At 43.4% G+C, this 230686-nt stretch carries 211 protein-coding genes, 11 tRNA genes, 4 rRNA genes, 2 pseudogenes, 1 riboswitch and 1 other annotated feature (2 of these 230 running past the window's edge); of the genes and pseudogenes, 74 read left to right on the top strand and 154 right to left on the bottom strand.

The window, feature by feature from the left end; all coding sequences use genetic code 11:
* Positions 1-1144, top strand: the 3' portion of a protein-coding gene (gene dxs, locus EL341_RS11635) for a 1-deoxy-D-xylulose-5-phosphate synthase (protein WP_074822612.1). It extends 722 nt beyond the left edge of the window; the window shows 1144 of its 1866 coding nt (coding positions 723-1866); the start codon falls outside the window, past its left edge; its stop codon occupies positions 1142-1144.
* Positions 1145-1282: 138 nt separating this feature from the next.
* Here the strand turns inward: dxs and thiL are convergent, their stop codons facing one another.
* The 6 genes from thiL to bioA all read right to left on the bottom strand — a co-directional run bounded on the left by thiL (position 1283) and on the right by bioA (position 6577).
* Positions 1283-2251 (bottom strand): thiamine-phosphate kinase, encoded by a 969-nt coding sequence (thiL, locus tag EL341_RS11640; protein ID WP_074822609.1) that lies wholly within the window; start codon positions 2249-2251, stop codon positions 1283-1285.
* Positions 2252-2337: 86 nt separating this feature from the next.
* A complete protein-coding gene (gene nusB, locus EL341_RS11645) occupies positions 2338-2760 on the bottom strand; it encodes a transcription antitermination factor NusB (RefSeq protein ID WP_047781509.1) in 423 nt (140 codons plus the stop codon).
* Positions 2761-2816: 56 nt separating this feature from the next.
* Entirely contained in the window at positions 2817-3287 is a 471-nt protein-coding gene (gene ribH, locus EL341_RS11650) for a 6,7-dimethyl-8-ribityllumazine synthase (RefSeq protein ID WP_047781510.1), read from the bottom strand.
* A gap of 111 nt (positions 3288-3398) precedes the next feature.
* Positions 3399-4508, bottom strand: coding sequence for a bifunctional diaminohydroxyphosphoribosylaminopyrimidine deaminase/5-amino-6-(5-phosphoribosylamino)uracil reductase RibD (gene ribD, locus EL341_RS11655; protein WP_074822607.1), 1110 nt, complete (start codon positions 4506-4508; stop codon positions 3399-3401).
* A 5-nt stretch (positions 4509-4513) separates the two neighbouring features.
* On the bottom strand, positions 4514-4963 hold the full coding sequence (nrdR, locus tag EL341_RS11660) for a transcriptional regulator NrdR (protein WP_047781512.1): 450 nt from the start codon (positions 4961-4963) through the stop codon (positions 4514-4516).
* A 324-nt stretch (positions 4964-5287) separates the two neighbouring features.
* On the bottom strand, positions 5288-6577 hold the full coding sequence (bioA, locus tag EL341_RS11665; RefSeq protein ID WP_074822605.1) for an adenosylmethionine--8-amino-7-oxononanoate transaminase: 1290 nt from the start codon (positions 6575-6577) through the stop codon (positions 5288-5290).
* Positions 6578-6664: 87 nt separating this feature from the next.
* On the opposite strand from bioA, the gene bioB reads away from it, so the two are divergent.
* From bioB to bioD, 4 genes are read left to right on the top strand one after another with little or no spacing between them, the layout of a single operon-like run.
* The gene (gene bioB, locus EL341_RS11670; protein ID WP_074822603.1) at positions 6665-7702 is read left to right on the top strand and encodes a biotin synthase BioB; all 1038 of its coding nucleotides are present in this window, start codon (positions 6665-6667) and stop codon (positions 7700-7702) included.
* A 4-nt stretch (positions 7703-7706) separates the two neighbouring features.
* Positions 7707-8870 carry an 8-amino-7-oxononanoate synthase gene (gene bioF, locus EL341_RS11675; protein WP_074822600.1) on the top strand — a complete coding sequence of 388 codons (1164 nt, stop codon included), beginning with the start codon at positions 7707-7709 and terminating at the stop codon, positions 8868-8870.
* On the top strand, positions 8842-9609 hold the full coding sequence (gene bioC, locus EL341_RS11680) for a malonyl-ACP O-methyltransferase BioC (protein WP_074822597.1): 768 nt from the start codon (positions 8842-8844) through the stop codon (positions 9607-9609). Before bioF ends, bioC begins: the two co-directional genes overlap by 29 nt.
* Entirely contained in the window at positions 9602-10312 is a 711-nt protein-coding gene (gene bioD / locus EL341_RS11685) for a dethiobiotin synthase (protein ID WP_074822595.1), read from the top strand. The genes bioC and bioD overlap by 8 nt, the downstream gene beginning before the upstream one ends.
* A gap of 344 nt (positions 10313-10656) precedes the next feature.
* Here bioD and EL341_RS11690 read toward each other — a convergent pair whose 3' ends face one another.
* The 11 genes from EL341_RS11690 to queA form a co-directional block, all read right to left on the bottom strand.
* Positions 10657-11391, bottom strand: a complete 735-nt coding sequence (locus tag EL341_RS11690; protein WP_074822590.1) for a hypothetical protein — start codon at positions 11389-11391, stop codon at positions 10657-10659.
* A 15-nt stretch (positions 11392-11406) separates the two neighbouring features.
* Positions 11407-12111 (bottom strand): DUF5058 family protein, encoded by a 705-nt coding sequence (locus tag EL341_RS11695; protein WP_047781517.1) that lies wholly within the window; start codon positions 12109-12111, stop codon positions 11407-11409.
* On the bottom strand, positions 12111-12617 hold the full coding sequence (locus EL341_RS11700) for an L-2-amino-thiazoline-4-carboxylic acid hydrolase (RefSeq protein WP_047781518.1): 507 nt from the start codon (positions 12615-12617) through the stop codon (positions 12111-12113). Before EL341_RS11700 ends, EL341_RS11695 begins: the two co-directional genes overlap by 1 nt.
* 40 nt (positions 12618-12657) lie before the next feature.
* A complete protein-coding gene (locus EL341_RS11705; protein WP_074822588.1) occupies positions 12658-13893 on the bottom strand; it encodes a M20 family metallo-hydrolase in 1236 nt (411 codons plus the stop codon).
* 2 nt (positions 13894-13895) lie between these two features.
* Entirely contained in the window at positions 13896-15170 is a 1275-nt protein-coding gene (locus EL341_RS11710; protein ID WP_053007627.1) for an L-cysteine desulfidase family protein, read from the bottom strand.
* Positions 15171-15555: 385 nt separating this feature from the next.
* The gene (locus EL341_RS11715; protein WP_074822585.1) at positions 15556-16998 is read right to left on the bottom strand and encodes a sigma-54 interaction domain-containing protein; all 1443 of its coding nucleotides are present in this window, start codon (positions 16996-16998) and stop codon (positions 15556-15558) included.
* Between the two features lie 103 nt (positions 16999-17101).
* Entirely contained in the window at positions 17102-18070 is a 969-nt protein-coding gene (gene secF, locus EL341_RS11720) for a protein translocase subunit SecF (RefSeq protein WP_047781521.1), read from the bottom strand.
* Between the two features lie 10 nt (positions 18071-18080).
* Positions 18081-19931: a protein translocase subunit SecD gene (gene secD / locus EL341_RS11725; RefSeq protein ID WP_074822582.1), complete on the bottom strand. Its 1851-nt coding sequence runs from the start codon at positions 19929-19931 to the stop codon at positions 18081-18083.
* 41 nt (positions 19932-19972) lie between these two features.
* Positions 19973-20305 carry a preprotein translocase subunit YajC gene (gene yajC, locus EL341_RS11730; RefSeq protein WP_047781523.1) on the bottom strand — a complete coding sequence of 111 codons (333 nt, stop codon included), beginning with the start codon at positions 20303-20305 and terminating at the stop codon, positions 19973-19975.
* A gap of 32 nt (positions 20306-20337) precedes the next feature.
* Positions 20338-21462 carry a tRNA guanosine(34) transglycosylase Tgt gene (gene tgt / locus EL341_RS11735; RefSeq protein ID WP_047781524.1) on the bottom strand — a complete coding sequence of 375 codons (1125 nt, stop codon included), beginning with the start codon at positions 21460-21462 and terminating at the stop codon, positions 20338-20340.
* Between the two features lie 51 nt (positions 21463-21513).
* A complete protein-coding gene (gene queA, locus EL341_RS11740; RefSeq protein ID WP_074822578.1) occupies positions 21514-22587 on the bottom strand; it encodes a tRNA preQ1(34) S-adenosylmethionine ribosyltransferase-isomerase QueA in 1074 nt (357 codons plus the stop codon).
* A 286-nt stretch (positions 22588-22873) separates the two neighbouring features.
* Between queA and EL341_RS11745 the strand changes: the two genes are divergently transcribed.
* The 3 genes from EL341_RS11745 (at position 22874) to EL341_RS11755 (ending at position 25073) form a co-directional block, all read left to right on the top strand.
* Positions 22874-23515, top strand: a complete 642-nt coding sequence (locus tag EL341_RS11745) for an NYN domain-containing protein (protein WP_074822576.1) — start codon at positions 22874-22876, stop codon at positions 23513-23515.
* A 142-nt stretch (positions 23516-23657) separates the two neighbouring features.
* On the top strand, positions 23658-24239 hold the full coding sequence (locus EL341_RS11750) for an acyl carrier protein phosphodiesterase (protein ID WP_047782703.1): 582 nt from the start codon (positions 23658-23660) through the stop codon (positions 24237-24239).
* Between the two features lie 231 nt (positions 24240-24470).
* Positions 24471-25073 (top strand): peroxiredoxin C, encoded by a 603-nt coding sequence (locus EL341_RS11755; RefSeq protein ID WP_047781526.1) that lies wholly within the window; start codon positions 24471-24473, stop codon positions 25071-25073.
* Between the two features lie 430 nt (positions 25074-25503).
* Here EL341_RS11755 and proY read toward each other — a convergent pair whose 3' ends face one another.
* Together proY and brnQ are read right to left on the bottom strand one after the other, a co-directional pair.
* Positions 25504-26877, bottom strand: a complete 1374-nt coding sequence (gene proY, locus EL341_RS11760) for a proline-specific permease ProY (RefSeq protein ID WP_074822832.1) — start codon at positions 26875-26877, stop codon at positions 25504-25506.
* A gap of 82 nt (positions 26878-26959) precedes the next feature.
* Complete coding sequence (brnQ, locus tag EL341_RS11765; RefSeq protein WP_074822573.1) at positions 26960-28285, bottom strand: branched-chain amino acid transport system II carrier protein; 1326 nt, start codon at positions 28283-28285, stop codon at positions 26960-26962.
* A gap of 517 nt (positions 28286-28802) precedes the next feature.
* Between brnQ and EL341_RS11770 the strand changes: the two genes are divergently transcribed.
* From EL341_RS11770 to EL341_RS11780, 3 genes are read left to right on the top strand one after another with little or no spacing between them, the layout of a single operon-like run.
* Positions 28803-30296 (top strand): DNA-3-methyladenine glycosylase 2 family protein, encoded by a 1494-nt coding sequence (locus EL341_RS11770; RefSeq protein WP_074822569.1) that lies wholly within the window; start codon positions 28803-28805, stop codon positions 30294-30296.
* Positions 30293-30805: a methylated-DNA--[protein]-cysteine S-methyltransferase gene (locus EL341_RS11775; protein ID WP_074822566.1), complete on the top strand. Its 513-nt coding sequence runs from the start codon at positions 30293-30295 to the stop codon at positions 30803-30805. Before EL341_RS11770 ends, EL341_RS11775 begins: the two co-directional genes overlap by 4 nt.
* A gap of 57 nt (positions 30806-30862) precedes the next feature.
* Positions 30863-31186 carry a YnfA family protein gene (locus tag EL341_RS11780; RefSeq protein WP_047781529.1) on the top strand — a complete coding sequence of 108 codons (324 nt, stop codon included), beginning with the start codon at positions 30863-30865 and terminating at the stop codon, positions 31184-31186.
* 43 nt (positions 31187-31229) lie between these two features.
* On the opposite strand, the gene EL341_RS11785 is transcribed toward EL341_RS11780, so the two are convergent.
* Positions 31230-32138, bottom strand: coding sequence for a bifunctional helix-turn-helix transcriptional regulator/GNAT family N-acetyltransferase (locus EL341_RS11785; protein WP_074822564.1), 909 nt, complete (start codon positions 32136-32138; stop codon positions 31230-31232).
* 238 nt (positions 32139-32376) lie between these two features.
* Between EL341_RS11785 and EL341_RS11790 the strand changes: the two genes are divergently transcribed.
* Positions 32377-32667, top strand: coding sequence for a hypothetical protein (locus tag EL341_RS11790; protein ID WP_126467848.1), 291 nt, complete (start codon positions 32377-32379; stop codon positions 32665-32667).
* A gap of 59 nt (positions 32668-32726) precedes the next feature.
* Here EL341_RS11790 and EL341_RS11795 read toward each other — a convergent pair whose 3' ends face one another.
* The 5 genes from EL341_RS11795 to frsA all read right to left on the bottom strand — a co-directional run bounded on the left by EL341_RS11795 (position 32727) and on the right by frsA (position 38114).
* Complete coding sequence (locus EL341_RS11795) at positions 32727-33842, bottom strand: DUF1266 domain-containing protein (RefSeq protein WP_126467850.1); 1116 nt, start codon at positions 33840-33842, stop codon at positions 32727-32729.
* 80 nt (positions 33843-33922) lie between these two features.
* Positions 33923-35176, bottom strand: coding sequence for a glutamate-5-semialdehyde dehydrogenase (gene proA / locus EL341_RS11800; protein ID WP_074822556.1), 1254 nt, complete (start codon positions 35174-35176; stop codon positions 33923-33925).
* Between the two features lie 11 nt (positions 35177-35187).
* Positions 35188-36291, bottom strand: coding sequence for a glutamate 5-kinase (gene proB / locus EL341_RS11805; protein WP_126467852.1), 1104 nt, complete (start codon positions 36289-36291; stop codon positions 35188-35190).
* A gap of 116 nt (positions 36292-36407) precedes the next feature.
* Complete coding sequence (crl, locus tag EL341_RS11810; RefSeq protein WP_126467854.1) at positions 36408-36806, bottom strand: sigma factor-binding protein Crl; 399 nt, start codon at positions 36804-36806, stop codon at positions 36408-36410.
* A gap of 60 nt (positions 36807-36866) precedes the next feature.
* A complete protein-coding gene (gene frsA / locus EL341_RS11815; RefSeq protein ID WP_074822544.1) occupies positions 36867-38114 on the bottom strand; it encodes an esterase FrsA in 1248 nt (415 codons plus the stop codon).
* Positions 38115-38726: 612 nt separating this feature from the next.
* On the opposite strand from frsA, the gene EL341_RS11820 reads away from it, so the two are divergent.
* From EL341_RS11820 to EL341_RS11845, 6 genes are read left to right on the top strand one after another with little or no spacing between them, the layout of a single operon-like run.
* Positions 38727-39251 carry a Csu type fimbrial protein gene (locus EL341_RS11820; protein ID WP_074822541.1) on the top strand — a complete coding sequence of 175 codons (525 nt, stop codon included), beginning with the start codon at positions 38727-38729 and terminating at the stop codon, positions 39249-39251.
* Positions 39252-39289: 38 nt separating this feature from the next.
* Complete coding sequence (locus EL341_RS11825) at positions 39290-39817, top strand: Csu type fimbrial protein (RefSeq protein WP_164720462.1); 528 nt, start codon at positions 39290-39292, stop codon at positions 39815-39817.
* A 10-nt stretch (positions 39818-39827) separates the two neighbouring features.
* Positions 39828-40394, top strand: coding sequence for a Csu type fimbrial protein (locus EL341_RS11830; RefSeq protein ID WP_074822537.1), 567 nt, complete (start codon positions 39828-39830; stop codon positions 40392-40394).
* A 26-nt stretch (positions 40395-40420) separates the two neighbouring features.
* Positions 40421-41200, top strand: a complete 780-nt coding sequence (locus EL341_RS11835) for a fimbrial biogenesis chaperone (protein WP_074822532.1) — start codon at positions 40421-40423, stop codon at positions 41198-41200.
* 17 nt (positions 41201-41217) lie between these two features.
* Positions 41218-43758, top strand: a complete 2541-nt coding sequence (locus tag EL341_RS11840; protein ID WP_232036559.1) for a fimbria/pilus outer membrane usher protein — start codon at positions 41218-41220, stop codon at positions 43756-43758.
* A gap of 6 nt (positions 43759-43764) precedes the next feature.
* Entirely contained in the window at positions 43765-44754 is a 990-nt protein-coding gene (locus EL341_RS11845) for a Csu type fimbrial protein (protein ID WP_074822529.1), read from the top strand.
* Between the two features lie 72 nt (positions 44755-44826).
* Here EL341_RS11845 and gpt read toward each other — a convergent pair whose 3' ends face one another.
* Entirely contained in the window at positions 44827-45285 is a 459-nt protein-coding gene (gene gpt, locus EL341_RS11850; protein ID WP_047781539.1) for a xanthine phosphoribosyltransferase, read from the bottom strand.
* A 151-nt stretch (positions 45286-45436) separates the two neighbouring features.
* Positions 45437-45937 (bottom strand): glutathione peroxidase, encoded by a 501-nt coding sequence (locus EL341_RS11855; protein WP_074822526.1) that lies wholly within the window; start codon positions 45935-45937, stop codon positions 45437-45439.
* 297 nt (positions 45938-46234) lie between these two features.
* Here EL341_RS11855 and EL341_RS11860 point away from each other — a divergent pair, with 297 nt between their 5' ends.
* The gene (locus tag EL341_RS11860) at positions 46235-47695 is read left to right on the top strand and encodes an aminoacyl-histidine dipeptidase (protein ID WP_047781541.1); all 1461 of its coding nucleotides are present in this window, start codon (positions 46235-46237) and stop codon (positions 47693-47695) included.
* Between the two features lie 162 nt (positions 47696-47857).
* Here EL341_RS11860 and dinB read toward each other — a convergent pair whose 3' ends face one another.
* Both dinB and EL341_RS11870 read right to left on the bottom strand, forming a co-directional pair.
* On the bottom strand, positions 47858-48913 hold the full coding sequence (gene dinB, locus EL341_RS11865) for a DNA polymerase IV (protein ID WP_047781542.1): 1056 nt from the start codon (positions 48911-48913) through the stop codon (positions 47858-47860).
* A 78-nt stretch (positions 48914-48991) separates the two neighbouring features.
* A complete protein-coding gene (locus EL341_RS11870; protein ID WP_047781543.1) occupies positions 48992-49993 on the bottom strand; it encodes an FAD:protein FMN transferase in 1002 nt (333 codons plus the stop codon).
* Between the two features lie 638 nt (positions 49994-50631).
* Here EL341_RS11870 and EL341_RS11875 point away from each other — a divergent pair.
* Positions 50632-51369, top strand: a complete 738-nt coding sequence (locus EL341_RS11875) for a L,D-transpeptidase family protein (RefSeq protein ID WP_074822523.1) — start codon at positions 50632-50634, stop codon at positions 51367-51369.
* A 9-nt stretch (positions 51370-51378) separates the two neighbouring features.
* Here EL341_RS11875 and EL341_RS11880 read toward each other — a convergent pair whose 3' ends face one another.
* The 24 genes from EL341_RS11880 to EL341_RS11995 form a co-directional block, all read right to left on the bottom strand.
* The gene (locus EL341_RS11880) at positions 51379-52146 is read right to left on the bottom strand and encodes a class II glutamine amidotransferase (RefSeq protein ID WP_074822522.1); all 768 of its coding nucleotides are present in this window, start codon (positions 52144-52146) and stop codon (positions 51379-51381) included.
* A gap of 54 nt (positions 52147-52200) precedes the next feature.
* Positions 52201-52779, bottom strand: a complete 579-nt coding sequence (lpcA, locus tag EL341_RS11885) for a D-sedoheptulose 7-phosphate isomerase (protein WP_047781546.1) — start codon at positions 52777-52779, stop codon at positions 52201-52203.
* 108 nt (positions 52780-52887) lie between these two features.
* The gene (locus tag EL341_RS11890) at positions 52888-53496 is read right to left on the bottom strand and encodes a hypothetical protein (RefSeq protein ID WP_047781547.1); all 609 of its coding nucleotides are present in this window, start codon (positions 53494-53496) and stop codon (positions 52888-52890) included.
* A gap of 155 nt (positions 53497-53651) precedes the next feature.
* Positions 53652-54188: a tail fiber assembly protein gene (locus EL341_RS11895; protein WP_047781548.1), complete on the bottom strand. Its 537-nt coding sequence runs from the start codon at positions 54186-54188 to the stop codon at positions 53652-53654.
* A 2-nt stretch (positions 54189-54190) separates the two neighbouring features.
* The gene (locus EL341_RS17665; RefSeq protein WP_197723506.1) at positions 54191-55657 is read right to left on the bottom strand and encodes a phage tail fiber protein; all 1467 of its coding nucleotides are present in this window, start codon (positions 55655-55657) and stop codon (positions 54191-54193) included.
* A gap of 137 nt (positions 55658-55794) precedes the next feature.
* Complete coding sequence (locus EL341_RS11905) at positions 55795-57267, bottom strand: hypothetical protein (protein WP_074822517.1); 1473 nt, start codon at positions 57265-57267, stop codon at positions 55795-55797.
* A 90-nt stretch (positions 57268-57357) separates the two neighbouring features.
* Positions 57358-57711 (bottom strand): hypothetical protein, encoded by a 354-nt coding sequence (locus EL341_RS11910; protein ID WP_126467856.1) that lies wholly within the window; start codon positions 57709-57711, stop codon positions 57358-57360.
* Positions 57711-59477 carry a hypothetical protein gene (locus tag EL341_RS11915; protein WP_126467858.1) on the bottom strand — a complete coding sequence of 589 codons (1767 nt, stop codon included), beginning with the start codon at positions 59475-59477 and terminating at the stop codon, positions 57711-57713. The genes EL341_RS11910 and EL341_RS11915 overlap by 1 nt, the downstream gene beginning before the upstream one ends.
* A 215-nt stretch (positions 59478-59692) precedes the next feature.
* Positions 59693-61327 carry a hypothetical protein gene (locus tag EL341_RS11920; RefSeq protein WP_126467860.1) on the bottom strand — a complete coding sequence of 545 codons (1635 nt, stop codon included), beginning with the start codon at positions 61325-61327 and terminating at the stop codon, positions 59693-59695.
* Positions 61328-61412: 85 nt separating this feature from the next.
* Positions 61413-62003: a tail fiber assembly protein gene (locus tag EL341_RS11925; RefSeq protein ID WP_126467862.1), complete on the bottom strand. Its 591-nt coding sequence runs from the start codon at positions 62001-62003 to the stop codon at positions 61413-61415.
* Complete coding sequence (locus tag EL341_RS17725; RefSeq protein WP_074822502.1) at positions 62003-63259, bottom strand: phage tail protein; 1257 nt, start codon at positions 63257-63259, stop codon at positions 62003-62005. Before EL341_RS17725 ends, EL341_RS11925 begins: the two co-directional genes overlap by 1 nt.
* Positions 63256-63909 carry a DUF2612 domain-containing protein gene (locus EL341_RS11935; protein WP_074822500.1) on the bottom strand — a complete coding sequence of 218 codons (654 nt, stop codon included), beginning with the start codon at positions 63907-63909 and terminating at the stop codon, positions 63256-63258. Before EL341_RS11935 ends, EL341_RS17725 begins: the two co-directional genes overlap by 4 nt.
* Positions 63906-65051 (bottom strand): baseplate J/gp47 family protein, encoded by a 1146-nt coding sequence (locus EL341_RS11940; protein ID WP_074822497.1) that lies wholly within the window; start codon positions 65049-65051, stop codon positions 63906-63908. Before EL341_RS11940 ends, EL341_RS11935 begins: the two co-directional genes overlap by 4 nt.
* A gap of 33 nt (positions 65052-65084) precedes the next feature.
* On the bottom strand, positions 65085-65432 hold the full coding sequence (locus tag EL341_RS11945; RefSeq protein WP_074822495.1) for a hypothetical protein: 348 nt from the start codon (positions 65430-65432) through the stop codon (positions 65085-65087).
* Complete coding sequence (locus EL341_RS11950; RefSeq protein ID WP_074822491.1) at positions 65422-66132, bottom strand: Gp138 family membrane-puncturing spike protein; 711 nt, start codon at positions 66130-66132, stop codon at positions 65422-65424. The genes EL341_RS11945 and EL341_RS11950 overlap by 11 nt, the downstream gene beginning before the upstream one ends.
* The gene (locus EL341_RS11955; RefSeq protein WP_074822488.1) at positions 66125-66946 is read right to left on the bottom strand and encodes a phage protein; all 822 of its coding nucleotides are present in this window, start codon (positions 66944-66946) and stop codon (positions 66125-66127) included. The genes EL341_RS11950 and EL341_RS11955 overlap by 8 nt, the downstream gene beginning before the upstream one ends.
* The gene (locus EL341_RS11960; RefSeq protein WP_047781560.1) at positions 66933-67259 is read right to left on the bottom strand and encodes a phage baseplate plug family protein; all 327 of its coding nucleotides are present in this window, start codon (positions 67257-67259) and stop codon (positions 66933-66935) included. Before EL341_RS11960 ends, EL341_RS11955 begins: the two co-directional genes overlap by 14 nt.
* Before the next feature lie 19 nt (positions 67260-67278).
* On the bottom strand, positions 67279-68052 hold the full coding sequence (locus EL341_RS11965) for a phage baseplate protein (RefSeq protein ID WP_074822484.1): 774 nt from the start codon (positions 68050-68052) through the stop codon (positions 67279-67281).
* 3 nt (positions 68053-68055) lie between these two features.
* Complete coding sequence (locus EL341_RS11970; RefSeq protein ID WP_074822481.1) at positions 68056-69909, bottom strand: phage tail protein; 1854 nt, start codon at positions 69907-69909, stop codon at positions 68056-68058.
* Positions 69910-70069: 160 nt separating this feature from the next.
* The gene (locus EL341_RS11975) at positions 70070-70459 is read right to left on the bottom strand and encodes a phage tail assembly chaperone (RefSeq protein ID WP_047781563.1); all 390 of its coding nucleotides are present in this window, start codon (positions 70457-70459) and stop codon (positions 70070-70072) included.
* Complete coding sequence (locus EL341_RS11980; protein ID WP_047781564.1) at positions 70459-70890, bottom strand: phage structural protein; 432 nt, start codon at positions 70888-70890, stop codon at positions 70459-70461. The genes EL341_RS11975 and EL341_RS11980 overlap by 1 nt, the downstream gene beginning before the upstream one ends.
* Before the next feature lie 67 nt (positions 70891-70957).
* Positions 70958-72463, bottom strand: coding sequence for a DUF3383 domain-containing protein (locus EL341_RS11985; RefSeq protein ID WP_074822478.1), 1506 nt, complete (start codon positions 72461-72463; stop codon positions 70958-70960).
* 13 nt (positions 72464-72476) lie between these two features.
* Entirely contained in the window at positions 72477-73034 is a 558-nt protein-coding gene (locus tag EL341_RS11990; protein ID WP_126467864.1) for a phage neck terminator protein, read from the bottom strand.
* 321 nt (positions 73035-73355) lie between these two features.
* Positions 73356-73709, bottom strand: coding sequence for an antiterminator Q family protein (locus EL341_RS11995; RefSeq protein ID WP_047781567.1), 354 nt, complete (start codon positions 73707-73709; stop codon positions 73356-73358).
* A 148-nt stretch (positions 73710-73857) separates the two neighbouring features.
* Between EL341_RS11995 and EL341_RS12000 the strand changes: the two genes are divergently transcribed.
* Positions 73858-74556 (top strand): LexA family transcriptional regulator, encoded by a 699-nt coding sequence (locus tag EL341_RS12000; protein ID WP_053007634.1) that lies wholly within the window; start codon positions 73858-73860, stop codon positions 74554-74556.
* A 138-nt stretch (positions 74557-74694) separates the two neighbouring features.
* Here the strand turns inward: EL341_RS12000 and EL341_RS12005 are convergent.
* Positions 74695-74771: transfer RNA gene (locus tag EL341_RS12005), tRNA-Asp, on the bottom strand.
* Positions 74772-74886: 115 nt separating this feature from the next.
* Positions 74887-75651 (bottom strand): DNA polymerase III subunit epsilon, encoded by a 765-nt coding sequence (gene dnaQ, locus EL341_RS12010; RefSeq protein ID WP_074822475.1) that lies wholly within the window; start codon positions 75649-75651, stop codon positions 74887-74889.
* Between dnaQ and rnhA the strand changes: the two are divergent.
* Positions 75596-76166 (top strand): annotated as a pseudogene (rnhA, locus tag EL341_RS12015) (ribonuclease HI). The gene dnaQ and the pseudogene rnhA sit on opposite strands and share 56 nt — an antisense overlap.
* 13 nt (positions 76167-76179) lie before the next feature.
* Here rnhA and EL341_RS12020 read toward each other — a convergent pair.
* On the bottom strand, positions 76180-76899 hold the full coding sequence (locus EL341_RS12020) for a class I SAM-dependent methyltransferase (protein ID WP_047781569.1): 720 nt from the start codon (positions 76897-76899) through the stop codon (positions 76180-76182).
* A 44-nt stretch (positions 76900-76943) separates the two neighbouring features.
* Here EL341_RS12020 and gloB point away from each other — a divergent pair, with 44 nt between their 5' ends.
* Both gloB and mltD read left to right on the top strand, forming a co-directional pair.
* A complete protein-coding gene (gloB, locus tag EL341_RS12025; RefSeq protein ID WP_074822472.1) occupies positions 76944-77699 on the top strand; it encodes a hydroxyacylglutathione hydrolase in 756 nt (251 codons plus the stop codon).
* Positions 77700-77775: 76 nt separating this feature from the next.
* The gene (gene mltD / locus EL341_RS12030) at positions 77776-79290 is read left to right on the top strand and encodes a murein transglycosylase D (protein WP_047781571.1); all 1515 of its coding nucleotides are present in this window, start codon (positions 77776-77778) and stop codon (positions 79288-79290) included.
* 23 nt (positions 79291-79313) lie between these two features.
* Here the strand turns inward: mltD and EL341_RS12035 are convergent, their stop codons facing one another.
* The 13 genes from EL341_RS12035 to EL341_RS12090 form a co-directional block, all read right to left on the bottom strand.
* Positions 79314-80108, bottom strand: a complete 795-nt coding sequence (locus EL341_RS12035) for an endonuclease/exonuclease/phosphatase family protein (protein WP_373876069.1) — start codon at positions 80106-80108, stop codon at positions 79314-79316.
* A gap of 207 nt (positions 80109-80315) precedes the next feature.
* Positions 80316-81545 carry an HlyD family secretion protein gene (locus EL341_RS12040; RefSeq protein ID WP_047781572.1) on the bottom strand — a complete coding sequence of 410 codons (1230 nt, stop codon included), beginning with the start codon at positions 81543-81545 and terminating at the stop codon, positions 80316-80318.
* 29 nt (positions 81546-81574) lie between these two features.
* Positions 81575-83707 (bottom strand): peptidase domain-containing ABC transporter, encoded by a 2133-nt coding sequence (locus EL341_RS12045; RefSeq protein ID WP_074822469.1) that lies wholly within the window; start codon positions 83705-83707, stop codon positions 81575-81577.
* Between the two features lie 109 nt (positions 83708-83816).
* Entirely contained in the window at positions 83817-83960 is a 144-nt protein-coding gene (locus EL341_RS17620; protein WP_158487442.1) for a hypothetical protein, read from the bottom strand.
* 781 nt (positions 83961-84741) lie between these two features.
* Positions 84742-84818, bottom strand: a tRNA-Asp gene (locus EL341_RS12050).
* A gap of 89 nt (positions 84819-84907) precedes the next feature.
* Positions 84908-85023, bottom strand: a 5S ribosomal RNA gene (rrf, locus tag EL341_RS12055).
* Between the two features lie 31 nt (positions 85024-85054).
* Positions 85055-85130 (bottom strand) — tRNA-Thr (locus EL341_RS12060).
* 50 nt (positions 85131-85180) lie between these two features.
* Positions 85181-85296: ribosomal RNA gene (rrf, locus tag EL341_RS12065) — 5S ribosomal RNA — on the bottom strand.
* 108 nt (positions 85297-85404) lie between these two features.
* Positions 85405-88315 (bottom strand): 23S ribosomal RNA (locus EL341_RS12070).
* 207 nt (positions 88316-88522) lie between these two features.
* A tRNA-Ala gene (locus EL341_RS12075) sits at positions 88523-88598 on the bottom strand.
* A 135-nt stretch (positions 88599-88733) separates the two neighbouring features.
* A tRNA-Ile gene (locus tag EL341_RS12080) sits at positions 88734-88810 on the bottom strand.
* 103 nt (positions 88811-88913) lie between these two features.
* Positions 88914-90456 (bottom strand): 16S ribosomal RNA (locus tag EL341_RS12085).
* The 16S, 23S and 5S rRNA genes sit together here with 4 tRNA genes alongside, the layout of an rRNA operon.
* Positions 90457-91056: 600 nt before the next feature.
* Positions 91057-91905: a nucleotidyltransferase domain-containing protein gene (locus tag EL341_RS12090; RefSeq protein WP_074823163.1), complete on the bottom strand. Its 849-nt coding sequence runs from the start codon at positions 91903-91905 to the stop codon at positions 91057-91059.
* Between the two features lie 215 nt (positions 91906-92120).
* Between EL341_RS12090 and rtcR the strand changes: the two genes are divergently transcribed.
* A complete protein-coding gene (rtcR, locus tag EL341_RS12095) occupies positions 92121-93719 on the top strand; it encodes an RNA repair transcriptional activator RtcR (RefSeq protein WP_074823166.1) in 1599 nt (532 codons plus the stop codon).
* 78 nt (positions 93720-93797) lie between these two features.
* Here the strand turns inward: rtcR and clpB are convergent, their stop codons facing one another.
* The 3 genes from clpB to rluD form a co-directional block, all read right to left on the bottom strand.
* The gene (gene clpB, locus EL341_RS12100; RefSeq protein WP_074823169.1) at positions 93798-96371 is read right to left on the bottom strand and encodes an ATP-dependent chaperone ClpB; all 2574 of its coding nucleotides are present in this window, start codon (positions 96369-96371) and stop codon (positions 93798-93800) included.
* A gap of 134 nt (positions 96372-96505) precedes the next feature.
* Entirely contained in the window at positions 96506-97237 is a 732-nt protein-coding gene (gene yfiH, locus EL341_RS12105; protein WP_074823173.1) for a purine nucleoside phosphorylase YfiH, read from the bottom strand.
* The gene (gene rluD, locus EL341_RS12110) at positions 97237-98214 is read right to left on the bottom strand and encodes a 23S rRNA pseudouridine(1911/1915/1917) synthase RluD (RefSeq protein ID WP_047781578.1); all 978 of its coding nucleotides are present in this window, start codon (positions 98212-98214) and stop codon (positions 97237-97239) included. The genes yfiH and rluD overlap by 1 nt, the downstream gene beginning before the upstream one ends.
* 133 nt (positions 98215-98347) lie before the next feature.
* On the opposite strand from rluD, the gene bamD reads away from it, so the two are divergent.
* A complete protein-coding gene (gene bamD / locus EL341_RS12115; RefSeq protein WP_047781579.1) occupies positions 98348-99079 on the top strand; it encodes an outer membrane protein assembly factor BamD in 732 nt (243 codons plus the stop codon).
* 201 nt (positions 99080-99280) lie between these two features.
* Positions 99281-100462: a pyridoxal phosphate-dependent aminotransferase gene (locus EL341_RS12120; protein WP_126467866.1), complete on the top strand. Its 1182-nt coding sequence runs from the start codon at positions 99281-99283 to the stop codon at positions 100460-100462.
* An 86-nt stretch (positions 100463-100548) separates the two neighbouring features.
* Here EL341_RS12120 and rplS read toward each other — a convergent pair whose 3' ends face one another.
* Genes rplS through rpsP form a run of 4 tightly spaced genes read right to left on the bottom strand, consistent with a single transcriptional unit; the run spans position 100549 to position 102560 of the window.
* Complete coding sequence (gene rplS, locus EL341_RS12125; RefSeq protein ID WP_047781582.1) at positions 100549-100905, bottom strand: 50S ribosomal protein L19; 357 nt, start codon at positions 100903-100905, stop codon at positions 100549-100551.
* A gap of 56 nt (positions 100906-100961) precedes the next feature.
* The gene (trmD, locus tag EL341_RS12130; protein ID WP_047781583.1) at positions 100962-101708 is read right to left on the bottom strand and encodes a tRNA (guanosine(37)-N1)-methyltransferase TrmD; all 747 of its coding nucleotides are present in this window, start codon (positions 101706-101708) and stop codon (positions 100962-100964) included.
* 54 nt (positions 101709-101762) lie between these two features.
* Complete coding sequence (gene rimM / locus EL341_RS12135; protein WP_047781584.1) at positions 101763-102293, bottom strand: ribosome maturation factor RimM; 531 nt, start codon at positions 102291-102293, stop codon at positions 101763-101765.
* Between the two features lie 18 nt (positions 102294-102311).
* Positions 102312-102560 (bottom strand): 30S ribosomal protein S16, encoded by a 249-nt coding sequence (gene rpsP / locus EL341_RS12140; RefSeq protein ID WP_047781585.1) that lies wholly within the window; start codon positions 102558-102560, stop codon positions 102312-102314.
* 473 nt (positions 102561-103033) lie between these two features.
* Between rpsP and EL341_RS12145 the strand changes: the two genes are divergently transcribed.
* Positions 103034-104158 carry a M20 family metallopeptidase gene (locus EL341_RS12145; protein ID WP_074823179.1) on the top strand — a complete coding sequence of 375 codons (1125 nt, stop codon included), beginning with the start codon at positions 103034-103036 and terminating at the stop codon, positions 104156-104158.
* 182 nt (positions 104159-104340) lie between these two features.
* Here EL341_RS12145 and EL341_RS12150 read toward each other — a convergent pair whose 3' ends face one another.
* Entirely contained in the window at positions 104341-106143 is a 1803-nt protein-coding gene (locus tag EL341_RS12150) for an MFS transporter (RefSeq protein WP_126467868.1), read from the bottom strand.
* Between the two features lie 164 nt (positions 106144-106307).
* On the opposite strand from EL341_RS12150, the gene EL341_RS12155 reads away from it, so the two are divergent.
* Both EL341_RS12155 and EL341_RS12160 read left to right on the top strand, forming a co-directional pair.
* A complete protein-coding gene (locus EL341_RS12155) occupies positions 106308-106631 on the top strand; it encodes a MerR family transcriptional regulator (protein WP_074823182.1) in 324 nt (107 codons plus the stop codon).
* 120 nt (positions 106632-106751) lie between these two features.
* A complete protein-coding gene (locus EL341_RS12160; protein WP_074823185.1) occupies positions 106752-107204 on the top strand; it encodes an acyltransferase in 453 nt (150 codons plus the stop codon).
* 31 nt (positions 107205-107235) lie between these two features.
* Here EL341_RS12160 and murQ read toward each other — a convergent pair whose 3' ends face one another.
* Both murQ and ffh read right to left on the bottom strand, forming a co-directional pair.
* Positions 107236-108141: an N-acetylmuramic acid 6-phosphate etherase gene (gene murQ, locus EL341_RS12165; protein ID WP_074823188.1), complete on the bottom strand. Its 906-nt coding sequence runs from the start codon at positions 108139-108141 to the stop codon at positions 107236-107238.
* A gap of 190 nt (positions 108142-108331) precedes the next feature.
* A complete protein-coding gene (gene ffh / locus EL341_RS12170; RefSeq protein WP_047781590.1) occupies positions 108332-109690 on the bottom strand; it encodes a signal recognition particle protein in 1359 nt (452 codons plus the stop codon).
* 172 nt (positions 109691-109862) lie between these two features.
* Here ffh and EL341_RS12175 point away from each other — a divergent pair, with 172 nt between their 5' ends.
* Together EL341_RS12175 and EL341_RS12180 are read left to right on the top strand one after the other, a co-directional pair.
* Positions 109863-110654 carry a cytochrome C assembly family protein gene (locus EL341_RS12175; RefSeq protein ID WP_074823477.1) on the top strand — a complete coding sequence of 264 codons (792 nt, stop codon included), beginning with the start codon at positions 109863-109865 and terminating at the stop codon, positions 110652-110654.
* A 72-nt stretch (positions 110655-110726) separates the two neighbouring features.
* A complete protein-coding gene (locus EL341_RS12180; protein WP_147280776.1) occupies positions 110727-112022 on the top strand; it encodes a CNNM domain-containing protein in 1296 nt (431 codons plus the stop codon).
* A 73-nt stretch (positions 112023-112095) separates the two neighbouring features.
* On the opposite strand, the gene luxS is transcribed toward EL341_RS12180, so the two are convergent.
* From luxS to yqaB, 4 genes are all read right to left on the bottom strand, one after another.
* On the bottom strand, positions 112096-112611 hold the full coding sequence (gene luxS / locus EL341_RS12185; RefSeq protein WP_047781592.1) for an S-ribosylhomocysteine lyase: 516 nt from the start codon (positions 112609-112611) through the stop codon (positions 112096-112098).
* 154 nt (positions 112612-112765) lie between these two features.
* Positions 112766-114328, bottom strand: coding sequence for a glutamate--cysteine ligase (gshA, locus tag EL341_RS12190; protein WP_047781593.1), 1563 nt, complete (start codon positions 114326-114328; stop codon positions 112766-112768).
* A gap of 73 nt (positions 114329-114401) precedes the next feature.
* Positions 114402-114830, bottom strand: a complete 429-nt coding sequence (locus EL341_RS12195; protein WP_074823195.1) for a YqaA family protein — start codon at positions 114828-114830, stop codon at positions 114402-114404.
* Positions 114827-115393, bottom strand: coding sequence for a fructose-1-phosphate/6-phosphogluconate phosphatase (gene yqaB / locus EL341_RS12200; RefSeq protein WP_074823197.1), 567 nt, complete (start codon positions 115391-115393; stop codon positions 114827-114829). The genes EL341_RS12195 and yqaB overlap by 4 nt, the downstream gene beginning before the upstream one ends.
* 383 nt (positions 115394-115776) lie before the next feature.
* Here yqaB and pagP point away from each other — a divergent pair, with 383 nt between their 5' ends.
* Positions 115777-116331, top strand: a complete 555-nt coding sequence (pagP, locus tag EL341_RS12205; RefSeq protein WP_047781596.1) for a lipid IV(A) palmitoyltransferase PagP — start codon at positions 115777-115779, stop codon at positions 116329-116331.
* A 173-nt stretch (positions 116332-116504) separates the two neighbouring features.
* Positions 116505-117614, top strand: coding sequence for a sodium-potassium/proton antiporter ChaA (gene chaA / locus EL341_RS12210; RefSeq protein ID WP_047781597.1), 1110 nt, complete (start codon positions 116505-116507; stop codon positions 117612-117614).
* Between the two features lie 149 nt (positions 117615-117763).
* Here chaA and EL341_RS12215 read toward each other — a convergent pair whose 3' ends face one another.
* Both EL341_RS12215 and EL341_RS12220 read right to left on the bottom strand, forming a co-directional pair.
* Positions 117764-118993, bottom strand: a complete 1230-nt coding sequence (locus EL341_RS12215) for an Nramp family divalent metal transporter (protein ID WP_047781598.1) — start codon at positions 118991-118993, stop codon at positions 117764-117766.
* A 264-nt stretch (positions 118994-119257) separates the two neighbouring features.
* Positions 119258-119761 carry a ClbS/DfsB family four-helix bundle protein gene (locus tag EL341_RS12220; RefSeq protein ID WP_047781599.1) on the bottom strand — a complete coding sequence of 168 codons (504 nt, stop codon included), beginning with the start codon at positions 119759-119761 and terminating at the stop codon, positions 119258-119260.
* Between the two features lie 745 nt (positions 119762-120506).
* Between EL341_RS12220 and EL341_RS12225 the strand changes: the two genes are divergently transcribed.
* The 3 genes from EL341_RS12225 (at position 120507) to EL341_RS12235 (ending at position 124485) form a co-directional block, all read left to right on the top strand.
* Complete coding sequence (locus EL341_RS12225; RefSeq protein ID WP_074823202.1) at positions 120507-121205, top strand: MgtC family protein; 699 nt, start codon at positions 120507-120509, stop codon at positions 121203-121205.
* 236 nt (positions 121206-121441) lie between these two features.
* Entirely contained in the window at positions 121442-124162 is a 2721-nt protein-coding gene (gene mgtA, locus EL341_RS12230) for a magnesium-translocating P-type ATPase (protein WP_126467870.1), read from the top strand.
* Positions 124163-124254: 92 nt separating this feature from the next.
* Positions 124255-124485, top strand: a complete 231-nt coding sequence (locus EL341_RS12235; protein WP_126467873.1) for a hypothetical protein — start codon at positions 124255-124257, stop codon at positions 124483-124485.
* Positions 124486-124535: 50 nt separating this feature from the next.
* On the opposite strand, the gene EL341_RS12240 is transcribed toward EL341_RS12235, so the two are convergent.
* Both EL341_RS12240 and gltX read right to left on the bottom strand, forming a co-directional pair.
* Positions 124536-124611: transfer RNA gene (locus EL341_RS12240), tRNA-Ala, on the bottom strand.
* A 208-nt stretch (positions 124612-124819) separates the two neighbouring features.
* Positions 124820-126235, bottom strand: a complete 1416-nt coding sequence (gene gltX / locus EL341_RS12245; RefSeq protein WP_047782719.1) for a glutamate--tRNA ligase — start codon at positions 126233-126235, stop codon at positions 124820-124822.
* A 247-nt stretch (positions 126236-126482) separates the two neighbouring features.
* Here gltX and EL341_RS12250 point away from each other — a divergent pair.
* The 5 genes from EL341_RS12250 to EL341_RS12270 all read left to right on the top strand — a co-directional run bounded on the left by EL341_RS12250 (position 126483) and on the right by EL341_RS12270 (position 127060).
* Positions 126483-126558, top strand: a tRNA-Val gene (locus EL341_RS12250).
* Positions 126559-126596: 38 nt separating this feature from the next.
* Positions 126597-126672 (top strand) — tRNA-Val (locus tag EL341_RS12255).
* Positions 126673-126709: 37 nt separating this feature from the next.
* Positions 126710-126785 (top strand) — tRNA-Val (locus tag EL341_RS12260).
* Positions 126786-126791: 6 nt separating this feature from the next.
* Positions 126792-126867: transfer RNA gene (locus tag EL341_RS12265), tRNA-Lys, on the top strand.
* A 106-nt stretch (positions 126868-126973) separates the two neighbouring features.
* A tRNA-Leu gene (locus EL341_RS12270) sits at positions 126974-127060 on the top strand.
* A 231-nt stretch (positions 127061-127291) separates the two neighbouring features.
* On the opposite strand, the gene EL341_RS12275 is transcribed toward EL341_RS12270, so the two are convergent.
* The 3 genes from EL341_RS12275 to zipA form a co-directional block, all read right to left on the bottom strand.
* The gene (locus tag EL341_RS12275) at positions 127292-127510 is read right to left on the bottom strand and encodes a DUF3820 family protein (protein WP_047781601.1); all 219 of its coding nucleotides are present in this window, start codon (positions 127508-127510) and stop codon (positions 127292-127294) included.
* A 3-nt stretch (positions 127511-127513) separates the two neighbouring features.
* Positions 127514-129535, bottom strand: coding sequence for an NAD-dependent DNA ligase LigA (gene ligA, locus EL341_RS12280; RefSeq protein ID WP_074823207.1), 2022 nt, complete (start codon positions 129533-129535; stop codon positions 127514-127516).
* A gap of 86 nt (positions 129536-129621) precedes the next feature.
* Positions 129622-130506, bottom strand: coding sequence for a cell division protein ZipA (zipA, locus tag EL341_RS12285; protein ID WP_074823478.1), 885 nt, complete (start codon positions 130504-130506; stop codon positions 129622-129624).
* 218 nt (positions 130507-130724) lie between these two features.
* On the opposite strand from zipA, the gene cysZ reads away from it, so the two are divergent.
* Entirely contained in the window at positions 130725-131492 is a 768-nt protein-coding gene (gene cysZ / locus EL341_RS12290; protein ID WP_074823210.1) for a sulfate transporter CysZ, read from the top strand.
* Between the two features lie 44 nt (positions 131493-131536).
* Here cysZ and rfbD read toward each other — a convergent pair whose 3' ends face one another.
* The 14 genes from rfbD to EL341_RS12360 form a co-directional block, all read right to left on the bottom strand.
* The gene (rfbD, locus tag EL341_RS12295) at positions 131537-132397 is read right to left on the bottom strand and encodes a dTDP-4-dehydrorhamnose reductase (RefSeq protein WP_074823215.1); all 861 of its coding nucleotides are present in this window, start codon (positions 132395-132397) and stop codon (positions 131537-131539) included.
* A complete protein-coding gene (gene rfbC / locus EL341_RS12300; RefSeq protein ID WP_074823218.1) occupies positions 132397-132930 on the bottom strand; it encodes a dTDP-4-dehydrorhamnose 3,5-epimerase in 534 nt (177 codons plus the stop codon). The genes rfbD and rfbC overlap by 1 nt, the downstream gene beginning before the upstream one ends.
* Before the next feature lie 28 nt (positions 132931-132958).
* Positions 132959-134038, bottom strand: a complete 1080-nt coding sequence (locus EL341_RS12305; RefSeq protein ID WP_074823221.1) for a DUF1972 domain-containing protein — start codon at positions 134036-134038, stop codon at positions 132959-132961.
* Between the two features lie 17 nt (positions 134039-134055).
* Entirely contained in the window at positions 134056-135198 is a 1143-nt protein-coding gene (locus tag EL341_RS12310; protein ID WP_126467875.1) for a glycosyltransferase family 4 protein, read from the bottom strand.
* A 2-nt stretch (positions 135199-135200) separates the two neighbouring features.
* Positions 135201-136133, bottom strand: coding sequence for an EpsG family protein (locus tag EL341_RS12315; protein ID WP_164720463.1), 933 nt, complete (start codon positions 136131-136133; stop codon positions 135201-135203).
* Positions 136134-136237: 104 nt separating this feature from the next.
* Complete coding sequence (locus EL341_RS12320; protein WP_074823234.1) at positions 136238-136900, bottom strand: acyltransferase; 663 nt, start codon at positions 136898-136900, stop codon at positions 136238-136240.
* Between the two features lie 5 nt (positions 136901-136905).
* Positions 136906-137772 carry a glycosyltransferase family 2 protein gene (locus EL341_RS12325; RefSeq protein ID WP_074823236.1) on the bottom strand — a complete coding sequence of 289 codons (867 nt, stop codon included), beginning with the start codon at positions 137770-137772 and terminating at the stop codon, positions 136906-136908.
* Positions 137769-139061, bottom strand: coding sequence for an MATE family efflux transporter (locus EL341_RS12330; RefSeq protein WP_074823239.1), 1293 nt, complete (start codon positions 139059-139061; stop codon positions 137769-137771). The genes EL341_RS12325 and EL341_RS12330 overlap by 4 nt, the downstream gene beginning before the upstream one ends.
* Positions 139054-139929, bottom strand: a complete 876-nt coding sequence (locus EL341_RS12335; protein WP_074823242.1) for an NAD-dependent epimerase/dehydratase family protein — start codon at positions 139927-139929, stop codon at positions 139054-139056. The genes EL341_RS12330 and EL341_RS12335 overlap by 8 nt, the downstream gene beginning before the upstream one ends.
* Positions 139930-139971: 42 nt before the next feature.
* Entirely contained in the window at positions 139972-141285 is a 1314-nt protein-coding gene (gene rfbH, locus EL341_RS12340) for a lipopolysaccharide biosynthesis protein RfbH (RefSeq protein ID WP_074823247.1), read from the bottom strand.
* 13 nt (positions 141286-141298) lie between these two features.
* Complete coding sequence (rfbG, locus tag EL341_RS12345; RefSeq protein ID WP_074823251.1) at positions 141299-142378, bottom strand: CDP-glucose 4,6-dehydratase; 1080 nt, start codon at positions 142376-142378, stop codon at positions 141299-141301.
* 6 nt (positions 142379-142384) lie between these two features.
* A complete protein-coding gene (gene rfbF, locus EL341_RS12350) occupies positions 142385-143158 on the bottom strand; it encodes a glucose-1-phosphate cytidylyltransferase (protein WP_074823253.1) in 774 nt (257 codons plus the stop codon).
* 20 nt (positions 143159-143178) lie between these two features.
* The gene (locus tag EL341_RS12355; protein ID WP_074823256.1) at positions 143179-144162 is read right to left on the bottom strand and encodes a CDP-6-deoxy-delta-3,4-glucoseen reductase; all 984 of its coding nucleotides are present in this window, start codon (positions 144160-144162) and stop codon (positions 143179-143181) included.
* Between the two features lie 26 nt (positions 144163-144188).
* Positions 144189-145280, bottom strand: a complete 1092-nt coding sequence (locus tag EL341_RS12360) for an LPS O-antigen chain length determinant protein WzzB (RefSeq protein ID WP_074823259.1) — start codon at positions 145278-145280, stop codon at positions 144189-144191.
* 583 nt (positions 145281-145863) lie between these two features.
* Here EL341_RS12360 and cysK point away from each other — a divergent pair.
* From cysK to crr, 4 genes are all read left to right on the top strand, one after another.
* Positions 145864-146832, top strand: coding sequence for a cysteine synthase A (gene cysK / locus EL341_RS12365; protein WP_074823264.1), 969 nt, complete (start codon positions 145864-145866; stop codon positions 146830-146832).
* A 515-nt stretch (positions 146833-147347) separates the two neighbouring features.
* Positions 147348-147605 carry a phosphocarrier protein Hpr gene (gene ptsH / locus EL341_RS12370; RefSeq protein ID WP_047781613.1) on the top strand — a complete coding sequence of 86 codons (258 nt, stop codon included), beginning with the start codon at positions 147348-147350 and terminating at the stop codon, positions 147603-147605.
* 45 nt (positions 147606-147650) lie between these two features.
* Positions 147651-149378 (top strand): phosphoenolpyruvate-protein phosphotransferase PtsI, encoded by a 1728-nt coding sequence (ptsI, locus tag EL341_RS12375; protein ID WP_074823267.1) that lies wholly within the window; start codon positions 147651-147653, stop codon positions 149376-149378.
* Positions 149379-149582: 204 nt separating this feature from the next.
* A complete protein-coding gene (gene crr / locus EL341_RS12380) occupies positions 149583-150092 on the top strand; it encodes a PTS glucose transporter subunit IIA (RefSeq protein ID WP_047782723.1) in 510 nt (169 codons plus the stop codon).
* Positions 150093-150156: 64 nt separating this feature from the next.
* Here crr and EL341_RS12385 read toward each other — a convergent pair whose 3' ends face one another.
* Together EL341_RS12385 and EL341_RS12390 are read right to left on the bottom strand one after the other, a co-directional pair.
* Entirely contained in the window at positions 150157-151503 is a 1347-nt protein-coding gene (locus EL341_RS12385) for an ATP-binding protein (RefSeq protein ID WP_047781615.1), read from the bottom strand.
* A 7-nt stretch (positions 151504-151510) separates the two neighbouring features.
* Positions 151511-152188 carry a response regulator transcription factor gene (locus EL341_RS12390; protein ID WP_047781616.1) on the bottom strand — a complete coding sequence of 226 codons (678 nt, stop codon included), beginning with the start codon at positions 152186-152188 and terminating at the stop codon, positions 151511-151513.
* A 211-nt stretch (positions 152189-152399) separates the two neighbouring features.
* On the opposite strand from EL341_RS12390, the gene EL341_RS12395 reads away from it, so the two are divergent.
* Both EL341_RS12395 and EL341_RS12400 read left to right on the top strand, forming a co-directional pair.
* Positions 152400-153590 (top strand): efflux RND transporter periplasmic adaptor subunit, encoded by a 1191-nt coding sequence (locus tag EL341_RS12395; protein ID WP_126467877.1) that lies wholly within the window; start codon positions 152400-152402, stop codon positions 153588-153590.
* Positions 153591-153594: 4 nt separating this feature from the next.
* The gene (locus EL341_RS12400; protein ID WP_047781618.1) at positions 153595-155556 is read left to right on the top strand and encodes a MacB family efflux pump subunit; all 1962 of its coding nucleotides are present in this window, start codon (positions 153595-153597) and stop codon (positions 155554-155556) included.
* A 102-nt stretch (positions 155557-155658) separates the two neighbouring features.
* On the opposite strand, the gene cysM is transcribed toward EL341_RS12400, so the two are convergent.
* The 8 genes from cysM to EL341_RS12440 all read right to left on the bottom strand — a co-directional run bounded on the left by cysM (position 155659) and on the right by EL341_RS12440 (position 162717).
* The gene (gene cysM, locus EL341_RS12405) at positions 155659-156543 is read right to left on the bottom strand and encodes a cysteine synthase CysM (protein ID WP_126467879.1); all 885 of its coding nucleotides are present in this window, start codon (positions 156541-156543) and stop codon (positions 155659-155661) included.
* A 43-nt stretch (positions 156544-156586) separates the two neighbouring features.
* A complete protein-coding gene (cysA, locus tag EL341_RS12410) occupies positions 156587-157681 on the bottom strand; it encodes a sulfate/thiosulfate ABC transporter ATP-binding protein CysA (RefSeq protein WP_047781620.1) in 1095 nt (364 codons plus the stop codon).
* Positions 157671-158546, bottom strand: coding sequence for a sulfate/thiosulfate ABC transporter permease CysW (cysW, locus tag EL341_RS12415; protein WP_126467881.1), 876 nt, complete (start codon positions 158544-158546; stop codon positions 157671-157673). Before cysW ends, cysA begins: the two co-directional genes overlap by 11 nt.
* Positions 158546-159379 (bottom strand): sulfate/thiosulfate ABC transporter permease CysT, encoded by an 834-nt coding sequence (cysT, locus tag EL341_RS12420; protein WP_126468273.1) that lies wholly within the window; start codon positions 159377-159379, stop codon positions 158546-158548. The genes cysW and cysT overlap by 1 nt, the downstream gene beginning before the upstream one ends.
* A gap of 2 nt (positions 159380-159381) precedes the next feature.
* Positions 159382-160389 carry a thiosulfate ABC transporter substrate-binding protein CysP gene (cysP, locus tag EL341_RS12425; protein WP_114986914.1) on the bottom strand — a complete coding sequence of 336 codons (1008 nt, stop codon included), beginning with the start codon at positions 160387-160389 and terminating at the stop codon, positions 159382-159384.
* A gap of 237 nt (positions 160390-160626) precedes the next feature.
* Entirely contained in the window at positions 160627-161538 is a 912-nt protein-coding gene (locus EL341_RS12430; protein WP_074823286.1) for a Dyp-type peroxidase, read from the bottom strand.
* Between the two features lie 132 nt (positions 161539-161670).
* The gene (locus EL341_RS12435) at positions 161671-162249 is read right to left on the bottom strand and encodes an RpoE-regulated lipoprotein (protein ID WP_114986916.1); all 579 of its coding nucleotides are present in this window, start codon (positions 162247-162249) and stop codon (positions 161671-161673) included.
* 42 nt (positions 162250-162291) lie between these two features.
* The gene (locus tag EL341_RS12440; protein WP_047781625.1) at positions 162292-162717 is read right to left on the bottom strand and encodes a GNAT family acetyltransferase; all 426 of its coding nucleotides are present in this window, start codon (positions 162715-162717) and stop codon (positions 162292-162294) included.
* A gap of 161 nt (positions 162718-162878) precedes the next feature.
* Here EL341_RS12440 and EL341_RS12445 point away from each other — a divergent pair, with 161 nt between their 5' ends.
* Positions 162879-163334 (top strand): YaiI/YqxD family protein, encoded by a 456-nt coding sequence (locus EL341_RS12445; protein ID WP_047781626.1) that lies wholly within the window; start codon positions 162879-162881, stop codon positions 163332-163334.
* A gap of 191 nt (positions 163335-163525) precedes the next feature.
* Here the strand turns inward: EL341_RS12445 and napC are convergent, their stop codons facing one another.
* Genes napC through napF form a run of 7 tightly spaced genes read right to left on the bottom strand, consistent with a single transcriptional unit; the run spans position 163526 to position 169550 of the window.
* Complete coding sequence (gene napC, locus EL341_RS12450) at positions 163526-164125, bottom strand: cytochrome c-type protein NapC (protein ID WP_047781627.1); 600 nt, start codon at positions 164123-164125, stop codon at positions 163526-163528.
* A 13-nt stretch (positions 164126-164138) separates the two neighbouring features.
* On the bottom strand, positions 164139-164591 hold the full coding sequence (gene napB, locus EL341_RS12455) for a nitrate reductase cytochrome c-type subunit (protein ID WP_074823290.1): 453 nt from the start codon (positions 164589-164591) through the stop codon (positions 164139-164141).
* Positions 164588-165538 carry a quinol dehydrogenase ferredoxin subunit NapH gene (locus EL341_RS12460; protein ID WP_074823292.1) on the bottom strand — a complete coding sequence of 317 codons (951 nt, stop codon included), beginning with the start codon at positions 165536-165538 and terminating at the stop codon, positions 164588-164590. The genes napB and EL341_RS12460 overlap by 4 nt, the downstream gene beginning before the upstream one ends.
* Entirely contained in the window at positions 165538-166290 is a 753-nt protein-coding gene (gene napG, locus EL341_RS12465; RefSeq protein WP_126467883.1) for a ferredoxin-type protein NapG, read from the bottom strand. Before napG ends, EL341_RS12460 begins: the two co-directional genes overlap by 1 nt.
* Before the next feature lie 20 nt (positions 166291-166310).
* A complete protein-coding gene (napA, locus tag EL341_RS12470; RefSeq protein WP_074823294.1) occupies positions 166311-168794 on the bottom strand; it encodes a nitrate reductase catalytic subunit NapA in 2484 nt (827 codons plus the stop codon).
* Entirely contained in the window at positions 168791-169060 is a 270-nt protein-coding gene (gene napD, locus EL341_RS12475; protein WP_074823299.1) for a chaperone NapD, read from the bottom strand. Before napD ends, napA begins: the two co-directional genes overlap by 4 nt.
* Positions 169044-169550 (bottom strand): ferredoxin-type protein NapF, encoded by a 507-nt coding sequence (gene napF / locus EL341_RS12480; RefSeq protein WP_047781633.1) that lies wholly within the window; start codon positions 169548-169550, stop codon positions 169044-169046. The genes napD and napF overlap by 17 nt, the downstream gene beginning before the upstream one ends.
* A gap of 325 nt (positions 169551-169875) precedes the next feature.
* Here napF and narQ point away from each other — a divergent pair, with 325 nt between their 5' ends.
* A complete protein-coding gene (narQ, locus tag EL341_RS12485) occupies positions 169876-171570 on the top strand; it encodes a nitrate/nitrite two-component system sensor histidine kinase NarQ (protein WP_126467885.1) in 1695 nt (564 codons plus the stop codon).
* A gap of 122 nt (positions 171571-171692) precedes the next feature.
* Positions 171693-172277 (top strand): LuxR C-terminal-related transcriptional regulator, encoded by a 585-nt coding sequence (locus EL341_RS12490; protein ID WP_047782725.1) that lies wholly within the window; start codon positions 171693-171695, stop codon positions 172275-172277.
* A 141-nt stretch (positions 172278-172418) separates the two neighbouring features.
* Here EL341_RS12490 and EL341_RS12495 read toward each other — a convergent pair whose 3' ends face one another.
* The 15 genes from EL341_RS12495 to EL341_RS12565 all read right to left on the bottom strand — a co-directional run bounded on the left by EL341_RS12495 (position 172419) and on the right by EL341_RS12565 (position 189149).
* Positions 172419-173300 (bottom strand): tetratricopeptide repeat protein, encoded by an 882-nt coding sequence (locus EL341_RS12495; protein ID WP_074823305.1) that lies wholly within the window; start codon positions 173298-173300, stop codon positions 172419-172421.
* Between the two features lie 166 nt (positions 173301-173466).
* Entirely contained in the window at positions 173467-173799 is a 333-nt protein-coding gene (locus tag EL341_RS12500; RefSeq protein WP_126467887.1) for a hypothetical protein, read from the bottom strand.
* 150 nt (positions 173800-173949) lie between these two features.
* Positions 173950-174570: a hypothetical protein gene (locus EL341_RS12505; protein WP_047781638.1), complete on the bottom strand. Its 621-nt coding sequence runs from the start codon at positions 174568-174570 to the stop codon at positions 173950-173952.
* A 260-nt stretch (positions 174571-174830) separates the two neighbouring features.
* Positions 174831-175697 carry an XAC2610-related protein gene (locus EL341_RS12510; protein ID WP_126467889.1) on the bottom strand — a complete coding sequence of 289 codons (867 nt, stop codon included), beginning with the start codon at positions 175695-175697 and terminating at the stop codon, positions 174831-174833.
* 94 nt (positions 175698-175791) lie between these two features.
* Positions 175792-176649, bottom strand: a complete 858-nt coding sequence (locus EL341_RS12515) for a tetratricopeptide repeat protein (RefSeq protein WP_126467891.1) — start codon at positions 176647-176649, stop codon at positions 175792-175794.
* Between the two features lie 70 nt (positions 176650-176719).
* Positions 176720-177442 (bottom strand): hypothetical protein, encoded by a 723-nt coding sequence (locus EL341_RS12520; protein ID WP_126467893.1) that lies wholly within the window; start codon positions 177440-177442, stop codon positions 176720-176722.
* A gap of 16 nt (positions 177443-177458) precedes the next feature.
* Positions 177459-178016, bottom strand: a complete 558-nt coding sequence (locus EL341_RS12525) for a hypothetical protein (RefSeq protein ID WP_126467895.1) — start codon at positions 178014-178016, stop codon at positions 177459-177461.
* Between the two features lie 20 nt (positions 178017-178036).
* Positions 178037-178627, bottom strand: coding sequence for a hypothetical protein (locus tag EL341_RS12530; RefSeq protein ID WP_126467897.1), 591 nt, complete (start codon positions 178625-178627; stop codon positions 178037-178039).
* A gap of 107 nt (positions 178628-178734) precedes the next feature.
* Positions 178735-179526, bottom strand: coding sequence for a hypothetical protein (locus EL341_RS12535; RefSeq protein ID WP_126467899.1), 792 nt, complete (start codon positions 179524-179526; stop codon positions 178735-178737).
* 74 nt (positions 179527-179600) lie between these two features.
* Positions 179601-180431: a hypothetical protein gene (locus EL341_RS12540; protein WP_126467901.1), complete on the bottom strand. Its 831-nt coding sequence runs from the start codon at positions 180429-180431 to the stop codon at positions 179601-179603.
* Positions 180432-180546: 115 nt separating this feature from the next.
* Positions 180547-181200 carry a hypothetical protein gene (locus EL341_RS12545; protein ID WP_126467903.1) on the bottom strand — a complete coding sequence of 218 codons (654 nt, stop codon included), beginning with the start codon at positions 181198-181200 and terminating at the stop codon, positions 180547-180549.
* Positions 181173-181769 carry a hypothetical protein gene (locus EL341_RS12550; RefSeq protein WP_126467905.1) on the bottom strand — a complete coding sequence of 199 codons (597 nt, stop codon included), beginning with the start codon at positions 181767-181769 and terminating at the stop codon, positions 181173-181175. The genes EL341_RS12545 and EL341_RS12550 overlap by 28 nt, the downstream gene beginning before the upstream one ends.
* 130 nt (positions 181770-181899) lie before the next feature.
* Positions 181900-182847, bottom strand: a complete 948-nt coding sequence (locus EL341_RS12555; protein WP_126467907.1) for a hypothetical protein — start codon at positions 182845-182847, stop codon at positions 181900-181902.
* 1 nt (position 182848) lies between these two features.
* Positions 182849-186166, bottom strand: coding sequence for a hypothetical protein (locus EL341_RS12560; protein ID WP_126467909.1), 3318 nt, complete (start codon positions 186164-186166; stop codon positions 182849-182851).
* Positions 186167-186197: 31 nt separating this feature from the next.
* Entirely contained in the window at positions 186198-189149 is a 2952-nt protein-coding gene (locus EL341_RS12565; protein WP_126467911.1) for a type VI secretion system Vgr family protein, read from the bottom strand.
* A gap of 406 nt (positions 189150-189555) precedes the next feature.
* Between EL341_RS12565 and EL341_RS12570 the strand changes: the two genes are divergently transcribed.
* The 4 genes from EL341_RS12570 to EL341_RS12585 are packed head-to-tail and all read left to right on the top strand — an operon-like array spanning position 189556 to position 191928.
* The gene (locus EL341_RS12570; protein ID WP_047781644.1) at positions 189556-189921 is read left to right on the top strand and encodes an ArsC family reductase; all 366 of its coding nucleotides are present in this window, start codon (positions 189556-189558) and stop codon (positions 189919-189921) included.
* Complete coding sequence (gene dapE, locus EL341_RS12575; protein WP_114986928.1) at positions 189921-191057, top strand: succinyl-diaminopimelate desuccinylase; 1137 nt, start codon at positions 189921-189923, stop codon at positions 191055-191057. The genes EL341_RS12570 and dapE overlap by 1 nt, the downstream gene beginning before the upstream one ends.
* Positions 191054-191731 carry a M15 family metallopeptidase gene (locus tag EL341_RS12580; protein ID WP_074823333.1) on the top strand — a complete coding sequence of 226 codons (678 nt, stop codon included), beginning with the start codon at positions 191054-191056 and terminating at the stop codon, positions 191729-191731. Before dapE ends, EL341_RS12580 begins: the two co-directional genes overlap by 4 nt.
* Positions 191731-191928 (top strand): YpfN family protein, encoded by a 198-nt coding sequence (locus EL341_RS12585; protein ID WP_047781647.1) that lies wholly within the window; start codon positions 191731-191733, stop codon positions 191926-191928. Before EL341_RS12580 ends, EL341_RS12585 begins: the two co-directional genes overlap by 1 nt.
* Here EL341_RS12585 and EL341_RS12590 read toward each other — a convergent pair whose 3' ends face one another.
* The 6 genes from EL341_RS12590 to dapA all read right to left on the bottom strand — a co-directional run bounded on the left by EL341_RS12590 (position 191929) and on the right by dapA (position 198489).
* Entirely contained in the window at positions 191929-193983 is a 2055-nt protein-coding gene (locus tag EL341_RS12590; RefSeq protein WP_232036560.1) for a tRNA(Met) cytidine acetyltransferase TmcA, read from the bottom strand.
* A 128-nt stretch (positions 193984-194111) separates the two neighbouring features.
* Positions 194112-194564, bottom strand: a complete 453-nt coding sequence (locus EL341_RS12595) for a DUF441 domain-containing protein (protein WP_047781648.1) — start codon at positions 194562-194564, stop codon at positions 194112-194114.
* A 95-nt stretch (positions 194565-194659) separates the two neighbouring features.
* Positions 194660-195535, bottom strand: a complete 876-nt coding sequence (gene ypfJ / locus EL341_RS12600; protein WP_126468275.1) for a KPN_02809 family neutral zinc metallopeptidase — start codon at positions 195533-195535, stop codon at positions 194660-194662.
* 219 nt (positions 195536-195754) lie between these two features.
* Complete coding sequence (purC, locus tag EL341_RS12605; protein WP_074823335.1) at positions 195755-196468, bottom strand: phosphoribosylaminoimidazolesuccinocarboxamide synthase; 714 nt, start codon at positions 196466-196468, stop codon at positions 195755-195757.
* An 85-nt stretch (positions 196469-196553) separates the two neighbouring features.
* The gene (bamC, locus tag EL341_RS12610) at positions 196554-197594 is read right to left on the bottom strand and encodes an outer membrane protein assembly factor BamC (protein WP_047781651.1); all 1041 of its coding nucleotides are present in this window, start codon (positions 197592-197594) and stop codon (positions 196554-196556) included.
* A gap of 16 nt (positions 197595-197610) precedes the next feature.
* Positions 197611-198489 (bottom strand): 4-hydroxy-tetrahydrodipicolinate synthase, encoded by an 879-nt coding sequence (gene dapA / locus EL341_RS12615; RefSeq protein ID WP_047781652.1) that lies wholly within the window; start codon positions 198487-198489, stop codon positions 197611-197613.
* Positions 198490-198633: 144 nt separating this feature from the next.
* On the opposite strand from dapA, the gene EL341_RS12620 reads away from it, so the two are divergent.
* Entirely contained in the window at positions 198634-199203 is a 570-nt protein-coding gene (locus EL341_RS12620; RefSeq protein ID WP_126467913.1) for a glycine cleavage system transcriptional repressor, read from the top strand.
* A 2-nt stretch (positions 199204-199205) separates the two neighbouring features.
* Positions 199206-199676, top strand: a complete 471-nt coding sequence (bcp, locus tag EL341_RS12625; protein ID WP_047782730.1) for a thioredoxin-dependent thiol peroxidase — start codon at positions 199206-199208, stop codon at positions 199674-199676.
* Between the two features lie 62 nt (positions 199677-199738).
* Here bcp and EL341_RS12630 read toward each other — a convergent pair whose 3' ends face one another.
* A complete protein-coding gene (locus EL341_RS12630) occupies positions 199739-200806 on the bottom strand; it encodes an AI-2E family transporter (protein WP_047781654.1) in 1068 nt (355 codons plus the stop codon).
* A gap of 408 nt (positions 200807-201214) precedes the next feature.
* On the opposite strand from EL341_RS12630, the gene bepA reads away from it, so the two are divergent.
* Both bepA and arsC read left to right on the top strand, forming a co-directional pair.
* Positions 201215-202678 (top strand): beta-barrel assembly-enhancing protease, encoded by a 1464-nt coding sequence (gene bepA, locus EL341_RS12635; protein WP_126467915.1) that lies wholly within the window; start codon positions 201215-201217, stop codon positions 202676-202678.
* A gap of 28 nt (positions 202679-202706) precedes the next feature.
* Positions 202707-203057: an arsenate reductase (glutaredoxin) gene (gene arsC / locus EL341_RS12640; protein ID WP_047781656.1), complete on the top strand. Its 351-nt coding sequence runs from the start codon at positions 202707-202709 to the stop codon at positions 203055-203057.
* A gap of 279 nt (positions 203058-203336) precedes the next feature.
* Here arsC and hda read toward each other — a convergent pair whose 3' ends face one another.
* From hda to upp, 4 genes are all read right to left on the bottom strand, one after another.
* Entirely contained in the window at positions 203337-204044 is a 708-nt protein-coding gene (gene hda, locus EL341_RS12645) for a DnaA inactivator Hda (protein ID WP_047781657.1), read from the bottom strand.
* A gap of 90 nt (positions 204045-204134) precedes the next feature.
* The gene (locus tag EL341_RS12650) at positions 204135-205409 is read right to left on the bottom strand and encodes a uracil-xanthine permease family protein (protein WP_083399683.1); all 1275 of its coding nucleotides are present in this window, start codon (positions 205407-205409) and stop codon (positions 204135-204137) included.
* Between the two features lie 207 nt (positions 205410-205616).
* Positions 205617-206516 (bottom strand): endonuclease/exonuclease/phosphatase family protein, encoded by a 900-nt coding sequence (locus EL341_RS12655; protein ID WP_126467917.1) that lies wholly within the window; start codon positions 206514-206516, stop codon positions 205617-205619.
* Positions 206517-206665: 149 nt separating this feature from the next.
* Positions 206666-207292 (bottom strand): uracil phosphoribosyltransferase, encoded by a 627-nt coding sequence (gene upp, locus EL341_RS12660; protein WP_047781660.1) that lies wholly within the window; start codon positions 207290-207292, stop codon positions 206666-206668.
* Positions 207293-207722: 430 nt separating this feature from the next.
* Between upp and purM the strand changes: the two genes are divergently transcribed.
* The 6 genes from purM (at position 207723) to epd (ending at position 213155) form a co-directional block, all read left to right on the top strand.
* The gene (purM, locus tag EL341_RS12665; protein ID WP_047781661.1) at positions 207723-208760 is read left to right on the top strand and encodes a phosphoribosylformylglycinamidine cyclo-ligase; all 1038 of its coding nucleotides are present in this window, start codon (positions 207723-207725) and stop codon (positions 208758-208760) included.
* Complete coding sequence (gene purN, locus EL341_RS12670) at positions 208760-209398, top strand: phosphoribosylglycinamide formyltransferase (protein WP_126467919.1); 639 nt, start codon at positions 208760-208762, stop codon at positions 209396-209398. The genes purM and purN overlap by 1 nt, the downstream gene beginning before the upstream one ends.
* Before the next feature lie 159 nt (positions 209399-209557).
* Complete coding sequence (gene speG / locus EL341_RS12675) at positions 209558-210091, top strand: spermidine N1-acetyltransferase (protein WP_047781663.1); 534 nt, start codon at positions 209558-209560, stop codon at positions 210089-210091.
* Positions 210092-210309: 218 nt separating this feature from the next.
* The gene (locus EL341_RS12680; protein WP_047781664.1) at positions 210310-210909 is read left to right on the top strand and encodes a TetR/AcrR family transcriptional regulator; all 600 of its coding nucleotides are present in this window, start codon (positions 210310-210312) and stop codon (positions 210907-210909) included.
* Positions 210910-210938: 29 nt separating this feature from the next.
* Positions 210939-211838, top strand: coding sequence for a hypothetical protein (locus tag EL341_RS12685; protein WP_126467921.1), 900 nt, complete (start codon positions 210939-210941; stop codon positions 211836-211838).
* A gap of 255 nt (positions 211839-212093) precedes the next feature.
* Complete coding sequence (gene epd, locus EL341_RS12690; RefSeq protein ID WP_074823351.1) at positions 212094-213155, top strand: erythrose-4-phosphate dehydrogenase; 1062 nt, start codon at positions 212094-212096, stop codon at positions 213153-213155.
* A 59-nt stretch (positions 213156-213214) separates the two neighbouring features.
* On the opposite strand, the gene thiD is transcribed toward epd, so the two are convergent.
* Both thiD and thiM read right to left on the bottom strand, forming a co-directional pair.
* Positions 213215-214012 (bottom strand): bifunctional hydroxymethylpyrimidine kinase/phosphomethylpyrimidine kinase, encoded by a 798-nt coding sequence (thiD, locus tag EL341_RS12695; protein WP_074823354.1) that lies wholly within the window; start codon positions 214010-214012, stop codon positions 213215-213217.
* Complete coding sequence (gene thiM, locus EL341_RS12700; protein ID WP_126467923.1) at positions 214009-214824, bottom strand: hydroxyethylthiazole kinase; 816 nt, start codon at positions 214822-214824, stop codon at positions 214009-214011. Before thiM ends, thiD begins: the two co-directional genes overlap by 4 nt.
* Before the next feature lie 34 nt (positions 214825-214858).
* Positions 214859-214967, bottom strand: a riboswitch (TPP riboswitch).
* A gap of 401 nt (positions 214968-215368) precedes the next feature.
* Here thiM and raiA point away from each other — a divergent pair.
* Positions 215369-215707 (top strand): ribosome-associated translation inhibitor RaiA, encoded by a 339-nt coding sequence (raiA, locus tag EL341_RS12705; protein WP_047781669.1) that lies wholly within the window; start codon positions 215369-215371, stop codon positions 215705-215707.
* A 157-nt stretch (positions 215708-215864) separates the two neighbouring features.
* Positions 215865-216001, top strand: a sequence feature (Phe leader region).
* Between the two features lie 31 nt (positions 216002-216032).
* Positions 216033-217190, top strand: a complete 1158-nt coding sequence (gene pheA / locus EL341_RS12710; protein ID WP_047781670.1) for a bifunctional chorismate mutase/prephenate dehydratase — start codon at positions 216033-216035, stop codon at positions 217188-217190.
* Positions 217191-217517: 327 nt separating this feature from the next.
* On the opposite strand, the pseudogene mrcB reads toward pheA, so the two are convergent.
* Together mrcB and hrpB are read right to left on the bottom strand one after the other, a co-directional pair.
* A pseudogene (gene mrcB, locus EL341_RS12715) lies at positions 217518-219845 on the bottom strand (bifunctional glycosyl transferase/transpeptidase); the annotation flags it as partial.
* 152 nt (positions 219846-219997) lie between these two features.
* On the bottom strand, positions 219998-222433 hold the full coding sequence (hrpB, locus tag EL341_RS12720) for an ATP-dependent helicase HrpB (RefSeq protein WP_126468276.1): 2436 nt from the start codon (positions 222431-222433) through the stop codon (positions 219998-220000).
* A gap of 210 nt (positions 222434-222643) precedes the next feature.
* Between hrpB and sfsA the strand changes: the two genes are divergently transcribed.
* From sfsA to EL341_RS12750, 6 genes are all read left to right on the top strand, one after another.
* Positions 222644-223348 carry a DNA/RNA nuclease SfsA gene (sfsA, locus tag EL341_RS12725; RefSeq protein WP_074823363.1) on the top strand — a complete coding sequence of 235 codons (705 nt, stop codon included), beginning with the start codon at positions 222644-222646 and terminating at the stop codon, positions 223346-223348.
* A 200-nt stretch (positions 223349-223548) separates the two neighbouring features.
* A complete protein-coding gene (gene dksA / locus EL341_RS12730; RefSeq protein WP_047781673.1) occupies positions 223549-224004 on the top strand; it encodes an RNA polymerase-binding protein DksA in 456 nt (151 codons plus the stop codon).
* Positions 224005-224133: 129 nt separating this feature from the next.
* A complete protein-coding gene (gene gluQRS, locus EL341_RS12735; RefSeq protein ID WP_047781674.1) occupies positions 224134-225033 on the top strand; it encodes a tRNA glutamyl-Q(34) synthetase GluQRS in 900 nt (299 codons plus the stop codon).
* A 119-nt stretch (positions 225034-225152) separates the two neighbouring features.
* Entirely contained in the window at positions 225153-226544 is a 1392-nt protein-coding gene (gene pcnB, locus EL341_RS12740) for a polynucleotide adenylyltransferase PcnB (RefSeq protein ID WP_126467925.1), read from the top strand.
* A 90-nt stretch (positions 226545-226634) separates the two neighbouring features.
* Positions 226635-227123, top strand: coding sequence for a 2-amino-4-hydroxy-6-hydroxymethyldihydropteridine diphosphokinase (gene folK / locus EL341_RS12745; RefSeq protein ID WP_047781676.1), 489 nt, complete (start codon positions 226635-226637; stop codon positions 227121-227123).
* Between the two features lie 196 nt (positions 227124-227319).
* Positions 227320-228420: a GGDEF domain-containing protein gene (locus EL341_RS12750; RefSeq protein ID WP_126467927.1), complete on the top strand. Its 1101-nt coding sequence runs from the start codon at positions 227320-227322 to the stop codon at positions 228418-228420.
* Positions 228421-228428: 8 nt separating this feature from the next.
* Here the strand turns inward: EL341_RS12750 and EL341_RS12755 are convergent, their stop codons facing one another.
* From EL341_RS12755 to EL341_RS12765, 3 genes are all read right to left on the bottom strand, one after another.
* On the bottom strand, positions 228429-229730 hold the full coding sequence (locus EL341_RS12755) for a polysaccharide deacetylase family protein (protein WP_408634860.1): 1302 nt from the start codon (positions 229728-229730) through the stop codon (positions 228429-228431).
* Between the two features lie 117 nt (positions 229731-229847).
* On the bottom strand, positions 229848-230426 hold the full coding sequence (locus EL341_RS12760; RefSeq protein ID WP_197723525.1) for a DUF1287 domain-containing protein: 579 nt from the start codon (positions 230424-230426) through the stop codon (positions 229848-229850).
* A 77-nt stretch (positions 230427-230503) separates the two neighbouring features.
* A protein-coding gene (locus EL341_RS12765) for an ABC transporter permease (RefSeq protein WP_047781679.1) crosses the window boundary here: on the bottom strand, positions 230504-230686 show its 3' end. Its footprint extends 588 nt past the window's final position; only the last 183 of its 771 coding nucleotides appear in the window; the start codon falls outside the window, past its right edge — the gene reads right to left on this strand; the stop codon is at positions 230504-230506.

Consider the following 230686-nt stretch of genomic DNA (forward strand, 5'->3'; position numbering starts at 1 on the left):
GCTATTTGAAGAGTTTGGCTTTAACTATATCGGTCCGGTTGACGGCCATGATGTACAAGCCCTGGTACAAACGCTGAAAAACATGCGTAGCCTGAAAGGTCCTCAGTTCCTGCACATCATGACCAAGAAAGGCAAAGGTTATGCGCCAGCAGAGAAAGATCCTATCGGCTGGCATGGCGTGCCTAAGTTTGATCCTGAAACTGGCACCCAACAAAAAGGCGGTAGTTCATACCCAAGCTATTCCAATATCTTCGGTGACTGGCTCTGTGAAACCGCCGCCACCGATGACAAACTGATGGCGGTAACGCCAGCCATGCGTGAAGGTTCAGGCATGGTGCGTTTCTCTCGTGAATATCCTGAACAATATTTTGACGTCGCCATTGCAGAACAGCATGCGGTAACCTTTGCTGCCGGTCTGGCTATTGGTGGTTATAAGCCTATTGTGGCTATTTATTCTACTTTCCTACAGCGCGCCTACGATCAGGTTATCCATGATGTAGCCATTCAAAAACTACCGGTCATGTTTGCTATCGATCGCGGCGGGATTGTCGGCGCTGACGGCCCAACCCATCAAGGCGCCTTTGACCTCAGCTATCTGCGTTGTATACCGGATATGGTGGTGATGACGCCAAGCGATGAAAACGAATGTCGCCAAATGCTGTTTACCGGCCACCATTATCAGCAAGGTCCGGTGGCCGTACGCTATCCACGCGGCAACGGAACCGGTGCAGAATTAACGCCGCTGGCCATGTTACCCATCGGGAAAGCCAAAGTACGTCGTGAAGGGGAGAAAATCGCTATTCTTAACTTCGGTACGTTATTGCCTGAAGCCCTGCTGGCCGCAGAACAGCTCAACGCCACCGTCGTGGATATGCGCTTTGTTAAACCGTTGGATCAGTCGCTCATCCTTTCATTAGCAGAAAGTCATGACGCGCTAATTACGCTGGAAGAAAATACCATTGTGGGTGGTGCCGGCAGTGGCGTAAACGAAGTGCTAATGGCTCATCGCAAGATGATTCCGGTGCTGAATATTGGTTTACCTGATGTCTTTGTTCCGCAAGGGAGTCAGGACGAAATACGGGCTGATATAGGCTTAGATGCCAACGGTATTATTCGGCAGATAGCCGACTGGCAGAATCAATAATACTCACAAGCGATGGCAATGATGTTTATCTTTGCCATCGCTTAGTGAAACTCAATAGCGACCAGACATCCATTCATCCCTAGTACCCCAGAGGCCTGATACCAATTCACTACTCACCTAATCCGCAGTCTTGCCCCATCAACTAAAGTGGTCAAAACCATGGCCTGCAAACTTTACCGGTTGATTACCATCGAACAGCTGTAATCCATTATTTGCCGTAATCTGACCGATACAGGTATAGGGAATCCCCAATCCAGAAAGCGCCGTATCCAATGCACCACGATTATCTTCCGGTACGGTAAAGCACAGTTCATAATCTTCACCACCGCTCAACGCCCAACGAATGGCTTGCTCTCGATGGCAATTGTCTGATAAAGCCTTAGAAAAAACCAAACGGTCGAGATAAACCTTGGCACCGCATCCACTGGCTTTCAGGATATGTCCTAAATCAGAGATCAGGCCATCGGATAAATCGATAGCTGACGTTGCCAACTGGCGCATCCCCTGCCCCATCAAAATTCGCGGCGTCGGACGTAGATGGCGCTTAACCAGATAGTCACGGGCCTCCTTATCTTCAACCTGCAACTGGTCTTGAAGAATCGCCAGACCAGCGGCGCTGTCGCCCAGCCAGCCCGTCACATAGATCCAGTTACCCACTTTGGCACCACCACGGGTCAATTCTTTATTCATCGGCACCCAACCGTTAATGGTTAAGGTCAGGCTAAGAGGACCTTTGGTGGTATCACCGCCAATCAACTGCATACCGTAATAATTCAACTGCCGGAAAAAGCTGTCACTGAAAGCGTCTAACCAAGGCTCATTAATTTCAGGTAACGTCAGCGCCAGAGAAACCCATGCAGGGTCGGCTCCCATCGCAGCAAGATCGCTTAAGTTCACCGCCAATGCTTTATAGCCTAAATCGGCAGGATCAATATCGGGGAGAAAGTGAATACCAGAAACCAAAGTATCAGTACTGATGGCCAAATATTGCTTCTGGGAAGGGACTAACAGCGCACAATCGTCACCAATACCTAGTCGGACGTCTTTGCGAGTATTACCCTGACGATTGAAATAGCGGGCAATAATATCAAACTCACCACTGGACATAACGGCGATACTCCAGAATTACTTAGCAGTAAGGCCGGCAATGCCGGCCTTACTTGGCTTCTAAATTGTAGTTTAAACTGCACAAACTATTTTGCATTGCGTACGCGCAAACGGGGAACGACTTTATCCAGAACACCGTTAACAAACTTATGGCTGTCATCTGCACCAAAAGTTTTAGCCAACTCAATAGCTTCGTTGATAACCACTTTATAAGGGATATCTTCGCGTTTACTCAGTTCATAGACTGCAACACGCAAAATTGCCCTTTCTATTTGCCCGAGCTCATCTAACGTACGGGACAAATAAGGTGCCATCAGCTTATCCAGTTCACCAGCATGGGTTGCCGCACCAGAAAACAGCTCACGGAAATAGGTTAAATCAACGTCTTTGACGTCCTGTTCCGTCAGAAATTCTAACTCAACATCGGCAATATCATTTTTAGATAGCTGCCAAGAGTAAAGCGCCTGAACGGCACATTCACGGGCGCGGCGGCGAGCTGCAGGTTTCACGGAATTCCCCTTAAATCTTAGTCAGACAATCAATCCTTCAGAGTGAACATTCACTCTTAGGCTTTAATCGCCTTAATTACATTAATCATTTCCAGCGCGGTCAACGCCGCTTCAGCACCTTTGTTACCGGCTTTAGTTCCGGCACGCTCGATAGCTTGCTCAATATTTTCAGTGGTTAATACACCAAAAGAGACTGGAATTTGGCTGTTCATCGCAACGCTGGACAAGCCTGAGCTGCTTTCACCGGCAACAAATTCAAAGTGCGCTGTACCGCCACGAATTACGGTACCTAAAGCAACAACCGCATCATAACGACCGGTATCAGCCAATGTACGGGCAGTTAATGGCAACTCATAAGCGCCAGGAACCCATACTACGGTAATATTCGAATCAGAAACCTGACCAATACGTTTTAGTGCATCGATAGCACCTTGCAACAGGCTATCATTAATAAAGCTGTTAAAGCGTGCAATAGTAATAGCAACACGGGCTTCTGGTGCTGCCACAATACCTTCAATAACGTTCATAAAAGTATACCCTTGGTTTCTTGATTCATTAACCCGATTAAGGGGGCGGATTCTATCATACTCTTTCGTGCGCCGCGCTGCGGATTTACGCTCTACGGGTAATTATTGGTGTCAACTGTGGGTAAACAGGCGTAAACGCAGGTCATCACCGGTTTGCTGAACATCATGTAGTTTAAATTGCAGCGCCTGAGACAACCGCTCAAGACCGGGTAATTTACACAACCCCATCGCCCCATCGCCCAACAGTTTCGGCGCCAGATACAAAACCAATTCGTCCACTAAGCCAGCCTGTAGCAATGCGCCAGCAATAGTAGGCCCAGCTTCCGTCCAAATAGTATTAATCTGCCTACGACCCAATTGCATCATTAATACCACCAGATCGAGACCACCATTATGTTCAGGCACAATCAGTTGTTCAACATGCGGCGGCCAATTTTCATGGCCTTTTTGGCTACGCACCAGCCAAATATCACCCGGCAGGGAAAATAGCTTTAGATCTGGCGTTAAGCGATTATGCCTATCCAGAATAACTCGCACCGGCTGACGAAGCGCATCCTGAGGGTAATATTGCTGAATCTCATCGTTCAATTCAGACCAGCGCACGTTTAAGGATGGATTGTCTGCCAGCACTGTCGCACTGGTGCTTAAAATGGCTGAACTTTGCGCTCTGAATTGCTGAACATCACGACGAGAATCCACCGAAGTGATCCACTGGCTTTCACCTGATGCCATGGCCGTTTTACCATCCAGAGAAGCCGCCAGCTTTAGTTGAAGATAAGGGAAACCGGTGCGCATCCGTTTAAAAAAGCCACGATTAACCGCTTCGGCTTCCGCCATCATCAGTCCGTGTTCAACCGCAATGCCGGCCTGCTGTAAACGGTACAACCCCCGGCCTGCAACTTCAGGATTGGGATCCTGCATTGCAGCGATAACCCTTACCACCCCCGCATTAACCAATGCGTCAGCACAGGGAGGCGTTCGCCCATGGTGGCTACAGGGCTCTAAAGTCACATAAGCCGTGGCGCCTTTCGCCTGTTCACCCGCCATGCGTAGAGCATGTACTTCGGCATGGGGTTCCCCGGCCTTATGGTGATACCCTTCTCCGACAATGACGCCATCGCGCACCAGTACACAGCCGACGTTTGGATTAGGCGTTGTGGTAAAACGCCCCATCCGCGCCAGTTCCAGCGCTCGCGCCATAAATTGGGCATCATTTTGCATGTGTATTAATCCTGCAGTTTAGCGATCTCTTCACCAAATTCACGAATATCCTCAAAACTGCGATAGACGGAAGCAAAACGGATATAGGCAACCTTATCCAGTTTTCTTAAGGCTTCCATCACCAAATTGCCAACCATAGATGCCTGAACCTCTCGCTCTCCGGTAGCACGCAGTTGGGATTTAATATGGCTAATGGCCATTTCGATATCGTCCGAATTCACCGGACGCTTTTCCAATGCCTTCAACATACCCCGACGCAGCTTTTCCTCATCGAACGGTTCGCGAATTTCATTGCTCTTAATAATTCTCGGCATAACCAGTTCGGCAACTTCAAAAGTTGTAAAGCGCTCATTACAAACCAGACATTGGCGACGACGGCGAACCTGTGAACCATCGCCGACCAAACGTGAATCAATCACTTTGGTATCAACAGCGGCACAAAATGGGCAATGCATAACGTCTCCTGAAAATAGTCCCAAGGAACAAGCGAATAGTTACTTCTTGATATTATTCTAAACGGCTGCGATCAATAGTGATATAGCCATAATACTCAGAAATTGGATATTTATTAAGTAATCAATAAGGTTACGTCTCTAATCGTCTATTATCTCAGCAATATATATAGCTTATTTTATTAAACGACCAACGCCTTACTCCATCGACAGATATTTTGCTATCAGGTGAAAACCAACACTTATATCGCTATTCGCATTATAAAAACATACTCTCTATTGCCATCAACATCATTCTCATTTGAGCTAATGGCAAAAATAAATAGTCTATTCGCCGAAAACCACATCGGGCCTTGATACCGCCTCGCTAATGGCCGTGGTTAATCGAATAAGTTGCTCAGAACTGATAATGAAAGGCGGCATCAAATAGATCAATTTACCAAACGGTCGAATCCATACTCCCTGTTTAACAAAAAATTGTTGCAGGCTGGCGACATTCACCGGTCGGGTCATTTCAACAACACCTATCGCCCCTAACACCCTAACATCTTGCACTTGCGGGTGCTCCAACAAAGGCATTAACCCTTTGTTCAGTCCTTCTGCAATCGCGGCCACCTGCCCCTGCCAATGATTTTGCGCCAATAAATCGAGACTGGCGCAGGCTACAGAACAGGCCAAAGGATTTGCCATAAAAGTTGGGCCATGCATAAAACAGCCAGCCTCACCCTGACTAATCGTTTGAGCGATATTTCTCGTGGTTATCACAGCGGAGAGCGTCATATAACCACCGGTTAACGCTTTCCCCATACACTGAATATCCGGCACAATTTGCCCATGCTGACAGGCAAACAGCTTACCGGTTCGGCCAAAGCCGGTGGCAATTTCATCGCTGATTAACAAAATCTGGTATTCATCACACAGTTGGCGAATCCGTGTCAGATAGTTAGGATGGTAAAAACGCATACCGCCGGCCCCTTGAACAATGGGTTCCAGAATAACGGCGGCAATCTGTGAATGATGCTGATTCAGCAACGATGAGAAATGTTCAAGACCGTTATCGTTCCATTGACCATCGAAAGGAATATCAACCCCATCGGCAAACAGATTGTCAGGTAAGAATCCCTGATAAAGCTGATGCATCGAGTTTTGCGGATCGCACACCGACATGGCACCAAAAGTGTCACCGTGATAGCCATTGCTCAACGTAAGAAATTTTTGCCGGGGTTGCCCCTTTGCCTGCCAGTATTGCAAAGCCATTTTCATGGCCACTTCCACCGCCACCGAGCCTGAATCAGCCAGAAATACACAGTCCAATCCATCACCGGTGATATCCACCAAGCGACGACACAGCTCAACCGCTGGCTGATGAGTAATGCCGCCAAACATCACATGAGACATCTTATCTAACTGCTCACTCACCGCTTGATTGAGGAACGGATGATTATAGCCATGAATCGATGCCCACCAGGAAGACATGCCATCAATTAAGCGCCTGCCGTCTTCCAGTTGAAGTTCAACGCCTTGCGCTGAATGCACCGGATAGCAAGGCAACGGCTCCGTCATGGAGGTGTAAGGATGCCAGATATGGCGACGATCGAATTCTAAATCAGTAAGCATAAAAACCAGTAGTAAACCAAATTGACATAAATTTAGTTTACATATAAAGTTTTTTGAAACCAATAAAAGATTGAATAGAGCAATATAATGAGCCAAATGCCACGTTGGACGCCAGAACAAACTCAGGCGTTATTCGATACGCCACTGTTAGAACTCATCTTCACCGCCCAAACGATACATCGGCAGAATTTTGATCCTCTTAAGATTCAGGTCAGTACTCTGCTATCCATCAAAACCGGTAATTGCCCGGAAGACTGTAAGTATTGCCCGCAAAGTGCCCGTTATAGAACCGGTCTGGACACCGAACAGCTCATGGCAGTGGAACAGGTTCTGACGTCGGCTCGGCAAGCTAAGGCCGCAGGCTCCAGTCGTTTTTGTATGGGCGCTGCCTGGAAAAATCCTCACGATCGCGATATGCCTTATCTGGAACAGATGGTCAAAGGGGTCAAAGAGATGGGAATGGAAACCTGCATGACGCTGGGCACGTTATCCGATCAACAGGCTAGTCGTTTAGCACAGGCGGGGCTGGATTATTACAACCATAATCTCGATACCTCCCCCGAGTTTTACGGCAATATCATCACTACCCGAAGCTATCAGGAGCGTCTGGATACGCTGGAAAAAGTGCGTGAAGCCGGCATTAAAGTGTGCTCCGGCGGTATTGTCGGGCTAGGAGAAACGGTACGCGACCGTATCGGTTTACTGGTGCAATTAGCTAACCTACCCAAAGTCCCGGAAAGCGTTCCCATCAATATGCTGGTGAAAGTTAAAGGCACACCTTTGGCAGATAATGACGATATCGACGCATTTGATTTTATCCGTACCATTGCAGTAGCGCGCATCATGATGCCAACCTCTTATGTTCGCCTTTCTGCTGGCCGTGAACAGATGAATGAACAGACGCAGGCAATGTGTTTTATGGCCGGTGCCAATTCAATTTTCTACGGCTGTAAGCTCCTGACCACGCCAAATCCGGGTGAAGACAAAGACGTGCAGCTGTTCCGTAAACTTGGCCTAAATTCACAGTTAACCGAAACCGTACACGGTGATAATCAACAGCAGCAACTCCTGACCGAGCAGCTATTGCACGCCGATACCGAACAGTATTACAACGCAGCCCTATAATCTGATGAGCTTTCAACACCGAATTGAGCAAGGTTTAGCTGAGCGCCGTGCTGCTGACGCTTATCGCCGGCGCGCTGTGAGTCAAAGCGGTAGCGGCAGAGAAATTAGCCTCAATGGGCAGCGTTATCTTAACTTTTCGTCTAACGATTATTTAGGATTAAGCCGGGATCCCACCGTGATCCGCGCATGGCAATCAGGCGCCGAACGCTATGGCGTAGGAAGCGCCGGTTCAGGCCATGTCACGGGATTTACCACCGCTCATGCCGAGCTGGAACAGCAATTGGCTGACTGGCTGGGCTATCCGCGCGCATTACTGTTTATTTCTGGCTATGCGGCAAATCAAGCGGTGATTGCGGCGTTAATGCAGAATAACGATCGCATTTTGGCCGATAAATTCAGCCATGCCTCGCTTATTGAAGCATCGATGCACTCTCCCGCTACACTGCGCCGCTTCCAGCATAATCAACCGACATCTCTTGATAAGCTATTGCAGGCTGAACACTCCGGACAAACGCTGGCAATCACTGAAGGCGTGTTCAGTATGGATGGCGATAGTGCACCGTTGGCTGCGCTGCATCATGCCTGTCAACAGGCAGGTGCTTGGTTGATGGTCGACGATGCCCATGGAATTGGCGTAAACGGTAGCCAAGGGCGTGGAACCTGCGCGGCACAAAAGGTAAAGCCGGAGCTGTTGGTGATCACCTTTGGTAAAGCCTTTGGCCTCAGCGGTGCGGCGGTGCTCTGCTCCGAATCGGTGGCCGAGTACTTTATTCAGTTTGCCCGCCATTTAATTTATAGCACCAGTATGCCGCCAGCACAGGCCTGTGCACTCAGCGCCGCACTGCAACGGGTTATCGCCGGTGACGATTTACGTCAGCAATTGCAGCAAAACATTACTCAGTTTCGCAACGGGCTAGCCGGTTCTGGTCTGCAATTAATGAATTCACAATCGGCGATTCAACCGGTGCTGGTTGGTGAAAACCAAGCTGCCATAGATTTAGCCCGACATCTGAGTGAACAGGGAATTTGGACCAGTGCCATTCGCCCGCCAACGGTTCCTCCTGATACCGCACGTTTACGCATCACCCTCAGTGCTGTGCACCATGAACAAGACATCAACCATTTGTTGGAGGTACTCAATGCTGTTACAGCCACTCAAGGTGAATAAGCCGGCAATCGCGACAGCCTTTAGCCGGGCGGCCAACAGCTATGATCAAGCCGCAAACTTTCAGCGCTTATGTGGTGAAAAACTCTTGGCGAAAATCGGTGATTATACGGGCTTAACCATGCTGGATGCAGGCTGTGGCACCGGCTATTTTAGCCGTCGTTTTCGTGACGCAGGTTGTCATGTGCTTGCACTGGACTTGGCCGCAGGCATGCTGGAACAATCTCGCGCAACAGACAGCGCCGATCAATATCTATTAGCCGATATCGAACATATTCCTCTACCTGACGGTAGCGTAGACCTGTGCTTCAGTAATCTGGCCATTCAATGGTGTAGCAGCTTAACCGGCGCATTAAGGGAAATGCACCGCGTCGTCCGCCCCGGAGGACGGGTAGTATTCTCATCATTAGCTCAGGGCTCGCTAACAGAATTAGCGCAAGCGTGGCAGCACGTGGATGGACAATCACATATCAATCAGTTTCTTTCCTTTGAGGCAATAGCACACGCATGCCAGCCGTTTCCTCATCAGTTGAGCCTGCAACAGGAAACTGAATTTTATCCTGATGTTATCGCACTAATGAAAACCTTAAAGGGCATTGGGGCAACCCATTTACATCAGGGCCGCGAGGCAGGACTCACTGGTCGCCGTCGTCTGACACAATTGGCAGAAGCCTACCCACACCAAGAACAGGGACTTCCCCTTAGCTATCAGTTAGTAACCGGAGTTTTATATCGTGAATGATACACCCGCCAATCAGCCCGCATTAGCCAAGGTATGGTTTGTGACCGGTACCGATACCGACGTGGGGAAAACTGTTGCCAGTTGCGCCCTGCTACAGGCGTTTTCATCAGCATCATATCGCGTGGCCGGTTATAAACCGATTGCCTCCGGTAGTCAGATGACCTCCTCTGGCTTACGCAATAGTGATGCGCTGGCATTACAACGCTATTCCTCGGTGAGTCTGACTTATCCGGAGGTTAATCCGCTTACCTTACTGGAACCGACCTCTCCCCATATCGCCAGCCGTCTGGAACAACGCCCTATTGTTGTTGAACAACTATCTGCCGGATTAACCCATTTGAAACAGAAAGCGGATATCGTGGTAGTCGAAGGTGCCGGTGGCTGGTTTACCCCATTAAGCGATCGACAAAACCTCTCTGACTGGGTGACCCAGCAACAAATTAGCGTGATTTTGGTGGTGGGAATGAAACTGGGTTGCATTAACCACGCCCTGCTCACTCAACAAGCTTTACTGAGTGCAGGCGTTTACTTTAGCGGCTGGATAGCCAACAACATTCAAGCCCCAAATAAACATTATTCTGCCTATCTGGAAACATTAAAACAGCGGCTTACTGCGCCGATGATTGGTGAAATACCCTATTTAACGGAACCAGAAGAACATTCTGCGCTACAGCAGTATGTAGATATATCGACGTTAGCATAATTGGCGGGTTTTAAAGCCGGAGGCTATATAGCTTCCGAATATTCCCTCTAAAGCTTGAATAGGATAGTTAACCAAGCATAAACGGAAGGAGAGGATTCTGTTGGGGTCGTAGCAGCTTTAGCTGCCGGAGCGCCCCTAAGAATCGTAGGCCTGACGCCCACTTAACTCAAAAACATTCCCTTTCGTCCGTAAGGAAAAGTGAATATTTCGACGTTCTTTTTACGGACGAAACATTCGCTGAAATCAAATTAAATGACTTTATCTCCCCTCTCAAGAAGCCCCCTGATACAATCCGGGGGGCTCTATTTATTAACCTTATTGCCCTACTTTCTATGATGTAACCACTAACTACTGACTTCACCGTTTACGACCGGCTTTTCCTCTTCAGAATTATTGGCACATAACACTTTGGCTAAAATCATACAGCTAACTACGCAAATAATAATCGATGCATAACCGCCACCGAAAGGTAATATCGCGAAAACGCCGATCACGCTTAATACCTTAGCGATGAAGATAACCGGAATAGCACTGAGTGATAGCTTCATCGGACTATTGAGTAAACGATCCATAAATAACGCACCAAACAACGCTGGTAGCAAAAACTGTAAAGCATCCAACATAGTTTGCGGCAACATTTGAATAATCATGTTACCGGCGATTGCTAAGAAGGTCATTAAACTCAAGCTAATGAAAATGGAGACCGAGATACCGATGGCCGAAATAACGGTACCTTCTCGGGTTCCCAACTGATAACCCGCCGCATTCAGCGCCTGAGTTGAAGCGGGTACGCGCACCTCTTTCGAGTTTCCTGCCATATAGGTTAAATACATCCCAGGAACACCCAGCACCGACTGTAAAGAGATTGGATCCACAATATACCAGGGTAATAAAATCGATAGCATCGACACCATTCCGGTGAAAATACTATCCGCCGTTGGGTTGGCGTCAAAATAGAACAGTAAAACCAGAACCGGTATATAAGCAACTAACAGTACGATCCGAGTACAAAATTTACCTCGGCTAACTATATATGGCATATAGTCATTTTCAAATATTTCTTGATTGGTTTTAGACATGACATACGCTCCAGCTTATTTTGCGATGACCGCAGCAGACATTCCTATGATCATACAGATGGTCAATCCCCATTCTTTTAGCCACTGCAAGTTTGCTTTTCGGTTATAAATCACGATAGTCGCCATCGTGGCTGCCGAGACAATAATTGCCACAGTATTTGCACCGAGGGGATAAGCAAAATTCATGGTCAGCGCACCAAAACTGCCGATCATGGCGCCACCACCAATAATCGGAATCAGTTTGACGTTACCACCGGACATTACCTTGTTAACTTTGTCCATTTTGTTAGCGAAAAAAGAGACAAATAACAAAAACGGTAAACCACAGGTGGTCATCACAATGGTGGCCGCACAGAGAAAATTAACGTCCAATTCACTCTGCCCAAGGGTGATGCCCATTCCTTGAGCGGTAAATGCCGCTTCCATCAAGGCATCCGCTACCGAACCGATAAAATCGACCCGCAGCCAGGCAATAGGAGAACCAACGTATAACATCAACGTCAATATGCCGGACAGCATCATAAAACAAGGGCCGATTGAAGATATCGATGCGCCACGAATCGCACTTTTCACCTGTGAATCGGAAATACCGAGCGCCTTCGCAGTCTTCACACTTTTACGAAAAAATAAGCAAGCCTGTAAGAAAACGAAGAAGAGGGATGGCGCTGCCGCCACCCATAAAACCCAACTGTTCGCTATTTCATTATATTCGGGCGTCATTACTCTGTTCCTTTTTCCATTTTGAAACAGAACGTACATTCACCGTGGGTAAAGAAATGCTTTTCATGAATACACTTCAGATTAGGGTTGTATCCATAAGCAATAGAAGGATCGATCATTTCACAATACAGAATGCCATACTCTTCCATGCCGTCTTTTTGGAACTGCTTGGCAAAAGCGCATTTAGAAAAGATCTGCTCGACCTGATCGTCACCATAGGTATCCACGGAATCGAACTCATCGCTGCGATCCATATCATAACTAACCAGATAGTTAGCCGCGTCGTTTGGCTTACCTCGAGCTTTAGCACGGCGGGCGATATCTTTACCGCGCTCAACGCCAAAATTCCATACGCCGCGCTTAACCGCTTCACGCCCGGCATCACCAAATTCATCCGACACTTCTTTCGCCACCAAAGCAAACATTTTGGCAAACATTTGATACATAGAAACCGGCTCTAAGTCATCAGCGATTTTATTACTTTCTACTTTTTTTTCAGTGCTCATGATGTTTTCCTTAAATTAACTTTATTTTTGACGTTATTGTTTAAAATTGAGAATCCAGACGCAAAATGGTTTCCAGAAGCAGTTCTGTTCCTTTACGCATATCTTCCCATTCCACTTTTTCCAATGGGTGGTGAGTAATCCCCCTGTCGCAAGGGATAAAGATCATTGCCGTTTTACACAGATTCGCCATGATCATGGCATCGTGCCCTGCACCGCTATTAATATTGCGGTAGCTTAAGCCCAATTTGTCACAACTTTCGGCAATCAGTTGCTGCAATCCTTGGTCCATAACGACTTCGTCTTTATAAGAATCAATGTTGACGTCAATCGTTACGTTATATTCCTGTTCTACCAGCTTCTTCATGTCCTGCAAATAGTCGAGCACATTATCGACGATGGCCTGAGTCCCGGAACGCAAATCAATCGTGAAACTACAGTTATTGGGAATGCAGTTGGATGAATTTGGCAGCAGGGAAAATTTACCCACGGTAAACGTTGCTTCGTTAGTGTATTTCCGCAGAACATAGCTGGTCATGCGGCTTACCAGCGAACAGCCAGCGAGGCCTGCATCCTGACGCAGATTCATCGGTACGGTGCCGGCATGACCAGCAAAGCCGGTAATCGAGATACTCAGCTGTGAAAGCGCAACAATGCTTTGAACAATACCAATATCGGTATTGGTTTCCTGCAATACCGGCCCTTGTTCATCATGCACTTCCAGAAAAGCCAGAATATTGTCGTTCTTACGACAAGCTGGCACGGTTTCAATGCCCTGCATATAGTTGGATAACACTTCGCGTAGTGGCTGCTTATCTTTGCTGATAAAGCGGTCTTTATCCGCATCCGTTAAATCGCCGGAGATAAAGCGACTACCAAGCAGCACCTGACCAAAATTAGTGCCTTCTTCCTCAATGAAACCGAGCACTTCATAGGTATGCTTAAGCTTAATGCCCCGTTCTTTAATTACTCTTGCCGCTTCCAGCGCACAAACGACCCCGGCAATCCCATCAAACGCACCGGCATTTCTGACGGTATCAAGATGAGAACCACTGATAATTTTCGCGGCGCTGCTGTCCTGCCCTTCCATCACGCCATAAAGATTACCAATCTCGTCTTCATAGGTGGTTAAACCACATTCCTGCATTCTTTGCTTAACGTACTCCACACCCTGACGATAGCGCTCAGTGAAACCAATACGGGTCACGCCACCATTGCAGGGGTCGCTAATCGCGCGTAAGGCTTCAATATCAGCTTGTAGACGTTCTGTCTTAATCATTTTTACACTCCGCTGTTATCAAGCATGATGCTCAAAATTTCACTATCGGTTTTTCTCATACCTTGGCTGGCAAGGCGCCCAACCATTTTCACGGTTGAATCCAAATTACTCTTTATAATCCCTTCTCCATCATTCAGCACCCGATTACGCATCGCCATCTCATGACAACTAATGGCAGTATCGATACAGGTCGCAATTTTGGAGGCGCAAGAAGGTTTTGCTCCGTCACAAATCATCCCGGAAAGCGTACCCAATGTGTTAATTACCGCATATTGAATCTGTTCATCCGTTCCCTCTTTTAACATAGTAATACCCGCGGCACTACCGCTGGCGGCACACACTACGCCACAATAAGCCGAAAGCTTACCGATATAACTTTTCTCATAGATCGCTACCAGATTACTCAGTATTAACGCCCGGTGTAACTGCTCCTGACTGGCGTTCAACTCTTTGGCATATTCAATCACCGGTAACGAGACCGTTAACCCCTGATTACCACTACCGGAGTTAATCACTACTGGCATATCACAACCGCTCATCCGCGCATCTGAGCCGGAGGCCGCCAGCGCTCTGGCTCGATTTCTAACATTATTATCATTGGTCATCAGGATGGTTTGCCCAACGCTGATACCATAATCATTTTCCAACCCTTCCTGAGCAATACTGGAGTTACAACGAATCTCTAAATCCAGAATATCAATCAGCGGAGAATAGTCACCGTAGCGAGAAAAATGGATAATGTCCTCTATTGAAAACTTATCATCCTGCTCTTCATCAACCTCATCACCTATCGCGGCCGTATTCTGCGAAAAGATAACCTGGCCATTTTTGATAATATTCACCACATTGGTGTGACTGTCTTTAATCTCGACGCTCACCACATCAGACTGATAATGGCCGGTGAGAATAATATGTAATACCGTCGGGCTGTCTAACAAAGTCACTTCACAAATAGATTTGTCTAATAAGTCCTTACAAACGTCTACCTGTTCTGCGGTAACGTCCGATAATACTTCCAGACGTTTATCCGAATTACCGGCATAAGCGCCCACTATCGCTGCGGCATCAATGCCTTTCATTCCCCCTGAATTCGGCACAATCACACTTTTCACATTTTTAACAATGTTTGCGCTGCACTCCGCCTGCAAACGCTCAGGCATATGACCTAAAGTCTTAGAAACAATCGATGCTGCATACGCAATAGCAATCGGCTCGGTACACCCTAATGCAGGTACCATCTCGTCTCGAAGAATGTTTATCAACCTTAAATTCAGCATTACTCGTTATCTCACTTTTATTAGCACTATTCTTATATGCTATGCAACGGGCATGCCAAAATAACCAAAACAGGTTATAAATAAACATAACATATTGATTTAATTTAATTTCACTGTTTTAAAAGATCTGGTTATGAGATAGCAATCACATTTTATAGACTTAGCGAAAGGGAATAATCAGAAGTCAGATTTCTTATAAATGGGAATAAAAAAGAAAAGGATTGGAATTAAAAAGGAGAGCTTGATCAACAAAATCGATTTTCAACTTAGCGATGATGACCGATAAAAATAAAAATAGCTTTAAAAACAATAAGTAAAGAGTGTACTTTCTTTATGCAATTAATTTCCAAAATTTGAGAATGAATTTCCAAAATTTAAGAATAATTTATTGCAAATCATATTGCCCCATTTTCCGATAAAGGGAAGAGAGAGAAATGCCGAGTCTTTCAGCCAGATCTTTTTTATCCGGCAGCGTCGGGGCGGAAACCAACAAATTTTTCAAAATCTGCTTTTCCTGCGCTAACAGCAGTGATTTGAGCGAAGCGTTTTCACTCTCCTGAAGTAAGCGACTGGAAATAAAATGGGAGGGTAAGTCTTCCAGCTCAATATCGCCACCGTCTTTAATATTGACCAGATACTCAATAATGTTCTTTAATTCCCGAACGTTACCCGGCCATGAATAACCGGTAAAAATATCAATCACCTCCTGTTTAGCCAGCGTGATATTTTTCCGCAACTTATCATTAAAATCATTCAGGAATACCTGACTTAACACGGTGATATCCTGCAGCCTCTCGCGCAGTGGTGGGATTTCAAACGGCAGCACATTAATACGATAGTAGAGATCCATTCTGAACTTATTTTCTGCCACCAATGTTAATAAGTTCTGATTTGTGGCGCAGATAACCCTAACATTAACCGGAATGCCAATATCACTCCCGATGCGAAAAACCACTTTCTCCTGAAGAACCCTGAGTAGCTTGGTTTGAGCAGACAGCGACATTTCGCCAATTTCATCCAGAAACAGCGTGCTGTTATTCGCTAACTCAAATTTACCAATCTGGCCTTTCTTATTGGCACCGGTAAACGCACCGGCAACATAGCCAAATAGTTCGCTCTCAATCAGGCTTTCTGGAATCGCTCCGCAGTTAATGGATATCATCATTTTATCTGCTCGGGTACTCATACCGTGGATCACTTTGGCCAGCACATCTTTACCGGTACCGCTTTCACCAGTGATCAAAATGGTAGAGTCTGAATTGCACACCCGCCCAGCCAAATTGAGCATATTGATGATTTTGCTATCCTGCCCAACAAAATGGCTATTGTTGATCTCCTGCCGGGCAATTGACATCACGCCATCCAGCTTTTCTTCCAGCTCATGATTTTGTCGTAAAGTCAGTAACTTACTTTCCAGTAACATACTCATATGCATGAGAAAATTCTTATAGTTACTGTCATTTTCAATCAGTTTATGTTTGGCTTGTTCGGAAAAGGCAATAATCCCAATAACGCCCACCACCTCATCTTCATAACGAATAGGATAAGCAATATCGGCTAATTCTGGACATTCATCATAGAAATTACATTGGCTACACAGCTGATCGTCCAGCGATTTGCACATAATGCCGGGGTTGCCAGTAGAAATGATTTTCTTATAAAACGAGGCGTGGTTGATGGTTTGACCTATTTGGTCAGAATAAGGGGAAGTGCCACCAATACGAACCAGATCTTTATCGACAACCGTTACCCCAACATTAAGGATAACGGCAATCGCGTTAACATAAGACTGAATGAAATCTTGAATCTGAATTAAATGTACTGACATAGTTATCCCTAAAAATAGCCATTCACAATACTTCCATTACAAGATTTAACGCTCAGTATAGATAACAATAATGAGCGTTTTCTCATTCAGTCTTGATGTTTATTTACGGCAGAATTGAAGGCTGATCGGCACCCTCTTTTTCTATTTTCTGCGGAATCATATGCTCACGCTTCACGCCCATCTTCAGAGCCATATAAGCAGCAACCCAAATCGAAGAGACCGTTCCTAACAGGATACCGATCGCCAACGACTCCGAGAAGCCCTTCAGCATTTCGCCACCGAAGAATAACAAACACAGTACCGCTAACAAGGTGGTACCAGAAGTCATCAAAGTACGGCTTAAGGTCTGAGTCAATGAAACGTTCATAATATCGTAAGGCGTACCGCGGCGAATCTTACGGAAGTTCTCACGCATCCGGTCAAACACTACGATGGTATCGTTGAGCGAGTAACCGATGATCGACAGCATAGCGGCCACAATGGTCAGATCCACTTCACGTTGGAAAAATGAAATGATACCCAGCGTTATCACCACGTCATGCGCCAGCGCAAATACTGCACCGGCGGCCAGACGCCATTCAAAACGGAAGCCGACATAGATCAGAATACAGATCAAACAGACGATAATCGCCATCAGACCCGACTGAGCCAGTTCAGCCCCGACGCTTGGCCCCACGAACTCAATACGCTTAACTACCGCGCCGTCATCTGAGTTACTATGGAGAATATCCAGCACCTTGTTGCTCAGAACTTCACTGTTCATCCCTTCAATAGGCGCCATGCGAATCATCACATCACGGCTACTACCGAAGTTCTGCACAATAGGATCTTTAAATCCTTCCTGATTTAACTGGTTACGTACTTTCTCCAGATCGATCGGATGGCTTAGTTTTACTTCAATAACGGTACCGCCAGTGAAGTCCAAACCCCAGTTAAAGCCCTTCATTCCCATAATAACGAATGAGGCAACCACCAGGACCATGGAGATGATAAAAGCCGCATTACCCACGCGCAGAAAGTCATAGACTCTGCGTCCGTGGTTAAGCTGCTCTACTTTATATTCCTCTGCCACAACAGACTCCTTAAATAGACAGCTTAGTAACGCGCTTGCCACCGTACACCAGATTTACAATGGCGCGGGTACCTACAATCGCAGTGAACATGGAAGTCAAGACGCCGATAGACAGCGTGATGGCAAAGCCTTTAATCGAACCGGTACCAACAGCGTACAGAATCGCGGCGGTAATCAGTGTAGTCAGGTTAGCATCGAGAATACTGCTGAATGCGCCTTTATACCCTTCATGAATCGCCTGTTGAACGCTACGACCGTTCTTCAGCTCTTCTTTTATTCGCTCGTTTATCAGTACGTTGGCATCAACCGCCATCCCCACCGTCAGTACAATACCGGCAATACCCGGCATGCTCAGCGTTGCCCCCGGCAACAGCGACATGGTACCCACGATAAGAATAACGTTAACCACCAGTGCAGCACTGGCCATCAGACCGAAGAAGCGATAAACCAGCAGCATAAAGATCACGGACACCATCAGTCCCCAGAAGCAGGCTTCCAGACCCTGGGTGATGTTCTGCTGTCCCATTGATGGGCCAATAGTACGCTCTTCCACAATCTGAATTGGCGCAATCAAAGCACCAGCACGCAGTAACAAGGAGAGTTGACGGGCTTCTGCCGGGCTATCAATACCGGTAATGCGGAAACTGTTACCCAGACGAGACTGAATAGTTGCCACGTTAATCACTTCTTCTTGTTTTTCAAGAATCGATCTACCGTTAGCATCTTTCTTACCGCTGTCCTTATACTCCACAAACAGCGTCGCCATATTTTTACCGATGCTGTCTTTGGTGAAGTTGGACATAATATTACCGCCGGCGCTATCCAGAGAGATATTAACCTGCGGGCGGCCATATTCATCCGCGCTGGACGTGGAGTCGGTAATGTGATCGCCTGTCAGCACCACTTTCTTATACAGTGCGACTGGTGAACCATCACGACGATATTTCACTTCAGTTTTGCTGCGGTCACGACCGCGCAATACTGAAGCCGCATCGATGCTGGTATTCACTAAACGGAATTCCAACGTCGCGGTAGCGCCCAAAATCTCTTTCGCGCGAGCCGTGTCCTGAATACCCGGTAGCTCAACCACAATACGGTCAGCACCCTGACGCTGAACCACTGGTTCGGCAACACCCAACTGGTTCACCCGGTTACGCAGAATATTCACGTTCTGCTGAACCGCATATTCACGGGCTTCGCTTAAACGTTCTGCTGTCATCGAAGTGGTAAAGCTGTTGTTATCGCCCATGGTTAACACCAGGTCGCGATGACGAGGGGTAAGATAATCAACGGCTTTTGAGCGGGCATTTGAGTCAGGGAAACGCGCCTCAACACCAAAGTTGCTGCTTTTAACCACTTCAGTATAAGGAATGCCCTGAGCATGCAATTCACTTTCAATGGAATCTTGAGTCTGTTCTTGCAGCTTCGACATGGCGGTTTCCATATCCACTTCCATTAAGAAGTGCACACCACCACGCAAGTCCAGTCCCAGCTTCATTGGCTCAGCACCAATAGCCTGTAACCAGACCGGGGTCGCTGGGGCAAGGTTCAACGCAATAACAAACTTGTCTCCCAAAGACTCGGCCAGAACTTCTCTGGCGCGAAGCTGAACGTCAGTACTATCAAATCGAACCATCAAAGAGCCATTCTCTTCTAATGCGGCCGACTTAATTTCAATATTCTGTTGTTTTAGAGCATCTTCAACCTGACCCAGCGTAGCATTACTGGCGGCGCCACCGCGCACGCCAGTAATCTGAATTGCCGGATCCTCACCATATAGGTTGGGAAGTGCGTAAAGCAAACCAATGCCGATCACAAAGACCAGCATCAGGTACTTCCATAAAGGATAACGGTTTAACACAATAGTTTCCCTTCGGGAAAAGCAAAAAACATAGCGCTTAATTAAAGCGCTTTCATTGTGCCCTTAGGCAGAACTGCAGCAACAAAGTCACGCTTGATAGTTACTTCATTATTCTCGTTCAGAGCGATAACGATATAACCTGTTTCAGATACTTTAGTTACACGACCAACTAAGCCACCACTGGTTAATACTTCATCACCCTTAGCAATTGAGCTCATCAGATTTTTATGATCTTTTGCACGCTTTTGCTGTGGGCGCAGAATCATAAAATAGAAAATCAGACCAAATACTACCAGCATGATAACTAAAGAGTATGGGCTACCTTGAGCCGGTGCGCCTGCTGCTGCCACTGCGTCAGAAATAAAAAGACTCATTAACGAGATTCCTCATTGGTTGGTTATGTAAATTAATTAGCTAAAGGTGGAATAGTTTTACCTATCCGACCATAAAAATCAGAAACAAACTGCTCTAATGTACCCTGCTCAATGGCTTCTCGTAAACCGGCCATTAAACGCTGATAATATCTTAGGTTATGGATAGTATTTAATCGCGCACCTAATATTTCATTACAGCGATCCAGATGATGCAAGTAGGCTCGACTATAGTTGCGACAAGTATAACAGTCACAGTGTTCATCCAGCGCTGCTGTATCATCCTTATATTTAGCATTACGGATTTTAACCACTCCATCCGTAACAAACAAATGTCCATTACGCGCATTACGCGTTGGCATCACACAATCGAACATATCGATACCACGACGCACGCCTTCCACCAAATCTTCCGGTTTACCTACCCCCATTAAGTAACGAGGTTTATCTTCCGGAATCTGAGGGCATACATGCTCTAAAATGCGATGCATATCCTCTTTTGGTTCACCTACGGCCAAACCGCCCACAGCGTAACCGTCAAATCCAATCTCTACCAGCCCTTTTACTGAAATATCACGTAAATCTGGGTATACACTGCCTTGAATAATACCGAACAACGCATTGTTATTATTCAATTCATCAAAACGATCGCGGCTACGCTTCGCCCAACGTAATGACATTTCCATTGAACGCTTAGCATAGTCCCAATCTGCCGGATATGGCGTACATTCATCAAAGATCATCACGATATCAGAACCGAGATCGTATTGAATTTCCATTGATTTTTCAGGACTGAGGAAAATGGCATCACCATTAATTGGGTTACGGAAGTTCACCCCTTCTTCGGTGATTTTACGAATATCCCCCAGACTAAATACCTGGAAGCCACCGGAGTCCGTCAGAATCGGACCGTGCCAGTTCATAAAGTCATGCAGATCGCCATGCTGGCGCATGATTTCTTGCCCCGGACGCAGCCACAGGTGAAAAGTGTTGCCTAAAATGATTTGTGCACCAGTGTCTTTAACTTCTTCCGGCGTCATTCCTTTCACCGTACCGTAGGTTCCCACAGGCATAAATGCCGGTGTTTCTACCACGCCACGCTCAAAAATCAATCGACCGCGTCTTGCGCGTCCATCTTTGGTTTGTAATTCAAACTTCACGTAAACCTCCGCCACCAGATAAACAGTCTGGAGCTCGTTTTTAATTAATAATTAGTTCCCACCTGGGATTTCATTAACCGCTTGCGGGTTCCGCGTGATGTACATCGCGTCGCCATAGCTAAAGAAGCGGTATTGTTTCTCGACCGCCTGCTGATACGCTTTCATGGTATTGGTGTAGCCGGCAAACGCCGACACCAGCATGATCAGCGTAGATTCAGGCAGGTGAAAATTGGTAATCAATGTATCAATAATTTGGAACCGATAACCGGGATAAATAAAGATATTGGTATCGCCAAAAAATGGCGCTATCAGACCATTTTTAGTCGCCTGCGCTGCACTCTCCAACGATCTGACTGAGGTTGTTCCTACAGCAACCACTTTACCACCGCGGGATTTACAGGCCAGTACAGCATCAACCACATCCTGAGGCACTTCGGCATATTCAGAGTGCATTACGTGCTGCTGGATATCATCCACCCGCACCGGTTGGAATGTTCCCGCCCCAACGTGCAGAGTCACAAAGGCCATTTCTATGCCTTTCGCGCGCAGTGCTTCTAATAACGGTTGGTCAAAGTGTAGCCCCGCCGTTGGCGCCGCGACAGCCCCCGGACGCTCGCTATACACGGTCTGATAAAGTTCCCGATCGGACGCTTCATCAGGTCGATCAATATAAGGAGGCAGTGGCATATGGCCTGCGGTATTGAGAATCGACAACACATCACGCCCATCGTCAAAACGCAGTTCAAACAGTGCATCATGACGCGCCACCATGGTCACCGGTATAGATTCATCATCACCCAACAGCAGTTCTGCCCCCGGCTTCGGTGCCTTGGAAGCACGAACGTGTGCCAGAACCCGCTTATCATCCAACACCCGCTCCACCAGCACTTCAATCTTGCCACCGCTGGCTTTCTTACCAAATAAGCGAGCTGGGATAACCCGGGTATTGTTAAACACCAGTAAATCACCCGCTTCCAGCTTATTCAGCACATCAGTAAAGACATCGTCAGCTAATGAACCACTGGGGCCATCCAGTGAAAGCAAACGACAGGCACTACGCTCGGCCTGAGGATAGCGGGCAATCAACGATTCCGGGAGTTCAAATGAAAAATCAGTAACGCGCATGGGTTTTCAAATCTCAAAAAATAAGCGGTCTAGTCTAGAGCCACTCTGATTATGCTGCAACCAATAAGGTAATAAAAGTAGAAGAAAGAAGGTTATCGGCCCACCAAACAACCATAATGCTCCAACAACCTGAATATAATATGTCTTACGTTATGCTTTAAAAAAGAATTTTAACAACCAACCAGATACACAGTAGATAAGAAATAAGAATTATTAAGATATCTTTCAAGTACTTTTCATATTTTCATATACCATTAGTCCCCTGATTATCTTCTGGATAAGCCGCGTGGGAAACCAAAATAAAATAGCAGTACTTATTGATGTTGAAAATGTTAGCTGTGCTGTTATGCCAGACGTCATAAAGTCCCTCGAAAAAAATAAAAAACCTCATTTGATAAGGGCTTATGCCGATTGGGCAAAACATAATCTAAATAAATGGCAAGAAACCATTGTGCATTATGGAATTCATCCTGTTTACCAGCCCTCCTATGTTTCCGGCAAAAACTCTTCTGATATTGCGTTAGTGATAGACGCTATGGATTTGATGTATTCAGGGCAATTTAATACATTCGTACTCGTCACAAACGATAGTGATTTCGTAAGATTAGTCATTCGATTAAAAGAAATGGGCGCTTATGTTATTGGTATCAGTGAAAACAAAGTTACCCCAGCCTTTAAACATGCTTGCAATCAATTTGTTATGAGTAAAAAGCTTTCCACCGAAGAAATGCGTATTTTGGGCATATGGCCTAGCGAAATAAAAGATTGGATTTCTATAAGTCAATTAGCAAAGTACTGGATAGCTGCCGGATATCCATCCCAAAAAGGCAAGTATGTTAAATTATTTGAAAAATACCCTGATACCTTTTTAGTACAGCGCGATCCTAAAGGGGCAATGATGATTAAGCGTCGAGTTGATACTCTCTAACAGACAATAAAAAATCATCTCAGAAATCCCCCTCATTGATTAATTCAATACAAAATTAATTAACATTATCAGGAATATCAATCAGCGTTACCTCTATAATTAAAAACTGACTACATCTAACAAACTACACTATACTCATGCCATGAATTTTCTTGCTCACCTTCATTTAGCGTCTCTGGCCGAGAGTTCTCTGCTGGGAAACGTCATGGCAGATTTTGTCAGAGGCAACCCTGATGCTGATTACCCGGCGGACATTGCCAGCGGCATTAGGCTACATCGTCGAGTTGATAAGCTTACCGATAGTTTGGAAGCCGTCAGGCAAGCACGTCGCCTGTTTAGTCAGGCGCATTACCGAGTCGCTCCGATTGCCCTTGATGTACTTTGGGATCACTTTTTATCCCTGCATTGGGAACAGGTTGAATCTCAAATACCACTGACCGATTTTATTCATCAGGCTCGCGACAACATTTTACCGCAATTGCCTTCAACGCCACCCAGCTTTCAGCATATCAATCAATATATATGGAAAGATCGCTGGTTAGAACGCTACGCTGAACTGCCATTCATCGCTAATACCTTGCATAACATGGCGATCCGACGCCCCAAACTGGCCGCGTTATCCTATTGCATTCAGGATATTGAGCTGAATTATGCTCAATTGGAAGAGACATTTATGCAGTTTTACCCCTTGATGATGCAGCAAGCAAAATCGAAAAATTTATAATTAAATCAGCAAACTAAATAATCAACCTAAAGTAAATAATCGTATAACCGCTTTACAGGCGTATAGTAATATAGTTATGTTACTGGCTGTAACACGTAACAGATTCATTCATAGGCAGAAGCTATCTCAACAATTGGCCTTATATCCTTTAAGAACGGTACCTGACTGCCTATACTAACGTACAAATTCTACGTTCATTTCTTTATTAACCTAATTGACAGGAGAGTTATTATGGTTCTGGTTACTCGCCAAGCCCCTGATTTTACCGCTGCGGCTGTTCTTGGTAACGGCGAAATCGTTAACGATTTCAACCTGAAAAATCACCTGAACGGCAAACCAGCTGTTCTGTTCTTCTGGCCAATGGACTTCACTTTCGTATGTCCTTCTGAACTGATCGCTTTTGACCACCGTTATGAAGAATTCAAAAAACGCGGTGTTGAAGTTGTAGGCGTTTCTTTTGACTCAGAATTCGTACACAACGCATGGCGTAAGACTCCGATCGACAACGGTGGCATCGGTGAAGTGAAATACGCAATGGTTGCTGACGTTAAGCGTGAAATCCAACAAGCATACGGTATCGAACATCCGGAAGCTGGCGTAGCATTACGTGGTTCATTCCTGATCGACAAAAACGGCGTTGTTCGTCATCAAGTGGTTAACGACCTGCCATTAGGCCGTAACATCGACGAAATGCTGCGTATGGTTGACGCACTGCAATTCCACGAAGAGCACGGTGAAGTATGCCCAGCTCAGTGGGAAAAAGGTAAAGAAGGTATGAAAGATTCACCAGAAGGTGTTGCTAAGTACCTGTCTCAGAACGCAGCTAAACTGTAATTAGTTAACTGTTCTGATTAAGAGCCGCTATGCGGCTCTTTTTTTTGGCATTAGAAATACACTAATCGTTCTTGACCTTAAGTTGATTCTATTTAGGATGAGTGTACATTTCGTCCGTAATAGTCCAGCGACTACCTCAACTAAGGTGCAACGGCCGAGCAGAGGAGATTAGCGAATCCCCTCTGCACTCCCACGCTTCCGCACGGGAATTCCGGTCGCTTAGGCGACTTCCTTCCTCTTTCGCTCAGCCTTAACGCACCGGCACAGAGCCGCTCCCGGCGCCGCTGTGCCTCGCCCCACATCCATGTGGGGCGTGCTGGCTTCTCTCTGTCGTCAGCTGAATTCAAGTGCTCGTAGTTAACTAATACCAATAAAAAAGCAGCCTCGATATTACTCGAGGCTGCCTTAAATCAATTCCAACTATCGGCGATTAATTGGTGTTCTTCGTCGATCCCATGCCTTTCAAATAGTAGACACCAACTAACAGCGCTATCCAGGCAAAACCAACGTACAGCGATACTCGAGTAGTTGGGAAATAGCCGATCAGGCCAATAATTCCCACCAGGAAAATCAGCGCAATCACCGAAGTTATTGAACCACCGCGCAGCGGGAAATCCAGTTTACTGGCTTGTTCTGCGGTAATCTTACGGCGGAAACCAATCTGTGAAAGCAGAATCATGATCCACACCCACACCGTCGCAAAAGTCGCCAGTGAAGCAATAATCACAAAGACGTCTTCAGGAATAATGTAGTTCAGATAGGCGGCAAACAGCAGTCCCACCATCATAAACAACACCGTGACCCAAGGCACTCCACGCTTAGAAACCGTGGTAAACATTTTAGGCGCTTGCCCCTGCTCTGCCAGACCAAACAGCATGCGGCCCACGCCGAACACGTCGCTATTAATTGCAGACAGTGACGCCGTGATTACTACAAAGTTCAGAATGCCTGCTGCCGCCTTAATGCCAAGATTCTCAAACGTCAAAACAAACGGGCTACCGTGAGTACCAACCTGATTCCATGGATAAATGGACATAATGACAAACAGCGTTCCCACATAGAAAATCAAAATGCGGAAAGGTACTGAGTTGATGGCTTTTGGAATCGATTTCTTCGGATCCTCAGCTTCTCCTGCGGTGATACCAATAATTTCAATACCACCGTAGGCAAACATCACCATTTGCAGCGACAAGACCATACCGATAAAACCGTTAGCGAAGAAGCCACCATTGGCCCACAGATTGTGAATCCCGGTGGGTTCCCCTTGATTGCCGAATCCCCAGACGATAATACCGATACCTGCCAGAATCATAATGATAATGGTGGCGACTTTGATAAATGATAGCCAGAATTCGAACTCACCGAATACCTTCACATGAACCAGGTTAATGGCGCCGATAATTAATACCACGCTCAATGCCCAGACCCACAGTGGGACATTCGGGAACCAGAAACTCATATACAGCCCAAATGCAGTAACGTCCGCAATGGCCACTATCAGTATCTCAAAACAGTAAGTCCAGCCGGTAATATAGCCCGCCATTGGCCCTAAGTAATCCTGAGCGTAGCGAGAAAAAGAGCCCGCCTGTGGGTTATGAACCGACATTTCCCCCAACGCGCGCATGATAATAAAGGCGAAAATACCACCAATCAGGTAGGCCAGTAACACACTCGGACCCGCCATCTTGATTGCACTAGCAGAACCATAAAATAACCCAGTTCCGATCGCCGAGCCCAGCGCCATAAAACGAATATGCCGGGCGGTTAAACCTCGTTTAAGCTTATTGGTTTGTTGTTGTTCCATGCCAAAGTTACTCATATTTTATCGTTATAACGCCGCAGTTATCATCCGCGGCGCATTGGTCAAAATGAAATGAAAATCAGTTTTACGACATTTTAGTGGCTTCACGATGCAACGGCATAAACCGATCCACAATCGCGGCAAGCGCCAATACAACCAAGGCTGGAGGTAACCATGCCAATCCTTGGTTTGCACCGGGTAGATGCCCTACCCAAGCAGGTAGGAAATCCGATAACACAGAGGCTTTTATACCATCCAGAATGCCAACGAGTGATGTTACCAGCATTACTGGGATCATAATACGACTTTCAGAGCGCCACAGGCGACTAGTAAAACTGAGTACCACTAAGGCGATACACGGAGGATAAATTGCCGTTAACACCGGAACAGAAAACTGAATCAAATGGCTCAATCCAAGATTTGATATCACCATGGCAAAACCGGACAGAATGAATACCAGCGTTCGGTAGGATAACGGTATTAGCTTTGAAAAAAACTCGGCACAAGCGCAGGTCAGGCCGATAGCCGTCACCATGCAGGCAATAAAAATCATCACCGCCAGGAATAGACTGCCAAAATCACCGAAAGTCTGTTGAATATAAGCATGTAAAATCACCGCACCATTTGCTGCATCCGGTACCAAAGAGCCACTGCTGGAGCCCAGATTAAACAGGCTAAGGTAAACCAACGTCAGTCCAATACCAGCAATCAAACCAGCAATGATAGTATAACGAGTTAGTAACCTTGGGCTGGAAACGCCCCGTGAACGCGCAGCGTTAACAATAATGATGCCAAATACTAAAGCGCCCAAGGTATCCATGGTCAAATAGCCTTCAACGAAGCCTTTGGAAAATGGAATATTCTGGTAAATATTGAGCGCAGGTAAGTGATGACCAGCAGGCCATAGCAAGGCAGCAAGCCCCAGAATCGCCAGAGAAACAATTTTTAACGGGGCCAAAACCCGCCCAATGGAATCCAACAGTTTTCCCGGATAAAGCGAAACCAGCGTCACGAATGAAAAATAGACCACGCTATAAATAAATAGTGGCCAAGGGCTCTCTTTATCGGTGAGTAGCGGGGCAATCCCAAGTTCAAAAGAAACCGTGGTGGTACGCGGTGTCGCAAACAGTGGCCCGACCGATAAATAACAGATCATCGCCAAAATCAGCCCAGCCGTTTTGCCAATCGGTGAACTTAGCGCTTCAATGCCCCCCCCCACTCGCGCCAAGGCAATAACGGTAATCACCGGTAATCCCACGGCGGTTAGCAAAAAGCCCAGAGCAGCAATCCAGACGTTTTCGCCGGACTGTAAACCAACTATTGGGGGGAAAATAATATTACCGGCACCCACGAACAGCGCAAAGGTCATGAAGCCCAATGCGATAATGTCTTTAGAAGTCAATTGTTTCATATTGAATGGTTACTGTATCTGTAAAATAATTATTTTTGCCTGTTCGCCACATCCCGATTACATTGTATATAAGCTATACAACAGCACAGCTCACTGCCTGAACAATAATCAAGCAAAATAAAGAAGATGGATTTGTCCGTTATAAGGATACTTTTATGACGAAGCTATCAACAACACTGACAAGTAAACACAATAACAGTGATAAAAAACAAGCCCTATTGCCAATCATAGAGTAATCATCTAAATAAAAATCAAATACCAGTTAAAACAGCAGGGGAATTAGCATAAACATCTAATAAACCGCACCACATCAGATTATATTTTAACCAGCATATAAGTTTGGCATTTCTCGTACCATTACATAGATATTAAGCGGAGACTTATCCGCGCGATTTCACTAAAAAATATCTAACGGTGTCATTGAGAGGTGCAATATTTATCATGCCGTCACACTATATCAGCACGAAAAAACGGATATGATTCTAACGACTGACCACGGTGTTACAGGCAAATGATAATGGCCATGACAAAAGGCAATACCATGAAATTTAAGTCACTACCCTGGAGCGATGATTTCATGTATCAGGCTATCCTGAATCATGAGCAAAAATATAACGGTAAATTTCTAACCTGTGTGAAGTCCACCGGTATCTATTGCCTGCCCTCCTGTCCGGCCAGAAAGCCATTGTTAAAGAACATTCGTTTTTTAGCCACCGAACAAGAGGCGATTGCCGAGGGATTCCGCATTTGCAAGCGCTGCCGCCCTGACTTGTTCTATCGTGGTGAAAATCAGGATGAAAACCTGTTTAATGAAATGTTAGTACGAATTCGCGCCCATCCGGCCGCTTTCCAAAACATTGGCACTCTGGCTAAAAGCTGTGGTGTCAGCAGTACCAAACTTAATGAGTTAGTGCGTGTTCACGCGCATATTTCCCCGGCAGAGTTATTAAATCGGGAACGTATTGCAGCGGCCTGTCTCGCGCTGGTGACGACCTCCCAAAAAATATTAGATATCGGCCTTGCCGTTGGTTTCGAAAGCGAGGCCAGTTTTCATCGCCAGTTCTTATCCCAAACAGCGATGACGCCAAGTGCCTATCGTTCATTACGCGATACCAGCGAATTTACCTTAAAGCTACCGGCAGACTTCACGCCAGACTATGCCTGGCGTTACCATTTACGGGATAAAAGTAGCCTATCTGAATACCTTGATGAACATGGTTTTACCAAGGCGTTATGGATTAATCACGTTCCTGTGATTATTCGTCTTAAAATAGATAACGCCACTGCATACTGCTACTGGCAGCAACCTTCTACATCTGACGTTAATTCTCAGCCCGTAGGCATACTTATACACCAGCAGGTGATACGCCTACTGGGATTAAATACCAACGTCAGTGCTTTTCAATCCAGCGCTAAACAAAATAGCCAAATGGCACGACTGCTCGCTCAATCATCGCCCCTTTATATCCCGATGACTGCTACGCCTTTCGAATCACTGGTGTGGGCCATTATTGGGCAACAGATTAATTTAACCTTTGCCGCCGCGTTACGTCAGGCCCTTATCAAGCTAGCTGGCCCTGTCGTCAGCGATAGCTCGTTGCATATACATCCATCGGCAATCAATATCGCCGCCTTAGAGCCCCAACAGTTAACCGACATTCGTTTTTCACGAGCTAAAGCACAATATTTGATTACCGCCGCCAAAGCGATTGTTGATGGCGAGCTTGATCTTGACCAATTGGCAACCGGTTCAGCGATTACAGCGGAGAAAAAGCTCTGCGCTATTAAAGGTATCGGCCCCTGGACCGCCCGCTACACCATGATGCGTGGTTTGGGCTTTGCTGACTGTACTCCAGTAGGCGACAGCGGATTACACACGGCGCTACAACAGTTTTATCAGTTAGATAAACGCCCAACTGCCACCGAGGTTGAACAGTTAATGAAGCCTTTCAGTCCTTTTCGCACACAGGCCACCACGTATCTATGGGAAAGCCTAAGGAAAAAATCATGAAGCAAACCTATAAAACCTTACGCCAAGCGGTCATTATCGGCATATTTGACAGCCAATTTGGCGAGCTGGCCGCCTGGCTAGATAGTGATAATCGGTTAATTCGTCTCTCATTTCATATTGAAGACGATCTACAACATGCGGTGGAAAACGGGGTATTGCGAGACGATAATCGAGTCCAATTTATTGCCAGCCAGATTGAAGAATACCAACAGGGTAAGCGGACGGAATTTAATATTGCCATCGGCCTAAACGGTACACCTTTTCAAATGAAAGTCTGGGATGAGCTGAATAAGATTCCGTTTGGTGAAACCATCAGTTACCAAACGCTGGCAACGCGAGTCGGTAATCCCAAAGCCTCACGTGCGGTAGGCAGAGCAAATGGAACGAATCCAATTAGCGTCATTATCCCCTGCCATCGCGTGATCGGTGCTAATGGCTCGCTTACCGGCTATGAAGGTGGTGTATTGATTAAAGAAAAGCTGTTGGCTTTCGAGAAAGGGGCCAAATAATCCTTATGGCCTGTGATAACATCAGCAATAACTTACCGGTCATTACTGAGCAGATTGATGTTTAAGATCCTATTTCTATTTATTGCCACCGCGCTGGCTGAGATTATTGGTTGTTTTCTCCCCTATTTGTGGTTGAGAAAATCAGCATCCGTCTGGATATTACTCCCGGCGGCAGGCAGTTTGGCACTATTTGTGTGGTTGTTAAGCCTGCATCCCGTCGCTAGCGGTCGGGTCTATGCGGCCTATGGTGGGATTTACGTTGCTACTGCGCTGGTCTGGCTCAGGTTAGTTGATGGAGTCAAATTATCGATGTATGACTGGCTGGGTGCTTCGGTGGTGCTGGCTGGAGCATTGATTATTATTTTGGGCTGGCGAACCTGATAGCCATAGAATCAGGAGGAAGCCCGTGTCTTCCTCCGACTTATTAATGTAGTTCTTTTAACATCAATATTTCACAGGCATGATGCCCACTGTCGCCAATTCGCTCGGTAACGTACTTAAAACCTAGCGATTCATACAGTTTTAATGACTCCTTCAACACCTCAGTACTTTCTAAATAGCAGTAGTCATATCCGGCTTCCGCCGCAAACGCCAGCGCGGCCAAAACCATACGACGAGCAATGCCCATCCCTCTGACGGAAGGCAGGAAAAACAGTTTCTGTAACTCACAATAACCCTGCTGTATTGGTGCAATACCTACACCGCCAGACACTACGCCATCCAGTTCAACAATCCAATAGCGACACCCCTGCTGCTGATAAACCTCAGACAATTGATGTAGAGCTGGATCGGAAAAGCTAAACCCTTCACGCCCCAGCAAGCCATATTCACCAAAGACGCTTAAAATAATCTCAGCCATGGCGGCATTATCTCTGACTTCTATGGGCCGAATAGTAACTGTGCGCTCAGCCTGTCGAGCAACGCTACGTATCGCCGACACATAAGTTTTCATGGCGGACATTAATGCACCATATTCCTGTGAACTCATTTGCCCCAGGATTTTAGCGTTGTAACGATTAGCTTTATTATTGAGATCGGCTAACTGCTCCCTGCCTTTCGGCGTAAGCTGATTTAAGCTACTGCGACCATCTTGTGGATTAGGCTGTACTTCAATCAATGCCAACTGTTTTAAACCCTGAAGAGTGCGGCTAATGCCAGACTTATCGACTTTAAGCAATGAAGCCAATACCAAACCAGACAGCGGTTTTTCCTCTAACTCAATCAGAATATGCGCTTGTAGAGGAGAAAGAGTCGTTCCACTTACCCATTGGTCCATTACGCCCAATTCCCTGACCAAAGAACGAGATAACCGCCTTAGTGATTCTGGTTCCATTGCTATAACACCCCAATAATTAGTTGCGATAATTAACTAAATATAGTTTACATCAACAACCATATTATGGAAATACCCTTCACTTGGTTAACAGCACGTATGGCGTTTGACATCAGCGGATAATGAAATAGTCTGAATTAACCTATTTTGCGCGGTATACATTCCAACAACGAATCATTTACTCACAAAAACTCGTCTATATTTATTAAATACGGATTATTTAAAAATGGAGCAACCAATGGGAAAAATACTTGTTGTATCACTGCTATCGCTATTTGTTCTGGCGGGCTGTAACAGTACACCAACAGTAGGTAACTGGTTCAAGATCAACACTTCAGCGGAAGAGGCTGATAATGATAGAATTCAGTGCGAAACGGAAAGTAAATTATCCGCTAATCCCGCTTTTCATCGCGATCCGGTCGGTGAAGTGGATTCCGATCAAGTCATTGATAGCGGGTTAATTAGAGAGCAGCAGCAGATTAACTTAGTTGGGGAGTGTATGCGGGCTAAGGGATATAGCAATGATTGATTCTGAATGATAAAAGCCAAAACCCGCATAAATATGCGGGCTTTTTGAGATACGACAAATCACATAATAACAGTTTTATTTATTACGGATGAAGAAAGCGCTAAATCCGAGCTCTTCATAAAACCATGACGCATATCATCACTTAACGATATGCCAGGTGGCGTAGGCCATGGTAATAATGTTATTGGCCAGTCACAATGCGCCTTATAGTTATTATATTGCTCCAAACGATCTTTAATCATCGAATAGTCATTCGACCAAAAAGCGTGCCCCAATCGATAATTATTATAATAACTGTCAAAACTATCAAATAACTCATAAATCATATCAGCCGTTTTTAATATATTATCCCAGGCCAATCTTTCACTAATAATACCGGCACAGAAACAATTACGGCTTAACTTAATCACTCGCCACAGATCAAACGCCCATACCAGTGCTGGTGGTCGCCCATCTTTACCTGATATAGCACAGCTTTGAACATAATCTTTTGGTAATTCAATCAGCGCAGCTAACGTTGTTACCATTGAGCCGTTATTCTCCTGATGCATATTGACAAAAAAATGTCTGGAATGCATGCCAGCCCAAAGTTTTTCAACGATACTCTGATAACCATCAATATCAACAATTCCCCAATCATTATACAACCCTTCTCGATGAGCTTGAGGTGATGATGGTTCTAATAATGGGAATGTTTCAGCCGGTTGTTTTAATCGAGCAGTTAATGGGTAATGCTCCAGAGTTTCAATCCAAAAGCCATATCCATAGGTAGCGACAATATCAAGACGCAAAGCCAAACGCTTACGCTCATCTAACTGAGTTAAATTTCCCTGATGATAATAACGTTGTTGTTCACGCACCGGCGCTCTCAAAATCCATTGCGCCATCATGATGATAATTACAATGCCTACCGCAGTACTGGCCCAGAGAGAAAAAAAGATATTTAGCCTGCCTGAAACATTATCCAGACTGTCGATGCCAGCGAAAATTAGACATGAAATCCCAATACCAATCGCCGTCGCTATTACGACTATGATACCAATAATGGCCATTAACGGGTGTAAAAGTCTAATAACCCCCTGCAATTGATTATTTTGATATATCTGCCAAACAACCTTATACCCCTTAACCGGAAAATCCCGGAAAAGCGGATGATTCTGCATAAATTCCTTCATAAAGCCACGGTCTTCCTTCAATAAAATAAAAGCTGCTCAACAATCGATGGCAGCTTTCAATCATATATAGAAATAATAAATTAACGGCGGATCAAATCATCACCGTAGCCAATCCACTTATACGTGGTTAATGCTTCTAGTCCCATTGGACCACGAGCATGCAGCTTCTGGGTACTAACGGCAACTTCTGCCCCCAGTCCAAACTGACCACCGTCGGTGAAACGCGTGCTGGCATTAACATATACCGCAGCGGAATCTACTTCAGAAACAAACCGATTGGCATTAATCAATGATCGGGTCAGAATGGCATCAGAGTGGGCACTACCATAAGTACGAATATGCTCAATGGCCTCATCCATGCCCTCAACCACTTTGACGTTTAAATCCAACGATAACCATTCCTCACCATATTCTGGATCGTTAACCGCCACCAATTTCACCTCACCACCGCTGAGGTACATCATTGCTTCAGGTGAGGCATGTAACGTCACACCACAACTGTGCATTCTCTCGCCCAATTTAGGCAGAAACTCTGCGGCAATCGACCGATGAACCAACAACGTTTCCAGCGTATTGCAGGTGCTTGGGCGCTGAGTTTTTGCATTCTCAATAATGGTTAACGCTTTATCAAAATCCGCACACGCGTCCACAAATGTATGACACACCCCAATACCACCGATAATCACCGGAATCGTTGAGTTTTCTTTGCAGAGTTTATGCAGCGCTGCCCCGCCGCGAGGAATAATCATATCCACATAGCGGTCGAGCTTAAGTAGCTCATTAATTAAAGCGCGGTCGGGATTATCAATAGATTGCACCGCAGCGGCCGGTAGACCGCACTTCTCTAATGCTGACTGAACCACTGCCACCATCGCCTGATTGGTATTAACCGTTTCTTTACCACCGCGCAAAATCACCGCGTTACCGGTCTTCAGGCATAAGGAGGCCACATCAATCGTCACGTTAGGCCGTGATTCATAAATCACGCCAACCACCCCTAAAGGCACGCGACGGCGCTGTAAACTTAAGCCGTTATCCAGCTGTGAGCCATCAATAATATGTCCAACCGGGTCGGTTAAACGATAAACATGGCGCACATCGTTAGCAATCGCCGCTAAACGGGATGGCGTTAGCTGAAGACGATCGATCATCGCTTCACTTAGGCCCGCTTGTTTAGCTTGCTCGATATCTTTTTCATTAGCGGCCAGAATCACTTCACTATTGGCTTCCAGCGTATCGGCGATAACGGCCAAAGCCTGATTTTTCTTAGCGGAATTTAATACCGCCAGCTGATAAGAAGCCTGTTTAGCAGCTCGTCCCATTTGTTCTAACATTGGTTACACTCCTAATTGATGATCATATCGTCCCGATGAACGGCAACCGAACCATATTCATAACCTAATATGGTATCTATTTGTTGAGAATGGTGACCGGCGATCATCCGCATTGCATCACTGTTATAACGCGCTACACCATGGGCCAAATCTTTGCCCGCCAGATCCCGAATACGGATCACCTCTCCGCGAGAGAAGTCCCCTTTCACCTCTTTAATACCTTTTGGCAATAAAGAGCTACCTCGCTCCAGCATGGCTTTAACTGCACCATCATCAATACTAATTTCGCCCGCCGGCGGTGCGCCAAAAATCCAGCGTTTGCGGTTTTCCAGCGGTGAGGTTTGGGCATGAAAACGTGTGCCAACAGACACATCATTAATCACATCACCAATCACACCTGGCTTATTACCGGCAGCAATAACCACTTCGATCCCGGCTCTGCCAGCCACGTCTGCCGCCTGTAATTTAGTGGCCATTCCTCCGGTACCCAAACCGGAAATGCTATCACCCGCAACACCACGCAAAGCATCATCAATACTCTGAACCTCACGAATTAATTCGGCATCTGGATTATGGCGCGGATCGGCAGTAAACAAGCCAGGTTGGTCGGTTAGCAATAACAGCTTATCGGCCCCGCCCAGAATAGCAGCGAGGGCGGACAGATTATCGTTATCGCCCACCTTAATTTCAGCGGTAGCGACCGCATCATTTTCATTGATCACCGGAACAATCTGATTGTCCAATAACGCCTGCATCATATCGCGAGCGTTTAAAAAGCGTTCACGATCTTCCAGATCGGCGCGAGTGAGCAGCATTTGACCGATATTGATTCCATAAATAGAAAACAGCTGTTCCCAAAGTTGGATCAAACGGCTTTGCCCCACAGACGCCAGCAGCTGTTTGGAGGCGATCGTCGCCGGAAGTTCGGGGTAACCCAGATGTTCTCTACCGGCAGCGATCGCGCCGGAAGTCACAATAATAATACGATGCCCAAGCGCATGCTGTTGAGCACACTGGCGTACCAGTTCAACAATATGAGCACGGTTTAAGCGTAGTGAACCGCCCGTCAGTACACTGGTTCCTAACTTCACCACCAGCGTTTGGCTATTATTCATAATTATTCTGCCGTTAAATGCTAAAAAATGATGCAAGAGACTCTTTTTATCAGGTGTCACGCGTTATGCCAACAGGCATAACGCGAAATAAGCAGGAATTGGAGAAAAATATCTAATCAGGCGGGGGATTTATCCTTCGCTTCGGCACTAACCATCGGCCGAAACGTTAACTTAATAGAAGTTAAATAACGTTCGAGTTTCAACAGAAACTCTTTTAGGTTTTCATCGATTTCTTTCTGAACATCAGCATCTTTGATAGTTTTTACCTGCCAGTCCCCGGCTTTGTCATAAAGCCCGATTTGAGTACGGTAAGTAAATCCCTGCTCATCAGCTTCAATATCCATCCACCATCCCCAGAACTCCCTTTTTTCCGGAGAAGGCTTGCTGCTAACACACACCGTCAAACAATCAAAAAAATAGTGATTTCCTTTGCATTGAGACTCCCTAATGTAAGGCCCCAAACTCACAAACTCTTTCAGTAACCGACTTCTTGGGTGACCATTTGGTAACAGCATTATGTTTTACCCCTATGACTCTACTTTTTAACATTTATTTGGTTAAAAACCCGTCAGATACTAACATAGTTTCTGTTTAATCCATCCTGTCAATTGTTCCAGTCCGCTATTTAAGTTACTCAGCAATGGTGTCGAAGCGACGCTAATTAACTTTCCATCACAAGCCGACGAGACGATCAACTTTGATTCAGACAGCGGGCTAAACACATCTTTTTCAAAGGCCACTGAGCACATCGGCGCCGGACAACCTCGCCCCAACAACCCCTGATTTTTCAATGAATAACGACTGAGCTCAGCGTGTAATACATTATCGGTAGTTGAATCTAACTTTAAGCGGCTGGCAATGGTGTCTCTGTATACCATTGGGGTTAACCGTTGATTGTCTTTATTAACGAACAAATCATGCACAATGGGACCAACGCAGGCCACGCCGCGTAAACGTCGGGACTCAAGATAACCTAAACGAACCGCAACATTGGCGCCAAAGCGAATACCCAATGCCACAACGCGTTGGTGATCCACCCAAGGAACCTGATCCAATTGATTCAGCACCTGACGATGTAGCTGACTGGTATCTTCCGTGAGCGTCCATTTAGAAGAGAAACCGATAGAGGGTAAATCAACGCATAACATCGCAATGCCCTGCGGCGCTAGATATTGACGAAACAACTGATGATAATCACTTTGCAGATTATCTAAACCACCGCACATTAAAACCGTAGGATAAGGGCCGGTTCCGGTTTGTGGCAAATGAAGAAACCCGGTTAGCGTTCCACCTTCTACTTTGAACTCAAGAGATTTCAGTTCATAAGGCAGATAGCTGGCGGCCTCTCGATAAGCGCGATCGGCCAGTAACTCCGCCTGTTGAGCTAACACGTCACCGCGTAAGTGAGGATAGCTGGCGATGCTGTATAAATGGCAGGCTTTCAACCAATAACGCCCAGCCTTGGCCGGATCTTTACAGGCTAAATCCAACGCCTCTTTTTGCCAATGCATGCCTTGTTTAGCCCATTCATAAATCCAGTTGCCGCCCCGGTAACCGACTACCGTATCCAACATGAGATTATCAGTACGTTCATTGGTCGAAGCGGCAATTCGTGACAGAACCTCTTCAACCTCAATGGGATCAACACCGCGCCAGGCCCAAACAGTTTTATTAATCATGCGGTACCAGTTTGACTGAGTTTCCCCATCCAACGGTGAATTGATGCTGGCCGTTGTCTGCACGACACGTTTAACTAACGTGGAGGTTTCCGGATGTTTAAAAGAAGGTTTAAACAGCACTTCTGAAAGGTTGGCTTTTGGCATGATAGCGACGGCGGTCTCCTGTATGGCTTGGTAACAGCGATTTATAATAACAGGTTTAAAAGCATGACTTCTGTAGTGTACCCAATAAACGGTAGCAGATGAAGGTAACCTTCCCTGTCTTTACGCAATACCCGCCGTCATTTTGTTAGAACACCATTTTGAGCCAAGCCCAATTTATTTTCCTACTAAATTACAATGTTATTATCTAAACGTTCGATTAAAACGTTTAAAATATTCGATAGAAATAAATTTTTTATAATATATCTGGCAAAAGAGAATACTAACGATAAAAAAACATCATTATTAATATAAATAAAGATGAATATTTAACACCGCTTTAATTTTAAAACCATCGTCTCATGAATCGTTAGTTTTAATCAAACCAACGAACTGATATCAAAAACTTTTTCTGAAAAAGCAGTAGGAATCACAGTTTAAAAAAAATCAACGTTAAGCATTGGAACATTTTAAATTCCTGACTATATTCATTATTAACAACCTAAATTCATCATGCTTAATATTTATTTATAGTTGGCAAACGCTGTCTATTCTATTCACTCAGTAGATTGCAAAGCATTTAAGTTAAACAATGACAATGTCCGGAGTTGCTGTATGAAAAAAATATTCATTACACTGGCCTGCATTACATCTGTAATCAGTGCGACAAATGTTTTTGCTGCCGGTAGCGTCAGCGGAAGCTTGGGCGTTCAGTTAACCGTAACCAATGGGTGTGCGATTAATGGCGATGCGGCCTCAACGGGTTCCGCCAACATTGGTACCTTGAATTTTGGCAGTACTTCAAGTCTGGCAACGGCAATTACCGGTACCTCAGCAGGGGCGACCAGCGGTGCAATTAAAGTTCAGTGTACCAATACGCTGCCCTACTCTGTCGATCTGGATAATGGTGTCAACGCTGACGGGGCCTCACAACGTCGTCTAAAGCAGGGCACTGAATATGTGACCTACAACCTGTATAAAGACTCCAACCGTAGCACGCCTTGGGAAAGTGGAACGCCGCTAACCAAGACCTCAACCGGTGCCCCTGACGATCTGATCGTTTATGGTCAAGTGCCGCCGCAATCCACCCCATCAGCGGGCACCTATGCTGATACTGTGTTGGTCACTGTAAGCTGGTAAATCAAACCGATTAGAAGATAGCTATATCAGGGGCAGGAATGAGTGTATGCAACAAATGTAATCAATCCATTGTATTGATGCTGACATTTATGCCCCTGTCACCGGCTTTTAGCGTAACCACCAAGTCTGCCTCGGTCACCATTAGCGCTAACGTGGTTGCCGCCTGTAATGCGGGTTCTATATCAGGTGGCAACACCACCTTCGGCACGCTTAATTTTGGCACCTACAGCATCTTAAACCAGGAAATCAAACTAACGGGGCAAGCGAATGCCGGAGCGATTCTGGTGCAATGTGCACCCGGCGTGAATTATCAAATCGTCATGAATGGGGGTAACAGCGGTAATACAAATCAGCGCTATATGTCAGGTAATCAATTTGCTCAACATGTTAATTATAATTTATATAGCGATGCTAACTATTCCACCATCTGGGATGGCACTACCGGGATCACCAAAACGGCTACCGGGCAACAGGAGTGGGTAAATGTTTACGGACGTGTTCCAAGCCAGTCCTCTCCCGTAGCAGATACCTATACTGATACGGTTCAAGTCACTGTAAGCTGGTAGGAGACGCTATATGTTATCTTCTACTTCTATTCGATATCTTCGTGTCCCCAGCCAGTCTATTTTTCTAATTTCGCTGTTTGCTGCTTTTTCCATTTCAGCTGATATCCGCCAACAAAGTTTTTCCGTCAATGCCACAATTACCCCCGGCTGTATTTTAGGTACTGGTAGCACTGATACTAGCAATTTCGGCAATATCAATTTCGGCAACAGCATTGCCACCCTATTTAGTAATGTCGATATCACCTCAACCCAAAATGCAGGCTCCATCGTTTTAAAATGTACTCCAGGGCTCAACGCAACACTTAGCATCGATAGCGGCTTATATAGCGGCGGAAGCATCACGAATGGACGATTAATGAAGCTCACCAGCGGAACAAGTACGCTTAAGTATCAGCTTTATCAAAATGTTAATCACACGACTATTTGGGGGAATGGCAGCAATGGAGGGCCGACGCTGGGCGTCTCGGCTAATGGAACCGTTCAACAATTCGACATTTATGCCCGTTTATTTTCGACAACCGTGCTTCCTGCAGTAGGTCAGTACAGTGACACGGTACTTGTCACTGTTAGTTATTAATTTTTTTATTTACGGATGAGATAAACATGAAAATAACAAAACGACTCAATCTTTTTTTGATTCCCCTATTCATTGGGTTTTGCCTCTATAACCAACCTATTGCCAAAGCAGGCTCCATTTTAATCTGGCCTATCGATCCGGTGATTGAAGACGACCAAAATGCCACCGCTCTCTGGCTGGAAAATAAAGATAGCAAACCGGCTTATATGCAAATTCGAGTTCTGGAATGGCAGCAGCTCAACGGTGAAAACCAATATCAAAAACAAAACGATATTGCCGTTAGTCCTCCTTTCGTTTTAATTGAACCGGGCAAACGCCAGTTAGTCCGACTAATAAAAAATACTCAGGTACCGGCCAATCAGGAACGCGCTTATCGAATTCTGATTGATGAAGCCCCTCGGGCTAAAAAAGCAGATGAACCCGACGACAGCAAAAATGTCAGCATTGGCGTTAAATTCCAAATGCGTTATTCGGTTCCTTTATTCGTCAGTGGGTCAGGCGTCTGGACCAATCCGGATTACACCAAAAATCGAGATATCAAAACCGCGACCGCCCCAAAACTTAGCTATCGCCTGACCAATCAAAACGGCCAACCATCCATTGAAATACGCAATGAAGGAATCGTTCACGCTCGCCTGTCACAGCTGAGCACCCAATCAGGTACAACTTTAGTCAATGGATTACTGGGCTATGTTTTACCCGGAACAACCATAAATTTACCGTTACCTGGAAATATCAATTCAGGCAATAAACTACAGGCTTTGATTAATAATAATCCAGATCCCGTTCCGTTAATCAGACATTAATAGTTGCTGAGTTGAAAATGAATAGCGGCAATGGCCTGAGCTTTATCGGACTTTCACGTTTTATCCTCTCGTCTGGGATGGCTACTCGTCTGACTTTTTTACTCGTTCTCATCTCTTCTGCAACGCATGCATTGGATAATAAACACCTTCCACCTTCACCAGCAAAAACGACATCTGCAATGGCAGAAAAAGTAGATTTACCGCCGCAGCCTGTTGCAGAAAACGATGCTCTACCGGAAATGTCCTTAATGCTGGAAATGGTGATCAATGGTCGCCCAACAAATCAGGTTGTTCCTGTTACCTACCGAAACGATCATTATTACTTGTCTGCTGAGTCCTTTAATCGGCTTGAACTACCAATAAAAATCGCCGATGTACCGGAAGTAGAAGTTGATACGCTGAAAGGACTTAATGTCAGCTATGAAAGTGCCACACAGCAGCTTTTAATCTCTATTCCGTCTGACCTTTTGCCCAAACAGCATATTTCTGATTATAGAACCACAGAATTTACCCCAGCAGAAAGCGCCCTTGGGTTACTGTTTAACTATGACATTTACGCTAACCACTCTACGGGCAAAACACAGACGGATTATACTTCTGCCTACACTGAGCAGCGACTGCTAGGTGCTTTCGGTATTCTGTCCAACACTGGCGTTTACAACCATAACATTCGCTCTGACAACAACGGCCCTACCGATAACCGCTATCTACGTTATGACACCAAGTGGTACTACACTGATGAACAGCGTATGCTCAAATACAGTGTGGGAGACATTATTACTGGTTCGCTGCCATGGTCCACATCGGTCAGACTGGGTGGGCTACAGGTTTCACGAAATTTCTCAGCACGCCCTGACCTGATTACTTATCCATTACCACAGTTCGCTGGGCAAGCGGCAGTCCCCAGTGCAGTGGACGTTTATATTGATAGTTATAAATATTCCAGTACTAATGTGAACCCTGGTCCATTTGCCATTGAAACCATGCCCTATATCAATGGCGCTGGCGATGCCACCGTCGTTGTTACCGACCCATTGGGACGTCAGGTCAATACCTCTGTCCCCTTTTATGTTTCCAGCGATTTACTCAAGCAAGGGCTCTTCGACTTCAGCGCATCCGTTGGCAAAATCCGTAATAACTATGGCGTTAAAAACTTTGATTACGATAATAGTGCCGGTAATGGAACGCTGCGTTATGGCCTGACCAACTGGATGACGCTTGAAGGCCGCGTAGAAGGGGCCAGCGCGCTAAAGGTTGAAGGTGCTGGTGCTAATATCATGCTGGGTTCCTTCGGTGTATTAAGTGCTTCATACAGCACCAGTCAAGCCAAGGCCGGGGCATTCAAGCCGGTCAATGACCCGGTATTTTCTGACGGTTCCCATCCCCAACCGGTCAGTAACTCAAAAAAAGAGAACGGCAATCAAAAGTCCATAGGCTATTCCTATAACCAGCGTTATTTTAATATCCATGCGCAGCGGGTCATGCGTGATGAAGAATATGGCGATCTCTCAAGCTACAAAAGCAGCTATCGATTAAACAAACAAACCGATCAGATTACCGGTAGCACTTCACTGGGGCAGATCGGAACGCTAGGCGTTGGCTATTTCGATATTCATAATTTTGATAACAGCCGCCTTCGACTACTCAACCTTTCTTATAACACCACCCTGTTTGGCAATAATAGTCTGTATGCTTCTATTAACCGTGAAATTGGTACTTCCGGCTATAGCGCCCAACTGATTATCAATATTCCGTTAGGAGACATGAGAAGTGCCTCAGTCACCTCCAGCCGAGACGAACATAATAATTGGTCACATCAGGCATCCTATAGCCGTTCCGCCCCCACCGATGGAGGACTCGGATGGAATGTTTCCTATGCCCAAAAACCATCTGGGCAAAGTGATTACAAACAGGCTGGTCTGGACTTTTCTGGCCGAAAAATGCGTATTCAGGGAGGGGTATACGGCAGTGATGATTATACCTATTGGGGTGAACTCAGCGGCTCGCTGGTGGCTATCAAACAGAATGTCTATGCCTCCAGAGCGATTAATGACGCCTTTGCTCTGGTCTCAACCACTGGCTACGCCGATATTCCGGTTAAATACGAAAACCAGTCTCTGGGTAAAACCGACAGTAATGGATATCTGCTCATTCCAACCGTCACCTCCTATACCAATGGAAAATATGAAATTGATCCGCTCAATTTACCTGCCAATATTAAAGTTTCCGAGGTCGAAAAATATCGATCCATTCAGCAAGGTGGTGGAGCGGTTATTGAATTTCCGGTCAGCAAAATTATTCCGGCAACCCTAACGCTGGTGGATACCAACGGTGTGCCGATTCCCAGGGGCAGCATTATCTATTTAAACGGGAAAAATAACGTTAGCTATGTCGGTTGGGATGGGGATTCCTATTTAGAGAACCTGAGTCAGGAAAACCAGTTAGTGGTACAGCGAGCTGATAATAATAAACAGTGTCAGGCACATTTCAGTTTACCTAAGCCGTTACCAAAAGGTGTTCTGGCCCTTAATACGATCGTCTGTTCAGGAGAGCAATAGAGCATAATGATAAAAAATAAAACCGCTATCCATATTACCATCAGGCTGGTTAAAACCAGTATTATACTGTTCCTGTTATTTCGAACGCTGGCGGTCGAAGCAGCCTGTTCCGTGGCGGCAACACCGAACCCAATCAATTTTGGTACAGTCAGCTCTTTTACCGTTTACAACACCAACCAGAAAACCTTAGGCCCTGGGGGACTCAGCTGCAACAGATTAGCGATTCAAGTATTACCCAGTGACTATCTGATTGCCACGCTGACTTCAGATAATCAGCTGTATTTAGTTAATGAACAAAATTCAAGTGCCAAAATTCCCTATACGGTGTATGCCGATAAAGACTATAAATATCCTTACCCACTCGGTACTCCGTTTAACTTCAGCACCTCCATTCCCGGCGTTAACTTGCTTTCATTACTGGGCGTTAGCCTCGGGTTTTCTACAACTCTGTATGTGATGACCTCGGTGAATGCCAATGTCCCTGCTGGCGTTTATTCTGACTATATTCACGTTAACTGGAATTACGGTATCTGTACCTCCCTGATCTGTATACCGCCGCTAACGGGGATTGATAAAGGAAACGCCACATCCACTATCAAAGTCACACTCACGGTCACCAAGGATTGCATGATCAGCAGTACGCCAGATGTTAACTTCCAGGGTCAGGCATTAGTGGAACAGTTCACCTCGGTTAACAATAACATTATGCTGACCTGTACCTTACAAACCCCGTTTAAAGCCTATTTCAGTAATGGCAGTAACTATAGTGCGCCCTGGCGCCAGATGAAAAATACAACCACCACGGATATGCTGCAATATAATATTTACTATCCTAATACCACTACCGTTTGGGGAAATACCGCGCCAGCAACCAACAGCGGAACCGGCACTGGCGTGACGCAAAGTCTTTCTTATACTGCAACCATTAATCCAAACCAGCCGGAGAAACCGGCCGGAAGTTATACGGATACCATTATGTTTACGCTGGAATATTAACGTTTAAAAGAGACAGACAAGCCCAAAAAATAAGGCCCGATATTATCGGGCCTTATTCTATTAATCTAATAATCAGCAATCGCCAATAGGCTTAACGAAAGTAATGCCCATATCCCAAGGCTGCTCAATCCAAGTGTCCTGAGGAATATCGACCACGTAGTCATCCACCAGAGGTCTACCGGCCGGTTTGGCAAAAATCGTCACAAAGTGCGCTTTCGGGTACATATCACGAATAGCTTGTGCAGTGCTGCCAGTATCAACTAAATCGTCAATCACTATAAAGCCTTCACCATCACCTTCAGCACGCTTCAAAATTTTCATTTCACGTTGGTTGTCATGGTCATAGCTGGAAATACATACCGTATCAACGTAACGGATGCTCAACTCACGCGCTAATAAAGCGGCAGGAACTAAACCACCACGGCTTACCGCAATGATGCCTTTCCATTGTTCTCTTGGCAGTAAACGACGGGCAAGCTTGCGGGCTTCCATTTGCAACATATCCCAGGTGACGACGTATTTTTCGCTCATATCAATCGAATCCCAGCCAACTAAATGTGGCTTTCCTAATATTCAGGGGAAAAAAGTTGCAGGGGATTATAGAGATGCCGGCCAATAAAAACCAGCGGTTAAATCAGACAAAAATCCACCCGCTTATTACTAACCATGAAAAATCATAAGGTTAACCTAAGCGAGATAGGTTAAGCCCCTGAACAATTTTTTCCGTCAGTGCTTCTGGTTTGGTTACAGGCGCAAAACGTTCGATTTTCTGCCCCTGTTCAGTAATCAGAAATTTGGTGAAGTTCCACTTAATGGCCTGATTCCCCAATAACCCCGGTGCCCGTGATTTTAAATAGAGATACAGTGGATGCGTATTAGCGCCATTCACCTCAATCTTGGCAAAGAGCGGAAAGGTGACTCCGAAATTCAACTCACAAAATGCCGCAATCTCCTGATTATTGCCCTTTTCCTGATGACCGAACTGATTACAAGGAAAGCCTAAAACCATCAATCCGCTATCACGATAAGTCTGCCAAAGTTGCTCCAGCCCTTTATATTGTGGCGTAAAACCACACTCACTGGCGGTGTTGACCACTAAAATAGCCTTGGCTGGAAAATCGGCCAGCGTTTTAGCCTGCCCCGTGATGGTTGTTAATGGAATCGAAAACAGATCTTCTGACATGAAATACCCCGATAAATTTATGCTGCTATTAGTCATTATAGCGAATAAATCATCTGATATTAGCGATAAACTAAAAAGGGCTATCTATATATATAGCTCTACGGTTAATATTCAACTATACACAACGGTGGATAACAGTTAAAAAAGTCATCCATGATTAAACAACACAATTCATACATCCGTTGCTGCTATTTCAATGATATTCTGTGACGGAATATCACCCATGATTATCCCATATTATTCATAACGGCGCCCAAAACCGGCTGCTGACTAAAAGATTGTTACAGGAGACTTATCGTGTCTGACTTAGCTCACCTCTCGCCACAACATTTATGGCAACACTTCGCAAAAATCTGTTCTATTCCTCATCCATCTAAACATGAAGAAGCCCTGGCACAATATATTGTTAACTGGGCCAAAGAGAAAAAATTTCACGTTGAACGTGATGCCGTCGGTAATATCCTGATTCGCAAACCGGCTACGGCAGGCATGGAAAACCGTCAGTCTGTAGTTTTACAGGCGCATCTGGATATGGTTCCGCAAAAAAATAACGATACCGAACATGATTTCACCAAAGATCCGATCCAAACCTATGTTGACGGCCAGTGGTTAAAAGCCCGTGGCACTACCCTAGGCGCAGATAACGGCGTTGGCATGGCATCTGCGTTGGCGGTTTTATCCGATGACAGCCTGTCCCACGGCCCTATTGAAGTATTACTGACCATGACCGAAGAGACCGGCATGGATGGTGCATTTGGTTTACAGCCAAACTGGCTACAAAGCGAAATTCTGATCAATACCGATTCAGAAACCGAAGGCGAAATTTATATGGGTTGTGCCGGTGGTATCGATTGCATCACCGATCTGGCGCTAAACCGAGAAGCCGTACCCAACGGGTATCAAACCTTTAAGCTGTCTTTAAAAGGACTAAAAGGCGGACATTCCGGTTGCGACATCCATCTTGGTTTAGGTAATGCCAATAAGCTGATGGCCCGTTTCCTGTTTGCCCATGCCGCAGAGCTTCAGGCTCGCCTGCTTTCTTTCAACGGCGGTACCTTACGCAATGCCATTCCTCGTGAAGCCAGCGTAGTCCTGAGCCTGCCAGCAGCCCAAGCCGAACTGCTGAAAAAAACCTGCGCCGACTTCCTGAGCGAAATTAACCACGAACTGGAAGCCGTTGAGAAAAATATGGCATTGTTGGTTGAGCCATGTGAATGTGGATTTCAGGCTCTGACGGCTGATAGCCAATCTCGCCTAATCAGTTTAATCAATGCCAGCACTAACGGCGTGATCAGAATGAGCGACTCGGTTAAAGGTGTGGTCGAAACATCTCTTAACGTTGGTGTGGTGACAACTGAGCAAGACAGCGCTCAAATCCTCTATTTAATTCGTTCATTAACCGACAGCGGCAAGCAGTATGTGGTTGAAATGCTAACCTCGCTGGGCGAGTTGGCTGGAGCCAAAGTGAACGCGAAAGGCAGCTATCCTGGCTGGCAACCAAACCCTGAATCACCAGTGATGAATCTGGTCAGTGAAAGCTATAAAAAGCTGTTTGATACCACACCACATATCATGGTGATTCATGCTGGCCTGGAGTGCGGTTTGTTTAAACATCCATACCCTAAGATGGATATGGTTTCTATTGGGCCAACCATTACCGGCGCACATTCTCCGGATGAGCAGGTCCATATTGCCAGCGTTGGCCGTTACTGGCAGTTGCTGACACAGGTATTGAAATCGATTCCTGAACGTAACTAAACCATCAATATAAATTAGCGACAAACGGCGGATATTTATCCGCCGTTTTTATGTTCATTCTATCTGTCTCAATCCTGATGGGCCTTTATTCGACACCTAATTAGTTTTAATCCAGCAAGTTTGCTATTGAAAAAATTGATAATCCGAAAAGGGACAATTAGGTTATGAAAACAGCGGAAGCTGCCGTTCTATCTGGGGATCAACTAAGGTCACATGCAAACCAACTAACCTAACGCCCCTATTTTGACGTCGTTCTTGCCATATCTGCTCAGCAACCGCGAGTAAATCGTGACGATCGAGTCTCTGCCAAACGTGTTCCTGAGTGGTCAATTGAAAATCATTAAACTTCAATTTTACCCCCTGTCGTGCAATACGTAAGTCAGGGCGTATCTTGGTTAAACGCCGCTCCAGCTCAGGATAAAGCTGTTCAATCACTTTCAAACAACTTTGCCAATCGTGAATATCTTCGGACAGAGTGGTTTCCACCCCGATAGATTTGCGCTGCCTGTCGCGACATACCTCACGCTTATCAATCCCATTACAACGTTCATACAGAATACGACCAAACTTACCAAAGTGATTCAGTAACATAGCCAGATCATAATTCTGCACGTCTTTACAGGTATGTAAGCCCAGCTCCGCCAGCTTCTTACCCGTCACGGTTCCCACGCCAGAAATTTTGCCCAGCGGTAAATCAGACAAAAATTCCGCCACTTTATCTGGAGCAATAACAAATTGGCCGTTAGGTTTATTCAGATCGGAAGCAATTTTCGCCAAAAATTTAATCGATGCGATGCCTGCTGATGCCGTAAGATTGAGTTCTTGATAAATGGACGCGCGAATATCCTGAGCAATCAGCGTCGCCGAGCCATTGAATTTTGGGCAATCGGTGACGTCCAGATAGGCTTCATCTAAAGACAGCGGTTCAATGATTGCAGTATAGCGTTGGAAAATACCGTGGATTTGCCGGGAAATACTTTTATAAACGTCCATTCTACCCGGTAGCACTTTCAAACCAGGGCACAGTTTAAGCGCCTGAGCAACTGGCATCGCACTATGAACCCCATAACGACGGGCGATATAGTTAGCCGTACTGATAACACCGCGCTGTTCCCTGCGCCCGCCGACAGCCATAGGAATATTCGCCAGACTCGGGTCATCGCGCATTTCCACTGCCGCATAAAAACAGTCCATATCAATATGTATGATTTTGCGCACGCCATATCCCCACGCCTTTAGACTGTATAAATATACAGTCTAAAGGTTTTCTGCTCAAGGAAAATGACCTGTGTAAAATCAGTGTATTGCTACTTTAGCCTTAAATGCCGCAGAGTAGTGCTCAACAAAATCATTATCAGATTGAGTAATCACCATGACTGGAATACCCAGTTTATCAGCCAAGGCAATGCCTTCCTCCGGCCCCATAACCCCTAATGCCGTAGAAAATCCGTCGGCGGTCATACAGGATGGACTCATCACGGTGATAGAAACAATATTGTTGGTAACCGGCCTTCCAGTACGGGGATCAATTGTGTGGGAATACCGAACCCCATTCACTTCAAAAAAGTTACGGTAATTGCCGGAAGTCGCCATGGATATATTCCCCGGCTCAACCACTTCCTGTACGGTTTGTTCAATACCGGCAGATGGTTTTTCAATCGCTATACGCCACGGCTGTTTCCTGTCGTTAATACCTCTTGTTCGAACTTCACCGCCAATATCCACCAGATAGTTTTCAATACCCACAGACTCCAAATATTCCGCCACCGCATCCACACCATAACCTTTTGCGATGGAGGATAGATCAAGGTACAGCTCAGGAATCAGTTTCACCAAAGCGTTCCCTTCAACCTTCAACTTATCCATTCCAACCCAGGCTCTTCGCTTTTCCAACTCGGCTTCAGTCGGTACTTGGTCTGTATGAGCTTCAGGCCCAAATCCCCACAGGTTTACCAATGGCCCAACGCTAATATCCAAAGCACCTTGGCTCAGTTGATTAATGCGAATGGCTTCATTCACCACTTTTACCGTTGCCGCAGAAACAGGGAATGGTTGATTGATCTCCCTACTCTGATTAAAACGACTTAATTCCGAATCAGGGCGGTAGGTTGACATCTGGTTATTCACTTCTTCCAGTAACAAATCTATTTGGTTGTGTAATTGCGATTCGGAGGGTGAATCTGATGAAGCAATATATTTTATTGAGTAGTATGTTCCCATTGTCTGTCCATTAATGGCCGATTGTTGAGGATTACAACCGGAAATAAATAATGTACTGATAAAAAATAATAACGACATCAATGAATTAGATAAATTACTCAAAATGTTACCCTATACTATAATAGTTAAATACCAACAACCGAGAACCCGAATCAATATGGCTAACACAATATTATCCATTAAATCGACTTTATCCAAATAACCAAAGCGGTGGTATATACCGATGCTTATATTCTTAAATTAAATTGACTTGTTGGCCACCTCGCTCATAGCAGAGCTATTTTAACTGATTCACCGCTCATTATTTCGAACAAGAACAATATAAAAAAAGAGCGGAGAGAGAATAACCATTTACTGGAATACGATCTGATGGCCACAAAAAACCCGCTATCTTATCGGGCTTGCTACACTGTTATTATCGACTATTTCTAGCGGGCAGCCTGATGCGACTTTCTTCGCTAAAATAACGATAAATTCCTCATTCATTAATAAAAACCGATGGCTGCATCAATATAATAAGTTAGAAATTATTACATAAATAGAAATTATCATTAATTTACATGAGGTTAAATAAGAATATGGTATTTATAATTAATGAAATATCATTACTCTTTTTTTATTTTATGACATACACTACGCGGCAGGAAATTGACTATAAATACAACAACTCTAAATTGATTAGCTACCAAAACATGTATTTCACAACGAGAAAAGAAATGAGCAAATATCTCATCGTGCTCAGCGCATTATTACTATCACCGCTTTCGTTTTACGCCAGCGCACAGTCAGTCGATCCGTTTATGGTGGAACAACCAACGGTATCACCAGATAAACAACGCTTACTGGGTAAGCCTGTCTATATTCGCATTATCAAAGAAGAGAAAAAGCTGGAGCTATTTGTTCAAAATCAGGGGAACTACCAGTTAGTACAGGCTTACCCTATTTGTAACTACTCCGGTGGGCTGGGTCCTAAACGCTATCAGGGGGATTTTAAAAGCCCTGAAGGCTTTTATCAGGTTACCCGCCAAAGTCTGAATCCTAACAGCAAATTCTATCGCTCATTCAATATTGGTTATCCCAACCAGTTTGATCAACAACACGGTTTCACCGGTAAACACCTCATGGTGCACGGCGACTGTGTTTCTAGTGGTTGCTATGCCATGACTGATAAACAAATTGCTGAAATTTATCAGTTTATTGATTATGCCTTGATTAACGGTCAGCCTCAGGTCGATATTAATATCTTCCCTTTCCGTATGACCAACGAGAATTTACAACGCTATAGCCATTCGGTGCACTACGATTTTTGGCAGCAGTTAAAATCAGGCTATGACTTCTTTGAGAAAACCCATCAGCCACCGAATATGATTGTGGTTAACGGGCGTTATGACCTTGCTCCTCAGGGATTACTGGCGAATAACCAACAGAAAACTAATAATCCGTTTTCACAATAACCAGTAAAACTAGAGTACGCGTTCACCAAAATGAAACAGGGCAAAATCTCCCGCTTGGATTTTTTGCCACTGTTCATTTCCCGTTAAGGGCTGAGTAGCAATCAGCGTAACCACATCATTCGCTGTGGTCTCCTGCTGAAAATCAATCTCCACATCCTCATCCAATAAGGTTGCCTTACCAAAAGGTGCCCGACGCGTTAACCAGTGCAAATTAGTTGAACAGTAAGCCATGACATAATGGCCGTCAGAAAGCAGCATATTAAATACGCCCTTCTTCCTGAGTTGTTCGGCACAGCTAGCGATAAATTTGAATACTGCTGGCCAATTAGCCGGCTTGCGCGGGTAACGCTGCTTCAACTGTTCAAGTATCCAACAAAACGCATACTCGCTATCGGTTTCACCAATCGGCTGAAAAAACGGCGTTTTCAAACTACGGTAGCCCGTCAATTGTCCATTATGGGCAAACGTCCAGTTACGCCCCCAGAGTTCACGGGTAAAAGGATGGGTATTTTCCAGCGCCACCGCACCACGATTAGCCTGACGAATATGGGAGATAACCGCACAGGATTTTATGGGGTAGTCCTGCACCAGCTTGGCAATCGGTGAATTATAGCTGGGTTGAGGGTCACGAAATGTCCGGCACCCTTTCCCTTCATAAAAGGTAATTCCCCAGCCATCTTTATGCGGGCCGGTACGCCCACCACGCTGCATTAATCCAGTAAAGCTGAAGCAGATATCCGTCGGCACATTCGCGCTCATTCCAAGTAACTCACACATCCCGCTCTCCCTCTCCGCAACAACTTACGACAGCATAATCAAACACTGAGATGCTTATTTAACCATCTCTTTTTCAACTAACAACATCAGGATATGAATCACTTTAATGTGTATTTCCTGAATACGATCGGCATAGCCAAAATGAGGAACACGAATCTCTACATCGGCTAAGCCATCCATTTTGCCACCATCTTTACCGGTCAAAACAATCACTTTCATGCCTTTTGCTCGGGCAGCATCAATTGCTTTTAAAATATTAGCGGAATTTCCAGAAGTGGATAGGCCAAACAGGACATCCCCTTCACGGCCAACGGCTTCCAGATAACGGGAAAAAACATAGTCATAGCCAAAATCATTACTGACGCAGGAGATATGGCTAGGATCGGAAATAGCAATAGCCGGATAGCCAGGACGGTTTTCACGATAACGACCAGTTAACTCTTCCGCAAAATGCATGGCATCACAGTGAGAACCACCATTACCGCAGGACAATACCTTACCACCAGCTTTAAATGAATCAGCCAGCAATAACGCCGCGCGCTGTATCAATTCAATATTGGCGTCATCACTGAGGAATTTTTGTAATACTTGCGCAGCTTCATCTAATTCACTACGGATTAAATCCTGATACATGAAAAACCTCTTTTTTATTCATCAATATTGGTAAGTCATTAACCGTCTAGTTTAGCGGATAGCAGCCCTAGCGAGAAGCCCCATAATCCTATGCCGCCTTAACTGATGTTATTCTGTATTGCTGTTTTGGCTATCCTGAGGATATAGGCGATTCAACTGTTGCCGATTAGCGGCCCACACCAATGGCAACAGTAACACCGAAGAAAGTGCAGCAACAATAATCGCCAACACCCACAACGTGGCACAAACGCTACGAATATTATGAGACCAGTTTGCCCGATAACTGAAAACCATCAATCCGGTCGTCGCCAACGCAGCAATAACGCTAATGTTATAGATCATACTGATGGTGGCATCACGCTCTGACATTCCCAGTGTGCCAAAAACAATCACCAGATAGATCACCATACATGCTATGCCTAACATATAGCTGGGTTTCTCCCGACCAAGCTGAAACTGTTGAGTCACATCTATCAACGCTTGGCGATCGTCTCCTGCTATAAACGGATCAACCCATCCACTGCGCGGCCCCTGAGAAAATAGCACTTTTTTACCCTTCTTAATTACCGCAGAAGAGGCACTTTCTTGCGCCACCACACTACCGCCTTTTTTCCAGACCAGTTCTAAACCGGCAATACGCTCAGATAGAACCTGAAAAAAACCGGTAACAAATTCAGCATCAAATTTTTTCTTGAACAGTAATTTTAAGAACCACATAGCGACCTTTGGAAATCGGAACAATGACAGGATTAACTTACCGCAAGATTAAGACTAATTCGCGCGTTGGTGTAAAGAGAAATGTGTGGAATTCAAGAAATAGGTTTGTTGTTGCTATTTGAAACAGGACAACCGAAGAATCTTATCTATCAGCTTTATGGTTTTTCTGGCCAAACAATATCTGAAGGATTAGCGATGACCAACCGATTTAATAACACTCGATACTTCTTCCATTGTAATAATTTTTCTTGATCGTTGCTTTCTGCAAGATCCAGATTTATTGCATCCTTTAACAACTCAATTTGATAATTAGCCTCTTGTAATAACGTGTTCTTTCGCTCTGTTTGTTGTTCTATTACATAGCTAGACTTCTGTTCAATATCCTCAATCCAGCGTTCGCCATCCCAAAAGTCAAAAGGTTGTGGTTTCTGTAATGTATATCCCACGGGAACATCACCAACTTGATGAATAACAATACTTTCTTTCGTCTCCGTTGAGTAGGCTATTTTACCTCGTAAATCGATGATTAATTGCCACTGACCATTTGCCTCGCACGGCCAGTAGCCCGCTTTAAATTCAGGCACAATACGTAATGCATTATCCGGAGTAAGTGAGTCGCTATTTGCCTCTAATGAAAATGTATAGGGTCGATAACAGTGCCTATCATCAAAATAATAGTTAGTTGTTGTCATAGCTAAATGCCTAAATAAATTGCAGGCGTCATTCCCATATTTAAAGGGCGATTTTCTTCAGCTGTTGGAACAGTAAATGATGCATCAAATGTTAATTCAGAAACTTGCGTATAACCAGACGTACCATTCTGATGACCTTTTATCGCTTTTGTCGTTTTAAATGCACCAGAACTGATAACATTACTCCCTCCTCGGCCATCACTGACATTATTAATAACACCATTAATATTCCGAATAGCATCATCCTGAATATGACCAACCTGTCTTGAAATGCCATCAACCGATCTCAAAAATACACCTCGCCCATCTGAATGAAAGAGATTAGGTAAATTAATGGTATTATTTATTACTTTAATACCCCAGTCAGTCTTAAATGATATAGATAAAGAGTTAAGCGCCTTCCCTTGAACAGATGTTAACGAATACTTATCACCATTAGTAAAATACCAACCAACAGGTAATTCATTCTTTCTAAAAGGCAATAATTGAATAGAACCAACTGTTGTTTTCTCTATATGGCGGCTAATATTATCCGTTGTAATAATTTCCTTCCAAACTAGACGACTATCGGTATTCATTTTATAACCATACCAAAGTCTAGAACTCTGATAAGAATAGAACATACAACCAAATCCCTGCCCAATATCTCTATTACATATCTTTTCAATATAGCCATAAGATATCGGCAATTGATACCCACCCGATTGAACACACATAAACTTTGCCCCAATAGGCAAAGATAGAATATCATCATCTGATGAAATAGATTTCATTGGTGAGCCATTGGTTCTACCAATATTAGTTGAATTATCAAGCATTGAATTAGTATTAATACCATGATTAAACGTTACCTGACCACTTTGCCAATTTAGTCTAATCGGCCTTAAGGAATTCCAGGTGCCATGGGGATCGTTATTATTAGTAAACAATATATAATAATCATAACCATCAAACCTTGAAATTGCCGCTCGATTCTTAACCATAATTCGGTGAGCATCTAAGTTAGTTGTTTTAAGCTCGCCAGACATGGTATCACCAGATTTACTTACTGCTCCAACATCACTAGCGTTTAATACCAAACTCCCCGTTTTACCATTAACACTATTTACCGGAATAAGTTTTTTAATCTGTTCAATGGTTAACGCAGTTTCTTTCCACACGGTATTAGCTTTTGGTTCTATTCCTTTACTATTTCGTTCTGCTAGCCAAACATCTTTGTTATAAGAAACTAGCGCCCCAGCGGGATAGTCTTCCGTTTTTGACCATTCGGCAATACCTCGTTGTAACAGGTAACGAATGGCTTCATCGGTACGTTGGCCTAAGGCATTAAACCACTCCATCGGTGGAATACCGCCGGTTTTATCAAAAGCCACGCCCCAGCCGCGAGAAATATCGGGGAATGGTTTTACTTCATCTTGCTTTGATGATTCAGCAAGAATTTTTTCATCTGGCCGCTGATAGATAGTCATAATTTTTATCCATATATTTTTATTTAATAAGTACGCAAAAAATCCGACGAATAATCGGTATTAATATATCTGTAAGTTAATCTTATTAACTTCATTTATAGAAAGAAGGAGGTTAAGGAAAAACTGAAGCTATGTTTTTACTGAGTTTTAGGTGCCGCTACAACTGACGCACCGTCAAATGGGAATTTGTTCGCACTGAATTGGGATTGTACTTCAGCGTAAAATTGAAAATACATGCCTCCCGGCATAATCTGTTCTAAATAAACAGCATCTTCATTTTTTACTTTCTGAATAAGTTCATTGCTTTCGGTTTTAAAGTCATATGATTTCCAGGTTTCTGGATTTCGGTTATATTTATTTTCTTCAAGAGAAACGATATCACAAGTAAATCCGATTTTTGCATTGCCATTACTCTTCTCGTCTAAATCATAGGTTTTTCTTGCCTGTTCACCGCATCGTAATCTGACCAAATAATCAGGAAATTCCGTGCGAAAAAGTTTAACACCACTCCAATGAAGATAAGGTAGTGTATATTCAGAAGTGATATCACTAGAAGAACAGTAGCTATAATAACCAGAAGAACCATCTTTTCTTGCAATTAAATTCCCTCTTCCATCCGAAACTTTAATCGTCATTTTACAATTATTATAACCAACAATCCTGGATCCATAGTTTTCCTGAGCCCTCCTGATTGCCTGAATATCGCAATCCATTTGAGTATCAACCCCCTTATTAGGAATATCATCAGTTCCTGAACCACTGCAATATTGGGACCATAATGATATATTCTGTTTTCTTTCACTGAGATCAATATCCGTCCCATTGCCACATCCTGAAATCTCAAAATAAATAGGATATACCTCAGCGGAAGATAGATAAGGTATCATCTTACCCTCAACACATATTGATGGTTCTTCTTCATCCCAATATTCTGGTGAATCAAAGTAAGAGTTCTTATCCACCTGTAATATAAAAGGATAGTCATTACGCATTTTTGTACATGTCCATTCGGACTCATCAGTACCACTAACTTCACTCTGCCAGTAGAGATAAAGACAAAAACCCTTTTTAGCCTGCCAAATATGGCGGCCAGACGTTAATGTTTTTAACAATGGAATATCAAAGACAACGTGTAAGTCCTCGTCTTTATCTGATCGATGCTCAACAATATTCTCTGAATTACTTTGAGTTGCTTCCTCTTTTACCCATTGTCCGGCACATCTTACGTAACGTTCGCCATCTTTTGGCGCTTCGATAATAAAATTGGCTGAATCAATCGTTAAAGCGCTTTCCCTCCATACGGTATTCATTTTTGGTTCTATGCCTTTATTGTTTTTTTCCGCCAGCCATATCCTTTTATCATAAGAAACAACGGCGCCCACTGGGTAGTCTTCCGTTTTTGACCATTCAGCAATTCCACGCTGTAATAGGTAACGAATAGCCTCATCGGTACGTTTACCTAAAGCATTAAACCACTCCATCGGAGGAATACCGCCGGTTTTATCAAAAACGATTCCCCAACCGCGAGAAATATCGGGGAAGTCTTTTACTTCCCCCTGTTTTGATGACTCAGCGAGGATTTTTTCATCTGGACGTTGATAGATTGTCATTGAGTGTTACTCATAAAAAATAGCCAGCGAATAAATCAATAGCCGCTAACTACTGTAATTAATGAAATATAAAATTTATTTGGGAATAATTTATTGAGGCTGAATAGGTCTAAATGAAGGATCGGGATAATTTATATTTTGCTCAAAACGCCATTTCCTTAATGCCTTTCGATATTCTATCCAAGCTGCTCTTGTAGCTATTGCGGAATCATCGTCATCATCATGTTTTAATAATTCATCAGCAATTACGCGCATTTGCTCAGAAATAAAAGCGTCCTCAATGGCCGGATCGCCCTTATGCCATAAACCATCTAATTTGGCATGCCAATCTCCGTCTGCTGGGCGCTGAGATAACATCTTAATGTAACCGTCAAATGGCAGGGAGTCGCCTGTACTGCCATCAATCAGTTGCTCTGAAGTATTTAATTTTGCATATACTTTCATTATGTTACCTTCCAAACTTTAACACGCAGCGGAGCTGAAGTTATAGATGCTGAAGCATGGGGAGTCCCCGTATTATGTGCCGCATTTAGAACTTCTTTATTCCCTGTCTGTACAATGATTTTGTCATCATCATATTGATGCGCTACCGTGCCATAGCCTCCAGGGCCACCTGGAGAATAAATAAATCCAGTTGGTCCCCATTTATCCTGAAATTTAACTTCTGCAATACACATAACACAATGACCGGGAAATGGATTATCAACAACTAATCGGGTATTTACACCAATTGTCATCGGATTCTGTGCCGTGCCATTAGGATAAAGAATAGTAAAATTATTAGTAACGGTAGTCTCTTTCCAGGTTAATTTGCCTTTATAATATATACCAACCCAAGATCTGACATTATCAGCCTGAGCGGCATGCTGATGAACAATAAAGAAAGGGACTTGATTACCCGCCTTTTGCACAATGACATAAAGCACGCTATTTTTTGTATTCGGCGGTAAATTTTTAGTAGGTGTTGCAGTACCTGCGCCAAGTGCCCGATAAAAACCTGATGGCAAATTGTCGGTAAAATCTGAAATTAATGGAGCTAACTCACTACCAAGACCATAATCACCTTTCATGATTACCGGATCATTTGATGATATTGTTTTGGATGGCTCAACATAAACAATCTTTTCAGGTTCAATATCTTGCCAAATAAGTTTATCGCAAACGCTGATATAAGATGGATGATATCCACTTAATCTAGTTAAGCCTAAAAAACCACCGTAAGATGTGCTTTTCAACCAAAGTTCTACCGTATTATCCACGGCATTGAATACCCAGCCATAACGGTTTTGATGATCTGGATGAAATGATGGGGTAATAATTTGGTGAATAATAGTCGCTTTATTACTCTCTGTACGGCAGCTAAACGATACATACTCTAAATTATTATTTGGGCTACCAAAGTTATTAGCGCCAGAAACTAAAAATGAAACATTTCCTATATCAATCCTATTTATTCTACCTGTTGCTATTTTTGCATATCTAACTTGCTTACTAGTGGAATCAGCAACTAATTGATTAGCAACTTGATTAACCGTCGGGATATTAACGCCATTTTTTGTTACGTTACAATTTTCGAAATTCCAAACACCTGAAATTTTACTTGCATCAGGAGTAAACCGAAATCTAGTTGTTGTCCCGCCGGCTCCATTATCTGTTGCTATACCAAATGTATGATTACAAAATAAATCGGCCTTAAATTTATTTTGATGATTCGTGACTAAACGTACCATTGCAAGAGCACTTTTTTGAACGTGTAGATCACCATCCAAAACTCCACCTAACTTATCTAACGCCCCAATATCCCCCGCATTTAACACCACATTCCCCATTTTTCCATTCACACTATTAACAGGAATTAACTTACGGATCTGTTCAATGGTTAATGCAGTTTCCTTCCATAACGAATTGGTTTTCGGTTCTACACCTTTGCTGCTTTGCTCCGCCAGCCATATCCCTTGATTATGAGAAACGAGCGCTCCTACCGGGTAATCTTCTGTTTTTGACCATTCCGCAATACCTCGTTGTAATAGGTAACGAACAGCCTCATCGGTACGTTTACCTAAGGCATTAAACCACTCCATTGGTGGAATACCACCAGTTTTATCAAAAGCTACACCCCAACCGCGAGAAATATCGGGAAAGTCTTTTACTTCCCCCTGCTTTGATGACTCAGCAAGGATTTTTTCATCTGGACGTTGATAGATTGTCATATTAATGTATGCCTACAAAAAGTCTGTTTATACATTCGCATAAACAAACGGTTACCTGAGTAATAAAAAATGAATTGGAAATAATTTATTGGCTGAGAATAATTATAAATTTCTAATTGAAATAATATATTAAGAAAATTTAAAATCTAAATACTATCCTTTGATTAAGGAGGATTTATAAGAACACTATCATTTTCCTACCTATCTAAAATAGCTTAGGATAGCTTAGTGACACGAACTCGATAAGGCGCTGATAAGACATTTAGTGCCCTGTTCCAAATATTTTTAATAGCTACGCCCCCAATAACAACTGCATGCCCACCGGTTATAACAACAATTTTATTATCACTTCTTGGATAAGCATCGACCCCACCACTATAATCTCGGCCAGAATACCAATAACATGTTGAGCCAGATGGTCCCCAATAATAGTTACCGTCATCTGCCTGTATGTACAATTCAACAATACAATGTATATTCATGCTCTTATAAGGATTATCTATAATTATCCTCTGATTAGTTAAAAGCGTTGAGGGATTAGCTTCCGTTCCTTCTGGATATAGAACCGTAGTTTTCGGAAGATAATTAGCAATATTAGCCGTAGTTATTGCCTCTACCGGTTTCCCCCAACCGTTTAAAGCATATTCTTGAAAAAATACCGCCGGTGTTTTACTTGCTACACCATAGGGATCTGCAGAAAATAATATTCTATAAGAATATGGTAGGCTGCTTGTCCTATAAGGAATAGTTAATCCTGCGCATCCCAACATACCTGATCCTTTCATTGATTCAGGTAATTCGTTTGGTGGCGAAGCTTGAAATGCACCATTTTGCTTTGTTATATCATCAGTAAACTTGCAATCAGCAACAAGATTTTTGGAGCCAAGGCCGTATTCACCATCAACTAATAAGTTTTTGCCATGTTTAGTGACGTTACAGCTTTCAAAATTCCATGTATTCTTATCAGAAATCCATCTTAATCGGGTTTTATCACCATCCTGACCAGTAATATAGTGAATAAATGTATCATCACCACTAAAAGCATTTCTATATACACGATTTTTCTTTTTAAATGTAAACGTTGGTGCAATATCTTTATCTATAATTACCTCACCGGAAAAGGTCCCTCCCGATGATAAAATAATACTTTCCCAATTACTCCATATCCAAGAACCAGTACTTTTATTACCATGCTTTATATAGTGAGTCCCCTCATGAAATAAAATTAAAGTACACGCACAATTAGCATCATACAGTCGACGTTTGACGGTTAAAGTAGCCCCCCACACTTTATTATCATCCGGAGTTCCAATATATTTTCCTGATAAAGTGAATTCATTATTTGACGATGTCACCAAATCGCTAGAAAAATTAGTACCGGCAGGCAATAAAGGTGATCTTGTACCTAAACCAAAGTCTCCTCGTTTTAACGCCCCAACATCCCCCGCATTTAACACCACATTCCCCATTTTTCCATTCACACTATTAACAGGAATTAACTTACGGATCTGTTCAATGGTTAATGCAGTTTCCTTCCATAACGAATTGGTTTTCGGTTCTACACCTTTGCTGCTTTGCTCCGCCAGCCATATCCCTTGATTATGAGAAACGAGCGCTCCTACCGGGTAATCTTCTGTTTTTGACCATTCCGCAATACCTCGTTGTAATAGGTAACGAACAGCCTCATCGGTACGTTTACCTAAGGCATTAAACCACTCCATTGGTGGAATACCGCCGGTTTTATCGAAAGCCACGCCCCAGCCGCGAGAAATATCGGGAAAGTCTTTTACTTCCCCCTGCTTTGATGACTCAGCGAGGATTTTTTCATCTGGACGTTGGTAGATTGTCATGAGTTATATCCATATTCACTTGATTTTTTTAAATAAAAAAGCCGCGATAATTTTTCTATGATTATCGCGGCTTTGATTAAGCAGACTATTCTGGTTGTTCTGGCCATTGAATATTTGGTGCCATCTCAATATCAACGCGGTTGAGTAAAATACGATATTTACGCCAGGTCGTTAATCTGTCCCGATCGTCATCAAGTTCAATACCAAACTCAATGGCATCAGATAAACGCACGATTTCATCTTTGGCTTGCTCATCCCGCTGCTGTTTTTCTATTTTTGCAGTATCAACTTCAGCCTGATGCTCAGCGTTCTTATCTGTTACCCACCGATCATCATGCCATTTATCATAAATCGTCATCGGTTTTAATAGTGTCAGCTCTGCCGGAATAGGCCCTAACTCAGACATAATCTGCTCAGCACCGTTATGTTTTACATAAGCTGTTTCCCCCCGATGGTCTTCAATATATTGCCATTCACCATCTCTGCGACAAACAGCAAACCCAGCTCGACTCACAAAAGGCTCATCAAGATAACTGTATTGAGGCAATCCTATACCGGCAACTAAAAGCTCATCGGTTGAATTTAAATATTCGCCAGTTATTGAATCAACGTTATAAACGCGAATGATCCCTTCATTATTGGCTAATCCATACTTATCAAATTTAATATTATTCATTATGCCGCCCTGACTATATATAAAAATGCAATATTACGGGGACGGGTTTCTTCTGCTGTTCTCACCTCTCGGGATGAATCAAACATGACATTTGTCCCCCAACCATCACCAGAACCACTTTTAATGCTGGTACTCCAGCGGCTATGTAAATAAGCACTTCCGCCAATCCAGTCATAATTCCTGTCGATAGAACGAAAGTACCCTGTGATTTTTTGCATCGCATCATTCTGATCCGTCAATATCCCTCGCGCCTCATCAACACCACGCCCATCATCCCAGCCTCGAATAAACTCACCGCGTAAATCAGGCAAAGCACCAGCGGGGTAAGCTTTCGCTAAAAGAGGAAAACGATTTTTATCAAAGGATGCGCCATTACACTTTAACCAGCCGGAAGGTGGATTTATATTCGGCCAAGGCATGGGGACGCCCACCGGGGTTGTAATCGCAAAGCTATTCACATCGGTGATAACCAATTGCCAGTTAGACCAGCTATTGCCTCGCTTAATCCGAGAAAATTTTTCACCGCTATTGGCTACCGTTAGGTCCTGATAAACCGTATTTACCCCGACATGAACCAGAATATAGCTATCGTTTAGTTTGGGGATATCTTTCACCGTACTGGCGACAAAATAGAACCCTGTAGTAAGCAAGTTATTTGCCGTTGTGACATTGGTATACTGGGTCTGCTGATTGCCTAAACCAAATGCCCCAACTTGCATCAGTTGATTATTGGCGACACCAACATCACGCAGTGCTGCGGCTCCTAGTCTCAGGTTCTTACGCACAATCACCGGGTCAGCATCAGCCAGATTTTTGCTTCGTTCAAAACTGCCCACATCCTGAGCATTAAGAACCACATGATTTAGCTTACCATTCACACTTTTGACTGGCACATCCGGAATTAACCGTTTAATTTCTTCAATGGTTAATGCGGTTTGTATCCAGGCGCTGCTCATTAAGGGCTGTTCATTGATATTCGCTCTAACAGCAACCCACATTTTATTTTTGTGCTGAACATAAGCATTAAGGGGATAGTCTTCCGTTGCTGACCAGTCTGATATCCCTTTTTGTAGCAGGTAACGAATTGACTCATCCGTCCTTTTACCTAACCCATTAAACCATTCCATTGGTGGGATGCCATCTGATTGTTCAAAAGCAACTCCCCATCCTCGTTCAACATCAGGAAATGACTCAACCTCGCCTACTTTGGCTGATTGAGCAAAAACCTTCTCATCCGGTCTTGTATATTGACTCATAGTATTCTCGCAAATTGTCCTTCATTAAAAGCATACGCACCAACGCCTCCCAATAGGCCAAAGGGCTTATTCGAGATAGCTGTATAGAAATAGATATTGACGCCAGCGGGTCTGGGTAAAATATCCAGCTGGGTGATGGCATAACGCTTAAATGTTGAAATATCATCGGATTTAATCACAACAGAAAGCGACATATCATATTGGTCGTAGGCGATCGATTCAGAATTAAAAATAAAACTTAATAGTTCAGTAATATTTTCAATAGTGCCGGTCATATAATTTTTAGCGATCCGACAACGAATTAAAAAACGATAGTCTTCATCATCCAGTATTGCTGACTCGGCTAAAATACTGCCTTTTTTATACCACCTGCCGCCTGACTGCCTTTTTTGACTAAAGCCCTTACTATTTAAAGAAGCCCAAAAGCCAAATAGCTCTTTTGACATCGCATGATTTAATATGCGTGACTGTCCAACGTGTTTCCCAATCAAATCAAGATTTTTACCCTCTGCGCGATCAATATTGAGTGCTTCAACCAAGCTAATTAAACCCTGAGCCGTTTTTTGATATTGTTCGCTAACCAGCTCAATGGTTGCTTTAGCCTTTGGCTTATCTTTATATTGCCAAATCAGTAACTCACTATATTTCATCGCACAATCACCTCAATATCATCAATATGAATGTTGGCAATTTCACGAATATTAATATCAATATTCTGCGCTTTTAGAGGTTCGCCCTTACGGGCAATAAATAACTTATCAACCCAAAAACCCTGAGTCTGATTAATCGGCGTATATAAGCGTGAAATATTCACTGACTGACCAATAGAGAATGTCATTTGACTAATCGCCACTTTAATTGCATCAATATCAATGCTGGTAAAATCTTGATTACGGCACAGTTCTAAATAAACTTGGCAGTTTGCCCACTTAGGCCGATCAAAGCAGATATCTCTGGCAATATTTTGTGTATCACGTACTACAACGGATGTTTGACCGAATAATCCGGTTCCTGCAGTTTTTCTATTAAATACGGTTTCTGCAATCAAATAATCATCGCCACCGTCAATAATGACATTGATAGAATGCGCCGGAACCTGATTTTTATCCGGTTCACTGGTCGAGTTTTCCAGAATCATCACTTCTTTAACGTCAGGTAATTGATTTAAGCTGGCCACTAAACCATCAACGTTATTTTTCGCCTGTTTAGCCCGTGAACGAAAAAAGCGTTTTCTAAACACCGGATCGCTTTCTTCTTCCTGACCAATCTCCGCAGCATAACTGCTCAATGCATATCGCCAGCCTAGAACAACGATTTCAATTTTTAGTTCTGTTTTTTCGCTAACCGGGTAGCTGCCTAAATATTCACTGCGAAAATCGGCCACTGCCGACCCCTGAGCATTTAGCGTGACATCATTGACCAGCAACCAGCGATTTTTATTTGGATCGCTAACAACAGCGCCTGAATAAATTTTGGTAAACGGATCGCCAGTAAGTACCACATTACGTAAGTAGCTATAGCTTGCTTTTCGTCTAATTAACCCTGCGTAGGCAGCCCTTTGTTCTAGCCACACGCCTGTTGCATGATCCGGATCCAGAGCTTGATAAATCACTTCTGCCAGTTCTTCTAAATCAGCTTTAATCTGTCCAATTAAGCCAATCATTTGACCATCTGGAGAATCAGGATCCAGATTAATATCATTACCATAAATACGTTTGAAACCGGACTGCAGCTCTTCAATTATTGTGTTTAGCCTTTCAGGAACATAGCCTGTATGTGTAAGTTGTCCCATATTTCACCTATAAAAAAACCTGCTTCCGCAGGTTTAAGTTTTTACTATTAATTGTTGGTCATATTGGTCGGTTAAATAAACGGACACCGTCATTTGCCGACTATCGGGATCTAAGCGCATGGTGAACTCGTCTAATGATTTAACCCCTTCCGTTTCCAATATCTGTAATTTAATTTCTCGTTCGAGTCGGGATAAATCAAAGCTTCGTTCAAAGTGCGGCAACCAGGGAATACCATGTTCCAGATCGTGTACCCAATCACCTTTAAAGGACAGTAATCGGGTCTTGACTCGCTGTGCAATAGATTCGCTATCCTGCGCATAATTAAAACGTCCCAAACCAAATGACCAATCATGGTTTTTATCTAATCGTCTAACTCGCATTCGGTGCTCCTGTTGTTCCTCCTGAATCGCCAGGGTGACTGTGATTGGTTAAACTCACTCCATTGGCAATCACATCACCTGCAACTTTAACCGTGCCAGAAATACTGGCCGATGCGCCGCCACTCCCTCCTGAACCAGCCATTCCGCCCTGATATGTCAAAAGTTGCTCAACAAACAGAGGACATTTGATAATCATCTGCTGGCCATCGACCTCAATGCTGCCCGAGTCATCAATTTTGACATAAGCTGAATTATCCACTTTACGTATCGCAATACAGTCCATATCAAACGCCGGTATCGCTTTTGGTACTGAACTAATCCCGGGAATAAATGACGCATCAGATAAATCAAATAAACGATAATCTAAAGGTTTACTGTGATCCCCTGATTGAAACCAACCATCAATACAGCGTTCATTAATAATCACCTGCCCTTCATCACCAGGTTTAACTGGAAACGTTAAAGCAAATTCACCTGCTCGAGGAAACTGAACGGGAACATCTAGCAGTACCGGTAAAGAAATAACCGTATCATCAATGAGAACTTGATCGATCATCGGTTGAATTTGGGCTGTTTGTAACGCTGGGTTAAATGCAACAACTTTGCCAGGAAAAGCGGTGTGTATTTGTAATAACGTTGCCTTGATTGTGCTGGCAATCGCATTATCCTGTGAGGGCATACTGGTTGATAGCTCACTCATTCTTTTCTTCCCTTTTATTGATTAACCGTAATGTGGTTTTCCAGTCACCGCCAATGGCATCCCCCTGATGCAATACACTAATCACTTTATAATCACCGTTATGAATACTTTCGATGGATTCAATACGGACCTTGCTCCCCACCTGTATTTGCGGATTAAGTAAACAACAGACTTCAAGATCTTTATCTGACGTTGCCGGTGAGCCAATCATGCCGGTATCTTGTGATAACACCGTAATTTCTTTATTCAGAAAACGATCGTTAGGTAAGAAAACCAACTCTCCATCCTGAATCGACCAATCGGCATTATGCTTTATCGCAATATCACTCAGTAAATCACGTGAGGCTCCATGCAAAACCTTACCGCGCGGCAAGCTTAACTCGGATTGAATATCAATCGAGCCGGGTTGGGTATTTTTCATTGAGTCTGACAGCGCCTGAATAATATGCTGATCGGTACACCCTGATGCTAACGATCTTGAAATAAATGAATTTCTATAGTCAACATCGCCGTCAGCACATTCCAATTCAATAAGAATATCAAGCCCATCACGTACAACTTTCGTAGTCTTAATGTTGCCTGCATAAATCATGTTCAGCCGATCGTAGCCGACAAATAATTTGAGATATTTAAATTGTAATGAAATTAATTGCTCACGATGGCTTTGATTAAGATTCCAAATTTTAATCTGGGCCGGATTAGGTTTTTTATCAATGGTTTTACTGATAGAAAATTCTACGCGTAAGTTATTAATGGAGATCCCATCATTTTCATCACCAATATCAAGCCGAAACTGGCGATTAAATTGCCTCATCCAATACCTCTGATTTTAAACCAACGTGCAATACACAGCGAGAATCCAGATCGTCCATAAAAATAGGATCTAAACCCAATTGCTCCTCATCAGTTAAATAAAAATAGTATTCAGTCGGTGAGCGCCAAAGAATTGGGGTACCCACCACCAATGCAGCCCCTTGTACAATAACCTTTTGCTTTTTCACATCATAAACATCCATAAACCATTGGGTACCAATACTGTTATAGCGTAAAGTCACCCGTAATTTACAGTCTCTAATCGTGAAGTGAAATTCTTGATAAGGCATTGATTTTAATTTTATTTTATACATATCAGCCTCTAATTGAAAACTACTTAGGAGCAACAGAACCCACTGACGTCTTTGCACAGCCTTGACTGGCAGCCCGTCCTGATAATTGCTTTTCATTTTTTAGAATAATACCAACGCCATTTATTACTTTTGATTGCACAATAAATACCTCTCTGGCAGTAATTGAAAAATCAGCGAATCCTTCAGAACTCTGACTAACGGATAAAGATTCAATTAACATATTTTTATAGTGCTTAATGCCGGTTGTAATCTCTATTGTCTGACCTAGCTTTTGTAACGCCAGAAAGTCATCATAAATACGTTCAATACGATTACTTTTCACTGAGCGATCTTTCAGCCAAGCTTGAGAGTTATCCGGCGACCATGGCGTAATGGCATGTTTTGCTTCTTTGGCGCTATCGTTATTTAAACTGGCATTTTTCTTGATCCTTTTTTGACACAGTTTTTCTGCATAATCAGTTCTATTTTTTAATCCCGGAATAGAAACGTCATTCACAAAATCCTTATTACCGCGAATGGTTGGCGAAGCAGTATTAGAAAAAGCCTCCTGCTCACTGTCATAATCAACAACAAGGCCAGAGATACTAATTGATATTGGTGTCACCATAGAATGGTCAGTAACCGATGCACCAAATTCAACCGGATTTTCGGTAATTTTCAGCTGTGAACCATGTTGTTCTGACTTGGTCACATCTAACGTTAAATGCCCCACTCTACGGTTATACAAGCTCACCCGTTGCTCTTGATTAGAAATAGAAGCGCGGGATTTTCCTCGTTTATTTGATATTGGCATGGTTTATACCTTTAGTTGTGCCCGGTTATCTTCATAGGTTGACACATCCCTTTGTTTTAATTTTTTATCAATAATTTCAGCAACTAAGTGGGGATTATCCGATGTGATATTCATATGAACCGTCTGCTCACTATGATTATTAACCGCAATATCTCTATCTTTAGCACTTCTTATTTGATGGGAAGCCCTTGTTCGAGCGGAATCAACGGCTTTGGGAACTTCACTAACCGTCTTCAGCGTTTTATCGACAGTGGCACTAATATCATCATCGGAACCAAAGCCAAAGAAGCTACCGATAGCAGAAAAAATACTGGTTACTGCCGAAAACTTATCTTTTATCCAGCCGATGACCGCATCAATACCACTTAAGACCCAATCCCATGCGGTCTCAAAAGCATCGCTAATAATGTCAGGAATATCCGCACATGCGTCTTGAATAAATGCGATAAAATCTTTAAATGCCTGTAATGGATTGGAAACAATGCGCCAAATTAAACTGAAATAACCAACAATAAGGTTTTTAAAAAAATCAAACAGCCCCATTACAAACTGTTTAACCGCATTAAACCCCTTGACTAAGGGCTCCCAAAATCCTGCCAGACTTGACTCACCGCCATCAAGGTAATTGCAGAAGTCTTGAAATAAAGCGTATAAGCCAATTAACGCAGCAATAATCAATCCAATTGGGTTTGAAATAAACGCAAGCCTTAGATACTTAGCAAATAAAATCACTGTTGCAATGGCGGTAATCAGGATCTCATTGAATCCAGCGGTCCCATTAATAACGGAAGAAATCGCTTTCACAACCATTGTTAGTATATTTGCTAAGAAAGAAAATACTGAACCTAATGCAGCAATAAATTGATCAACAGATTCTTTATTCTCTTTCAAAAATTTAAGTAGTTGCTCACAAATATCAAGTAATATCGGCAAAAAAGCCGCTAATAATTCTTGAAATACTTTATCTGTGACTTCAGATATTTTCTTCTGCACTTTTTCATACTTTTCCGCTAATCCCTCCATGCCCGGAATTTTGGACATATCGCCCAATATATTAAAAGCATGAGAAAAAACCCCTTTGAGTTTGGAGAACGTAGAAAAAATGGTTAGCCCTCCTTTTTTTATCCCGGAAAAAGCTTTATCCATACCAGAACTTAACTTACTCATTCCCTGAGAAAGTCCGGCCGGAATTTTTGACAATAGAGGAAAAGATTGCTGACATTTTTCAGCCAACTGACTAAAAAATTGTTTACTTGATACTATTGCCTGACTAAACGCCCCATCGACCTTATCCGCCATATTCTGGCTAAAAACCGCCAGTAGACTAATAAAGCTGGTTCGAACCCCTTTAAAGCTGGTCATTAACTCATTTTTCTTCTCCGACACAAAGTCAATGAATTGGCCAAAATGGTTACGTAGCTCATCGAATTGCTGCTTTATCGCTGCAAATTTACTAATATACTGAACAAGCAGGTTCAACTTTTCTGACAGTAATACCGCTTGTTTTTCGATCCCTTCCAGACCTGATAACTTAGCGATTTCAGTAAGACGAGAAGAAAAACCGATCACCCCATTTTCTAATCGAGTAAAAATCGACGTGGTATGGCTTGATTGTGCGGTAATATTTTTAAAAACATTCGATTGAGACTTATCTACCCCACTGAATAATTGGTTAATTTTAGAAGCACTACTCTCAATATTATTAACAATATCTTTTGTCATTCTGGAGTGTGATTGATTAAATTTCTTAAGCACAGCTTGTTGCTGAACTTCCAATACTCCTGAAAGTTTGAGTAGCGCAGCATTGAGTTTATCCATTCCAGATGATAAATCTGATAATTGCCCTACTGCACTCATGTTATTGGCTTCTCATTATGCTGGCGTTGTATCTCATCCCATTCCGTTATGGCTTCATGAAATGAGCATAAATCACCAATTGAATAAATTGTTTTTAGCTCATTCAAAGTACAAAGGCCCCGCATAACGGGGCCAAAAATGAACCAATCAGTAGAGCCTGTTACTCTGTCTTCGGTAGAAGACCCGATAACAGACTCTCGCCGCCAGAGAAAAAATCAGAAAATTGATATTTCACCCCCTCAACAAGCACATTAATCATATGAGAACGGTATTTATTAAAGTGTTCATTAACTTTATTGCTTAGCTTAAAAGCATTTCCTTCAATGGAAACCGAAGTATGCTCAAACACCAATTTTTCAATGTCATTAACCACTGGATCGCCTAAATTAGACAACAGCGTACCGATTGAAACTGGTTGCTGACCATGACCAAACTCTAAACCACGCAATAACGAAGCGGCTTTTTTTAATGCACTCCAGGCTGCAACGGCATTGGCTGGCGTCATAACATAAGTCACATCATCAACTGAAAATTCTTGTTTCATTTCCATTAGTTTGCATATCCTTTTTCAAAGCGGAAATCCATTTTTTCAAATACGATGGTCCACGTTTGGGCATTATGACCAGCACCGCGAACGTAACCAGGTAATGTGGTTAAATAACCTTTCGTGGCCGTCACTTGGTCTTCATTAAGTAAATCGCGAATTTCTAATGTGAAAGGAACAAATGTTTTTAGATTTTCTTGCTGACGAGCCCATTCACTAAACTGTTTGTTATCTGCTGAATGCTGTTTAATTTTTAATGCTAACGTACCCGATTTATTTGGCTCCCGGATAAAAATACCTTTACCATCTGCACCAATTGTCATCGCCCCCATATCTGTTGCCCGAGTAGCGCTAATCACATCTGAGCCATCGGCCCAATCACTCATCACGACACCATTTAAAATTACTACTGTTTGTTGTGGATCAAAAACTGCCATCTTATTTTCCTTATAAAAAAAGCCCTAAATGGGCCTAAAATTAATTAATAATAAATAGATTGAAATATTAACGATTGAAATTCACCATCACATCGACAGAATGAATGGCTCCTGCTAACTTAACTGCAACTTGGATTGGTGGTGATTTACGTTGTTCACGGTCGGATATTGATAAATTATCAACGGTATCAGCCCATACATAGAAACCATCGTCTAAGCGATCGCCTGAATTTAATGTACCAAAGCTATCTCCATTCCATACCCCAGGTGCAAAAGCACCGTTTTTAATACCTTCTAAACAGACTTTCTTCACCGCAGCAATTAATCGAGCGGTTCCAGCGTCAGTTAAAGGAACTTTGGTTGGTGACTGATAAAGCACAGCAAAGGTTTCTTTTTCAACTGCATCAATAAACCAGTCAAGAATATGTACTTCATCAAAGAAACGTTTGCCAAGCACAGTGCCTTCCGCCACCATGGCCGCCTGATCAAAATAGGTGTAATAGTTCAGACCTAATGCTTTACATTTATTTGCTTCGGTCAGTGTTAAATCATCCGCAGAAACGCCCGGTAATGACTTAAATTTCATGGTAATGGTTGAATTATTGGCAGAAAAATTAACGGCTAATGCTCGAGCTAACCAAGAGTTAATCGCATATTGATCGTTCTTATCATATAAAACCACTGTGCGATCGTTCTGTTTATCCACCAGCTTTTTGAAAATATTGCCATTACTATTTTCAATATGAGAGGATTTTAACGTTGTTAAACCTAACACCTTTTTATCAGAGGCTTGAATCCAGTCGGACGCGGCTTGAATTTCACTATCGGTTAATGCCGCAACAATACTTGCTGCATACCAATTTGGATTTTTATTTTGCAATGCGGTAAACGCTTCCGGCAATGATTGCACGGAGATTGTTGCCGCATCGCCACCTTTCAGTTTTTCAGCCTGCCCATTTTCCAACTGTAGCAGTTTGCCAATATAGGTGCCGGATAATGCTGAATCAACGACATAATCAACAGAATGTTGCTGCCCGGCATTTTTAGCTTTAATAATAAACCGCTGCCCAACTTCATCAAAGATGACGTTAATTGGGCTGGTTTTTGGCAACAATGAATTAATCATGGTAGCAATACTGGTGAAGCTTGATACGCCGCTTGATAAATCCAAGCCTGAAATATCAAACTTCTGACCATCAGCAACCAATGATAAATAGCCATCGGTAATATAGGCCATATCGGCTAATGTTGTGCTAACAGGATATCCTTCAACCGCCGCTTCAACCGCCGAAATCGTCTGAGTCGTGTTATTCCAACGCGCAATAATAAGCTGTTTTGGTTTTGGCGTTTGGGAAAAAAACAGACGTGATGCCGCCGCAGTTTCAGAACGTGAGCCAAATGCTTTTTCCACATCATTTTGTGTGGCACATTCAATAAATACGGTATTGGGATCGGTAAAAACATGACCATATTCTGGTGTGAATAGCGCTAACGTGCCAAAGTCGCGTCGAAATGGCGCTACTGGTGATGAGTTAAGCTGTACATTAACAATTTGGGATAAAGGTAGTGACATATTTCTCTCTTTCTTATTTTAAGTTATTGGTTTCTGTATGAACAACCAGACCGCAAGCGTCCATGCGTCGCTGTTCTACATCCACATTGATTTTATGAGTTAAGATCAATTCCATTGATACAGATTGTTCTGGTATTGACCCTTCATTTTGTTGCCTTATCGGCGACGTTTTAAGAAGGCTTAAATGTTTTCTTTTGAATTCACTTTTACCTTGGCTGGAATGAATTACACAATAAGCGCGCATCATTAATTCATAGGCTTGTTCCCCATAGGTTGTTAAACGAATAGTTGATGAACAATCAACAGTGACACGTTCAATTTCATCATGATGAAGAAATTCCAATTTTGCTCCTCCTAAAGGAGCTACCTCTAATAATGCCAATGCAGCAAGAGGACTGGTCAAATTGGGTTGAAATGAAGCTGTAATTTGTTCATCTGTTAAACGTAAAAGAGACTTGAGAATATCTTTTACACTGTAGATGGATAATGTTTCTGTTGGCATATTAATTACTCTTATCACCAATGAAATAGGCAATATCTGTCCTCTCACTATAAAAATAGCAAGAGGCATGTTTAAATCCCCTAAATGAATGATTAATATAATCCGCTGTCAGTTAAAAATAATAAAAAACAAATTACATATGCAATATTTCGTTCTAATAACCTTTAACTTACCCAACGTTATTATAATGAATAAAACTATAACACCAGCTTAATTATAATTAGCTGATATAATTTTTAAATGTATAAAATGACCTATCACGCATTTCTACATTCAGCCATATTTAGATAATAAAAAACCAGCCGAAGCTGGTTATGATAATTACCATTAACTCAAATAAAGTTATTAGATAGACATAAAAAATAAAGTCTGATATTTCATTTAAATACTTTAAGCAGCGACGTCCATTGCATCATCAATCTTAGCTAAAACATATTTTTCAGCATAATTTAATGTTTCAGAAATAGAATGAGGCCGTTTGCCCATCACCTTAGCCTGACGGTTACATGAAATCCTATTTAAATAATAAGAAGTTAATACCGCATAAGCGAACGGATCCGAACTCCTTAATCTTAATACAGATTTATCAACCAACTCGGCTTCATCTTCAGTTAAAAAAGGACGATAATCAAACTGTTGATTGACCGATATAAACCCCGAAGAATGAGAAGGAAACTCAGTACCTACTCGTTTAGTGCCTCTAACATTTGCCCAGCCCTTTAAGACTGTTTTAATATCTCTCATCACTATTTTCCCTGTAGTCATCCTAAGCTATACACAAAATGTTAAAGCACATGCGCAAACATGTCAACAAAATAAACAAAATGTTTATTGCAATTTTAAACCGTTTGTTTAAAAATAGTTTATATAAATTAAAGAAAAGGGAGATATCATGGGCTCATTATCAGAAAGACTAAAACAAATAATGACAGAAAAAAATTTGAATCAAACAGAATTAGCCAAACTTGCTGGTGCTTCACCACAATCCGTCACTAACTGGTTAAAACGAAATTCAATGAGTAAAAATGTTGCACGCATTATTTGTGAGAAGACCGGTTACTCTATTGATTGGCTATTATTCGGTCTTGGTCAAGATGCACATACTGATACTAATTTAAAACCATCACGCCTACAGCCCATTACCTGGGAAGAGATATCGACAACAAATACTGAGTTTGTTGAAGTTCCAGTTTTAGACATTCATCTCTCAGCCGGCGATGGGTACTACAATACAGAAGAAAATGAAATCTACACGCTACCTTTTAGGGCTCACACACTCAGGCGTGAAGGTATTCATGTTGAAAACTTAAAGGTCGTCAGAGTAACGGGTGACAGTATGGAGCCGAAACTTTCTGATAACGATACTGTTTCTATTGATACCGCAGATAAAATTGTGCGCGATGGAAAGATGTATGCTATCCGTATTGGCGACGTGCAAAAAATTAAAACATTGATACAGAACTCAGATGGCAGCATCACCATGCGCTCTTATAATGCAAACTATAAAGACGAGATTGTTGCTAAAGAACAAATAGAATGTGGGGAATTTACCGTTATAGGACGAGTATGGTGGATCTCATCAATCGTTTAATGCCATCTTCCCGACAATATTGATTGAATTGATAGCGGGCTAAAATAATAAATCAAACATTTAATCGATCAAATAATGAACAAAAATATCATGCGCATAAAAAAATACCAGACACTAAGGTCTGGTATCTTAAAGTAGTGGCGGAACGGACGGGACTCGAACCCGCGACCCCCTGCGTGACAGGCAGGTATTCTAACCAACTGAACTACCGCTCCACTCGACTTTCCTTAGAAAGCGGGATGATAGTAAGGTTCCGTGCAGCGGGAGTCAATGAAAATTTACTCAAACAGAATCATTTGCACACAAATTCAGCGAACCGAATAAAAACAGCTAATTAACGGTTTCTCCGTCAACGGGTGTGCGCCAGAGACAACTGCCCCCTTTCTTGGCAATAAGATCGAGACGTGATTCGTGGGCTTCCACCTCTTCATCAGAGGCATAAACAATTTTGAGAGCACTTTCGGCACGAACAAGACGCTGAATTTCGGCACCTCGGGCTTGAGTCTGCGTCTCACCATCAACAGAAAATGATAATGAGGTTTGGCCACCGGTCATCGTTAGATAAACTTCGGCCAAAATTTCGGCATCGAGTAAAGCGCCGTGCAGCGTTCGGCGGCTGTTATCAATATCTAAACGGGTACATAGCGCATCCAAACTATTACGCTTGCCCGGGAACATCTTACGCGCCATTAGCAATGAGTCAGTTATCGTACAGAATGACTCAACTTTCGGATAATCGCTACGTAACATGCGAAACTCATGATCCATAAAGCCCACGTCAAACGACGCGTTGTGAATCACTAATTCCGCACCATCAATAAACTGATAAAAGTCATCGGCGATTTCCGCAAACGTTGGTTTATCCGCCAAAAATTCGTCGCTAATCCCATGTACCGCATAAGCATCCGGATCAACCAAGCGGTCGGGCTTAATATACACATGAAAATGCCTGCCCGTCAGGCGACGGTTCACCACTTCAACAGCACCGATTTCAATAATTCGGTGTCCCTCATAGTGAACCCCAACCATATTCATACCGGTGGTTTCAGTATCGAGAACAATCTGTCGTGTAATTTCAGTGCTTATTGGTTCCATTTTGTGTCAGACTTACCGTTTTCAACTTTATGATGAGTCTACCAGATATGCTTAAACAGGTAGAAATATTCACCGATGGCTCCTGTCTGGGTAATCCTGGGCCCGGTGGCTATGGTGCTATTTTACGCTATAAACAGCATGAGAAAACCCTTAGTGCAGGATATTTTCTCACGACCAATAATCGGATGGAACTTCTGGCGGCCATTACCGCTCTGGAGTCGTTAACCGCTCCCTGTAGTGTCTCCCTGAGTACCGATAGTCAGTATGTACGACAAGGTATCATGAAATGGATCCATAACTGGAAAAAGCGGGGTTGGAAAACTGCCGATAAAAAGCCGGTTAAAAATGTCGATCTTTGGTTACGGCTCGATCAGGCGATTACTCACCATAATGTCGAATGGCATTGGGTAAAAGGCCATGCCGGTCACGAAGAAAATGAACGTTGCGATATTTTAGCCAAAACAGCGGCTGAAAACCCAACGCTAACCGATACCGGTTACACCCCTGAAGCCTAGAATAAACTAAAGTTTAATCGCCATTCGGCATATTTTTCGTTGCGCCAACGGCACCAGACCTCACACGAAAACGTTTTTTAAATGATAAAAGCGGATTCAACGTTAAAGGAATGGTCCGTTTGCGGGCAATAATTAAACTCTGACAACCAAAAGCCGGTATGTGAGTGCTCAAAAAACCGTTTTGTGCTCCCCAAGGCACGCTCTGAAACTGTGAATGATACAGCACTTCATAATTCAGCAGGCTTAGCCAGTCAATCATACGCATTTTACTGAACATACGGCTGGCATAGGGGTGTTTTTTTCTTACCATCGGCACCATCTTTCCGATGCCAACAAAGCTGAACGGATTGAATCCACTGATGATTAACCAGCCATCATCAATTAAAATGCGATCAACTTCGCGTAAAATACCGTGGGGATCTTCCGAATAGGCTAAGGTATTAGCCAATAAACAGGCATCCAGGGTTTTATCGATAAAGGGCAATTGCAGGTTATCCGCATAAATATCTATCTGTTCGCCCGATGCAGAAACATTAATATGGTGAGCAATCTGACATTTTTCTGTATTGATCGCCGCACTTAGATTACCCAGTTTCAATAAGTGAAAACCAAATAATTTCGGCCACCATGGTTCTAATTGTTGCTCTAACGCTATACGATAAGCTCCCCCATGAGATAACTCATCCCAAGATGCTGGCGGTGCGATAATTTTATCTGTGCGGGCAGCTCTCATGAATTATTATCTCTATTAGTAGCATTTAAAATCAGGGGACCATCATGCATCTTATCAGTATTCCCGCATTTCAGGACAATTACATTTGGCTATTAACCAAAGATAGTCAAACAACCATCATTGTCGACCCCGGCACGGCTCACCCCGTAATTCAGGCGTTGCAACAACATCAATTAACACCTGATGCCATTTTGTTAACCCATCATCACAACGATCATACTGGTGGTGTAGCTGAGTTAGTTAGACATTATCCAGCGCTAAAGGTTTATGGGCCTGAAGAAACTCGCAGTAAAGGGGCGCAAATCATCGTTAAAGAAGGCGATCATGTTGTTGCTGGAGGAATGACGTTCTCAGTACTTGATGTGCCGGGTCATACCATCGGCCATATCGCCTTCTATTGCTCACCTTATCTGTTCTGCGGTGACACACTGTTTTCAGCAGGATGCGGACGTATATTCGAAGGCACTGCTAAACAGATGTACCATTCAATTCAAAAGCTAGCTGCATTACCCGATAACACAAAAGTATGCTGCGCTCACGAATATACGCTGTCTAATTTACGTTTCGCAAACTATGTTTTACCAGAAGATATCGACATTGAAACATATCAGCAACAAATTGAGCAATTAAGGGCAGAAAACCAAGCTTCAGTGCCAACTGAGCTACAGTTAGAACGAAAAATTAATCTTTTTCTAAGATGTCATCAAATTGATTTACAAAGAAAGTTAGGCATCAATGATCCAACTATCGAAATTTGGCAGGTTTTTAAACAGTTAAGAGCAATGAAGGACAATTACTGACGCTTTTTGTTGAGTTATAGCGCCACTCCAAGTATTATCGGTCGACTTTTAATCAACCAATAATATTTTAATGCATATGAAGGCCAAAGCGATTTTATTCGCTTCTGTATTACTTGTCGGATGTCAGAGTACTAATCATCAGGTTTCGACACCAACAACGAAGCAGAATCCGTCTTCAGCTAATGACTTTTTTGCACGTAATTCTCAAACAGATATCGACTGGCTTATGGATGAAGACGGCCAGACTGAGAAAAATTTATGGCAGGCTGTCAGTGAAGGGCTGGAAATGGAGATTCCGCAAAACGAGCGGATTCGTGAACAAAAAGAGTACTACCTCAAACACAAGAGCTATCTCCACGATGTAACGTTGCGGGCTGAACCGTATGTATACTGGATCGTCAGCCAGATCAAAGATCGTGATATGCCAATGGAACTGGTACTACTTCCCATAGTGGAGAGCGCTTTTAATCCCAATGCTACCTCCTCAGCCGCAGCTGCGGGAATATGGCAAATTGTACCGACAACTGGCCTCTACTACGGTCTTAAGCAAGATAAGTGGTATGACGGGCGCAGAGATGTCGCACAGTCAACAACCGCAGCGCTGGATATGTTGGAGCGCTTAAACGGTCTGTTCGATGGGGATTGGCTATTAACAATTGCTGCCTATAACTCTGGCGAAGGCCGAGTACTCAATGCGATCAAGGAAAATCAGGCGAAGGGTCGTCCTACAGACTACTGGTCTCTGAATTTACCGAAAGAAACAATGCGCTATATTCCCAAACTGCTGGCTCTCAGCGAAATGGTGAAGAACAGTGACCGTTACGGCCTCGATCTGCCAAATAGCAATCTGAATCGTGCTTTGACCCGTATTGAAGTGGGCCAACAAATCGAACTCACTCAAGCGGCGAAAATGGCTGACATGCCGCTGCAAAAGCTAAAAACCTATAATGCTGGCTACAAACATAATGTCACCGCCCCTAATGGCCCACACGCAATTATGCTGCCGGTTAAAAATGCCAAAAAGCTAGAGGCATCACTAACCCGTGGTGAAATGAATCTGGTTAACTGGGGTGAGCATCGTGTTGTTCAGGGTGAAACCATTGAAATTTTAGCTAAACGTTATGGCATCAGCATAGATTCAATCAAGCAAGCAAATAATTTAACTGCACAGGTTGCCCCTGGTCAGAAAATTACTTTGCCGCTATCTGGTGAATATATCGCTCAGCTAACGGTTCAACAAGCTCAGATAGCGCAAATCGCCAGTAGCCGAGCAACCTCAAAGGTTAAATACGCCGTTCGCGCAGGTGATACCCTTTCTTCCATTGCTAAACGTCATAAAGTTAAAACCAGCGATATCCAAAGTTGGAATAAACTGGCTAAAAACAGCAAACTGAAAGTGGGACAAACGCTCCAGATTACCCGCAACAGCAGTAATCGTGGTATCACTTATCGTGTACGTAAGGGCGATTCTCTCACTAGTATTGCCAGACGTCATAAAGTCGATATTAATGATGTGCTGAAGTGGAATTCAAGCCTGGAGGATGTACACAATCTTCAGCCGGGTGATACGTTAACGCTGTATAAACGCTAATCCTGTCTCTCCACGCTAATTCGTCATGGATTAGCGTGGAACCTCACCAGTAACGGATTGTGGTCTGATGCTTCCGTCACTAAAACCGATGCTTCTTCAACCTGTAATCCACGATAAAAAACAAAGTCCAAAGGACGGCCAAATGCTTTTTTTCGCCAATCGCGAGAAAAGCGGACTTCCTGTAATCCTGTCAGCGTTGAAAAACGATATAACGAATGTAATCGCTGCCTACTCCAGGCATTAAAGTCTCCGGCCAGTATTACCGGTCCTTTATGTTGAAGGATCTGCTCACCAATCGGCTTTAACTGCTGCTTATAAATATCGACACCAATGCTGAAATTAACCGCATGGATATTCACCACCATCAGCTGCCGCCCATCATCTAATGGATATACCGTTACCAAAGCCGATTTAGATAGACGTAACAGCGGTTCACGTTCCCTTAAAGGGCAACAATAAATAGGATTCGCGCAAGACAGCGTCATGACCCCAAGTGAATACTGAGGCATAACAATTGCTGGTACTTGATCTGTTGCCAGATAGTTAGAGGTCGCAAAATGGAGCAGCTCAGGTGTAGTCTGGGCTTCTTGTAGCAAAACCAGTTGGCTTTCTAAGCCGTACTTTTTAAGTACGTTTAACCAGTTTGTTCGCTGCTGTTTGAAGATATTCCACACCATGACGCTTAACGCGCCATTCGTCGGTAAAGACTGAAGCGGAGGCGTGATTAACTGCCCTGTATCAGCAAGAACACCAGGGAAAATACGTTCGGCAGGTAATCCCGCCGCATACCTCATGGAAAAATTTTTTTTCCGCACCATTAGAGCCTGTCATTAAGAAATTCTCTTCCTGAGATTATACACCCCATCCATGAGCAGAAGATAAAGATTACTTTATCCTGTTATAGGGGTTTCAAACCAGAAACTCAACGTTAAACCAATAATAAAAACGTCAAGAACGGTCATCACGATGCATTCATCAAGAATAGGTACCAGATAATAATGAGTAGGCCCTACGCTCTACTGCACTTAAAAGAATCGCTGACGAACTCTTTCCAGCGGACTTAACAACAACATGATTAGTGGTTTACGGTCAATGGTCAAATCGGCATTTAGCGTCATCCCACCCAATAATAAATGTTGGCTACCGTAAGCATCACGAAATGAAGGAGGGATCGTTAAACGTGCCAGATAGTAGTTTTGTTTTACATCCCCCTCAATCATCATTGACTTTAGATCAATGGCAACCGGGTGCATTTCTTCCAGTTTAGCGGTGACTGAACCATATTTATCTACCGGAAAAGCATCAAAACGTAGTCTGACTTCTTTATTCATTTCCAAATTACCCACACCGGTTGCCGGTATGTACAGATATGCCTGCATATACGCAGGCTCACTCAAGCGAAGCACCATTACGGTTTCTTCATTCGCTAAAAGCCCCCTGCCTTTCGGTAAGTTAATAGAGAGAATCGTACCATCTGAGGGAGCCAGTACCGCAATTCGGTTAGTGCCATCCGTCAGAATCTGGCGCTTAATATCGCTGATCTGAGTCCGTAGCGTAAACTGTTCATTCTCGATACTATTAATTTCAATTTGATGGGCGCTCACCGCGGCACTTTTACGATTTTCCAGATCCAAAATATTACCGTTTTCAATCTTCTCATTAAGCTCTTGCGTTAGCATATTGCTATTCACTTCATCCAGTTCGGTACGTGAAACCAGACTTTTTTCCGCTAGCTGCCTACTGGCTTGATATTTACGACGAGCGTTAGCACTGAGTGTTTTAAGCTGCACTTGCTTAGTGCGCATCGTCTGCAAACTGTCATCGTACAATTTTTGCTGCTGCTCAAATCGTTGAGTCTGCTGCTGCTTCAAATTATCCAGTAATGATAAGCGAGCCTTAGCGCGCTCTAACTCAAGGCTTAAGCGCTCATGGTTATATTTACTTAACGGCGTACTGCCAACGCCATGATCCTTGGATATCCAAAACAAAACACTATTGGCAGTCACTTTCTGCCCAGGAATAACGGCAAATTCAATCAACGTACCAGACTCTGGCGCTTTTACCTGTATATCCCCTTCGGGACTAATTAAAATACCGCGCGCAGCAACGCTGTCATTGAATTTGAAAAAAATAGAAAATAGAATAAAACACACCAGTGCGCTAATAAAAAGTAATATTACCGAACGCAAATTCACCAGACTGATTCGGTAAAATGAAGCGGTATTACGTGCTGATAAATCTGATTTATCTTCCATGGTGCTCTTTCCTTTTGCGATCATATTACTTAACTTTGCTGCTGCAGATAACGTTTAGGTTCATCAATTTCAATCAACTTACCTTGTTGTAAAATATACAGTGCTCCCTGCTGATAAACTTGTTCAGGCGTATGAGTAATAAAAATCAGCCCCAGATCCAACTCTCTCAGATTGTGTAAAATCTTATGCGCCGTTTTCTGATCCATATTGGCGGTTAATTCATCACACAACAAAAAATCAGGCTGATGGTACAACGCTCTGGCTAATACTAAACGCTGCTTTTCCCCAGCGGAGAGATAAGAGTCACCGGGCATAATTTCAGTTTCATAACCATGAGATAGCAACTCAACAACCTCTGCTATCTCAGCAATTCGACAAACCTCTTTCACCCGGGATAAGTCTGGCTGATAGCTAAAGCCAGAAATATTTTCCAGAATCGTCCCAGAAAACACATGTTCATCAGCATGGATAACTCGAACATGCTTACGTAATGATTCAGGAGTGATCTCTTTTTGATTGATGCCATCATAGAAAATATCGCCGCTGGTAGGGCTTAACATCGCATTCAGCATTCGTAGTAATGTTGTTTTACCCGAACCACTCGGGCCAACCAGCACGACTTCTTGCTTTCGATGCCAAACGGTAGAAATATCATCCAGAATCAAAGCGCGATTAGGGTAAGCAAAAAAGAGATTATTCAGCTCAATTTGTTGTAATGGATGAGGACAGCGTTTATTACCAAAGCTTTTAGCTTCTGATTCCGTCGCCATCATGTCAGAAATTCGTGACAATGGCGCTTCTAATGCGGCTTTATGCAGTAAACCTTCAGCAACATCAACAGTGCTATCGGCAAAATATTGCTTATAGGAAAGGTAGGCATAAAGCATACCAATTGAAATCTCACCTTGAATAACCATCCAGGCACCCAAGCACACGACTAGCAGTTGCTCGGCATTGACCACCATCATCGAACCAGCATTAAACTTGGCCGTAAGTTGATCTTTACGAATGCGGGCTTCAACAGACCGGCGCATGGCCTTATCCAGAACCGCTCCCCGGCCAGCTTCGATAGCACTGGATTTAATACAGGCAATTCCTTCATGAGTTTCAGCGAGTAACGATTCATATTGGGCTGATTCAGCAATCTCTTTATCCACCGCTCGTCTAAACGGCCGAATCAAAGCATAACGGATCAAGAAGAATATCGACATGAGCAGTAGTGTCCATGCCGCCATCTCAACGTTATACAAAAACATGCATATCAGGCTAATCAATGCCATGACGATGGAATAAATCAGCTTGGCATAACCATTACTGATAAATTCTGAACAGGCTTCCAATGACTTGTCTATCGCCAAAACGGTCCCTAAAGGACGACGCTGAAAATACGATAACCCCAAACTCAAATTATGCCGCCAGGCCGTTTGGCTCAATTGGTCATAACTCAGATTACGCGCCACAACCTCCAACAACGTTCTTAATAATTGGGTCATAGCCTGAAACAAAAAGACCATTGAAAAAATACAGGTCAATAGAATCGCCAGATCAAAATCACTTTTCTGTATCGCCTGATCGATAACCAACTGAACATAGGAAGGAACGGCCAACAGCAACAGCAATCCGAAGAACATCAGCATTAATAGAATAATTTGATTCTTACCGTGCTCATTGACCCAACTAATTAAAGTCCCCATCTTTAATGCATCAGAAGGCTGACGCTTTTTAAAGCTGGTTGTTGGTCTTAATTCTAATACGTATTGAGAAAACAGGGCGCGGGCTTCTTCTAATGTATATTGTTGCTCCCCCAAAATGGGGTCATGTACGCAAAGAGTGGAAGAAGTTGCTTCGGTAATAACGACAAAATGTGAATTGCGCCAAAATGCAATAACTGGAAAAGTTAGCTGTGGAACATCTTCAATTTCCCCTTGAAGAAGTCTTGGCGTCATTCCTTTCGTTATAGCAAATTCAGCTAAATCTGCGATAGAAGTTCCTCCCTCTAAAGAGATTGGATATTCTCGCCGTAATTCAGAAAGCGTTGTACGATGGCCATAAGCGCCCATCACCATAGCTAAACAAGCTAATCCACATTCTGTATATTCATGTTGAAGTATAAGTGGTACCTGATGAGGAGAAGTCAGGCTTCCTGGCCATGAAAAGTTCATTTTTTATTATTCAAATTATTAATATCGTATTCACCCTATTTAAGGAATTAAAAGGGTTTATATAGCGCTCTCAATATATGAGAGCGCTAATATTACTTACAGATAAGAATTAACGAGGGCCAGTACCGCCGCCGTTACCGCCACCACAAGGTGGTTTTGGTTTACAAGGTCTGCAAGGCTTCCAGCAGATCAGTTTCCAAATCAAACAACCGCCAACAGCTTTCTTACCATGATGAAGTTCAATCTCTTTCATAATAATTTCCTTATTTTGAAATAATGCGAATACGCCACTTAATTAATAATAACTCCATGACCATATAACACATTGGTTAATTAATAATTACTTAGCAAAAATAATAAAAAGTCTTAATCGCTAAGTCGAAATGATTATAGAAATAAGAAAATAGAATTCAATACCAGAAGAGTTGTTCAATAAATAGCAAGATTTAACCCATCACAGATGAATAAACTAAAAAAAAACCTCAATTGAGAGTAAGCAGAATTAAAATTTAAACAGATAGAATAATCAACTGATATTAGATGGGAAAATATAAGATACCAGTATCACAAAAGAGAGAGAATAAGATTTAATAAAAATCAATAATAATATATGAGATTAAAGTTCATGTGATATTCCTTGTATATCAATATATTCTCACTTTTATTATGATAACCAATAAAATTTCAGTTATAAAAACAGCTTCTCACATATGATACCAATAAAAACACACCATCATACTGACAGTAAAAACAAATCAAGATATCCTCGGCGAGGAATAATTTAAGAAATAACACCCAATACTTTGTAGCGATAAGTAAATTAGATAGATAAAAACCCATGTTTAAGCATAGCTTTAATATCTGCTCTTAGACTAATCATATCTATTCCATCTATATAGATAATCAAGCGCTAAATGCAGAGGACGATGGCTATAAAATAATATCCATATTGATATATGAGAGAAGAATAGATAGGTATGTTTAAAACTCACAATAAAAAAGGCCTGCTATCATAGCAGGCCTTCTAAAATAAGTGGCGGAACGGACGGGACTCGAACCCGCGACCCCCTGCGTGACAGGCAGGTATTCTAACCAACTGAACTACCGCTCCACCGATTCTGTATCGTTATTAAGTCAATTTACTTAATAACCAAGTCTTACTTCTTCCTTTGTTTACTCACAAAGGTTTACTAATTTAAAGTCTGGCAGTTCCCTACTCTCGCATGGGGAGACCCCACACTACCATCGGCGCTACGGCGTTTCACTGCTGAGTTCGGCATGGGGTCAGGTGGGACCACCGCGCTATCGCCGCCAGACAAATTCTTTCAATGTCTAACATTATTTAAGTGGTGCTGATACCCAGAGTCGAACTGGGGACCTCACCCTTACCAAGGGTGCGCTCTACCAACTGAGCCATATCAGCGCCAAACTCTGCACTATCAGATAATAGATCTAATAATGACTAAATTTGGAGCCTGGCAGTTCCCTACTCTCGCATGGGGAGACCCCACACTACCATCGGCGCTACGGCGTTTCACTGCTGAGTTCGGCATGGGGTCAGGTGGGACCACCGCGCTATCGCCGCCAGGCAAATTCTGTACTGTAAACCGTCATGTCCGTCTCTCAACACACACAACCATTCACTTCAATCCGTTCACAAGCTGAAAATCTCTCAATCAAAACACCTTCGGTGTTGTAAGGTTAAGTCTCACGGTTCATTAGTACCGGTTAGCTCAACGTATCGCTACGCTTACACACCCGGCCTATCAACGTCATGGTCTTTAACGTTCCTTTAGTGGACTCAAGGTCCAAGGGAAGACTCATCTCGAGGCAAGTTTCCCGCTTAGATGCTTTCAGCGGTTATCTTTTCCGCACGTAGCTACCGGGCAATGCCATTGGCATGACAACCCGAACACCAGTGGTGCGTTCACTCCGGTCCTCTCGTACTAGGAGCAACCCCTCTCAATCTTCCAACGCCCACGGCAGATAGGGACCGAACTGTCTCACGACGTTCTAAACCCAGCTCGCGTACCACTTTAAACGGCGAACAGCCGTACCCTTGGGACCTACTTCAGCCCCAGGATGTGATGAGCCGACATCGAGGTGCCAAACACCGCCGTCGATATGAACTCTTGGGCGGTATCAGCCTGTTATCCCCGGAGTACCTTTTATCCGTTGAGCGATGGCCCTTCCATTCAGAACCACCGGATCACTAAGACCTACTTTCGTACCTGCTCGAGCCGTCACTCTCGCAGTCAAGCTAGCTTATGCCTTTGCACTAACCTCACGATGTCCGACCGTGATTAGCTAACCTTCGTGCTCCTCCGTTACTCTTTGGGAGGAGACCGCCCCAGTCAAACTACCCACCAGACACTGTCCTCAACCCCGATTAGGGGCCAAAGTTAGAACATCAAACATTAAAGGGTGGTATTTCAAGGTTGGCTCCACGCAGACTGGCGTCCACGCTTCAAAGCCTCCCACCTATCCTACACATCAAGGCTCAATGTTCAGTGTCAAGCTATAGTAAAGGTTCACGGGGTCTTTCCGTCTTGCCGCGGGTACACAGCATCTTCACTGCGAGTTCAATTTCACTGAGTCTCGGGTGGAGACAGCCTGGCCATCATTACGCCATTCGTGCAGGTCGGAACTTACCCGACAAGGAATTTCGCTACCTTAGGACCGTTATAGTTACGGCCGCCGTTTACTGGGGCTTCGATCAAGAGCTTCGCGTTGCCGCTAACCCCATCAATTAACCTTCCAGCACCGGGCAGGCGTCACACCGTATACGTCCACTTTCGTGTTTGCACAGTGCTGTGTTTTTAATAAACAGTTGCAGCCAGCTGGTATCTTCGACTGGCTTCGGCTCCATCCGCGAGGGACTTCACCTAATGCCAGCGTGCCTTCTCCCGAAGTTACGGCACCATTTTGCCTAGTTCCTTCACCCGAGTTCTCTCAAGCGCCTGAGTATTCTCTACCTGACCACCTGTGTCGGTTTGGGGTACGATTTAATGTTACCTGGAGCTTAGAGGCTTTTCCTGGAAGCAGGGCATCAACTACTTCATCTCCGTAGAGACTCGTCATCACGCCTCAGTGTTTAATAGTCGTCCGGATTTACCTAAACAACCCACCTACACGCTTAAACCGGGACAACCGTCGCCCGGATAGCCTAGCCTTCTTCGTCCCCCCTTCGCAGTAACACCAAGTACAGGAATATTAACCTGTTTCCCATCGACTACGCCTTTCGGCCTCGCCTTAGGGGTCGACTCACCCTGCCCCGATTAACGTTGGACAGGAACCCTTGGTCTTCCGGCGAGCGGGCTTTTCACCCGCTTTATCGTTACTTATGTCAGCATTCGCACTTCTGATACCTCCAGCAGACCTCACAGTCCACCTTCGCAGGCTTACAGAACGCTCCCCTACCCAACAATATTTTCATATCGCTGCCGCAGCTTCGGTGCATGGTTTAGCCCCGTTACATCTTCCGCGCAGGCCGACTCGACCAGTGAGCTATTACGCTTTCTTTAAATGATGGCTGCTTCTAAGCCAACATCCTGGCTGTCTGTGCCTTCCCACATCGTTTCCCACTTAACCATGACTTTGGGACCTTAGCTGGCGGTCTGGGTTGTTTCCCTCTTCACGACGGACGTTAGCACCCGCCGTGTGTCTCCCGTGATAACATTCTTCGGTATTCGGAGTTTGCATCGAGTTGGTAAGTCGGGATGACCCCCTAGTCGAAACAGTGCTCTACCCCCGAAGATGAGTTCACGAGGCGCTACCTAAATAGCTTTCGGGGAGAACCAGCTATCTCCCGGTTTGATTGGCCTTTCACCCCCAGCCACAGGTCATCCGCTAATTTTTCAACATTAGTCGGTTCGGTCCTCCAGTTAGTGTTACCCAACCTTCAACCTGCCCATGGCTAGATCACCGGGTTTCGGGTCTATACCTTGCAACTATGACGCCCAGTTAAGACTCGGTTTCCCTACGGCTCCCCTATTCGGTTAACCTTGCTACAAAATATAAGTCGCTGACCCATTATACAAAAGGTACGCAGTCACACCCCTATAGAGTGCTCCCACTGCTTGTACGTACACGGTTTCAGGTTCTGTTTCACTCCCCTCGCCGGGGTTCTTTTCGCCTTTCCCTCACGGTACTGGTTCACTATCGGTCAGTCAGGAGTATTTAGCCTTGGAGGATGGTCCCCCCATCTTCAGACAGGATATCACGTGTCCCGCCCTACTCATCGAACTCACAATCTGTGCATTTTGGTGTACGGGACTATCACCCTGTATCGCGCGACTTTCCAGACGCTTCCACTAACACACAAACTGATTCAGGTTCTGGGCTGCTCCCCGTTCGCTCGCCGCTACTAGGGGAATCTCGGTTGATTTCTTTTCCTCGGGGTACTTAGATGTTTCAGTTCCCCCGGTTCGCCTCATAACACTATGTATTCATGTTATGATAATGTGTCGAAACACACTGGGTTTCCCCATTCGGGTATCGCCGGTTATAACGGTTCATATCACCTTACCGACGCTTATCGCAGATTAGCACGCCCTTCATCGCCTCTGACTGCCTAGGCATCCACCGTGTACGCTTAGTCACTTAACCTCACAACCCGAAGGTGTCTCTTACAAGACGCTTTCGTGCTGCAAATATTGAGAGACTCGCTCAGTTCAACAATAGAAGTCGTAAAACTCATTGTTGCTGAGGATTCAAATTTCAGCTTGTTCCGGATTGTTAAAGAGCAATATTTCACAGCACACTGACCGTAATCAGTACACTTTGAAATAATTTATTGGGGATAGTTGGTCTTTATGGTGGAGCTAAGCGGGATCGAACCGCTGACCTCCTGCGTGCAAGGCAGGCGCTCTCCCAGCTGAGCTATAGCCCCATAAAGAACAGCACACCTTATTTCGTTCACTTTATCGCCACTTCGCTTAACCGCCGGTGATTTCAACGCGAGTAACGCAATGTGCAACCGCACATGAGTAACGCAGCGCTTGAAAGCGACAAGGATAAGTAGAAGTGGTGGGTCTGAGTGGACTTGAACCACCGACCTCACCCTTATCAGGGGTGCGCTCTAACCACCTGAGCTACAGACCCAATAAGGTGCTTAAGATTCAAGGCTCGCTCAAATCTTTTTGCTCTCTTTTCATTTCATCAGACAATCTGTGTGGACACTGCACTTAACTGCGTATCTTTTAGGTAAGGAGGTGATCCAACCGCAGGTTCCCCTACGGTTACCTTGTTACGACTTCACCCCAGTCATGAATCACAAAGTGGTAAGCGCCCTCCCGAAGGTTAAGCTACCTACTTCTTTTGCAACCCACTCCCATGGTGTGACGGGCGGTGTGTACAAGGCCCGGGAACGTATTCACCGTGGCATTCTGATCCACGATTACTAGCGATTCCGACTTCACGGAGTCGAGTTGCAGACTCCGATCCGGACTACGACGTACTTTATGAGGTCCGCATGCTCTCGCGAGTTAGCTTCTCTTTGTATACGCCATTGTAGCACGTGTGTAGCCCTACTCGTAAGGGCCATGATGACTTGACGTCATCCCCACCTTCCTCCGGTTTATCACCGGCAGTCTCCTTTGAGTTCCCGACATTACTCGCTGGCAACAAAGGATAAGGGTTGCGCTCGTTGCGGGACTTAACCCAACATTTCACAACACGAGCTGACGACAGCCATGCAGCACCTGTCTCAGAGTTCCCGAAGGCACCAAAGCATCTCTGCTAAGTTCTCTGGATGTCAAGAGTAGGTAAGGTTCTTCGCGTTGCATCGAATTAAACCACATGCTCCACCGCTTGTGCGGGCCCCCGTCAATTCATTTGAGTTTTAACCTTGCGGCCGTACTCCCCAGGCGGTCGACTTAACGCGTTAGCTCCGGAAGCCACTCCTCAAGGGAACAACCTCCAAGTCGACATCGTTTACAGCGTGGACTACCAGGGTATCTAATCCTGTTTGCTCCCCACGCTTTCGCACCTGAGCGTCAGTCTTTGTCCAGGGGGCCGCCTTCGCCACCGGTATTCCTCCACATCTCTACGCATTTCACCGCTACACATGGAATTCTACCCCCCTCTACAAGACTCTAGCTTGCCAGTTTTAAATGCAGTTCCCAGGTTAAGCCCGGGGATTTCACATCTAACTTAACAAACCGCCTGCGTGCGCTTTACGCCCAGTAATTCCGATTAACGCTTGCACCCTCCGTATTACCGCGGCTGCTGGCACGGAGTTAGCCGGTGCTTCTTCTGCAGGTAACGTCAATGTAAGCACGTATTAAGTACCTACCCTTCCTCCCCGCTGAAAGTGCTTTACAACCCTAAGGCCTTCTTCACACACGCGGCATGGCTGCATCAGGGTTTCCCCCATTGTGCAATATTCCCCACTGCTGCCTCCCGTAGGAGTCTGGGCCGTGTCTCAGTCCCAGTGTGGCTGGTCATCCTCTCAGACCAGCTAGGGATCGTCGCCTAGGTGAGCCATTACCCCACCTACTAGCTAATCCCATCTGGGCACATCTGATGGCGAGAGGCCCGAAGGTCCCCCTCTTTGGTCTTGCGACGTTACGCGGTATTAGCCACCGTTTCCAGTAGTTATCCCCCTCCATCAGGCAGTTTCCCAGACATTACTCACCCGTCCGCCGCTCGCCGGCAAAGTAGCAAGCTACTTCCCGCTGCCGCTCGACTTGCATGTGTTAGGCCTGCCGCCAGCGTTCAATCTGAGCCATGATCAAACTCTTCAATTAAAAGCTTGATGCTCAAAGATTACTTTCGTAATAAAACGTCTGTAATAAATTACAAATGAATTACTGCTTGGTCACTCTTTAAGACTTGGTATTTTTTGTTGCTGAACACCGAAGTGTTACAGCGTGAGATACCGTCTTGTGAGTGCCCACACAGATTGTCTGATAAATTGTTAAAGAGCATGGCCAACAGTAGCTTCGCTTGCTGTGGCACGGGCTGCGTATACTACGCTTTCCCGCTACAGAGTCAAGTGTTAAATCACAGATTTATTCATCTTAAACTCTGTCTTCGCCGGCTGTTGCCGGGTCAGTGGAGGCGCATTATAGGGATTCAGATTTATCTGGCAAGTGCTAATTGCAAAAAAATTACTGACTGCTGATTGTTTAAACAAAAACATCTTAAATTGACTATTACGACAACAATTTCAATCAGTGAACGTTCTTTCTACAGAGATCTTTCCATTTTTATCAACTTCATTTTACCCTTATATCTCTGTCATAGACTTTTACTCTATCCTGATAACATGCTCTATCCAGCATTTTCCTATTGGATATATATTCTGCTCGCCATTGATAGCGAGCAGAATATTCACTAAACCTCATTTAAAAAGCTTTGTTATCATGCTCAAACATAACGACTCGATACAAAAGTGTATCCAGCGCACTCGTATCTTGCTTTGACTCCTCAGCACATTCATCAAATGCTTTTAACCCATACCGGTCCAACTCTTGTTCAATAAAATGATGAATACATGCCAGCCGGCTACCATACTGAGATTCTGTATGGCTCCTCTTTATCTCAAGCAGATAATCTATTTCGGACAGTAATGCTTTATCATGAACAATATCCAGCAATAGTGAGAATGGCATAGGCGGAACCGTTGATCGTTCTTCTATCCATTTAACCGCTAATAATGGACGCAATACATAAAGGTATTTTTTCAGCCTGACGCTTTCTCCCTGTAGATAGCCGCGAAAATTCTTTTTGGCCATCGACAGATAGTGATATTTCGCCCTTAATCCAGAAAAGAACTCAACGGCCAGCTCGCGTAAAACCGTCATAAACGCTTCATCCTGCCGATACACAATGGGAGAGTCCAACCATTCCAGTAGTGTTGGGTTAGCCCGTTTTAGTAACCCCAGCGTTTTACGCAATTCCCAACCACTGATATCTAACTCATCATCCAACGGTCTTTCAATCACATCACGACCAGGTTCCACCGTTAAATACCACCCAGGCTTATGAACATAGATAAACCGTACGTCATAATCGCTGTCTGTGGATGCAAATCCCCATCCACGACTTCCTGACTCACAGGCGTAAAGAATTTTAACGTCGAACTTCCGTTCAATTTCCGTCAGTTCTTCCAGTACGCGTTTTTTCATTTCCACAGAAACAGGATGTTCATCAGCCGACAACGATCTTTTTGTTATCAGTAAACCGTTTTCCATATTATCGACTCCTTATATTTTCAATAATTCTCATCTATTCACCGACAAGATATAGCTAATTGCGTGCCAACTTTCTGCAACCTTGAAAAAAACCACGTAATCCATTGTTTTAAAATACCTTAATAAAAATCCGTCAAATCATTTGCTTTATAGCCGCAGAAAGAAAAGTAAGATATCTTATTCTTGCAGATAATATTTATATTCAGGGATAAGGAATGAAGCGAGTAGCAATTGGCGTATTAGGGACGGTACTGGATAAACGTGGCAAACGTGAAAATCGCTGGAATAAGTGGCGCCCAACTATCGGTTTATGTCAGCAAGCAGATTTGCCTCTGGACAGATTAGAACTGCTCCACCAGCCTAGAGATCGTGGTATGGCTGAGCAAGTCGCCGAAGATATTCAACAAACCTCACCACAAACCGAAGTTAAGCTAACGCCAATCACGCTACACAATCCTTGGGATATTGAAGAGGTCTATACCACTCTGTTGGATTTTGCCGAGCACTATCCCTTCGATCCAGACAATGAAGAATATTTGGTGCATATCACCACCGGTACTCACGTTGTCCAGATATGCTGGTTCTTGCTAACGGAGGCGCGCTATCTTCCGGCTAAACTGGTGCAAACAATGCCGGATAGAGAGTCCGGCAGAGGAGAAAATCCGGTCAATCCTGCCGGAGGATATTCCATCATCGATCTGGATTTGAGCCGCTACGATCAGATTTCAACCCGGTTTCAACAAATAAAAGAACAGTCTCTGTCGTACCTGAAGGCGGGAATTGCGACTCGAAATGCCACTTTTAATAAATTAATTGAAGAGATAGAACGCGTAGCCGTTCGTTCTACTGCACCAATTCTGATGATTGGCCCAACGGGAGCAGGTAAATCTTTTCTGGCTCGTCGGATTTATGAACTAAAGCTGGAAAGACACCAAATCAATGGCCGATTTGTTGAAGTTAACTGCGCTACTTTGCGCGGCGATAGCGCTATGTCCACTCTGTTTGGTCATGTTAAGGGCTCATTTACCGGAGCACAAACCGATCGTTCTGGTCTGCTACGAACCGCCGATGGAGGAATGCTATTTCTGGATGAAATAGGCGAATTAGGATTGGATGAGCAAGCGATGCTATTGAAAGCCATTGAAGAGAAAAAATTCTTTCCATTCGGTAGTGACAAAGAAGTACAGAGCCACTTCCAACTTATCGCTGGTACTCATCGGGACTTGCGTAAACAGGTAAGTGAAGGTTTATTTCGTGAAGACCTGTATGCTCGAATCAATTTGTGGACTTATAAATTACCGGGGCTTGCCCAACGTAGTGAAGATATTGAACCCAATCTGGATTATGAATTAGCACGCTTTGCCCGAGAACATGGGGAACAAACCCGTTTTAATACCGAGTCGCGTCGTAAATATCTGACGTTTGCCACCTCAAGCGACGCTCTCTGGTCAGGCAACTTTCGCGAACTAGGTGCATCAATAACTCGCATGGCAACGCTGGCAGAATCAGGAAGAATTACTGACACCGTGGTGTGCGATGAAATAAAACGTCTACAAGATGGCTGGGGATATACCACAAAAGAAATAGCCTTACCTGAGATAGAACAGCCAATAGACTTATTTGATTACTACCAACTAAAAGCAGTCATTGAAGTATGTAAAACTAGCGTTAGCTTATCAGAAGCCGGCAGAAAACTGTTTGCGGTTTCCCGCCAACAGAAACAAAATCCCAACGATGCCGATAGATTAAGAAAATATCTGGCACGTTTTGATTTAAATTGGGAACAGCTAAAGCAAATGATGGCGGAAAAATAGCGCGTTTAGGCCAATTTCTTCGTATAAAAAAGGGCGACATCTGTCGCCCTTTTCGATTGATTATCACTACATTATGAATTACTGCTTAGCCACAATCTTATCATTTTCAACATCCAACTCTACCGGCACGCCAGGTAATAGCTGACCAGATAAAATTTGCTGTGCCAATGGATTTTCGATTTCCTGTTGGATCGCCCGTTTCAATGGACGTGCCCCATACACAGGATCGTAACCCTCTTTTGCCAGTAAATCTAACGCGGCTTCAGACATGGTAATCATATAACCACGATCTTCCAGACGCTGATACAAACGCTGTAGCTGGATGCGTGCAATGGATTTAATCATGCTCTCACCCAACGGATGGAAGACCACCGTTTCATCAATACGGTTGATGAATTCCGGACGGAAGTGATGGCTTACCACGCTCATCACTAACTCTTTCATTTCACCATAATCTAACTCACCAAAACGCTCCTGAATCATATCGGAACCTAAGTTAGAGGTCATAATGACAACCGTATTACGGAAATCAACGGTACGCCCTTGCCCATCAGTCAAGCGGCCATCATCCAACACTTGCAATAGAATGTTAAAGACATCCGGATGCGCCTTCTCTACTTCATCCAGCAAAATAACGGAATATGGCCGACGGCGCACGGCTTCGGTCAAGTATCCACCTTCTTCATAACCGACGTATCCCGGAGGTGCCCCGACTAAACGAGAAACGCTGTGTTTCTCCATAAATTCGGACATATCGATCCGCACCATCGCATCATCACTATCAAACATAAAATTAGCCAATGCCTTAGCTAACTCAGTTTTACCTACCCCTGTCGGCCCAAGGAACAGGAAAGAACCGATTGGTCTATTCGGATCTGATAAACCGGCACGGCTACGGCGAATCGCATTAGATACCGCTTCAACCGCTTCATTCTGGCCAATCACTCGGGCATGGAGTTGTTGCTCCATACGCAACAGTTTGTCACGCTCCCCTTCCAGCATCCGATCAACAGGAATACCTGTCGCCTTCGCCAGAACCTCAGCAATCTCTGCATCCGTCACTTTATTACGCAGCAGCTTCATAGTCTTGCCTTCAGACTGCATCGCTAATGCCAACTGTTTTTCCAGTTCAGGAATTTTACCGTACTGCAATTCAGACATACGCGCTAAATCGCCAACTCGACGAGCCTGTTCCAGAGAGGTTTTCGCCTGTTCCAGTTCAGTCTTAATGGTTTGCGTTCCTGACAATGCCGCTTTTTCAGATTTCCACTCTTCATCTAATTCAGAGTATTCGCGCTCTTTTTGCTCTAACTCTTCGTTCAGCATATCCAGACGTTTCTTACTGGCATCATCAGACTCTTTCATCAGCGCCTGCTGCTCCAGTTTTAACTGAATAATCCGGCGATCCAAACGATCTAATGACTCAGGTTTAGAGTCCATCTGCATACGAATGCTGGATGCAGCTTCATCGATCAAGTCAATGGCTTTATCCGGTAATTGACGATCGGAAACATAACGATGCGACAACGTTGCCGCCGCGACAATGGCCGGGTCAGTAATTTGCACATGGTGGTGCAGTTCATAACGTTCTTTCAGACCACGCAGAATCGCGATGGTATCTTCTACCGTTGGTTCAGCCACATAAACTTTCTGGAAACGACGTTCCAGCGCCGCATCTTTTTCAATGTACTGGCGATATTCATCCAATGTAGTTGCACCAACGCAGTGTAACTCACCGCGTGCCAACGCAGGCTTCAGCATATTCCCGGCATCCATCGCACCGTCGCCTTTACCCGCCCCCACCATGGTGTGCAATTCATCAATAAACAGAATGACGCTGCCTTCCTGTTTAGCTAAATCACTGAGTACACCTTTCAGACGCTCTTCAAACTCTCCGCGATATTTAGCTCCAGCGATCAAAGCCCCCATATCCAGAGAAAGTACCCGTTTATTTTTCAGACCTTCCGGAACTTCACCATTAACAATACGCTGGGCCAAACCTTCGACGATGGCGGTTTTACCTACGCCAGGCTCACCAATTAATACCGGATTATTTTTGGTTCGACGTTGTAATACCTGAATAGTACGACGAATTTCTTCATCACGACCGATAACCGGGTCTAGCTTGCCTTGTTCAGCCCGCTCAGTCAGGTCAATAGTATATTTTTTCAGCGCCTGACGTTGATCTTCCGCATTGGCATCATCCACGCTTTCACCACCTCTTAATTGGTCGACGGCTTTCGTCATCTGATCTTCAGTTGCACCGGCTTTCTTAAGCAGATCGGCTAACTGGCCTCGCTCCTGCAACGCAGCAAGAATAAACAGTTCAGAAGAAATAAACTTATCGCTACGTTTTTGAGCCAGTTTGTCACACAGGTTTAAAATACGGACTAATTCATTAGACGGCTGAACATCACCGCCAGCACCTTCCACCTGTGGAGCACGACTCAATGCATCATTCAGGTCACCGCGCAGGCGATTAACATTAACGCCAGCTGAAGTCAGCAGTGGAGCAATGCTTCCACCTTCCTGAGTTAACAAGGCACTCATTAAGTGAATAGGTTCTATAAATTGATTATCTCGACCCAGCGCCAATGATTGTGCATCAGCCAGAGCGAGCTGAAATTTGCTGGTAAGACGATCCAAACGCATAACACCTCCAGGAATAGGACTAGTATGTTGCTATGCAGTATAGATGAAGGTTGCCATTGCTTTTTTCAAGGCTAAAGTCAATATAAATTATTAAAGCTAGTTCACAGAATTAGGAACTCATTAGCTTTAATAGGCTAGTCAAGCCAAATTAAACTGGCCATTCTGCCGGTTTGTTGCTCTCGGCGATAAGAGAAAAATAACTCCGGTTGGCTTACCGTGCAGTAATCTCCACCATATATATGTTGCACACCTAATGCATTCAAGCGTTGGGTAGCCAACAAATAAATATCAGCTAAATATTTATCGCCCCTGGCTTTAAAGGCCAATTTGGCCTGAGGATCAACACTAATAAAAGCATCCCGAACTTCTGAGCCAACTTCAAACTGTTCTGGACCAATAGCCGGCCCCAGCCATGCCATTATGTTTTCTGGTTCAGCGCTAAAATGTCCGACAGTTTGTTCGAGAATACCGGCTTGAAGTCCACGCCATCCGGCATGAGCAGCAGCAACTTCGTTACCCGCAACGGAACAAAACAGTACCGGTAAACAGTCAGCGGTCATAACCGCGCACACCTTACCCGGCGTACTGGTGTAGCTGGCATCAGCCTGCTGAGAGGTAGGCAAAGTCGAATTCAGCGTTAATACATCAATACCATGAACCTGTTCAAGCCATATAATATCGCCGGATACCCCCACCTCTTGAACCAAACGATGGCGATTAGATGCGACCGCATCAGCATCGTCACCAACATGATCCCCTAAATTAAAGGTATTAAAAGGTGCGGCACTAACACCACCATGGCGTGTCGTACTCGCTGACTTGACCCCAACGGGCAAATCCCATTCCGGCGTTATTAATGATGTCATTACCAGTTCATCTCATCTTTAAAGATTTCAGTATCTGCTCGTAGTGCCGCAATTAGCTGTACCATATCATCAGGTAATGGCGCATGCCATTCCATGAGCTCTCCAGATATCGGATGATGTAAGCGCAACATGATGGCATGTAATGCCTGGCGGTCAAAACTGCGTAATGTTTTGATAAATTCTTCAGATGCGCCTTTTGGAGGACGAGGTCGACCACCGTATAACTGATCGCCAACTAATGGGTGGCTAATATGTGCCATATGCACACGAATTTGGTGAGTCCGCCCAGTTTCCAAACGTAAACGTAAACGGGTATGGGCGCGGAAGTGCTCCATAATACGATAATGGGTTACCGCTGGTTTGCCCATCGGATAAACCGACATATGCGTCCGCTTGGTTGGATGACGAGCAATCGCTGCGTCAACGGTTCCCCCACCGGCCATCGTACCAATGGCTACCGCTTCATATTCCCGAGTTATTTCCCTTGCCTGAAGCGCTTCCACTAAACGTGTTTGGGCTGGAACGGTCTTCGCAGCCACCATTAATCCAGTGGTATCTTTATCCAATCGGTGAACAATACCCGCACGTGGCACATCGGCAATCTGTGGATAATGATGTAGCAACGCATTCAATACCGTACCGTCTGGATTACCAGCACCGGGATGCACCACAAAGTCTCTGGGCTTATTAATAACGATAATGTCGTCATCTTCATAAACAATATTTAATGCAATATCTTGAGCTTCCCAGCGTAGTTCTTCTTCGATCAGTGCATCAATTGATATACACTCACCCCCTAGCACCTTTTCTTTAGGTTTGGAGATTATTTGACCGTTTACCGACACGCGCTCCTCTAATATCCATTCTTTTATACGAGAACGTGAATAATCAGGGAACATTTCGGCCAAAGCCTGATCTAATCGTTGACCGAGTTGCGACTCGGCAACCGTTGCTGTGAGTTGTACTTGCTGTGACATAAAATAACTTCTTAAGTTTTAAGTTGGGTTTTAGCGGCAATGCCGTTTAAAATACTATGCTATTGTAACTGGTACTCATCGGAAGCTGAATGGATAGCTTCCCGAACAACACTCTGAGGATAAGCAAAACGTCATGATGCGTATGAAATATTTAGTAGCCTCTGCCATATTAAGCCTGACGTTGGCAGGTTGCTCATCGGACACTATCCCCGATAATCCGCCATCGGAAATGTATGCAACCGCGCAAGAAAAACTTCAAAGCGGTAACTTCCGCGCAGCAATTACCCAACTGGAAGCGCTGGATAACCGATATCCGTTCGGCCCTTATTCGCAACAAGTGCAACTGGATCTCATCTACGCTTACTATAAAGCTGATGATCTACCATTGGCACAGGCAACTATCGATCGTTTCTCTCGTTTAAATCCAACGCATCCTAACATCGATTACGTGATGTATATGCGTGGCATAACCGATATGGCCTTTGATGGTAATACCATACAAAACTTTTTTGGTATTGACCGTTCTGACCGCGATCCACAGCATGCCCGCGTAGCATTCCGCGACTTTACTCAGTTAGTGCAAAACTTTCCACAAAGCGCATATGCCGCAGACGCCCAAAAACGTTTAGTGTTCTTACACAATCGTTTGGCTGACTATGAACTTTCCGTAGCGCAATATTACACTAAGCGCGGCGCTTTTGTTGCAGTAGTTAATCGCGTAGAGCAAATGCTGCGTGATTATCCTGACTCACGAGCAACTCGTAAAGCATTACCGTTAATGGAAAACGCTTATCGTCAGTTACAACTGCCAGCGCAGGCTGATAAGGTCAAAAAGATTATCGAAACCAACGATATTAAAGCATAGTTGCTTTTCCTGTATCACTCACAATCGCTATGCATAAGCATAGCGATTGTTCTCTTCACTTCTGCTCTCCCTTTTCATGTTATCTCTTCTTCACCTCTAATAAATTTAATCTGCCAATATTTACATTATTCATGAAACTCGCTAATTTATTCAATTGAGCCATTTCAATTGAATAAAAATTCATTATAAAGAGAGATACTTATGGATCGGCGGACACTTTTAAAATCATCAGGTTGGCTTTTGGGCGGTCTGACACTTGGTAATCTGGCTTCTGGTGTAGCCAGAGCTAGCCAAAATACTCAAACGGCTAACAGCATTGCCAGCGTTTTACCTATTCCAACCAAGCAACAGCCGTTATTGCTTAACTTCAATGAAAACTCCCTCGGCATGTCGTCTAAAGCACAGCAGGCCATCGTTCATGCATTGCCACAAGCTTTTCGCTATCCGGATGCAGCCAGAGAACAACTTATTGAGAAGATAGCCGAAAGTCATAAGCTAAAAGCGCAAAATATCTCATTAGGTAATGGTTCTTCAGAATCTATTCAGGCTGTAGTTCAGATGGCCATTTATCAGGCTCAGAAAGCCGGCCAGAAAATTCAGGTTATTGTACCGGATCCAACGTTTAACTATGCCGAACTCTACGCCAAAGCACTGGGCGTAGCCGTCATCAAAGTCCCGCTAAACGACAAGCTGGCTTTCGATATTGATGCGATGAAAAAGTGTGCTGACGAATTCCCTGGGGTATCCATCATTTATTTATGCAACCCAAATAACCCAACCGCGACAATTACGCCAGCTGAAAAAATTGAGCCATGGATCAAAGCCGCTTCTGAACGCACGCTTTTCTTGCTGGATGAAGCCTATGCCGAGTTTGTTACCGATTCTCACTTCCGCAGCGGCATTGAACTGATCAAGCAAGAATTTAAAAACGTTGTGGTCACCCGCACTTTCTCCAAAATTTATGCCTTGGCCGGACTGCGCATTGGCTATGCGGTTGCCCATCCCGATATTATTTCTCAAGTCGAAGCATTTGTTTCTTTGGATAATACCAATACCGCAGGTGCAGTAGCCGCATTGGCATCACTGGAAGATAAAACCTTCCTGACCATCAGTCGCACATCGGTTGAGACATCGCGCAAAATTGTGACCAACGCGCTGGATAAGCTGGGATTGGAGTACTTACCTTCACAGGCAAACTTTATATTCCATAAAGTGCCGGGCGAGGTAAAAGTCTATCAAGATAGAATGAAAGAATATCATGTGTTTGTCGGTCGGGAATTCCCACCAGCAGTAGGCTGGAATCGCCTGACGCTGGGTACGCCGGAAGAGATGACCACTTTCGTTAGCGTACTGAATGAATTCCGTGTCAAAGGCTGGGTGTAATACAACATAAACAATGAAATCCAGCTATAAAAAAAGGGCTTAGCATTGCTAAGCCCTTCGTATAACTAATCGCTTTCGGATGTTGCTTAAGCTTTGCTGCCAAGACGCTCTTTGATACGAGCAGACTTACCGGCACGCTCACGCAGATAGTACAGTTTAGCTTGACGAACGGCACCACGACGCTTAACAGAAATGCTGTCAATGACCGGTGAGTGAGTTTGGAATACACGCTCTACGCCTTCGCCGTTAGAAATCTTACGAACAGTGAATGCTGAGTGCAGACCGCGGTTACGAATCGCGATAACCACGCCCTCGAATGCCTGCAGACGCTTTTTAGTACCTTCAACAACCCATACTTTCACTTCCAGAGTATCACCTGGACGGAATGATGGGACGTCTTTCTTCATCTGTTCTTGTTCAATTTGCTTAATAATGTTGCTCATAATTTCTCTCTTACCCTAGGTAAACTGAAACTGCGGGAACGGTTACCCTTCCCTTATTAGTCTTGCTGCTTATGTTCCTGTTGGAACTGTTTAAGCAACATTGCTTGCTCATCAGTCAGAGCTAGGCTTTTTAGAAGCTCAGGTCTTCTAAGCCAGGTGCGACCCAACGACTGTTTCATGCGCCAAAGACGAATATGCTCATGGTTGCCCGAAAGTAATACTGCCGGTACATCCATGCCATCTAACACCTCAGGGCGAGTATAGTGCGGACAGTCCAACAGACCGTCAGCAAACGAGTCTTCCTCAGCCGACATTTGATGTCCCAATACCCCCGGAATAAAACGAGAGACGGAATCAATCAACGTCATTGCGGGAAGTTCGCCGCCGCTAAGCACATAATCACCGATAGACCATTCTTCATCGACTTCGGTTTGGATTACGCGCTCATCCACGCCTTCATACCGACCACAAATCAGAATCAACTTCTGACTGGTTGCCAGTTCGCAAACCCCTTGTTGGTCTAGTTTGCGTCCCTGTGGCGAGAGATAAATCACCTTCGCCCCTTCGCCTGCCGCTGCTTTTGCTGCGTGTATTGCATCCCGTAAGGGCTGAACCATCATCAACATACCAGGTCCACCGCCATATGGGCGATCGTCTACGGTACGGTGTCGATCGTATGTGAAGTCACGAGGACTCCAACAATTTACACTCAGCAGGCCATTTTTTACTGCTCGGCCGGTTACCCCATAATCAGTAATCGCGCGGAACATTTCGGGAAACAGGCTAATGACACCAATCCACATACTTCACGTTCCATTTGCTACTACCGCCCGACGTTTAATACGCCGAATACGGAGTTAGAAACCAGGATCCCAATCAACCTCAATCGATTGAGCAGCGAGATCTACTTTCTTGATAACTTGTCCATCCAGGAACGGGATTAAACGCTCCTTCGCACCAAAAGCATCTTTCAGGTTAGCCCTAACCACCAGAACATCGTTAGAACCGGTCTCCATCATATCGGTGACTTTACCCAGTTCATAACCTGAAGTGGTTACCACTTTACAACCCATAAGGTCTTTCCAGTAGTAATCCCCTTCTTCCAGGGTCGGCAGTTGTTGTGAATCAACGGCAATTTCGCAATTGGTTAATCCATTGGCAACGTCCCGATCGTCAACGCCTTTCAGCTTGATGATCAGATCCTGATTGTGGCGTTTCCAGCTTTCTAACTCGATAACGCGCCATTCACCAGCCCGCTGGATATACCACGGCTGATAATCGAAAATACTTTCAGACTGCTCGGTGGATGAGAACACTCTGAGCCAACCCCGAATGCCATATGTAGAACCCAGTTTCCCAAGAACTATCGGATTTAGTAGCTTGCTCATAGCAGACACCCAGACAAATTATGCAGCTTTGTTTGCGTCTTTGATCAGCGCAGCAACGCGATCAGAAACGGTTGCACCCAGACCAGTCCAATGATTGATACGGTCCAGATCTAAACGCAGACGCTCAGCCTGACCAGAAGCGATCGGGTTGAAGAAGCCTACGCGTTCGATGAAGCGACCGTCACGTGCATTACGACTGTCGGTCACAACAACTTGATAAAACGGACGCTTTTTTGCGCCGCCACGAGCTAAACGAATTGTTACCATAACATCCTCATTAGTTAATAAAACACGCAGACCCCATCGAGGAACGGGGTCTGGTGCAATATAAAAAGCCCGAAAAGTTTACTCATTTTGGCGCAAAAAGCAACCTAAAGCGCCTGATATTAATGATTCAATCCCAAAAGAGAACCAAAATAAACTTGGCATGGCTAATAACCCAGCTAACTTACCATATAAATTCAATTGATAGCGTCGCTATATTACTTTTTGGCACATTTAGTTTTTTTATTAAATAAAATCTAATAGCCGTTTACCCGACCTGACTCACCGTTTCGTTTAAAAAACAACCGGAATTTTGAAATTCACCCTTTCTATTGTCGACTGCTAACCCGTTCAAGAAACATAACCTGATGTAAAAACGCTATCGAACTCGGGCTCAAAGGGTGGTTAAAAGGATTTTATTTCGCTCTGAAACTAACGTTATACTCGGACTCCATGATAAAAATAAGGTTATCATTATGTCAGCTATCCTTTCTTACCTATCCCAACATCAGAACAGTATCTTGTCCGATCTGGAACAACTGGCCAACGCAGAATCGCCTTCCCATAACAAAAATGCAGTTGATGCCTGCGGTCAGGTGTTACAAAAGCTGTTTATAGCGCATTTAGGCGTTACCGCAGAAACCTTTCCACAAACCCAATATGGCAACCATTTGGCATTTCATATCGGTAACGGCTCGCAAAAGATTCTGATTTTAGGGCACTTCGATACGGTTTGGGATATCGGGCGCTTAACCTTACGTCAGGAAGACGGAAAACTGTTTGGCCCGGGCGTTCTGGATATGAAAGGTGGACTGATTCAAGCTATCTGGGCAGTGAAAGCATTAAAAAAACTAAACCAGCTTGGCGATCGCCAAATTGACTTCTTATGTAATGCCGATGAGGAGTTGGGTAGTCCAAGCTCACGCGCCATCATTGAACAACAGGCTCCAAATTATCAACAGGTTTTGGTGGTAGAGCCGGCAACCGCCGGAAACGGTGCCTTAAAAACTGGTCGCAAGGGTACCGGACGTTTTTATGTTCATATCAAAGGTAAAGCTGCCCACGCGGGCAATAATCCGGAAGACGGTATTAGCGCGATTCAAGAGATGTCTTATCAGATTCAATATCTACATTCTCTCAATGCGCCACATAATGGCACCACGGTTAACGTCGACGTTGCCAGCGGAGGCAGCGTAATTAACGTTGTGGCAGAAGAGGCTAACCTCTGTATCGACGTGCGGGTTACTCGTTTGGATGAAGCAGAAAGAATTCATCATGCTATCTATGGCTCTGTTGCCAAACTTGACGGTATCCAACTGACCGTCACCGGAGGAATGGTTCGTCCACCGATGGAACGTAATCAAGCTTCTGGAGAACTGTTCGCCAAAGCGCAAGAAGCAGCAAAAGCCCTTGGCTTTGATATTAGTGAAGCCTCTGTTGGAGGCGGTAGTGACGGGAACTTTACCGCAGCCTTGGGCATTCCAACGCTGGATGGCTTAGGCAGTACTGGCGCAGGTCCACACGCAGAATATGAACATATTATCATTGACGACTTAGCCAAACGTTCTGCGCTACTGGCAGAGTTAATCGTTAGGTTATGATCCTCGTCATATTTGAAGTCTCAAACTAAGTAAAAACTGCACATAAAAATAGCCTAAGGCTTCTAATATTTTATGTGCAGTTTTTCTATATAACATTTAAATCATAAGCAACGTTAACAGCACAATAAACCCATTAAAAACTTTACCGTTTAATTAAAGCTGCTCAATATTACCTTCCTGTTTTACCATTTTTGCTTTTTTAACCAGCTATCGTGTAACCACTTTTCCGTTTGACGTCCAGCTCTAATGAAATCCCAGTTAATGTCTCGTTCAAATACCATAACGCTACTATCTGGCGCTACAATTACCCAAAAATAGAGGCCGTTATCCCGATTTCTGGATTTCACTTTCATGCCCGTTAAGGTTATTTTCTTGCCATCCGTATCTAACACTACTTCATCGTGAGGCGCTACCCATTGAACATCCATGACAGGAAGCAAGTCTGCGGCATATTCAGCCAAAAAATCTCTGGCGATAGTTTCGGCATTCTCCTTGCTTACTTGCTGCCCCACCGCCAATTGTGGACTCATACGAGCAAAACCTTTAAGGCGCCCTTCTGTATCAAGAACAAAAGAAACCTGAGCATAACCATAGCGAATAGAGTCACTCGTTTGAGGCTGATATCTACTTAAAGTAATCGGTTGTTTATCCATTAACCCATCAATGGTGAACAATATTTGGTAATCCAGCTCAGATAGAGCCAAGCGCTGTTTATAACTGTCAACATTCATCATCATCACTTCAACCTTACTTAATCCATTTGCTTTAACCGGTGAAACTGAATACATAACCAACGAAAACAATGCCAGTAGTGAAACTGATATGCTCTTTTTAGCGGTCATGCCATATATCCATAGACCTAATCCAGTGAGTGTAAAACTTAAAACAGGCACCATAATCTCTCCTCCATATTGTAAAGAAAGCGAATTTCCCAGGCTTACGCCAAAAAATAAAATGAATGTATATAAAGAAACCGCAAGCCCGCGAACTTCAGGCAGAGAGCGTTGACTTATTAAGCCAATCACTCCGGGAATAGCGGTGCTAATCGCAGCCACAAATATCAAATGAAAAACCACTACGAACCAAATCGGAATCAGGGCAAAAAGATACTGGCCAAATAACGATATTCCCGCAGCTATTAATGCATAAGCTATGGTTCTTTCTGGCCCATACTTTGTGATAAACCTTGTCACCAACAAAGGCATCAACATACAGGGAATTGCCATCAACCTTAGACCCGCTGGATCCAAGTTAATGGTTGCTAAAGAAGTCGCAAAAGCGGGTTCTTGAGTTAAATAAATATAAAAACTAACTAGACTGGCCAATATGAAAAATGATGCCGCATAAGCTTTACGTAACGCATGAGAAAATAGAGTGGGAAGTACTGAAGAGATAATCGTTAAAACGCCCGTATGCTGACTAATCGTATGCCGATCTTTTAGCAATGAAATAGCCAAGAATGACAGCCCATAGCAAATACCAAGTATTAACATTGGCCAAAATAATCCATCAATAATCGTCGCTTCACCAAACCACTGACCGATAATGCCGGATAATAAAAAAGCACTGCTCATCAATGCAATACCACGCAGCTTATTTCTAATCTGAAGATTCTCACTCATCCAGGCTAATGCGACCGGAGGAAAAGCCGCTGCAAAGAAACCCTGAAATGCCCGCATTATGAGCACAGAAAGAAAATGGTCATTCAGAGCAATGGCGAAAGTTAGTGAGGTTAATACTGCCATGGTAATCAACATGATTCGTTTGCGCCCAAAACGATCTGAAATGGGGCCCCAAATCAACATGCCAACGGCATAGAACAAAATAAAAGCTGAAGTAAGCAGCCCAATCTGCTGCTCGTTAACCCCCATAATACGACTAAGCAGTAATGTTACGGGCAACAAGAGATATAGCTGAGTGACGATACATAAAGCAGCTATTGGAAAAAAACATAGTGAACATAAGTCACGAGACAACCTTATCATTCCCTTACACTCCCCCAAAATGAATTAACACAACAATAATTGTCGTTAAACTACAATTATTGAAGAAATAAAGCAACGATATTGTTTATCTATCTTTCTTTGATGGATAACGACTTTAGCGATAAGATGAAATGAGTCAGGATTCATACAGGTAATAAATAGCCATGAACAACAAAAAATCTGAAGACTTAGAACAGGCTTACTGTGATTTTTTAAGCAATGTGATTGTTGGTATTAGTGAAGTGTCCGAAATGACTGGGGTTCCAACCAGGAAATTAAGATATTGGCAAGAAAAGGGGATTATCCAGTCGGTTGATCCTGAAGCAAGTTCACGTCAATTTGATTTAGCTAATGTAAAAAAAATTCTGTTAATTCAGGAGTTAATTGAAGATGGCTACTCATTAGATGGAGCTGCGGCTAAAGTCGAGAAACGACTACAAAAGATTGGCAACTTACTCAATGTTATCAGCCTGTCTAAAATTATATAATTAAAAACATAGCGGTTTATAAATTATCAGTTATGTGGAAAGCCATTGATACTCTTTTGAATAACCAGAGTAATCCATCAAGTTTATCCTCTGTCTATACAACAGACCGGAGCATAATGAATGAAACTTAAAGAATCCGGCATCACTGATACACAGGTTGGCAAAAACGTCGTTATTTATTCACCCGTTAATATCTACGGATGTACTTTAGGGGACGACGTTTTTATCGGCCCCTTTGTTGAAATTCAAAAAAACTGCGTAGTCGGTCGCCAATCCCGCGTTCAATCACACACCTTCATCTGTGAGAATGTCAACATTGGTGAAAACTGCTTTATTGGCCATAACGTGACTTTCGCTAACGATCTTTTCACTCAGGGAGCGCCTAATCCCGACGCTTCAGACTGGCTACACATTATTATTGAAGATAATGTTTCCATTGGCAGCGGATCTACCATTCTTGCCGAAAAAATATGTAGTGGGACAGTGATTGGTGCCGGTAGTGTGGTAGTTAAATCCATTACTGAAAAAGGCATCTATGCCGGTAATCCAGCCCGATTATTAAGGAAGCTATGACGACTACCAGAAGATTCCCAATAACGTTAACTTAATTGTTGGACGCTATCGCTTCTCTAATAAATCCTTTACTGCTCTGTAAAGCCTGCTTTGCTTGTTCTGCACTCATGCCAGTTAATACCATTACAATGGCAGTTTTACAGTGGCGCTGGCATTGGGAAAGCGCATTTTCTGCCTCTTCTCGACTACATTCAGTAGCCTGCATCACTATATTCTTTTGTCTTTCCACCAGCTTGGCATTCGTCGCTTCTACATCAACCATCAAATTGCCATACACTTTGCCAATTTTAATCATTGAGCCAGTAGTCAGCATATTGAGCACCAGCTTTTGTGCCGTTCCCGCTTTCATCCGGGATGAGCCGGTAATCACTTCGCTACCGACGATAGGCGTAATGGCAATATCGGCCAACTGAGCGATCGGACTTTGTGGATTACAACTCACACTCATAACCTTGGCACCCAGCGATTTAGCATATTCCATCGCCGAAATAACGTAAGGTGTTCTACCACTGGCTGCGATACCCACTAAAACGTCTCGCTCGCTGAAACCAATCATCTTTAAATCCTGAATGCCCAACTCCAGACTATCCTCTGCATTTTCTACCGCTTTAAAAATAGCCTGATGACCACCAGCAATCAGGCCAATGACCTGCTCCGGCGGAGTACCATACGTTGGTGGGCATTCACTGGCGTCTAAAATGCCTAAACGCCCGGATGTTCCAGCACCACAGTAGATTAAACGCCCGCCGTGGATAAAAGCCTGACTGATAACATCAACCGCCTCTGCAATAGCGTTAATTTCTTTCTCTACCGCTAAGGCTACTTTTTTATCTTCATCATTAATAACCCTAAGCATGTCAACCGTAGAGAGCCGATCAATATCTTCACTGGCCTGATTACGGCTTTCAGTTACCATTTTGCTCAAATCAATTTTCATCGGTGTCACTCTGCGCTCAAGGTTATTAATATCTGCTTTTTAATTAAAGCAGATATCACAGCATGTCTAAATAGGGATTATGGAATGTTAGGAAGCAATGACCACGGTACAGTTAAACTAAAGGAAGATGTGACAGGCCAAGAACAGCTATCAACATCTTCCTTATTTAACAGACAACAATAATGGATAATTAACGCATCATACCCGGAGGCATCATACCTTTCATACCGCGCAACATTTTCGCCATGCCGCCCTTTTTCATTTTCTTCATCATACGCTGCATATCGTCAAACTGTTTTAGCAGGCGGTTAACATCTTGCACCTGCATACCAGAGCCCGCAGCAATACGGCGTTTACGTGAACCTTTGATGATTTCTGGGTTAGCACGTTCTTTGAAACTCATGGAGTTGATAATCGCCTCCATACGCACCAGCACCTTATCATCCATCTGTGCCTTGACGTTATCAGGGATCTGCCCAGCACCAGGTAACTTACTCATCATACTGGCCATTCCGCCCATATTACGCATCTGCTTTAACTGGTCGAGGAAGTCGGTCAGGTCAAAGCCATCACCCTTCTTCAGCTTGTTAGCCAGCTTTTCCGCTTGGGCGCGATCGACCTTGCTCTCAATATCTTCAATCAGGGAGAGCATATCTCCCATACCGAGAATACGCGAAGCAATACGATCCGGATGGAAAGGTTCTAACGCTTCAGTCTTTTCACCAATACCTAAGAATTTAATCGGCTTACCGGTAATATGACGAATGGATAATGCAGCACCACCACGAGCATCACCGTCAACTTTGGTTAGTACAACCCCCGTCAATGGTAACGCCTCGTTAAAGGCTTTAGCGGTATTTGCCGCATCCTGACCGGTCATGGCATCAACAACAAACAGGGTCTCCACCGGATTTAATGCGGCATGCACCTGCTTAATCTCGTCCATCATCGCTTCGTCAACGTGCAAACGACCAGCGGTATCGACAATCAGAACGTCATAAAACTTCAGTTTAGCCTGTTGCAATGCACGGTTAACGATATCAACCGGTTTTTCCTGTGCATCTGATGGACAGAAATCAACAGAAATGGCTTCCGCCAGCGTTTCTAATTGCCTAATCGCCGCCGGGCGATAGACGTCAGCAGAAACAACCAAGACTTTTTTCTTCTGTTTTTCTTTTAAGAATTTGGCCAGTTTCGCAACGCTGGTGGTTTTACCCGCCCCTTGTAAACCCGCCATCAAAATAATCGCTGGTGGCTGAGCGGCCAGGTTGAGACTGTTATTCTCTTCCCCCATTGCCGCTACCAACTCATCGCGAACAATTTTGACGAACTCTTGTCCCGGCGTCAGACTTTTATTAACTTCATGCCCTACCGCACTCTCTTTGACACGATTAATAAAGTCACGAACAACCGGTAAAGCAACGTCAGCTTCCAGCAATGCCATGCGCACTTCACGCAAGGTATCTTTAATATTATCTTCAGTCAGTCGCCCACGACCACTGATGTTGCGCAGCGTGCGCGATAGTCTATCGGTTAAGTTTTCAAACATCGTCTTATGCCCAACGTTATGATGATCCGCGATAGCGGTAAAAATTTTAGCGAGTATAACACGAACAATACTCAGGTTAGTTATCGATAGTTAGTGAGAATTGTTGGAGGGAAACGCCACTAACGCTATACTGAGGAAACTTTTTCCATGGTTTATGTCAACATTAATGATTATGCCTGTTTTTGCCATATTATCACTGATAGCGTACCTGACCAGTCTTGGCTTAATTATTCCCAGCCTGCTCAGAAAAAAAGGTCTTCATCGTCACTGGACGTTGATCTCGGCTTTATTCGCGCTTGTTTTTCATGGAATCTCGCTGCAACAGCGTATTTTTGACGTCGACAATGGTCAAAACCTGAGTTTATTGAATATCGCTTCCGGTACCAGTTTGCTGATTAGCGCGATCATGACGTTTGTTGCCTCAAAAGATCGCGGTTGGATTCTGTTACCTATCGTTTACAGTTTCTCAATCATTAATCTTGCGTTATCTAGCTTTAGCCCGTGGGAATTTATTACCCATCTGGAAGACAGCCCTACTCTGCTGATTCATATTGTGTTGGCATTATTCTCCTACGCCACGCTGATTATCGCTGCTCTTTATGCTATTCAGATTGCCTGGATTGATTATCAACTAAAAAATAAAAAATTACGCTTCAGTCCGGATATGCCACCACTGCTATCCATTGAGCGAAAAATGTTCCATATTACTCAGGTTGGTGTCATTCTTTTAACGCTAACGTTGACGACCGGCATATTTTATCTGGATAACCTACTGGACAAAGATAATCTGCATAAAACAACGCTGTCGGTCATGGCCTGGCTAATTTATTTAGTTTTGCTATGGGGCCATCATAGTAAAGGCTGGCGGGGACGCAAAGTCGTTTGGTTCAGCTTGAGTGGGGCATTTTTACTGACGATGGGCTATTTCGGCAGTCGATTAATACAAGCGCTGTTAGCACATTAAGCGACATTTTGTCCCACCTCTTCATATAATGAATATGGATATTAATACATAATTGTTGGAGGATAGACATCGGTGGACGACGTATCAACCGGTACGCTTATTATCATTTTAGTCATTATGGTTCTGATTTCAGCGTATTTCTCTGCATCAGAAACAGGAATGATGACGCTAAACCGTTATCGACTACGCCACCTTGCCAGTAAGGGCAATCGACAGGCGCGTCGGGTAGAAAAGCTGCTTCAGCGTCCCGATCGCTTAATCAGTCTGGTTCTTATTGGTAATAATCTGGTCAATATTCTCGCCTCCTCTCTGGCAACCATTATCGGTATTCGTCTGTATGGTAATGTGGGCGTTGCTATTGCCACCGGTATATTAACCTTCATTATTTTGGTGTTTGCAGAAGTCCTACCGAAAACCATTGCCGCCCTTTATCCTGAACGTGTCGCTTTTCCCAGCAGCGTATTACTCAAGCCACTACAAACCCTGATGGCGCCGTTAGTGTGGCTGCTTAATGGTATAACCCGCATTATTATGCATCTGTTTGGGCTACGTTCTGACATTAAAGGCAGTGATGCCGTCAGCAAAGATGAACTAAGAACTATCGTTAACGCTTCAAACCCGCTGATTTCACATCGTTACCAGAGTATGTTGTTATCCGTTCTGGATCTGGAAATTGTTAACGTTGATGACATTATGGTACCGCGTCAGGAAATTATCGGTATTAACGTCAATGATGAATGGAAAGACATTCTCAAGCAGCTGACGCATTCCCCTCATGGACGTATCGTTTTGTATCGCGACTCACTGGATGACGCTATTGGCATGCTGCGCGTACGAGAAGCGTACCGATTGATGATGGAAAAAAGTGAATTTACCAAAGAAATGATGTTGCGCTCGGCGGATAAAATTTACTTTATTCCAGAGGGTACTCCGCTAAATGTGCAATTAGTTAAATTTCAGCGTAATCGCGAAAAGGTCGGCATCATCGTTGATGAATATGGCGATATCCAGGGGTTACTCAGCGTAGAGGATATTCTGGAAGAGATCGTCGGTGACTTCACCACCTCAATGTCCCCTTCTTTGGCTGAAGAAGTCATTCCGCAAACTGATGGCTCTGTTTATATTGATGGCAGCGCCAGTATCCGCGAGCTCAACAAAGCCTTTGGTTGGCATTTGCCTACTTCAACAGCAAAAACCATCAATGGCTTGCTACTGGAGTACTTTGAAGATATTCCCGAAGTTGGCACGCACGTAGAATTTAAAAATTATTCGGTCGATATTATAGAAGTGAATAACAATATGATTAAGCAAGTATTGGTTCGGCCACTTAATGACGAACCTCCAGCCAAAAAGCTTAAGAGAAGATAACTTATTTACGTTAATCGCTAAAAAACCGCAAAAATGCGGTTTTTTAGCAAGTGCATCGGCCAATAGATAGCGCCTATATATGTAACTCTTTAAGCTTATCCGCTGGCAACGCTAACTCATCGTTCTTGTTAACCCGAATACCACTATCAATAATATGACGAGCGATCTCATGGGCTTCTTTCAAAGAATGCATTTCATAGGTACCACACTGGAATTCATTCAGTTCAGGGATCTTTTTCTGATCCTGCACTTTAAGAATATCCTCCATTGCCGCTTCCCATGCTTTCGCCACTCGACCTTCCTCAGGCGTACCGATCAAGCTCATATAAAACCCGGTACGACATCCCATAGGGGAAATATCAATAATCTCTACGCCGTTACCGTTCAAATGATCGCGCATAAATCCGGCAAACAAATGTTCAAGGGTATGGATGCCCTTCTCCGGCAGAATTTCCATATTCGGGCGACAAAAGCGTAAATCGAACACGGTAATTGTATCATCGTGTGGTGTTTTCATTGTTTTAGCAACCCGGACAGCCGGAGCTGACATACGGGTATGGTCAACGGTAAAACTATCTAACAATGGCATTTTCGTCACCTTTAAAAAAAAATAACTTTTTTTACTCTAACAGGAAACCTTTCAGAAAATAGCGAGTCTTACTAAATACAAGAACACTCGTTATCATCTTCCCTCAAAAGAGATGTTTATAGGCCACTAGATATGTGGCCTTTCTTTTATCCAATTAACGTTGGTTTTGCTCAGCTAAAAACGCATCAAAACTCAGCGTATCCTGTTGTTCCATCTCTTTCTGACGCTGAATAGAAGCAATACGTTCAGCTTCCAGCACCGTTTCAGTTAACACGCTCAGCGGTTCAGACTGCAGCATCTGACGATATTGCTCAGCTAATGCCAGACCAAAACTACCGACACCAACATCTTTAATCGCCTGTAGCATTCTACCGGAGAAGGTTAATTCAGGATTCTCAAAGGCTGAAACCAATTTATTGCAAACATCCTGATACTGAGAGTTTTTATTTGATCCATCTAAAACTTCCGCCACTCGCAATAAATCAACGAACAGTGATTTTCCAACGATTTCCAGCGGTTGACGTGCGGTATCACAGCCCATTCCGATAGTCTGGCCTGGTTTGCGTCCCTCAAGGATCACGCGATCCCAGTTATGGCGCGTACATTGAAGTTCTTCACTGCTCATTTCAGGCGCATCAGCCAAGGTACACCAAATTAAGAACAAATCGAGGAAGCGCGCCTGATCGGCATCGATACCAATAGGAGAGAATGGATTAATATCCAGCGCCCTAACTTCAATATATTCTACGCCACCGCGCAACAGAGCATCAGATGGCGATTCATCTTTACGGGTTACTCGTTTAGGACGAATCGGTGCATAAAACTCATTTTCAATCTGTAAAACGTGACTGTTGAGCTGCTGATAATGGCCATTTTTCTTCTCATCCAGATACTTAAACTGCTCTGCTGGAATAGAAATGGCTTTTTTCAGACCTTCTACATAAGTGGCTAAGTTATTGAAGGTAATACCCAGATTACTTTGAGCCGTATTGGTATACCCTAAATCACTCATTCGCAGTGATGTAGCATAAGGTAAATAGCAGGCACCGCTTTTCAGCTTCTCAAAAGGTAATTTGGTTGCTCGACCTTTGATAAAAGAAGAGCAAATCGCCGGAGAAGCACCAAACAGATAAGGTATCACCCAACCAAAGCGATAATAGTTACGAATCAGACGGAAGTAACCCTGCGAAATTTTATCTTTACCACTTTCAGCATCAGTAATGCCTTCTCGCGCCTGCCAGAATTCCAATGGTAATGAGAAATTGTAGTGAACGCCGGATATGGTTTGCATCAATGCGCCGTAGCGGTTTTTTAACCCCTCACGATATAGCGTTTTAAAACGACCTGCATTAGAAGTACCGTATTGAGCCAACTCGATTTTATCTTCAGAATTGATAAAGCACGGCATACTCAATGGCCACATTAATTCGCTACCCAGTTCACGGCTCACATGACGATGTATATCACGCAAGAAATCCAATGAATGATCCACACTGCGATCGACCGGGGTAATAAATTCTAATAATGCTTCGGCAAAATCGGTGGTTATCCATCGATGCGTTAACGCTGAACCTAAAGATTCAGGATGAGGCGTTGTTGCCAGATGACCATTCGGCGTAATACGCAGCGTTTCTCGCTCGATACCACGTTGAATACCATTTAAAGCTTGAGGATGCGCTTCCAGCCAGGATAGCGCTTTAGATACGTCCGGGATCAATTCGACCTCCCGTAATCAATATTCATACAACCTGCCAAAATAATTGGTTCATACACCGTTACCTTTCTCTTTATTAACTAAAAAAAGAGAGACCTTTCAGGGTTATCAACATCACGGCAATATAGCGTAGCGATTTCCCTATCAACATAAAAAAAGTGACTGACCACCAGGGTAAACGTAGCCACCCCGCTAACAAACATAATAAGTCACCCATAATAGGCAACCAACTTAATAACAGCGCAGGCGCACCAAAACGCTGTAGCCACTTCATGGCTAATGCTAAACGTGGATGATGTTTTGGTATCGGCGCTAAACGCCCAATAACAACATTCGTCAAACCACCCAACGTATTTCCAACTATTGCTACCGCCAGTAATAACAGCGGATCGGTTTCAACCGTCGTCAATAATGCCGCAAAAACGACTTCTGAATTACCCGGCAATAGCGTGGCGCTTAAAAAACTACTGCTGAACAATCCCAGTAGGGGTAAAGTATCACTCACAAATGACGCACATCCACGGCATCCATTCCCGCCGCTTTAGCTGCCTGAAGACCAAACGGCGCATCTTCAAATACCACGCAGGAAGCTGGAGCAACCTGCATAAGTTGAGCACAGCGTAAAAACGTATCCGGGGCCGGTTTATGGTTCTGAACATCATCAGCCCCCACAATCGCGGAAAAATAATCCCTCAATCCAACGTGCTGCAATAATCTTTCAGCAAAACCATGCATACTCCCCGTTCCCACCGCCATTGGCCGTTTATTACGGTAAGATTTTACCACTTCAACAATAGGTAAAGGTTTAACCATGTCCAACACTATCGACTCAACAATCTCAAACTTTTCCTGAGCCAATTTAAAAGGGTCCAAGTCTACCTGATAACTGTCGATCACAAACTCGGCAATCTTCCATGAAGGAGATCCGTTTAAGCCGATGACCGCTTGTAAATCCAATTCCATACCATACTTGGCCAGCACTTCACTCCAGGCTTGACGGTGCCCTTCTTCCGTATCCAATAATGTGCCATCCATGTCAAAAATCAGGCCCTGATAGCGGTCATACATGATAGCCCCCACAACGTTAAGTTAGATAGAGAACAAGCTATTTGGTTACTTTATCGTAAAACTAAATTAATGTCGCTTACTGAGTTAAATCTCGACCTCTCAGTATGAGCACTTAGCATTAACCCATATTTTCATAGGGTTAATGCTTAATCTACCTCATCAGGAAAATCATAATTAATTCAAAAAATATAGTTTTTATAACAATAAGTTGTAACAATGACGCGCTATAAATAGCGTGTTTGTGATGGATATGGCCTGAAGTTTCACTATAATGGCTACAGATTCGAAATATAAACTCACAATGTAAATAGTATTTATGCATCTTTATTTTCATTGGGATAGATGCGATATATGGACATGAAAACTGGAATACAAAAAATAAAATGAAAGGCGTTATTATCACAACTACAGCTCTTTTGCTGACCTTATCATTCAATACCGTCGCTGAAGAGGCGGCAGATGATGGTATTTGGGCAAGCATTAAGAATAACGTTAAAGAAACATGGAATTCCCCAACCAGAGATCTGTACGTTCCTTTAAATACGTGGCACAACCGTGCAACGTACGATAAAGAGAAAACGGACTCCTATAACGAGAGACCGTGGGGAATCGGCTATGGCGTTTCACGTTTTGACAGTGATGGTAACTGGCATTCTATTTACGCGATGGAATTTCAGGACTCCCACAATCAGATAGAACCCATTATTGGCTATGGCTACCAAAAGAACTGGTATCTGGGGAGCAATAATGACTGGCGACTGGGATTAGGCTTTACCGCAGCGGTTACCGCTCGACATGAATATAACTATATTCCAATACCTCTACCGCTGCCCTTATTTTCAATTGAATATAAGAAATTTGCGATACAAAACACGTATATCCCCGGTACCTATAATAACGGCAACGTATTGTTTACCTGGGCTCGCTGGCAGTTCTAGCTAAAATATCCTCAGGCAGGTCACGTTAACCCCCTTTCTTCAGGTAGATTAACGTGACCTGCCTGATTTTTTTCAATCCTGTTACTGAAATTCTATTATTATTAGTCATAGATGGAATATTAATAGCGCTTAACGCTATTGCCTGATGGCTTTATTAGCTATAGAGAGAATTTATGGATCAAGCTCAACCACATCCTTCCTTGAAAACGCGTCACAAAGAATATTCACTTATTCTGACGATGTTCACTATTCCAGTACTGTTATATTTACAGCACAGCACCAGCCTTCTGATTACTGTTTTAATCAATCTTCTGGCACTGGTCACTATTTTAGGCAGTGCATTCAGCGTTGTTCGCCATGCGGATGTTCTGGCTCACCGACTAGGAGAACCTTTCGGTTCATTAATTCTAAGTCTCGCGGTCGTTATTCTCGAAGTCAGCCTGATCTCAGCGCTGATGGTAACCGGTGATACCGGACCTACCCTAATGAGAGATACACTCTACTCCGTCATTATGATTGTGATGGGTGGATTAGTCGGCATATCATTGTTGCTGGGTGGCCGAAAATTTGCCACCCAGCATGTTAATCTGGCAGGCATTAAACAATACCTCACCGCACTATTACCCTTAGCAATTATCATTCTGGTGCTCCCTGCTACTCTGGCTAGCAGTACTTTCACATCAGGCCAGCTAATCGTCATTGCGCTCTTATCTGCTGCTATGTACCTGGTATTTTTGACGATTCAGACCAGAACTCACCAAAATCTCTTTATTTATGAGCATGAAGATGAAGGAGATGGCCCTGATGGCCACCACGGTAAACCATCAATCCATAGCAACGCATGGCATGCGGTCTGGTTAGTCATTCACCTCATTTCAGTCATTGCCATTACTAAGATTAATGCTGGTTCATTAGAGTATTTATTAACCGAGTTGCATGCTCCACCGCAATTTACCGGTTTTCTGATTGCATTATTGATTCTCTCCCCAGAAGGGCTTGGCGCACTGAGAGCGGTAATGGCGAACCAAGTCCAACGAGCAATGAATCTGTTTTTCGGCTCAGTATTAGCCACTATTTCCCTAACCGTTCCAGCTGTTGTAGTTATTTCTCTTATAACCGGTAAAAGTCTGGTATTTGGTCTATCAACACCGAATATCGTTTTGTTAGTGAGTATATTGCTGTTATGCCAAAGCTCATTTGCCACAGGCAGAACCAATGTATTAAACGGCGCTGCTCATTTAGCAATATTTGTTGCTTATCTGTTGGTTTTAATGATGGGATAACGCGTTAAATTGCAAACAAAACGCCACTCAAAAGTGGCGTTTTTACTTCACTCTGATTTTTCTCAGTCTCTAGACATGAATAGCAATGAACCTAAAATAACTCAATGCTCTTATGCTATTTCAGCACCGTTAAGCCCACAAAAATCAATTTATATCAAAAAACTCACAATCAGATATAGATTCAGACTTACTACCAGCACCACAATAATCCGACCAATATTCTGCATAATAAAACTGTTCACCATATCACCCATCAACTGGCGGTTGCCGGTGAAACTCAGCAGTGGAATTAGCGCCAACGCGATGCCAAAGCTTAAAAAAACCTGGCTGACAATCAGAATACGCGTTGCATCCATGCCACACAGAATGACAACAAACGAAGGGAGCATGGTTACACTACGACGTACCCACAACGGAATACGCACGTGGATAAAGCCTTGCATCACTACCTGACCCGCCATCGTCCCCACCACAGTAGAAGAAAGTCCGGCAGCAATTAAACTGAGACCAAAAGTGACAGTAGCAAACTTCCCTAGCAATGGTTCTAACGTAACGTATGCCTGATCTAACTCTGAAATACCAGTTTGGCCATTAAAATGGAACACCGCGGCGGCCATCGCCATCATGGATAAATTCACAAAACCAGCAATGGTCATGGCGATAGCGACATCCCATTTAGTCGCAGAATAGCGTTCCGCACGGCTCCCTTTGGAGTTTTGTGTCAAAGCGGAATGAAGATAAATAACGTGAGGCATAATGGTTGCCCCTAATACGCCCGCAGCCAGAAAAACGGCCTCTTTATTAGGTAAACCAGGCAATAACATCCCGGTGGAAAGTTCAGCAATATCAGGAGAAGAGAAAACCAGTTCAATAATATAAGCGCCAGCAACAAACAGCAAAAATGCGCCAATCACACGCTCCAGCGGCTTATCTCCACGGCTTTGCAGCATTAAAATAAGGAAAGTAATGATACCGGTGATAATGGCACCATTTAATAAACTTATGCCCAATAAGAGCTTAAAGCCAATGGCGGCACCAATAAACTCAGCCAAGTCGGTAGCAATAGCAATCAGTTCGGCCTGAACCCAATAAAACCAAACAACCGGGCGAGGAAAGCGATCGCGAATATGCTCTGCCAAGTTTTTGTTGGTAGCAATCCCCAGCTTGGCGGAAAATAACTGAACCACCATCGCCATAATATTGGCCCAAACCACAACCCAAAGCAGCTGATAACCAAACGCCGAGCCGGCTTGGATATTGGTAGCAAAGTTACCGGGATCAATATAACCAATCGCAGCAATAAAGGCTGGCCCCATCAATGAAAGCTTTATTTTTCTTGATAATTTGCTTGAGCGCACTGCGACACCTGAATCCGACATTATTATCCCTCCCGAATAATCACCACACCTTAATGATAATGATTCTTATTTAAATAACAAGATCATTAAACTGATTGCTAAGATAGGCGCAACTAAACAGCCGGGTAACATGTCACGTCAGGAAATAGAAGAAGACGTTACCTTATCAACGCAAGTTCTAGGGATATTATAATACAGCACGATAAAACCCACATCATCTATATAACAAAAAACCAATGAGCTGTAACAATAAATAATGAAAAAATTAACAATAGCCGGTTTTAATTAGAAACTTTTCTGAAAGCGTTTGAGCTTCTTTAGTGCCCAATCATAATGGCTGGACGTGGCCGAAATGAAGTAGGAACCTAAAGAAGCGCTTCCAGTCCATGGGTAATACTTTTTAGTAAATAACTGCTGATCATTATGGGACATAATCAGCGATTGTAATTCCCGATGAGAGGCATTCAGCTTCAGGCGCGCAGTTTCCAGACTCATCGCCTGATACTTCTGCCAGATGGCCTGATTTAATTCAGGGGTCGTACGCCAGGTATACCCTTCCGCTGGCATAATCGGCTTTTTACCTGCCATCCCTTCCCCATACCAGCGTAACATCATCAAATGCCATTCATACAAATGAACCATAACATCACGAATATTGCGATCCCTATCCTCAAATGGAAACACCATCTCCAGCACACTCTCGGGCAAGGAATCAATTAACACCACAATTTTAAAATAGTTTTCATCACTCAAGCTTAATAACTGTTGTTTATTCGTTGGCCGAGGCATAACGTCTTCTCTCTCAGATAACCGATATCCTCATCATATCTAAAGGTATTACCGTATCGTATTGATTTGGTGCAATGACGCAGCAAATTGACGAAAAAACAAACGAAAATGAGAGGTAGGCAGGGATCCACATCTCATACCACCAAAAGTCCCTTAACATGTTGATAAAACGCTAGTCGCCTCATATTTAGGCTAAATACTTTTTTACCCTCTCCTCCTCTAGAGAAATTCCATAATAGTTTTCACCACTATATAAAAACACCTATAAAAGTGTGTGTTAATTATTACCATACCACTAACTCTACAATTGATTTGAATAAGCTAATCCCGGTTTATCACTTAAATTAAATATTTTAACGCCAGAAGATAATTCAATACTTTACTTCCCAAATTTTCACTGTTATATTTCGGGAAATTTTTCGTGGAGATAAAAAATAATTGGACAGTATTAACTATAGCGACATAATTAAGGCAAGCTGACCAATCTCTTCGATGTTTAGTCGCTTGCCGAAACGGCGGGCGACATCACTTCTCATTTCTGACGTGCTGTATCCCCGAAATAAAAAATATTCCCTGACAGATATCAACTGTTATGGATTTTTTCGGATAATGAATATGTTAACTTACAGCTACGCACTCTTTCCTCCAGGCTCAACTGCACATTGATACTCAGTGTTAACTGAGGATATTTTTCTGTGTGCTAAATAGCACATGATTATTCTTCCTGTATTTATCGGAGGGAATCATGGCATTGACTCCTCTTGTTTTAAATTTACTGTTCGCTATGGGTTTCGGCGCACTTATCGGTGCCGAGCGCCAATGGCGTCAGCGTATGGCTGGTTTACGTACTAACGCATTAGTTGCAACCGGTGCAGCGGTATTTATTCTCAGCGCAGCAACAACATCACCGGATAGCCCTGGTCGGATTGCGGCACAGATTGTTTCCGGCATCGGCTTTCTCGGCGCTGGCGTGATTATGCGTGAAGGGCTGAACATCCGCGGCCTGAATACCGCCGCAACCCTATGGTGTTCCGCTGGCATTGGTGTGTTATGTGGTTTAAGCCAGTATTGGACGGCAGCCGTCGCTACGCTCGTCATTCTTTGCGCCAATATCCTACTGCGCGAAGCTGCTCAGCGTATCAATTTACAGCCGCAGCAACATGCAACCGAGTTGGATGTACGTTATAGAGTTCAAATTACCTGTAGCCCGGCAGATGAAATCATGGTCAGAACCCTGATTTTACAGGCGGTTAACTCTATGAGCATTCGTCTATGCTCGCTTTACAGCGCCGATGTCATTGAGTCCGGCTTATTAAATGTTTGTGCAGAAATATCGGGCACTCCGGCAGAACAAAAAGATATTGAGAATATCGTTTGCCGTGTCAGCTTAGAGAAAAGCGTTAGTGCGGTTCAATGGCAAATTGTTTCTGAACAACCTGCTTAACCATAATTAAAATCCGATCTTATCGTTAATAGTAAATATAAGATCGGATATAACTCGTTGAATAAGGAGTATCTATGTCAGAACCACCGGGGAAACCTCCACCTTAATTTATCTGGGCTATATCCACGTATTTCCCTGATAAAAAAATAACTCATCGCAACGAATTTTCACCTTATTTATTAAGGCGGGATTCCTACGCTTAAAATATAGAAAAGTTGTATATAGAGATACGTGCTATGAAATATATAAACAACAATAATAACCATAAAAAAATGCGCCTTAATGAAAAAAATAAGGCCCCTTTTATTATTGAAAGAGAAGCTAAAAATAATCTGGAAAGAACCCTGTCAAACCTGATGACTAACCGACAAGGGCTGGACGAAGATGAAGTCAAAGACCGTCAGGAACTTCATGGTAAAAATCAGGTCGTTCATGAAAAAGCGCCAGCCGCTATCATTCAACTGATTCAGGCATTTAATAACCCGTTTATTTTTATCCTGCTGATTCTGGCCGCCATCAGTTTCTATACTGACTATTGGATGCCCATGAAACAGGGTGAAGAAACAGAACTGACCGGTGTGACTATCATTGTTGTGATGGTATTACTCAGTGCTCTTCTGCGCTTTTGGCAGGAATTCCGTACTAACAAAGCGGCGGAATCCCTGAAATCGATGGTTCGCACCACCGCGACAGTTTTACGACGCAAACAAGATTTCTCTCAGCCAGAGAAACACGAAATTGATATTCAGCAGCTGGTGCCAGGCGATATCATTTTTCTCTCTGCGGGCGATATGGTGCCTGCTGACGTCAAAATTATTGAATCCAGAGATCTCTATATTAGCCAAGCGGTGTTAACCGGTGAATCATTACCGATTGAAAAGTATGACACCCTTGGTGACGTGATTCTGAAATCCAATGACACCGTTAAGCCTAATACGAATACCGATGATTTACTGGCAATGCAGAATATCTGTCTGATGGGGACTAACGTTACCAGCGGAACAGCGACTGCAGTGGTGGTGGCTACGGGTGCTCAAACCTATTTTGGTTCACTGGCTAAATCTATCGTGGGTAGCCGAACTCAAACCTCTTTTGACCGTGGAGTAAATAGCGTTAGCTGGCTATTAATTCGTTTTATGCTGGTTATGGTACCGATTGTATTGTTAATCAATGGGTTTACCAAAGGTGATTGGGGTGAAGCCGCACTATTTGCGCTAGCCGTTGCCGTTGGCCTAACGCCAGAAATGTTGCCGATGATTGTCAGCGCTAATCTGGCTAAAGGCGCTATCGCCATGTCTCGCCGTAAAGTTGTGGTTAAAAGACTAAACGCAATTCAGAACTTTGGCGCGATGAATATCCTGTGTACGGATAAAACCGGTACCTTGACGCAGGATCGCATTATTCTGGAACAGCATCTTGATGTTAACGGACAGAATAAGAGTGAAATCCTTAATCTGGCATGGTTAAACAGTTTTCATCAGGATGGTATGAAAAACCTGATGGATCGGGCGATTATTCATTTCGCTGAGGGAAAACCGGAAATTGACGCCATGCGGCGCTACAGAAAAGTGGACGAAATCCCTTTTGATTTCGTACGCCGTCGTTTATCTATTGTGGTGCAAGATGAAAAACAGCACCAACTGCTGATTTGCAAAGGCGCGGTTGAAGAAATGCTCTCCGTCTGTAGCCATATAGAAAAGAACGGCGCTATCCTCCCTTTAGATTCGGCTGGCCGTCAGGCCTTACTGGAACAGGCCAATGGTTATAATCTGCAGGGATTTCGCGTACTGATTCTCGCCGTGCGTGAACTTTCCACCGCAGAACATCGTACCCAGTTCAGCGCGAGTGATGAACACGATCTGATCCTCAAAGGATTTCTGACCTTCCTTGATCCACCGAAAGAGAGTGCCGCTAAAGCCATTGCCGCATTACGTGAAAACGGCGTAGTGGTTAAAGTTTTGACTGGTGATAACCCAATAATTACCAGTAAAATTTGCCGAGATGTTGGGCTTGAGCCAGGTATCCCGCTATTGGGTAACGAAGTTGAACTACTCAGCGATGAAGCCTTAGCAACCGAGGCCGAACAACGCACAATATTTGCCAAACTGTCCCCATTACAAAAGTCACGTATTCTGCGAGTCTTACAGTCCAAAGGACACACCGTTGGCTTCCTCGGTGATGGTATTAACGACGCGCCAGCGTTAAGAGATGCAGACGTAGGTATTTCTGTTGATACCGGAACCGACATTGCTAAAGAGTCATCAGATATTATTCTATTAGAAAAAGATCTGATGGTATTGGAGGCCGGCGTTATTAAAGGACGTGAAACTTTCGGTAATATCATTAAATACCTGAGCATGACCGCCAGTTCCAACTTCGGCAATGTATTCTCCGTGTTGGTTGCCAGCGCATTTATTCCATTTTTACCGATGTTAGCGATTCATTTGCTGATTCAAAACCTGATGTATGACATTTCTCAACTGTCATTACCATGGGACAAGATGGACAAAGAGTTCTTACGCCAACCGCGTAAATGGGATGCTAAAAACATCGGCCGCTTTATGATCTGGGTTGGGCCAACGTCATCCATCTTTGATATTACAACCTTTGCTTTGATGTGGTTCGTATTCTCAGCGAATAGCGTAGACCAGCAATCCTTATTCCAGTCAGGCTGGTTTATTGAAGGATTGCTATCACAAACGCTGGTGGTACATATGCTACGCACCCAGAAGATTCCATTTATTCAAAGCCGGGCAGCGCTCCCAGTTATGCTAATGACCGGTTTGGTTATGGCTATTGGTATCTATATCCCCTTCTCTCCACTTGGTCATGTCGTCGGACTGCAACCGCTACCGTGGTCATATTTCCCATGGTTGGTAGGGACATTGTTTAGCTACTGCGTTGTGGCACAAATGATGAAACGCTTCTATATCCGCCGCTTTGGTCGCTGGTTCTGATAGTAACCACTCATATCCCGCCACTGCGCGGGATATAACGCCAGATAAAAGAAAGAACACCGGCGCCATTCCAAATAGGCGGGAGGCAGAAAATGAGAAATATCGATTATTCTTTCATTGAGGCACTGCGCATGCGTTTAACAATATGGTCTGCGCATATTCTGATGCGCTGTACCCTCTATGGTTATCATCTACGATTACTTAGCTCGAAGCAGGCAATCAATAACGTCGCTTACTCGACCCATTTGGTTAGACAGGCGCTGATTCAACTAAAATTAAGAAGAGAAAAGAGAAAGTTAAAGGGCAAGCGAACTTCACAATAGCAAGTTCCCAGACGCAAAAAAGCCGACGATTAAGTCGGCTTTCTTTAATTTGGTGGAGCTAGACGGGATCGAACCGTCGACCTCTTGCATGCCATGCAAGCGCTCTCCCAGCTGAGCTATAACCCCAAAATCACACGATGTATATCTGGTAACAACATCGTTAAGACGGGCGCATAATATGAAATATAGGCGAGGTCTGTCAATCAGTAATTCACATAAATAAACTGAATGCTGAAAAAGAGAACAAACCGGTAGATTTATACGCCACAAAACATAAAAACCGGGCTTTTTACCACCCGGTTTTTATTAAGTACTTCTCAACGAGCTGTCATTATTATTGTTGGGCTTCACGCTCAGCAATAAAAGCTAATGCACGATCGATACGAGTCAAACTACGCGTTTGACCAATTGCGTGTACCGTTGCATCGACTCCTGGAGATTGACCACAGCCAGTCACGGCAACGCGAAGTGGCATACCCACTTTACCCATCCCGACTTCCAGCTCTGTCGCCGTATTCTCAATGGCCTGATGAACGTTTTCCAGCGTCCAATCACTGATAGCACTTAATTTAGTACGAACCAGCTCCAACGGCTCTTTAGCAACCGGACGTAAATGTTTTTTCGCCGCATCTGCATCGAACTCATCGAACTCTTCATAAAAATAACGGCAAGACTGCGCCATCTCTTTTAACGTCTTACAGCGCTCGCCCAGCAGTTTCACAATTTCAACCAGCTGAGGACCATTCTGAGTGTTAAAACCCTGCTCATGAATATGCCACGACAAATGAACAGCAACATACTCTGGCGGTAAATGATTAATATAATGATGGTTCAGCCACTGTAACTTTTCGGTATTAAAAGCACTGGCCGACTTGCTCACCGCATCCAGAGTGAAAAGTTGCTTCATGTCATCAATGCTGAAAATTTCCTGATCGCCATGAGACCAACCCAAGCGAACCAGATAGTTCAATAAAGCTTCAGGTAAATAACCGGCATCGCGATATTGCATAACGCTGGCTGCGCCATTGCGTTTGGATAATTTCTGTCCATCATCCCCGAGAATCATCGAAACGTGAGCATATTCAGGAACCGGCGCGCCCAAAGCTTTCAGGATATTAATCTGACGTGGGGTATTATTGATATGATCTTCACCGCGTATTACATGGGTAATTTCCATATCCCAATCATCAATCACTACGCAGAAGTTATAGGTCGGTGAACCATCAGTACGACGAATAATCAAATCATCCAGTTCCTGATTAGCAATTTCAATCGGGCCACGGATTTGATCGTTAAAAATAACTGAACCGTCTAATGGATTGCGGAAACGCACTACGTGTGGCTCATCAGCACTATGTGAACATTGACTATCGCGGCAATGGCCGTCATAACGCGCTTTTTCACCCCGCGCCATTTGCTCTTCACGTAACGTTTCCAAACGCTCTTTGGAACAATAACATTTATACGCCGTTCCAGCCGTTAGCATTTCATCAATCACAGAGTTATAACGATCAAAACGCTTAGTCTGAAAATATGGACCTTCATCCCAGTCAATATTCAACCAGTTCATACCATCCATAATGGCATCAATCGCTTTCTGGGTTGAACGTTCAAGATCGGTGTCTTCAATACGTAAAACAAACTCACCGCCAAAGTGACGGGCAAAAAGCCAGGAATAAAGCGCTGTACGAGCACCACCTACATGTAGATCGCCCGTTGGACTTGGAGCAAAACGTGTTTTTATTTTCATGGACATTGAGCGTTAGCCTTGTTGCAGGATTTAGTCAGCAAATATCAATTTCATATCTGTCTTTCGCAATTAGTGGCGCACATTCTATCATCCCGGACTGAATCCTCAATGTTCTGAGCGCTATCAAAAGCGATATAATATGAAAAAATCGATGCCGACTGTCTAAATTTACGACGAACAGTACGTTTCATTGAAAAAATCATTGACTCAATTAGTCTGTTCCCTATAATGCACCTCCACACGAGAAGGGTGATTAGCTCAGTTGGTAGAGCACCTCCTTTACACGGAGGGGGTCGGCGGTTCGAGCCCGTCATCACCCACCATTTCTTGTGATGTGCAGTAAAAGTAGAGTATGAAGTTTGGGTGATTAGCTCAGTTGGTAGAGCACCTCCTTTACACGGAGGGGGTCGGCGGTTCGAGCCCGTCATCACCCACCATGACTTATGTTGCGCAGTGAAGTAGAGTATAAAGTTTGGGTGATTAGCTCAGTTGGTAGAGCACCTCCTTTACACGGAGGGGGTCGGCGGTTCGAGCCCGTCATCACCCACCATATATTGGGTCGTTAGCTCAGTCGGTAGAGCAGTTGACTTTTAATCAATTGGTCGCAGGTTCGAATCCTGCACGACCCACCAATTTAAAGCGTAGTTTGAAAGATTAAATTATGCTGGATGAGAACCTAAAGGTTCAAGTCGAATATTAAGAGCGCATAAGGCGCTTTTTTTATAGCAGTATCGTCATGCCCGGGTGGTGGAATCGGTAGACACAAGGGATTTAAAATCCCTCGGCGGCAACGCCGTGCGAGTTCAAGTCTCGCCCCGGGCACCATTTCTAATTATTCTTATCTTCCTCAGTTCCCTTTAATACCAATTCCTGTACTTTCTCTCTATAGACAATTTTCTATTGTTTCTATGACGCCTTGCTCTGACTAAAGCAAAAACACGTTAATGACAAAAAAACACGACAACATCTGTAACGCATACGTCTGAAAGCAGCTAAATGAGCAGCAGCCTCTTCCTTGTACTCATTTTCTCGGGAGTACAGAAAAGAGGCTTCAACTTATCTGGTACCTTTTAGAGGCCTAATCACACTATCCAATCCCTCTATCTTAAGGGCTAAAGTCAACTCCATAAGTTGCCCCAAAGCACCCGCAGGAAATCCCTTTTTCGCAAACCAGAGCAAATACTCATCAGGTAAATCTACCAACATTCGCCCTTTGTATTTACCAAAGGGCATTGGCGTATTGGCAATTTGAATCAAATGTTCTTTTTCTAGCATCCGCTATTCATCCAGCAAACGTATCATTTCAGCTTCATCAATCACCGGAACGCCCAGTTCCTGAGCTTTCGCTAACTTGGAACCCGCCGCTTCGCCAGCAATCACTATATCGGTCTTTTTAGATACGCTGCCGCTCACTTTAGCCCCAAGCGCTATCAATCTGGCTTTAGCATCATCACGGGACATTAGGCTTAACGATCCGGTGAGCACAACAGTTTTACCGGCAAAATGACTATCAATCTCTTCCGCAACGATAACTACTGGTGCCGGCCAGCGAATGGCAATCTCCGGCCCCGTCAGTTCACTAATAATCTTCTGATTATGCTCTTCTCGAAAGAAATTAAACGTGTGTTTAGCCACAACTTCACCGACATCCTGCACCTCTTTCAATGCATCTATATCCGCCGCCTGAAGCGAATCTAAATCACCAAAATGGCTGGCCAGACTGGATGCCGTAGTTTCACCAACTTCACGAATACCTAAACCAAACAGGAAGCGAGCAAATGTGGTATTTTTTGATTTATCTAATGCCGCAATGAGATTCTGTGCCGATTTAGGCCCCATGCGTTCCAAACGCGTCAGAACACCAATAGATAAACGATATAGATCCGCTGGTGTATGGACATATTCTTTATCCACCAGTTGCTCAATAATTTTGTCCCCCATCCCTTCCACATCCATTGCTCGGCGGGAAACAAAATGCTTCAGCGCCTCTTTTCGCTGAGCACCACAAACCAAACCACCAGTGCAGCGAGCAACCGCTTCACCTTCAATTTTCTCAATGTTGGAGCCACAAACCGGACAGTGAGTCGGGAACACGATTTCTTTAGCGTCTATAGGCCGCTCTGAGGCGATAACCCCAACAACCTGAGGGATAACATCCCCTGCCCTGCGAATCACCACAGTATCGCCAATACATAGCCCTAACCGAGCGATTTCATCGGCATTGTGTAAAGTAGCATTACTGACGGTAACACCCGCGACAGTAACCGGCTCCAAACGAGCCACTGGAGTAATGGCACCGGTACGTCCCACTTGGAACTCTACGTCACGAACAACCGTCATTTGCTCCTGAGCCGGAAATTTAAACGCAGTTGCCCAACGGGGAGCCTTCGCTACAAACCCCAATCTTTCCTGAAGAGCCAAATCATCGACTTTAATCACTACGCCATCAATATCAAAACCCAGATTAGCGCGCTGCTCCTGTACCTGCTGATAAAACTCCAGTACCTGCTGACTACTCTTACACAAACGGATGCGATCGCTAACCGGCAATCCCCATTGCTTAAACTGCATCAACCGCTGCCAATGGCTGTTTGGCAGCTCCCCACCTTCAATCAAACCAACACCGTAACAGAAAAAGGTTAACGGTCTTTTAGCAGTAATTCGGGGATCCAACTGACGTAAAGAACCAGCGGCCGCATTACGTGGGTTGGCAAAGATTTTTTCATGATTACGACGAGCGTGTTCGTTCAGCTTTTCAAAACCGGCTTGAGGCATGAATACCTCTCCGCGCACTTCGAGACGCTGTGGAATATTATCGCCATTCAAACGAAGTGGAATTGCCCCGATAGTTCGCACATTGGAGGTAATATTTTCCCCCGTAGTGCCATCACCACGCGTCGCCGCCTGCACTAACTTGCCATTCTCATAAAGCAGGCTGACGGCTAAACCATCCAGCTTTAGCTCACAACAGAATGTAATCTCTTCATCACTCTTCAGGCGGTCGTGCAGACGCTTATCGAATGCCAAATAACTTTGCTCATCAAAGACGTTATCCAGGGACAGCATCGGTACTTCATGGGTGACCTGATCAAATGCAGAAAGAGGAGCAGCCCCTACCCGTTGGGTTGGAGAGTCATCAGTAATCCATTCAGGATGCTCAGCCTCAATATCCCGTAATTCACGCATTAAACGATCGTATTCTGCATCAGGAATCTCCGGCGCATCGAGTACGTGATACAAGTACTCGTGATGACGAAGTTCATTGCAAAGCTGAATTAAGCGTTGTTTAAGAGATTCCATAACTCACCGATAATGATAAAAAACCCCCGACAAGCGGAGGTTTTATTGAATAAATAGGTAATTAAATTACACCTTGGCTAATACAGCTACTTGGCCGTATTTTCGATAACTTCTCTGATTTGAGCCTTATAGGTCTCTAACTTCTGTGGCGTAATCATATGACGCGCTTCATCAAGTACCACACCACCGACATCATCAGCAATACGCTGGGCTGATTGCAGCATCAGTTTAAAGTTCTGATGTGCATCACCGTAGGACGGCACCATCATAAACATTGATACGCCTGGCGTAGAGAAATCAGCCATATGTTCCGGATCAAAGTAACCCGGCTTGACCATATTTGCCAGACTAAATAACACCGGACCGCTACCTGCTGGATCGACATGGCGGTGAAATATTCCCATCGCGCCAAATTTAAATCCTGCATGAAGAATACTTTGCAGTAGCGGCTCACCTGCAATACTGCCGCCGTTAAGCGCTGAAACGTGCAGAACAATCACCAACTCTTTTAACTTATCCGTTACCTGAGCTTTGGTTTCCTGCTGTACATTTTCAGGAACAGGAATAATTTCAGATTCAACTGGGGCAGACTTAACCGGTTCTTCAACTAAAACATCGTCGAAAGACATCTGGACGGGAGAAACCTCCTCCTGATGGTCATTAACTAACGGTTGCTTCTCCATTTCATCATGAACAATCAAAGGATCAACTGTCGGCTCGACTTCCGGCATAGATAAAGGATCGGATGCCTGAGTTTGTGCGGAGATATGACGTACTCGTACCTCACCAACACCTTCGTCAAGTGACTCAAATGATTGTTCAACTTTCTGCGTTATACTCCGTTTCTTCAACGGCTTATCACGAAAAATTGACGAGCGCTCTTTACGACTTGTCCATAAGCCGTGTATTAACAACGCTAAAATGGCTATTGCTCCAACTACTATCAATACTAGACGCAAATTCTGCATCATTGCTATCTCTGCTTTTCTAATACATGCCACCGCGGCAAACATTTACTCTACTAATCTATTTGTCCGCGTATCCAAGTGCAAGCCTAGGCTTGTTTTTATTAATAATAAATACAACTTCTTTACTTTTTTGCTTACTTTTTCATCTTCACAAAGTTCGTAATATATTTATCATAGATTATGATAACCTGATTTGCGCTTATAACTGGAACTTTTAATGCATGACCATACATTCTGACAAACTTAATCAAACATCCAAAAGTGGCTTTCACTATATCACACAAGGGTTTAAGCTGGTTACCCTTCCCGGCATTAAACGTTTTGTTTTGATACCGCTATTAATCAATATTACCTTAATTGGCGGTGCATTCTGGTGGTTATACAACCAATTAGGTGTATGGATCCCCGCTATTATGAGCTATGTACCCAATTGGTTGCAATGGTTAAGCTATCTATTATGGCCAGTGGCTGTTATCACTATTTTACTCATCTTTGGCTACTTCTTTAGTACGTTAGCCAACTGGATAGCCGCACCGTTTAACGGCTTATTGGCCGAAAAACTGGAAGCCAAGCTCTGCGGGAAACCTTCAGCAGATACCGGCATGGTCGATCTGATCAAAGATTTACCCCGAATCATGAAAAGAGAGTGGTTGAAATTAGTTTACTATCTGCCACGTGCTTTATTACTGCTCTTACTCTACTTTATCCCAGGAATAGGCCAGATCGTGTTCCCTGTTTTATGGTTTCTCTTTAGTGCCTGGATGCTTTCAATCCAATACAGTGACTATCCATTCGATAATCATAAGGTCAGCTTTGGAGAGATGAAACGAACATTAGGTCAGGACAAACTCCGCAACCTACAATTCGGTGCCGTCGTTAGCTTATTCACCATGGTGCCGTTTCTGAATTTATTCATCATGCCGGTGGCAGTATGTGGAGCTACGGCGATGTGGGTGGATAGGTATAGGGCTGGATTGATTGGGGAATAATTAGAATTAATATGGCCCATTATATATTGGGCCATATACTAAAATTAAATCAATTTACGACATATATTTGACAGAGCAGCTTGCCAGTCAGATTCAGATATATTGGGATACTGCCTAATTTTTTGGCAATCTAAAACGGAGTAAGTTGGTCGGGCAGCTGGCGTTGGATACTCATCAGTTGTAATTTCTTTAACTTCAGGATTTCCTGCATAGCCGGCATTTCTGGCCTGCTCAAATATAGCCTTAGCAAACTCAAACCAGCTAACCTCTTTATCACCACAATAATGGTAAACTCCACCTTTAACGTCGCCATATTCTATTAATTGAACAATAGTCCTAGCAATATCTCCAGCATACGTCGGACACCCTCGTTGATCCGCAACGATAGATAAGCTTTGGCGATCGGCTCCTAATCTCAGCATCGTTTTTACAAAGTTATTACCATATTCGCTAAACACCCAAGCTGTGCGAATAATAATAGCTGAATGATTTACCTCTAAGACTGATTGTTCACCATTGAGTTTTGTTAAGCCATATACTCCAAGAGGATTCGTTATATCCTCTTCCTTATAAGGTGTAACTGCTCGGCCATCAAAAACATAATCTGTCGAAACATGTATAAGCTTAGCATTTGATATAAGTGCTGCTTCTGCAAGATTTTGTGGACCAATAACGTTCACTAACGTTGCTATGTCGGAGTCTGATTCAGCTTTATCTACAGCAGTATAAGCAGCAGCATTGACAATAATATTGGGTTTAAAAGAATCGATTACATCAAATACAGCCACACGATCGGTTATATCTAAAGATTTTGCATCAGTCTGCAGAATAATCCAATCTTTCGGTACCCGATCTTGAAAACATCGTCCCAATTGCCCATCAGCACCTGTAAGCAATACTCGCATTAAAAAAGATCCTTAAATGTTTTACCTAATTTATCTTTTTCTGACAGTATCGGATTATCAATAGGCCAATCCACAGCAACATTTGGATCGTTCCAAATTAAACAACCTTCACTTGCCGGATTATAATAATCCGTACATTTATACTCAAAATCAGCAAGATCGGATAAGACCACAAAACCATGAGCTAAGCCAGGAGGAATCCAAAACTGAGTCTTATTTTCTTCTGAAAGAATAGCCCCTTCCCATTGACCAAATGTAGGAGAGTCAGGACGAATATCAACCGCGACATCGAACACCTCCCCTCGAACAACGCGAACTAACTTACCCTGAGGATTAGAATGTTGGAAATGGAGACCTCTCAACACCCCCTTCTGAGAACGAGAATAATTATCCTGAACAAATTCAAGATCAATATCTAGCATTTCCTGATAACGTTTTTTTTCGTAAGTCTCAAGAAAGAAACCTCGGGCATCACCGAAAATTTTAGGTTGGATAATTTTTACACCGAGGATTTTTGTGTTTAATACAATCATATTTATACTCTAATAATAGATAATATATTTAATTATTCATTAAAATCTTCACATATTCATTAGATATTACTGACCAAGTGTATTTTTTTTCTGCTATTTTTTTCATTCTATCTCCACAAAAATAACGTTCTGAATCAGAAATATCATTCAATATATTGATTAATTCATCACTCGTTGAAAAATAATAACAATTATTTTCTGTAGTATATCGATTGTAATTACAATCGAAGGCTAATATTAATTTTGAAAAGTGCATTATCTCAACCAGAGAAGGATTTGTACCTCCTGCTGAGTGTCCGTGGACATAGTATTTACACTTACTTCTATATAGAGAAAGAATAGAAACATCATATATTGGATCTAACATAGTTATATTTTTATTATTTCTATACTTTGATAGCAGATTAATACCGTATTCACTATTTTTCCAATTACCTATAAAAACAAGATTCTCTGAAGTTTTACTAAATGCATCAAGCACAATGTGAACATTATTTTCTGGCTCTATACGGCATAAAGATAAAGCAAACTGCTCGTTATAGGGTAAAACATGAGATACATCTATATCATTAATTATATTTGCATGATCACCACCATATGCAATAGTTACAGAATCTTTTTTATATTCCTTAGTAACATAATCTGATATACCTTGATTATCCGAAACTATAACATCAGAAAATTTAACAGCTATACGTTCTGACATTTTTAAAAAAAATTTCGCCCCTTTCCCCCATTTATCTCTACGCCACTCCAATCCATCTATATTTGTTATAATTTTTGCTTTAGAAAACAGTCTAAAAACAGGAAGGGCAATGGCACCAGATACCCCCAAAAGAAGAATAGAATCAGGTTTATATTTTATTGAAGTGAAAAGAGAGATAATGTCATAAAAAATACTAGAAATACCATTAGCATTAATATTAATATAGACAGTTGAAGCATCCTTATATGATGTAAGTTTTTCACTATAGGATTTTGAAGAGCAAAAAACTATATAATCAAGCTCTTTATTATCTATTAAATTATCAACAAGTGTTTCAAATCCGCCATAACATGCAGGAACACCAACAGTGCCTATAACTGCTACTTTACATTTTGATTTCATCGAAGTTATATTTTCCATTATTTTATACAAGTAGCAATAATCTTGACAATCGATTTTGAAAAATTATCTAGCGAAAAATTTCTTTCATAACTCAGTCTTGCAAAAACTGAAACTTTAAGTAGGTCCATATTATCATCTAAAATTTTCGTAATAATATCACCAAATTCATTTATATTACCGGGTTCAATAAGAAAGCCATTAACACCATTCTCTATAATCTCTGCCGCACCACCGTTATTAGTTGTAATAACAGGGATACCAGCTCTTAGTCCTTCTAAAACAGTAGTTGGAAACGGATCAGCCATGATGGATGGAACGAGTAAAACATCACAACAAGTTGATAAATTTTCTGAAATATCCTGAATAAAACCATGAAACACAAAACATTCATTTAAATTATTCTTATTTACTTCATTCTTAAATTCATCAAACAATCCCTTTCTATTTGGAGGACTATCACCAACAATATGAAACTTAACACCTTTAAGTAATGAAGAGGGCAATTTTTTTATTGTATCTAGCAAAAACCAATGCCCTTTTTCTGGCATAACCCTTCCTACCAAATAAAAATTATATACGTCATTTTTATCGAGCCTGGAGAATGTTTCTCTCTGTTTATAACATTCAACATCGGGAATACCATTATATATTAGTAAGACATTCTTACTGTTATCAATACCACTTACATAATTTTTTACTCTATTTGATACACATACAACAACATCTGAAAACTTCTTAGAACAATAAGAAATAAATTTTCCATGAGGTGAGTTATCTAACACTTCATGACAATGAGTTAGCACAGATAAAGAAGATAACTTAGATAAAAATGAAACAGAAAAACATGCAAAGGTATTAACATAAACAAGCTTTATAGACCCCTTATTCTTTCTCAAAAAACTATAAAACTTAAAATTATTAATTACCCACTTTAATACTCCCAATGGAGTAAACATTTTTCGGTGTATAATAGGTAAACAGGGCATTTCTACAAATTTAACTGATGGATTCTTAATTATTGACTGTAAATCCCCTGAAATACGAGGCACAATAATGTCACAATCATATTCCTCAGAATCTAAAGAGTTTATAACATAAGCAAGAATTCTACTTGCACCATAAAGATCATCAACTGGGTGTACAAATATTATTTTTTTCATTTTCAAAACATATAAAATAAATAATCTGGAAGAAAGTTTCTTGGCCCCCAAATAAGGACAGTAATCAGTACTTGAACTGAGGCCAGTGAAACATACAATACTTTATTTTTACTAGGAAAAATATTTTTTAATATAAAAAACAAAACGTAAGGAAATAAGATTTGTGAATATAGGAGAACTCTATCATAAATAATAACATTCCCTTTAAATATAGAAGCAAATATTACCCCCCAAACATAAACAATAAAAATATTTTCTTGTAATTTATTTATTTTTACTTTTGAAAAATAAATAAATAAAAGAGAAATTATGATTGGGATATTTTTTTGATCTAATGATGCTGCACCAATAACTCCTACCCTGACTACTCTAATATACTCGGTTAATGATTGTTTAAGTATTGGTATATATTCTCCCACGACCTCAGCAAGAAAAATATATATGTTATCAGGAATAGGAATCAATGAGATAAAAAGACCAATCAGACAATAATAACGTCTAAATTTTATAAAGGACAGTATAAAAAAAACTAACGTTAAAATTGCAGCCTTGTGGAAAAGAATAGCGACAAACAATAATAATAAAAATAACCGATTCTTTGAATAAAGTAATAAACCTAACAAGGATATAATAATAGCTAACCCTTGCCTATAAATATTAAAATTAAGTTGATAAAAAATGAAATAGCTAGTAAAAAAAATAAATAACAATATATAATTTTCTCTATCACATAACTTTAATAGATAAAGTAGTAAAAAATTAATGATTACAGCATAAACAATAGAAAAAAAGAAAAAATCATTACTAAAGAATGAAATGAAGTCATTTAGGTAATTTAACCCTAACTCATCTAATTTATAATAATTAGAGTCTAAAAAGATATGGTAATACATCACCATATCTTGCCCATAAAAAATATCTCTTGATGCTATCAATAAACACCATAATAATACTATTAAGAATCCCGACAAGACCGTTTTTTGAATACAGTTTAGCCCATAGAGAAATAAAGAAATAAAATATAAACTAATAAAATACATTATTCCCTTACTCGCTTAATTACGGCAGGTACTCCAGCAACAACTGCATATGGAGGAACACTCCTAATAACAACAGCTCCAGCAGCAATAATAGCCCCACGACTTACAGTTACCCCATCTAAAATAGTAACATTAGCCCCAATCCAAACATTATCCTCAATAATAATTCCCTGTTGACTAACTCCCTGATCTTTTATATCGATATTGGCACTGTCAAATAAATGATTTTCAGCTATTAATGTCAATCTTGGCCCTGCCAATACATTATTTCCAATAATAATATTTCCTGCGCAGCCAATATAAGAATAAACACCTATTGCCGAACCATTTCCCATAGAAAAACCTTCACCTTGAGTACCACGATATAGACTTGAAGGCCTTATCATTGTCCCTTGACCAATAGTACAGAAAGAGCCTAAAGTTATTCCATAGTTAGCTATAGTCTGTACTATGCAATCTTGTTCAATTTTAGTTCCATGCCCTACATTTAAATGTTTGGCTCTTCCAATAATACTGACTCTTCTACCAATTAAAACCACCCCAGAGAAATTTGCTCTTCTAACAAATCGAATAAAATACCCTCTGAAAACTTTGATTAAAATCATTATATATATACTAATAGTAACAAATATATCATTATTATCTTCATATCCTATTTTCATATATATTATCTCTTCTTTTTGTTTATAGTCCTACTTAACTTTTCAATTATTGACTCATGAAAAAATATTCGTAAAAAGCATCCAGCTAAAAATCGTCTATTCAACAAATAATAATTAAAAATAATATTAATAATTTTAGTTTTTTTAATTCCTAGAGAATGCAACCTGAAAATCTCATAAGGAACCTCCCATAATCGTACAGATATATATCTTTTCTTCCAGCTAATACCTGAAACTTGATCATCAATATAATTATCTTCTATTAATTTTACTCTATATTTGATATCAGTATAAAGTGCAGCATAAAGAGGAAAAGTAATTCTTTGATTATCAGGACAAGAAAAAGCCACCACTTCTTTAAGTATATTAGTCTTATATATCATAGAAGTAATGAACATCATCGTTGCATCACATTCTTTAAAAATATCAATTAAAGTTTTATCATTATAATTAATAGGGAACGCTCTGGTTTTAACAATATTCCCTTCAGAATCTATACACTTATAATTCAAAAAAAGCCCACCATAATCATTTATATCCATTAATTCCTTTTTAACTAAATCAAATACTTCAGGATGTAAAACATCATCATCACCAACAAACCAAACAAACTTGGTATTTACATCTTCTAACATTCTTAATATATTACCAACCAACCCTAAATTAGTTAAATTCTTCGAAAGTGTAATCTGTTTTCGCTCGCTTAAACTAATTATTTCAGATAAAGATTCATAAGTATTATCATCAGAAGCATTATCTCTTATCATTATTTCTACATCATTATTTGGCACATTCTCTAAAATAGACCTTAATTGATTGCATACTATCTTCTCTCGATTATAGGTAGGAATACAAATAGTTAAATTTTTCATATTTTCAAACGAGTTCTTATAATGAAATTGCGAATAATTACTATCGAAAGCAATAAAAAAATAACGTGAGCTAATGCAATATAAATGAGTAAACCATCTAACCCGATAAACTTAGTATATAAAAGTGTAATAACAGGAATAATAACATTCATTATAATGCTTAACTTGAACAATGCTTCTATACCAAAACAACGCGTAAATGTTGCATAGTTACATATTGCTGTTGTACAAAAAAACATGATACTTAAAAGAATCATGCTATTAGTTTCTAATATTCGATTAAATATAAAAAAGTGTGGAAGAATAAACTTTAACAAAAATAGAAATGTTATACATATCAGAAAAACAACTATAGATACATATTGTAAACATTTAAAACTTCTTAATGCATTATCTATTCCATTAGATGTTATTGCGTTACTAATTTTAGCTCTATTAACTAAAACAATATTTTGAGCAATAACACTAAATGCGTTAAATAACGCAAAAGTCATACCAAAGACCCCAGCGTATACTGGACTTACCAATTTAAAAAATATTAAATTATAACTATTCCAATAAAAATAGCCAGTAGCCCAAACAAGAGCCAATTTTAGCTGAAAACCAGAAGCTTTTTTAAACTCAATAAATCCTATATAAAGGATATCTCTTTTTTTAAAAATATTTATACATGAATTATAAATATATTTTCTTATTGAAATAAACTGTGATAACACAAGCACAGCTTGTGATATCACTAAAGCAATTAGACCATAATTAAAAAACAACAAAGTCCATAATATAGAGGAAGATAGAGCTATCGATATAAATCTTGATTTGTATACATTTCTTACAAGCAATCCACCTTCCATATGAGAATAAAACGGAATAACTAATAGACTTATAGCAATAAAAAACAAATACCATCGCCAACAAATCAAAGTCAAATGATCAAATTCAGGAACATCCTTAAAAATATAAATGCCATAATTATAAGCACATATATAAAAAACCAGAGCAATAAGAAAATACGTTACAATAGAAAATACATGCAATCCTTTAACATTTATATCATTAGAGAAGTCAGAGTATTTCCTTGAATTATTTTGACTTGCGTAAGTCTGAACCAATACAACACTAAAACCCAATTCAAATACTTGTTGTATTGCAGCAATGGAAATAAATGTGAAATATATACCTTGCTCTACGGGAGCTAATCCAGAGGCAATAAATAAGAGTGTTATAGGCCCTGATAATATTTTCCACATTGCACCAGCGTTAGCAAATAAGATGGCTTTAACATCAATCATTTAATTTTATACTTTTATTGATATAGTCAAATAATCCAATTTGTTGTCTCCATTCAGGAACAAGCCCATATGGATATTGTGGAAAAAATATTTCTCTATCCCTATAAGATTTTGCTCCAAAGTCAACATCAAACTCTCTTCCTAGTGACTTATTTACTTCTGATACAATATCTTTTAATGTACATGAACACTTGGAATAAACACCATAACGCTCCACATCATCCATATTAAATTCTAATAATCTTTTTATTGATAACATATACGCATTACATACATCATCAACATGTACAAGATTTAAAACTTGTTCACCTTTAGATAATTCACATTTAATATCACTCTTTGCACAATCTAAAATATAATCTAAAACTTTACCCCTACCATCACTGGTACCATAAGTACCATAAATAAATAATTCTACAATATCAACATTACTATAATATGAATATTGTTTCAAAAATGAATACAATGCATCCTTAGATGATGCATAGTTATCCAAAGGTATATTCGGTGTATTTTTATCGCCTAATTGCCAATAAGATGCTGTAGAAATAAACTTTCTTTTTTTTGCATCTTGTTTAGAGATTTCATCAAGTAATTTAATTGGTAATAATATATTGCTATCTATTAACTGATTAACATCATTTTTATATGAAGTAGCTAAATGAATAGTTATATCAGGTTTAAACTCTTCATATGTAGAAGAAAAAACATTACTCTCGTGATAACTTCTTATATAGTCGATAAATTTAGATTTATAATTCTTATCTCTAACAAAAGCCCCAACAATATATCCTGACTCTTTAAGTTTTTTCGTTAAATTATATCCAATAAAACCAGTTGCACCGGTCAAAATAACTTTTTTTTTCATAAAAAGTTTGGGCGAAAATAATTCGCCCCCTCATTATCAAAATTAAAAATTCAAACCAAAAAACTCTTCAAATTTAGAAATAACATAATCTAAATGGTCATGAGTTAATCCCGGATAAATACCAATCCAGAATGTTTGATTCATAATTCTGTCAGTATTGGTTAATTCGCCAACCACTCTATAATTTACCTTCTCAAAATACGGTTGACGCGTTAAGTTACCCGCAAAAAGGAGACGAGTACCTATTTTTGCCTCGTCTAGAAACTTAACTAACTCTACGCGACTCACTCCACTATCTTCTTTCAGAGTAATAGGAAAACCAAACCAAGACGGCTCCGAATTTTCTGTAGCTTCAGGCAGTTCAAGGAATTGTTCGCAAGATGCCAAACCGGCTTTTAAATATTTAAAGTTAGCTTTACGAGCCTCAACGAACTCCTCAACACGCTCCAATTGAGCTAAACCACATGCAGCCTGCATATCTGTAATCTTGAGATTATAGCCTAAATGAGAATAGGTATATTTATGGTCATAACCAGCAGGTAAAGATCCAAATTGTTGGCTAAAACGTTTACCACAGGTATTATCGCAGCCAGGAGCACAATAGCAGTCACGTCCCCAGTCACGGAACGACTCAATAATCTTTTTCAACTCATGAGACTTTGTGAAAACCGCCCCACCTTCACCCATGGTGATGTGGTGTGCTGGATAGAAGCTAACTGTTGCAATATCACCGAAAGTACCTGCCATTTGGCCATTATATTTAGAGCCTAAGGCATCGCAGCAGTCTTCAATCAACCATAAATTATATTTATCTGCTACACGGCGAACTTCAGATAGATCAAATAAATTGCCTAGAGTATGGGCAATCATAATAGCTTTAGTCTTATCAGTAACCGCTGATTCAATTAAAGCAGCATTAACATTATAGGTAGGAATATCAACGTCAATAAATACCGGTATTAAACCATTTTGAATTGTTGGGTTAACCGTTGTAGGGAAACCTGCTGCAACGGTAATCACTTCATCCCCAACTTTAAGCGCTCTTTCACCCAGTTTGGGTGAAGTTAATGCGGTTAATGCTAGCAAGTTAGCTGAAGAACCAGATGTGGTTGTTAATACATAAGGAACCCCTAAATACTCACCCAATTTTTTTTCAAAAGCATCATTAAAGCGGCCTGTGGTTAACCACCCATCCAATGACGCCTCAACCATCAGCTGTAATTCTTTAGTACCAATAACTTTACCAGATGGAGGGACAACGCTTTTGCCGGCTTCAAATTGCTTTGGTGCCATTGCTGTTTCAGCGTACTGTGCAACCAACTCAGCAATTTGTTGACGTAACATTTCTTGATTCATTTTCTCTCCAATCCTAATTTTTACTTGTATTCATATAATCATTAATTTCACGGATACAATAATCAAACATATCCGCGGTGTTTAGCCATGTTTTGTGCCAGGCCACAATACGAGTTAATGCTTCTTCTAAATCCCAACGTGGGGACCAATTCAAACGCATTTTAGCTTTAGAACAATCCAGCTTTAAATAGTGCGCCTCATGGGGATGATTTTGACCATCCAGTATCCATCGCGCATTTTCACCCCATAAATTAACCATCTGCTCAACAATTTCACCAACTGTAGTAGCATCCGAGTCATTCGGACCAAAATTCCAGCCCTCTGAGTATTCAGCACCATTAGAATAAAGATATTGAGCTAAAAGCAAATAGCCTGATAATGGCTCTAAAACATGCTGCCAAGGGCGTATTGCGTTTGGGTTGCGTACGGTTACTGCTTCTGATTTTTCAAAAGCTTTCAAGATATCAGGAACCAAACGGTCCGCAGCCCAATCACCACCACCAATAACGTTACCAGCCCTAACCGTTGCCAATCCGATACCATGCTGCTGATATTGGGCAGGATTAAAATATGAATCACGGTAAGCTGAGGTAACTAACTCTGCACAACCTTTGCTATTTGAATAAGGATCATACCCTCCCATGGGTTCATTCTCTCGATATCCCCATAGCCACTCTTTATTCTCATAACATTTATCGCTGGTAATATTGACAACAGCCTTGATCCCTTCGATATGTCTAACTACCTCAAGTAAATGTACCGTACCCATTACATTGGTCGAATAAGTATCTACGGGCTCATCATAAGACAAACGGACCAAAGGCTGCGCGGCCATATGAAAAATAATCTCTGGCTTAAATTCGTTTATCGCTTTATGTAGCGCTTTATAATCACGAATGTCTCCTTCAATAGAGATCATATGAGATGCTACACTAGCACACTCAAACAAACTTGGAGTAGTCGGAGCTGGGAGCGAATAACCACAGACAGTAGCTCCCATGTTTTGAAGCCAAAGACTCATCCAACTCCCTTTGAACCCTGTATGCCCGGTAACAAAAACACGTTTACCTTGCCAAAATGTCTGTTCAATCATTGATAATCACTCCCACACTTTCCACGGAGCCTTACCACTATCCCAGAGTTCCTGTAAATGTACTTTATCTCTTAAGGTATCCATTGGTTGCCAAAAACCGGTATGCTCATAAGCCATTAACTCCCCCTTTTCTGCAAGGGTCATTAACGGTTCCTGTTCCCAAATAGATTTATCATCCGAAATTAATTCAATAACCTTTGGTGATAAGACAAAAAAACCGCCATTAATCATGGCTCCATCACCTTTTGGTTTTTCTTGGAAAGAACATACTTGTTTATTTTGTATATCCAATGCGCCAAAACGACCAGGAGGATAAGTTGCAGTTAATGTCGCTAGCTTGCCATGATTACGATGAAATTCAATAGATTGGCTAATATCCATATCTCCAACTCCATCACCATAAGTAAAACAAAAAGCATCTTCATTTTTAAGATATTCAGAAACACGCTTTAAACGCCCACCAGTCATAGAATGTTCTCCAGTATCAACTAAAGTAACATTCCACGGTTCAACGCGTTTATGGTGCACTTTCATCTCATTTTCACGCATACAAAATGTGACATCAGACATATGTAAAAAATAATTTGCGAAATATTCTTTAATGACATAGCCCTTATAGCCACAGCAAATAATGAAGTCATTAATGCCATGGGATGAATACATCTTCATGATATGCCATAAAATAGGCATACCACCAATATCCACCATTGGTTTTGGTTTAACAACGGTTTCTTCACTTAGTCTGGTGCCTAAACCTCCGGCAAGAATTACTGCTTTCACATATTACTCCGTTATCATTATTAATTCGATTGCACAAAGGCATCAGAAAAGAATTGTTTCTCTGGCAAGCCACTCTTCACAAAGTCTTTGCGGGCAGCTTCAATCATAATGGGACTACCACAAGCGTAAACATTAAACGCCGACAAATTTGCAAAATCAGCTAAAACGGCTTGATGTACAAAACCTGTTCGACCATTCCATTCATCATCTATATCAGAAACAACCGGAATATATTCAATATGACTATATTGTTTACTCCAGTCTTCAGCTACATCCGAGTAAAAATATTGCTGGCTAGCCATGCCCCAGTAAATATATATACATCGGGAATCATTTTTACTTAGCAGCTCTTCAACCATCGCTTTTACCGGGGCAAATCCTGTACCACCAGCTAAAAATATAATTGGCCTATCATCATCACGAATAAAAAATGTTCCTAGTGGCCCTTCCGCTCGTAGAAGAGCATTCTCTTTTAATTCATTAAAAATAAAACCACTAAAAATACCATCTTCAACTTTACGAATATGAAGCTCAATAGTTTCACCTTTCATATTTGCAATTGAATAACTTCTTCTCACTCCATTCAAACTAAGATCGATATATTGCCCAGGTAAATAATCAAATTTAATAGTAGGTGGTATACGTAAATGAACAATGGCTATTTCATCACACCGAAACTGTAATGAATGAACTTTACATGGAAAACTTTTTTTTACAATATTACTCAATTGCGGGTAGTATTCAGCCTGAATAACCACATCACTTTTCGGCTTGGCACAACAAGTCAGAATATAGCCATCAGCGACTTCATCTGCGGATAATGTTGAACTATTTACGCTATTAACACTGCCTTGAAGCAAGCGTGCTTTACATGTACCACAGCTGCCATCTTTACAACTGTATTCTATGTTAATATTTTTTTCTAAGGCAGAATCAAGAATAGATAGATCTTCACTTGCATCAAAAATAATACCTGATGGCTGCAGTTCAATTTTAATTGACATATTTAACAATACTCATCTAAATACTATTAATTATTTTCGTTTCTTCGATAATTAATTAAGGTATTATTAGCCAGAACAATAGCAGCTCCAACAATTACACCTAATAAAGCACCTAATACTAATATTATCGCTATCTTTGGCTTATCCTTAATAATTGGCGCCATAGGATTTTTCAAATAACTAAACGCTTGGGCAGTATTCCCATCAACTTTAAATTTATCTAAATTAATATACTGAAACTGGAGATCATAATAATTTTTATCAAATACTAATGGCTGGGCTGAAATACCGTCAGACATCGCACTAAGTGCTTCTTTACCTAATAAAAATAAGTTAGTTCCATCTAATTTGGTTAAACCGCTGATCTGAGGTTTTTGAATACCCGATTTTTCAGCTATCACCAATGCCCTGACGATCTGACTAATCTCTTCCAAACGTTTTTCTTCAGCAATTTTCTTCAAAGCATCCATCTGATTTTTAATATTGTTTTTTCTACCTTCAATTTGAGATGCTAATTGTTCGTATTGCATCTGACTAACATTACTATTGACTTTCTGCATATAACTTTCCAGCAGTAGCTTTGCTTGCAGAGCAGTACTAGCAGGGAAACTGACGGTATAAATATTGCTATCTTTCTCTTTGATAAAGCTGACTTTATCAATAACATCACCAAGTAATTTAGCCGTTTCAGACTCATTCTTATTTTCAGCTAAGGCTTTAAAATAATCGCTCTGACTAATGAACTTACTTAATTCGTTATAGGAACCCGCCTGACTAATAAATTGCTTGAATAGCTTTTCAGAAACATCTTCCGGTGTGGAAGATTTTTCTGTATTGCCTTCAATCAACCGAACACCTTGATAATAATTACTTGTGGCATCAAAACCCGGCACATCCACCACCGCAGTCGCCGTCCACTGCTCTTTTGCAGTAAAGGCATAAATACCCCCTATCAAAGTACCCGCTACCATACAGCCCACGATCCACCACTTTTTCCGCCATAACTGAGCAATCAGCTCAAACAGATCAATCTCATCCTTTTTAGGCGTGGGATACATAGGATAATAACCCGCCAGCATAGGTTGTGGCTGAGATTGAGGTTGTTCTTTATCGCTCATCGACATTTCCAATTAATTGAAATTAAAGAGTATTATTTGAAAGAAAACCGAAGTTTCTATTTTTGAAGTAAGCTACCGCCCTTGGGTTACAGCTCCCAAAGGCACAAATGATATTTGCATAGTTTGCGTAGGTTCACTTTAGGCATAGATTTTAACGTTTTTTCTTATGCCGGCAGACAAAAAATCTGCTTATCCGTTAAGCAACGCGTGTTAAGTACGGTATGTGAACCGATTGATTATACTCACTTAGCCCTCAATCGCAAGTAAAGTGCAACACAAATCGAACCAAAAAATAAAAATAACCATTTGATTTTAATAAAGAATAATTATTATCACGTACGGTTTTGATTCGGATTTTTAGAATTTAATCAGTAAAATCAACAATCTCTCTAAATCAAAACGCAAGCGCATTTACAAGCACCTCTTAGTATAGTGAGTTATCGCTAATCTCAATTAAGATAATAAAAACATATTCCTTAATTACATATCGATATATCTATTCCTTCCTTCACTCCTGTGATTTTGGCGCTATGCTGTACACAGGTTCCCTAAATAATTCATAAATAATATTAAAGGATAGGCCATGACGAAGATTTATGAAGACAATTCTCAAACTATTGGTCATACACCATTAGTTCGCTTAAACCGTATTGGTAATGGCAAAATTTTAGCGAAGGTTGAGTCACGTAATCCCAGCTTTAGTGTAAAATGCCGAATTGGCGCCAATATGATTTGGGATGCTGAAAAACGTGGGGTATTAAAAAAAGGGGTTCAGATAGTTGAACCAACCAGCGGAAACACCGGCATTGCTCTGGCCTTCGTCGCTGCGGCTCGAGGATATAAGTTAACGCTCACTATGCCAGAATCAATGAGTCTGGAACGACGTAAACTGCTAAAAGCGCTGGGTGCTAATTTGGTATTGACCGAAGCGGCCAAAGGCATGAAAGGTGCGATTGCCAAAGCAGAAGAAATTGTGGCTGCTGACCCTCAGCGTAATTTACTGCTTCAGCAATTTAATAATCCAGCTAACCCAGAAATTCATGAAAAAACAACCGGTCCTGAAATTTGGCAAGATACTGACGGTGAAATCGATGTATTTATTGCCGGTGTCGGTACCGGAGGCACCCTAACGGGTGTAAGCCGCTATATCAAAAACACCAAAGGCAAAAAAATTATTTCTGTCGCGGTAGAGCCTACGGATTCTCCGGTTATCAGCCAGGCATTGGCTGGCGAAGAATTAAAACCAGGCCCACATAAAATTCAAGGCATCGGCGCTGGCTTTATTCCTGGTAATCTGGATTTAAGTCTGATTGATAGAGTTGAGAAAATCACCAATGAAGAGGCGATTTCAACCGCTCGCCGTTTAATGGAAGAAGAAGGCATTTTGGCTGGAATTTCTTCTGGCGCCGCCGTTGCCGCCGCGCTGAAACTTATTGAGTTACCTGAGTTTGCGGATAAGAATATCGTCGTGATTCTGCCTTCATCAGGAGAGCGTTATTTGAGTACCCCACTGTTTGCCGATCTATTTACTGAAAAAGAACTGCAACAGTAAGTTAGTCCTCACTTAACTAACTTTGATGAAAGAGATAAAAGCTGCGAAATTCTACGCAGCTTTTTACTTTGCTCTCACTTATCCACCTCTCCCCACTCAACAAAATTTCGATCCTCAGAGTCCATACAAAGATAGGCATCGCTACGAAGATTGAATAAGCACATTTTCACCCAAATTTTGTGTTCTACCTCTCGATTTTCATCAAAAAAATTTGCTTTATTTACCAACTGCTAGTATCAAGCTAATACTTTTTTTGATGCGCGAATTAAATCACTTCATTCCCTCTTTCGCTTCTTGCCAAAAGGGGTCATATATAATAGCGTAAGTGATGTAATCATAGTTCGGAGCGAAGAATGAACGCTGCTGAGCGCACATTCTTACCAATACCGGCTGTCCCGCGCATTCCACATTAACATGGCTCTTTTTGCTTCAACGCCAGCGCTATGTTAATAAAATTTAGGCTAAACTTAACGGTTAACGCCAAAAGCATTAATTCAACTAAGTTGAGGATCACTATGTTTCAGCAAGATGTCACAGTAACCGCACCAAATGGCCTTCACACTCGTCCTGCAGCGCAGTTTGTTAAAGAAGCAAAAGCATTTACTTCTGACATTACTGTCACTTCCAACGGTAAGAGCTCCAGTGCAAAAAGCCTGTTCAAACTGCAAACTTTAGGTTTGACTCAAGGAACTGTCGTGACCATTTCTGCCGAAGGTGAAGATGAGCAACAAGCCGTTGAGCATCTGGTCAAATTAATGGCAGAACTTGAATAAGCCTTGTATTGCATTTCAACACCCGTTTTAAATTAAGGTAGGCTTATGATTTCAGGTATCTTAGTATCTCCCGGCATCGCATTTGGTAAGGCTTTGATATTAAAAGACGACCCTATCGTCGTTAATAACAAAAAAATTTCCAGCGATAATATCGAGCAGGAAATTGCCCGTTTCAAAGCTGGTCGCGATAAGTCCAGTGAACAACTCAACGCCATTATGGCTAAAGCGAGTGAGACGTTCGGCGAAGAAAAGGCGGCCATATTTGAAGGCCATATCATGCTGTTGGAGGACGAAGACCTCGAGCAGGAAGTCGAAAGCCGGATTAAAACGAAATTAGAAAGCGCTGATGCTGCCGCTTATGGCGTATTTGAAGCTCAGGCCATTGAGCTCGAAAGCCTTGAAGACGAATATTTAAAAGAGCGCGCTACTGATATCCGTGATATTGGTAAGCGCCTGCTGAAGAATATTCTTGGTTTAAGCATTGTCGATCTCGGCGCTATTCAGGATGAAGTTATCCTGGTGGCAACCGATCTCACCCCTTCAGAAACCGCCCAATTAAATCTGGATAAAGTCCTTGGTTTTATTACCGATTTAGGCGGACGTACTTCCCATACCTCAATTATGGCACGTTCATTAGAAATCCCTGCCATTGTGGGTACCAATGACGTTACTAAGCAGGTTAATAATGGGGATTATCTGATTCTGGACTGTGTAAATAACAAAGTTTACGTTAATCCACCGACAGAAAAGATTGAACAGTTAAAAGTTGCCCAAGCGCAATATCTTAGCGATAAAAATGAATTAGCTAAGCTGAAAGATTTACCGGCGATTACCTTAGATGGCCATCAGGTTGAAGTGTGCGCTAACATCGGTACCGTACGCGATGTTCCCGGTGCAGAACGCAATGGCGCTGAAGGTGTCGGACTTTACCGTACTGAATTCCTGTTTATGGATCGCGACGCTTTCCCTACTGAGGAAGAGCAGTTTCAGGCCTATAAAGCCGTTGTTGATTCTATGGGTGATCAAGCCGTTATTTTACGCACCATGGATATCGGCGGTGACAAAGATCTGCCTTATATGAACCTGCCAAAAGAAGAAAACCCATTCCTCGGCTGGCGAGCAATTCGTATCTGTTTAGATCGCAAAGAAATTCTTCATGCTCAGCTACGTGCCGTATTGCGCGCTTCCGCTTTTGGTAAATTACGCATTATGTTCCCAATGATTATTTCAGTAGAAGAAGTTCGCCTACTGAAAGCTGAGTTGGAAATGTTGAAAGAACAGCTAAGAAAAGAAGATATTGCTTTTGATGAAGCGATTGAAGTGGGTGTGATGGTAGAAACACCTGCCGCAGCCACAATTGCTCATCATCTGGCAAAAGAAGTCGATTTCTTTAGTATTGGGACAAATGATTTAACCCAGTATACTCTAGCAGTAGATCGCGGCAATGAGCTGATTTCTCATCTCTATAATCCACTATCGCCGTCCGTATTAACCCTGATTAAGCAGGTTATTGATGCCTCGCATAAAGAAGGAAAATGGACTGGTATGTGTGGTGAATTAGCCGGTGATGAGAGAGCAACGCTGTTGCTACTTGGCATGGGTCTGGATGAATTTAGTATGAGTGCAATCTCAATCCCTCGCATCAAGAAAATTATTCGTAACGCGAATTTCTCTGATGTGAAAACGCTGGCAGAAAATGCGTTAGCACAGCCAACGGCGAAGGATGTTTTAGCGATTGTTGACAAATTCATCAAAGAAAAAACGCTCTGCTAAGTCATCTTTATAAGAAGAGCCGATCCCGATAACGCTTATTGTTACGGTTCATTTGGGTCTGGATAGTACACAATAATCTGAGGCTACCAATAGGTAGATAAGGTTTTGAGTACTACTCAGACCCCAAAAACATGTAGAATAGCGATAACGATGGATTGGTATAAGGCAATGCCGATTAAAAATATTATTGCTGAGGAGAAAACCATGGGTCTGTTCGATAAGCTGAAACAACTTGTTTCTGATGATAAGAAAGACGCTGGCAGCATAGAAATTGTTGCTCCGCTGTCCGGTGAAATAGTCAATATTGAAGACGTTCCAGACGTTGTATTTGCTGAAAAAATTGTAGGTGATGGTATTGCAATCAAACCTACTGGCAACAAAATGGTCGCTCCGGTAGATGGCACAATTGGTAAAATTTTTGAAACTAACCATGCCTTCTCTATCGAATCTGATAGTGGTATTGAACTGTTTGTTCACTTTGGTATTGATACTGTTGAACTGAAAGGCGAGGGCTTTAAGCGTATTGCTGAAGAAGGCCAACACGTAAAGAAAGGCGATTTAGTCATTGAATTTGATCTGGCCTTGCTGGAAGAAAAAGCTAAATCCACTCTGACGCCTGTAGTTATTTCTAATATGGATGAAATTAAAGAGCTGACTAAACTCAGCGGCACCGTTGTTGTGGGAGAAACACCGGTTATCCGTATTAAAAAATAAGATTACCCTCATTCAATAAAAATGGCGCCAAAAGGCGCCATTTTTATAATCTGATTAACCCACTTTATATCACGGCACTACTTTGCCAAGACGGCAAATGAATACTAATTTCCAAACCGTGCGGGCTAATATTTTTCGCTTCAATGCCACCACCGTGCGCTTTAACCACTTTACGTGCAATCGCCAGCCCCAGACCATAACCTTTTCCTGCTGAAGCCGATTTCACACGTACAAAAGGGTCAAAAATACTGGATAATTTATCCTCATCAACCCCAGGTCCTTGGTCCCTCACCTGAATAACCAAATCATTTTCTGCTTTGGTGAGTTCAACCCATATGGTTTGACCTTTACTGGAGAAGCGTAATGCATTGCGTACAATATTTTCAACCGCTCGGCGCATCAGTTCCGAATTACCTTTCACCGTAGCGTCTTCCTGAATATCGCTTTCCGCCTGTAGGATAATTTTAACCCCAGGAATTTGAGCCTCATAGTTCACATCGCTAACAACCGCTTCTAATAAACCGTACAGGTCAAAGTATTCCTCATCGGATATGCCAGTCGCATCAGTACGCGAAAGCGTTAACAGCTCACCAATCATCTTATCCAGCCGTACTGATTCATGTTCAATGCGCTGCAAAGAATTTTCCACATTCTGCGGATTTTGACGAGCTAAGCCAATCGCCAACTGTAGGCGAGCCAACGGTGTACGCAGCTCATGCGAGACATCATGTAACAAGGCTTCTCTGGCACCCACTAACAGTTTCAATCGTTCAACCATGGAGTCAAAATCACGGGCCATATCACTGAGTTCATCCCGACGTTGGCTCATAATCGGATAGAGACGAACTTCAAGATCCCCTTGGGCTACGCGATCAAAACCAGAACGCAACTGGCGCATGGGTTTGGTTAAGTGCCATGCCAATATTGCGCTAAACAGAAAGCCACCGATTCCTCCCAAGATTAACAAAGGGTTAGGTAAATTGAAAAAAGGTATTCTGCTGGATCGCTTTGGTCGATACTCTTTGCGCAGCGCTTCTACATCATATTTTAGCAGGTAGTTTTTCCCATCCCCTCCCCTGACGTGTTCCACCTTTACGTCATCCGTTAATGGGATTAATGAAGTACGTTCTGTACGCTCGGTAAGGGGGATTTTCAGATAGATTACTGCGATATGACGCTGATCGTTTACTGGCCATCCATCAGTCATTCGATTTAAACCATCGATCCCTTCCGCCTCTAAAACCGACACCGCCGCAGTAAACTGCAGCGAAACGATACGGTTAGCAATACGATTCTCGAAGGGTTCTTTTTGACTGGCATAATAATAGAACACCAGCCAAACGGCCTGAGTGATCACAATAAAGGTGATCCAGAAACCAATCAGAATTTTCCAAAAAAGACTTCGGCGCATAATCTTGTTACCTAATGCGATAGCCAATACTGCGCACGGTTTCAATAGACAAGGCATCACCGGCAATCAAACTCAGCTTCTGACGAATATTACTAATATGTACATCAACGCTGCGGTCATAAGCTTCTCGAGGACGCCCTAGCCCGGTTTCTGACAATTCATCCTTGGAAACCACCCGATCTTTTCCTTTCATCAATAGCATCAACAGATTGAATTCAGACGCCGTTAATTCAAAGAGTTCACCTTGCCATTCACTTGTACGCTGTAAAGAATCCAATCGTAAATGGCCTAAATGAATAATCGAGTCATCCTGAGGTTCAATATGCTCTTCAAAACGCCTTAACACAGCACGTAAGCGAGCGACCAGCTCTCGTGGATAACACGGTTTTGGTACATAATCATCCGCGCCCATTTCTAGCCCGATGACCCGATCGATATTATCCCCTTTCGCGGTCAACATAATAATCGGTATACGGCTCTTTTTACGCACTTTATTCAATACATCAATACCGCTCATATCCGGCAGCATAATATCCAAGATCATCGCGGCATATTCACCTGACATCGCGCCATCAATGCCGGCCTGGCCGGTTAAAACCACGCTTGCTGAGAATCCTTCAGCCTGTAGGTACTCTTGCAGCATATTGCCAAGTTCAACATCATCATCGACCAAAAGAATTCGCATATTGTCTCCCGATTATTATTCGCTTTATATTACCTATTTTTACGCCTTCAATTGCAATATGCAGCCAGTTTTACTGAAACCTTACATTTTCTTGATACGCAGTTTACGCCATTACGAGTAAACTCGTTGTACATGACAACATATTAAAGAATAGACTCATCAACTTACCGTCTCTTTTTCTGCTGTTCAATTTTTAAGGTTACTCAAATTTATGCAACTACCAACATTTAAACTACGATATATACTGTTGTTAGCGGGTATTCTTCTCGTCGGTTGGTTGATAAAAGCATACTTTTTCACTGAAACAGTGAAACCCAATTACATCACTGTTCCTGCCACCAAGGCCAACATAGAACGAACCGTTCTGGCTGACGGTTCAATAAAAGCCCTCAAACAAGTCAATGTCGGTGCCCAAGTCTCCGGCCAAATTAAAGCGTTGTTCGTTGAGCTGGGAGATAAGGTCAGCAAGGGCCAGGCTCTGGCAGAGATCGATGATCTACCGCAAAAAAATGAACTGCAAAATGCCGAGGCCGGTTTAAAAAGCGTACTGGCACGTCGTCAGGCTCAGTTGGCTACCCTAAAAAACAATCAGCAATCCTTCGAACGCCAGCGTCAAATTCTGGCTAAGGGCGTCGGCGCGCAGGCCGATTATGATAGCGCTAAAGCTCAACTGGATGCGACGAAAGCAGAAATAGAGTCACTCGACGCACAGATTGTTCAAGCGCAAATTGCCATGGATACCGCAAAACTGAATCTGGGCTATGCCAAAATCAGTTCTCCCATTGATGGTGTGGTTGTGGCCATCCCCGTAGAGGAAGGGCAGACTGTTAACGCCGTACAAAGCGCCCCCACCATCCTGAAAGTAGCCCAATTGGATACGATGACCATCAAGGCACAAATTTCTGAAGCAGATGTGCCAAAAGTTAAAGTGGGTATGCCGGTCTATTTCACGATCCTTGGTGAGTCTGGTAAGCGCTATAACGCCAAACTACGAGCAATAGAGCCAGCTCCCGACTCCATTAATACCAGCGATAGTTCAACATCCAGTTCATCTAATACCACCACCAACGCTATCTATTATAATGGGCTGTTTGACGTAGAGAATCCTGATGGCAAGCTACGTATTTCTATGACCGCGCAAGTGTATATTATTCTGGATCAAGCGAAGGATGCCATCGTCATCCCTGCCACTGCGCTAAATCAGGTAGACCATGATGGCAACGCGACGATACAAGTGGTCGATACGTCAGGAAAAATCTTACAGAAAAAAGTTAAAACTGGTATTAACAACAATGTCGATGTACAGATTATCTCCGGCCTGAATGAAGGTGAAAACGTCATTATTAGCGAAGGTAGCTGGGGAGATTCAGCTCAATCCAAACATATGCAGATTGGGATGTAATCTAATGCCTCAACCATTACTGCAGCTAGATAACATCACCCGACAGTTTCCTGCAGGTGAGCAAACCGTTACCGTTTTAAAAGATATTCATCTAACCATTCACTCCGGCGAAATGGTGGCTATCGTTGGCGCCTCCGGTTCGGGCAAATCAACGTTAATGAATATTCTTGGCTGTCTGGATAAACCCAGTAGCGGAACCTATCGCATCGCTGGCCGAGCAACTAACCAACTGGCACCGGACGATCTCGCCGAACTACGTCGGGAACATTTTGGCTTTATCTTTCAGCGCTATCATTTACTCGGTGATTTAACCGCGGCAGGTAATGTGGAAGTTCCCGCCATCTATGCTGGCACCGAACGTCAAAAACGCAAAGAACGCGCCATTGCCCTACTCACCAGACTTGGGTTGGAAGAGAGAACCAGCTATCGCCCAAGCCAACTATCCGGTGGCCAACAACAGCGGGTCAGTATCGCGCGGGCGTTAATGAACGGTGGTCAGATTATTTTGGCGGATGAACCAACCGGCGCGCTGGATAAGCACAGCGGTCAGGAAGTGCTTAAAATCCTCAAAGACTTGCATCAACAAGGCCATACCGTGGTTATTGTTACCCATGATATGCAAATCGCTGAACATGCTGAACGGATTATTGAAATCAGCGATGGCAGTATTATTGCTGACCGCGTTAATCACCAACAACAGAATGTCACTACAGCCAAACGTGATTCTTCCTCCCATTCGACTAAAACCAACAACGGCTGGCTGGCCCTACGCGATCGTTTTGTCGATGCCTTTAAAATGGCCTTATTGGCCATGTTTTCCCAGCGCCTACGCACGTTTCTCACCATGCTGGGCATTATTATCGGTATTGCCTCCGTGGTTTCGGTGGTCGCCCTTGGCGAAGGTTCACGGCAGAAAATTCTGGCTGATATCAGTTCAATGGGCACCAGCACACTCGAGGTATTTCCCGGCAGTGATTTTGGCGATCAAAAAGCCGGTAGCATTCATACGCTCAGAGCCAGTGATGCCGATGCCCTCAGTCAACAAAGCTATGTGCACAGCGTGACGCCCAGCATATCTACTTCTACCATCTTTCGGGTTAATAACCAGTCTGTTAGCGGTACGGTGAACGGTGTAGGTCAACAGTTTTTCGATGTGCGCGGCTATAAAATGGAATTAGGTATGTCCTTCAACCAGAGCAGTGTCGATTCGCTGGCTCAGGATGTAGTGATTGATGCCAATACCAGAGAGAAACTGTTTGGCAAAAACAGTAATCCACTCGGTCAGGTTATTTTACTGGGTAACCTTCCGGCGCGAATTATTGGCGTAGCCAAAGAGCAGCAAGGTGGTTTCGGTAGCAGCGAAAGCCTGAACGTTTGGCTACCTTACACCACCGTCATGAATCGTATGCTAGGACAATCTTATCTCAGAAGTATTACCGTGCGGATTAAAGATAATATTGATATGGATGTCGCCGAACAAGGCGTCACTAAGCTGTTAACCCAGCGCCATGGCACGCAAGACTTCTTTATTTTCAATACCGATAATATCCGTCAAACTATTGAGAAAACCACTGCCACCATGACTCTACTCGTTTCGATGATTGCGGTTATTTCTCTTATTGTTGGCGGTATCGGCGTGATGAATATCATGCTGGTATCAGTCACAGAACGGACGCGAGAAATTGGCGTTCGTATGGCGGTTGGAGCGCGATCCAGCGACATCATGCAGCAGTTCTTAATCGAAGCTATATTGGTCTGTCTGCTTGGCGGTACATTGGGTGTTGGACTAGCGCTGGGGATTGGCGCTATTTTTGATAGTTTGGTCAGTAGCTTTTCGATGATTTATTCCATCACCTCGATTGTGGCCGCATTTATCTGCTCGACCTTAATCGGTGTGATATTTGGTTTCTTCCCGGCGCGTCGCGCGGCACAAATGGATCCCATACATGCGTTAGAGCGGGAATAAATCGAGAATGGTCGACCCGACGCCAGTTAGCGCCAGGAACTATTTCAGCCTGATTGCGCTCGGTGATTATGTTTTTCAATCAATGAATCAATCACCATCTCATCAGCCATTAAAAACGCCGGTTGATAAATAGCGATCGCCTCGATCGCAAATCACCGTAACAATTAACGCATTTTTATGCTGTGCAGCAATACGTAATGCCCCGGCAACCGCGCCACCAGAACTCACACCACAGAAGATACCTTCACGGGTTGCCAGCTGTTTCATGGTCTGCTCTGCTTCTGCCTGAGTAATATCCAGTACCTGATCAACTAACTGGGGGCGAAAAATCCCCGGCAGATACCCCGGCGACCAGCGGCGAATACCTGGAATACTGCTTCCTTCCGCTGGCTGTAAGCCAATAACCTGAATGTGCTCATTTTGTGATTTTAGATAGCGACTAACGCCGGTAATCGTCCCGGTAGTGCCCATGCTGGAAACAAAGTGGCTGACCTTTCCGCTCGTCTGCTGCCAAATTTCCGGCCCCGTAGTGGTGAAATGAGCATAAGGATTATCATTGTTATTAAACTGATCCAGAATCGTTCCCTCTCCGGCATCGGCCATTTGCTGAGCCAAATCCCTAGCCCCTTCCATCCCTTGCTCTCGGCTAACCAGCACCAACTCTGCACCATAGGCGCGCATGGAGGCTTGTCGTTCAAGACTCATGTTTTCCGGCATAATCAGCCGTAAAGCATACCCCTTTAGCGCAGCAATCATTGCCAACGCAATGCCGGTGTTACCGCTAGTTGCCTCTATCAGTCTATCTCCGGGGCGAATCTCACCGCGCAGTTCTGCATTTTGAATCATTGCCAGCGCTGCACGATCTTTTACCGAACCCGCCGGATTATTTCCTTCCAGCTTAACCCAAATGTCACTCTGCAAACCTTGCGTTAAACGCTGTAATTTCACTAACGGGGTATTACCGATATAGTCTTCTAAAGTTGACACAATGATTCCCTGACAAATACCAATAGTTATTCAGTTTAGTACCTTAGGCACTTTTAGCATAAGGAAAAGTCTGCTGTAGCAAACGCTCCCCGGCATACAAACGAGCACGCTCACCACCGATAAAATAGTGTTCACCTTTCTTCGGCGGCATACCATGCTCATGGCTAAACGTGACGTTAAGTGGTTCACCTTGCCAACCCACCGGTTGTAACGTTAGTTGCCAATAATGCCCTTTAGGAATGCTATCGGCGACCACAACCGGTAATACGCAATGTTGAGTCACACTAGTGCTGAGCTCCACTTCCCACGGACGCAGATAAAGCTCTACCACTCCCTGATCAAGTGGGGACACTTCTAACGGCCAGTGATGCTGACCAATCAATAAGCGGTTGCCTTTAATCTCACCCTGAATTCGATTGACCTCACCCAGAAACTCCAATACAAAGCGACTCTCAGGCTCACGCATCACTTCATCCGGTGTACCAACCTGTTCAATATGTCCCTGACTCATCACCACTACCCGATCGGCAATTTCCATCGCTTCTTCTTGGTCGTGAGTCACAAACACGCTGGTAAACTTTAGTTCCTGATGTAACTGACGTAACCAACTACGTAATTCTTTACGCACCTGAGCATCCAACGCCCCGAAGGGTTCATCCAGCAATAATATTTGGGGATCGACCGCTAACGCTCTGGCTAAGGCGACCCGTTGACGTTGACCACCGGATAGCTGAGACGGAAAACGATTACCAAGGTGTCCAAGCTGCACCATTTCCAGCAAATTATCGACTTTCTGCTTAATCGCGGCTGGCGTTGGACGTCGATGACCCGGTAATACGCTCAATCCAAAAGCGACATTGTCAAACACCGACATATGGCGGAATAAAGCGTAGTGCTGGAAAACAAAGCCAACCTGACGATCGCGAGCGTGAACTCGACTGACGTCTTTACCATTAAAGCTCAGTTGGCCAGAATTTTGATACTCCAGCCCGGCAATAATTCTTAGCAACGTCGTTTTACCGGAACCCGATGGGCCTAATAGCGCCAACATCTCGCCAGAATTGATATCCAGAGAGATATCCTGCAATACCTTAGTACGGTCAAAGTATTTATTAATACCTTTAATCTCAATGCTCATGATTCATCTCCACAATATCGTTTTTCTTCTGACGAGCGATACGCCACTGAAGCGTACTTTTTAAAAACAGCGTCACAATCGCCATTAAGGTCAACAGTCCCGCGGCGGTAAAAGCGGCGGCGGTATTATAATCCTGATGCAACAGCTCAACCTGTAACGGCAAAGTATAAGTTTCACCACGTACAGAGCCCGAAACGACGGATACCGCCCCAAATTCACCAATTGCTCGGGCGTTAGTCAGTACCACACCATACAACAGCGCCCAACGAATATTCGGTAGCGTTACCCGATAGAACATCTGCCAACCGGATGCCCCCAACAATACTGCGGCTTCATCCTCCTGACTGCCTTGACTCATCATCACTGGCACCAGCTCACGGACTACAAATGGACAGGTAACAAAAATAGTCACCAGCGCCATCCCCTGCCATGAGAACATCAGTTGAATATTATGGGATTCCAGCCAGCCACCTACTACGCCGTTAGAACCGTATAACAGGAGATACAATAAACCAGCAACCACCGGCGACACGGCAAAGGGAATATCAATGAGCGTTAATAGCAGTTGACGACCGCGAAACTGAAAACGTGTCACCAACCATGCCAGAAGCGTACCGAACACCAGATTAATCGGCACGGTAATCAGCGCGATCAACACCGTTAACCACAAAGCATGCAACATATCCGGATCGATTAAGTTATTCCATAGCGCTGCAACACCGGCAGAAAAAGCGGTGATAAAAATCGCTATCATCGGTATCACCAACAGCAGTACGGAAATGGTGACGCCAATGATAATCAGCGCCCACTTTCCCCAGTTGATCTGGCTTATTCCTGAATCTTGAGAATAAGAAAAATCTGTCATCAATGGCCTCCAACACGTTTACCGTAGCGGCTTTGCAATACGTTAGCAAAAAACAGCAGAACCAGAGACGCCGCCAGAATCACTGAAGCAATCGCGCTGGCCGCCGCATAGTTAAACTCCTGCAAACGGATAAAAATCATCAGTGAAGTCACTTCGGTTTTCCAGGCCATGTTGCCAGCAATAAAAATCACTGCGCCAAACTCACCCAGACTGCGAGTAAACGACAAAACGGTACCGGTCATTAATGCTGGTGCCACTTCAGGTAATACCACCCGACGAAAACTCTGCCAGCGGCTGGCGCCTAACGTTTCAGCCGCCTCTTCATATTCCGGCCCCAGTTCTTCCAATACTGGCTGTACCGTTCTAATCACAAAAGGAATACTGGTAAATGCCATGGCTAACGCGATGCCTAACCAAGTAAAAGAAACTTTAATGCCTAATTCCGCTAACCATGTACCGTACCATCCGGTCGTAGAAAACAGACTGGCCAGCGTTAAACCCGCCACCGCCGTCGGCAATGCAAAAGGTAAATCCATCAACCCATCCAACAAGGTGCGCCCCGGGAAGCGATAACGAGTTAGAATCCAAGCCATTAACATGCCAAATAGGGCATTGAAAATGCTGGCAACCGCCGCCGCCAGCAAGGTCACTTTATAAGCGGCCACAACCTGTGGATGAGTCACTACCTGCCAGTACTCCTGCCAGCTCATATTTCCAAGCTGCATTACTAATGCGCTTATGGGCAACAGAAGAATTAAGCAGGTAAACAACAGACTACTCCCTAAACTCAGGGAGAATCCGGGTAATACACGCTTAGCAGGTATCGATAGCAACATTAGTTTTTATGTCCCACAGCCAGTAACTGATCCAGAACACCGTCGGTACTAAAATGAACTTTCATTACTTGTTCCCAACTACCGAATTGGTCTTCAATTTTAAACAGCTTCACTTCAGGGAACTGGCTCTTCGCGGTCTTCATCGCTGCTTGGTCATAAACCCGATAGTTATAACGAGTAAAAACCTGCTGAGCTTGTGGGCTATATAAGAAATTCAGATAGGCTTTAGCCTGCTTTTCAGTCCCATTACGCTGCGTGTTCTTGTCTACCCAGGCTACTGGGAATTCCGCCAAAATATCTACCGCAGGCACCACCACATCGTAGTTATCTGCGCCGTACTGTTTCTGAATATTATTCACTTCAGACTCAAAGCTAATCAGCACATCACCTAAACCACGTTCAACGAACGATGTCGTTGCCCCACGGCCACCCACATCGAATACCGCTACGTTTTTCAGAAAACGCGTCATCCATTCACGGGTTTTAGACTCATTTCCACCATCAGCAAGGTTGGTCGCTCCCCAAGCGGCTAAATAGGTATAACGACCATTGCCGGACGTTTTAGGATTGGGAAAGACCAGCTTTACATCATCACGTACCAGATCATCCCAGCCTTTAATATTTTTGGGATTACCTTTACGCACCAGAAAAGCCATAGTGGAGTAGTAAGGAGAACTATTATTTGGTAAACGAGCCTGCCAATCGGCAGGAATCAGATTCCCTTTGTCATGCAGGATCTGCACATCCGTCACCTGATTATAGGTAACCACATCGGCCTTTAAACCTTGTAAAATAGCTAAAGCCTGTTTTGATGAACCGGCATGAGACTGCTTGATGGTCAAGTCCTCACCGCTTTGCTGCTTCCACTGTTGGACAAACAGCGGATTAATTTCAGCAAACAGTTCACGGGAAATGTCATAAGAACTGTTTAACAGTTCTGCGGCAGAAACCGAACCCGTAGCAACCAACGTTGCCAGAACCCAACCTTTTAGCCATACCTTTTTCATTTCACACTCCCACTTATCGTCGAAACAGCGTGATTAAACAACGCTCTGATAAGTCATAGTGTATGGTTAGATTTCAGTTATATATAACGTTTTCATATACCGTTTAGCACTGATTTAGAGCTAAAAAGCATATGCTGAATTGAAGCGGGATCGGGGAAAGAATTAAGCGGGGTAACCGTCAGCAAAAGATAAAGCGACAGAATATCCATCTCGATATTCTGCCAGAATAACGAAAAATTACAGTGAGAGAAGCTTATCCAGCGATGGAGCAAAATAGTAGCTGCCGGTAACTGGCTTACTGAATCTTAAGAGTTGGTCGGTTTTACCATCGGCTTCACCAAACATGCTTAACAGCTGCTGCTCAATATTGTGTAAACGGGCACAGTAAGCGATAAAGAACAGGCCATGATCGCCGCTTGCGGTACCATACGGCAGGCTTTGACGGATAATTTTTAAACCAGCACCGTCTTCTTTCAGGTCTACTCGACCAAGGTGAGAGGTTGGTTGGCGTTTATCCGAGGGTAGCTCCTCATTATCAACTTTGGTGCGGCCCATCGCATTTTCCTGCGCTTTAACCGGCATAGTGTTCCAAACGTCAAGATTATGCACATAGCGCTGAACCATCACATAGCTGCCGCCGGCATCTTGACCAGTAGGAATAATTCCCACGCCAGGGCGAGCATCACCCGTCGGGTTTTCTGTTCCATCAACGAAACCACTCAGATCGCGTTCTTCCGTCCAACGGAAACCATGAGTCTCTTCATCAACGCTAATGGCATCACCGAATGCCTTCAACGCAGCCTGAGCCAGAGTAAAGTTAATATCGTGACGCTGGGAAAGAATATGGATCAACATATCGCGCTGTGTCGCCGGTGCCAAGCCATTGCCTAACGGTTTAAACGGTTTTAGCTCTTCAGCACCCTGACCAGCAGACAAGCTTTTCCATAGGTCAGAACCAAATGAAACCACCGCGCCTAATGCTGCTTCCGGGAATTTTTGTTGTAGGTCATTTAACGCGCTAACGAATTGCTTACAACCGTTACGAATCTGTTCTAAATCACGCCCAGCCTTTGCTTCAATAACTTTTGCTTCGATAAATATGCCAAAACGACAGTGTTCCGGCAGAATTCCACTCTGTGCCTGAGCCATTATTCAGTCCTCATATCGGTGAAAAAGCGGCTCTATATTCAGAGCCGCTTCAATAGAAATAATGAGACTATAATAACCAAATTAGAGTGTACTATCATGCGTTAACTCAAATCTGACTAAAGATTTAAGCGATTATTTCGATTGCCAAATCATTTTGCTAATCGTCCAGTGTTGGAGTTTATCATCCGATGGCATGATCGTGACGGGTCCCATCCACTCACCGCTGAAGACATAAGTAATCAGGCGACTTTCTCGAGAACGACAGACTACTTTACCGCTATTCTCATCAGATCCGACTTCACAAACACCAAACGCTTTTTCATATAAATCGCTAAACTCGGTTCCTACGTGGGTACCGGTACTTGTTTGGATGCTCTTATCCATAACCTCAATACGATTAACCCGATTATTAGCGTTACCATGAAAAACTAACGCGACTTTATCACCGTCCATCGCTTCATAATATGAAACCATTTGGCCGCCGGACATCGACATCCCTTTACGCAGACGATAATCACCATCCAAGGTTTTATTCAAAATACGTTCATCCAGAGGCGTCGTAGCAGAGATACCGCTTAAACCGTTATTGCTCAGTTCCAGACTGCTACCAAACCAATTGGTTGGCGATAGCTTAGACCAAGAAAAACTACTAATCGTTGAACATCCACTCAGTAATAAAGGGGCCAACAATAAAACAACTCTTATATTCATCTATCATCCTATCGGGTAAATGGAGCAACGGGACTACGCAACTTAATATTCCTGATCTTCTATCAGACGCTTACCGATGCAAACCGTATCCTGAATTTCATACCCCAACTTCTCATACATACCGATAACCGCCTCATTATCATCACGCACCAAAAGCTGTAATTTCGGGCAGCCACGAGCAATCAGTTTCTTCTCCAACCGGCTAATAAGGGCGTTAGCGATCCCTCTACCGCGGTAATCAGGATGTACACCGAGGTAATACGCTGAGCCACGATGACCATCGTATCCGCCCATAATCGTACCAACTACCTCTCCTCCGACCTCGGCAACTAAAAACAGTTCAGGATTGTTATACTGTTTACGTTCAATATCTGTTTCAGGATCGTTCCACGGGCGCAGCAAATCACAACGTTCCCATAACGTTACAACATCTTCAAAGTCATCTTGTTTATAGATACGGATTTCCATCATATTCACCGTTTAACCCTGCAATATTCCACGATTATGGTAAGTTTAGCGTTAAGTGCAATAGATAAGTAAATATTCCCATCAAGATAGGGTAAATTACCCCACAGAATTGGCACTAAAAATCGTATTTATTACTCCGCTATACAAATTAAGGATTGTTCATGCAAATCTGGGTCGATGCAGACGCCTGCCCCAATGTGATTAAAGAGGTTCTATTCCGGGCGGCTGAGCGTACGCATATTACCGTCACATTGGTCGCCAACCAATATATCAAAACGCCACCATCACCCTATATTCGCAGCTTGCAGGTACCTTCCGGCTTTGATGTGGCGGACAACGAAATCGTCAAGCGTACCGAGCCCGGCGATCTAGTAATCACTGCCGACATTCCTCTGGCAGCAGAAGTACTGGAAAAAGGAGGAAACGCCATTAACCCTCGCGGAGAGCGTTACTCACCGGCGACCATCCGCGAACGACTCACCATGCGCGATTTTATGGATACCATGCGATCCAGCGGCATACAAACCGGCGGCCCAAACAGCATGACCCAACGTGACCGCCAACAGTTTGCTAATGAACTGGATAAATGGCTGCTTAGCGCGAAACAAGCCAAATAAAAAAGCCTGCAATATTCATTGCAGGCTCAGATTGCTGACAAAGTGCTAATATACGTAATCGTCGTGAGAGACGGGCTACGCTCGCTGAAGCTGAGTACTGATGCCCTTCCGGCCAAGCACAACACCTAATATCAGCACTATGCTCTTACGGCCGGAATATCCCCGATGACTGATTTACCTTATCGGCAACATCAGAACCCATTCGGTATATCTGTCATATCAGGCAGCTTATGCGCAATTCCCTTATGACAATCAATACAGGTTTTTCCTTCTTTAATCGCCATACTGTGCATTTTGGTCGCTACCGTTTTCTGCTCGGTAAAGTCCATATAATCAAAGTTGTGGCAATTACGGCACTCTTGCGAATTATTCGCTTCCATACGCGACCACTCATTTTTCGCCATCGCTAAACGGTGAGCGTCAAATTTCTGCGGCGTATCGATAAGTCCCATCGCTTTACCATACAGCTCTTTAGAGGCTTTGATTTTACGCACCATCTTAGGAATAAACTCTTTCGGCACGTGGCAATCAGAACATACCGCACGTACACCAGTACGGTTACTGTAGTGCACCGTATCCATATATTCCTGATAGACGTTATCACGCATCTCATGGCAGCTAATACAGAATTTCTCGCTGTTCATCACTTCCATACCGGTGTTAAAACCACCCCAGAAAACGATGCCAGCAACAAAGCCCATAACCAATAACGTACCAATTGCTAAACGACTAGGCGTACGAAACCAAGTCCATACCCGGCGGATTACTCCTGGTTTTTTCTCTTTACTCATTGTAATCCCCCGATTACTTACCGTATCCCGGCGCTGGTTCAAACGTATTACCAATAATCGGTGCAGCGTCAGCCTGTGGTACGTGACAGGTTTGGCAGAAATAGCGGCGCGGCGCCACATTACTGCTTACGTGTCCATCACTATCAACAAAGTGAGTTGGGCTAATACGCGGTGCACCGGTCGTACGGTAACTCTGTACCCCGTGACATTTCAGACAGGTATTCACCTTTGAAGTCACCTGATAGCCTTCTACGCTATGCGGAATCATCGGCGGTTGATTAACATAATCCAGAGCAATACGAGATTGCTCTTTAGGCATAATGACCGAACCTTCAGGCGTGCCGGACACTTCCGGTGACTGACTCAAATCAACGCCGTTATTTGCAGCAAACGCTACGCTGCCGGAAACTAATGCTATTAGCATAGCCCATAAGGTAACCTGCTTTTTCAAGACGTTACTCTTCATTCCTCTACTCCCGAACGATGGAATCGTGTTTTTATTTGAAATACTTTCTCAGAACAGACATCAATACAGCGACCACAGGAAATACATTCCTTACTCAGCACCAGCGGGCTCTCCTGTTTACCAAACAGTGGACCACGAAGTATCTGAGGCTCTGGACACACATGGATGCAATCCATACAGCGGGTACAATCCTGACGATTTTCAGCGCTCACTCGCAGCACGCTTTTACAGCTAATCGCACCATACAGCGCCCCAATCGGACACAGGTGACCGCACCAGCCATGCTCAACCACCAGCAGATCAAACAGGAATACCGCCACAATCAGCCAGATGCTGGCACCAAAACCAAACACCAGACCGGTGATAATCCCGGCAGACGCCGAATGACCAAACCCACTGATTAAACCGCGGCCAAATGCCGATACCGGATTAACCCACTCCCACAGTAGCGTTCCGCTAACTGCACTACCCAAAATAATAGCAATCATTATTCCGTAGCGAAGTGAAGCAGGAATGGACGCGCTGTTACGAATGCCCAACTTACGCCGTAACCAAGCGGCAAAGTCAGTCACCAAGCTCAATGGGCAGACCCAACCACAAAATACTCGGCTGGCAAACAAAGCATAAAACAGTGCGATAATGACACCGCCTATCAAGGCATACCATTCAGACCAAGCAGCCCATCCTAACTCAACCGGAATCTCCGGTATGTGTCCCCCAGCCAAGCTTTGCAGCACGATTAATGGATCGCTTAACGGAATAACGTCCAGCAACATACTGCCACTGAAGTTACCGCGTAATATCCACATGCCAAGCAAAGGCCCAGTAAGGAACATCATCAGAATAAGTAATTGGCTGATACGGCGTAAAACCAGAAAGCGATGACTGTACCACCAGCCATACTTCACCTGTGCTTCATAGCCTGCTTGCTTAGGTGCATTTGCCATTACTGCCCCCCATCCGGTTTACGGGTTGGTAGCGTTAAGGCTTCAGGAATTAACGAATGCCCGGCCTTATCTTTCTCTACCCACCCTAACCGATAGTGTTGCCCCAGCTTGCCCAACGCCAACGACAGAGGCAGCACTTTAATCGCCGCTTCCTCCAATACACAGGCTTCTTCGCATTTACCACAGCCGGTACAGTAATCACTGTGCACCGTCGGTAAAAACTTAGCGTGCATATCGGTACGCTCATTACGATGCAGTTCCAACGTAATGGCTTTGTTGATTAATGGACAAACACGATGGCAAACATCGCAGCGTAATCCCTGCCAGTTCAGGCAGTTTTCGTGATCCAGTAGTACCGCCAGTCCCATACGAGACCGATCAATATCTGTTAAAGATGAATCGAGGGCGCCACTTGGACAGGCTTTCACGCAAGGAATATCCTCGCACATCTCACAAGGGATCTGACGCGCCACAAAATACGGTGTACCCGACGAAACCGGCGACAATAATGTAGCCAGCTTCAGCGTGTCGTAAGGACAGTCCTGCACACATTGCCCGCAGCGAATACAGGCGCGGTTAAACGCCTCTTCCGGTAGTGCACCAGGAGGACGCAAAGCCACGCCCTCTCGTGCCTGAGACTGTTTTTGTGGTATTCCCAGCAGCAGCGTCAGGCCAGCTAAGCCGCCTGCGCTACGTGCTACATCGCGTAAAAATCGGCGACGTGTGGGGCCTTTATCCCGTTGATTAGCCATAGTGATACGCCCTACCTACCCTAGGCCTTAACGACTCTGACTGCACATTTCTTGTAGTCAGTCTCTTTTGACAATGGATCGGTTGCATCCAACGTCAATACGTTAACTAACTGTGCAGCATCAAAGAACGCCATATACACCAAACCTTGAGGTACGCGGTTACGACCACGGGTTTCGACAATGGTCACCACTTCACCGCGACGAGACTGAACTTTCACCTTGTCACCACGGCGCATTCCGCGCTTTTGGGCATCCTGAGGGTGAATAAACAGTACCGACTCCGGGAATGCACGATGAAGTTCCGGCACGCGACGGGTCATCGAACCGGTATGCCAGTGCTCCAGAACTCGGCCAGTAGATAACCACAGGTCAAACTCTTCATCCGGGCTCTCTGCTGCCGGTTCGTATGGCAGAGCAAAAATAACCGCTTTACCATCTGGTTTACCGTAGAACCGAACGCCTTCGCCAGCCTTAACATACGGGTCATAACCTTCACGATAGCGCCACAGCGTCTCTTTACCGTCAACCACTGGCCAACGCAGACCGCGCGCCTTATGATAATCATCAAAGTTTGCCAAGTCATGAGCATGACCGCGACCAAACGCTGCATACTCTTCAAACAGACCTTTTTGTAGGTAGTAACCTAATTCACGGGATTCATCATTAAGCTGACCTTCAGCCAATTCATCCAGTTTGAATTTATTCACCTGACCGTTAGCGAACAGCACTTCATACAGCGTTTTACCACGGTACTCTGGGTTCTTGTCTAATAGCTCTGCCGGCCACATTTCGTCAGTTTTAAAGTATTTTGAAAACTCAACGATTTGCCACAGGTCAGACTTGGATTCACCCGGAGCTTGCACCTGTTGACGCCAAAACTGACTACGACGCTCGGCATTACCATAAGCACCCTCTTTTTCCACCCACATCGCGGTCGGTAAAATCAGGTCGGCAGCCAATGCACTGATGGTTGGATACGGATCGGAAACCACCACGAAGTTACGTGGATCGCGCCAGCCCGGCATACGGTCTTCATTAATATTTGGACCAGCCTGCATATTGTTGGTACACAAGGTCCAGTAGGCGTTCAACGTACCGTCTTTCAGAGCACGGTCCTGAGCAACGGCGTGTAAACCAAGGGAGCCAAGAATAGTACCTTCCGGCAGTTTCCATTTTTCTTCAGCAATTTTACGGTGAGCTTCATTCGTCACCACCATATCTGCTGGCAGACGGTGGGCAAAGGTACCGACTTCACGTGCGGTACCACAGGCAGATGGTTGACCGGTTAGTGAGAATGGGCCACAGCCTGGCGTTGAAATTTTACCGGTTAGCAAATGGATGTTGTAGCACAGGTTATTTGCCCACACACCACGAGTGTGCTGGTTAAAGCCCATGGTCCAGTAGGAAACCACTTTCACATTTGGATCGGCATACAGCTTCGCCAGCGCAACCAGTGAATCTGCCGGTACACCGGTCATTTCAACGGTTTTCTCTAGCGTATACTCAGCAACGAAATCTTTATATTCGTCAAACGTCATTGGCGTTGATTTGTCGCTGTTAGGGTTTTTCGCTGCTTTTTCTAGCGGGTGATTTGGACGCAGGCCATAACCGATATCCGTTTCACCACGGCGAATATTAACGTGTTTATCAAGGAAGTCCTGATTAACCCCATTATTCTGAATAATATAGTTAGCGATATAGTTCAGAATCACCAGATCGGTTTGCGGTTTGAAAATAATCGGGTTATCTGCCAATTCAAAGCTACGGTTTTCATAAGTAGACATCACCGCAACTTTGACATTTGGATTAGACAAACGGCGATCGGTAATGCGAGACCAAAGAATCGGGTGCATTTCCGCCATGTTTGAGCCCCATAACACGAAGGCATCTGCATGTTCGATATCGTCATAGCAGCCCATCGGTTCATCCATACCAAAGGTACGCATAAAACCAACAACCGCTGTTGCCATACAGTGACGAGCATTAGGGTCGATATTATTTGAGCGGAAACCGGCTTTAAACAGTTTCGCTGCAGCATAACCTTCCCAAATGGTGAACTGACCGGAAGCAAACATACCGCCACCGTTCGGCCCTTGTTCTTTAAAGGCTTTCTTATACTTTTCACTCATCACAGTGAAAGCTTTATCCCAACTTACCGGGGTAAACTCACCGTCTTTACTGTACTCGCCATTTTTCATGCGCAGTAATGGTTGGGTCAAACGGTCTTTTCCGTACATGATTTTAGGCAGGAAATACCCTTTGATACAGTTTAAACCGCGGTTAACCGGCGCATCTGGGTCACCCTGAGAAGCAACCACTCGGCCATTTTGAGTACCGACCAGAACGCTACATCCGGTACCACAGAAACGGCACGGGGCTTTATCCCACTTAATTGATGAATCCCCTTCAGCTGCAACCGCAACCGTTGGGATAGTCATTCCTGCAGCGACCGCGGCCGCGGTAACTGCATTTGCTTTCATGAAGTCTCGACGACTGAGTTTCATGGCGTATCCTCACCTTGCTCATCTTGCTGGTGATAAACCAGCGACACCGCCAACACACCGGCTATATCTCGTGCTGACTCAATTTGGGCAAACAGCACATCTGAATTGTCTGCCTGCATAACTACAATTAACTTGCCTTCTTTCTCGTTCACTCCGGGAATCTCTGTTCCCGGTAATGCACACAATGCTTCACTTACTGTGGAAATATCCTCAGGCTTAACCTGAACAATCAAACTACAAACGTGCCAGTCACTCTTTTCCGTCATTATCTTTATCACTCTCACGGGTGGTTATTGCTTGAACCGGACAGCTTCGGACACAGCTCCCACAGCCAGTACAACTCTGCTGATCTAACTCCGGTTGGGCAGTTCCTCCCAAACGAAGCCGAAACTTAATTGCGTTGGGTTCACAAACGTCCTGACAACTTCGGCAGGTTACCCCCTGATAAGTTAAGCAAGTTTGATTAATCACCGCGATACGCTGCCAGGGTTGAGTCTCCAGCGGCCTAAACAGCGGCTCAGGACAAACTTCCGCACAACGGCCGCAAAACGTACATTCCGCACGTTGAAAATCAATCTCTGGAAAAGCCCGAGCGTTACTGACGATAATAACCCCGGTTTCACACGCTTCAACACAGGCATGGCAACGGGTACAGCCATCAACAAACCGCTGTTCTTCTATCGACCACGGCGGTCTGATGGCAGAGCTACGACGCCACTGACCACGTAACAGATTCCGTCTCGATAAAATTGACATGCTGGCTAACTCCACTCACTCAGGAGGAACATCTTAAACACTTATCTTTTGTCTCAGGCTAATTATACGACCAATTTGCCTAAAACTTCGGCCAGAGTAAGTTAATCGTTGAGGGGTAGGTATATAATTACCCTTAAGGGGTAAATCGATAGGTTAATTGATCTAGCTCAATTGATTTACGCTATTTTTAGATAAATAGTCTAATCGATCGCTGCTTTATTCGGGTATTTTTTAATGAAACACGGCAAAATAATCATTTCAACCCGTTTGTTAAACACAAAAGTTCAGAGGCACAAATTAATGCAGTTTAGTATTCTGAGGTATTATGCTCTTCGTTAAACGTTCCGTCACCAGCAACATTGCCCGTATGCTCATTGCTATTGTGATTCTGTCTATTTTATCTACTGGACTGGCATTGGTGACGCTGGCAGCCAGCCGCACGGATGCAGAAGCCATCAATATATCTGGCTCACTGCGCATGCAAAGCTATCGTTTAGCCTACGACTTAACCACCAATTCACCCTATCTGAACTCTCATATTCGCCAATATGATATGTCGCTTAATGCTCCGGCATTAAAAGAGATCGATTCATTCTATTTTCCCCATGATATCCAGCTAAAATATCAAACCCTGTTAGATCGTTGGAAAATACTGGAATATGAGCTCAATCAGGGTAACGGTGATATGTATATCAGCCAATTGGCTGAATATGTAAACCAAATCAATGAATTTGTTCTGGCGATTCAGATTTTTTCCGAGTTAAAGCTAAAAACAGCCGGAACCATCAGTATTGCCAGTTTTCTGCTGACTATTGGATTAGTTTTTTTCGTTATTCACTTTAGTCGACGTAAAATCGTCGCTCCGCTCAATCAAATGGTTGCCGCCAGCCACTATATTCAAACTGGACATTTTGACCATCAGCCCCTTGATACCACTCAGCCCAATGAGCTTGGGGTATTAGCCAACGCCTTTACCTCCATGTCTTCCGATTTGGCCAAACTTTATCAGTCGCTGGCAGAAAAGGTGGAAGAAAAAACCGTTAAGCTCACACAGGCTAACCGCTCGTTAGGCGTATTATATGACTGTCTGCAAGCTCTGAGCGTCAGTCAGGTTGACCGACAGTGCTTTGAGCAAGTGCTGCATATCGTGTGTAATAGTGAAAATCTGGTCATTATTCGTTTGGAAGTTCAGGACAGCGGTGAAGGTCGCTGGGTCTTGGAAGAAGGTAAAGAAGATAACAGCAGGGATTGGCATCATCTGGTCCTCCAGCAAGATGAGCAGATCTTGGGTAAGCTTAGCTGGCAATGTGCCGATGAAGATGCGGTTCATCCACAATTAATCGGTAACGTTGGCAATATTCTGAGCCGCGGTATCTATTTTAATCGGGCACAAAAACGCTACTTACAAGTACTGCTGATGGAAGAGCGAGCAACTATTGCACGTGAATTACACGATTCACTGGCCCAGTCCCTCTCTTTCCTGAGAATTCAACTTACCTTGCTAAAAAGGGTTGTTCCCAGTAATAATGATAGAGCGATGGTAGTTATTGCCGATTTTGATCAGGCTCTATCCAGCGCCTATCGACAGCTGCGAGAACTGTTAGCGACATTTCGGCTAACAATACAAGAGGCAGACCTGCATGAAGCGCTTAATCAATTAATTACGCCTTTACAGGCGCAGACTGAAGTGCCAATTCATATACATTGCGCACTATCATCTCAGGCTCTAAATGCACAGCAACAGGTACACGCGCTACAGATCGTCAGGGAAGCGACGCTTAATGCAATTAAGCACGCTAAGGCAAAAAACATTTATGTAAATTGTGAATCGACTAAGGATGGCTATAACTTAATTACCATTATTGATGATGGCATGGGTATCAAAAGTCTTGATGAACCGGAAGGTCATTATGGACTTAATATTATGAGTGAACGGGCTTGCCGTTTAGGCGGAACCCTGGCGATTAGCCGGCAGGAGGAAGGTGGCACTTGTGTGCGTCTTATCTTCCCTCAGCAATGAAAAGTAAATAAAAACAATAATAATCGAGCTTATTTGAGCCAACATTCTCTAGCAAATTTTAAAGTGGGGTAATATCAGTGCAAGAACTATGTAATATTTTGATCGTGGACGATCATCCATTAATGCGCCGTGGAGTGCGCCAGTTACTTGAGCTGGAACCTTCACTAAATATTGTGGCCGAAGCCAGCAATGGTAATGAAGCGGTAACGTTCGCTTGTCAGTTGCTGCCAGATTTAATTTTACTCGATCTGAATATGAAAGGTCTGTCGGGTCTGGATACGCTGAAAGCACTGCGTAATGAAGGTATTGCCGCCCGAATTATTGTGCTTACCGTGTCGGATTCTCGCAGCGATATCTATGCGCTGTTGGATGCCGGCGCTGACGGTTATCTGTTAAAGGACAGTGAACCAGAACTGCTGCTGGAAAAAATCCTTCAGGCGGCTAATGGTGAAAACGTATTCAGCGATATTATCCTGGAATATCTGGCGACCCGTGATGACCAAAGCGATCCATTTGAATCACTGACCGAACGTGAACTCGATGTATTACAGGAAGTCGCTCGGGGTATGTCGAACAAACAGGTTGCCTCGCACTTACATATCTCCGAAGAAACGGTAAAAGTGCATATCCGTAATATGCTGCGTAAGTTAAATGTACGTTCACGCGTTGCGGCAACGGTGATGTATTTGGAGCGGAAGAGTCAGTAAATTGGATTTACGGTGAAGTGAAGAGATAAATCGAACCGCTTGCGAGAGGGGTTCGATTTATTATGGTCGGGTGTTGTTGGTTAATTAAATGAAGAAGACAATATATAACTAAGATTTGTCAGATTAAAATCATAGCTAATATTAATTCTCACGTAAAAAAACTCTCTTAGGAATGTTTTTATTTAAACCTTTTTCTATCATTTCATTTTTATATTCTTTATATAAAGTACGAGCTTTATCATAATGGTTATAATCCTTCCCTAATTCCCAATATACATCAGCAAGATTCAGCTTAGCCACAACTCTTGATGGATATTGATCAACTATATCTTTAAGTATAATTGCACTTGCAATATTATCTTTTTTAGCTAAAAAGAAAGCCAAGTCATTAAGTAACACCACATTGCTATCATTAATAGTCGTTACATATTCAGCAGCACTGTATATATTAATACTCTTAATTGCATGTTCACTTTTATTTTCTTTTAATAAATCAGATATTTTCTTGAGTTCATTATTAATTTCATTTTTTACATCCGATTTAGATTTATAACTAATAGAATGCTGGTTTTCACCAATTTTTCTGCAACATGATACCCGCTCAATTTCTAATGACGGGGTAAATATTCCTGAGATAGGATCTGACCTCTCTCCAGTAATAACGCTGACCAATAGCCATTGTTTTTTATCCGGTACCCATTTATAAACCTGTGAATAAACTTGCCCTTGACGACTATAATAAGTGCTATCAACTTCAATCTCATCAAATTTATAACTACTATGAACTACAGGAAAATTGTTATCATCTGGAGGTGTTATCTCATAAGTTAGATTCTTATTTATAGATGACATATAAATTGATAGGTGTAATACATTATTGACTCTACTTTGGATAATGCTGTCATTAATGCCATCGCCATCAAAATCGTAAAACTCTTTACTTTGCTCATCGGCATATACAGCAGATAACGTTACCATTAATAAAGCAAATATAATTGAAATTCCATTAAATACATACATCATGTAGTTAAGTCCTAATTCTATATTTAGTATATTTTTCCAGTATAGATTAAATCAAATGGCTGCTCTGTTAAATATCTTTATCACCATTACGGTTTGTGTAACACCTTCAATAATTCATTTTATTCTATAACTAATTACTTATGGCACATACTTCTTAATGCTTTCCTTATTGATTCAGCATCTTTATATGGGCATAAGTTCCTGTCTCATTAACTCCGTCAAAACAATAGTTAAATATATCGACTTGTGGTTCTCTTGGAAAAAAGTCGATATAAACACCCTTTTTACTTTCTATCACCTCAAATCGCAGGGCTCTATAATAATATCTACTTACTTGCTGAATATCAGATTTATATCTAGACAATACGTACATCGACTGCTCTGGAATATTGACTGAAAATACAGAAGTAATTTTCCATTGACCTAAATTCAAAACGAAATTTAATTTGTTATTTTTTAAGTTTAGGCTATATAAGCTAACGCAATCCTGTTTAGCCATATCTTCACATGAGGATGGAATAAATAACATCAGCGCTTTTCCACCAGGTCTTTCCACCATAACCGGGGAATGAGGAATATTGCTACTCTTTGCACTAATATCACTATATACAGATAGCAAGAAAAAAACACAAAAGACTTAAGTTTCATCCTATAGCCCCAGACTTTCTTTAGAAGATAAACACCCCATTGCCTCATCCTTAGTCCGATTACAGGATAAGTATTTTGCAATTTGAGATAGCTCATTCACTTTAACTTTTTTACATGGGAAATAATATTCTTTACCACTATCAGAAGATATAACATTTAAATATAGTGATTCCTTTCCTTTTTCCCACTCATATCCTAATGTATATAAGAATGACTGATTTCTAAAAAGAATAAAAAGATATGATGTAAAAGGCCGAGTATAATATCTATGTTCAAAGGGAATTTTCTTATCTTGATAATCTAAAGATGGATAGATTAGTTCAGGATTATTTTTTCCACCATAAACATAAAAAAGGGATATTGGCTTACTTTCTTTATCTACATTGCCATATAAAGCAACATACTTATTATTTTTTGTTTCGCATAGCAAATAAACCTTATCAAAAGCAGGTAGAGAATCGAAATACTCGCCAAGTTGAGTAGCTTGTCCGTAACAAGACAAAACGAACAACATCAATCCACAGAGATATCGATTGCAGCCTGTTTTAAGTATTTTATTATTACGTTCCAATGTTTGAATATATCTTACCGATAGATGACAAGAAATTATTTTAAAGAACATTTTTCGCCTCTGCTTTCAATGGCAAATTTATTATATAAATATTGCTTAATTAAAGATGCATTATTATAAACAAAAGTTTTATAATGAATGGCATTTATATTAGCCTCACTCCACGAAACAATATTAATAACATTCCCCTCATCATTAATTTATTTTTACCCGTAAAATAACACTCTTCATTAATATATTTTATATAAATTTAAACTGCCATTAACTAACAAAAAGTACAACAAAAAATCAGTAAGCCATTTAATATCTATTTATAACTTACTATTTGTAATTTCTAAAAAATCAGTTTCGAAAACTTTTCTATCAATGCCAGTGGTTTTAACAACTTTACCATTAATATTAATTATTTCTAACTTCCCCTTTCCTTGCTGATAATCATAACTAGCTTTCTGTAATTTATTATTTTTTAATATAGATACAATATAATCACAACATCCATCACGAGAAAAACCAGTAACAGCTCTATCAACATATAAAACTGTAGGGTTAACTACATACGAAGATAGAATATCTGATTTTTCATATTTATTACTCTTTTTATTATATAAATAATAAAAATAACTTTCATTGGCAGCCCCTTTGTTATCTGAAATTCTTACATCTGGGTAACCATCAAAATTCACATCTTCTATAACAACTTGAAAATCATCATCTATGATATTTATATTCAAAGTCTGCCTAGTATTATCTAAAAAAACAAAATCAATAGATATAGAGTTATTCAGAACATTAGATGTTGAAATATTATAATGACTAACTATCTCATCTATTTTTTTGGAACTTCTCTCTACATTAAACTTATACTTTCCACTCCCAATCCACTCCCCATCAAAACTATGCCCCCCTGAGCTTACTGCATCTATTTTCCCTGTTATTTGCCCATTGTAACTTTCAGATAAATTTAATACTCCATCAGAATAGCTACCCTTCAATGAAATTTTCTTATTATTTTTATTATATATATATGAACCTGTTACAGAACGCCCATCCACTGCTAAAAACATAGTGATATCATAACTCTTAATTTTTCCTTTTAACTCATAACGTTCAATAACATTATATGAGCAAGCAGAAAAAGATATAAATAATGATAAAACCGATAAAAATTTATATTTCATTAAATTACTCCAAACCAAACTCTTTTTTTGCTCTTAATAAAATTTCAGCTCTATGATGAGTGAGTTTTGGAATGCCTCCCTTATAATAGTAAGCCTACGATTTTCCTTCTACGCGTTCTTTTACTATAACAGGAATTCGATTAGATTTACCTTTTCCACTCATCTGCTCTATATATTTTTTATAATATATTCTAGACTTATTTCTTTCTCCTACCCCCCAATATGCATCACCTAAATTAATATATGCCACTGTACGTTTTGGATATTGTTTAATGATTTTTTCTAAAATAAGAATAGCTTCATCATAGTTCCCTGACTGCTCGAGGTAATAAGCTATATTATTATACTTTTCCAGATCAACATTATTTATAGATTTATCTAAGTCTAGAGAATCATCATCTAACAAAATATCCTTTCGAATATTATTTAGTCCTTCATCAAAAAAATCACTGCGCCAAATAGCAGAATCACTATATTTCACTAGCGTCTTTTTTGTATTGCATAAATAATAACCTAATTCACCAAAACAATATTTATTTTTTATTGAATTAACTCCATCCTTCATAACTTCATTAAGAGTCTTATTAACTTTATCAAAATTAAAATTCGTCAAATAACTTGGATGAAATGGTATTATTTCATTACAATTAATCTTATATACCGAATATGAAATATTTTCTGGAATAGCTGAATCATAAATAAATAGCTCATCAACATTATCAAAATCGATATCTTGATAAAAATAAAAATCTTTTTTATCATTTAACATTGACTCTAAAGAAAAAATGACTTTCCCATTGTTTTCTATAAGAATCTTACTTACATCCTCATTTTTTGAGAACGGTAGTGCTGATATCTTTAAGTTTTTTTTATTAAAGCACAATGAACCATCAACTTCAGCTAAAGCCTGTTGGGATAAGAGCAATAATATAACTATTAAATACCGAAACATTTACTCCTCCCTAAAAATAATGTTTAGCTATTCATTTGGGGAACTAGGTTTACTTCACCTGACCTATCACTTAATGATAAATTGAAAAATCATCAACGTTAACCCAGAGGGTAAGAGATTTTCCATTCTTCATTAAATATTTAATCTTATAAAACCGTCCATCATTGCTAATATCAATTAAATCAAAAATATCACCCTTAATTAGATATGCTTTCGATATATCACCTGAATTGGCTGATTTAAAAAGTTTAGCTTTCTGTACAGAAATAATGCCTGAAATCTTCTTACGACCTAAGAAGTTAATCCCATCGCTAAGTAGTGCCGTTTCGATACTATTATTTTTTAAATATATTTTTCTCTTCACAATATCGCATCCAACACACTCATCACGAATTACTAGTTTCCAATGTGTATCATTTACCTGATAAACATCTTCATACCATTTCCCACTATCACGCCAACGACTTATCACTTTATTATTTAAAGTATTATAATTACATATTTCAGCATTATTGAGTAAAATCGGTTCATCACTGATTTTATTACCAGAAATAGGAAATAAAACTGAACATTTATTAACCTCATTATTCACTGCTATAACTAAATATCTTTTATTTAAAATAGTATCTATTGCTATATTTTCATAGCCGTCACTATTTATTAAATCTCTAATTTTTTTCTGTATCGTTAATCCATCGCAAGAATTAATAGAGCAGGTTTTTTTTTCAGCATATGCACTAAAAACAAAAGAAAAAAACAATGTAAAAACAATCAATCTGATATTATCCCTCATGACTTAGTCTCATTATCTATTTTAATCTAGAACTATTTAAATACTTTTTTATAGCTGATGCATTTTTATATTTGCATATAACTTTATTATCACCATCCAAGCCTTCAAAGCAATTATTGATAGCTATATTATTTTTATCATTAGAATCATGAGAAATATGAATAATATCATTCTTTAATGTAATCAAATATTTTGATGTGGAATATAAATATCCTTTTTTATTTTTTTGGGATATCTTTGTTCCAGTTAAAATATAAAGAAATTTACTGTCTTTTTTTTTGTCTAAGGAAAAGAATACTGACAATATTTCATCCCCTTTAACTCTATCTATATAATCAATACTTTTCCCTTGATCTGTAACGTTAAAAAACTCACCATCAGAGATATTGCCTTCATCACTCGGCAATTCTTTTTTAAGGTTATTTTTCAAAAATATAAGGGTGGATTCCTGACCTCTATATTTTACTGAAATTGGTTGATGAAATGGAACGGTATAATTTAAATCTTTTTCAGCATAACCTATATTCGGCCATATAAATATAGGTAATAAATACATTAATTTTAGCAACTTCATACAAGCCTCTCCTACAATAATTACAGCCCACGTAAGCGATTATCTAAATATTTTTTAATAGCGTCTTTATCTTTATACTGACAAATATTTTTTTTCCCATTCCTTATTCCATCAAAACAGTTATTAAAAATAGTATCTGGCTTATAGCTCCCTGAAAAAAACTCAATTTTAAGCATACCTTGCTCAATAAAAAGAGGATACTCTATAGAGTTATAGTAATAACCACTTATAGATTCAATATTAGATTTTGATCGAGTTATGATATAAACTGATTTATTTTTAGAATAATTAACATCATCGTAAATAAAAACGTCAACTAACTCATCCCCTTCAATTTTACTAACATAAAAAACATCCATTCCTTTATTAGTTAAATTATAAATTTCGCCTAATGGAATATGAGATGAAATAGAATACTCTTCTTTTTTATCTTTTAAGCTATTTTTAAAGAACAATAAAACTGATTCTTGACCTTGATATTTAATGTGCATTGGTTCTCTCAATATTTCCGAGTAAACATCACCTAATTCATTTTCTTTACTAAATAAATTTCCTGATGAAATAATAAAAATAAAAATAGGTAATAAAATTAATATTTTCCTAACAGACATTATTAACCTCATCATTAAACCTTTCGCTGAATCTTTAGCAATCCACTTTCATCCATATTATTTAAATAGATGCCATATACAATTTATTTTATCGATTATTAAAAACACTAATTTTGATTAATATCCTTTTGCTCCACCCAACCGTCAATAACAATTCCTTTATTAACATTATGATAGTTTAAATGAACCCAACCTGAGTTAACATCAATCACTTTAACAACATCAGCCATTATTAAATAGCTTTTTGTTTTAGTACTAACTTCAGGCTCTTTATATAAGAAAGTTTTTTTATTGATTTTTGCAGAAAAATTAACGCTAGACATATACTTTTGATAAAACGAAGTTTTAAGTGAGGTCAGTATGTTATCTTTCGATTTATAAGGATAACTATATATAACATCTTGACTAATGGGCTTTATATTAAATAAATCAGCCCCTCTACCAAAATAACGTGATTCTTTATCATCAAATAAATAAGTGTCATCTAAACGTTTAAAAACCGAAACCTCATAAAACTCGCTTGCATAGCCATAGGGTTCACCATCATGCCACTGTAATTGTGTAGTATGTATAATATATAACTTCCTATTACCATCTTCAGTCTGATTAATAATAAAAGCAGAATTAACTTTCCCTGCTGAATTATAGTATGATAGAACTCCTATATTAGATTCATTCGCCGCATTACAATCAATATACTTTAGTAATATTTCATAATTATCATCTTCTTTATTAATACCATCTAACATTTTCTTATGGAAAGTAACATACCCGTTCCCATCATATAAAGCACTATAAAGACTATCATCATTATTTACATTACATGCGAAAGTAAAATTACTTATAACAAAGAAACAGAATGTAAAACCCAAAATATAGTTTGGCATTATAATTTTCATTCAACATTCCATTATTCTTGATTCCAATTTAATTCGGAACTAATCCATCAGTCGTTAGACTTATAGATTGACATCTACCGACTAAAATCGCTTAAATAATTTTTACTAACCCATGCTAATATAGGATTACTTCCATTAGATATATAAGAAATAAAAACCCACTGATTATCATCAGATAAACTAATAACTTTCACCTTATCACTTTTTAGTAAATACATCTTACTCTTTTTATTTTCTTTTGGTTCAATATAAAGGTAAGTTTTATCTAATACCGTTGCCTCATTAACTAAATCGTTAGTCCAGTCTACAATTGTATTTTTAATTATTTTTTGCTGATCCGAACCCTTTTTAAATTTTGATATTAATAAATAATAAGCACCGATATTAGAGCGATTAGGTGAATCACATAGCGTTAAATTTTTAATATCTTGAGCCGACCAATCACTATCGACACCACTCTTATTTACCGCCATTTTAGAAGACAAAAAATCAAAACTATCATGATATGAAGATACAATTAAGTCTTTATTCCTATCCCAACTATAACCGCAAACTTCCCCATCGCGATCGCTAACCACACAACCAGTATTCATATCAACAATACTACAATATGCTCTATCGACATATTTTTCCCCACCACTTTGTGTTGGATACATACTCCCATAGATACTATTAATAATGATATAATTTCCTGTGGGAGAAATAACGTTATCGTTAGAATAAGTATAATATCGCCCCCCTTGTGATTTAGTGAAGATATGCTTATCAAGAGATATATCTATTTTACGATTACCTTTAGCAAAAAAAATCCGCCCCCAAGCATCTTTATCTATATTCTTACCTGAAAGTGATTCAGAAAAGATAATTTCATTACCATTGGGAGCGACTAATGTTTTATCTGCCAATAATTCACAAGAAAAAGGAAAAAGTATTATTATCCAGAAAAAATATTTATTTTATTAATCATAAAGATATTAGTCCATACTTTTAAAATATTATAGCCAGAACTATTTTTATAGTCTAATCGTCACCTAAACAAAAAAATGGACCATCTCCTTTTTTATTACAAGGTAACCGATCAGCAATCGCATACAGCTCATCAACAATAATTTTCTTACATAAAATACTATGTTCTTTATCTCTATCAATAGATTTAACACCTAAACTTACTGATTTAATATCATTTTCCAATGAATCTTTTAATGTATATCTATATCCTTTATTGTTAAAAGATATAAATAAATATGATGTAAATGGTCGACTATAGTATTGATATTCAAATGCCAAAAAGTTATTATGCAAAGTTGATGACGGATAAATTATCTCAGGTTTATTCTTATAGCCATAGGTATAAAATAACGAAATAGGCTTTTTCTCTGCATTTAAACCTCCATACAATGAGATGTATTTCCCTTTATCTGTTTCACATAAAAAATAAACTTTATCAAAAACAGGTAGAGAATCGAAATACTCGCCAAGTTGAGTAGCTTGTCCGTAACAAGACAAAACGAACAACATCAATCCACAGAGATATCGATTACAGCCCGCATTACCAGCCAATTCGCGCATAAAGCTTATTAATGAATGATGAGATGGCCGAGTAATTAAGTCGACACTGTTTTGGAGATAGCGGCATTTATCAAATCTCATAATATAGAGTCTATCTTTATCCATTTTCTTATGTTTACACCATTCTGCCGTTTATAATCAATCAATAACCAACTGGATCTATACTCTATGATAGAGACAAGATCACCAGTAATTAAATACATTTTTATTTTATTTTTTTCATTCGGATTATTATATAAAAAAGCTTTATCAATATTTATAACAGCTTTCCCCTCCACACCTTCCGATAAGTTTAAATTAATATTTTTAAATAAACTATTAACTGAAACATTACTAAAATTTAAATTGGCTAGTAGAGCTGAAATTACAGATAAATTCAATGTATTTACCGCTTCATCTCCATATGTTCTAAGTAAAATTATTGTTTCTGATGCTTCTTTTAAATAAAGGTTATTTTTATCTTTTATCAAAATTACAAGATAAGTGATATTGGGATACGAATATGCAATCTCGAAAGAAGTACCACCAGTGCTAGATATATCATAGAAAACACTATTCGAGCGTACATCATTAATCTTTAAAAATGATGTGTTTGATGCAAAAACACGATAGCTATCATTAGCAAAAACTGAAAAAGAAAACAAAAGAATCAAGCATGATAAATATTTTTTCATTATATTAGTTAATCCAACAACATCAAGAGGATATGATTTTAAGCATGATAAACTTTGAATAAATTTATAGCACTACCATAAATTCATTCCTACCTAAGTTTTTTCTGATTAAAGCCATCTTGCTCAATAGTTATTGTGTAATCATTCGATAAAATGAAAATGGGTATTCTTTCTTGGTCTTCATATCAATCCAATAACCACTATATTTTCCATCAGATAAAATCCCATTAAAAACCTCTAACAATTCACCATTTTCTTTATAGGCATTTAATATCAACTCGCCATTATTTAGACGACCTGAGAGACTGATATTCTGTTTAAACTTATCATAGTAATAATAACCATAAGTATCACTAGCTTTAAAATCGAGATGAAGTTTTACTCTTATTTTTTTATTTATTTTCCCTATAAAATTACCTGACTTACTTATGTCAGAACAATTTTCTATACACCCTACATCCTCAAAATCAATATTATTAGAATCTTTTGAATCGAGCGCAATCAATTTTATCAAGTTCGTCTTATTATTAGATAAATGTGATATGAAAAAAATCACATCGTTATTTATATAATCATTATTTATTAAATTAAATTTATTTTTTTTCTTACAATTAGCTAAAAAAACAGAATGAAGTGGTGGCAATGAATTATCAAATGAAGTACCTGATGAATAATCGCAATAATACCCACCCCAGTTTCTTTTCTTTAAATAAACATCAACCTGACTTTCAATGTTAAATACTACTGCATCATCTAAACTATGATCTTTAAATTTAAATCTAATAAAGTTAACACCTCTTCCTGCCCCCCAATACTCTTTTAAAAGAAGATATGAATTATCAATTCGATATAAAGACACCCCTTCCATTGTAGTATTTTGTTCTGGTGATAAAAATATTTTCTTTCCCGTCACTCTTTCCTTTAAATAAACAGGGTAATCATTTATTTCTGATTCAGCACCTTTTTCTAATATCACCTCACAAGATGAGTTGTACTCTTCATAGCATGATATATACTCGAGATTATCCTCAGAAAAAACTAAAAACGGAAGAAAAAATAATGATATAAAATACTTCACTCTACATTACCTCTTTTATTATTTTTTCAAAAAGCATAGCATAATCTTCAAAGTGATTAGCGCGATCAGGAATTCCATCCCTATATCCATTAATAATTAATCTTGCATTAAAATAATCACTTTTCCCCTCACCTAAATATCGCTCAAGTGTATGATCCTCTCTAAAACTCCCATCACGCATTCCTTTCATCATTATTGAAACAGCGGTGTTTATTTCAAGACAAAGATCAGGATTAGTTACAATATCTATGCCAGTCAACCTCATGAACTTTTTATAATTAATTTTCCATGTTAATTGAACTAAACCTCTCCCTCTATATTTATATCCATCACCTACATTAGTATTGTGATTTAATATTGCTCTTCTACGCTTCTTATCAGTTGCTGTTGAACCAGAACCATATTCTCTCTCTGCTTTTTCATATGAAATAATTTCATTAATTGGTTTAAAATAAACCCCATTAGTGAAATCATATGACTCTATTCTTATCGTAGATAACATATATGAAATAAATTTTTCATTAAAAATATCAAAGTAATTATAATATTGATTCTTCATCTCATTTAGAAGTGTTCTTAATGAGTCCTCTGATTTTTTATTTAATGAGGAAATCTTAATTTTCGTATCTCCATCATAGAATCCAAATATTACAGAATGCATTTCTTTATATTTGGTGATAAATTCCTCTATGTCAAACCAATCTCCTATTCTCCCCATTGCCCCCACCAACCCAACCGGATGAAAATGCCACACCTTCCCATCCTCCGGCAAACCAACCTTACCCGCCACATCCTTATACCAAATCAACGCCTTAATCTTATTGCGCATTACATCCCAATGCTGGCTTTGCTGATCCTGCGGGTCGATAACCTTAAACAGCTCTTCCCACTTACTTAACCCTTCATCCGCGTACCATTCGCTTTCATACTTCACCACCAGTCTGGACATTTGCTCTGCCAGCCACGGTTTTGCCAGCGCTTTTTGATATTCATCTACCGTCAATTGACCGTCTTTAGTTCCCTGGCTATCAATAATCTCATGCAGCTTTTGCAGTAGTTCGCCTCTGTCTGCCTGATCGGCACGGATACGCAAATTTTCAATTCTCTGAGGATCGGCATCAGCAGATGATTCGCCCTCTGCCTGATTAACCTCTTTAGCCGCAGCCTGATCGGCGGGCTTACTCTGTTCTTCAATAAATTCAAAGCCCGGCCAGTGCCACGGGGAACAACGAACGACGGTTCCGCCTTCTTTTACCCATCCCTGAATATCTTCCCCCTGCTCGTTACCAGCAGAAACAAACCACCAAACCGTTTGCCCATCGGTGGCTTTATCCTCTTTCTTTATTTGGGATAACGGTAATAAACGCATAAAAGCAACGGTTGGGCTATCAGTCGCCGCCTCTTTTAACGGGAACGCTTTCCAGGCAGGTAAAGCGGCTTCAGTGCTGCTTCTACGCCCCTCTTCATTCAGTTGGTCTCGAGGTATCCAGCAAGCCTCCGCATCTGACAGTGAGAAACTGACGACACGTTGTTCTCCATCTAATTTCTTAACAAAAAAAACGGAACTTGGCATTTTAGCTTTAGCCGCTTCACTCAATCCTGCCTTTGTTGCAAGCCCGTTTTTCTGTGTCGCATCCAGTGCATATTGCCCACTGTTGTATTTCCCTAAGTCCTTTTTATCCACTTCAATAATATATCCAGCTTTCGCCTTAGCCCAACGTCCATCCTTAGGCGAATCTGCTTCCAGCGCCACATCAGCTCCCGCCGGGATCTCGGTATCGGTCGCGGACGGTTGCGCAAGCTGAGTACCCACATCCACTTTTAACAGCGTTTTCTGGTTATCCGCCAGCTTGTCGGCCAGATTCCTACTTTGCGCCACGAATGCGGGTACATCATCAGCGCTGAACACTTCCAAATGAAGAACCGGTTCACCGGTATACTGATTTTCACCACTCTTCACCATATTCTGTGTTCCCGGATAACCCACGATCTCACCTGCCTTTATTACAGCAGGTGGCTCCTGAAACTGAATCTCATCCAGTTTTTCCGGTTCGGTTGAGACAATAGACATATTGGAACTGGCAACCCAACCCGGTAAATTACCGTCCGCATCGGCCTGCAGTGGCGGTATCGTCGAATCCGCCGACTCCAGCGCTGTTATCTTACTGCGAATACCGCTGACTTCCCCCAGCTTAACTTTTTTATCCGGCAACAATAACGCCAGTATTTTCGAGCCATTGGCCGCCGCTTCCCGAATATATTGACCTTTAATCGCTTTGGCCGTGGTATCTTCCGGTGCATCTTTTGCCTTTTCACCAACAAACCAATGGTTGGTTTGTCCCTCAACGGCAATCAGCTCAGGAACATACGAATATCCTTCCGTTGTTCCATCCCATTCAGGGTAGGCTTTACCGCTAATAATTTCTTCCACCTTACGGTACTTCTTGTTAGAGGCTAATTCCTCCCCCAAGCGAAGCACGCTTCCTCTGACAACGACACTGAGCACTTTTTTACTATCAATTTTATTCGTCGTACCCGCCGTTGGTCGTATACGAACCCCAAGCAACTTGTCCGTTTTCTTATCCGCTTTGATCTGATACTGCGACGCACCCCAAAACTGTGGCAGCGTGACCCCTTGCTGTGAATGAGCTTTCCACGGCAGCATATGCATATATAAACTATAGAACGTCAGTGCCGGTCTGGGTGGTGGCGGTGCAGTCTGCTCGCTACTGGCGGGTGCAGTCGCCGGTTCTGTCGATGGCGTTTCTGAAGGGGGTTGCGCCGGAGGCGTAGCTGGCCCCCCCGCCGGAGGCCGTGTTTCTCCCTGAGGCGTTGGGGCTGTGTCAGGTGGCGTTGCCGACATATCCGGCGTGGCTGCCGCGTCAGGTGCAGCCTCAGAAGCTGGAACCTCCTTTGCCGCTGGAGGTTCTGGTGGAAGCTCCAAACGATGACGTATTAATGCAAAACCTGAAGAGAGACAAACCGGTGATTCATCCTGACTAACCTTCACATAGCTATCATTAATCCGCGTCGCCACAACCTCACCATCCGCAAGGTTGTATATCGACATCGTCCACTTCAAGCCAGACGACTGGTCAAAATGAATGCCACCATGCCACACACCATGTAAGCTGATGGGATAAAAACCGCTAGATGCCGCCGCTAATCGCTGATAATAAACCTCAGGCTCTTGAATGATCTTACCGGGATCCGCATCCCCTTCCGCGCTCTCTTCCGTTGGCGTACCGTTCACATTCGCTTTGTCCGGACGTTCTTTAAAAATCAGAGACCACTTTTTTAACGGGGTAAGCTCACTCATAACATATCCTTATCAACAAATTCCTGAGGTTCTAAACTGAAAAGTCAAACTTACTAGATGACGGCGGAGCATAGCGATATTCAACAATAGGCATCGGCTGTCCATCTTTATCCAGCTGCGCCGCCCCCATTTTCTGCAAAGCGATCGCTTTAACTGTCACATTGTTCGGGCACCCTAACTCAATACCCCCACCCGATATTTTGATGTAAGCGCCACCACACACTAATATCAGCTCTTGCCGGGCAGACATAGATACCTTGCTATCAACGCTGGTAATCTCCATATCCTGCTTGGCCGCCAGCTGCATGGCATCATTCTGCGCCTGCACTTCGACTTTGCCCTGATTGGCAAACAGCTTCATCCCTGACTGCTGGGCAAATAAACTAATGGCATCACCCGTCGCTATCGTCAACTTTTTGCCCACACCGATATCCATATGACTGCCAGCAGTAAGATAGACATTATGTGCTGCCGCCAGTTGCATATCCTCACCGCTGGCGATACCAATACCGTCCGGTGCGCTGGCCAGTATCACTCTGGCAGTTAAATCCTTTAGCCGCTGCTCTATCAGCGATTTTTGCGCCTCAATTTCGGCTACCAGCGCTTGAGCCTGTTCCGCTGCGTGGCTCAGCCCCTGCATTCGGGCATGGGCGGCGGCCAGTTGATCCATCGCCGGCGCCATTTCGCTCACCGCACCCTGTGCCGTTGGCTGTCCATCAGCGCTGATAAACAGTCCTTTATCCGCCCGAATCGCCCCCCACTCATCGGTGCGCAGCTCAAATCCTTCTCCCCGCTGTTTACGCTCGCCATCCACCACATGACCGAGATTAAGCTGGGTTTTACCGTATTCGGTGGCAACTTTGATATGTTCTTTGCCGCGCTCATCATCCATCCGCAGCTTATTATTGGCCGGGGTGCGAATAACGTTGCGTTTATGGTTGGTGGCAGTGACTAAATCTGGGTGGCGTGAGTCGTGCATACCGTGAGCGATATACGGCCGATCAGGATTACCTTCGGTAAAGGCGATGGCGACTTCAGTCCCATCGATCAGCGGGAAGTGCATGCCATAAGTTTCACCGGCGTACGGCTTAGCCAGACGCATCCACAGGCTTTCTTCCCCTTTACGCCATGACTCGTTCAGGTCAAAGTCCATCTTCACCCGATAACGTCCCTGCACATCCAGATAGCCGTAAGCGTCATTATCCGGGCTGGTCACCCGAGCCGGCAAGGTGCCGCTAATGATTGGCCAAATTAAACGTTCAGGACGATAAGGGCGTAACACATCATAAGGAATACCGGTAAAGCTGATAACATAAGCCTGCTGACGGTCACCGGTGCTTTCCACTGAAACAATCAGAATACCGCTGCCCGCTTCATCAATCGGGGAGCCGGTCACGGTTAATATCTGCCCCGGAGCCAGATGAGATAAGGTGGTTTTACCGCGAATAGTGATCTGTTCGGTCATAAAGCGCTGATGGTGCAAGCGAGCATACCAAGCCCCTTGCCCCACCGCATCCGGCTCTGCGGAACTGGAGCCACTACTGTCTTCACCTTCGCCGGCCAAACCATTAAGTAGTTCGCCGCCTTTATCCGCTAGTCCTCCCAGCGAACCGCTAACGTTATCTATCGTACCTTTGGCCTGACCCGCGATATTTTGCGTTACTCCGCTAACGCTGGGCATCTCTGCCAAACCATCGGGTAACATATTGCTGAACTGACCCAACAGTTCATCTTGCGTATTACCGCGGGTAATGACTTCGCCTTTATCTCGATAGTGCTCACCGTAAAGGTACTGGCGACCGCGGGTAGTGTTATCTTTCTGAGCACTGTTAACCTCAGACTTCATACCGGTCTGGGCATTGCGATAGTTATAATCCTGAGTTAATACGCTTTGCGGCACGGTCTTGTGGGAAATCGACATATCCCACACCGATTCGACACCGTTATCGTTATTGCCCGAGGGCTGACGATAGGCGGTGGTCGGGCCGTCTTGATATTGTTGTTCTGAATCGCCAAACGCCACCACATCGCAACTATGTTTAGCATGGGTTTCAAAACGGAACCAGATACCGCTGTCCGCCAGCAGACGGCGAATAAAGGCTAAGTCGCTCTCCTGCCATTGGGTGATATATTCTTTAATGGGATAGGTATCGCTGAGCTCAAAGCGGAAATCGACGCCGGTCAGTTCATGATTACGCAGTACCGCCTCCACCACTTGAGGTACGGTCTGGTTCTGGTAGATAGCGCTATTCAGGGTATTGTCTAACAGCACCAGTCGTGGAGATAAAGTAATTTCATAGCGGGCTTCATCGGCAGAGGTGGACAGTTGGCTAAAGGCGGTAACCACACCGTACAACACTCGGGATTCACCCTCACCACCAGTCAGGGAACTGACCATGCCGCCGACAGAAGAGAGCGAGGTCAAACTGGAACCCACTTTACCGGCAATACCGCCAATAGTATTCGCCATATTGCCCAGCTTACCTGCCGCCGAACTGACCTGATTGGCGATACCCAGTCCCTGATTAGCTATCTGACTAACGCTATTAATCGAGAAACCACCCGTTGGCGCATTAAACGCACCACCGATTTTATCGCTGAACATGCCGCCAAAGGCGTTAAAGGCTGACATCAGTTGATTACTAAGCTGACCCGCTACACCACCCAGACTGCTAACGCCCCCCGGCGCCAAAGCAAATACTGCTTTTTCGCTCAGCACCTGCTCCATGGTTAATCCGTGCTGGGCGGTAAACTGAATGACATACTGCCACGGTTCACTCAGGTGCTCTCGACCCTGTACGCTTAATACCGACAGTGAGGTCGATAGCCCATCAATGGCCAGTTGGTAACGGTTCATGCCATTATTCAGCTGTGAGAAACCGCTGGAAACCGCATCTGAACGACCATAGCTACCGCTCAGGCCGTAAGCCTGAAGTTGTTCATCCAGCAGGTCTTTACCTTTTTTTATCAGTTGATCCTTCACTCTATGTCCTTATAGATCATTTGCGATCAATGCAAATTAGGGAACTACAGTTCCTGACGAGTATAACGTGAAGAAATGTTGATTGAGCAATTTGTTGTCAAAAATAAGTTTAATATTTTCATATTAGCGAGACAGAGGAAATAATGCATCCTGTTATAACTACCAGTTTTTTCTAAAATAATTAGGAAACAAATGAATTAAACTTATTGACCAATGTTACTTAGTTGGTAAACCGCTCTGTAACCTTGGCTTCATATCTTATTCATTCGTTAATTTAAAATTGTTTTCTCCCTACAGCACAAATTAATGATAGATTTACTCTCTATCCTCCCTGCTTTTGTCAGCAGTTTGCTGAGTGCACCGATTTGCGGCAGGTTGAACGATTTTATTGACGAGGGAATCTCTTTTGACAACGACGTATAGCCTCTACGGCATTAAAAACTGCGATACCATTAAAAAAGCCCGCCGCTGGCTGGAAGAACATCAAATAACATACCGTTTTCACGATTATCGCGCCGATGGTTTAGATGATGCATTACTACAACGATTAATTGATGGGCTCGGATGGGAAGCGTTATTAAATACCAGAGGCACCACTTGGCGTAAGCTGAGTGATGAACAAAAAGCCGCCGCATCCAATGAAGCTGGTGCTAAAGCGCTAATGCTAGAGCAACCGTCAATTATTAAACGTCCGGTTCTGGAGCAAGGCTCAAATATGCTGCTAGGCTTCTCTACCGATACCTATCAGCAGTTTACCGGCGGAGATAAATAATGTTCTGTCCGGTCATTACCTTAGCCCAACAGTTAATCAAGCGCCCGTCCATTAGCCCGCATGATGAAGGTTGCCAACAAATCATGATCGACCGGTTAAAAACCATCGGCTTTACCGTAGAAGAGATCAACGTTGGCGATACCCTGAATTTTTGGGCCTGGCGCGGCGAGCGTAGCGGTGGTCCAACGTTGGCCTTCGCCGGTCATACCGATGTGGTTCCAACCGGTGATGAGAGCCATTGGCATCAACCGCCGTTTGAACCCACCATTCAGGATGGTTTTCTGTATGGCCGTGGCGCCGCAGACATGAAAGGTTCGCTGGCCGCCATGCTGGTGGCCGCAGAACGCTTTGTCGCCGCGAATCCACACCATAGCGGACGCTTGGCATTCCTTATCACTTCTGATGAAGAGGCCAGCGCCGTTAACGGTACGGTTAAAGTTGTTGAAATGCTGGTCGCTCGTAAAGAAAAAGTGGACTATTGTCTGGTTGGCGAACCTTCCAGTACCGAGCGCGTCGGTGATGTAGTGAAAAATGGCCGCCGTGGGTCGATTACCGCCAATCTAACTATTCACGGTACTCAAGGTCATGTTGCCTATCCTCATTTAGCCGATAACCCGGTTCATCGGGCTACCCCATTTATTAATGAGTTGATCGGCACCGAATGGGATCGCGGTAATGAGTTCTTCCCGGCAACCAGTATGCAAATTGCCAACATCCATGCAGGAACCGGCAGTAACAATATTATTCCTGGCGAATTGTTTATTCAGTTCAACTTCCGCTACAGCACTGAGCTTACCCATGAACAAATCATGCATAAAGTACAGGCTATGCTGGAGCGCCATCAGTTGCGTTATACCATTGAGTGGAACCTTTCGGGTAAACCGTTCTTAACACCGCGCGGTAAGCTGGTCGACGCCGTCAGCCATGCCGTGGAGTATTACGCCGCGGCTACGCCACAGCTGTTAACCACTGGTGGCACGTCTGACGGGCGTTTTATTGCCCAGATGGGCACTCAGGTTGTGGAATTAGGCCCTGTTAATGCCACCATTCATAAAGTTAACGAATGCGTTAAAGCCTCTGACTTGCAGTTACTCAGCCGTATGTATCAAAAAATCATGGAGCAGCTGTTGGTATGATCACCACCGCCATGTTAACGGGTCAAAGCGATGCACACCTGACTCCGCTGTCGGGTAATCATCGACTTCAAGCAGAAGCCGTTCAGGCTTTTCTTGCCATGCAAGCTGCGGCAAAAACCGCAGGATTTAACCTGCAACCGGCCAGTACCTTTCGTGACTTTGCCAGACAGCAAACGATCTGGAATGAAAAATTCAACGGATTGCGCCCGGTGATGGATGCCATGAGCCAACCGCTGGATATCACTGATTTTGACGACCAACAGCGCTGCTGCGCGATTTTACGTTGGTCGGCCATGCCCGGGGCAAGCCGGCACCATTGGGGAACCGATCTGGATATTTACGATCCTGACCTGTTACCCATTGGTCAAAAACTCCAGCTCGAACCTTGGGAATATGAAGAAAACGGCTACTTTTATCCGCTAACTCGCTGGTTAACGGCTAATATGAATACATATGGCTTTTATCGTCCTTTTACCGATGACAAAGGCGGTGTTGCTGCGGAACCCTGGCATCTTAGCTATTATCCGCTGGCACAACAGGCTGAACACATGCTGACACCAGAATTACTGTTATCAGTCTGGAAAGATAAAGACATTGCAGGCTACGCGTGGCTCTCCAGCCACCTTGAGCAAATATTTGAACGCTATATTAGCAACATTGACGGAGTATCATGATGCAATGGCTCGCAGACTACTGGTGGGTAATCCTGATTATTCTGGCAGGCATGATTATTAATGGCATCAAAGCCCTGTATAAAGTGAATTACAATCGCTCACTGCAAGATAATTCTAAACTTCCGCCTCACCGAGATAACAATGCGGCCTGGGACAAAGAGGAAGACGAAGAATGGGATCGCAATAAGAAGAAATAGTTACTCGATACGATCGCTTACTGGTATTTGCGCGTTAACCCAGCGCTGCCAGTAAGTGAATTGTTCAGCATTTAGCGTGAACAGCGCCGTTGAAACTTCACTACGCCACAGCTGAACCAAAGCTTTTCGCCCACTCAATCGTAACTGCTTAACCAACACTTCCGGCATGATTTGCTGTTCCAGCAACTGACGCAAACTGCCACATTCTGCCTGCGGGTGCCGTAACAAGCGATAAAGGGAAACCTGACTGGCTTCCAGCGAACGATGGGCAAAAGCAAAACCGGCTAACTCACGCCAATCCTCAAGGGCTAGCGCTGTCGGCACAATATCATTAACGTGGTGCAACTTAACGCAAGAGAGCAATTGATTGAGCAGAAATTGCCGTTTGGCTCTTTTAGCTAATCGAATTGCTCGCTGGCTAAAAGGCACTATCGCCATGGCTGAATAACAACCGCTGCTGGCTTCTTTATGACTGCCCATATGAATCAACTCAAAACCGCACGCCTGCCAAAATAGCCACAGTTGTTCGGTATAGCCAAAACTGACGGACAGATAGTCCAGCCCACGCCCTTTAGCCTGCTCTATCTGTTGCATAATCATTGAGCGGGCAATGCCCTGCCGACGTAATGAACGGCTAACGGCAATGCGGGTAATTCGGCTTGAGCGCATTTGAGGGGCTAAATATTCCGCAGCATGCGCCGCCAAAGATTGTGCCACTAAATTTCCTCGAGGCCGCCGCCGTCCTGCCCATACTTCTCGGCAAAGTTCTGGCGACAATCCTCCTTCATCCACCAGCCAAAGTGCAGCAATGACCGATTGCTTACCGTCCAGAGCAGCGCTAAAAGAGAGCCCAGGCGCATCAAATAGCCGACGTAAGTCTAACGGACTGGTTCGATAATGCGCGCCGGTGAGTAAACCGTAGAACTGTTTAAGTAGAGCTGGATTCTCTGTTAACGACTGCTGAGTCACATTGACGATCTGTTGTAACTGAGTTGGCCGTTCGCTCAGGCTATTCTCAGCATCCATTAACAATAATTGGCTGATGATTCTTTCCAGCGGATCGTTATCCGCCCAACGAATGGGCTGCTGCAAAGTCAGTAAATTAAGATGAGGTAAATCGGCACAAAACTTTAATAAAAACCCTCGACCACTGCCTTCATAACCTTGAACGGTGGTTGTCATTAATACACGAGGAAAAAACGCCATCAGGCACTCAAGCTGCGGTGTGGGTATCGCTGCGGCTTCATCGATAATTAACCAGTCAACCTGAGTTGGTTTTTCCATCTGGCAGCGGGCAAGCAATTCATCGGGCGCAAAAAACGTCACCCGTCCGGTTGCCCAACGCTGTAAGGTATCAGTGGCGGTTTGAGTCGGTGCCGTTAGCCAGCATTGACCGTCTCCTGACCATCGCGCAGCTAACATCCCCGCCAGGGCAGACTTACCCCGGCCACGATCGGCAATCAAAGCATAGTAGCCGGATTCAACCTGCAACAAACTATCCAGTAAAGCTTGCTGCTGTTTAACCGGAGCACCATCCGGTGGAGCCCATACCTCCTGCCTATCCAGCAGCTTGCCGCTGAATGCCTTACCCTGTTGCCAAAACAGCACGTCATCATCCACCGCTATCTGTTGCTGAAAATGGTGGATAAAATTCGGTGTACTAATAGGATCGGGCGTTTCACACCAGCGTAGACTATCGTTATCCGCGATCTGAGGCCATCGTTGCCAGTCGGGCAATAGCATAACCAACAGGCTACCCGCGGCCAAAGTACCGGACACCGCAGCCAGTGCTTCCGTATTCAGACCTTCTGTCGCATCAAACACCAAATGGCGAAACTCAGCACCTAATAAGGTATTAACCGCACTGAATTTACGCTGTTGATAAGGGTAATCAGATAACGCACCGTCAGACACCCATAGCCAATCACCGTCATATTGACCGGTCATATTCAGCGCCTGTTGCCGACACCATTCCGGCTGTCCACTCAAAATAAACAGTCTACGAACGCCACACTGCTGCATCTGTTTTAAGTAAGGAGCCAAATCAATATTCATGACATGATTGCCGCATTCTAAGCTTCGGAGTTATTAGAAGGCTGATTATAGGCAGGTTGTTCATCAATACCTATAGCGTAAATGTGATAGTAAAATAGCGATTAAATGAGTCCGCTCTTCATCAATACTCAAGTTTTACCAATAATCAGCGATACCACACCCGCAGCAATAAGCGGCCCAACCGGAATACCGCGGAAGAATGCCACACCGATAATGGTGCCAATTAATAAACCCGCAACGATGGTCGGCTGGCTGGTCATCAACGTTACGCCTCGCCCACCCAGCCAAGCCACCGCAATACCGATAACGATCGCCACCAGAGATTGCCAGTTAACAAATACCTGCATCAGCACCGAAGGAGTCATTTTTCCGCTGGCCAGTGGCGACATAACGGCAACCGTTAGGATGGTGATCCCAACCGTTAAGCCATATTTCTGTACCATAGGGAAAGCGGCTTCCAAAGGCGTCAAACGTAGGATCAATAAGACAAGGATCGCAATCGTAACGGTATTGTTATGACTGAGAATCCCTAACCCTGCCAGAACCAGCAGGACAATAAGCGTAGGATCAATACTGGGCATGTGCGAACATTCTCTTGGTTGGAGGAGCGCCGTTATTTTGATAAGTGCCGGATTGAAGCGTTCCGGCGTTTATCATAACGTAAATGACTGAGGGATTATAACTTATCCACGGAGAAGGTATCACACTGCCGGAAGTCACCGCTGTCAAAACCACGCTTAAACCAAGAATAGCGCTGCTCTGACGTTCCATGGGTAAAGCTGTCTGGGATCACTCGACCAGAATTTTGCTTTTGTAGACGATCGTCACCGATGGCGCGAGCGGCATTCAGTGCTTCTTCCATATCGCCCATCTCCAGCACGTTTTGCTTATTCATGCTGTAGCCCCATACGCCGGCAAAACAGTCCGCCTGTAGCTCTTGTTTTACTGACAGTTGATTGACTTCGGCCTGGCTGCGCGCTTTCTGCTGCATGGCCCGTACTTTATCGCCAATTCCCATCAAATTCTGCACGTGATGTCCGACTTCATGGGCAACTACATAAGCTTCAGCAAAGTCACCACCGGCTTTTAATTTGGTTTCCATATCCTGATAAAACGATAAATCAATATAAACGGTTTTATCTAACGGGCAGTAAAAAGGCCCCATCACTGATTGGCCAGTACCGCATCCGGTGCGAGTTGCACCACGATACAACACCAGCTTGGGATCTTGGTAAACGCTGCCCTCTTTCTTAAAAATAGCTGACCAAGTATCTTCTGTTGAAGCCAATATTACAGAAGTGAACTTCGCCATTTCATTATCTTTAGGGGAAACTGACTGAGCCTGTTGCGTTACCGGCGCTCCGCCCCCCGTTAGCAAAGGTGTTAAATCTACCCCGTAATAACCCGCAACCAGCACCACCACCAGTAGTACTAATCCGCCTTTTCCTCTGGGTAGACGAAAACCGCCCCCACCCAGCCCGCGAGGAACACCACCGGACTCTTCACGGCGATCCTCAACGTTATTACTTTCCCGACGACCTTGCCAACGCATAATATTGTCTCTCATCATCAACGGCCCATCATTCAGGCCAGTTTTCGCATTATATAACTTGAGTATATGCAGCAAAACAGAAAACGCTCGTCAGATTACATAGCCATCAGCGATTTGAACCAATCTAATCATGTTATACAACTGATTCAACATAATAGAAAAAGCCGGATTAACCGGCTTTGTATCAAAGACATTCGCTAAACGTAATCGATTGCGTCATCAGTCCAAATTAATACCCAGACGGTGTGCGACCTCTTCATACGCTTCAATCAAACCACCTAGGCTTTGGCGAAAACGGTCTTTGTCCATTTTGTTAAGGGTGGTTTTATCCCACAGGCGGCTGCCGTCCGGAGAGAACTCATCCCCCAGAACCACTTCACCTTTAAACAAACCAAACTCAAGTTTAAAGTCCACCAGAATTAATCCTGCCTCATCAAACAGCTTGCTCAGTACCTGATTAGCTTGATAGCTAAGGGCTTTCATGCGCGCTAAATTAGACTCATTCACCCAACCGAACGTTTGGCAGTAGGATTCATTGATCATCGGGTCGTGCATGGCATCATTCTTCAGGAATAGATCAAACACTGGCGGATTCAGTTCCAAACCCTCTTTAATCCCTAAGCGACGTACCAGCGAACCGGCAGCCCGATTACGAATAACGCATTCCACCGGTACCATATCTAATTTTTTGACCAGCACTTCGGTATCGGAAAGAAGACGTACCATCTGCGTTGGAATACCGGCTTCTTCCAGCTTGCTCATAATAAAATAGTTAAATTTATTGTTTACCATTCCCTTACGGTCAAATTGTTCAATACGTTCGCCATCAAGGGCGGAGGTGTCATTACGAAATTCCAAAACCAGAAGATCTGCATCCTCAGTGGTATAAACGGTTTTTGCCTTACCACGATAAAGTTCGGCGACCTTTTGCATCGTCAGTTTTCTCCGTCGATTTAAAGTGTGATAGTTTTTGTTGAAGCTGAAATAAAAAAAGGGGCGCTAAGCCCCTTTTTACTATTTATTTACTCTCTACTGCGCTCCGGTTAAATGCGGATTGCAGTATGATTACCAAGGCATTGTTTTCATTCTCTTTCAATACCTGGCCTTTTTCAGTACTGAATTGCAGGCTACTGCGGTTATCTAAGTCACCAACCTGTAGTTTGTACTCACCGTTTTTCAAATCTGGATTTGGCACATTCAGCGCCGCCCAGTTAGCATTAGACGATTTGAACTTCACCGTGATGAGACCCTGAGGCTTATTGCGGTCAGTGATTTCCATCCCCATACTTTCCAGTACCGCTGGTAGGCGATCCCAGACATTGGTATACGGAGCACGTACGATCACCACCGGTAAACCGGTGTCATCTTTGGCTGACTGTAGAACAATACTACCGCTGGCCAAGCCGGCTTTCTTGCTGTCTAAATCATGCTGGGTCTTATCCAGAACGCTGGTAATGCTATTTAGCATGCTAATGCTGTAACGCTGCATGCTAGCCGCATCAGTCACCGCTTTATCACCGGCTTTTAGCTCAATCACTTTTACAGAAAGCTGATTTTGGTAGCCCTGAGACTGTACCGCGATTTGATAACGGGCGTCATAGGCAACATTTTCATCGCCACGCTGCCAGTTAATCCAATCAGTAGTCAGCGTTTGGTTAGCGTCTTGACGATCGGCAATCTTGTAATTTTTCTGACCAAGAGCAGCAATCAATTTTGACCAAAGAGCCTGGTTTTGTGCACTGTTCTCTAATGAAAGCGTTGCTGTATTGCCGCTGAACTGTACCCGTGAACCGGTCATCAGAGCCAAAGGCTGAGATGGCGGACGAATATCCAGCGCCAAACCAAGATTCCCCGTAGATACCGCCCGATTATTCACCGCATACTGCGCGTTCTGAACCGGTAATATCATTCCTGCTGGGGCGCGTAATTCCTTTAACGCTGGGGCTTTCAAATAGTCTTCATTGCCATTAACCTGCTGTTTGTACGCTTGATCGTTAGAACACGCTGCCAACAGTACAACAAGTGAGACACCAACTATTTTCTGTAATGAATGAACCATTAATTTTTCCTAAAATTTATAGCAAACCAGCAGACTTCAATGCCTGCTCAACGACCGGCCGGGCAGTTTCTGCCAGCGGAGTCATTGGCAACCGCATAGTATCATCAGCAATTAAGCCTAAACGATAACATGCCCACTTAACCGGGATAGGGTTTGATTCAACAAACAATTTAAAATGCAAAGGCATTATCCGCTGATTAAGACAACGCGCTTCCGTAAAGTTTCCTTGCGCGGCTAATTCACATAACTGTGCAATTTCACGCGCCGCAATATTGGCCGTCACCGAGATCACGCCATGACCACCTAACTGCATAAACTCTAACGATGTAACATCATCACCGCTAAGCAGTTTAAAATCATTGCCGACCAGTGCCTGTAATTGGCTTACCCGACTTAAGTTACCGGTTGCCTCTTTCAAGGCCACAATATTAGGCACTTCCGCTAAACGGGCAACCGTCTCGGGTAACATATCACAGCCGGTACGACCCGGTACATTATAAAGGATTTGTGGCAAATCGGTATGCTCGGCAATCGCTTTAAAATGTTGGAATAAACCTTCCTGAGTCGGTTTATTATAATATGGCGTGACCGACAAACAACCGATGACACCCGTCCCATGTAAATCCTGGGTTAATGAAATCGCCTCAGCCGTCGCATTCGCTCCGGTTCCGGCAATAATCGGCATACGACCGTCGGCTAAATCCAGCGTTAACTTCACCACATCAACATGTTCATGATGATTTAATGTAGCCGATTCCCCAGTAGTGCCTACGGAAACTATCGCGGCAGTGCCGCTAGCAACATGATAATCAATCAGTTTTTTCAAACTGGCGCGGTCCACAGAACCCGTTGAGTCCATTGGCGTAACCAGTGCAACCATACTTCCCGTAAACATAAGCGATTCCCCTTAATAGACATAACAAACATGGTACTTTTGACTAATAGCTAAAAGCAAGCAACAACATCACTCTAACTGCTTGTCTAGGTGATTTTTTTATGTTTACCATAGTATCACCATTTTCAGGCAGGAAATTATAACGTGCCACAACAATCTGAATATTACCTTGTCATTACCGCATTGGGTACCGACCGTCCAGGTATTGTTAATACCATTACCCGACATGTGAGTAGCTGCGGCTGTAATATTGAGGATAGCCGTCTGGCACTACTCGGTGAAGAATTTACTTTTATTATGCTGCTTTCCGGTGGTTGGAGTGCCATGATGCTTCTGGAGTCCACCTTGCCACAAAAAGGCGCAGAATTAGAGCTGCTTATTGTGATGAAACGCACAACTCAGCATCCACGGCCTCCCATGCCGGTGACGATGTGGGTAAAAGTAGAAGTAAAAGATTCACCGCATTTAATTGAACGCTTTACCAACTTATTCGACGCAGCCGAAACCAGTATTGCAGAATTAACGTCAAAAACCAGCGTTTGTGACATAACCAAAGAAGCCAAACTGTATATTGAGATTACGCTGCATAGTGCCTTAACCGGTACAGATAAAATTGTTGAACAAGATTTCTATCGCCTCTGTACAGAATTGAATGCACAAGGCAGTATTAATATCGTTATTAATCCACAGCATGAAAAAAAGGACGGAAACTAGTGATAAACCCATTAAAAGCCGGTGATACCGCCCCTGAATTTACACTCCCGGATCAAGATGGTGAAGATATCAGCCTTAGTGATTTTCAAGGGCAGAGAGTTCTTATCTATTTTTATCCTAAAGCAATGACACCGGGCTGCACCGTGCAGGCCTGTGGACTTCGGGATAATATGGATGACCTGAAAAAATTGGGAGTGGATGTTCTGGGTATCAGTACCGATAAACCCGAAAAGTTATCTCGCTTTGTCGAGAGAGATTTGCTGAATTTTACGCTGCTCTCCGATGAAGAACATAAAGTCTGCGAACTGTTTGGCGTTTGGGGTGAAAAAACCTTTATGGGCAAAACCTATGATGGTATTCACCGCATCAGCTTTTTAGTTGGCACCGATGGAAAAGTTGAAAAAGTCTTTGATGATTTTAAAACCAGTAACCACCACGATATCGTTCTGAACTATCTTAACGGTACAGAGTAGCGGTTAATTTATCAAACAACGGCTATTCCACCAGGGGAAATAGCCGTTGTTTAGTTTATTCTCTAATCCAGATTCTCAGCAATCAAATCATCCGGCCACACATGGATAACCGCCTTGACCAAGGTTGCCAGAGGTATAGCAAAAAAGACGCCCCAAAAACCCCACAGCCCACCAAAAATCACTACCGACAAAATAATCACCAGCGGATGGAGATTAACCGCTTCAGAGAATAAAAACGGCACCAGCAGATTACTGTCCAGCCCTTGAACCACCAGATAGGCAATAATTAACGACCAGAAGTCCGGCCCTACTCCCCATTGAAATAACGCCACCATAAATACCGGTACGGTAACCAATACGGCGCCGATATAGGGAATCAAAACCGAAATGCCCACCAACACAGCCAACAACAAGGAGTAGCGCATATCCATAAACCAAAACACCAAATAGGTTGCGACACCCACGATCACTATCTCCAACACTTTGCCACGAATATAGTTGGTAATTTGTTGATTCATTTCCAGCCAAACTTTGCCAGCTAAACCGCGGTTTCGCGGTAAAACACGGCGCACCGCATAAATCATCTGCTTTTTATCTTTCAGCAGGAAAAATACCATCAGCGGAACCAAAATCAGGTAAATCGCCAGCGTTAATAGCCCCATGAGTGACGCCATGGAATACTTCACTACCGAATCCGCCAGCCCTACCAATTTGAGACGTAAATTCTCAGCGATCAAATCAATAATTCCGGCATCCATTAATTCCGGATAGCGAGCAGGTAAACCGGCGGCAAAATCATGAAAACGATTCAACATATTCGGTAAATCAGTGAGTAAATTGACGCCCTGCTGCCAGGCTGCGGGCATGACAATCAGGAACGTGACGCACATAACGCCGCCAAACAAAATAATCACACCGCTGGCAGCCAATCCTCTGGATAGCCCCATCTGTTGTAATTTATTGGTAGGCCACTCCAGCAAATAAGCCAACACAATCGCCACCAAAAGCGGTGCAAGAATGCCATTAAAAAAATAGATAATGCCAAAACCGCCCACTAATATAATGAGTAGCGCGACGGCCTGAGGATCGGTGAAACGCCGACGATACCAGCGTACCAACATATCCAGCATAGCAACCTCCAAAAGTAAAAAACGGTTGTGCATCGAGATTCAGCAGTTGATATAAGCCCAGTTAAAGCAATATCAAGTACAACATCAATGGCACAAAATACAACATCTGTTGTCTATAAACTGTAGCGATTACGCCGAACGATGATGGCCTGAATTTATTCAGCCTCAGTTACCTGATGCAAGCGCAACTTAACAATGCTAATTTATCGTTAATCTTGATGATTAGCGGCAGTTAAGATAAAACAGCGGCTATAATAGCAATAAAACAAATGCTTTAACGATAAGATTTAACACCCATCAGCGGCGTTGAGAAAACGGGCTAATGCAGGAATAGGGAAGCCATTCTGGTACCCATAACGTACCGAATGAGTTCAACAGACTAAAATAACTTCTGGAATAAATATCAATATGTCCACCAGTCTACGCAAATCCTTACTCGTTACGCTTTTAGGTAGCACATTACTCTGTGCTCCGGTGGTGACTACTGTCGCAGATACAATCAGCGATCTACCGGATATTGGTACCACGGCTGGCGGCACCTTGACCATTAATCAGGAACTGTTAATGGGGGATTTTTATGTCCGACAGCTACGCTCCGGTGCCCCACTGGTCTACGATCCGCTCTTGACCCATTACATTGGTGACCTGGGACAGAAACTGGTATCAAGAGCCGACTCTGTCCGTACCCCTTTCCACTTTTATCTAATTCAAAATGATGACATTAACGCCTTCGCCTTTTTTGGCGGTAATGTGGTCCTTCACTCATCCTTGTTCCGCGAAACGGATAACGAAAGCCAATTAGCATCGGTTATGGCGCACGAAATTTCCCACGTGACCCAGCGCCACTTGGCTCGAGCCATGGAAGAACAGCAGCGTAACGCACCGTTAACCTGGGTTGGGGCATTAGGTTCAATTCTGTTAACCATGGCGAACCCACAGGCGGGTATGGCGGCACTGAGCACCACGATTGCCGGTACCCAACAAGGCATGATCAGCTTTACGCAATCCAATGAGCAGGAAGCTGACCGCATTGGCATCCGGGTACTACAGCGAGCAGGCTTTGACCCAATGGGCATGCCAGATTTTATGTTAAAACTGGCGGATAAATATCGCTATGCCAGCAAGCCACCAGAAATGCTGCTGACTCACCCCATGCCGGATAGCCGGATGTCCGATACCCGTAGTCGAGCCTCCCAACTAGGTCATAGGGATGTACAATCGTCTCAGGATTATCTGTTCGCTAAATTCCGAGTTCTGGGTATGTACAACAACGCGGATGGATTGAATCAATATATGTTGGATGACTATAAAAAAGGCAATGCTCGCGAACAGCTGGCGGCGAAATATGGTCAGGCGATTCTTTATTACAAAGCCAAACAATATGATTCAGCGAGTAATATCATCCAGCCATTGCTAACACAGCAACCAAACAACGTTTGGTTTATCGATCTGGCAACGGATATTGACCTTGAACAAAACCGTGCTCCACAGGCTATCAGCCGTCTGGAACAGGCCATCAAGAGTCAGCCATCTAATTCAGTGCTACAGCTTAACCTGGCCAATGCTTATGTAGAATCCAGACAATCGGCAAAAGCCACCACATTACTAAACCGCTACACCTACGCCAATCCTGACGATCCTAACGGTTGGGATTTACTGGCTAAAGCCAGCGCCGATCAGGGACTGCGCGATGAAGAGTTGGCAGCCAGAGCAGAAAGTATGGCCTTGGCTGGGCGTCTGGATCAGGCAATTAGTATGCTATCAAGTGCCAGTTCATCGGTTCAAACCGGTAGCCTGAAGCAGGCTCGCTACGATGCTCGCATCGATCAGCTACGCCAGTTACAGCAGAGATTTAAACAATTTGAGCGTTAATAAAACGATAAAAATGGGAGAATATATAATGTCTAATACGGTGACTATGTTTCATAATCCACGCTGCAGTACCAGCCGAACAACGCTAGCGTTACTGGAAGAACGCGGAGTACAGCCTAACATCGTACTGTATCTGGATACCCCTCCGGACAGCGCCCAAATTAAAACATTGCTGAAGCAGCTAGGTTTCAGCTCTGCCCGTCAGCTTATCCGCACTAAAGAAGATGTCTATAAAGAGCTGAATTTAGCCGAAGCATCAGAGCAGCAGTTAATTGACGCGATGGTTAAAAATCCAAAGCTAATAGAACGCCCTATTGTCATTTCAGGTGAGCATGCTCGTCTGGGCCGACCACCAGAACAAGTGTTAGACATTCTGTAACTACACATTTTGGCTGCCGGTCTGTCTATGACCGGCAGATTTATCTCAATTTCGCTAACGCTGAAATATCCCCGCCGGTTTATCTAATTAGCCTATCACTACCATCGTATTGTCCTGAAAACATGACACACGCAGTCATCTCTATTCGCTGATTTCAGATACTGATGGGGGATGATAAATATTACTTACGGATTGTGCGAAGAATAAAGAACGAATAATCAGCACAGTATCAGCGTTGATAACTGAGGATTAGAAAAGAGTAACAGATAACCTTATCGACTAAAGATCGAGGGCTTCTTTTACAAAAGGAATCGTCAGCTTGCGCTGAGCGGTAATCGAAGCGCTATCCAAATGATCCAACGTTGCAAACAACGTTCTCATATCACGATCTAAGCGTTTCAGTAGAAAACGCCCGACATCTTCCGGCAGCTCAAAACCGCGTAGCTTAGCCCGTAGAATCAGCGCTTGCAGTTTATCATCGTCGGATAACGGATGGAGACGATAAATTTGCCCCCAATCAAGGCGTGATGCCAAATCGGGTAAAGAGAGGTTGAGCTGGCGGGGAGGAGTCTCACCGCTAATCAGCAATCGGGTAAATCCGGTTTCAAGAATACGATTATACAGATTAAAAATCGCCATCTCCCACTCAGCATCGCCGGCAATGCACTCGATATTATCGATGCATACCAGCGCCAGCTGTTCCATGCCATCTAATACTTCTGGCACAAAATAGGTTCGCTTATCTAAAGGTACATAGCCAACGGCGATCCCTTGCTGTGAAAGCTCAGCGCAGGCGGCTCGCAGTAAATGACTCTTACCACCAGCATCACCCGACCAAAAATAGATATAGGTACTGTGTTCCTGATGCAAGGCCGAATGGATAGCCGCAAGCAACGACGCATTTTCGCCGGGATAAAAACTGGCAAAAGTCTCATCATCAGAGAGATAAAGAGGAAAAGATAGCTGCGTTGATGTATTCAGAAACACCTCAAACCTAAAAGATCGTTCAACCGGATCAGTTTACCACAGAGGGATCCAACGGAGAACCAGCAACGTTCCATGTCGCCGATCATCAGATTAATGCCCTTGCTTATCTGACTCAGCATGAGGCTGAGCCTTCGGCAAAATCAGGTTTAACACAATGGCAATCACACCACATAGGCTAATGCCCTGTAATGAATATTGACCAAAGTTAAACACCATACCGCCAATCCCAAATACCAATACAATAGAGACGATGCACAGGTTACGGGCAATCGACAGATCCACTTTATTCTTCACCAGAATATTGATCCCGACGGCAGCTATCGATCCAAACAATAGCACCATAATTCCACCCATGACTACCGAAGGAATAGTATTCAGGAAAGCACCAATTTTACCGATAAATGACATAAAAATGGCCCAACAGGCGGCAAAGGTCATAATTAACGGGTTAAAATTGCGCGTCAGTGTGACAGCACCGATAACTTCGGCATAGGTGATACAAGGTGGTCCGCCAAAGCAGGCCGCCGCAGACGTCGCAATTCCATCACCGGCGAGAGTGCGATGTAGTCCTGGGTTCTTGGCATAATCTTTACCAGATACCGAGCTAATCGCCATAATATCACCAACGTGTTCAATCGTTGGGGCGATGACCACCGGTAACATAAACAGAATCGCCTGCCAGTGGAACTCAGGTGCCGTAAAGTGAGGAATAGCAAACCACGGCGCATCTAATACCGGCTGGAAATTTACCACGCCCATAAACAGCGCAGTAACATAGCCAACTACGATCCCCGACAGAATGGGAATCAGGCGGAAAATCCCTTTAGCCCAAACGGCCACCAACAGCGTTGTTAACAATGACAACATAGAGATAAACAGCGCGGTACGATAATCAGCCAACAGAACTGAGCCACCATCACCACTCTTACCTAATGCCATATTCACCGCAGCAGGTGCCAACGTCAGACCAATAATGGCGATCATCGGCCCGGTCACCACCGGTGGCAGTAACACTTCAATGATCCGTGAACCACGTAGCTTAATCAAACCACCGAAGATCATATACATGACACCAGCAGCAAATAACCCGCCCATGGTGGCAGGAATACCCCAAGTCTGAACGCCATAGCTAATTGGCACGATAAAGGCAAAAGAAGAGGCTAAAAATACCGGTACTTTGCCTTTAGTACAAAGCTGAAACAGCAAAGTACCCAAGCCAGCGGTAAACAATGCCACATTGGTATCTAACCCAGTGATCAGCGGTACCAATACTAATGCACCAAATGCCACAAATAGCATTTGTGCACCTACCAATACATTCTGCCAGGCAGGTGGCTGCGCGCCGGTCATTGACGGCTGTTGCATAGCATAAACCTCTAATTTAAAATGATAATATATTGTTCGGTACCGGATAACGGTGCCGAAATACTTTGCCTACTACCCTGTCTTCACACTTATCAACAACGGCGGGCTGATCCTACCCTCCGACACTCACGACCTTACTCTAATTAACACGCTTCGGCTAATTAGCGGCCATAAATATGGGCGATCCCGTCGCCCATATTTATATTCTTATTGCTCAGTCATTCTGAGCTCCGCCACGATGGGGAGGTGGTCACTGACCAACGGCCAATTAACCCCAGCCCACTCACCATTGGCGTTAGGAATCGTTAAACTATCTAAATGCCAGCGCTGAGCATTACCGGTAAAAATATAGTCTACTTTTATCTCAGCGTTTTCAGCAGGCCAACTACGACCATCTCTATTTTCCGGCTGAATATCATTCCAGTAACGATCAAGCTCTTGCCAGGTTACGCTGCGGGGCACATCGTTCATATCACCAAACAGCAATTTGATACCGCGTATTTCAATGGTACGGTCATTTAACTCTCTGACCTGTTCCAAGCGCATGGTTGGATCTTCTTTGGTATCCAAGTGAGCATTTACAACGGTAATCGGTGCGGCAAAGTTGGGAACTTCTACTTTAGCCACAAAAGCAATGCGCTGTTCACGCTGACCGGAAGGTAATGGATAAATCACCTGATCTTTAATCGGGTATTTTGACAGATAAGCTAATCCGTATTGGCCGCCGTCAAAATCAATCGCCCGGCCAAAAACGCCATACATGCCGGTTAATTTCATCAACTCAGCAAGCTGATCGACCTTACCGCTACGCGCCGTGAGCTTATCAACTTCTTGCAGCGCAACAATATCCACGTTCATCGCCTTAATGGCTTTCGCGATGGCCGTCATATCACTGACTTTGCCAGCAGCAATATTAAATGTAGCCACTTTTAAGATCGGTGCTTCTTTCAGGGAAAAGGTTTTATTGGTAATTCCACCCAGCGCACTGGCGACTTCGCGACTGTTGGCATTGCTGTTAGCGTGATTAACTGGCGCCTCACTACTCCAGACCGGAGCGGAGAATGACAAGGAAAAAACTGCGGCTAAAAAATAATTGTAAGCTGACATACGGAACACCTTATTATTTTATTAAGACCCGATAACTCATGCTTATCACGAATAGGCCGCTATTATTATTAAAGGGTTAAGTACGCAGCAAATTCAGAGACTTACATAATTAGTAACATCCTTGTTACTCAAAACATTATGTTAATGCTTTATTTGGTACCAAAGATTTTGTCACCGGCATCACCCAAACCAGGAATGATATAACCTTTATCATTAAGACCCTGATCGATAGAAGCGGTATATAACTCAACGTCTGGATGGGCTTTTTCTAATGCCTCAACGCCTTCTGGCGCAGCAACTAATACCAGAACTTTAATGGACTGGCAGCCTGCCTTTTTCAGTAAGTCGATAGTCGCAATCATTGAGCCGCCAGTTGCCAACATTGGGTCAACCACCAGTGCCATACGCTCTTCAATATTGGAGACTAACTTTTGGAAGTAAGGAACAGGTTGCAGTGTCTCTTCATCACGGTACACACCAACTACGCTAATACGGGCGCTCGGTACGTGCTCAAGCACCCCTTCCATCATGCCTAAACCGGCACGTAAAATAGGTACTACGGTAATTTTCTTGCCTTTAATTTGCTCGATTTCAACGGGGCCGTTCCAACCGTTAATCGTCACTTTTTCCGTTTCTAAGTCTGCGGTGGCTTCATAAGTCAGTAAACTACCGACTTCTGATGCTAATTCACGAAAACGTTTAGTGCTAATGTCTTCTTCACGCATTAAACCCAATTTATGTTTAACCAACGGATGCTTAACTACAACGATCTTCATCTCTTCTCTCCCCATTTCGCAGATGGTGCACTGTCTTTCTCAAAAAAATCGGCGAATTATACCTGATAATGCGCCTACCGTACCAAAGAAATGCATGATTCAGATCATAATAGGTTATAGATTGCGCTAATAATGTTAACGGCGCGCCATTTCTACCCTTATTATCGGTATTATTCATAGCAACATCGGTATTTTCAGGTTAATGGCGTTATTTGGAACAGTCTCAACAATAAACCTATAGCGAAAGTTGTGCTGGGGTTTACGCAACGATTCAGCCTGTTAATTCGCGCTTCTACTATCTGACGGCAATAATATAATCATAGAACGCTTTGCCACTATCGATAGAAATAACCATAGGCAAACGTTTGCTTTAACTGTTAGAATTACGCCGTTTCTGGTTAATATCACCTATCTCCATGGGGACTCCGCAGTGACCGATAAAACTTCTTTAAGCTACAAAGACGCCGGTGTAGACATTGATGCTGGTAATGCTTTAGTCGATCGAATCAAAGGTGTAGTAAAACAAACTCGTCGTCCTGAAGTGATGGGCGGACTGGGTGGTTTTGGCGCACTTTGCGCACTGCCGCAAAAATACCGTGAGCCGATTTTGGTATCTGGAACCGACGGCGTAGGAACTAAACTCCGTTTAGCGATGGATTTAAAACGCCACGATACCATCGGTATTGATTTAGTGGCGATGTGCGTAAATGACCTTATCGTCCAAGGGGCAGAACCGCTATTTTTCCTGGATTACTATGCCACCGGTAAGCTGGATGTCGATACCGCAGCGCGCGTCGTTACCGGTATTGGAGAAGGTTGTAAGCAGTCAGGCTGCGCATTAGTCGGTGGTGAAACCGCTGAAATGCCGGGAATGTACCACGGTGATGATTACGATGTGGCAGGCTTTTGCGTTGGGGTAGTAGAAAAATCAGACATTATCGACGGCAGTAAAGTTGCTGAAGGAGATGTGCTGATCGCGCTGGCTTCCAGCGGCCCTCACTCCAATGGCTACTCGCTGGTACGAAAAATTCTGGAAGTCAGTAAAACCGATGCACAAGCCACGCAGTTAGCAGGCAAACCGCTGGCCGATCATTTACTGGAACCCACCAAAATCTATGTGAAATCGATCCTCAACCTGTTAGAAAATATCGATGTTCACGCTATTGCTCATATCACCGGCGGCGGCTTCTGGGAGAATATCCCACGCGTGTTACCAGAGGGGACTCAGGCAATGATCGATGAGTCCAGTTGGCAATGGCCAGACGTATTTAACTGGCTACAACAAGCAGGTAACGTCACCCGTCACGAAATGTACCGTACCTTTAACTGTGGCGTCGGCATGATTATTGCCCTACCGGCGGACCGTGCAGCTCAAGCCATTGAACTGTTGCAGTCAACGGGGGAAACCGCGTGGCTAATCGGTACCATTAAAGCCTCCTCTTCAGACGAGCAAGTGGTTATTGGCTAATGAAAAATATTGTGGTGCTGATTTCTGGCAGTGGTTCCAATCTTCAGGCAATCATCGATGCCTGTCGCAACGGTCAGATTAACGGAAACATTAAAGCGGTATTTAGCAATGTACCAGAGGCATATGGTCTGGTACGCGCCCAACAGGCAGGTATTGCAACTGAGCTGGTAGAATCCAAGTATTTTGCCAGCCGCGCCGATTACGAACTGGTACTGGCGGATACTATCGATCGTTACACGCCCGATCTGATCGTGCTGGCTGGCTATATGCGTATTCTCAGCCCAACATTCGTTAACCGCTATACCGGCAAGCTGCTGAATATTCACCCTTCCCTGTTACCCAAATATCCCGGTTTGCATACCCATCGTCAGGCATTGGATAACGGTGATAGTGAACACGGTGCAACGATCCACTTTGTTACTGAAGAGCTGGATGGCGGGCCGATTATCTTACAGGCCGCTATCCCTATCACGCCGCAAGATAGCGAAGCTGAAGTGATCAAGAAAGTACAGCAGCAGGAACATCGTATCTATCCGCTGGTGGTGGGTTGGTTTATGCAGGGCAGACTGGCAATGCGTGATGGCAAAGCCTGGATGGATAATCATCCGTTGCCACCGCAAGGTTATATCGAGAACTGATTAACGGCATGGTATGACACAAATACGGATTGTCGCTATCACAATGGTTCGCCAATAAATAAAACTTGCCCAGCACGCCTTAACCTTACTAAGCTATATTCATTACTGCTAACCGGCAGTAATGAATACTATTGCAAACATCAGCCCCAGGAGTTCCTAATGTCGGCCAAAGTCAGCGTTAAGCTGCGCCCACTTGAACGCGAAGATCTTAGATTTGTCCATCAGCTTGATAACAATGCCAGCGTCATGCGCTATTGGTTTGAAGAACCGTATGAAGCCTTTGTTGAACTTACAGATCTCTACGATAAACATATTCACGACCAGAGCGAACGCCGCTTCATTATTGAAGGGGAAGGTAATCGTGTCGGTTTGGTTGAGCTGGTAGAAATTAACCATGTACACCGCCGTGCTGAATTCCAGATCATTATCGATCCAGCCTGGCAAGGTCACGGCTATGCCGGCGCCGCCGCAAGATCGGCGATGGAATATGGTTTTTCTGTCCTTAATTTGTATAAACTCTATCTGATTGTCGATCGGGAAAACGAAAAGGCTATTCATATTTACACCAAGCTGGGCTTTGAAACCGAAGGAATTCTCAAGCATGAGTTTTTCATTAACGGTGAATACCGCGATACCATCCGTATGTGTATTTTCCAGCATCAATATCTGGCTAAATTCAAAGACCATAACTAGTGCATTCAGCAGGGAAGCCACTTGAAGCGACCCTGCTTTTACCTCAATTTCATCGAATATCCGCTTTATTGCCCTTACTCTTTGTACTGCTAAGTACATAAAATCATTAAGTTATCATAAGAAATTCAATTTAATGGTTAATTATCAATCAAGTAACAGGAATTGCATGCCCGATATATACCTGTTTTAATGGGGTCAAATCCGCTTGAGGTATCGCTATGCGCCCATCGACAAAATTAAAACAGCAAAAAATCATTGAGGTAGCAACCCAACTGTTTCTTGAGCAAGGATATAACCAAACTAACCTTGATCAGGTCATAGAACAATGCGGTGGTTCTAAACAGACAATTTACAATTACTTTGGCGATAAACGCGGCCTGCTGATGGCAGTGATTGGTCGCTGTATTGAAAATGTTGAAGCTATTTTTAATTTTAACAATGATGAAAATAGCGATCTGGAACAGCAATTACTCCAGTTTGGCACCAATTATCTTAATACCATCTTGACGCCAACGATGGTTAATACCTATCGCATTATGATTACTGAATCCCAACACGACAGTAGTCTGGCAGATTTCTATCTCTCTCACGGCCCACAAAGAATTACCAACTACCTGGCGCAATTTCTGCAATCCCATATGGATAAAGGAAATCTAATCCAAAGCGATTCCACCATGGCCTGCCAGCACTTACTGAATCTACTCAAAGGGGATATTCATCACGACGCCCTATTTGGTATCGCCCTGCCAAACAAGAAAAACATCGAGAACAACGTGCGGTTAGCGGTGAACTGTTTTCTGAATGGGTACGCTCGGTAACATAAAAATCATCAGGAACTTCGATAACCATGCTAAAAATCCCCCTGACGTCCCTAGCCCATCAACCCAGAGGTGAGCGAGTTTCCTGTTCCTGGAACTACGGTCACCAACTCACCGTACTGGAAACCGAAAGTATTCCTGAACGTATCAATGATCAATTTGTGGCTAGTCAGGCAGATAAACGTAGTTGGTTTGTTTCGGTGTATCTCAACGGCGAATTAATCCTTGAACTACCGCCGATTGAATCCAGAATCAACTTTCACTATGTCCAAATACTGGATAATGAGCACATTTTGTTAGTTGGCGCGCGCTGCCATTACAACGATGGTCAGCCGGAAAAAAATGCCGCCGTTTACGATAGTCATGGACAGTTGGTGCGGAGCTTTACCTTGGGTGATGGAATTGAAGATATCAACGTCACCTCTGATGGTGCCATCTGGGCTAGCTATTTTGATGAAGGCGTTTTTGGCAACTATGGCTGGGCGCAACCGATAGGCCAATATGGGCTGGTTAAATTTGATGCCACAGGGCAAATTCTCTGGCAGGCGGATAAATTTCAAATTTTCGACTGTTACGCCGTCAATGCCGAAAATGAGCACTCATTTTGGTTCTACTACTACTCTGACTTTAAGCTGGTTCACCTGAAAGATGGCGAAGCAACTAGCTACAATGTCCCGATTCAGGGTGCCCATGCTTTTGCCCTGTGCCATCCTTATATCGTGATGGGCGGCGGCTACGGTAATAATGATAAATTTAGCGTATTTAAGCAGCATCCACAGCATCTGAAAAAAACCGATGAGCTAAGATTCACTGACCCACAGGGGAAAAATCTACATCAGTGTATTTATAGTATTCGGGGAAATCAGGTGGTGGCCTATGAACAACACCGTATTTACTTTACTCATCTAGCCCTTGAAAATAAAAAGTAGGAAGAAAAAATCGATTAACCATCGAATGGCTTCTGACTAACGGAAGCCCAATTTCGCTTGCTTGAAAACTCCGTTCACCACTTCCCCCGCGTTTAATAAAAATGTTATTGCTAATATTTAAGCCAACCGCTAAATATCGGTTATTGTCTTATTCACCATCTACACATATTTTAATATCGTAACCGTGAAACAATCACGGCAAGTAACATCAGATTATTCTAGTATTGGCATAATAACGAACGAGTAAGGAAAATCATGACCATCAGAATAGCAATAAATGGCTTTGGTCGAATTGGCCGCAGCGTGTTACGCGCTTTATACGAATCTCATCGAGATAAGCAAATCCGCGTTGTCGCCATTAATGAACTTGCCGAACCGAAAGCCATGGCTCATCTGCTGCAATATGACTCTACCCACGGACGTTTTTGCCGAAAAATTCGTCAGGAAGGCCAAATGCTGTGGGTTGATGATGACGCTATTCAGCTATTTCATCAGCCAGAAATTGTTAATCTGCCTTGGAAATCCCTGAATGTCGACATCGTGCTGGAATGCAGCGGCGTATACGGTAGTCGAGCCGACGCAGAAGCGCATATTGCTGCCGGAGCGAAAAAAGTTCTGTTCTCCCATCCGGGCGATCATGATTTGGATGCCACCATTGTTTACGGCGTTAATCATCACACCCTACGTTCTGAACACCGTATGGTGTCTAATGCCTCCTGTACCACTAACTGTATTATCCCGATCATTAAACTACTGGATGATGCCTTTGAAATTCGTTCCGGTACCGTTACCACGATTCACGCGGCCATGAATGACCAACCGGTGATTGATGCTTATCATAAAGATTTACGCCGTACCCGCGCCGCTAATCAGTCGATTATTCCAGTTGATACTAAACTCGCAGCCGGTATTACCCGCTTCTTTCCCAAATTCAACGACCGATTTGAAGCTATCTCGGTGCGGGTGCCGACAATCAACGTCACAGCCATTGATTTAAGCGTTACGCTGGAAGTTCCGGTCAGCGTCAACGATGTTAACCGGTTGCTTGAACAGGCTGCCTATAACGATTTTCGCGGCATTGTCGACTACACCGAGCTACCGCTGGTCTCTACCGATTTTAATCACGATCCGCACAGCGCCATCATCGACGGCACACAGACCCGCGTCAGCGGTCAGCATTTAGTTAAAATGCTGGTCTGGTGTGACAATGAATGGGGATTCGCTAACCGTATGTTAGATACCACGCTGGCGATGGCTGCCAGTGATGAATATCAGAGAGACAATATAGAAAACCAATCTATCGCCGAGCAAATATAGCCCGGCGATCGTCATCAATCCCTGATAAAACTATCAGGGATTTGTATTTATCGGGCTTATCACCACCAGCGATGAAAATGGTGTACCGGGCCGATACCGTGACCCACTTCCAATGAATCCGCCATCACCAACGCCTGCTGCAAATAATCCTTCGCAGCCTGCACCGTTTGCGCCCAATCACTATAGCGTGGGCGCAATGCCGCCAGCGCCGCAGACAGTGTACATCCGGTGCCATGGGTATGCTTAGTAGCAATACGCAGGGCAGAAAAACGCTCTACCCGCTCCGGTAAAATTAACCAGTCAGGGCTTTCCGCTTCAGTTAAATGGCCGCCCTTCATCAGTACAGCTGAACATCCCATCGCCAATAGCGCCTGTCCTTGTTCCACCATCTGCTGTTCACTGATTGCTACAGGGCAATTCAGCAGCGCCGCAGCTTCAGGTAGATTCGGGGTAATCAACGAAACCATAGGTAATAAACGCGTACGAATGGCCTCCACCGCCTCAGGTGCCAACAGCGGATCGCCGCTTTTTGCCACCATTACCGTATCCAGCACTACATAGGGAATTTGATAGCGTATCAAGGCATCTGCAACAACGTTAACGATATCTGACCCTGCCAACATACCAATTTTTGCGCTATCGATACGTACATCATCCAGTACAGAGCAAAGTTGGGCTGCCACAAACTCGGGTTCAATTCGATAAACCGACTGCACACCTCGGGTATTTTGCGCAACTAACGCGGTTATCACGCTAGTTCCGTAGGCTTCTAATGCAGAGAAAGTTTTTAAATCTGCCTGAATACCTGCACCACCGCTTGGATCGGTGCCAGCAATAGTTAATGCATTTATTCTCATGCTGTTTTCCCCATTAGATGATGCGGTTGCAGGTTATAAAGGCCATCGAGAAAGCGAGGAGAGAAACTTCCTGGTCCGGTAGATTCTGCAGCAGCCAAACCGCCGCAGTAAGCCATCACTTGGCAGGCAGTTACTACTTGCTCAAGGCGCTTTTCCCGCCCTAAAGCAGTGAATGCGGCGACCACTGCGGATAGTGCACAGCCGGTACCGACAACTCGCGTCATTAACGCATCACCAAATGGCAACGCGTAACTGATTTGCCCATCGGTGACATAGTCTATTGCGCCGGTAACAGCGACAATGGCGCCGGTTTCCGCAGCCAATTTTATTGCTGACGGCAAAGCGCTCAATGAATCATCGGTGCTATCAACGCCACGCCCGATGGCAGAGGACCCGGCCAACGCCATGATTTCGGAGGCATTACCACGAATGGCTGCGGGTTTCAGAGTCAGTAAACGACGGCAAAATTCGGTGCGATAGCCAAGTCCGCCGACGGCTACTGGGTCAAGAACCCATGGTACTTCATGGTGATTCGCTGACGTTACGGCACAAAGCATGGCTTCCGCTTGGCTATCGTTAAGGGTGCCAACGTTAACCAATAGCGCACCGGCAATCGCACTAAAGTCGGCGACTTCCTGTGGAGCAACGACCATCGCCGGTGAGGCACCAAGCGCTAATAAAACGTTAGCGGTAAAATTCTGAACCACCTGATTCGTCAGGCAGTGAACCAAAGGCGGGTTTTCCTTAAGCTGTGCAAGCCAATGTGCGGCGACAGAGCCAGGGAAATTAATAGGGTTGTGAGATAAATTCATAAAGCTCCCAACCGGCGTTAAAGAAGGCAGTAGCGGTGGGATACTGTGACTTCCCTACGCTGGCATAATCCAGATCAGGTAATACGGGTGATGTCTCAGCCACGGATAGCGTTAATCACTATCGGGCACCCCGAGTCGAAGGTTCAATATTAGACCATTGGACAAAAGGATCAAGTGGATACTTTGCGATAAATTCAACGCAAAAAATAACCAAATAGAAAAGGTAAAAAAAGCGGAAAAACGACGTCAACGCTTGCTGAAAAAATGAAAGTTGAACAAAAAGCGGGCTAACTGGAACTCATTGATAAAAATAAAATACTTTGCTGATCTTTTGTACAGATTTTACCAATTGACACAACCAGTAATATTGCTTGAGCTATACTGATTATACAAGTGCAGAGTCACAAACTATTAGGGCAATCACACTTCTGTCATCTTTGTTTTAAGGTACCCGTAAATGTGACAGACATCACATAATTGTCTGGCAACATCGGTATTCTAAAATCATATTCGACGGCAATTGACTGACAAAGAGGTAGGTTATATGACATTAAATATTACTAGCAAACAAATGGACATTACACCGGCAATCCGTTCACACGTCGAGGACCGTCTTAAAAAGCTAGATAAATGGCAAGCTCAGTTAATTAATCCGCATATTGTGTTATCCAAAGAACCAAAAGGTTTTGTGGCTGACGCTAGCATCACCACGCCAAATGGCCCTCTGGTTGCAAGTGCTAAACATGAAGATATGTATGTCGCTATCAATGAATTACTACTGAAACTTGAACGGCAACTGAATAAAGTACAGCACAAGAGTGAAGCCCGGCGCGCTGAAAGCAGCGTGAAGGATGCCAATTTGCAACAACTGCAAGAAGATTAATCTTTAGTTCCTTTATTCACGCGCCTTCGGGCGCGTTTTTTTATTGCCACAGTTAGCGTATTTCCCGTCCTTTCTCCCTCAAAAAATAATAACGGTTGACAGAATCAAAACCGGGCGGTTAAGTTAGAGGTCATTTTTAACAGGAACCCAATGACTTTATGAGATATATACCGTTTTTCTTCGCTTTCTTTTTTAGCGTCCCCTGATTGGGAGGCAATTCGTCCGTGGCTCAGTAATGAGTAGAGAGAAAGCGAAGACGAACATTAAAGCCTCCCAACGGGGGGCTTTTTTATTGGATTAAATAAAAATAAGGTAAGACAACATCATGAGTGATAATCCATTATTAGGGCTGAGAGAACGCATTAGCGCACTCGATCTCAAACTACTGGAACTGCTGGCAGAACGTCGCGATCTGGCCCTTGACGTCGCCAGAACCAAGCAATCTTCCCACCTCCCCATTCGCGATAAAGAACGTGAGCGGGATCTGTTGAAAAGATTAGTTGAAGAAGGCAAGAAACAGCGTCTGGATGGTCATTACATCACTCGAGTATTCCAACTAATTATCGAAGACTCGGTGTTAACCCAGCAAGCACTGTTACAGCAGCATATTAATCAGGATAAGCTCAGTACCGCCAGAATCGCTTTCCTTGGCCCCAAAGGCTCCTATTCGCATCTTGCTGCCAGACAATATGCCGCCCGTCACTTCGATGGTCTGGTGGAGTGTGGCTGCAATAAATTTGACGATATCTTTAAGCAAGTTGAAATCGGTCAGGCCGACTTCGGTATTCTGCCGATTGAGAACACCAGTTCAGGCTCAATCAATGAAGTTTATGACCTGTTACAGTCCACCAATTTATTCATTGTTGGTGAACTGACTAACCCAATTAATCACTGTTTGCTTGCAGCGGTTGATACTGACCTAAGCCAAATTGAGGTGGTATACAGCCATCCTCAACCCTTCCAACAGTGCAGCCAATATCTGAACGGCTTCCCAAACTGGAAAATTGAGTATTGTGAAAGTACCTCAGCCGCCATGGAAAAAGTGGCCAGCCTGAAGTCACCAAAAGCCGTTGCGCTGGGCAGTGAACCTGGCGGTTCGCTATACCATTTACAGGTACTGGAACATAGCTTGGCCAACCAGAAAGAGAACATTACTCGCTTTATCGTAGTGGCACGTAAGCAGATCGATGTTGCCCCACAAATTCCGGCGAAAACCACCATTATTGTCGCTACCGGTCAACAGTCCGGTGCACTGGTCGAAGCGTTACTGGTTCTGCGTCAGCACAATATCATCATGACCAAGCTGGAGTCGCGGCCAATCAACGGCAACCCTTGGGAAGAGATGTTTTATATCGATATGCAGGCTAATCTTGATTCGATCGAAATGCAGAGTGCGCTGGACGATTTAATCCCGATTACCCGTTCGGTAAAAGTGCTGGGATGTTATCCGAGTGAAACCGTTGTGCCGGTGAAGTTGAGTTAATTAACGGGGAAATTACGTCGTTATTGATAGTGGAAAGCCGGTTTCTAACGAAACCGGCTTAGGGATATTTTAAATCAACATATGTAAATGTTCCGGCTGTAAAAACAAGCAAGAATATCACTATCATGAACAGCCGGAAGACCATCAGTACTCAATTATATCGAGCGACAGGCCTACGTTTCCTACGGGCACTTCGTTGGCTTACGCCAAGTCGACCCGAACGGAAACCTCTCCTGTCGTTTAACCATCCCTTTCTCTATCATCAGCCTAAAACCGGCCTCTAATGAAACCGGCTTTTTTATAGCTTCAATCACCCCAACAGAAACCTTAACCGCCAAACATATCCTGAATCCAGCCGGGAACGCTGCTTTCATCTTGTTGTGACTGCGATGGTTGGCTAACCGGCTGCTGTTGTGGAGCTTGGCATAGTCCCTGAGGATCGTTGGTCCAGACCGGTAAACTACGCCAGCTTCCTTCACAAACAAAGCTGCCATCGGTATTCACGCCCATCGTGACAATATGCTCCGGCGGCGTCAGGTTGAGCGCTAGCGGAGTTTGGTTTTCAAGATAGCGACGATACAAGGTCAATGCACCGTTAGCACCGGTTAACTTAGCCGGGCCGTTATTATCGCGCCCCACCCAAGCAATAAAGACTTCTTTGCCATCGATACCAACAAACCAGCTATCGCGTAAATCGTTAGTGGTACCGGTTTTAGCCGCCAGATGATACTGACCAAACTTAGCCGATAGTGAACGAGAGGTGCCGGCTGCAACACCTTGCTGCATAGCGTACAGCGTCAAATAAGCCGCCTGAGGTTCAACCACTCGCTGAGCCTGTGGCAAACTTTGGTATAGCACTGTATTGTCTTCAGCAATCACTGAGCGTAATACCGACAATGAAGCCTTTTGCCCACCGCTACCGATTGTCTGATACATCTGTGCCGCTTCCATTGGCGTTAGGCTGGTTGAGCCTAGCAACATCGCCGGTACTTTCTGAATCGAACTTTGTGGTACGCCTAACCGCTGTAACATTTCGCTGACTTTATCCAGCCCCAAGTCCAGTCCCAGATTTACCGTTGGAATATTGAGGGAGTTCGCCAACGCATCAACCAACAGAACTCGCCCACGGAACTGGCGATCGTAGTTTTGCGGCTGCCAAGATTTGCTACCAGGAATATTCACCGACAGAGGTTCATCTTTCAGCCAGGTATTCAGGCGGTAGCGATCCGGTTCACTCAAGGCGGTTAAATAAGTTGGTGGCTTCGCCAAAGAACCGATGGAGCGACGAGCCTGCACTGCACGGTTAAACCCGGCATATTGCGGCTGGGAACCCCCTACCACTGCGCGGACTTCTCCGCTGAAACGGTCAACAATCACCGTTGCCGCTTCCAGATCTTTCACGTTTCGCGCCGCACGTAAAGCAGGAATGCCTTCTTCAATCGCTTTCTCTGCTGCACTCTGTGATACCGGATCCAGTGTGGTGAAAATCTTCACCCCGGACAGATCGTTAACTTTATCCCCTAACTTATCATTCAGCTCTTGATGAACTAACTGCATAAAGGCAGGCTGAGGGGTAATCACGCCACCGCGAGGCTGAACACCCAGCGGGCGAGCGCTCAATACATTATATAATTCGCTATCGATCACATTCTGCTGTTGAGCCAAACGCAATACCAAATTACGTCGTTCCAGAACGATATTCTGATTTTTCCACGGATTATATAACGAGGCGCCCTTCACCATACCGACCAGCATCGCCTGCTGGTCAACACTGAGTTCATTGATCGGACGACCAAAGAAATAGAGGCTGGCCAGCGGGAAACCGCGAATCTGATCGGCGCCGCTCTGCCCCAGATAGATTTCGTTCATATACAGTTCAAGGATACGTTCTTTACTGTAGCGAGCATCCAGAATGATTGCCATGTAGGCTTCACGCAGCTTACGTGACAGAGAACGCTCATTAGTTAAAAACAGGTTTTTAACTAACTGTTGGGTCAGGGTACTTCCCCCCTGTACCGCTCGCCCAGCGGACAGGTTAGCTACGACCGCTCGCCCAATCGAGAACAAGCTAATACCGTCATGACTGTAAAAATTACGGTCTTCGGTGGCAATCAGCATATCCGCCATGGGATAAGGGAAATTCTTACCGGAAACAAACAGACGCTGCTCACCATTCGGTGCCTGTAGCATGGTGATCAGTTTAGGATCGAGGCGGAAGAAACCGAACTCGCGACCGGTATCAAGATTAAGAATACGTGCTAAACCATTGCTGTTAAATTCAAGACGCGCCCGAATCTGATCTTCTTTTACATCAGGAAACTCAAACGGCCGACGCAACATATCAATGTTATCACCCTGAACCGTATACTCTCCGGGACGAGTAATCTTAGTGACATTGCGGTATTGCATACCGTTCAATAAATCGATCATCTCTTTTTTGCTATAGGACATGCCAGGTTCAAGATTAACCATACGCCCATAGACCGCAGCCGGTAGATTCCAGACTTTCCCATCAATACGATTACGGATTTGCGAATCAAGATAGATGCCATAAAACGCCAGCAAGGCAATAACCACAATCATCAGCTTAATCATTAAGCCAATAAAGCGACGTAACCGACTCGGCTTACGGGATTTTTTTACTTTACGAGGCATAAATCACTCCCGCCATTACTCTTTCCTCTTGATTCCAGTGTGGATTAAAAAAATAGGGATTGAATACATTGATTCAGTCTTAATTGTGGCGCATTGTACCCTAATTAGCCTATTAATAGGCTAGCCGTTTTTTACACTCCGTAACGATCCTTTTATCCATTATAGAAGCGTTTTGTTTTACGGGTAGCAACAGCATTTGCCGGGTCATCGGGCCAAACGTGTTTTGGATAACGCCCCTTCATCTCTTTCTGTACCTCTTTATAAGCGCCCTGCCAAAAAGCCGCCAGATCCTGAGTAATCTGTAATGGCCGGTGCGCCGGTGAAAGTAATTCAACCACCAGCGAAATTCGACCATCAGCAATCAGCGGAGTGCTCTTTTCACCGAACATTTCCTGCAATCTGACGGCCAACACCGGTGGCCGTTCGCTATCGTAACGAATTGGTAAACAAGAACCGGTTGGTACGCAATAGCTGGTCGGCAGTGCACTATCCAGACGTTGGCGCTGTTGCCAGTCCAGCTTACGAGTCAAAGCGTCCGACAGGTTAATCAGCTTTAATCCTTTAATATCACTGACGTTATTCAAAGAAGGTAATAGCCATTGCTCCAATGTATCAAGCAACCCGTCATCGCTCATATCAGGCCATGATTCCTGCGGTAACCATTGCTGAGCCCGCAAAATACGAGTTCTGAGCTGAATAGCTGGTTCATCCCAACCCAATGCGGCAATCCCCTGAGCTCTAACCCAGTTAAGCAATGCCGAGTGCAATTGCTGCTGCGAGGGTTTGGTTAACCGCGTCGCTTTCAACACTAATCGACCAATTTGCTGGCGTTGCCATGCCCGTAACGTGCCTTTTTCTTCATCCCATTCGATGGCGCTTTGTTGCCTCACTAACTGTGGCAGACGAGCGATCAATTGCTCTGGCTCAACTTTTGCCGCCAATAATATACGCGCATCAGGACTATTCGCCCCCTGCAACAACGAAGCGCTCACCAGCCAATCCGAACGGCACAGCCCGTCGTCGGTATCAAGCTGAGCCCCCATGCCGTTAGCCAGCAAATAACGCCCTTCTTCACCGCGTTTTTGGGCAATTCGATCGGCAAAACCTACCGCCAGTAGAAAAGGCACCTCATTACTATCAACCGAGGCAATTGGCCGATTGATACGTTGAGCCAATTGTTTAGCCCGTTTAGTCCACTGAGCTTGCGGATGACTAAGCCAATAACCGATATCCCTCGCGCCATTACGCGGCGGTTCTTCAATAATTGCGGTTAATAATAGTGCTGTAGCCAGTGCATGCCCGTTCAGCGTTTCAGCATAAGTGATCATCGCCGCCAAGCGGGGTTCACACCCCATTTCAGACATTCGACGGCCAGCACGGGTTAACAGACCTTCACTGTCTAATGCCCCCAACTGTACCAATAGCGTTCGCGCCGCGGTCAGTGCAGCCAAAGGCGGTTGATCCAACCAGCGCACTTGCTGAATATCCCGACATCCCCACTGCAATAATTCGATCAGCAAGGTGGATAAATCAGCCTGCATAATTTCCGGCTCACTCTGCTCGGCGGCTCGCTCAGCCTGCTCTTTCGCCAACAGATGCCAGCAGGAACCCGCCATCAAGCGCCCGGCTCGTCCGGCACGCTGGGTCATTGAGGCTTTGGAAATACGTTGGGTAATCAACCGAGTTAATCCGGTTCGGGCATCAAAACGAGCGACGCGTTCCAGACCGCTATCGACCACCAGACTAATGCCGTCAATGGTCAAACTGGTTTCGGCAATATTAGTAGCCAATACCACTTTACGTCGACCAGCTACCGAAGTCGAAATCGCCTTTTGCTGTTCAGCCAGCGATAACGCCCCGTAGAGTGGACACAGATCGATATCGGACGTTAAGGAGCCAGCAAGAGAGTCATGTACCCGTTTAATTTCGGCCACGCCGGGTAAAAATAGCAGCATAGAACCTGAATGCTGATTAAGGATCTGTCGGACAACCACCGCGACTTTTTCCTCAAAATAACCTAATGCGGGCAACGAGACATAGTATCGCTCGACAGGAAAGCTTCGCCCTTCGGCGCTGATAACTGGCGCCTGAGGCAAAAACTGCTGTAATTTATGATTGTCCAAGGTGGCCGACATGATCAGTAGTTTTAGATCGTCACGTAAACCGCTCTGCACATCGAGTAATAAACTCAATGACAAATCGGCCTGCAGGCTACGCTCATGGAATTCATCCAGAATGACCAGTGAAACCCCGTCCAACATGGGATCTTGTTGAAGCATACGGATCAGTACGCCTTCCGTTACTACTTCCAGACGGGTTGCGGGTCCAGTGAGGCTTTCAGAGCGCATACGATAGCCAATGCGCTCGCCTGCTGATTCATTTAATTGCTGAGCCAAACGCTGTGCCACGCTGCGCGCCGCTAATCGGCGAGGCTCTAGCATGATAATTCTCCCGGCAATCCACGGCTGCTCAAGCAGCTTCAGCGGCAGCCAGGTAGACTTACCGGCTCCCGGCGGTGCCTGCAATAAGACAGTGCTGCTCTGCTTTAAGGCATCAAGCAGGGGCTGAAGAACTTCACTAATCGGCAAAGACACATGTCACTCCACTCTGATAATAAGCCGCGATAATAACGTTTATCTGCCCGTTAGTGTAACAATCCGATAATCTTCCAGCAGGAGAACTTTCATTCATTTACCAAAGCAGACACATCATGAATAATGTAGCCCCCTTAAGTATAGGTTACCCAATTTATCGGTATACCATGACTTTCAGGACTAAGACTGACCACAGGAAGCCTTATGAAATTCCCAACGCCACTACAGTCAGCAATATTGATTAAACGCTATAAGCGTTTTCTTGCCGATGTGACGACCCCACAGGGTGAATTACTGACTCTGCACTGTGCCAATACCGGAGCTATGACCGGCTGTGCCGAACCTGGCGATACCGTCTGGTACTCAACCTCTACCAATCCTAAACGGAAATACGCTCACTCATGGGAGCTAACCCAGACTCAATCCGGTGATTTTATCTGCGTGAATACGCTTCAGGCTAATGCCTTAGTTAAAGAAGCGCTGGCAAATAAAACAATAAAGGAATTAACCATCTATAATACGATACGCAGCGAAGTTCGTTATGGTGAAGAAAACAGCCGTATCGACTTTCTGCTACAGGAGCCTGACCTTGCCGATTGCTATATTGAGGTGAAGTCGGTCACGCTATTACAACAGTCCTGCGGCTATTTCCCTGATGCGGTCACCCTACGCGGTCAGAAGCATCTTAGGGAATTACAAAGCATGGTAGAGCAAGGCCATCGGGCAGTTTTATTGTTTGCAGTACTACATTCTGGTATTAATCATGTTGCAGTGGCACAACATATAGATCCAACGTACGCTAAGCTTTTTGAACAAGTTCAAAAACTCGGTGTCGAAGTCATCTGCTGTAAGGCAGACCTCTCGCCAACAGAGATTGTTTTGCGAGAACCAGTATCTGTCACACGTTAAATTTTTGGACGTAAAGTAATCAGAAAAGGGTGTTTTGGTTAAATAAGCAACGGTTGTACCTACAAGAACATGCTTTTTTGCACAGTATTGTCATACTTAACGTAGGAAAAATTGCTAACTTCATCTTCATCTGTTATTTATAGCGGCCTGATTTTTTCTCTAGTGTAAAACTACAACGCGTATTTTGTAGGAGAAGCAAAATGCAAGAAGGGCAAAAGCGTAAAACATCGTCCTTAAGTATCCTGGCTATCGCAGGCTTAGAGCCTTATAAAGAGAAGCCTGGAGAAGAGTATATGAACGAAGCCCAGCTTACACATTTCAAGCTGATTCTTGAAGCATGGCGGGGCCAACTGAGAGACGAAGTCGATCGTACGGTCAGCCACATGCAAGACGAAGCGGCTAACTTCCCCGACCCTGCTGACCGCGCGACGCAGGAAGAAGAGTTTAGTCTGGAATTACGGAATCGTGACCGTGAACGTAAGCTGATTAAGAAAATTGATAAGACTCTGCAGAAAATCGCAGAAGAGGATTTTGGCTATTGTGAATCCTGCGGCGTCGAAATTGGTATTCGCCGTTTAGAAGCTCGTCCTACTGCCGATCTGTGTATCGACTGTAAGACTCTGGCTGAAATTCGCGAAAAGCAAATGGCAGGCTAATTCGCTCATCACATCTGAAACCCTCATCGGCTTTGTCGGTGAGGATAACTATCTCACCCAGTATTTGGTGGATAGCGTGACAGAAAATGATGTTCATATTAGTCCTCCCCGTATCACTCAGTCTCTTTAATGACTAATCATTATGTGGGGCGTTTCGCCCCTTCTCCTTCTGGAGATTTACATTTTGGTTCCCTGATTGCCGCTTTGGGTAGTTTTTTACAGGCTAGATCAAACCATGGTAATTGGTTGGTGCGCATTGAAGATATTGATCCCCCCAGAGAAGTCGCTGGTGCAGCGGCACGTATCCTGAATACCCTTGAATATTACGGCTTACATTGGGATGGTGAAGTGTTATACCAGTCTCAGCGTAGCGATGCTTACAAGCAGGTATTACACGATCTCTATCAACGAGATCTCTGCTATTACTGCCACTGTAGCCGGACGCAGATTCAACACTCCGGAGGCATTTACGATCGCCACTGTCGCAACTTAAATTTACCCCCGGAAGAAGCCTCTACGCGCCTGCGTTTATTACAGCCGGTATACAGCTTTGAAGATCGTCATTTGGGTAAACTGTGCGCCGATAGCGCTTTTGCCAGCGAAGATTTTATTATTCATCGCAAAGATGGACTATTTGCCTATAATCTTGCAGTGGTCATTGACGACCACTTTCAGGGGATGACTGAAATTGTCCGTGGCGCAGATTTAATCGAGCCAACCGTTAGGCAAATTGCGCTTTATCGCCTATTGGGTTGGCATGAGCCGGACTATTTCCATCTTCCTCTGGCATTGAGTCCGGATGGCAACAAACTATCCAAACAGAATCATGCTCGTCCTTTGCCGCTTGATAATCCTTTACCTATTTTAGCAAAAGCGATTGCATTTTTAGGTCAATCCTTACCTGAAAGTTGGCAGGATGCTTCCCTTGAAGCCTTGTTAACATGGGCGGTTAAGCACTGGGATAGCACGCGGGTACCAAAACAACCCGCATTAACCTTACACTTTCCATTCTCAAATGGTGCGGTGTGAGCTATGATAGGGCGCCATTTTTACAGCAGGCTATATACTAACGTTATCGTTACCTATTTTATCCGTCTGCTAAATGGTATGACTTATCGCAAACAGATACACAATGACCGAGGTGTCCTATTTTTACCCGCGTAGCTAACTTTTGCCGCAAGGTACTCACTCGAGAGTCTGATTCAGACACGCCACAAGAAAACCACGATTGTCAGGATGTGGTGATTATTCCGCGTGCACAGCACACTATTTCACGTCAGGACATTAGCGATAATGCCCTGAAGGTACTTTATCGTCTCAATAAATCCGGCTATGAAGCCTATCTGGTTGGCGGCGGTGTCCGCGATCTACTGTTGAATAAAAAGCCGAAAGACTTCGATATCACCACCAATGCCACGCCGGAGCAAATACGTAAGCTGTTTCGCAACTGCCGTCTGATCGGTAGGCGTTTTCGTCTGGCCCATATTATGTTTGGCCCAGAAATTATTGAAGTCGCCACATTCCGCGGCGGCCACAGCGATAATAACGATAAAGACGCTTCTCAGCAGGCCAATAATGGCATGCTATTACGCGATAACGTTTATGGTTCAATTACCGAAGATGCTAATCGTCGGGACTTTACCATCAATAGCTTATATTACAGCGCCAGCGACTTTACCTTACGCGACTTTACCGGTGGCCTGCAAGATTTACAGCAGGGCGTTATCCGCTTAATCGGCGATCCTGAAGTTCGCTATCGCGAAGATCCAGTTAGAATGCTCCGCGCTGTTCGCTTTGCCGCCAAACTGGATATGAAGATTGAACCTGCCACCGCAGCGCCGATTGTTCATCTGGCACATCTACTCAACGAAATTCCGCCAGCAAGACTGTTTGAAGAAGCCTTAAAACTGCTACAGTCAGGATATGGCTATGCGACCTATCAACAACTGCGCGAACATCACCTGTTTGAGTCATTGTTCCCGATTATTCACCGGAACTTTACCCCTCAGGGTGACGGCAACATGGAGAAGATCCTCAACCAGGTACTGAAGAATACCGATAACCGTCTGCAAAACGGTAAGCGAGTTAATCCAGCTTTCCTGTTTGCCGCTATGTTATGGTATCCGCTGGTAGAACACGCGCAGAAGCTGGCTCAAGAGAGCGGTTTAGTCTATTACGATGCCTTTGCTCTGGCGATGAATGATATTCTGGACGAGCAGTGTCGCACGTTATCCATCCCTAAACGAATTACCGCATTAGTTCGTGATATCTGGCAGCTACAGTTACGCCTACCTCGTCGTCAGGGTAAGAAAGCCTATAAGCTGATGGAGCATCCTAAGTTCCGGGCGGCCTTCGATTTATTACAGTTACGGGCTGATATCGAAAAAGGCGAGCTGCAAAAGTTGAGTTACTGGTGGGATGAATTCCAACAGGCTGATATGCAGCGTCAAAAGTCCATGCTGAACTCGCTGGATGATGAACCGAGCCGTCACCGTAGAACCCGTCGGCCAAGAAAGCATACGCCGAAACCACAGCAATAGTTCTGACTTAAGCCTCCAATCGGAGGCTTAATACATAACAGGCAAAGCCATACATCGGATACCAGTACGAAGCACAAGGGGAGATACATTATGGCTCAGGTATTTATCGCATTAGGAAGTAATCTGAATCAACCGCTGGCGCAGATCGACGCGGCCTTAGATGCGATTAAACACATTCCCCAAACGCAATTAGTTAACTGTTCTCGTTTCTACCGAACCAAACCTCTGGGTCCACAAGATCAGCCCGACTATCTGAATGCCGTGGTTGAAATCACGACACAGTTGCAGCCAGAGCAACTGCTGGACGCCACCCAATTGATAGAGTTAAATCAGGGACGCGTCAGAAAGGATGAGCGCTGGGGGCCACGTACTCTGGATTTAGACATTCTGTTGTTTGATAACCAAACGATTAACACACCGCGCCTGACTGTTCCCCACTACGATATGCATAATCGGGCATTTATGCTCTATCCGCTCGCGGATATCGCACCAGATTTGGTATTGCCTAATGGCATAAGCCTGGCGGAAATGCTCCAACGTATACCTGCCGATGGTCTGGAACCTTGGTTTCTGGAATAATATACTCTTCAGATTAAAGCGCGAATATCGCTAGCCCCCCCATCGTCACTAGGCGGATGACGTGATATACACGGTTTTAATTTTATCTATCTGCAGATTAATTAAGGATTATTTTTTACAAAGTTAAGCGCGTTATCTATGCTTAAATAATGAAATAGGGATATTACCATCCATTTAAAGCCTTCGGAGTTGTGCCATGTTTTTTGAAGGTATTATTATTAATATCAGCGTATTAATTGCTGGCTTTTACTTTATCTCCAAACTGTCCAGACTACCTTTAGATTCTCGAATCCCCGTAGGGAAAAAAATACAGATCGGTTTTTTTAATGGTCTACTCTGTTTTTTATTAATGAAATTCTCGATTTCAACCATTGATTACCCTCCGATAGACCTGAGGCATATTCCGCTGCTGATTGCCGCATGCTATGTTGGACCACTTGCTGCATTAATTACAGCAATCATTATTTCTATTTCCTGCATAATTATTAGCTTCACCGAAACCGGCACGATCGTTGCTATTAACTATTGCATTATTGGTCTGGCATTAACCGTTTGTTCATATTACATCCGTCGTTCAATACGCTATCGAGCCATATTATTTAGCATTATTACCCTTAGTTTTATCGTTATCGGCTACGCCTACAGCACTGGTCCAAACTTAGTCAAATTTGGCGAGTTTACCCTATTGATAACCTTATTCACTGCAGTGAGTATGTATCTGGCAATGATGTTGCTTAAAGATTTAAAACGCAAAAAACTAGAGATACTCACCTATCAAGGGCAAGCTCAACACGATTTTTTAACCAGTTTATTAAACAAACGGATGTTTGATCGGGCAATACGACACATTAATCAATATAAAGAAAATACCGTATTGATGCTGATAGATATTGATTACTTTAAAAAAGTTAACGATATATACGGTCATGACGCCGGAGATCTGGTGCTAAAAGAGATTGCTTCTATTCTGAACGCTCACACCGCCTACGGACAGAAGGTGTTTCGCATTGGTGGCGAGGAGTTTTCAGTCATCCTGATTGACTGTCCTGCTCCTCTGGCTAAAAAAATTGGCGAAGATATTTGCCAAGAAGTCGCGAACCATCCCTTTATACTCTCTAATGGCACCCGGATCCGCATTACGATATCCATTGGCATAAGTAGCAGCGGTCAAGACGGTGATAAAAATAGCCTTTCACTTTTCCGCCTCGCCGACCGCGCCTTATATCAGGCAAAGTCAGATGGTAGAAACCGCGTTTTTTACGCATCTGACGAGACTGTTCATCATCAAACAGTGTAATGAAACAGCTACTGTTTAGGCTGCATTGGTTTAACATCAGAACGTGTATTAGCAATACGTTCAGCCATCGCAGTAATTGAGTCTGTTTTTAAAATATAGAGTCGCTTAAGCGCAAATGGGTTATCACCCGGCTTCACTTTTCCTCTGACCGTGGTTACTGCTAAATGGTAGCCTGCCAGCCTCGCCGCCTGAATAGCGTCAGCGTTATAACCACCAAAAGGATAGGAAAGATAAATCACTTTTGGATTAAACTGGGCCAATGCCCGGCGAGAATGCTCAAAATCCAGTTCGATGTTATGTTCCGTACGGCTTAACAACACCGGCAGTTTATCATCGGAATAACGATGCAAAAAATGAGTATGGGACTGAATATCAAATACTTCCTGAATTTGTTTTAACTCACTAATACTCATAAACTGCAGATCATTAGGATCCCACGCCTGAGGGTGGCGCTTAATACGTGAAGAAATAATAAATGCGGTCGCCTGCAGATCATATTTCTTTAATACTGGATAAGCGTAGCGATACACCGACTTCAGCCCATCATCAAACGTCAGTACCAGCGCTTTAGCCGGAATATTAACGCTATTATTCAAATAACCTTCCAACTGATACAGCGAAATCGTTTCATATCCCGCTTCTTTCAAATACGCCATTTGACTATCAAACGCAGTATCCGATGTCGTGGTTGAGGTATGCCGAAAATACTTATTCTCGCTGTCTTTCAAAATATGGTGATAGGTTAGAATTGGAACGCCGTTATCCAGCTCACACTCATCAGCGCGGATGTATTTCGCATCATCACCAATATTAATTTCATACCAAAGTGAATCATCACTTTCTCTTAGCCGCCCTATAATCGGGTAGCGCAGGTTCTCTTCCAACACACCAAACACAGAGCTATTGTCCTTAGGATGATTATAAATAGTGGTTGGACGAACGGTAATTAAGTTCTGATTGATTTTCTGTAAATTAGTGAGCGCTAATCCGAGGATATTTTTTGATTTTCTCATCGGTAACACATCATCTCTGGAAATCAATCCATGCGCATTACCAAAAGTAAACTCGTAATAGTCTGAACTTAATGGGTAGACCATCATTTCTTCATCTTTATTCAGACGACCTACTTTAATAATGTTGTTACCAACCTGAGCTAAAATCTCACTGTCTTCAACAATACGAACCTGAACCGGAATCATCTCTTCATCGTTATATTCATTCTCGGTCTCAGCGTAAGCGTTGCTTGCTACAAACAATACAACCAATAAAGATAAAATAATCTGTGTGATAGAAAAACGTTTAAGGCTCATAAGCGATATATTTCTTATAGAAATAAAAATGATTGGCGGCAATGGGATTGAATATAACACAGCGTTTTTATTCACACATAAAGCTAAACATGACTAAAATCCTATTGTCATGCCCGATTATTTCTTGAAGTAACGGTAATGTCCGCTAATCGACCATAGAAATAAAATATCTTCAGCCCGCACACCAGAACCTATATTGTGAACGACTAAAGGCCGCCCTTCTCGGGTATAACGGTCAGTCACAATACCTATATGTGGTAATCCATTATTTAGACGCCAGGAAACAATATCACCGGGTAAATAGTCCGAAGCGTTGCTTGTTACCTGCCGCTCCATTCTATGCCGTTTAAAATAAGTTTCAAGATTTGGCACGCGTCGATGATCAATATTTGTATCCGGCTTTTTCAGGCCCCAGATACGCGGATAAGCCGCAAAGTTAACTTTCATATCCTGATGTACCAAACGCTGTAAATCAGCACCTTGAGCCCGTAAAGCTCGAATAACAACATCAGAACATACTCCGCGCGCTATCGGCACATCACCATCTGGATACGCTATCGATACATAGGCGGGATCGTAATACAGCGTCTTACCAATCTGCTGCTCAGCGCTAAGAGCCAGCGCTCGGTTATTGGGTTTTTCAATCAATCTATCCGAGCGCTGCCCTTCCGCTTTTAATGAGGGATTAAACATCATTAACGGTGCAATCAGTAATATCAGCACCGTTATTATCCTGAAAGCATTCATCCTTGAATCCTTTAATCGTTACAAAATTAACTACGCAGCCCGCGTCCACGGGAAATTAACCACCAACTTAACAGATAAAAAACTGCAGTAAACGCCGTTAATACGCCAAAAGTTAACGCCAGCGAGACATCGGAGATCCCCAGAAAACCGTAACGGAAACCGCTGATCATATAAACAATCGGGTTAATTTTTGAAATAGCCTGCCAAAC

It is taken from the genome of Pragia fontium (assembly GCF_900638655.1).
GTDB lineage: Bacteria > Pseudomonadota > Gammaproteobacteria > Enterobacterales > Enterobacteriaceae > Pragia > Pragia fontium.

What these genes read in the sequence shown, in the direction of transcription:
- EL341_RS12680 (WP_047781664.1), top strand. Translation starts at nt 210,310, where the DNA reads ATGCGCCCATCGACAAAATTAAAACAGCAAAAAATCATTGAGGTAGCA.
- EL341_RS11995 (WP_047781567.1), bottom strand. Translation starts at nt 73,709, where the DNA reads ATGAGAGATATTAAAACAGTCTTAAAGGGCTGGGCAAATGTTAGAGGC.
- EL341_RS12320 (WP_074823234.1), bottom strand. Translation starts at nt 136,900, where the DNA reads ATGAAAATAGGATATGAAGATAATAATGATATATTTGTTACTATTAGT.
- EL341_RS11965 (WP_074822484.1), bottom strand. Translation starts at nt 68,052, where the DNA reads ATGCCAATATCAAATAAACGAGGAAAATCCCGCGCTTCTATTTCTAAT.
- EL341_RS11975 (WP_047781563.1), bottom strand. Translation starts at nt 70,459, where the DNA reads ATGGAAATGAAACAAGAATTTTCAGTTGATGATGTGACTTATGTTATG.
- EL341_RS11690 (WP_074822590.1), bottom strand. Translation starts at nt 11,391, where the DNA reads ATGTCTAAAACCAATCAAGAAATATTTGAAAATGACTATATGCCATAT.
- EL341_RS12435 (WP_114986916.1), bottom strand. Translation starts at nt 162,249, where the DNA reads ATGAATATAAGAGTTGTTTTATTGTTGGCCCCTTTATTACTGAGTGGA.
- trmD (WP_047781583.1), bottom strand. Translation starts at nt 101,708, where the DNA reads ATGTGGATTGGTGTCATTAGCCTGTTTCCCGAAATGTTCCGCGCGATT.
- proA (WP_074822556.1), bottom strand. Translation starts at nt 35,176, where the DNA reads ATGTTAGAACAAATGGGACGAGCTGCTAAACAGGCTTCTTATCAGCTG.
- arsC (WP_047781656.1), top strand. Translation starts at nt 202,707, where the DNA reads ATGTCTAATACGGTGACTATGTTTCATAATCCACGCTGCAGTACCAGC.
- cysA (WP_047781620.1), bottom strand. Translation starts at nt 157,681, where the DNA reads ATGAGCATTGAGATTAAAGGTATTAATAAATACTTTGACCGTACTAAG.
- EL341_RS12500 (WP_126467887.1), bottom strand. Translation starts at nt 173,799, where the DNA reads ATGGCTAAACAGGATTGCGTTAGCTTATATAGCCTAAACTTAAAAAAT.
- EL341_RS11830 (WP_074822537.1), top strand. Translation starts at nt 39,828, where the DNA reads ATGTTATCTTCTACTTCTATTCGATATCTTCGTGTCCCCAGCCAGTCT.
- EL341_RS17725 (WP_074822502.1), bottom strand. Translation starts at nt 63,259, where the DNA reads ATGAGTCAATATACAAGACCGGATGAGAAGGTTTTTGCTCAATCAGCC.
- EL341_RS12160 (WP_074823185.1), top strand. Translation starts at nt 106,752, where the DNA reads ATGAAACTTAAAGAATCCGGCATCACTGATACACAGGTTGGCAAAAAC.
- EL341_RS12505 (WP_047781638.1), bottom strand. Translation starts at nt 174,570, where the DNA reads ATGTTCTTTAAAATAATTTCTTGTCATCTATCGGTAAGATATATTCAA.
- folK (WP_047781676.1), top strand. Translation starts at nt 226,635, where the DNA reads ATGGCTCAGGTATTTATCGCATTAGGAAGTAATCTGAATCAACCGCTG.
- EL341_RS11920 (WP_126467860.1), bottom strand. Translation starts at nt 61,327, where the DNA reads ATGACAATCTACCAACGTCCAGATGAAAAAATCCTCGCTGAGTCATCA.
- EL341_RS12650 (WP_083399683.1), bottom strand. Translation starts at nt 205,409, where the DNA reads ATGCAACAGCCGTCAATGACCGGCGCGCAGCCACCTGCCTGGCAGAAT.
- EL341_RS12585 (WP_047781647.1), top strand. Translation starts at nt 191,731, where the DNA reads ATGCAATGGCTCGCAGACTACTGGTGGGTAATCCTGATTATTCTGGCA.
- EL341_RS12510 (WP_126467889.1), bottom strand. Translation starts at nt 175,697, where the DNA reads ATGAAATATAAATTTTTATCGGTTTTATCATTATTTATATCTTTTTCT.
- EL341_RS11695 (WP_047781517.1), bottom strand. Translation starts at nt 12,111, where the DNA reads ATGACGCCCGAATATAATGAAATAGCGAACAGTTGGGTTTTATGGGTG.
- rfbH (WP_074823247.1), bottom strand. Translation starts at nt 141,285, where the DNA reads ATGAATCAAGAAATGTTACGTCAACAAATTGCTGAGTTGGTTGCACAG.
- EL341_RS11890 (WP_047781547.1), bottom strand. Translation starts at nt 53,496, where the DNA reads ATGTGGTTCTTAAAATTACTGTTCAAGAAAAAATTTGATGCTGAATTT.
- cysZ (WP_074823210.1), top strand. Translation starts at nt 130,725, where the DNA reads ATGACCATACATTCTGACAAACTTAATCAAACATCCAAAAGTGGCTTT.
- gltX (WP_047782719.1), bottom strand. Translation starts at nt 126,235, where the DNA reads ATGAAAATAAAAACACGTTTTGCTCCAAGTCCAACGGGCGATCTACAT.
- EL341_RS11845 (WP_074822529.1), top strand. Translation starts at nt 43,765, where the DNA reads ATGATAAAAAATAAAACCGCTATCCATATTACCATCAGGCTGGTTAAA.
- EL341_RS11980 (WP_047781564.1), bottom strand. Translation starts at nt 70,890, where the DNA reads ATGGCAGTTTTTGATCCACAACAAACAGTAGTAATTTTAAATGGTGTC.
- EL341_RS12355 (WP_074823256.1), bottom strand. Translation starts at nt 144,162, where the DNA reads ATGTCAATTAAAATTGAACTGCAGCCATCAGGTATTATTTTTGATGCA.
- napF (WP_047781633.1), bottom strand. Translation starts at nt 169,550, where the DNA reads ATGTCAATTTTATCGAGACGGAATCTGTTACGTGGTCAGTGGCGTCGT.
- EL341_RS12440 (WP_047781625.1), bottom strand. Translation starts at nt 162,717, where the DNA reads ATGGAAATCCGTATCTATAAACAAGATGACTTTGAAGATGTTGTAACG.
- bioC (WP_074822597.1), top strand. Translation starts at nt 8,842, where the DNA reads ATGCTGTTACAGCCACTCAAGGTGAATAAGCCGGCAATCGCGACAGCC.
- EL341_RS12155 (WP_074823182.1), top strand. Translation starts at nt 106,308, where the DNA reads ATGAACAACAAAAAATCTGAAGACTTAGAACAGGCTTACTGTGATTTT.
- thiD (WP_074823354.1), bottom strand. Translation starts at nt 214,012, where the DNA reads ATGAGAATAAATGCATTAACTATTGCTGGCACCGATCCAAGCGGTGGT.
- thiL (WP_074822609.1), bottom strand. Translation starts at nt 2,251, where the DNA reads ATGTCCAGTGGTGAGTTTGATATTATTGCCCGCTATTTCAATCGTCAG.
- dksA (WP_047781673.1), top strand. Translation starts at nt 223,549, where the DNA reads ATGCAAGAAGGGCAAAAGCGTAAAACATCGTCCTTAAGTATCCTGGCT.
- gpt (WP_047781539.1), bottom strand. Translation starts at nt 45,285, where the DNA reads ATGAGCGAAAAATACGTCGTCACCTGGGATATGTTGCAAATGGAAGCC.
- mltD (WP_047781571.1), top strand. Translation starts at nt 77,776, where the DNA reads ATGAAGGCCAAAGCGATTTTATTCGCTTCTGTATTACTTGTCGGATGT.
- EL341_RS12220 (WP_047781599.1), bottom strand. Translation starts at nt 119,761, where the DNA reads ATGCCTCGGCCAACGAATAAACAACAGTTATTAAGCTTGAGTGATGAA.
- clpB (WP_074823169.1), bottom strand. Translation starts at nt 96,371, where the DNA reads ATGCGTTTGGATCGTCTTACCAGCAAATTTCAGCTCGCTCTGGCTGAT.
- ptsI (WP_074823267.1), top strand. Translation starts at nt 147,651, where the DNA reads ATGATTTCAGGTATCTTAGTATCTCCCGGCATCGCATTTGGTAAGGCT.
- ypfJ (WP_126468275.1), bottom strand. Translation starts at nt 195,535, where the DNA reads ATGCGTTGGCAAGGTCGTCGGGAAAGTAATAACGTTGAGGATCGCCGT.
- murQ (WP_074823188.1), bottom strand. Translation starts at nt 108,141, where the DNA reads ATGAAAATTGATTTGAGCAAAATGGTAACTGAAAGCCGTAATCAGGCC.
- napD (WP_074823299.1), bottom strand. Translation starts at nt 169,060, where the DNA reads ATGACGGAAAAGAGTGACTGGCACGTTTGTAGTTTGATTGTTCAGGTT.
- crr (WP_047782723.1), top strand. Translation starts at nt 149,583, where the DNA reads ATGGGTCTGTTCGATAAGCTGAAACAACTTGTTTCTGATGATAAGAAA.
- napC (WP_047781627.1), bottom strand. Translation starts at nt 164,125, where the DNA reads ATGAGTAAAGAGAAAAAACCAGGAGTAATCCGCCGGGTATGGACTTGG.
- EL341_RS12430 (WP_074823286.1), bottom strand. Translation starts at nt 161,538, where the DNA reads ATGGCTCAGGCACAGAGTGGAATTCTGCCGGAACACTGTCGTTTTGGC.
- EL341_RS12530 (WP_126467897.1), bottom strand. Translation starts at nt 178,627, where the DNA reads ATGTCTGTTAGGAAAATATTAATTTTATTACCTATTTTTATTTTTATT.
- EL341_RS12490 (WP_047782725.1), top strand. Translation starts at nt 171,693, where the DNA reads ATGCGCCGTGGAGTGCGCCAGTTACTTGAGCTGGAACCTTCACTAAAT.
- EL341_RS12020 (WP_047781569.1), bottom strand. Translation starts at nt 76,899, where the DNA reads ATGAGAGCTGCCCGCACAGATAAAATTATCGCACCGCCAGCATCTTGG.
- EL341_RS12760 (WP_197723525.1), bottom strand. Translation starts at nt 230,426, where the DNA reads ATGATGTTTAATCCCTCATTAAAAGCGGAAGGGCAGCGCTCGGATAGA.
- EL341_RS11940 (WP_074822497.1), bottom strand. Translation starts at nt 65,051, where the DNA reads ATGGGACAACTTACACATACAGGCTATGTTCCTGAAAGGCTAAACACA.
- EL341_RS12560 (WP_126467909.1), bottom strand. Translation starts at nt 186,166, where the DNA reads ATGAGTGAGCTTACCCCGTTAAAAAAGTGGTCTCTGATTTTTAAAGAA.
- EL341_RS12145 (WP_074823179.1), top strand. Translation starts at nt 103,034, where the DNA reads ATGTCAGCTATCCTTTCTTACCTATCCCAACATCAGAACAGTATCTTG.
- purN (WP_126467919.1), top strand. Translation starts at nt 208,760, where the DNA reads ATGAAAAATATTGTGGTGCTGATTTCTGGCAGTGGTTCCAATCTTCAG.
- EL341_RS12580 (WP_074823333.1), top strand. Translation starts at nt 191,054, where the DNA reads ATGATCACCACCGCCATGTTAACGGGTCAAAGCGATGCACACCTGACT.
- EL341_RS17665 (WP_197723506.1), bottom strand. Translation starts at nt 55,657, where the DNA reads ATGACTATCTATCAGCGGCCAGATGAAAAAATTCTTGCTGAATCATCA.
- cysP (WP_114986914.1), bottom strand. Translation starts at nt 160,389, where the DNA reads ATGAAAAAGGTATGGCTAAAAGGTTGGGTTCTGGCAACGTTGGTTGCT.
- rtcR (WP_074823166.1), top strand. Translation starts at nt 92,121, where the DNA reads ATGAAGCGAGTAGCAATTGGCGTATTAGGGACGGTACTGGATAAACGT.
- EL341_RS11835 (WP_074822532.1), top strand. Translation starts at nt 40,421, where the DNA reads ATGAAAATAACAAAACGACTCAATCTTTTTTTGATTCCCCTATTCATT.
- EL341_RS12000 (WP_053007634.1), top strand. Translation starts at nt 73,858, where the DNA reads ATGGGCTCATTATCAGAAAGACTAAAACAAATAATGACAGAAAAAAAT.
- EL341_RS12685 (WP_126467921.1), top strand. Translation starts at nt 210,939, where the DNA reads ATGCTAAAAATCCCCCTGACGTCCCTAGCCCATCAACCCAGAGGTGAG.
- EL341_RS11970 (WP_074822481.1), bottom strand. Translation starts at nt 69,909, where the DNA reads ATGAGTGCAGTAGGGCAATTATCAGATTTATCATCTGGAATGGATAAA.
- EL341_RS11985 (WP_074822478.1), bottom strand. Translation starts at nt 72,463, where the DNA reads ATGTCACTACCTTTATCCCAAATTGTTAATGTACAGCTTAACTCATCA.
- proY (WP_074822832.1), bottom strand. Translation starts at nt 26,877, where the DNA reads ATGGAACAACAACAAACCAATAAGCTTAAACGAGGTTTAACCGCCCGG.
- speG (WP_047781663.1), top strand. Translation starts at nt 209,558, where the DNA reads ATGTCGGCCAAAGTCAGCGTTAAGCTGCGCCCACTTGAACGCGAAGAT.
- rfbG (WP_074823251.1), bottom strand. Translation starts at nt 142,378, where the DNA reads ATGATTGAACAGACATTTTGGCAAGGTAAACGTGTTTTTGTTACCGGG.
- rpsP (WP_047781585.1), bottom strand. Translation starts at nt 102,560, where the DNA reads ATGGTAACAATTCGTTTAGCTCGTGGCGGCGCAAAAAAGCGTCCGTTT.
- brnQ (WP_074822573.1), bottom strand. Translation starts at nt 28,285, where the DNA reads ATGAAACAATTGACTTCTAAAGACATTATCGCATTGGGCTTCATGACC.
- EL341_RS11855 (WP_074822526.1), bottom strand. Translation starts at nt 45,937, where the DNA reads ATGTCAGAAGATCTGTTTTCGATTCCATTAACAACCATCACGGGGCAG.
- EL341_RS12535 (WP_126467899.1), bottom strand. Translation starts at nt 179,526, where the DNA reads ATGAAAATTATAATGCCAAACTATATTTTGGGTTTTACATTCTGTTTC.
- ffh (WP_047781590.1), bottom strand. Translation starts at nt 109,690, where the DNA reads ATGTTTGAAAACTTAACCGATAGACTATCGCGCACGCTGCGCAACATC.
- pheA (WP_047781670.1), top strand. Translation starts at nt 216,033, where the DNA reads ATGAGTGATAATCCATTATTAGGGCTGAGAGAACGCATTAGCGCACTC.
- EL341_RS12400 (WP_047781618.1), top strand. Translation starts at nt 153,595, where the DNA reads ATGCCTCAACCATTACTGCAGCTAGATAACATCACCCGACAGTTTCCT.
- ribD (WP_074822607.1), bottom strand. Translation starts at nt 4,508, where the DNA reads ATGCAAAATGATGCCCAATTTATGGCGCGAGCGCTGGAACTGGCGCGG.
- rfbC (WP_074823218.1), bottom strand. Translation starts at nt 132,930, where the DNA reads ATGATTGTATTAAACACAAAAATCCTCGGTGTAAAAATTATCCAACCT.
- epd (WP_074823351.1), top strand. Translation starts at nt 212,094, where the DNA reads ATGACCATCAGAATAGCAATAAATGGCTTTGGTCGAATTGGCCGCAGC.
- EL341_RS12225 (WP_074823202.1), top strand. Translation starts at nt 120,507, where the DNA reads ATGGCATTGACTCCTCTTGTTTTAAATTTACTGTTCGCTATGGGTTTC.
- EL341_RS12445 (WP_047781626.1), top strand. Translation starts at nt 162,879, where the DNA reads ATGCAAATCTGGGTCGATGCAGACGCCTGCCCCAATGTGATTAAAGAG.
- gluQRS (WP_047781674.1), top strand. Translation starts at nt 224,134, where the DNA reads ATGACTAATCATTATGTGGGGCGTTTCGCCCCTTCTCCTTCTGGAGAT.
- EL341_RS12150 (WP_126467868.1), bottom strand. Translation starts at nt 106,143, where the DNA reads ATGATAAGGTTGTCTCGTGACTTATGTTCACTATGTTTTTTTCCAATA.
- EL341_RS11960 (WP_047781560.1), bottom strand. Translation starts at nt 67,259, where the DNA reads ATGTATAAAATAAAATTAAAATCAATGCCTTATCAAGAATTTCACTTC.
- ptsH (WP_047781613.1), top strand. Translation starts at nt 147,348, where the DNA reads ATGTTTCAGCAAGATGTCACAGTAACCGCACCAAATGGCCTTCACACT.
- EL341_RS12035 (WP_373876069.1), bottom strand. Translation starts at nt 80,108, where the DNA reads ATGGTGCGGAAAAAAAATTTTTCCATGAGGTATGCGGCGGGATTACCT.
- luxS (WP_047781592.1), bottom strand. Translation starts at nt 112,611, where the DNA reads ATGCCATTGTTAGATAGTTTTACCGTTGACCATACCCGTATGTCAGCT.
- EL341_RS11700 (WP_047781518.1), bottom strand. Translation starts at nt 12,617, where the DNA reads ATGAGCACTGAAAAAAAAGTAGAAAGTAATAAAATCGCTGATGACTTA.
- EL341_RS11790 (WP_126467848.1), top strand. Translation starts at nt 32,377, where the DNA reads ATGGGAAAAATACTTGTTGTATCACTGCTATCGCTATTTGTTCTGGCG.
- EL341_RS11950 (WP_074822491.1), bottom strand. Translation starts at nt 66,132, where the DNA reads ATGAGTGAGCTATCAACCAGTATGCCCTCACAGGATAATGCGATTGCC.
- rplS (WP_047781582.1), bottom strand. Translation starts at nt 100,905, where the DNA reads ATGAGCAACATTATTAAGCAAATTGAACAAGAACAGATGAAGAAAGAC.
- EL341_RS11785 (WP_074822564.1), bottom strand. Translation starts at nt 32,138, where the DNA reads ATGGAACCAGAATCACTAAGGCGGTTATCTCGTTCTTTGGTCAGGGAA.
- pagP (WP_047781596.1), top strand. Translation starts at nt 115,777, where the DNA reads ATGAAAGGCGTTATTATCACAACTACAGCTCTTTTGCTGACCTTATCA.
- EL341_RS11915 (WP_126467858.1), bottom strand. Translation starts at nt 59,477, where the DNA reads ATGACAATCTATCAACGTCCAGATGAAAAAATCCTTGCTGAGTCATCA.
- EL341_RS11895 (WP_047781548.1), bottom strand. Translation starts at nt 54,188, where the DNA reads ATGACAACAACTAACTATTATTTTGATGATAGGCACTGTTATCGACCC.
- EL341_RS12330 (WP_074823239.1), bottom strand. Translation starts at nt 139,061, where the DNA reads ATGATTGATGTTAAAGCCATCTTATTTGCTAACGCTGGTGCAATGTGG.
- bioA (WP_074822605.1), bottom strand. Translation starts at nt 6,577, where the DNA reads ATGCTTACTGATTTAGAATTCGATCGTCGCCATATCTGGCATCCTTAC.
- EL341_RS11870 (WP_047781543.1), bottom strand. Translation starts at nt 49,993, where the DNA reads ATGTCGTTATTATTTTTTATCAGTACATTATTTATTTCCGGTTGTAAT.
- EL341_RS11990 (WP_126467864.1), bottom strand. Translation starts at nt 73,034, where the DNA reads ATGCCTCTTGCTATTTTTATAGTGAGAGGACAGATATTGCCTATTTCA.
- cysW (WP_126467881.1), bottom strand. Translation starts at nt 158,546, where the DNA reads ATGACAGATTTTTCTTATTCTCAAGATTCAGGAATAAGCCAGATCAAC.
- chaA (WP_047781597.1), top strand. Translation starts at nt 116,505, where the DNA reads ATGGATCAAGCTCAACCACATCCTTCCTTGAAAACGCGTCACAAAGAA.
- EL341_RS12305 (WP_074823221.1), bottom strand. Translation starts at nt 134,038, where the DNA reads ATGAAATCAAAATGTAAAGTAGCAGTTATAGGCACTGTTGGTGTTCCT.
- EL341_RS12495 (WP_074823305.1), bottom strand. Translation starts at nt 173,300, where the DNA reads ATGATGTATGTATTTAATGGAATTTCAATTATATTTGCTTTATTAATG.
- EL341_RS12385 (WP_047781615.1), bottom strand. Translation starts at nt 151,503, where the DNA reads ATGCGCCGAAGTCTTTTTTGGAAAATTCTGATTGGTTTCTGGATCACC.
- EL341_RS11875 (WP_074822523.1), top strand. Translation starts at nt 50,632, where the DNA reads ATGAGCAAATATCTCATCGTGCTCAGCGCATTATTACTATCACCGCTT.
- yajC (WP_047781523.1), bottom strand. Translation starts at nt 20,305, where the DNA reads ATGAGTCTTTTTATTTCTGACGCAGTGGCAGCAGCAGGCGCACCGGCT.
- thiM (WP_126467923.1), bottom strand. Translation starts at nt 214,824, where the DNA reads ATGAATTTATCTCACAACCCTATTAATTTCCCTGGCTCTGTCGCCGCA.
- EL341_RS12045 (WP_074822469.1), bottom strand. Translation starts at nt 83,707, where the DNA reads ATGAACTTTTCATGGCCAGGAAGCCTGACTTCTCCTCATCAGGTACCA.
- rimM (WP_047781584.1), bottom strand. Translation starts at nt 102,293, where the DNA reads ATGAGCAAGCTACTAAATCCGATAGTTCTTGGGAAACTGGGTTCTACA.
- EL341_RS11770 (WP_074822569.1), top strand. Translation starts at nt 28,803, where the DNA reads ATGGCCATGACAAAAGGCAATACCATGAAATTTAAGTCACTACCCTGG.
- yfiH (WP_074823173.1), bottom strand. Translation starts at nt 97,237, where the DNA reads ATGACATCATTAATAACGCCGGAATGGGATTTGCCCGTTGGGGTCAAG.
- EL341_RS12360 (WP_074823259.1), bottom strand. Translation starts at nt 145,280, where the DNA reads ATGAGCGATAAAGAACAACCTCAATCTCAGCCACAACCTATGCTGGCG.
- EL341_RS12275 (WP_047781601.1), bottom strand. Translation starts at nt 127,510, where the DNA reads ATGCTAGAAAAAGAACATTTGATTCAAATTGCCAATACGCCAATGCCC.
- zipA (WP_074823478.1), bottom strand. Translation starts at nt 130,506, where the DNA reads ATGATGCAGAATTTGCGTCTAGTATTGATAGTAGTTGGAGCAATAGCC.
- gloB (WP_074822472.1), top strand. Translation starts at nt 76,944, where the DNA reads ATGCATCTTATCAGTATTCCCGCATTTCAGGACAATTACATTTGGCTA.
- EL341_RS12545 (WP_126467903.1), bottom strand. Translation starts at nt 181,200, where the DNA reads ATGGATAAAGATAGACTCTATATTATGAGATTTGATAAATGCCGCTAT.
- bamD (WP_047781579.1), top strand. Translation starts at nt 98,348, where the DNA reads ATGATGCGTATGAAATATTTAGTAGCCTCTGCCATATTAAGCCTGACG.
- EL341_RS12595 (WP_047781648.1), bottom strand. Translation starts at nt 194,564, where the DNA reads ATGCCCAGTATTGATCCTACGCTTATTGTCCTGCTGGTTCTGGCAGGG.
- rluD (WP_047781578.1), bottom strand. Translation starts at nt 98,214, where the DNA reads ATGTCACAGCAAGTACAACTCACAGCAACGGTTGCCGAGTCGCAACTC.
- proB (WP_126467852.1), bottom strand. Translation starts at nt 36,291, where the DNA reads ATGAATAATAGCCAAACGCTGGTGGTGAAGTTAGGAACCAGTGTACTG.
- rfbD (WP_074823215.1), bottom strand. Translation starts at nt 132,397, where the DNA reads ATGCGAGTATTGCTTACAGGTGCTGATGGGCAATTGGGACGATGTTTT.
- EL341_RS11795 (WP_126467850.1), bottom strand. Translation starts at nt 33,842, where the DNA reads ATGAAGGAATTTATGCAGAATCATCCGCTTTTCCGGGATTTTCCGGTT.
- dapA (WP_047781652.1), bottom strand. Translation starts at nt 198,489, where the DNA reads ATGTTTACGGGAAGTATGGTTGCACTGGTTACGCCAATGGACTCAACG.
- EL341_RS11840 (WP_232036559.1), top strand. Translation starts at nt 41,218, where the DNA reads ATGAATAGCGGCAATGGCCTGAGCTTTATCGGACTTTCACGTTTTATC.
- EL341_RS12550 (WP_126467905.1), bottom strand. Translation starts at nt 181,769, where the DNA reads ATGAAAAAATATTTATCATGCTTGATTCTTTTGTTTTCTTTTTCAGTT.
- lpcA (WP_047781546.1), bottom strand. Translation starts at nt 52,779, where the DNA reads ATGTATCAGGATTTAATCCGTAGTGAATTAGATGAAGCTGCGCAAGTA.
- queA (WP_074822578.1), bottom strand. Translation starts at nt 22,587, where the DNA reads ATGCGCGTTACTGATTTTTCATTTGAACTCCCGGAATCGTTGATTGCC.
- EL341_RS11945 (WP_074822495.1), bottom strand. Translation starts at nt 65,432, where the DNA reads ATGCGAGTTAGACGATTAGATAAAAACCATGATTGGTCATTTGGTTTG.
- EL341_RS11780 (WP_047781529.1), top strand. Translation starts at nt 30,863, where the DNA reads ATGTTTAAGATCCTATTTCTATTTATTGCCACCGCGCTGGCTGAGATT.
- EL341_RS11715 (WP_074822585.1), bottom strand. Translation starts at nt 16,998, where the DNA reads ATGTCAGTACATTTAATTCAGATTCAAGATTTCATTCAGTCTTATGTT.
- yqaB (WP_074823197.1), bottom strand. Translation starts at nt 115,393, where the DNA reads ATGTATGACCGCTATCAGGGCCTGATTTTTGACATGGATGGCACATTA.
- EL341_RS11935 (WP_074822500.1), bottom strand. Translation starts at nt 63,909, where the DNA reads ATGAAATATAGTGAGTTACTGATTTGGCAATATAAAGATAAGCCAAAG.
- bepA (WP_126467915.1), top strand. Translation starts at nt 201,215, where the DNA reads ATGTCCACCAGTCTACGCAAATCCTTACTCGTTACGCTTTTAGGTAGC.
- EL341_RS12040 (WP_047781572.1), bottom strand. Translation starts at nt 81,545, where the DNA reads ATGGAAGATAAATCAGATTTATCAGCACGTAATACCGCTTCATTTTAC.
- EL341_RS12750 (WP_126467927.1), top strand. Translation starts at nt 227,320, where the DNA reads ATGTTTTTTGAAGGTATTATTATTAATATCAGCGTATTAATTGCTGGC.
- crl (WP_126467854.1), bottom strand. Translation starts at nt 36,806, where the DNA reads ATGCTGTTACCAAATGGTCACCCAAGAAGTCGGTTACTGAAAGAGTTT.
- EL341_RS12120 (WP_126467866.1), top strand. Translation starts at nt 99,281, where the DNA reads ATGGATCGGCGGACACTTTTAAAATCATCAGGTTGGCTTTTGGGCGGT.
- EL341_RS12755 (WP_408634860.1), bottom strand. Translation starts at nt 229,730, where the DNA reads ATGAGCCTTAAACGTTTTTCTATCACACAGATTATTTTATCTTTATTG.
- frsA (WP_074822544.1), bottom strand. Translation starts at nt 38,114, where the DNA reads ATGCCAAAAGCCAACCTTTCAGAAGTGCTGTTTAAACCTTCTTTTAAA.
- EL341_RS12175 (WP_074823477.1), top strand. Translation starts at nt 109,863, where the DNA reads ATGCCTGTTTTTGCCATATTATCACTGATAGCGTACCTGACCAGTCTT.
- EL341_RS11925 (WP_126467862.1), bottom strand. Translation starts at nt 62,003, where the DNA reads ATGAATAATATTAAATTTGATAAGTATGGATTAGCCAATAATGAAGGG.
- EL341_RS11825 (WP_164720462.1), top strand. Translation starts at nt 39,290, where the DNA reads ATGAGTGTATGCAACAAATGTAATCAATCCATTGTATTGATGCTGACA.
- nrdR (WP_047781512.1), bottom strand. Translation starts at nt 4,963, where the DNA reads ATGCATTGCCCATTTTGTGCCGCTGTTGATACCAAAGTGATTGATTCA.
- EL341_RS11955 (WP_074822488.1), bottom strand. Translation starts at nt 66,946, where the DNA reads ATGAGGCAATTTAATCGCCAGTTTCGGCTTGATATTGGTGATGAAAAT.
- purC (WP_074823335.1), bottom strand. Translation starts at nt 196,468, where the DNA reads ATGCAAAAGGTCGCCGAACTTTATCGTGGTAAGGCAAAAACCGTTTAT.
- narQ (WP_126467885.1), top strand. Translation starts at nt 169,876, where the DNA reads ATGCTCTTCGTTAAACGTTCCGTCACCAGCAACATTGCCCGTATGCTC.
- ligA (WP_074823207.1), bottom strand. Translation starts at nt 129,535, where the DNA reads ATGGAATCTCTTAAACAACGCTTAATTCAGCTTTGCAATGAACTTCGT.
- mgtA (WP_126467870.1), top strand. Translation starts at nt 121,442, where the DNA reads ATGAAATATATAAACAACAATAATAACCATAAAAAAATGCGCCTTAAT.
- napA (WP_074823294.1), bottom strand. Translation starts at nt 168,794, where the DNA reads ATGAAACTCAGTCGTCGAGACTTCATGAAAGCAAATGCAGTTACCGCG.
- EL341_RS12215 (WP_047781598.1), bottom strand. Translation starts at nt 118,993, where the DNA reads ATGTCGGATTCAGGTGTCGCAGTGCGCTCAAGCAAATTATCAAGAAAA.
- EL341_RS12390 (WP_047781616.1), bottom strand. Translation starts at nt 152,188, where the DNA reads ATGCGAATTCTTTTGGTCGATGATGATGTTGAACTTGGCAATATGCTG.
- sfsA (WP_074823363.1), top strand. Translation starts at nt 222,644, where the DNA reads ATGAAATTCCCAACGCCACTACAGTCAGCAATATTGATTAAACGCTAT.
- EL341_RS11710 (WP_053007627.1), bottom strand. Translation starts at nt 15,170, where the DNA reads ATGCTGAATTTAAGGTTGATAAACATTCTTCGAGACGAGATGGTACCT.
- EL341_RS12655 (WP_126467917.1), bottom strand. Translation starts at nt 206,516, where the DNA reads ATGTCAGCTTACAATTATTTTTTAGCCGCAGTTTTTTCCTTGTCATTC.
- EL341_RS12515 (WP_126467891.1), bottom strand. Translation starts at nt 176,649, where the DNA reads ATGTTTCGGTATTTAATAGTTATATTATTGCTCTTATCCCAACAGGCT.
- bioB (WP_074822603.1), top strand. Translation starts at nt 6,665, where the DNA reads ATGAGCCAAATGCCACGTTGGACGCCAGAACAAACTCAGGCGTTATTC.
- EL341_RS12235 (WP_126467873.1), top strand. Translation starts at nt 124,255, where the DNA reads ATGAGAAATATCGATTATTCTTTCATTGAGGCACTGCGCATGCGTTTA.
- EL341_RS11910 (WP_126467856.1), bottom strand. Translation starts at nt 57,711, where the DNA reads ATGAAAGTATATGCAAAATTAAATACTTCAGAGCAACTGATTGATGGC.
- dapE (WP_114986928.1), top strand. Translation starts at nt 189,921, where the DNA reads ATGTTCTGTCCGGTCATTACCTTAGCCCAACAGTTAATCAAGCGCCCG.
- EL341_RS12310 (WP_126467875.1), bottom strand. Translation starts at nt 135,198, where the DNA reads ATGAAAAAAATAATATTTGTACACCCAGTTGATGATCTTTATGGTGCA.
- EL341_RS11750 (WP_047782703.1), top strand. Translation starts at nt 23,658, where the DNA reads ATGAATTTTCTTGCTCACCTTCATTTAGCGTCTCTGGCCGAGAGTTCT.
- EL341_RS12395 (WP_126467877.1), top strand. Translation starts at nt 152,400, where the DNA reads ATGCAACTACCAACATTTAAACTACGATATATACTGTTGTTAGCGGGT.
- ribH (WP_047781510.1), bottom strand. Translation starts at nt 3,287, where the DNA reads ATGAACGTTATTGAAGGTATTGTGGCAGCACCAGAAGCCCGTGTTGCT.
- EL341_RS12325 (WP_074823236.1), bottom strand. Translation starts at nt 137,772, where the DNA reads ATGAAAAATTTAACTATTTGTATTCCTACCTATAATCGAGAGAAGATA.
- napB (WP_074823290.1), bottom strand. Translation starts at nt 164,591, where the DNA reads ATGAAGAGTAACGTCTTGAAAAAGCAGGTTACCTTATGGGCTATGCTA.
- cysK (WP_074823264.1), top strand. Translation starts at nt 145,864, where the DNA reads ATGACGAAGATTTATGAAGACAATTCTCAAACTATTGGTCATACACCA.
- EL341_RS12460 (WP_074823292.1), bottom strand. Translation starts at nt 165,538, where the DNA reads ATGGCAAATGCACCTAAGCAAGCAGGCTATGAAGCACAGGTGAAGTAT.
- EL341_RS11905 (WP_074822517.1), bottom strand. Translation starts at nt 57,267, where the DNA reads ATGACAATCTATCAACGTCCAGATGAAAAAATCCTCGCTGAGTCATCA.
- bioF (WP_074822600.1), top strand. Translation starts at nt 7,707, where the DNA reads ATGAGCTTTCAACACCGAATTGAGCAAGGTTTAGCTGAGCGCCGTGCT.
- bamC (WP_047781651.1), bottom strand. Translation starts at nt 197,594, where the DNA reads ATGGTTCATTCATTACAGAAAATAGTTGGTGTCTCACTTGTTGTACTG.
- EL341_RS17620 (WP_158487442.1), bottom strand. Translation starts at nt 83,960, where the DNA reads ATGAAAGAGATTGAACTTCATCATGGTAAGAAAGCTGTTGGCGGTTGT.
- EL341_RS12335 (WP_074823242.1), bottom strand. Translation starts at nt 139,929, where the DNA reads ATGAAAAAAAAAGTTATTTTGACCGGTGCAACTGGTTTTATTGGATAT.
- EL341_RS11755 (WP_047781526.1), top strand. Translation starts at nt 24,471, where the DNA reads ATGGTTCTGGTTACTCGCCAAGCCCCTGATTTTACCGCTGCGGCTGTT.
- EL341_RS11880 (WP_074822522.1), bottom strand. Translation starts at nt 52,146, where the DNA reads ATGTGTGAGTTACTTGGAATGAGCGCGAATGTGCCGACGGATATCTGC.
- EL341_RS12090 (WP_074823163.1), bottom strand. Translation starts at nt 91,905, where the DNA reads ATGGAAAACGGTTTACTGATAACAAAAAGATCGTTGTCGGCTGATGAA.
- EL341_RS12520 (WP_126467893.1), bottom strand. Translation starts at nt 177,442, where the DNA reads ATGAGGGATAATATCAGATTGATTGTTTTTACATTGTTTTTTTCTTTT.
- EL341_RS11775 (WP_074822566.1), top strand. Translation starts at nt 30,293, where the DNA reads ATGAAGCAAACCTATAAAACCTTACGCCAAGCGGTCATTATCGGCATA.
- EL341_RS12630 (WP_047781654.1), bottom strand. Translation starts at nt 200,806, where the DNA reads ATGCTGGATATGTTGGTACGCTGGTATCGTCGGCGTTTCACCGATCCT.
- EL341_RS12590 (WP_232036560.1), bottom strand. Translation starts at nt 193,983, where the DNA reads ATGAATATTGATTTGGCTCCTTACTTAAAACAGATGCAGCAGTGTGGC.
- dnaQ (WP_074822475.1), bottom strand. Translation starts at nt 75,651, where the DNA reads ATGGAACCAATAAGCACTGAAATTACACGACAGATTGTTCTCGATACT.
- EL341_RS11705 (WP_074822588.1), bottom strand. Translation starts at nt 13,893, where the DNA reads ATGATTAAGACAGAACGTCTACAAGCTGATATTGAAGCCTTACGCGCG.
- EL341_RS12525 (WP_126467895.1), bottom strand. Translation starts at nt 178,016, where the DNA reads ATGAAGTTGCTAAAATTAATGTATTTATTACCTATATTTATATGGCCG.
- napG (WP_126467883.1), bottom strand. Translation starts at nt 166,290, where the DNA reads ATGGCTAATCAACGGGATAAAGGCCCCACACGTCGCCGATTTTTACGC.
- upp (WP_047781660.1), bottom strand. Translation starts at nt 207,292, where the DNA reads ATGAAGATCGTTGTAGTTAAGCATCCGTTGGTTAAACATAAATTGGGT.
- EL341_RS11820 (WP_074822541.1), top strand. Translation starts at nt 38,727, where the DNA reads ATGAAAAAAATATTCATTACACTGGCCTGCATTACATCTGTAATCAGT.
- raiA (WP_047781669.1), top strand. Translation starts at nt 215,369, where the DNA reads ATGACATTAAATATTACTAGCAAACAAATGGACATTACACCGGCAATC.